Below are 225,794 nucleotides of genomic sequence, written 5' to 3'. Positions count from 1 at the left end.
CCGATGCCCGCGAGCGGATCCTCGTCGGCGAGATCTGGGTGCCCACGGTCGGCGACCTCGCGCTCTACCTGCGCCCCGACGAGCTCCAGCAGGCGTTCTACTTCGACCTGCTGGTCTGCCCCTGGGACGCCGCCCGTTTCCGCGCCTCCATCGAGCGAGGGCTGGAGCAGATCGTCTCCACCGGCGCGGTGATCACCTGGACGCTCGCCAACCACGACGTGCACCGGACGGTCAGCCGCTTCGGGCTGGTCTCCCGTACCGGCGGCCCGGACACCCGGCCGCGCGGCGTGGTGGACGTCGACCTGGGCGTACGGCGGGCGCGCGCCGCGACGATGCTGCTGCTGGCCCTGCCCGGCTCGGTCTACCTCTACCAGGGCGAGGAGGCCGGCCTGCCCGAGGTCCTCGACCTGCCCGACGAGCTCAGGCAGGATCCCACCTGGTTCCGCTCGGGCAAGCAGGAGCACGGCCGCGACGGCTGCCGGGTCCCGCTGCCGTGGACGTCCGCGGGACCGTCGTTCGGCTTCTCCCCCTCGTCGATCGCCTGGCTGCCGCAGCCCGACTGGTTCGGGGCGTTCGCGATCGAGGACCAGATGTCCCGCCCCGACTCGACCTGGACCCTGCACCGCGACGCCCTGCGGATGCGCCCGGCGTTCACCGGTCCGCTGGAGTGGCTGCCCTCCGGCCGCGAGGACGTGATCGTCTTCCGGCGGGGTGACATGGTCTGCGTGACCGTCTTCGGCGGCGACCCGTACCCGGTGGAATGGGGCACGCCCGCGCTCAGCTCCGCCCCCACCCACGCCGGGGTGGTGGCCGGGGCGAGCACCGCCTGGTTCCGCGTCTGACTCCCGCTCCCGGCGGGGAGACCGGGCGGCCGGATCAGGCCGCGCCCCGTCCGGCACGGGCGTCACCCTCTTCCCGGTCTCCCGTCCGGCGCGAATAGGGTTGGATCGTGGCTCAACTGCGAATCGCCCTTGCCCAGACCAACCCCGCGGTCGGCGACCTGGCGGCCAACACCGACAAGCTGATCGAGTGGACCCGGCGTGCCACCGGCCGGGGCGCGCACCTGGTGGTCTTCACCGAGATGTTCCTCACCGGCTACCCGGCCGAGGACCTGGTGCTGCGGAACTCGTTCGTGGAGGCGTCGATCGCGGCGGCCGAGGCCGCGGCCGGGCGGTTGGCCGAGGCCGGGCTCGGCGAGACCCCCGTCGTCGTCGGATACGTCGACCGGGCCAGGCTCGCCCCCCGGGTCGGACAGCCCAAGGGCGCCCCGCTCGACGCCGCGGCGCTGCTCCACCGGGGCCGGGTGGCCGTCAAGACCGCCAAGCACCACCTGCCGAACTACGGCGTCTTCGACGAGTACCGCTACTTCGTGCGCGGCGACCGATTGCCGATCTTCCGGCTGCACGGGGTGGACGTGGCCGTCGCCGTCTGCGAGGACCTGTGGCAGGACGGCGGGCCGGTGGCGGTGGCGGCCGAGGCCGGGGCCGGGCTGCTGGTCGTGCCGAACGCCTCGCCGTACGAGCGGGAGAAGGACGACGTGCGCCTGGCGCTGGTCTCCCGGCGGGCGCGGGAGGCGGGCTGCGCCCTCGCCTACGCCAACCAGGTCGGCGGGCAGGACGAGCTGGTCTTCGACGGTGACTCGATCATCGTCTCCGCCTCGGGCGAGCTGGTGGCGCGGGCCGCGCAGTTCACCGAGGAGCTGCTGGTGGCTGACCTGGAGCTGCCCGAGGCCTCCCCCGGCGGGCCCGGCACGTTCGAGGTGGACGCCGGGGACGGCACCGTCATCACGGTGGAGCGGGTGGAGCTGTCGGCCCGCCCGCTGGAACCGTACGAGCCGGAGCCCCCGGTGATCGCCGCGCACCTGGACGACACCGCCGAGGTCTACTCCGCGCTGGTCCTGGCGGTCCGCGACTACGTCGCCAAGAACGGCTTCCAGTCGGTCATCCTCGGCCTGTCCGGCGGCATCGACTCGGCCCTGACGGCGACGATCGCCTCCGACGCGATCGGCCCGGAGCGGGTCCACGCGGTGCTGATGCCCTCGGTCTACTCCTCCGAGCACTCGCTGGCCGACGCGCAGGAGCTGGTGAACCGGCAGGGGATCAACGCCCAGATCGTGCCGATCGCCGACATCGTCACCTCCTTCGAGAAGGACATCCACCTGACCGGGCTCGCGGCGGAGAACCTGCAGGCCCGGGTGCGCGGCATGATCCTGATGGGCCTGTCCAACCAGCACGGCCACCTGGTGCTGACCACCGGCAACAAGAGCGAGCTGGCCACCGGCTACTCCACCCTCTACGGCGACTCAGCGGGCGGCTTCGCGCCCATCAAGGACGTCCTGAAGACCCTGGTCTGGAAGCTCGCCCGCTGGCGCAACGCCCAGGTCGGCCTCTCCAGCCCGTTCCTGCGCGGCTTCCCGCGCCCGCCGATCCCGGAGAACTCCATCGAGAAGGAGCCCAGCGCCGAGCTCCGCCCCGACCAGCGCGACACCGACTCCCTGCCGGCGTACGACGTGCTGGACCGCCTCCTGGACGACTACGTCGAAAAGGACATGGGCTCCGCTGAGCTGATCGCCGCCGGCCACGACCCCGCCCTGGTCGCCCGGGTCATCCGCCTGGTCGACCTGGCCGAGTACAAGCGCCGCCAGTATCCCCCGGGCCCCAAGATCACCCCCAAGAACTTCGGCCGCGACCGCCGCCTGCCCATCACCAACCGCTGGCGCGAGACCACCCCCTGACGTCTCTTCGTATTCGTTTTACTGACAGAGGGTAATCGCCATACTCTCCCCTTCACAGTTCATGAGCAGCGGGGAGAGCGGATGGACGCGTTCCCCGGCGGAGAGCGGCCGGAGACGGCGATGCAGGAGCACCACCGCACTCCGCTCCCGCTCCCCGGGGTCTTGGGGCCTACACAGTCGATGACTGGCTGGCGCTCCCCGGGACCGGGGAGCGCATCGAGCTCGTCGACGGCAGCCTCGTCGTGAGCCCCGTTCCGGCCTGTGAACACGCGTTGTGCGCCCAGCGGCTGGTGCGCATCCTCGATCGTCAGCCCCGGCAACCGCAAGCGCGACTACCTCGTCAAGCCCGCCTCCTACGCCGCCGCCGGGGTCCCGGTGTTCATGCGGGTGGAGCTGCACGGCGAGGGCGTGATGCCCCTGGTGGAGGTGTTCGCCGGCGAGGAGGACCGGTCCGTCAGAGTGGCCGCCGCGCGGGCCGGGGAGCTGCTCTCCCTCAGGGAACCGTACGAGATCGTCTTCGACCCCGCCGTCCTCACCGGTCCGCGCCGCCGTTGATCAGTGGGGCAGGGCGCGGTCGAGGTAGGCGCGGAGCAGTTCCTTGGTCTCGGCGACGTAGTACGGGTCGCCCTCCGGGGACTCGCGGAAGGCGAGCTTGAGCAGGGCGTCGGCGGCCTCGACGGCGACGGTCATCGGGCGGGTCAGGGCCGCCTGGTCGGCGGGCGAGATACGGCGGGCGAGATGGGCCGCCAGGGACTCGGCGACCACCCGGTTCTCGCGGAAGTCCACGACGGCGAAGCCCGGGACGGTGCGCTTCATCTCGACGTACTCGTCCACGACCAGGTCCACCATGGCCGGCCAGTGCGTCACGCCCTCCAGCCGCCGCTCGATCCCCGCCAGGAAGCGCTCCAGGTTGCGCCGGGCCAGGGCGTCGGCCAGGCCGCGCTTGTCGCGGAAGAAGTGGTAGATCGAGCCGATCGGCACCTCGGCGCGGGCCGCCACCGCACGGGTGCTCAGCGCCTCGTAGCCGCCCTCGTCGAGCAGGGCGGCGGCCGCGTCGAGCATCTGGTTCACCCGTTCCACGCTGCGCTGCTGGACCGGACTTCGGCGTACGGAGGATCCCACGGCCCCAATCATGCCGCGAGCAGCAGGGTGAGCCCGCCGAGGGTGTAGCAGACCATCAGGATCAGCAGCGGGATCTGCCCGGCGACCGCCCGCACCGGCGTGAACAGCCGCACCGAGCGGTCGTGGGCGGCGACCACGCCCGCGACGTGGCCGGCCACGATGGCCAGCACCTGGACGGAAGCGATCACACCGGGGCCCACGATCTCGGTGTCCACGGCCCGGTCCAGCCCGAAGGAGAGGACGGCCGCCCGCTGGCCCTCGACGACCAGGAGGGAGAAGTAGTGGGCGATCAGGTAGCCGACCGCGATCGGGATGAGCGAGTGGGCGAACAGGGCCGCCGTCCCGCCTCCGGCGGCCCGCGCGGCGCCTCCCGGGCCGCCGCCTCCGCCGATCCGTGCACCGTCGGCCGGGACGGCGGCACCGCCGATCAGTCCGGCCGCGCCGACGCACGCCCGGTAGAGCAGCGCCACGAGCAGGATCGCCGCGAGCAGGCCGAGGGTCCCGGTCGCGGTACGGCCCAGCGGCCCGGACTGCAGGGTGTTCACCCACCACGGCGCGCCGGAGAAGCCGTCGTAGCCGGTCGAGCCGAGCAGCACGCACACGGTGGCGACCAGGCCCGGGGCCGGGCGCAGGGCGTCGAGGCCGTCGAAGGGGTTGCGCAGGACGAGCCTGCCGTCGTCCCGGCGGCCCAGCGGGGACAGCCGGCCGATCAGGGCCGAGTACACCTCGAAGGCGTCGGCCCGGTCGAACCATCCGGCGCCGTACCGCGACGCCCCGGCCAGGTGCGCGGTGCCGTACAGCGTGAAGAAGACCAGCAGCGTGGTGGTCGAGGCCGGTTCCGGCGAGACCAGTTCCATCCAGGTGAACGCGGCCAGGCCGAGCGCGGACGGCCAGTAGCCGAAGGGGGCGGGGCCCCGGTCCCGGCCGCCGAGCAGCAGATGGATCGTGCGCAGCGGGTTGAGCAGCCTCCAGACCGGGCCGAACAGCAGCGACGCCGGGATCAGGCCGGTCCACAGCACCACGTAGACCAGGTGGGCGGCCGGATTGCGTTCCGGATCGTCGGGGCCCAGGAGCATCCACGCCCCGGCGAAGGCGGTCCCGGCCAGTCCCAGGATCCGCAGGGTCCAGCGGGTCCGCGCGCCCTCGGGCAGCGCCACCGGCCGCCCCGCCGTACCGCCCCGGAACCGTGAGTCCGCCCAGAGCAGCGCGAGCCCCAGGAACGAGACGAACAGGGCGGCGAACGCCCCGGCGAAGGCGTAGAACAGCGGGATGGGCAGGTCGTGGCGGTCCCCCACGCCGTGCGCGAGGAGCTCCGCCGCGGGGGTCATCGGACCAGGAGCTGGGTGAGGACCAGCCCGGAGCCGTGGGTCTCGACCTCGAACAGGCCGGTGCGGTCGGCGATGAAGTCGACGGTGACCGGCCTGCCCGGTTCCAGCGGCCGGGTCAGGTCGAAGCCGTGGACGTGCAGCTCGTCGGCGGTGTCGGAGGTGACGACCAGGCGGACGGCGTGGCCCCTGACGACCTCGGCGCGGCCGGGGGCGGGGGTCACCCGCCCTCCCGCGATCGTGATCGTGAGCGTCGGGCCCTTGGGCGCGCCGTAGGTGTCGTAGGCCGGGGGCGCGGTGGCCACGGTGTGGTCGGTCCCGGGGTCGTGGTGGCCGGTGGAGATCGTGCAGGCGGACGCGAGCAGGCATGCGCCCAGCACCGCGAGGGCCGGTGGCACCCGGACGGCCCGCGACCGGCCGCTCGCGGGCGCGGAGGACACCGGCGCCTGCCCCGTCCCGTTGCCCGGTGGTGTCACGCGCGGGCCTCCTGCGGGACCTCGGCGGGAGCCGCCGTACGGCGGGGCCGCGGGGCGAGCAGGACGATGGCCCAGAGGGTCCAGACGCCGGCGAGCAGACCGCGGATCCAGCCGGGGCCGACCGGCAGCAGCGGGATCATCATGATCGCCTTGTCGAACGCGTCGGCCAGGGCGAGGACGCCGAGCACGACCGTGAACCAGCCGAAGATCCTCCTGGCCTCCGCGCCGCTGCCCGCCAGCCTCCCGGCCCCGATCCACCACACGCCCATCAGCGCGAGGGCCACGGCGGGCAGCACCGTGTATCCGTACGCCGCCCCGAAGACGTCCAGGGTCAGGCCCGCCAGCCCGGTGAGGGTGACCGCCAGCCCGGCGCGCGAGGGGAACCGGCGGCGCCACAGCAGGACGGCGATCAGGCCGAGGACGAGGGAGCCGGCCAGGGCGAGCTGGACCTCGACCCGGGCCAGGCCGGCCGAGCCGTACCAGTCGCAGCCGGCCGGGAGCCGCCGCTCGCGGATGCTGTACTCGTTGCACAGGTAGTTCTTGGCGATCTTGACCGGTTCGCTGACGACCCGGGACGGTCCCGCCGAGCCGCAGGCGGGCAGCGCCCAGGGGGTGGAGGGGCCGACGCCGTCCTGCCAGCAGTTGCCGGTGCCCTGGCCGTCCCAGGAGACGCCCGCGCCGTTGGGGCGGCTCTCCCCTGCGGGCGTGACGCCGAGCCGGTTGCCCTCGTAGAGGTTGTGGTGGGAGGTGTCGAACTGCTTGTCCCAGGACTCCTCACCGCGGATGAAGGCGGGTACGGCCAGCAGGTTGAAGGCGGCCTCGTCGTGGCCCCAGATCCAGTTGTCCCGGAAGACGTTCCAGTTGCCGCCCGCGGTGATGACGCCGGTGCCCGGGGGCATGCCGATCTGCGGGCAGACGACGCCCCGCTCGTAGCCGCGCTCCGCCGGGGGTTTGGCGCAGGTGCCGTCGGCGACGTGCCGGTAGTAGTCCTGGTTGTTGTCGTAGATCTTGTTCCGCTCGAACTTCGCGTGGTTCTGCGGCAGGCCCGGGTGCCCGGGGAAGGCGCTGTCCATCGAGGCTCCGCCCATGTTCGCGTAGAACTCGTTGTCGTGGGCGTAGACCGAGTCGCCCGCCGTACCGGAGTAGCCGACCATGTTGTGGTGGCTCCTGCAGCGCCGGATCTCGATGGAGTAGCGCGGCACGTCGTGGCCGCGGCCGCTGTTGATGTCGGAGGCGCTGCCCGGGTAGATGCCGGAGTCGCCGTTGCCGTAGGACTCGCAGTCGGTGTAGAGGCCGTGGTCGCTGGCGAAGGTGAGGAAACCGTACTCGTCGTTCCAGCGGGTGAGCATCCTGTCGATGACGAACCCGTCGGTGGCCAGGATGTACAGCGAGTTGAACGTGGTCCGCTGGGCGGTGAAGTTGCGGAAGTAGATCCCGTCGGCCATGTCGGCCCGGATCGCGTTCAGCTTCTTGTACTGCGCGTCGACGATCACATCCAGCGGGCTCGCGCCGGTGCCCTCGATCTGCAGGTCCTCGATCCCCATGATGGCGACCAGGTTCTGGTTGTGCGGGCACTGTTTCTGCTGCTCGAACGAGAGGATCTGGTAACCCCACGACGACCGGCGGGCGTCCAGCTCGGCGCAGTCCCCGGTGGGCTCGGGCTGGCTGGGCTCCTCCAGGTAGACGCCGGGCAGGATGGCGATGGTCGTCCCCGCCCGGTCGACCTGGTCCACGGCCTCCTGCAGGTGCCGGTAGCCCTCGTCCTGGCAGCGCTCGAACAGCTTCAGGTTGCGCCGTCTCAGGTCGGCGGGGAAGCCCGCGATCCGCCTGCCGAAGTCCGCGCGGTCGGTCTTGCAGACGAGCAGATCGGGCTCACCGGTACGGAGGACCGGGACGCTGCCGGTGCCGTCGGGGAAGGTGACCGGGCGCTCCTCGTGGGCGAGGGCGGCGGAGGCGGACAGCAGCAGGCCGAGGGTCAGCGCGGCGACGGTCATGACCCTGCGCAACGAACGCATGCCGGGAGATTAGAACAATGTTCATGTTTTGCCTAGGGTCCAGAGGACGCCGCGCGGCTCGGAGGACGCCATGGGCCCGGAGGACGCCGCGGCGGACATGGGACGGCCCCCGCGCCGGGAGGCTGCGGGGGCCGGGATTCTGCGTGACGGCCGCCCGAGAGCAGGACGGCCACGCACGGGAGGGGCGGAGGGATACAGACGGATGCGGGGGTACGGCGTCAGCGGGGGGTGAGACCGGACAGGAGGTGGTCGGCGAGGCGCTCGGCGAGCGTCTCGGGAAGGGATCCGGCGTCCGCCCCGGCCTCGCCGAACCCCGCCGACTTGGCGTACCACATCACGGTGCCGACCACCATCGCCATCGCGATCGGGAGGTCGAGGTCGGCGCGGAGCTCACCGGTCTCGACGCCGCGCCGGAGCAGGGCCTCCAGCGCCTCCTGACGCGGCCTGACCGTCGCCTGGCGGATCCGCTCCACCATGCGCGAGTGACGGTCGCCCTCGTTCATGACGATGTTCATCACGCACCGGCTCCGCGCGTCGCCCGCCTCCCGGCGCATGACCTCCAGGTAGGTGATCAGGTCCTCGCGGACCGACCGCCCGGAGACCGGCGGCAGCGGGGCCTTCAGCACTGCCAGGGCGTCGACGACCAGGTCCTCCTTGTTCGACCAGCGCCGGTAGATCGTGGTCTTGCCCACGCCCGCACGGGCGGCGACGGCCTCGATCGACAGATCGGAGATGCCGGAGCTCTCACTGATCAGGTCGAGGGTGGCCTCGATGATCGCCTTCTCCGCCTTGGCACTGCGCGGCCGGCCCGCGGGGCGGGCCGGCCGGTTCTCGTCGGTGGTCGCCATATCGCGCCTACACTACTGCCGGTTCCTTGTCGCGGTTCTCCTCCGACGCGGGGACATGCCTGCCGGGCAGCCAGCGCACCACCGTCAGGGCTCCGACGAGGGCGATTCCCGCCGCGACCAGAGCCGTGACGTGCATGCCGTCCAGGAAGGCCCGCAGCGCGGGGGCGATCAGCGCGGCGCCGCGCTCGCCCAGCTCGCCGGCGAGGGCCAGCGTGCGGGTCAGGGACTCGCCGGCCTCGTGCCGCGCCTCCTCCGGCAGGCCGGCCAGCGCGGGGGTGATCTCGTCGCGGTAGGTCGCCGAGAGCAGCGAGCCGAGCAGGGCCACACCGAGGGCGCCGGCCACCTGGCGCACGGTGTTGCTCATCGCCGAGCCGACCCCGGCCTTCTCCCGGGGCATCGACTCCATGATCGCGGTGGTGGCGGGCGGCATGATGTTGGCCATCGCGGCGCCCTGGACGAAGAAGACGACCTCGATCACCAGGACCGGGGTGCCGGCGTCCATGAACGCGTAGGCGGCCAGGGCGGCGGCCACGATGACCATGCTGACCGTGGCGGTGAGCTTGGCGCCGAAGCGGGCGGTCATCTGCTGGCTGAGGGGGGCGAAGATGAGCTGGGCCACCGCGAACGGGAGCATCAGCGCGCCGGCCTGCAGCGGGGTGAAGCCCAGCACGATCTGCAGGTAGAAGACCAGGAAGAACATCGCGCCCATCATCGCGAAGAACACGATGCCGATCATGCCGATCGCGGTGGAGAAGCGGGGGTCGCGGAAGTGGGTGACGTCGAAGGCCGGGTGGTCGATGCGGCGCTCGTACCAGACGAAGGCGGCCAGGACGGCGACGCCGAGGACCACCGGGACGAGCACCTCGGCGCTGGCGACCGTGGCCAGCTCACCGCCGCGGATGATGCCGTAGGTGAGGGCGACCAGGCCGACGATGGACAGCAGCACGCCGACCGGGTCGAGCTTGGACGGCTTGGGGTCGCGCGACTCGGGCACCACCAGGCCGATGAGCACCATGCTGATCACCACGATCGGCAGGTTGACCAGGAAGACCGACCCCCACCAGAAGTGCTCCAGGAGCAGGCCCCCGGTGATCGGGCCGATCGCCACGGCCAGTCCCACCCCGCCGGCCCAGACGCCGATCGCCTTGCCGCGCTCCTGCGGCGGGAAGACGTTGGAGATGATCGCCAACGTGGCCGGCATGATCGCGGCGCCGCCGATGCCCATGAACGCCCGGGCCGCGATGAGCTGCGCCGGGTCCTGAGCGTAGGCGCTGGCCAGTGAGGCGAGGCCGAACAGGACCATGCCGATGAGCAGCATCCGCTTGCGGCCGGTCCGGTCGCCGATCACCCCGAAGGTGAACAGCAGACCGGCGAAGACGAGAGTGTAGGAGTTGATCGCCCATTCCAGCTGGCTCTGGGAGGCGCCCAGGCCGTCCTGCGGGTCGGCGATCGTCTTCAGGGCGACGTTGAGGATGGTGTTGTCGAGCACGACCGCCAGGAGGCTGAAGACCAGCACTCCCAGGATCTGCCACCGTCTCGGATGACCCAGTTTCTGTTCCAGGGGGGATGTCATGGGGGACTCCATTTTTCGATACGGCAACGTTTCGCAACGCGAGCGTATCGCTATCCATTCCGATACGCAACGGCCCCGTTTCGTATTATTCGGTTGTTCCCCCCTCGGCCACCGGTCGGCCACCCCGCGGGCCCTGCCCCCTGGGGATGGGACACGAGGCCCGCCCGGGACCTCAGGCGGCGACCGGCTCCGGCTCCTCCGCCGCGGTCGCGGTCCGCCGCCAGAACGGCAGGGCGACCAGCACCATCGCCACCCCGACCAGTCCCGCCGTGGCGAACGCCCAGCCGGGTCCCGCGCTGTCGATGATCGCTCCGGCGATCGGCGCCGCGACCGCGCCGCCCACCAGCAGGGCCGTGCCGTGCAGGCCCATGGCCTCACCCCTGGCCCCGGCGGGGACCCAGCGGCTCACCGCCTCCACCGTGGAGGAGAGGCCGGGGGCGCACAGCACCCCGGCCGGGACCAGGGCCACCACCAGCCACCACCAGCCGCCGCCGACCAGCCCGACCGGGATGGTGAGCAGGCCCATGCCGCCGATCAGGACCAGCGGGGAGAACCCGCGCGGCAGCCCGCCGTAGACGAATCCGCCGATCAGCGAGTAGAGGCACCACACCCCGATCGCCAGGCCGATCCAGGCCGTGTCCCCGGCGCGCTCCATCGTCGCCACCAGGGAGAGCTCGGTGGCGGTCAGAATGAAGGTCGCCGCCGAGGCCGTGCCGAGCAGGGTGATCAGCCCGGGGGTCAGCCACCGGCTCCGCGGCACCTTCTCCGCCGCCTCCTCCTTCTCCTCGTCGGAGCGGGTGGGCGGGTCCAGCAGGATCAGCGCCGCGGCGGAGCCGGCCAGGCCGGCCGCGACGAGGCACATCGTCCACGTGCTGCCGAGCGCCGCCGTACCGGCCGCGGCGAACGCGGGCCCGGCCATGTAGGACAGCTCGACCAGCATCGAGTCGAGGGAGAAGCCGGTCCTGCGCTGCTCCACCGGGACCATGGCGGCCAGGCACTGCCGGATCACGCTGAACACCGGGAGCGCCAGCAGGCCCGCGACCACCGAGGCGACGACCAGCACGGGGTACGGCATCGCCCAGGCGGAGGTCCAGAAGGCGAGCTGCGCGGCGCCGGTCACCAGCAGCACCGGCCGCAGGCCGTACCGGTCGGCGAACCTTCCGGCCAGCGGCGAGCCGACGGCCATGCCCACCGTGGTCGCGGTGCCGACCGCACCGGCCTCGAACCACCCCATGCCGAGGCTCCTGATGTGCAGCGTCAACGTGAGACCGACCGCGGTGGACGGGATCCGCGCGAGCAGTCCGACGATCAGCAGCGTCCGCACACCCGGCAGGGCCAGCAGGCGACGGTAAGGTTCGATGGCCATTTTTATTACTTACCTCCCCCTGCATTGTGGCGTACGGCCCCGACAGTTCCGCCACCGGATTACCGGACGCCCGGGGGGTGTTTAACCAAGCGAACGCATGCCATCATCAGAAACGTCCGGGGACGCCACAGGGGCGCCTCGAGACTCTGGAGGGTTCCCATGTCCTCTTCCGTAACCAGTCGGCCGACCGCGCTCTACGGCGGCCAGACCGGACGAAGGGTCACCGTGCGCGACATCGCCGCCGCCAAGGAGCGGGGCGAGAGGTGGCCGATGGTCACCGCGTACGACGCGATGACCGCCAGGATCTTCGACGAGGCCGGGATCCCGGTGCTGCTCGTCGGCGACTCGGCGGCCATGGTGGTCTACGGCTACGACTCCACGCTGCCGGTCTCCGTCGACGACCTCATGCCGCTGACGGCCGCCGTGGTGCGGGGCTCGTCACGCGCGATGGTGGTGGCCGACCTGCCGTTCGGCTCCTACCAGGCCTCCCCCCGGCAGGCGCTCGAGACGGCCGTCCGGTTCATGAAGGAGGCGGGCGCCCACGCGGTCAAGCTGGAGGGCGGGCGCCGGGTGCTCCCCCAGGTCGAGGCCCTCGTCTCGGCGGGCATCCCGGTCATGGCCCACCTCGGCCTGACCCCCCAGTCGGTCAACGTCTTCGGCGGCTACCGGGTCCAGGGCCGCGGCCAGTCCGGCGACGAGCTGATGGCCGACGCCAAGGACCTCGAGGCCGCGGGCGCCTTCTCCGTGGTCCTGGAGTGCGTCCCCGCCGACCTCGCCCAGCGGGTCACGACCTCCCTGTCCATCCCGACGATCGGCATCGGGGCCGGGCCGTCCACCGACGCCCAGGTCCTCGTCTGGCAGGACCTCATGGGCCTGACCGAGCGCCCGGCCAAGTTCGTCAAGAAGTACTTCAACCTCGCCGAGGAGATGGACCGCGCCGTGCGCTCCTTCGCCGACGAGGTCACCGCCGGGTCCTTCCCCACCCCCGAGCACAGCTACCACTGACCCGTCCGCCCGGCGCCGCCGTACGGCGGCGCCGGGGGCCGTAGGCTCAGGCCAGGGTCGAGGGGTCGGTGTTGGCACCGCAGACGATGACGGCCACCCGCTCTCCCGGAGCCGGGACGTAGGCGCCGCAGTGGAGCGCGGCGAAGGCCGCGGCCCCGGCGTGCTCGGTGGCGACGCGGCAGGAGCGCCACAGCTCACGGCGGGCCTCGATGACGGCCTCGTCCGGTACGAGCAGGCTCCGGACCCCGGCGGCGCTGGTGATCCCGTAGGCGATCCGGCCGATCCTGCTCGCCCCGAGCGCGTCCGCGCCCACCCCGCTCACCTCGACCCGGACCGGTCCGCCGGCCGCCAGCGCCCGGTTCAGGGTGGGGATCAGCTCCGGCTCCACCGCCACCACCCGGGCCCGTCCGGCGACGGCCGCCGTGATCCCGCCGATCAGCCCGCCGCCGCCCACCGCGACCAGGATCGTGTCCACTCCCCCGGTCTGCTCCAGTACCTCCAGCCCCGTCGTGCCCTGCCCGGCGACCACGTCGGCCTGGTCGTAGGCGTGGACCTCCAGTGCCCCCGTCTCCGCGGCCCGCTTGACCGACGCCTCGTACGCCTCGGCGTAGATCGCGCCGGTCTGGGTCACCTCCGCCCCCAGCGCCCGCAGCCCGGCGACCTTCACCGGGCTCGCCACCGTGGGGACGAAGATCTCGGCCCGGACGCCCAGCGCGCGGGCGACGTGGGCGACCGCCAGACCGTGGTTGCCGCCGCTGGCGGCGATCAGGCCGGCTTCGGGCAGTTCCCCGGCCTCCCGCGCCGCCAGCGCGCGGTTGAACCCGCCCCGGACCTTGAACGACCCGGAGTGCTGCAGCGTCTCCAGCTTCAGGAACAGTCCCGGCGACATCTCCATGACCGGAGTACGGCGGGCGTATCCGGCGATCCGCTCCGCGGCCCGCTCCACGTCCACGATCGGCACGCTCACGCTCTCACCGCCCGTCAGGAGAGCGCCTGGGCGAAGTCCGCCCACAGGTCCTCGACGTGCTCGATGCCGACCGCGACGCGGACGGTCCCCTCGCCGATCCCGTGCCGGGCGAGTTCCTCTGCGGTCAGCGACTTGTGCGAGGTCGTCGCCGGGTGCAGGATCAGCGTCTCCACGCCGCCGAGCGAGGGGGCCAGCAGCGCCACCCGTACCGAGCTCATGAACCTCTCCCCGGCCGCGCGCCCGCCGACCAGGTCGAAGGAGAAGACTCCGCCGAAGTCGGGCAGCAGCTTGCCCGCCAGCGCGTAGGACGGGTGGGAGGGCAGGCCCGGCCAGTGCACGGCCGACACCGCCGGGTGGGCGTCCAGACGGGTCGCCAGCTCACGCGCGTTGGCGCAGTGGCGCTCCATGCGCAGCGGCAGCGTCTGGATGCCGCGCAGGGTGAGCCAGGCGGCGAACGGGTCGGCGGTCGCGCCCAGGTAGGTGGCGTACTTCCACACCTTCCGGTAGAGCTCGTCGCCGGCGAAGACGGCGATGCCGCCGAGGACGTCGGCGTGGCCGCTCAGGTACTTGGTCGTGGAGTGGACCACCACGTCGGCGCCGTGCTCGATCGGGCGGCACAGGACCGGTGAGGCGAAGGTGTTGTCCACCACCGAGACCAGCCCGGCCTCGCGGGCCGCGGCGCACATCCCCGGCAGGTCGGCCACCTGCGTCACCGGGTTGGCGATCGTCTCCAGGTAGACCAGCTTGGTGGACGGCCGGACCGCCGCGCGCAACGCCTCGGGGTCGTCCTCGGGGACGTAGGTCACCTCGATCCCGAACCGCGCCACCAGGTCGTTGATCATCGCCGCGGTGCCGCCGTAGATGGCCTTCTGGGCGATCAGGTGGTCACCGGGCTGCAGCAGGCACAGCAGCACGGAGTTGATCGCTCCCATGCCCGAGCCGGTGGCCACGGCGCCGGCGCCGCCCTCCAGCCCGGCGACGGCCTCCTCCAGCGCGCGGACCGTGGGGTTGGACAGGCGGCCGTAGACGAACGCCCCGTCGGGACGGTTCATGCCGTCGGCGAAGACGGCCGGGTCGTCGAAGGCGAACCCGGAGGTCTGGTAGAGCGGCACCGCGATCGGACGGCTGCCGTTCAGCGGCGGCTGGGGCAGGTGGACGGTACGGGTCTCCGGGCGCAGTTCAGTCATATGTCAACGATGTCCGTTCATCGGGTTGTTTCTCAGATCCAATCCGGCAAGATTGGTTCATCATGCGATCCAATTTAGACGAGCTGACGGCGCGGCTCGGCAGGTGGTCCTCCGGCCGGGGCCCGCTCTACCTGCTGCTGGCCGTACGGATCCGCGCGCTGATCGACGACGGCGAGCTGCAGCCCGGCAGCCTGCTCCCGCCCGAGCGGCTCCTCGCCCGCAGGCTCGCGGTCGGCCGGGGCACCGTGGTCGCGGCCTACGACCAGCTCCAGCAGGAGGGCAAGGTCGTGCGCCGGCAGGGAAGCGGCACCCGGGTCGCCCCGGCCGCCCTGCCCGCCACCCGGACCACGGCCGCCATGGCGGTCAACCCCCTGCACCAGCATCTGCTGGGCCTGCCGGACGGCGTCGCCCTGCTGTCGTGCGCCGCCCCGGACGAGCCCCCGCCCGCGCTGATCGAGGCCTACGCCGAGGCCGGGGCGGAGCTCGCGACGGTCCGGCACGACATCGGCTACCACCCGGCCGGGTACCCGGTGCTGCGCGAGGCGCTCGCCCGTTACTACCGGGCACGCGGGGTCCCCACCTCTCCCGGGGAGATCCTCGTCACCAACGGCGCGCAGCAGGCGCTGACGCTCCTGGCGGCCGCGTTCCTCTCCCCCGGCGACACCGTGCTGACCGAGCCCGTCACCTATCCCGGCGCGCTGGAGTCCTTCCGGGAGGCCGCGGCGCGTTTCCGTACGGCCGCGGTCCCGGCGGGATCGGGCGCAGGGGCCGGTCCGGCGGGGTCCGCCGCGGCGGGCGGGCCGGTGGAATCAGGCGCGGCGGGCGGGCTCGTGGAGTTCGGGGCGGCGCTGGCCGACCGGCCCGCCCTGGCCTATCTCGTCCCGACCGGGCACAACCCGACGGGCGCGGTCATGCCCTCCCTCGTCCGGCGCCGGCTGGCCGGGCTCGCCGCCGGGCACGACGTGCCGCTCATCGACGACGAGGTCCCTGCCGAGCTCTGCTTCTCCGGCGAGCCGCCGCCTCCGCTCTGCTTCTTCCACCCGGGCGAGCAGATCATCACCGTCGGCTCGCTGAGCAAGATCGTCTGGGGAGGGCTGCGGGTGGGCTGGATCCGCGCGGCCGAGCCGGTGATCTCCCGGCTCTCCCGGCTCCGGGCCGTCCACGACCTCGGCGGGGACGTGCTCTCCCAGCTCGCCGCCGCCCGGCTGCTCACCCGCATCGGCGAGCTGCGCCGCGAGCGCGTCGCGATCCTGCGGCGGCGGCACGACCATCTGCTGGCCGAGCTGGCCCGTGCGCTGCCCGGCTGGTCCGCCGGACCGGCGCTCGGCGGCCAGACCGTCTGGGTACGGCTGCCGCACGGCGACACCGACGCCTTCGTCCAGGTCGCCCTCCGCCACCGGGTGGCGGTCCCGCCGGGACGCGCGTTCGACCCCCTGGGCGGCCACGACGGTTTCCTGCGCCTGCCGTTCCTGCTTCCCGAGGAGGAGCTGACCGCTGCCGTCGAGCGGCTCGCCGCCGCCTGGCACGAGTACGACGGCAGCAGCCTGTCCCGGGTGCTGCACCCCCTGGTCCTCTGACGACCCGCCCCGGTCCTCCGGCGCCCCGTACCGGAGAATCGCCCGGACGCCCGGCCCGTGGGAGTGTCCTCAGCGGGACGGGCCGGCGATCCCCGGGAGGGCCGGACGGTACCGGCGGCGGAGGACGAGCATGATCCCTCCGGCCAGCGCCACCGCGGCCGCCCCGCCGACCCCGGGGATGTCCGTACCGGCGGAGGGACGCCGCGCGCCGGCGGTGACCCCGGAAGTCTCCGCGCCTGCGGGCGGAGGCCGCATGCCGGCGGCGGCCTCGGACACCCACGTCACCGGAATCGGCTCGGCGACCGGGGCCATGTCCACCGTGGCCTCCCGCTCGAAGTAGCCGGCCGGGGACCGCCCACCCCACGAGGAACTCCGGCCGGCCTCCGCCGGATCCGGTGACCCCTTCCCCCAGACGGGCGGGCCCGTCACATCCCGCGGACGCCCTTCACCCGGTCCCCGCTCCCCGCGACCGGTCTCCGGCCGCGACCCGGAATTCCCGGGCGAGCCCTGCCCGCCCCCGCTGCCGCCACCCGGCGTGTCACGGCGGCGGATCACCTCGCCCCCGCCGGGCCCGGCCGGGCGGGGCGCTCCCCACTCCGGCCTCGCCGGTCGCGGCAGCCCCTCACCAGGCGTGGAACCACCGCCGGGTGACGGACTCGCCCCGGGCGTGGGCGGGCACGGTGTCTCCGTACCGGGCGTGGCCGGTCCGGGCGTGCTGCCACCGCCCTGACCGCCGCTTTCACCGCCTTCGCCGCCCTGACCGCCGCCTTCGCCGCCCTGACCGCCGCCTTCGCCACCGCCGTAGCCGCCGTAGTTTCCGCCTTCGCCGCGGTAGCCGCCGCCTCCACCGCCTTCGCCGCCGTGGTCACCGCCTTCGCCGCCCTGACCGCCGTCCTCACCGCCGCCGTAGCCGCCGTAGTTTCCGCCTTCGCCACCGGCGAAGGGCATCCGTTCCATCACGGCCGCACCGGGCGGCGCTCCGGCGGAGGACGGGCTCGCGGCCTCCGCCGACGCGACGCCGGTGGGCAGGAAGCCGGAAAGGGAGAAGATCAGACAGAGCAGGGGCACACGCATGACTTGTCCTCGCAGGACGACGACCTTCAACGGGTGGTGGGAAAGCGGGTGACATCGATGCCCCGAGTGTTTCCGCCCCCGGGAAGGGGACGGGTCCCGACACGGTTCCCTTTCACGAAAATTGATCAATGCGCTACGGACGGTATAGGCGCCCTGATGTCACCACACGGGCGGCAGGGCGCTCGTCTATGGGGATAGCGCCCCATATCCGTCATCGCATCGGAGAACGCCGCCTGCCGGAGGTGAAGAGCCCTCCCTGGGCGGGCATCCACCGTCGAAGTCGTGAATTTCTCACTGTGCCCGGCCACCGCCCGTCTCCAGGATCGGAGACATGGCAACGATTGACGTGGACGGGCTCGGCAAGAGCTACGGGGACTTCGAGGCGGTCGGGGACGTCTCGTTCACCGTCGGACAGGGCGAGGTCTTCGCCCTGCTCGGGCGGAACGGCGCGGGGAAGACCACAACCGTCGAGGTGCTGGCCGGGTTCCGGCCCGCGGACCGGGGCACCGTGCGGATCCTCGGGCTCGATCCGGTCGGGGACCGCGCCCGGATCCGCCGCCGGACCGGGATCATGCTCCAGGAGGCGGGGTTCTTCCCCGACCTGACCGTGGCCCAGACCGTGGACGCCTGGCGCGGTTTCGTCGCCGCGCCCCGCCCCCGGGACGAGGCCCTGGAACTCGCCGGGCTCGGTGCCAAGACGGACACGAGGGTGCGCCAGCTCTCGGGCGGCGAGAAGCGCCGCCTCGACCTCGCGCTGGCTGTGCTGAACCGTCCCGACGTGCTCTTCCTGGACGAGCCGACCACCGGGATGGACCCCGAGGCGCGCAGGAACACCTGGCAGGTCATCCGGGACCTGGCCGGGCAGGGCACCACGATCCTGCTCACCACCCACTACCTGGAGGAGGCCCAGCGGCTGGCGTCCACCATGGTGATCATGGATCGGGGGCGCATCGTCGCCGGCGGCGGCATGGCCGAGACGCTGGCCGCGCAGGCGGGCCGGGTCGCCTTCGAGCTGCCCGCCGAGGTCTCCCCGGAGGATCTGCCGGTCCAGGTCACCGCCGTGGAGGGCCGTACCGCGATCTGCCGTGTCGAGGACCCCGATCTCGCCGCGCAGACCCTGCTGGGCTGGGCGGGCGAGAGGGGCGTGCGACTGCGCGGCCTGGAGGTCCGTACGGCGACACTCGAAGACCTGTTCCTCGACCTCGCCGAGGTCACCGGGCCCGCCGGGACGGCCTCCGGGGGGACGACCGTGAGGACTTCCGCGAAGAGCGAGGTGGCGTGACCGTGTCCGTACGTGATCTGGCGGTCGTGACCCGCTTCGACGCCCGCCTGTTCTGGCGCGACCGCGCGGCGCTGAGCACGTCGGTGCTGCTGTTCCTGGGGCTGGGCATCGGCCTGCCCCTCCTGATGGACAAGCTCCGCCCCGGGAGCCTCGACCTCCTGGTGGACCAGCACGTGGGGGTGCTGGCGATGGTCCTGGTGATCTCGACGTTCAACCAGATCGCGGTCACCGTCACCGCCCGCCGCGACCAGCTCCTCCTCAAGCGGCTGCGGACCACCGGGCTGGGGGACGGCTCGATCGTGGGCGGCGAGGTCGGCAACCTCGTGCTGCAGAGCACGCTGCTGGCCGCCGTGATCTCCGGCGTGCTGTACGCGACGACGAGTCTTCCCGTCCCGCGCGACCTCCTGCTCTTCGCACTCGCCGTCGTCCTCGGCTCGGCCGTGTTGTGCCTGCTGGGGGTGGCGTTCACCCCGCTGGTGCCCCGCGCCGAGCTCGCCGCCGTCATGGTGATGCCCTTCTTCATGCTCGCCGGGCTCGGCAGCGGGGGCTTCGGCCCGATGACGCAGCTGCTGCCGGACTGGGCGGGCACGCTGCTCGGGTTCCTGCCCACCAGCGCGATGGCCGAGTTGATCCGGGTCGCCTACGCAGCGGACGGCACGCTCGCCGGCGACCTCTCGGCGGCGGCCGTACCGGCGCTGAACCTGGCCGTCTGGACCGCGATCGCCCTGCTCACGATCACCCGCTGGTTCCGCTGGGAACCGCGCCGGCCATAGATTCCCGATATGCGGATAACCCCGAAACAGCTCGCCATCGGTGCGATCGTCACCATCGCGGCGGGCTTCCCGCTGACGGCGCTCCTGATGCTGCTGTCCGCGGGGTCCGCCCTCCAGATCGCCGTGGCCGCCGCCGGGCTCGTCGCCTTCTACGTGCCGTTCTACCGGGAGACCAGAGCCGCCCTCGACGGCGCGGAACCGGGCGGGCTGACGGTCTCCCTGGTAACCCTGATCGTCGCCTCCTACGCCCCGATGGCCGTGCTCGGCTTCTTCTGGTCCGTGTTCCCCTCCATGCTCGGCTCGGTCCTGCTGCTGCGGCTGCGCATGCCGTGGGGGCTGGTCGCGCTGGCGCCGGTGACGGCGGGACAGGTGGGGCTCGCCGTGCTCGGTTACTCCGGCTCCTCCGGTTCCGTCTTCTTCGGGGCGACCTACGTCGGGATCACGGTCCTGGTCACGAGCTTCGTGCTGTACGCGGCGGTGCGGCTGGTGGCGGTCACCCGGGAACTGGAGCGAGCCCGCGCCGAACTGGCGGAGGCGGCGGTGCTGCGCGAGCGGCTGCGCATCTCCCGGGACCTGCACGACGGGCTGGGCAGCAGCCTGACCACGATCGCGCTCAAGGGCGACCTCGCCCGCAGGCTCGTCGAGCGCGACCCCGCCTCGGCCAGGAATGAGCTGACCGAGCTGGTCCAGGTGGCCAGGGACACCGCACAGGAGGTGCGGCAGGTGGCGCGGGGCTACCGGGAGATGTCGCTGAGGGAGGAGGTGCGGCGGGGCGTGGCGCTGCTGGAGGTGTCGGGGATCGGCTGCCGGGCCAACCTCGCCGACCTCGGCCTGGATCGCCCGACCGATGAGGCGCTGGCCTGGGCGGTTCGCGAAGGGATCACGAACGTGCTGCGGCACAGCCGGGCGACGACCTGCTCGATCAGCACCTCCGCGGCGGACGGGACCGCACGGCTGGAGCTGGTCAACGACGGCGCCCCTCGACGGGCCGCCGACGGCGGTGTCCCCGAACGGGTGGCCGGCGACGGCGGCGGCCTGACCGGCCTGCGGGAGCGCGCGAGCGGGCTGGGCGGCTCGCTGCACGCCGAGCCGACCGGGAACGGCGGGTTCCGGCTCGTGGTGGAAGTGCCGCTCGTGCAGGACGTGCCCGCGTGATCCGGATACTCCTCGCCGAGGACATGCACATGATCCGGGCGGCGCTCACCGCGCTGCTCCGGCTGGAGCCCGACATCGAGGTGGTCGCCGAGGTGACCCGGGGCGACGAGATCGTCCCCGCGGCGCTGCGGACCCGACCGGACGTGGCGATCCTGGACATCGACCTGCCCGGCGTCGACGGCATCACCGCCTCGGTGGAGCTGCGGGAGCGGCTGCCGGACTGCCGCGTGCTGGTGCTCACCGCGATGGGCCGGCCCGGCCAGGTCCGCCGGGCGCTGGGATGCGGCATCGAGGCGTTCCTGGTCAAGGACGCCCCGGGGGACCGTCTCGCCGACGCCGTCCGCCGTACCGCGCAGGGCCTCCGGGTGCTCGACCCGGAGCTGGTCTCGGCGGCCATGGAGTACGGTGCCAGCCCGCTGACCCCCCGGGAGCGGGAGGTCCTCGGTCAGGCCGCGCGCGGCGCCACGGCGGAGGAGATCGCCGCCCGGCTGCACCTGTCCGCCGGCACCGTGCGCAACTACCTGACCGGGGCCATCACCAAGACCGGGGCCCGCAACAAGATCGACGCCATCCGCGTCGCCGAGGACGCGGGCTGGATCTGACCCGCGGCGCACCCGGGGCGAGAGCCCTCCCCTCCGCCCGGCGTGTCCCGGCCCCGCGGCCGGTCAGACGTCGGTGACGCGGAAGCCGGCGTGGGCCTTGTAACGGCGGTTGATGGAGATCAGGTTCGCGGTGAGGGCCTCGACCTGGCCGGCGTTGCGCAGGCGGCCGCCGTACACGCCGCGGACGCCGGCGATCCGGCCGGCCAGCGCCTGGACGGTGTCGGTGGCCTCGCGGTCGTCGCCCAGCACGAGCACGTCCAGATCCACCTCCTCGACCTCCGGGTCCAGCAGCAGGACGGCCGAGACGTGGTGGAAGGCGCCGACCACGCGGCTGCCGGTCAGGACCGCGGCGGCCTGCTGGGCGGCGCTGCCCTCCTCGACGGGCAGCGCGTAGGGGCCCTGCTTGTCGAAGCCCAGCGGGTTCACGCAGTCGATGACGATCTTTCCGTCCAACTCGGCGCGGACGGACTCCAGGGTGGCCCTGTGGCCGTCCCAGGGTACCGCCACGATCACCACGTCGGCCTCGGCCGCCACGGTCGCGTTGTCGGCCCCCCGGACCGTCCCGGCGAGCCCGGCGAGGCTCTCGGCGGCCTCCCGCGCCCGCTCCTCGCTGCGCGACCCGATCAGCACGGTGTGCCCCGCGATGGCGAACCGCCTGGCCAGTCCCTTGCCCTGGTCGCCGGTGCCACCCAGGATGCCGAGGGAGATTCCGCTCACGTCGGGCAGGTCAGTGCTCACTCATCGCTCCTCATCGTTCCCGCCCGGCCCGCTCTGCGCCGGGCCCGGCCGCTGACATGGCCGCGCCCGTCCGGGTCCGCCGTCGCGCGCTCCACGCCCAGATGATGCCAGAGCTGAGTTCCACGGACAGTCTCAGGGTGCCTGGGGCACCATTGATCCCATGGACGCTGGGTCGGTGGCATTCCTGCGCGAGGTCCTGGAATCGACCCCCTGGATCGAGCGCACCCGCGAGCTGGGCATGGCCCTGCGCGCGACCCGCTCCCCGGGGGGCCTGCTGGTGGTCGGCACCCCGGCGGACGAGCCCTGGCACCTGACCGCACACCTGGGCGACGAGGCCCGCCTGTCGGGCCTGCCGCAGCTCGCCCCCACGCTGGTGCGCTGGACCCCGGCCCCCGACGCGCCCGCCCATCTGCGGGTCGGGCTGGAGCGGATCGAGCGGGCGGAGCGGGGCGAGACGCTGTTCGTGGTGGCGGAGGACCGGGCACCCGAGGCGCTGCTGGAGCGGGTCGGCGACGCCCGCCGTACCGGGGCGACCATTCTCGCGCTGGATTGCGGCGACCCCGATCTGGAAGGGCTGGCCCACGACGCCCTGGCGGTCCCCGTCCAGGCGCCGCTCTCCTTCGACGGCGCCCAGCACCTGGTGAGCATGGCCGCCGGCGAGGCCCCCCGCCGGCAGGGAATCCGCGACCGCCTCGCCCGCCTGCTCGAACGCCTCAGCGGCCCGCACGTCCCCGACTGAGCCGCTATCGCGGTGCCCAGTGCTCGCCGAGCCGGGCGGCCAGGCCGTCGGCGGCCTCCCGGAGCGCGGCGACGACCACGGCCTGCACCGGGTCCGGCTCTCCGGAGCGGGTCCGGCTGACGCGGGTCACCGCATCGAGCCGGCGCGCGCCGACCCCGGGGATGGAGGTGACCGCCACCTCGCCGGCCGGAACCTCCAGCAGCGCCAGGGAGGGCACGATCGCCGCCCCGTGGCCCGCCGCGACCAGGGCCAGGACGGGCGGGAACTCCTCGATCACGTGGACCCGGCGCGGGGTGAAGCCGTGCAGCGCGGCCAGCCGGTCCAGGGCGTGACCGCACGCCTGGCCCGCGGGCCCGGCGATCCAGGGCACGTCCGCGAGGTCCGCCATGTCGCGCGGGATCCCCGTCCGGTCCTGCGCCCAGCCCGCAGGCACCACGATCCGGTACTCGTCCACGTGGATCCGGTGGGGGACGAGCGACGGCCGCTCCTGGACGGGCGCGTCGGCGTCGTGTTCGGTGATGACGAGATCCACGCCGCCGAGCCGGAGCTCCTCCAGCGCGGCGGCGCCGTACAGCTCGACGATGCGCGGTTCGAGGCGGGGATGCTGCTCGGCGAGCGTGGCCAGCGCGGGCACCAGCAGATGCCTGATGACGGTGGGGAAGGCCGCGACGGACACCGGCCCGGACAGGCGCCCGGTGAAACGGGTCAGCTCCCGGCGAGCCTCGGCCAGTTCCTCCTCGACCCGTTCGGCGTACCCGGCCAGCACCCGCCCGGCCGGGGTGAGGGCGGCGCGGCGCTGGGAGCGGTCGATGAGCGCGAGCCCGACCTCCCGCTCCAGGAGGGCGAGCTGCTGGGAGACCGCGGAGGCGGTCAGGTGGAGCGCCTCCGCCGCGCGCATGACGCCACCGCGACGGGCGACCTCGTGCAGCACCCGGAGCCGCCGGGGGTCGATTTCCATACAGCTCAGCTTACGACGAACTGAAGGAAACTTTACTTGCCCTTCAGACAAGGGGCCCGGGATCATGGTGCCATGATTTCCTCCCGCACCGGAGCGTGAGTTCGTGACGCTCTCCATCGACCTGCTCGGCTGGGCCGGCGCCGCGACCATGTTGTACGGCTACATCATGGTCTCGGCGTCCCGGATGGCCGGGGACGGCATGCCGTACCAGGTGATCAATCTCTTCGGCTCGATCGCCCTGATGATCAGTACCGCCTACCACGACGCCTGGCCCTCGGCCATCCTCAACATCATCTGGGCGGCGATCGGCGTGGTGTCCATCACCAGGCTGATCTCGGCCCGCTCCGGCAAGAAGGCGGTGAACGTCCCATGAGGCGGCTGGTCGAGCTGAGCCACCGGATCACCGAGGGCATGGTCACCTACCCGGGGATCCCCGGGCCCCGGCTGGGCGTGCACCTGAGCCGGGAGGCCTCGCGCGAGGTCTACGCGCCGGGCACCGAGTTCCACATCGGCAGCATCGAGCTGGTCGCCAACACCGGCACCTACCTCGACACGCCCTACCACCGCTACCCCGACGGCCCGGACCTGTCCGGCGTGCCGCTGGAGGCGATGGCCGACCTGCCCGGACTGGTCGTGCGCGCCGAGGGCCTGCGCTCGGTCGGCCCGGACCTGCTGACCGGACTGGACGTGCGGGGCAAGGCCGTGCTCGTCCACACCGGCTGGGACCGGCACTTCGGCACCGAGGCCTACCTGCACGGCCACCCCTATCTGGAGCCCGAGGCCGCGCGGTGGCTGGCGGAGGCGGGGCCGGCGCTGGTCGGCATCGACACGCTGAACATCGACGACACCCCGCCGCGCGGGCCCCGCCCGGCGCACACGCTGCTGCTCGGTGCGGGCATCCCGATCGTGGAGCACATGACCGGCCTGGCCGCGCTCCCGGACACCGGGTTCCGCTTCCACGCCACCCCGCCGATGGTGGCGGGGCTGGGCACCTTCCCGGTACGGGCCTACGCGGTCATCGACGCCTGAGGTCTCCCGACCGGACCGGCTCGGCCGGACCGGACCGGACCGGCCGGCTCGCGGGTGACGGGACCGAGAGCCCCCGCGGGCCGGGTCCCGGCCGTCAGCCGCCGGGTCCCGGCCGTCAGCCGTCGTTCCACTCCCGGTCGGCCTCCTGCCACTTCTTGTTGCGGTCGGCCGCGGTCTTCAACGCGTTGGCCGCGGTCTCCCGTGTCTCGTAGGGGCCCATGCGATCCTTGTTGGGACAGCCCTTCTCGGGCTCGACAGCCATGTGCTTCAGGCAGAACCACCACTGATCACCCATACCGACAATCCTGCCCTGCGGAAACCGCAACTAGACTTGGAAACCATGACGACAGTGCTCCAGCCCGGGCGAATCTCGCCCATGCGTAAAGTCCCCGCCCACATCCAGCGGCCGGAGTACGTCGGGAAGAAAACCCCGAAAACCGGTGAGCCCGACGTCAAGACCCCCGAGATCATCGAGCGGATGCGGGTCGCCGGCAGGATCGCCGCCCAGGCTCTGGAGGAGGTGGGGCGGCACGTGGCACCCGGCGTCACCACCGACGAACTCGACCGGATCGGTCACGAGTTCCTCCTCGACCACGGCGCCTACCCGAGCACCCTCGGCTACCGGGGCTACCCGAAGTCCCTGTGCACGTCGATCAACGAAGTGATCTGCCACGGCATCCCGGACGACACCGTCCTGCGCGACGGCGACATCGTCAACGTCGACATCACCGCCTTCATCGGGGGTGTGCACGGCGACACCGACGCCACCTTCCTGGTCGGCGAGGTGGACGAGGAGTCACGCCTGCTCGTCGAGCGCACCCGCGAGGCCACCGCCCGGGCCATCAAGGCCGTCGCCCCGGGCCGGCAGCTCAACGTGGTCGGCCGGGTCATCGAGGCCTACGCCAAGCGGTTCGGCTACGGTGTGGTCCGCGACTTCACCGGTCACGGCATCGGCACGACGTTCCACTCCGGCCTGATCGTCCCGCACTACGACGATCCGTCGCTGGCGGTCACCCTGGAGCCCGGCATGACGTTCACCATCGAGCCCATGCTGACGCTCGGCACGATCGAATACGACATCTGGCCGGACGGCTGGACCGCGGTGACCAAGGACCGCAGGCGCACCGCCCAGTTCGAGCACACCGTCCTGGTCACCCAGACCGGCCACGAGATCCTGACGCTCCCCTGAGCCGCCGGCCGGCTAGTCTCTGCGATTCCAGGGCACCACGGCGGTGACGGTGGTGCCCCCGCCGGGCACCCCGTTGACGCTGAGCGTGCCCCCGGCCTCGTTCAGATGGACCCGCATGGCGCTGATGCCCCGTCCCTCGGCCGGACCGGCGAACCCGCGGCCGTGGTCGCTCACCGTCATGCGCAGGCCGCTGGAGCCGAGGGTGACGGCGATCGAGACGAGTTTGGCCCCGCTGTGCCGTTCGACGTTGGACAGCGCCTCGCCCAGGGTGGCCAGGACGGCCCGGGCGAGACGGGGAGGCGCGTCATGAGTGGGAAGCGCCCAGATCTCCACGCTGACCCCGGTACGCCCCGACCAGTCGGCGAGGTGCTCCTCGAGGGCTTGGGCGAGGCTCCTTCCCTCGCGTATGCGAAGTTCTTCGGACACTCCTCAACCTTCCTGATGGGCACGTGACGGTCGCTGATCCCCAGCCGAGCACGTGGACGAGCGCGGTGCGTGACACCGATGGAACGCTGCGGCGATGCCCATACCCCCTTGAGAAGGCTACCGGGAGGAGATGGAAGCAGCGGACCGAGGATAGGAGGCCGTAGCTGTCGCGCTACTCGGCGCGATTTCGCTTATTGAGTTTGGCCAGATACTCATTGTACGCATCGAGCTCGGCATCTCCACTGCCTCCGGTCCGCGCCGCGGCGGCGTCGGCGCGGCGGTCGGCCCGCCGGGCCTTGCGATCGTCGTCGCGCCACCACTGGAAGGCCAGGGCGATCAACACGATCAGCGTCGGGATCTCCCCGAAGCCCCAGGCGATGGCCCCGCCGTCCTGCTGGTCGGCGAGCGCGGACGCCCCCCAGGTACGGCCGAGCTGGTCGTACCAGTCGGAGGCCAGGACGGTGCCCATGTTCATCAGCGCGATGCCGAAGAACGCGTGGAAGGGCATGGTGACGAACAGGACGATCAGCCGGGCCACGTGGGGCAGCTGGTGCGGCGCCGGGTCCACACCGATGATCACCCAGAAGAACAGGCATCCGCTGAGCAGGAAGTGCACCGTCATCGCGATGTGCCCGAGGTGCTCCTCCATCGCCGCGGCGAACAGCGGCGTGAAGTACAGCACGTAGGTGGAGCCGATGAAGATCGCGGTGGCGATCGCCGGGTGGCCGACGACGCGGACGAACCGGCTGTGCAGGATCGTGGTCAGCCACTCGCGGGGACCCCGGTCGCCCCGGCGCACGGCGGGCTTGAGCGCGCGCAGGGCCAGGGTGACGGGAGCGCCGAGCACCAGGAAGATCGGGACCAGCATGGACAGCGTCATGTGCTCGATCATGTGCACGCTGAACAGCACCTTGGCGTAGCGGGCGACGCCGCTCTGGGTGGCGACGACGAGGATCAGCACGCCGGTGAACCACGCCGCCGTACGGCCCCACGACCAGGAGTCGCCCCGCTTGACCAGCCGCCGGACCCCGGCGAGGTAGAGCCCGCCGAGCAGGGCCGCCAGGGTGCCCGAGAACAGGTCGAGCCACCACAGCGAGGCCAGGTTCGCCAGTGAGATCTCCGGCGGCATGGAGTAGCCCAGCAGCTCGAAGGCCCGGTCGGCGGGGAGGATCGCCGGCGGCGGCGCCGTACGGGAGAGGGCGACGGCCAGCCCGACGGCCGCGAACATGATCACGATCTCGCCGGCGGCGAAGCGGATGAACGCGCCGGGTCCGGATCCGCCCGCGGCGAGCAGGGGCAGGGTCCGCCGCCGGTGCCACCAGCCGGCGACCCCGAGCAGCGCGAAGGCCGCGGTCTTGGCCAGCAGCAGCGCCCCGTAGGCGGAGGTGAACAGCTCGGAGACCGAGGTGAGCCGGGCCACCACGCTGAACAGGCCCGACAGTCCCACACCGATGAAGCACCACAGCGCCATCGAGGAGAACCGGGTGGCGGCGACCTCCAGGTACGGCTGCCCGCGCAGCGCGTGGGCGCACAGCACGGCGAGCCCGCCCACCCACAGCGCCAGGACCACCAGGTGAACGGCCACGCCTGTGGTGGCCAGGTCGTGGTTGGGCGAGGAGGCGGAGTGCCCGGTCAGCGCGGGCGGGAGCATCGTCACCAGGGCGAGGACGAGCAGGCCGCCCGCGGCCCCGACGGTGATCGCCCCCCGGGAGAACAGCGCGATGGCCACCGCGAACAGCACGACCAGGGTGAGCGCGATGCCCTGCGACACCTGACTGGCGAAACTGGTCAGCTCGTCGCCGCCGAGCACGTCGGTGACGGGCATGCCGAGCACGTCGGACAGGCTGAAGACCATCGTGACCACGGCGGCGCCCGCCCAGCCGAGCGCCAGCCACGAGGCGGCCCTGACATAGGCCTGCGCGGGCCTGCCCAGCAGGCCCTTGTCGCTGGGGAGGAAGACCGCGGCGGCCAGCAGCGCGCCGACGGTGAGCACGCCCGCGGCGTCCATCGCCAGCTTGGCCAGGGGCAGTCCCCACCGGGTGAGCGCCCCCTCGTCGGACAGCCCGGGAATGATCCGGGGGGCCGCGGTCCCGGTGGCGATCATCGAGATCACCAGCGCGGCGACGGCGGCTCCGGCGCCCGCCAGCGCCAGCCGCACCGTCCGCCCGGTCCCGTCCCGGGTCGTGTCCCGTTCGGCTTTCCCGGCCCGGCCGGTCCCGCCCTGCTCCGCGGCGCTCACGGTTGCTTCTTGTTGCGCATGCTGAGGAACATCCCGATGCCGACGCCGCCCAGGCCGCCGACGACGATCCAGGCCCAGCCGGGCACGCCGCCGGAGTCCTTCCCGTCCGCCGCCGGAGCCGGGGTGAGCGGCACCGGGCTCCCGGAGACCTCAGGTTCGGGGGTCGGCTCGGGGGTCGCCGCACCGGCCGCGTTCTCATCCGGGCTCGCGCTCCGGCTCGCACCGGGCGTCTGCGAGACCGCGCTCGGGGTCGCGCTCGGGGCCGGGCTCCCGGTCAGGGTGAAGGGGATCTCCCCCTCGATCGGGTGGCCGTCCGAGGAGACCACCCGATAGGCGATGACGTACTCGCCCGGCGGGAGATCCGGCTTGACCTCCTGGGTCACCACGGGACCGTCGGAGGCGGGCCTGCCGTCCTGGTACGGCGTGCCGTCCGCGGAGCGCACGACGACCTTCGGGAAGCGGACCGAGGCGGTGAACGTCAGCTTCACCCGCTCCAGGTCCTCGACCTTCTTCCCCTTGGCGGGGTCGCTGCTTTTGAGCGTGTCGTGGGCGAGGGCCGGCGCGGCGGGGACCGTGCTGAGGACGAGGGCGGCGAGCAGCGTCAGGGCGGCCGCGAATGGGGAAGTCTTCATGGCACCCCCAAGGCTACCGAGAGCACACCCCGGTCCCGCCCCCCGTCTCCCGGAGACGTCCCCGACGCGGGGACTTCCCCGGCGCGCGGGGACTTCCCCGAGGGCCGGAAGGGCTACAGGCCCACGCAGGCCAGCGCCCGCTGGTAGGCCTCCACGCTGCGGTCGGTCTCGTCGACCCGCTCCAGGATCTGCGCGGCGGTCATCCAGGACTGAGTGGTGAACCGGGTGGTCGGCAACGGCTCCAGCAGTTCGGTCGCCTCCGTGAGCTCGCGCACCGCTTCCTCCTGCCTGCCGAGTGCCGCGAAGATCTGGCCGGCCAGGAGGCGGGCGTCCGCCTGCAGATCCTTGGGCATTCCGTCGAGCATGCCGCAGACCGCCTCTATATGGGTCTTAGCACGCTGGAGGTCGCCGATCAGGAACTCCGCACGAGCCAGGCTCATCGCGCAGCGCATCTTGTCCATCGAGTTGGCGGAGCTCTCCGCGAGCTCGTTCTCCACTCGGACCAGCAGATCCCTCCACCTGGCGGCCTCTGCGGGGCGGACGTACAGCATGACCTGGGCGTAGTCACCACGGAGCCGTCCCTGACGACGAGGGTTCTCGTACTCGGAGTGGATGGCGACGGCCCGCTCGATGTGAACCACCGCCTCGTCACCCCGTCCGGTCTCCACCGCCAGGATCGCGGCCCCCCAGTGCGCCATGATGAGGGCCTTCGGGGTACCGAGGAGCTCGGCGGCCGCAAGCAGTTCAGCGGAGAAATGCCCGGCGCGGAGCAGGTCGCCCCGGTCGATGTACGCGGTGAGGAGCTGTGCTCCGAGCCTGACCAGGCCGTCCGTCCACGCAGGCCGGACGCTCCCTCCCAGGATCTCTTCCACGACCTGCACCGCCTGCGCCAGCTGGCCTTGTTCGCGGTAACACAAGGACAGCTCCGTCACGATGTCGATGTGCCGCTCGGGCGACATCCGCGCCGCGTCATCGTGCCGCAGCCTGTTCAGCAGGGTGATCGCCGCATCCAGGTCACCGCAGGCCTGGGAGGCGAGTGCCAGCCCGTATTCGGCATCTTGCTTCAGTTGGGGCAGACCGGCGAGGCCGTTGTCGGCGAGCAGTTCCCTGTAACGAGTCCGCGCCTCGACGACCTCGCCGTTCTCCATGGCCAGCTGCGCGTAGCTCAGGCTCCGCTCGATCTCCTGCATCTGCTCGGCCGTCACGCCGTTGATCAGGTAGGTGAGCGAGCAGTCGAGCTTCGCGGCGAGCAGCTCCAGCACGGCCGGAGTCGGAGTGCGCTTGCCGCTCTCAATAAGAGAGACGTAACTGTCAGAAAGTTCGGGATGAGCGAGCTGCGCTTGGGAGAGGCCACGCTGACGTCGCACGGCCTTAATACGCTGCCCGACCAAGTCTTGACCAGTCACGTTACCCCTAGAAAGATGTTGTTGAGCAGCAGAACCTACGACAGGAGTCCCCCGTGCGTCGACTTGCCATGTCTGCCCTGGCTGTCTTGTTCACGACGGCGTTGGCCGTCACGGCCAATGCTACGACCGCCAGCGCCGATTCGTCTGCCCCCTCGGCCTCTCAGGCCAGTGTTCAGTACAGTGGCCCTTGGAACGGCCCTGCGTGATCAAGAGCTGACACACGCAGAAGAAACACGCTCCACGGGCTTGCCTATCAGGGTCACGTCTAAATTCCGGCCTCTGACTCAGCATGCCCGAAGAAGCACGATCGGCGCATGCGTTAACTGCCACAGTGGTTAGCGCATGCGTCAACACCACTGCCCTTTCCAAACACCGGGTCACCCGGGTCACCTCAACGTCCAACGATCAGTCGCCAAGTGCGAGTGGCCCCCACCAGCACATCGACTGTCCCGATCACCCCGCTCACTACAGCTCATGTTCACGCATAAGCACGTAGAGCAAGAAAACCAAATTCTGAAGCTCAGCACAAGAGCGGGACGGCACACGGTCAGCGCGGTTACCTGATGCGCAAACCCCCTTCCGGGGGATCAGCGGGAGCGGCCGCCCGCGCGGTTCCCTCCGATGGAATCGACGACAGCGAAGCGGCCATCCGGAGGCGGGGTGCCCATGCTTCACCTGGTGATCGACAACCGCCCCCGCGAGCAGGGGGACCGCGCAAGGCCGGCGTCCGCCGCCCGGCACCCCGCGCGGGGCCGATCCCCGCACTCCGGCGGAACGCGTTTGCCGACGGGCTTTCAGGCCCGCCAAAGCCCTCCGTCGACCGCGGAGATACACGCATAATACATTGCGCGAAATCGCACCTTTCCAGATCACACCTTGATCTCCGAATCTTCCGCAGATAGCCTCATAACTCTCATTTAGCAGTATTCGGGATGGCTCGCGCCACTGTTATCCGAGGCTAGATCCGTGAGATTTTCGATGCTGGGCAACATGACGGTGTCGCCCGCCGACGGCGAGATCATCCTCGTCCGGCGCCGCAAACACCGTCAGCTCTTGGCGACGCTCCTCCTCAGCGCCGACGTCCCCGTCCCCGGCCACCGTCTGACGCAGGCACTGTGGGATGACGCTCCTCCCCCTTCCGCCGACCGAAACCTCAAAACCTACATTTACGCGCTCCGGAGACTCCTTTCTCCGGAAGCCCCCCGCTCGGCGCCGATCAAGACCCACGGGACCGGATACCTCATCGAACTCCATGGCGGCGAACTGGACCTGCTCACCTTCCGTGACCATGTACGGCGCGGCAGGAGGGCGGCACGTGACGACAGCGCGGAGACCGCCTGCCATCACCTCGAATACGCCCTCGACCTGTGGCGCGGTGAGCCTCTCCAGGACGCCCGGGGAAGCCTGTGGCTCGACGAGGCCGCGAGACGTCTGGCAGAGGAACGCCTGGGGGCGGTGGAAGAACTCGTCGAGCTGCAGCTCGGCATGGGCAGGCATGTGGAGGCCGTTGCCAGGCTGCGCCCGGAGGCCGCGGCCCACCCGCTGAACGAGCGCCTCTGGGGACGACTCATGCACGCGCTCCATCTCTCGGGGGACCGTCCCGCGGCGCTGCGCGCCTACGAACAGCTCAGGAAGACCCTCGCCGAGGAGGCCGGCCTGGACCCCGGCGAGGCGATCCGGGAACTCCACCGGAGCATTCTCGCCGCCGGTTCCACGAACTCCGCGGCACACGTTCCTGGCGGCTCCACGAACTCCGCGACATCCGTACCGTCCGGCTCCGCCGTTCCCGTGCCGGATCCGGCCGGTCCGCCGTCTCCCGACGGAGCCGCCCCACCGCGGCAGCTGCCGCGCGATCTCACCGGCTTCGTCGGCCGGGTGGAGGAGCTCGTCCGGTTGCGATCGCTGCTCGCCCCCTGGGACGGCGCCCGGCCGCACCACGTGGTCGCGATCACCGGGGCTCCGGGGTCGGGCAAGTCCGCACTGGCCGTCCGGGCCGCCCACGCGGTCGCCGGCTTCTTCCCCGGCGGGCAGCTCTACGCCAACCTGCACGGGGCGACCCCGGGCATCCGCAGGCTGGAGCCACTGGACGTGCTCGGCCGTTTCCTGCGGGACCTGGGCACTCCCCCGCACGCCGTACCGGACGACGTCGACCAGGCCGCGGCCATGTGGCGCAGCCTCCTCCACGGCCGCCAGACCCTCGTCGTGCTGGACGACGCCGCGGACCTGGCCCAGATCCGCCCTCTGCTGTCGGTGCCCGAGGGCAACGCGATCCTCGCCACCAGCCGGGAGAGCTTCGCCCTGGTCGACGACTGCGTCCGGATGTGGATCGGACGGCTGCGCCGGGCCGAGGCGGCAGCGATGTTCGCCAAGCTGGTGGGCGCCGAACGCGCCGCCATGGACGCCCGGGCGACGGGCAGGCTGCTCGACCTGTGCGGAGGGCTGCCCCTGGCCGTGGGGATCGTGGGCGCCCGGCTGGCGAACCGGCCGGGTTGGGCGGTGTCCGCCCTGGTGGAACGGCTGGAGGACGAGCGGCGGCGCCTGCACGAGCTGGAGGCGGGCGACGTCGCGGTCCGCTCCAGTCTGGCGGTCAGTTATGACCTGCTCTCCGGCGGTACCTCCCTGGACCGGACGGCGGCCCGGGCCCTGCGCCTGATCGGCATGCTCGAGGTGCCCGACGTGACGCCGTACGTCGTGGCGGCCCTGCTGGACGGCCCTGTCGAGCTCGCGGAGCGGGCCCTGGAACGGCTGGTGGACGCCCATCTCGTCGAGTGCGACGAGCCCGGGAGATACCGGCTGCACGACCTCGTACGGCTCTTCGCACGAGAACAGGCCATTCAAGAAGACCCGGAGTCCCGTCTCGGCGGTCTCGGCAGAGCGCTAGAGGCTTACACCGCGACGGCGCGTACGGCCATGAAGCTGTCCGGACAGCAACGCAGCATCACCGTACCGGAGCTCGAAATCGGTGCCGCCCCCGCCCCGCTCTCGTCCGGCGAGCAAGCTTACGAGTGGCTGAAACGAGAGCGGGCCAATCTCCTGTCCGCTGCCTCCCAGGGCATCGCATCCAGCGAGGAGAAGGCCGTACGCCTCGGGTTCACTCTGGCCCTGGAAATCTTCTGGCACCTTCACAGCGCCGGCTCTCGGGCAGATCTTCTTACGATCGCCCATCAGCTCGCCGCCACAGGCGAGCTGATGGGCGATCGCGAAGTGGAATCGATCGGGCGGTACCACCTCGCCATCGCCTTCGTCCTTTCCTATCGTCACTCTGACGCGGCACTTCACTTCGAGAAATTGCTGGCCCTGTCGCGCGAACTCTCCGATCCGCACGGCGAGCAGCGGGCGCTGGGCGGTCTTGCCCATACGCACATTGCGATGAGCCGGTACCAGGAGGCCATCCGCTACGCGGAGGCCCAGCAGGATACATGTCGCCTACTCGGGTACCGCGTAGGCGAGCAGTATGCGATGAGCATGATCGGCTGGGCGTATCAAGGTCTCGGGGAACTCGACCAGGCACGGACGGTGCTGGAGAGAGCGCTTACCGAATACCGCGAGTCCACCACCGTCACCCAGGAGGGCTGGTTATTCGAGACACTGGGCGACGTCCATCTCGAGTTGGAAGACCCCGTATCGGCCAAGACCTGCTACGAGAGAGGACTCACCATCGTGCGGGCCGCGAAGATGCCCGTCGCCGAGCCGCATTTCCTGCTCGGTCTCGCCCGCTCCTGCCGGCTCCTCGGCGAGCTCGACCGCACCGCGGACTACCTGGCGCAGACCCTCGCGCTCTCCCGCGCCACCGGAAACGACGTGGTGGAGCAGGAGGCCCTGGAGGAGGAGAAGGCCGTCCTCGCCGCCCGGGGGACCTGAACGCGGGGTGACCGCAACAGTCGCCAACGCCGAAGGGCGCGTTTCGCGGTGTCTGCCGTGGCGCCCCCGGGGGGCGGCTTGATGTACTGCTGAGATGAGCGAGACCGAGACACGGCGGAGCCAGGGCGTCGGGGACAGCGTGCTCCGGTCCGACGGGGTGTTGAAGGTGACGGGCGAGTTCGCCTACTCCTCCGACCTGTACCTCCCGGACATGATCTGGGGCGCGACCCTGCGCAGCCCGCACCCGTCGGCGTGGATCCGCTCGATCGACATCGGCCCCGCGCTGGCGATGCCGGGCGTGTTCGCCGTGCTCACCCACGAGGACGTGCCGGGTGAGAAGTTCTACGGCCTGGAGCGCAGGGACCAGCCGGTGCTCGCCGTCGACCGGGTCCGCTACCAGGGTGAGCCGGTGGCGCTGGTGGCCGCGGACCATCCGGAACGGGCGCGCCGGGCGGCGCGGGCGATCGCGGTGGACTACGAGGTCCGCGAGGCGGTGACCGATCCGCGCCGGGCCGCGTTCGACCCGGACTGCCCGCGGGTCCACGACTCCGGCAACGTGCTGCGCCATCAGCCCGTCCGGGTCGGTCTCGACGTCGCGGAGTTCTCCGCGCCCGTCGTGGTCACCGGCGAGTACGAGGTCGGCATGCAGGACCAGGCGTTCCTGGGGCCCGAGTCCGGCCTGGCCGTACCGGCCGAGGACGGCGGGGTGGACCTGTTCGTCGCCACCCAGTGGCTGCACGTGGACCGCGACCAGATCGCGCCGTGCCTGGGCCTGCCCGCCGAGAAGGTACGGGTGACGCTGGCCGGGGTGGGCGGCGCGTTCGGTGCCAGGGAGGACCTGTCCATGCAGGTCCACGCGTGCATGCTGGCGCTGCGCACCGGCCGCCCCGTGAAGATCGTCTATGGCCGGGAGGAGTCGTTCTTCGGGCACGTGCACCGGCATCCGGCCCGGATGCGCTACGAGCACGGCGCGACCCGCGAGGGGAGACTCGTCTACGTCAAGGCGGAGATCCTCCTCGACGGCGGCGCCTACTGCTCCTCCTCACCCGCCGTCGTCGGCAACGCCGCCTCGCTCGGGGTGGGGCCGTACGAGGTCGGCAACATCCACCTCGACGCCTACGGCGTCTACACCAACAACCCGCCCTGCGGCGCGATGCGCGGCTTCGGCGCGGTCCAGGCGTGCTTCGCCTACGAGTCGCAGATGGACAGGCTGGCCGAGGCGTGCGGCCTGGACCCGGTCGAGATCAGGGTCCGCAACGCCGTCTCCCAGGGTTCACGGCTGGCCACCGGGCAGGTGATCGACTCTCCCGCGCCGCTGGCCGGCATGCTCCGCGAGCTCGCCGCGATGCCGCTTCCGCCCGAGAGCGGGGACGACCTGCTGGACATGCCCGGCGGCGTCTCCCAGGCCACCCGCGGCGAGGGGGTACGGCGCGGCGTCGGCTACGGCGTGGGCATCAAGAACATCTGCTTCTCCGAGGGCTTCGACGACTACTCCACCGCCCGGGTCCGGGTGGAGCTGCTCGGCGGCGAGCCGCACGTGCTCGTGCACACCGCGGCAGCCGAGGTCGGGCAGGGGCTGGTGACGGTCCAGGAGCAGATCGCCCGGACCGAGCTCGGAATCGACCGGGTGACGGTGGCCACGGCCGACACGGCGGTCGGCTCGGCGGGCTCCTCCTCGGCCTCCCGGCAGTCGTACGTCACCGGCGGCGCGGTCCGGGCCGCGTGCGAGGCCGTACGGGAGCGGCTGGACAAGCTGCGGGCCGACGGATCGTCGCTGGCCGGCGTCCTGGAGCGCACCGGGCCGATCGAGGAGACCCGGGTCTACCGCCACCGGCCGACCTTCCCGATGGACCCGGTGACCGGGCAGGGCGACTCGCACACCCAGCTCGCCCTGTGCGTGCACCGGGCGGTGGTGGACGTGGACGTGGAACTGGGCCTGGTCAAGGTGGTGGAGCTGGCGGCGGTGCAGGACGTCGGGAAGATCCTGAACCCGATCGCGCTGGAGGGCCAGATCCACGGCGGCTCGGCGCAGGGGCTGGGACTGGCGCTGATGGAGGAGATCCAGGTCTCCGGCGGGAAGGTGCGCAACCCGTCGTTCACCGACTATCTGATCCCCACCGTCCTCGACATGCCGCCGATGAAGATCTCGATCCTGGAGAACCCCGATCCGCACGCGCCGTACGGCCTGCGCGGCGCGGGCGAGCCGCCCACGTTGTCGTCCACCCCGGCGGTGGCGGCCGCCGTACGGGCCGCGACCGGCCTGGAACTGCCCCGGGTGCCGATCCGCCCCCATGACATCGCCCTGAACGGGTAGGAGGCGACCGATCCCCCACGTGTGAGAAGGGGGATCCGTGGACCGGTTCTTCGAGCTGTCGGCGCGCGGCACGACGGTCGGCCGTGAGGTCAGGGGCGGCCTCACGACGTTCATGGCGATGGCCTACATCATCCTGCTCAACCCGATCATCCTGGGCGGGGCGACCGACGTCACCGGGGCGAAGCTGTCGATCCCGCAGCTCACCACGGCGACCATCCTCGCGGCGGCGATCAGCACGATCCTCATGGGAGTGGCCGGCAACGCGCCGTTCGGGCTGGCGGCGGGGCTGGGGCTGAACGCGGTCGTCGCCTACCAGGCCGCACCGCACATGACCTGGGCGCAGGCGATGGGACTGGTGGTGCTGGAGGGCCTGGTGATCGTGCTGCTGGCCGTCTCGGGGCTCCGCCGGCTCATCATGAACGCCATCCCGCTGCCGCTGAAGCACGCGATCAGCGTCGGGATCGGCACGTTCATCGCACTGATCGGCCTGGTGGACGCCGGATTCGTGGCGCGGGGCGAGGGCACGCCCGTGCAACTGGGCACGACCGGGCACCTGTCGGGCTGGCCGGTCACGCTGTTCTGCTTCGGCCTGCTGCTGATGATCGTGCTCCACGTACGGCGGACCCCCGCGGCCATCCTGATCGGCATCGCGGTCACCGCCGTGCTGGCGGTGGTGGTCAACTCGACGGCGACGATCGACCCGGCGTCCTGGGGCGTGGTGGTCCCCCGGATGCCGGAGACGGTGGTGGCCGCGCCGGACTTCGGGCTGATCGGCCAGGTCGACCTGTTCGGCGGGTTCGCCACCGCCGGTGCGGTGACCGCGACCATCGTGCTGTTCACCCTCGTGCTGTCGGGGTTCTTCGACGCGATGGGGACCGTCATCGGGGTCAGCGACGAGGCCGGGCTGGTGGATGAGCAGGGCCGGGTCCCCCGGCTGGGCACCATCCTGACGGTGGACGGCACGGCCGGGGCGGTCGGCGGACTCTGCAGCGCCTCCGCCGGCACGGTCTTCGTCGAATCGGCTGCCGGAGTCGGCGAGGGCGCCAGAACCGGCCTCGCCTCCCTGGTCACCGGCGCCCTGTTCACCCTGACATTGCTGTTCACCCCGATCGCACAGATCGTCCCGGCCGCCGCGGCGGCGCCCGCGCTGGTACTGGTGGGCGCCCTGATGATGACCCAGGCCAAGAACGTGCCCTGGGACGACCTGACCATCGTGATCCCGGCGTTCCTCACGATCGTGCTGATGCCGTTCACCTACTCCATCACCACCGGCCTGGGCAGCGGCATCGTCACCTACGTAGTGATCAAAGCGGGAACCGGCAGATGGCGGGAGGTCCACCCCCTCCTCTACGCGGTGGCGGGCCTCTTCGTGATCTTCTTCTGCATCGAGGGCATAGAAGCCTTCATCGGTGGCTGACGCCTCCGGACACCACCGAATCGGTCCCGGATTCATCCGCGCGGAGACGCTCCGTCCGGGCGCGCCGGCGGCGATGCGGACGCGGCCCGCTCACATGTCGCCGGAGTCGCAGGCGACCCCGTCCCTGTCCCGGTCGGTGTACCAGTGGTACTCCGCGTGGGTGCCCTTGTGGTACGGGCCGTAGCCCTGGGCGAACGCCTCCTTGCAGGTGGGGTACCGGGGGTCGGTGCCCGGGCCGCCGGTGCGGATCGGGCGGCCGCTCGTCGTGGGCGTCGATCCGGCGCCCGTGGGGTTCGTGGTGGGACGCGCGGTGGGAGCGGTGGTGCCCGTGGGGGTGGTCGTCGGGCGTACGGCGGGGGCCGTGGCGCCCGTGCCGGGAGTCGCCGGGGGCGTGGCACCCGTGCCGGGAGTCGCCGGGGGCGTGGCCACGGGAGCGGACGCCGTCGGCACCAGGGCCGGCGCGGTCGCCGTCGGGTTGACGGCCGGCGGCTGGAGACCGGGGCCGGCGGTGGCCGTACCGGGAGTGCCGGAGGTGCCGGGAGTGCCGGAGGTGCCGGGCGCCGCCGTACCCCCGCGTAGCCGGACGACCATGGCATCCGCCTGCTCCTTGGTGAGCGAGCCGGAGATCCGCATGCTGTCCTCGGTGATCACCTCTCCGACGCGCGGGGCCGCCACGACCCTGCCGCCCACCACGATCGCGAGCTGCTGCCCGTCCGCCTCCTCGGTCACGCTGCTGATCTGGTCGCGGGACGCGGGCGCGAAGACGATGCGGACCGAGTAGGCGCCGCTGCTCTCCCGGACCGCCTCGATCTTCTGTACCGCGGCGATCTCGACTCCCGGGGCGACCGTGTAGCAGACCTGCCCGGCGTCGTCGGGGTAGCTGTCGGGGGTCGCGCAGGCTCCCTGCTGCGTCCCGGTGACCGGGGCGAAGTGGATGGGGACGGCCAGCTTCCGCGGCGGCGGGGAGCCGAGCGGCATGTCGGGGTTGCGTGTCATGAGCACCGCGATGGTGCCGAGCACGCCGGTGACGAGGACCGCGAGCACCAGGGCGACGATCAGCGCGACGGTGGTGACCCGGCTCGCTCTCGGCTCGCCGGGCGGTCCCTGCCACGGCTCCCCCGCGCCCGGCGGGGCGCCCGGCCCCGGAGGAGGACCCTGCGGCTCCCGCGGGGAGAGCGGTGGGCGCTGCGGCTCCGCCGGAGAGGCGGGCAGGCGTCGCGTCTCCCCCGGGGAGACGGGCGGCAAGCCCTGAGGCTCCGGCGGACGGCCGGAGGGGCCCGGTGGAGCTCCCTGGGGCTCGGGCGGTCCGCCCGGCCCCGCGTGCATCTCCATCGTCATATACCAGCATCCCTCACGTGTGCTGGCGGCGAGCCTACCGATCTATGCAAGGAGCCGGTAATCGAGCGGTCAAGTCCGGCCTCAGAAAACACGCTCGACGGCCAGGATTGACAGGCTGTCACGAGAGACGCTCGATTCCTTCCAGCTTGTGCATGGTGAGCCCTTCCCCGGGAACGCAGAGTGAAGAGGACACAGGCGAACCCTGGAGGGGTTGTGAAGATCGCAGTTCCCCGCGAGGTCAAAAACCATGAGTATCGCGTGGCCCTCACGCCTGCCGGCGCCCACGAGTTCGTCCGGCAGGGGCATCACGTCTTCGTCGAGAGAGGCGCCGGCGTCGGATCGTCGATCCCCGACTCCGACTTCGAGAGCGTGGGGGCGACCATTCTGGACAGAGCCGACGACGTGTGGGCGGAGGGCGACCTCGTCCTGAAGGTGAAGGAGCCCGTCGCCGAGGAGTACCACCGGATGCGCAAGGGGCAGGTTCTGTTCACCTACCTGCACCTGGCCGCCTCCGAGGCGTGCACCCGGGCCATGCTCGACTCCGGTGTCACCGGCATCGCCTACGAGACCGTGCAGACCCCGGGCGGCTTCCTTCCGCTGCTGGCCCCGATGTCGGAGGTCGCCGGGCGGATCGCCCCGCAGGTGGGCGCCTACCACCTGATGCGGCAGGGCGGCGGGCGCGGTGTGCTGATGGGCGGCGTGTCGGGTGTGCACGCGGCCAACGTGGTGATCATCGGGGCCGGGGTGTCCGGGATGAACGCCGCCGTCATCGCCCTGGGCATGCACGCCGAGGTCGTGTTGCTGGACAAGAACATCGACCGGCTCCGCCAGGCCGACGTCGTCTACCGGGGGCACTGCCAGACGGTCGCGTCCAACAGCTACGAGGTCGAGCGCGCGGTCCTCGGCGCCGACCTGGTCATCGGCGCGGTGCTGGTGCCCGGGGCGAAGGCCCCCACGCTGGTGAGCAACGACCTGGTCTCCCGGATGCGGCCGGGCTCGGTCCTGGTGGACATCTCCATCGACCAGGGCGGCTGCTTCGAGGACTCCCGGCCGACCACGCACGCCGCGCCGACCTACCAGGTCCACGACTCGCTCTTCTACTGCGTGGCCAACATGCCGGGCGCGGTGCCGCACACCTCGACCTACGCGCTGACCAACGTGACGCTGCCCTACGCCCTGGCCATCGCCGAGCTGGGCTGGCGCGAGGCGCTGCGCGGCGATCCCGCGCTCGCCCTGGGCCTGAACACGCACGAGGGGCACCTGACCAACCAGCCCGTGGCCGAGGCGCACGGGCTGGAGGCGGTGCCCCTGGAGCAGGTGCTGGCCTGACCTTCCAGCCGGACCTGATCTCCCCTGGCCGGGCCGATCTCCCCGGCCGGGGGGGACGTCAGGAGGTCGGCGACGGAGACGCCTCGGGTTCCGTGGTCGGGCTGCCGCTGGGAGCGGGGCTCCCGGTCGGCGTCGGGCTGGCCTCCGGGATCGGGTTCTCGGCGGTGGTGGTGGTCAGGTCGCTGGTGCAGGACGCGCCGAGTTCAGGCGTCTCCGGACCCTGCTTGAACTTCTGGATGAACTTCGGCAGGCGCGGGTCGTCGGCGCCGTCCAGCCTGAGCTGCTTGTTCCAGGAGCTGACCACGACCTTGCTGGGCAGGCCGGGGTACGGGCTCAGGAGCATGTAGTCGCTGGAGGCGAACTCCTTGAGGGTGTCCACCTGCTCCTTGGGCAGGCCGGGCTGGTAGGTGATCCACACGGCGCCGTGCTCCATCGAGTGGACGGCGTTCTCGTTGTTGATCGGCGCGTCGTAGATCCCGCAGTTCTGCCAGACCTCGTGGTGCTCCCCGCCCATCGGCGGGGTCTCCTTGTAGGTGACCTTGGTCGGGACGTGGAGGCTCCCGGGGTACTTCGCGCTGACGACGGCGTCCAGCGACGTCAACTTGGACTGCCTGACCAGGTAGAAGCCGACCAGCCCGACGATCAGGAGGATGACCGTGCCGCCGACGCCCCACATGATCAGCGTCGTCCTGCGCTCCTTGGCCTTCTGCTGGGCACGCATCTTGGCGAGGTGCTCGCGCCTCGCCTGCGTCTTGTCCTTCGTCATCGCTCCTCCGGCCGGCATGCAACTTCGGGTTACCTTATGCCCTACCGCCGTATAGGGAGAATAAGGGGCACTCGGTGCGTGACCTCGCGCCGTTCTCCAGGTGAGTAGGCTTGGCGGGTAATGGAAGAACCCATTGAAGACTACCCGCGGCGATCCCGGCGACTGACGATGCTGGGCGCCGTGCTGGGCTGCCTGGTCCTGGCCGTCGTCCTGCTGCTCGTGCTGGGCCGGGACGGCGAGCCGACCGAAGCCTCCGCCGAGGCCGGGTTCGCCCGCGACATGGCCGTCCACCACTCCCAGGCCGTGCAGATGTCGTTCATCACGCGGGACGGCAGCACCGACGAGAGACTGCGGACGCTCGCCTACGACATCATCATCACCCAGACCGCCCAGCGCGGCATGTTCATGGGCTGGCTGCAGCAGTGGGAGCTCAACCAGGCGGGCGAGAGGCCGCCGATGGCGTGGATGGCCGGCCACGGCCACGGCGGCGGCGCCGGGACGCCGGCCGCCGGCACCGGGACACCGTCCACGATGCCCGGCATGGCGAGCGAGGAGGAGCTCAAGCGGCTCCGCGAGGCCTCCGGGAAGGACAAGGAGATCCTCTTCCTCCAGCTCATGATCCGCCATCACGAGGGCGGCGTGCAGATGGCCCAGGCCCTGCTGAACCTCTCCGAACGCGACGAGGTGGTAACGATGGCCCGGCACATCGTCAACACGCAGAGCGGTGAGATCAAACTTATGACTGACATGCTCAAGCAGCGGGGTGCCCAGCCGCTGCCGTCCATTCTTGAATAGTGCCTGAGCGTCCGTGGCCGGGTCCCGGCCGGGAGCGTGGGGACGGCCTGGCCGGAGGAGACTCACATGGTGAACGACGAGCCGGAGAACCGCCTGGAGGTGAGTATCTCCGCCGACGTTGAGATGGGGCAGTATGCCAACTTCGCCTCGGTATGGCATACCCAGGATGGCTTCGTCCTAGATTTCGCGGTGATCACCCGACCGCCGCAGCTCGCCAACGACCCGTCGTCGGGACAGCCCTTCGTCAGCGTGCCGACCCGGATCGTCAGCCGGATCCGCATCCCCCCGAGCCAGGTCTTCGAACTGATGAAGGCGCTGGAACAGCAGCTCACCCAGTACGAGAACGAGACCGGGAGCAAGCACTGACGGCCCCGGGACCCTCGCGGCGCGCAAGCCGCAGGCCCCGGGGCCGCGCACGAGGCGTTCACGCCAGGCCAGGGTCACCACCAGGCGTTCACGCCAGGCCAGGGTCACCACCAGGCGTTCACGCCAGGCCGATGGCCAGGCGGGCGGCGGCCAGCAGGCCGGAGGTCTCCTCGGTCACCCGGGCCGCCGCGGCGGCGAGGATCCGGTCCAGCTCCGCCGGGTCGGCGGACAGAACCGCGAAACGTTCCCGGACCGGCGCCAGCGCCTCGATCACGGCCTCGGCCGTGTCCTTCTTCAGCGCGCCGTACGAACTGTGGACCGGCGACTCCACCGGCCTGCCCGAGCAGGCCGCGAGCAGGGCGAGCAGATTCGAGACCCCCGGCTTGCCCGCCGGATCGTAACGGACCTCGTTCCCGGAGTCGGTCACGGCCCGCATGATCTTGCGCCGGATGTCGGCGGGAGGATCGAGCAGGTAGACCGTCCCCGCCTCCGAGGCGCTGGACTTGCTCATCTTCGCGGTGGGCACGGCCAGGTCCATGACCCGGGCGGCCACCCGGGGATACACGGCCTCGGGGACGACGAAGGTCTCGCCGTACCGGCGGTTGAAGCGCAGGGCCAGGTCGCGGGTGAGCTCCATGTGCTGGCGCTGGTCCTCCCCCACCGGCACGAGGTCCGCGCGGTGCAGCAGGATGTCGGCGGCCATCAGCGCGGGGTAGGTCAGCAGCGAGAGCCGTACCTCCTCCTGCGCCGCCGACTTCTCCCTGAACTGGATCATCCTGCGCATCTCGCCCTCGTAGGCCGTGCTCTCCAGCAGGTAGGACAGCTCGGTGTGCGCGGGCACCCGCGACTGCAGGTAGAGCACGGAGCGGTCCAGCCCGCAGGCGAGCAGCAGGGCCGCCACCTCACGGGTCCGGGCCCGCAGGACCGCGGGGTCGTGCCTGACGGTCAGGGCGTGCAGGTCGGCGACGGCGTAGACGCAGGCGGCCTCGTCCTGGAGCCGTACGGCGGGCAGGATCGCGCCGAGGTAGTTGCCGAGCGTCAGGCGGCCGGTCGCCTGGAAGGCGGAGAAGACGCGCGTGGTCCCCGCCCGCCCTCCGGGTCTCTCCGCGGCCCGGGTCCCCGTCCGGATGTCCGCCTGGATCCCCGTCCGGATCTCCGTCTGGCTTGTCGTCTGGCTTGTCGTCTGGCTTGTCGTCGATGTCATCGTGCGTCCCTTCGGGATGGAGGGACCGCCGGATCACCGGCCGCGGGAGAACGAAAAAGGCCGCCGGTGAACGGCGGCCGTTTTCTCTGCGCAGGCTGGGCTGGCTAGCGGGTCCGCCGGGAGGCGGCCCGCCACAGACCCGTACTGCGGTGGCTCATGCGGACAATGCTATCTCCTCGGCGACGGCGGCGGCGAAGGCGTCGACGTCGGCCTCGGTGGTGTCGAACGCGGTCATCCAGCGGACCTCGCCGGTCGCCTCGTTCCAGGTGTAGAAGCGGAAGCGCTTCTGCAGCCGCTCGGTGACCTCGGGCGGGAGGATCGCGAAGACCGCGTTGGCCTGGACGGGGCGCGGGATCTGCACGCCTGGGATGTCCCGGACGGCGTCGGCCAGCCGCCGCGCCATCGCGTTGGCGTTGCGGGCGTTGCGCAGCCACAGGTCCCCGGCGAGCAGCGCCTCGAACTGCACCGAGACGAAGCGCATCTTGGAGGCGAGCTGCATCGCGCTCTTGCGCAGGTAGCGCAGGCCCCGCACGGCCTCGGGGTTGAGCACGACGACGGCCTCGCCGAACATCAGCCCGGCCTTGGTGCCGCCGAAGGACAGCACGTCCACGCCCGCGTCCGTGGTGAACGCGCGCAGCGGCACGTCCAGCGCGGCCGCGGCGTTGGCCGCCCGTGCCCCGTCGAGGTGGACGAGCATGCCCAGGCCGTGGGCGTGCTCGCAGATCGCCCTGATCTCCTCCGGGGTGTAGAGCGTGCCCAGCTCGGTGGTCTGCGTGATCGAGACGACCCTGGGCTGGGCGCGGTGCTCGTCGCCGAAGCCCCACGCCTGCCGGTCGATCAGCTCGGGGGTGAGCTTGCCGTCCGGGGTGGCGACGGGCAGCAGCTTGAGCCCGGCCGTACGCTCCGGCGCCCCGCCCTCGTCGGTGTGGATGTGCGCCGACTCGGCGCAGACCACGGCCTCCCAGTGGGCGGTCATGGCGCGCAGCGCGACCACGTTGGCGCCGGTGCCGTTGAAGACCGGCCAGGCCTCGGCGGCCGGGCCGAAGTGCCTGCGGAAGACGTCCTGGAGCGCCTCGGTGTAGACGTCGTCGCCGTAGGCGGTCTGGTGGCCGCCGTTGGCGAGCGCGATCGCGGCGAGGACCTCCGGGTGGATCCCGGCGTAGTTGTCGCTGGCGAAGCCCTTGACCGCCGGATCGTGCCTGCGGACCGCGTCGGTCACGGTCCCGGCCGGGACGCCGGCCGGGCCGGTCGGGGAACCGGAGCCGGTCACGGCGGCGGGTGCTGCGTCTGTCACTGGGTGAGGTCCATTCGGGTTCCGTTGACGTCGGTGTCCCACAGGCCCTCGATCGCCGCCGCGAGGTCGTCGACGTCGGTGAAGCCGGGGAACGTCTTCTCCGGGTTGGCCGCGCGCATGCCCTCGTGCACGAGTGCCTTGACGACCAGGATGTTCGCGGTGGAGCCGGTGCCCTCCAGGGCGTCGGCGAAGGCCAGGGTCCACGCCTCGGCGGCGGCCTTGGCGGTGCCGTACGCCGCGTTGCCCTGGGTGGGGCGCTCGGCGGCCTTGGCGGAGACGATCGCGAACCGGCCGCGCCCGCCCGCCCTGAGCAGCGGCTCGAAGGCGAGCGTGACGTGCTGGAGGGTCCGTACCAGCAGGTCGTGCAGGAGCGCCCAGTCCTCCAGCTTCGTCTCGGCGAAGGTCTTCGACCCGCGCCAGCCGCCGACCAGGTGCACCAGGCCGTCCACCCGGCCGTGCTCGGCCTGGACGTCCGCGGCGAGCTTCTTGACCGCGTCGAAGTCCAGGAGGTCGACGGGGAGCGTCCCGTCGGCGCCCGACTTGTCGACGCCGATGACCGTGTGCCCCTTGTCCGCGAAGCGGCGCACGACCGCCTGACCCGCGGGGCCGGCCGCGCCGGCAACAAGAATGATCATGCTCGGATCCCCTTCGTGGAGTCGACGACCTCGCCGAGCTTACGGCGCAGGGCCTCGTAGAACATGCTCAGCGGGAACTCGTCGGGCAGCACCGCGTCGACCACGGCCTTCGGGAAGCCCTCGACCGGGAGCGCGTCCACGCCGCGGGCCCAGACCGAGGCCGGGTGCGGCTCGACGTAGGCCGCGACGAGCTCGTGGGCGGCCAGCCAGTGGGCGAGCTTGGAGCGGTCGATGCCGTCGCGGTAGAGCTTCTCCACCTCGCCGCGCAGGTCCGCCACGCCGTCCGCGAGCCGGGACCAGTCGACGCTGAGCCGGTTGTCGGTCCACCGTACGACGTCGTTGCGGTGCAGGTAGGCGAAGAGCAGCTGGCCGCCGAGGCCGTCGTAGTTGCGGACCCGGTCACCGGTGATCGGGAAGCGGAAGAGCCGGTCGAACAGGATCGCGTACTGGACGTACCGGGCGTGCGGCACGCCCTCCTTCTCCAGCTGCACGGCCTCGCCGAACGCGGTCAGGTCGCAGCGCAGCTCCTCCAGGGAGTAGAGCCAGTACGGCATCCGCTGCTTGATCATGAACGGGTCGAACGGCAGGTCGCCGTGGCTGTGCGTGCGGTCGTGGACCAGGTCCCAGAGCACGAAGGTGTCCTGGGCCAGTTCCTGCGACTCCAGCAGGCGGGCGGCGTCCGGCGGCAGCGCCAGCTTCAGCGTGTCCGCGGCGGCGCGGCTGACCGTGCGGAACCGGGCGGCCTCCCGGTCGCAGAAGATTCCGCCCCAGGTGAAGCGGGCCGGGGTCTCGCGGACCGCGACGGTCTCCGGGAACAGCACCGCCGAGTTGGTGTCGTAGCCGGAGGTGAAGTCCTCGAAGGCGATCGGCACGAACAGCGGGTTGTCGTAGCGGGTGCGCTCCAGCTCGGCCAGCCACTCGGGCCAGACGGTACGGATCCACACGGCCTCGACGTGCCGGGAGGTGGTGCCGTTCTGGGTGTACATCGGGAAGACCACCAGGTGCTCCAGGCCGTCGACCCGCTGGGTGTCGGGATGGAAGGCGTCGAGCGAGTCGAGGAAGTCGGGCACGCCGAGACCCTGCTCGACCCACTTGCGGAAGTCGGCGACGACGGCGGCGAGGTAGGCCTCATCGTGCGGGAAACGGGGCGCGAGGGCCGCGACGCGTTCGACGATCTCGGAGATCAGCGCGACGGCGAGGTCCCGGTCGCCCTCGATCGAGCCGTCCTTGGCCTGGAGCGGCTTGAGCCGCTCGACGGCGTCCTTGAGCTCCCGGAAGGCCGCCGGCGCCGCCTCCCGCTCCGTTCCCGTCTTCCCGGCCTCGCCCGGTGCGGTCTTCGCGGGGATGCGGGAGACCCAGGTGATGAGGTTGCCCCAGAGCGCGGCGTGGTCGTAGTCGGCGATCGAGTCGTCGCCGAACAGGTCGGAGTCGGCGACCACGACGACGCGGCCCTCGCCGTGCCGTACGGCCACCGCCAGCGGCCTTCCGGCGGGGTCGGCGGTGGGGGACGTCGAGAACAGCACCGCGGCGCCCTCGGGGGCGGTGAGCGTCCCGGCCCGGTAGAAGCAGGCGCGTCGGGCCCCGGCCAGCAGATCCTCGCGGCCCGTCTCGCCGGGGACGCCCAGGACCCAGGAGGCCACGCCGTTGTGGGCGTTCCTGGGGTCCTGGACGGTGGTGTGCTCGACCCTGACGCCGAAGACGTCGAGGAGATCGGCGAGGTTGTTGCCGTACTTGTCCTGCTCGCACTCGGCCAGCACGACGAGGCCCCCGCCTCCGGCGACGTGACTCTCGATCGCGTCGATCTCCTCGGCGGTGAAGACCGGGCTGCCCGAGCCGGTGGTGCGCTCCCAGCGGTCACCGGAGGGGTGCGCGATCACGAAGGTGTCGGCGCCGGCGAGGACGGCCGGGGTGACGGCACCCTCGGTGTGCGCGGTGACGGTGTGTCCCAGGCGGCGCAGCACCTCGGCGGCGCGGGCGTAGCTGTTGTCGTCCGGGTGGCCCGGATTCATCGTCTCGGCCACATCCCGCCGGATGGTCCAGGACTCACTGTGTGCCTCGTCGAACAGCACCCGGGGGAACGCCCTCACGACAAATCCTCCTCCAGATAGGTCTCAGTGGAGGAAAATATACACAACATGTCCCACTTTGGGCACACGCCTTACAGCCGCCGGACCGCCGGGGCATCCGGGCGGACGGCGGCCGCAGGGCGGCGAAGGCGGGAAGCGGGAGGAGCGGTGGAGCGCGCCGCTCAGCCCGCGGTCCGCGACCCCACGGGCTGGGGCCTGGCGGACTGGGGTTCGGCGGCCCGGGGCTCGGCACGCCTGGGCTCAGCGTGCCTGGGCTCAGCGTGCCTGGGCTCGGCGGGAGGACGGCCGTCATCGGCGGTCGCGACGCTCCGGCAGGCGCAGAACCCGACCTCGGCGATCAGCAGCAACCGCTCGCGGGTGTACTCATTGGGATTCTGCGCCGGACGGACGCCGCCACAGACTTCGCACCGGCTGCGGTGATCGCTCATATCGGGTCTCCTCGGGGAAGAAACAGCGTTGACCGGCGGGGACGGCAGGCGGACTCCGCTGGAACCTCTTCCCGAGGGCCGACCGGCCGCTCCACGAGCAGCACCACGACACATCTTCCCGGGATCGGGTCTCTCCTGTCCCCAGATTAGGGCCCTCTCCCCAATTCTCAGCCGCAAAAACAGAAACTTACCTCACATGAACACCAATCAGACCGAAATTTGGCACTAAATGCAAAGAAAGCACGCTGCGAGTAGCCCTACCGGCCGACCAGGGCCGACCTCCAAAAATTAGGCAGAGAGCATCAGGAAGGCCATATCACGAGATCCGGACAACCTCATACCAGCCGGCGGGCTCAGCGCGGCCGCTCACCGGCGTGCCGCCGTACCCGGCGCAGCATGACCGCCCCGAGGACGAGCACGGCGAGCGCGACGGCGATCCATCCCGCACCGAGCGCCTCGACCCCCGTGGCGACCGCTCCCTGCACGGCCGTCGCCGCGCCCACGATCGGATCGTCGGTGGACGCGCCCGCGAAGACGCGCAGCTCGTACCAGCCGTAGTAGACGACGTACAGCCCGGCCGGCAGGAGGAGACCGCCGCTGATCCGCGGCACGTGGGGCAGGATCCGGCGCATCCGGGCGACCGCCGCGCCGCGCGCCAGCGCCACGGCCAGCGAGAGCAGGGTGACGACCAGCCCCATTCCGGCCGCGTAGGCGACGAAGACGGCCAGGCCGCCCAGGACGCCGTCGCTCGCCAGGGAGGCGGAGGTGACCGCGAGGAACGGCCCGGCGGTGCAGGACAGGGAGGCCACGGCGTAGGACAGGCCGTAGCCGTACAGCGAGATCGGGGAGGCGGTGACGCGGCCGGTGCCGAACGCGGGCGTGGGGAGGAGGAGTTCCCTCCCGCTCAGCAGCCACACGCCGAGCCCGGCGAGGACGATCCCGATCACGACGGTCGCCCACGGCAGGTACTGCCCGACGGAGAGGGCGAGCGGGGTGACGACCATCCCGAACAGGCCGAAGACCGTGACGAACCCGGCGGTCATGGCGGCGGCCAGCAGCACCGCCCGCGGTATCGGCCCGCGCCGTACGGCCCCGCCGCCCGTCTTCCCGCCGCCGTTCCCGACGGGCCTGTCGTCGGTGCTGTCGTCGGTAATCAGCATGGTGAGGTAGGCCGGGAGCATGGCGAAGCCGCACGGGTTGAAGGCGGCGACCGTACCGGCTGCGAGGGCCAGGGCGAGCGGCAGGTCGGCGGAGAGCATCAGGGCTGTCCCGGCGCTATCCGGCGCGGAGCTTCTCGACGTACCCGTTCAGCTCGCCGGAGTCGAGCGGACCCGATGCCTTCTCCGTCGAGCCGTCCGGCTTCATGAACACGAACGTGGACTGCTGGCTGACGCCCAGCCTGGTCCACACCGCGCCCTTGTCGTCGGAGAGCTGCACGATGTCGCCGGTCCCGGTGCGCTGGACGAACTGCCTCATCGCGGCTTCGGTGTCGAGGCCCGCGACGCCGACGAAGGCGACGTCGCCGTACTTCCCGGCCGCGGCCTTGACCGCGGGCGCCTCGGACATGCACTTGGGACACCACGGGGCCCAGAACCAGAAGACCACCGGCCTGCCCGCCAGGCTCGCCCCCTCGAAGGTCTTGCCGTCCAGGGTCCTGGCGGTGAACGTCAGGACCTCCGGGACGGGCGCCTTCGATGCCGTCGCCGACTCGGACGGCTCGCCTGTTCCGCTCGCGGGGGACGGGGTGGAGGTGGCGGCCGGGGCGGGCGCGGTGCTCGCCGACGACGGTTCGCCACTGCGGGCCTGGGTGGCGGTGTCGTCCCCTCCGGTGCCGCAGCCTGCGGCGAGCAGGACGGTCGCGGCGAGGGCGGCCGCCGTACGAGATCTGATCACGGGTCAAGCGTAGGCATGGGGCGGGCGGTGAAACCTTACGAGGTGGTGACCCGGCGAGCGGCGGTCGCGTGCGGCCCCGGTCTCCTTCACGAACGTTCGTGTTCAGACGGACGGTGATTTCCGGTGAGGCTTCCCCGCACGTCGGAGGCCCCGTTCACAAAATTGATTTCCGGCGGGTATCGGGAAGTGGCTTGTGAAATGCATTCCGCCCGCACCCTGCGATTTCGCCGGACGAGACCAGGGAGTGCGGCGATACGGCCACTACGTGATCACCGATGTCCCGCCGGCCGGCGGTCACATGCCGGCTGTGGACGCCGGCCGTCCCGGGAGAACCACCCGTGGCATCCGGCCGCCGCCCGTCGAGATGCCGCGACTTCCCCTTGGGCGGTACGTCCTGCTCCGTGCGCACCAGAGTGTTGACGGCGCCACAGGGGTGTGACTACTTTAATTTTTAGGAAACTTTCCTATGAAATAGGTGCTGGTCGCTGCGGCGATCCGTCCCCGCCCAGCGGAGCTCATCGCGCGCCCGAGCTCCGCGCGCCCGACATCTCCATGCGCCCGGCCTCGCCATCCCCCAGGGAGTCCTGCATGAACGTGAGAAGATGGACGACACTCGTCTCGGCGACCGCGCTCGCGGCCACCGCGCTGGTCACCGGGACGGCCACCGCCGCCTCGGCCGCCCCCACCGACTGCAGCCACCAGGTCAGCGGGCTTCAGGCCTCCAGCTACTGCGCCACCGGGACGGGCGAGCACCGGATCCGGGTCCTGCAGCGCCACTTCCTCCCCGAAGTCGGCCTGATCCCGATCATCGGCCCCTGGCAGCCGGCCGGGACCGCCTCGGTCACCGGCATCACCCCGCACCAGATCGTCAGCATCTGGGTGGAAACGCGTTGACCGCCTCTCCCACGGATCGTTGACCACCTCTCGCGGATCTCAGCCGTACGGCCGCACGCCGGACCCGGCGCGCGGCCGTACGGGATGTGCTCAGACCGTGTCGTCCGTACGGATCCAGCGGGTGAAAGCGGTCCACTCGGACGGAGTGAACACCAGTGCCGGACCAGACCGATCCTTGCTGTCGCGGACGCCGACCCGCCCGCCCGACAGTCTGGCTATCTCCACACAGTTACCGCCGTTACCGCCGGAGAACGGCGACTTCACCCACACGGCCTCGTTCAGTTCCCGATCCATCGGTGCTTCATCTCCCGAATGAGCTTCAGCGAAGCCCTCTGAGGAAGGGCCTCGGCGCGGATCGCCTCGTATTTGGTCGTGATATCCGCCACGTCGTCGGGCCTGTCGGTGACTTGACCCTGGCCGGCCGACTCCATGTAAACAGTATTGGCAAACCCCCGGCTCTGCGCAATGACGAACCCGCCCAGCAGCCCGACGGTGCTGCCCGCGTCGGAGGGCAGCACCTGGAGGGTGACGTGCGGCAGGCCCGCCACCTGGAGCAGGCGGTCGAGCTGCGCCGCCATGACGGCGTCGTCCCCGATGCGCCGGGCGAGCACGCCCTCGTCCATGACGACCCAGAGCATGGGCGGGTCCTCCCGTTCCAGGACGCGCTGACGCTCCATCCGGGCGGCCACGTCCCGCTCCACTCCCCCGGCCGACGCGCGGGGCTCGCCGCTGAAGAGCACCCGCGCGTAGTCCTCCGTCTGCAGCAGGCCCGGCACGATGAGCGGCTCCCACGTGCGCAGGCTCTCCGCGGCCTGCTCGATCTCCGCCCAGGGGCGGAACCACGCGGGCAGCCGGGCCGCGACGTTGTCGATCATCTCCTTGATCCGGATGAGGGCGCCGTCGGCCCCCAGCGCCTCGTCGCACCGCCGTGCGAAATCCTCGGTCGGAGGCCGCCGTCCGGTCTCCGCCATCGAGATCGTGCCCAGTGCGAACCCCGCCCTGCTGGCCAGCTTCGACTGGGTCAGCCCCGCCTCCTGCCGATAGCGCCGCAGCTCGTAGCCGAAAAAGGCGATCGGCGAGGTGCTGGGGTCGAGCTCCCTGGGCTTCGGCATCCCCTCGTCACCTCCGTTTCACCGATGGTTTCACAGAAAGCGTTGAACATGGGCTGTGGTCATTCCGATACAGACGGTAGCCGCACGGTGCGATCCTCAGAAGACAAATCAGAAAACCGGCCACCGAGCAGGTAGAGATGAATTCGGTAATCGTTCCTGAAGGCGTCGAGGCCGAGATCCTCGGGGAGGCCTGTCTGGCCCTCGATCCCGCGTCCACCGCGCAGGCCCGCGCCTGCGTACGGGAGTGGATCGGCGCGGATCACCGGGCCTACGAGAACGTACGGCTGGCGACCTCCGAACTCGTCACCAACGCGGCCGTGCACGCCGACCGCGGCCGGGCGGGGAGCCTGATCGTGCTCACCCTCACCCGGGTGACGAACCTCCTCTACCTGGAGGTCACCGACCCGGGCGGAGACTTCTCCTGGCCACGTGCCTTCGACACCGTGCCGGAGGACGCGGAGTGCGGCCGCGGCCTGACCATCGTCCGCGAGCTCTCCAGGGGGCGCTGGGGCGTGCGCGACCGCGGCATCCTGGGCCGCACCGTGTGGTGCGTCCTCGACGCCTCCCCCGACCCGGTGATGCGGTACGCGTGACGGATGCCGTACGCGTGACGACCGTCCAGGCGCTCGGCCCGTCTCCGTACGGCACGCGCGGGGTAGCCTGACGGCCGTGACGATCAACAGCCGGGGGGTCGCCTCCGGAGCCGAGTGGGCGGCCGAGCACGACATCGGAGAGGCCGACGCGGCGGCGCTGGTGGGTGAGCAGTTCCCCGATCTCCGCGGTGCGCCGGTCGCGTTGCTCGCCACCGGCTGGGACAACACCGTCCATCTCGTCGGCGGGCGGTGGGTGTTCCGGTTCCCGCGCCGCGCCGTCGCGCTGCCCGGCGTCGAGCGGGAGATCGCCACCCTGCCCGCCCTCGCTCCGGGGCTGCCGCTGGCGCTGCCGGTTCCCACCCGGATCGGGCGTCCCAGCGGCTCCTACCCGTGGCCGTTCTGGGGCGCGGAGCTCATCCCCGGCCGGGAGCTGGCCGAGGCCGGCCTCCCGGCGGCCGGGCAGGTGCGGGCCGCCGCCGATCTCGGCGCGTTCCTGCGCGCCCTGCACGATCCGGGCCCGGCCGCCGGGGCGGGTTCCGCGCTGCCCGTCGATCCGATGCGCCGGGGCGATCCCGGCGTGCGGGCGCCGATGGCCCGGGAGCGGCTGGACAGGCTCGCCCGCCGCGGCGTGTGGCGGCCGGATCCGGCCGTCGAACGGCTCCTGGCCGAGGGAGAGAGGGCGGATCCGCCGCCCGGCCCCGCCGTGGTCGTCCACGGCGACCTGCACCTGAGGCACCTGCTGGTCGGCCCGGACGGCCGGGCGACCGGCGTCATCGACTGGGGCGACCTTTCCCGGGCCGACCCCGCGGTGGACCTCTCGCTGGCCTACGCGGGTTTCTCCGGGGCGGCCCGTACGGCGCTGCTGGCGGCCTACGGGCGTCCGCTCGGCCCGGAACGCGAGACGGCCGCGCGGGTCCTGGCGGTGTTCCTGTGCGCGGCCCTCGCCGATTACGCGGAGTCCACCGGCCGTGACCGCCTCCTGACGGCCTCGCTCGCCGGGATCCGGCGGGCGGTCACCCCCTGAACATCACCGGATGACGGGGGCACGCCGTCGATCACGGCGACAGCGCATCGTTCCGCGGGCGGATCCCGCACTATCGCCGTGATCGGTGAGCCCGTACCCGGGATCGGGCCGCTCAGACCAGGCCGCTCAGACCGGCCCGCTCAGACCGGCCCGCTCAGATGAGGCCCAGGGCGAGCATCGCGTCGGCGACCCGCTTGAAGCCGTCGATGTTGGCGCCGGCCACGTAGTTGCCCGGCATGCCGTACTCGTCGGCGGTCGACAGGCAGCGGGCGTGGATGTCGCGCATGATCTCCTGGAGGCGGCGCTCGGAGAACTCGAAGGTCCACGAGTCGCGGCTGGCGTTCTGCTGCATCTCCAGCGCGCTGGTGGCCACGCCTCCGGCGTTGGCGGCCTTGCCGGGCCCGAAGGCGACGCCCGCCTCCTGGAAGACCTTGATGCCCTCCGGCATGGTGGGCATGTTGGCGCCCTCGCCCACCGCGATGCACCCGCCGCGCACCAGCAGCTCGGCGTCACGGCCGGTGATCTCGTTCTGGGTGGCGGACGGCATCGCCACCTCGCACGGCACCTCCCAGACGCTCCGCGCCGGCACGAAGGACGCCCCGCCGCCGCGGCGCTCGGCGTAGACGTCCACCCGGAGCCGCTCGACCTCCTTGACCTGCTTGAGCAGGTCGAGGTCGATGCCCTTGTCGTCGACGACGTAGCCGGAGGAGTCGGAGCAGGCGACCACGACGCCGCCGAGCTGCTGGATCTTCTCGATCGTGTAGACGGCGACGTTGCCGGAGCCGGAGATCACGACGCGCCTGCCGTCGAAGGAGGTGCCGCGGGCCTTGAGCATCTCTTCGACGAAGAACGCGCAGCCGTACCCGGTGGCCTCGGTGCGCACCTGTGCGCCGCCGTAGCTGAGGCCCTTGCCGGTGATCACGCCGGACTCGTAGCGGTTGGTGATCCGCTTGTACTGGCCGAACAGGTAGCCGACCTCGCGCCCGCCGACGCCGATGTCACCGGCGGGGACGTCGGTGTGCTCACCGATGTGGCGGTAGAGCTCGGTCATGAAGCTCTGGCAGAAGCGCATGATCTCGCGCTGGGAGCGGCCCTTGGGGTCGAAGTCCGAGCCGCCCTTGCCGCCGCCGATCGGCAGGCCGGTCAGGCTGTTCTTGAAGATCTGCTCGAAGCCGAGGAACTTGACGATGCCGAGGTAGACCGAGGGGTGGAAGCGCAGTCCGCCCTTGTACGGCCCCAGCGCGCTGTTGAACTCGACCCGGAAGCCCCGGTTGATGTGCACCTCGCCGCGGTCGTCCTCCCACGGCACCCGGAAGATGATCTGCCGCTCGGGCTCGCAGATCCGCTCGATGATCTTTGATTCGGCGTACTCGGGATGCTTTCCGAGGACCGGCCCGATGCTCTCCAGGACCTCCCGGACGGCCTGGTGGAACTCGGTCTCGCCGGGGTTGCGGCGGAGGACGTTGTCGTAGATCATCGACAGCTTCTCGTGCAGCATTACATATCTTCCTGGATGTCGGATCTCACAATCGTGGTCTAGACCTTATGAGATCGGACGGACGCGCCCTCCGTCACCCCCTGGACAAGCCGCCCCTACCCCAGCGGGGGACCCCGGATCAGCCCCGCGGCGGACGACCGGAGGTGGTTGCGCGGACTACCTTCTCCGGCGTAAGGCCTGCTCAGGCCAGCGCACAGCAAGGAAACCCCTATGTTCAAGGACTCCGCCGACTTCCGGCGCGTCGCCTCCGGCGTGCTGCTGATCGTCGCCCCGCTGCTCCAGGCCGTCGCCGTCATCCTCGACCCCGGCACCTGGGGCGACGAGCGCGAGGCGGTCAGCTTCGGTGACAACCCCGTCCTCGCCCAGGTCCAGTCGGTCATGTACCACTGGGCGTACCTGCTGATGGCCCTGGCGGCCCTCGGCCTGCTGCACGTGATGCGCCGCCGGGCGACGGTGTTCGGGCACATCGCGGGACCGCTCGTCATCCTCGGCTACATCAACGCCTCGGGCCTGCTCATGGCCGACCCGGTGGAGTGGTGGCTCGGGCGGCACTACGCGCCCGAGGAGGCCACCCGCATCATGGACGAGATGGTGAACCTGCCCGGCGTCGTCTTCGGCTTCCAGATGCCCTGGATCTTCTTCGCCATCTTCGGCACGCCGGTCCTGGCGGTCGGCGTCTGGCGGGCCGGGTTCGCCCACTGGTGGGTCCCGCTCGTCCTGGCGATCGGCTACGGCACCTCAATGGCGGTTCCGTACGGCCCGGCGACCGTGGTGCTCTGGGGCATCCCGGTGATCGCGCTGGGCCGGCTCGGCGTGAAGATGCTCAGGATGAGCCGCGAGGAGTGGATCTCCTACTACCCGGCCGCCCGTACCGCGCCGGAGCACGCGAAGGCCGCGGGCTGAGCCCGCCCGGCGGCCTTCTCATGCCCGTTCTGCTACGCGATGGCGGCGCCCGGCCGCACCACGCCCGACTCGTAGGCGAACACCACCGCCTGGGCCCGGTCCCGCAGGTGCAGCTTCATCAGCACCCTCGCCACGTGGGTCTTGACCGTGGCCTCGCCGACGAAGAGCTCGCGCGCGATCTCGGCGTTGGTCATGCCCCGGGCCAGGAAACACAGCACCTCCAGCTCGCGCGGGGTCAGCTCGGCGAGCTGGGGCGGGGGCGCGGGTTCGTGGCGGCCGGCGAAGGAGGCGATCACCCGGGTGGTCACCGCCGGGTCCAGCAGGGCGTCGCCCCCGACCACCACGCGGATGGCCTCCACCAGCTGCTCGGGCGGGGAGACCTTGAGCAGGAAACCGCTGGTGCCCGCGCGCAGGGCGGCGTAGAGGTTCTCATCGGTGTCGAAGGTGGTCAACATGACGACCTTGGGCGGGTCCGGCTGGTCGAGCAACTGCCGGGCCGCGGTGAGACCGTCCATGCGCGGCATGGAGATGTCCATCAGGACGATGTCCGGGCGCGTGCGGCGGGCCGCCGCCACGGCCTCCAGGCCGTCCGGGGCCTCGCCGACCACCTCCATGCCGGGTTCGCTCTCCACGACGAGCCGGAGCCCGGCGCGGACCATCGCCTGGTCGTCGGCGATCACAATGCGGATGGCGGTCATGCGAGAACCTCCTGGAAGATCGGCAGCCGTGCGTGGACCCGGAACCCGCCCCCGGCGCGCGGGCCCGCCTCGAAAGTGCCGCCGAACAGCTCGGCGCGCTCGCGCATGCCGATGAGGCCGTTGCCGGTCGACAGCCCGGACGGGGCGCCGCCGCCCTCGTCCAGGACCTCCAGCTCGACGGAGCCGTCGTGGTAGGCGACGCGGATCGCGATGGCGGAGTCGCCCGCGTGCTTGACGGCGTTGGTGAGCGCCTCCTGCGCGATGCGGTAGGCGGACAGGTCCAGGCCCGGCGGGAGCCGTACCGGCTCGCCGGTGACCTCCAGCGTGATCCGCAGGCCCGTGGAGACGAGGGTGTCCACCGTGGTGGCGAGCTGGTCCAGCCCGGCCTGGGGGATGGACTCGTCCAGCGGCATGCGCAACGCGCCGAGCATGACGCGCAGCTCCTCGACGGCCTCCCGGCCCGAGCGTTCGATGCCGCGCAGCGCGTTCTCGTCCCCGCCGCCCCGGCGGCGCAGCAGCCCGGCCTGCATCACCATCATGCTCACGCTGTGCGCGACGACGTCGTGGAGCTCGCGGGCGATGCGGACCCGTTCCTCGGCGACGGCCTCGGCGGCGCGGCGCTCCCTGTCACGTTCCAGTCGTACGGCGTGCTCGGCCAGGCGGCGGGCCCGTACGGCGTGGGCCCGCAGCGCCAGGCCGGTGAGGTAGGCGGCGCCGAAGACCACGGTCAGGAAGATGACCTCCTCCAGCGGGAGCCACCGGTGGTCGACCGCTCCGGAGTCGAAGACGAGGATGCCGGTGACGGCCCAGGCCAGGCCGGGGCGGAACGGCAGCTCGGCGCCGACGGTGTGGAAGACGAGCAGGAGGGAGAAGAGCTGCCAGACCTGGCAGTGCTCGTACCCCTGCCGGTGCCAGGCGTACTGGGCGAGGATCATGAGGATGAAGGCCGCGACCGGCGCCCTGCGGCGGAACCAGACGAGCAGGCCGGTGACGAGGGCCTGGCCGATCCACCGCAGCTCGGGCGTCCGCGCCGCACCGTACTCGGCCGCGACGGTGAACGCCTCGAGTGTGCCGAGAGCGATGATCGACACCCCGATCAGCAGATCGACCCTCGGCACCGTGCGGAGGTGCCGGAGAAGCGGGGAGGGAACCACCATGCGGGGAGACTAGCCCTTCCCACCTTCCGTGCATATAGGACAAAACGCCCAGACAAGCCGCTTGCAAGTGGCCTACAAGTGGTCACGACGCCGGGAAGGACACGCTCCGTATCAGCCGGTTGGCCAGAGAGTCATCGCAGCGGCTCGGCGCGCAGAAATAGATCACCAGGGCGGGCTCGTCCGGCCGCTCCACGGCGTAGCCGACGAAGTCGAGCTGGCCGCCCCGCTGCGGGTCGGCGATCGCCCCCTCCAGCCGTACGCCCGGCTGTCCCCCGACGCTCACCTGGACCACCTGGGAGAGCACGCTGACCGTCCCGGGCAGCGAGGACTGCAGGGTCTCCTGGAGCTGCTGCGACCCGCCGCGCGGGTCGAGCGTGTCCAGGGTCTGGGTGAAGACGCCGGTGGCCTCCTCCGGCTCGGCCTTGATGATCTCGTTGACGGCCGCCCAGTCGGCGACGACCGGCGTGCTGAACAGCGTCCGGAACTCCTCCGCCCGGGGGGACGCGACCGTGAACGCGTCCGCGTGCTGCGTCGCGGTCCAGCCGGCGGGGTGCTCGAACGCCACGGGCACCGCGGCCGAGCCCCGGTATGCCTCCCACGCGCCGTCGCCGCCCCGCAGGATCACGGCGAGCACCGTCACCAGCGCGACGATCAGCGCGATCGCCGCCCCGGCCCCGATGAGCACACCCCGCCTGCCCCGCCCGGAGGCACCCGTCCCGGCGGCCGGGCGGGTGCCCTCCCCGGTCTGGTGGGTTCCCCGGGTGTGCCGGGCGCTCTGGACCTGGTGACCCTGCGGCGCCTGGTGGAACTGTGAGAGCCGGTGCAGGTGCGGGGCCTGCCCGTCCTGCGCGGTGTGGTGGCCCGGCGGAGGTTGCTGGAGCTGGTAGGCCTGGCCGCTGATCGCGTCGCGCAGCTGGGCGACGAACTCCGTGCAGCTGCCGTAGCGCTGCTCGGGCGACTTGGCCAGCGCCCGCATCATGACGCCGTCGACCTCCATCGGGAGCTCGGGCCGGAGCGTGCTGAGCGGCGTCGGCGGCTCGGCCAGGTGCGCCCAGAGCAGCGCGATCTCGTTGTCGCGCTGGAACGGCAGCCGCCCGGACAGCGCCTCGTAGACCACGCAGGCCAGGCCGTACTGGTCGCAGCGGCCGTCGATGGTCTCCTTGTTGATCTGCTCGGGCGACATGTAGCGGGGGGTGCCGATGAACTGGTCGGTCTGGGTCAGCCCGGAGATCGAGGTGCGGTGCTTGGTGATGCCGAAGTCGGTGAGGTAGACGTGCTCGCCCTCGGTGTGCCCGGCGATCAGGATGTTGGCCGGCTTGACGTCGCGGTGGATCAGGTTGTGCGCGTGCGAGGCGTCCAGCGCGGCGGCGACCTGGGCGGCGATCCGGTTGACCTGGCTGATCGGCAGCGGTCCCCGGTCGTAGAACAGGCGCCGCAGGTCCGGGCCGTCGACATAGCGCATCGCGATGTAGAGGGTGCCGTCGGCGGCGGCGTCCGCCTCGTAGATCGGGATGATGTTGGGGTGGTCGATCCCGGCGACCGTCCGCGACTCCAGGATGAATCGCTGCCGGAACCGGTCGTCCTCACCGAGCAGGGGGTTGAGGACCTTCAACGCCACCCTGCGGCCCAGCCGGGAGTCCACCGCGAGGTAGACCACGGCCATGCCGCCCTTGCCGATGACGTCCTCGACGTGGTACCCGGCGATTTCCTGGCCGATCAATGCTCGCTCGTTCAGTGTCATCACGCCTCGGCGGGGTGACCGCAGTAACCGCAGAACCGGTGGGCCGGGCCCAGCCGCATCCCGCAGGCGGTGCAGTATTTCTGGACGGCGGAACCGCCGACGCTGATGGCGTCGCCGGGCCGTGAGGCGTCCTTCGGTCCCGCGCCCGGGTCCCGGGCGACCAGCACGGGCTGGCCGGGCGCGGACGGCCGGCCCGAGGCGGACGGCTGGCCGGAGGAGGACGGTTGCCCGGAGGGGGACGGCTGGCCCGTTCCCGCCGGGGAGGAGGTGACCGGCAGCGCGGGGTAGGAGCGGCCGACCACAACGGTCATATCGTTTCCATCGTCCGGCCCGTCGGCCGGAACGGGTTTCCGCGGCCCGGTGAGCGGCCCGGTCCCGGAGGAAGCATCGGGCCCGGTCGTGTGGCCCGGCCCGGTTCCGTAGCCGGGCCCGGTCTCGTACCCGCCCGGCCCGGTCCCGGCGGCACCCGGGAACCCGGCGGCCACGGCCCCGGGATCGGTGACGTCCGCGCCCAGGACTCCGCGCTCCCCGGTCACGTCCCCGTCGGCGGCGGACCGGCGGCGCAGGAAAAGGACCGTTCCGACGACCACGGCCGCCACCAGCACGCCGCCGCCCGCCAGGAACGGCCAGAGCGGCGCGCCCGCCCCCCGGTCGCCGGTGGGAGCGGCGGCCCGCCTGGTCCCCTCGTCCTCGGCGGTGCCGCGCTTGGCCTGGGACTCCTTCAGGTGGGCGGCGGCCACCGGGTGGCCCGGGTACAGGTCCAGGACCCGCTGGAAGCCGGGCACGGCGTCGCCGTAGTACTTGGTGTGGAAGCGGATCAGCGCCTGCTCGAACGCGGCGTCGATCGGGCCGCGCCGGGGGGCGACCTTGGCCTCGGCCAGCGCCTTGGTGATCTCCCGGACGCCGATCATCCGTCCGTCGGCGCCCCCGCCGACCAGCAGCCCGATGACCTCGCCCTTCTTGTCCTCGATCACCGGCCCGCCGAGCAGCCCCTGGTCGATCAGCTTGCCCACCTTGGGAGGTTCGTCGACCTTGCCCTCCGGGTCCTTGAACTGGCGCCCGCCCTCGCCGGCGCCCCCGGCCCGCAGGTGGGCGATGTCCACCTTCTCCTTGACCGTCGCCGAGGGCCGTCCGGTGAACCCGGCGATCGCGACCGGCGAGCCCTCCTTGTCGGGCACCTTGGCCGCGAGCGGGGCGGTCGGCAGGCCCGCGCCGCCGTCGGCGCGGCCGACCGGCATCAGCACGGCCGGGGCGTCGGGACGGCTCCCGGCGTGGACGACCTCGGCCCGGAAGCCCTCGTCGTCCGCGGGTGAGATGTTCGGGAAGACCTGGATCTCGGTGGTGACGTCGATGATGCAGGTCGCGGTCGACCGCTTCGGCGGGTAGCACTGCTGCAGGTGGCGGTTGAGCGTGTCGTCGGTGAGGGTGTGCCGCTCGAAGTCGTCCGGGATCTTCACCTTGTGGTGCTCGGCGAAGATCCGGTTGGCCGCGTGGACCTCGATGTCCCTGTCGGTCCGCACGACGCGGGTCAGGGTGACGATGGCGCCCTCGGGGTTGACGACGGTGCCGGTGCCGGTGCCGATCGGCACCTCGTAGCTCCGCTCGACGTGGACCAGATCGCCGATGTGGTCCAGCAGGGTGATGTCCACCTGGGCTTTCGCCTCGATGCGGACGACCGCGGGGGTCACCAGATCGGTGATCCCGCTGGGGTGTTCGTGGGCCAGGGCAGCGGGCATCGCGGCGACCACGAGTGCCAGGCCGCCGAGGAGTGCCAGAGCCGTTCTGCGCCGCCGCATCGTCACTCCCTAAGGGGGATAGGACAAGGGTCGCAACCTATCGCCCGAAGCTCAAGAGAAGCGAACGTAGACAAGCGCTTGCTCGGGACATAATCTGCGATCCGTGGACGCGCGAACCGGCGAGAGGGAGGGGCGGGAAGGATCCTCGGGCCGCCCCGGGTACACGATCGGAGTCGACGTCGGCGGGACGTTCACGGACGTGGTGCTCCGCGGGCCGGACGGTGAGATCACGGTCGCCAAGTGCCTGAGCACCCACGACGACCCGGCCGAGGGGATCATCACGGGCGTCGCCGCCGCGCTGGGCCGTACCGACCCCTCTCTCGTGACCGGGGTCGTGCACGCCACCACCCTCGCCACCAACGCCGTGCTGGAACGCCGCGGCGTCCGGGTCGCCTACGTCACGACCGCGGGCTTCCGCTCCTCGATCCCCCTCGGCCGGTACGCCAGGGTCGAGGAGGACCGCTACGATCTCAGGTTCGATCCTCCCCCTCCGCCGGTCGCGGCCGAGGACTGCTTCGAGGTCCCCGAGCGGATCTCCTGCTCCGGGGCGGTGCTGGAGCCGCTGGACGAGACCGCCGTGGCCCGCGTCGGCCGGGAGATCGCCCGGCGGGGCATCACGGCCGCCGCCGTCTGCCTGCTGCACTCCTACGCCGACCCCGCCCACGAGCGCCGGGTCGCGGAGATCCTGCGCCGGACGGTCCCCACGGTGGTGATCTCCTCGGAGGTGTGGCCGGAGCTGCGCGAGTACGAACGCGCGACGACCACCATCATGTCGGCCTACATCGGCCCGGTGATGGAGGGATACCTGCGGCGGCTGACCGCCCGGCTGGCCGGGATCGGGATCACCGCCCCGGTGCACGTGATGGAGTCGGGCGGCGGCGTGATGCCGGTCGGGCTGGCCGCGCGCCGGGCGGTGGCGACGATCGAGTCCGGCCCGGCGGCCGGGGTGCTGGCCGCCGCCGCGACCGGGCATCCGGACGCGATCTCCTTCGACATGGGCGGCACCACGGCCAAGGCCTGCGTGATCAGGGACGGCAGGCCGGAGATCACCCGCGAGTTCCACGTCGGCGGCAAGGGCAGCTTCGGCGGGCGCCGGGCCGGGACCGGCGTGCCGATCAAGACGCCCGCCATCGACCTGGCCGAGGTCGGGGCCGGCGGGGGCAGCGTCGCGTGGGTGGACGCGGCCGGGAGCCTGCGGGTGGGACCGCGCTCGGCGGGTTCGGAGCCCGGCCCGGCCTGCTACGGACTCGGCGGCGAGGAGCCGACCGTGACGGACGCCGACCTGATCCTCGGTTACCTGGATCCCGCGTCCTTCGCGGGAGGCACGATGCCGCTCGCCCGGGACCTCGCGGAGAAGGCGATCGACCTGCGCCTGGCCGGGCCGCTGGGGGTGTCCCGCGCCGAGGCCGCGCACGCGGTCCACGAGATCGTCAACGCCGCGATGGGGTCGGCGGTGCACGTGGTGACCGTCCAGCGCGGCCTCGACCCCCGCGGCTTCGTGCTGGTCGCCTCCGGCGGCGCGGGCCCGATGCACGCGGCCCGGGTCGCCGCCCGTTTCGGCATCGCCACCGTGGTCGTCCCGGCCCACTGCGGCGTGGCCTCGGCCGCCGGGCTGCTGGCCGGGGACCTGTCGGTGGACCGCGTCCGGTCCGCCCTGGACGCCGACCCCGCCCAGGTGTTCACCGAGCTCACCGAGGCGGCGACCGCCGATCTGGGAGTACGGCCCGGCGATCCCGGCGTGGCCGTGGAGCGCTCGGCCGACGTCCGCTTCACCGGCCAGGCCCACGACCTCACCGTCCCCTGGACCGACTCCCCCGGTGACCTCGCCGCCCGCTTCTGCGCCCGGTACGAGCAGGTGTACGGCATCGCCCAGCGGGGCCCGGTCGAGGTCGTCGGCTACCGCGTCCGCGTCACCCTGCCCGCGGCCCGCCGTACGCGGGCGTCGTCCCCCGCCACCACCGCAGACACGGACATCACCGCAGACACGGACATCACCGCAGACACGGACATCACCGCAGACACGGACACCGCCCCGGACGGCCCGCCCCCGGTCACCGGCGCGGCCGGTTCTTCCGGCGCCGGTACGGCGGGCAGGAGGGCGGCGGAGACCGGTGCCCCGGGTACGGCGCGGCGGATGGCGTACTTCGCCGAGACCGGCGGGTACGTGCAGGTACCGGTGTTCACCAGGGCGTCCCTCCGGGAGAGCGGGGGGCCGGCGATCGTGGAGGACGCGGAGTCGACGATCGTGGTGCCGCCCGGGTGGAGGGCGGTGCTCGCGGAGGACACGGCGGTGATCCTCACGAGAACGGACACGCCCCTCACCGGCACGCCCCTCTCGGACACCGCACTCTCGGACACCGCACTCTCGGACACCGCACTCTCGGACACCGCACTCTCGGACACCGCACTCTCGGACACCAGCCTCACGGGAGCGGACACGGACGCGGGGGGATCGCATGAATGACGCGCTGACCGCCGAGGTCCTGCGGAACGCGCTGGTGGTGGCGGCCGAGGAGGCCAGCATCGTCGTCGTCCGGTCGGCCTACTCGACGTTCATCGTCGAGGGATCGGACGCCTCGGCGGCCGTCCTCGACGCCTCGGGCCGCCTGGTCGCCCAGTCGATGGCCACCACGCTCATGAACAGCATGGCGCTCAAGGCCGCCCTGCCGGAACTGCTGAAGGACATCCCGGCCGCCACCATGCGCCCCGGTGACGTCTTCGTGCTCAACGACGCCTACCGGGGCGGCGTGCACACCAACGACCTGCTGGTCTACCGGCCGGTCTTCGTCGCCGGCGCCCCCGCCTACTTCACCGCCACGATGATCCACGTCTCGGATCTCGGCGGCCTGTCCGCGGGCGGCATGGCCCCGCTGGCCACCGACGTCTTCCTGGAGGGCCTCCAGCTCCCCCCGGTCCGCCTGGCCACCGCGGACGGGATCGAGCCCGCGATCGAGGCGATCCTGCGGGCCAACAGCCGTACCCCGGACAAGGTCATGGGCGACGTGCGCGCGCTCGTCGCGGGCACCGCCGTCGCCGCCGCCCGGGTCGAGGCGATGGTCGCCGAGTACGGCCCGGCCGGGCTCGCCCGGGGGATCGACGACTATCTCGACTACACCGAGGCGAGGACCCGCGCCGCCCTGGCCGGGCTGCCGCCCGGCCGCTACACGGCGGCCTACCCGATCGACGACGACGGCATCGACACCTCCCGCTCCCACACGGTCCGGGTGGCGGTCACGGTGGAACGGCAGGAGGGGGCCCCGGGAACGGCCGGTGCGGTGAGCGGGAGCGCGGCGGGGACCCGGAGAACGGCGGGGCGGGCCGAGACGGGTGTCCCGGGAACGACCGGCCGGGGGCGGGTGGTCGTGGACTTCGCCGGGACGGACCCGCAGGTCCCGGCGGCGATCAACGCCTCGGCCTCGCAGTCCCTGGCCGCCGCGGTCTTCGCGGTCCGCTGTTTCCTCGACCCGACGATCGCGATGAACGACGGTTGCCTGCGCGCGATCGAGGTGCGCCTCCCGCCCGGCTCGCTGCTGGACGCCCGCTCCCCCCACCCCTGCGGCGGCCGGTTCGTGCCCATCTACGCGGCGATGGAGGCGATCTTCCAGGCGCTCTCGGACGCCGTGCCTGAGCGGGCCATCGCCGCCAGCGGCATCCTGCAGCCGTTCTCCATCGCGGCGGTGCGCGCGCCGTACTGGATCCATCTGTCCTACGACTTCGGCGGGGTGGGCGCCCGGCAGGGCAAGGACGGCCCGGACGCGACGGGCGTGCACTTCGGCATCGGGCGCAACTCGGTCCCGCAGGTCGAGCCGGTCGAGACCCGCTGCCCGCTGGTCGTGGAGTCGGTGGAGACCGTCCCCGACTCCGGCGGTCCGGGCCGCCACCGCGGGGGCCTCGGCTCCCGTACGGTGATCCGCTTCCTGGCCGACGCGCACGTCACCACCCGCGGCGACCGGCTGCGAACCCCTCCCCCGGGCCGTTCCGGCGGCCTCCCCGGCCGGCTCGGCGGCTTCTACCGGCGGCGCGCCGACGGCACGCTGGAACGGCTCGCCTCGAAGGTCAACAACGCCCTGTTCCGCGCGGGGGAGGCGTTCGTCGTCGAGACCACCGGCGGCGGGGGCGTCGGCTCGCCGTACGAGCGCCCCCCGGAGGAGGTGGCGGCCGACCTGCGCGCCGGGAGGGTCACCTCCGAGGGGGCGGCCCGCGACTACGGCGTCACCGCGCGGGAGGACGGGACGGTCACGCGGTGATCAAGGCCGAGACCGCATGTCACGGCCTCGGGCCGCACAGGCGATCACGGCCAGGGGGCGAGCTCGGGCAGGGAACCGGTCTCGACGGTGATCGGCCCGGCGGGGTCCCGCCCGGCCAGCCAGGCGGTCAGGTCGCCCGCGTTCCCGCGCAGCACGACGGGCTCGCCGCCGTTCCCGGCGCTCCACCGGCGGTCCGCGTCATCGGCGATCATCGTCAGGTGCGTCCCCCCGGGGACGCGGACGGCCAGGAAGTCCACGACGTGGTCGCAGAAGTCGATCGGCCAGTCCGACGGCCGGTACCCCAGATCCAGGTCGACCATGTGGATCTCGACCTCGCGCCAGCGGGCGTGGACGGTGAACAGCAAAGGGGCGTCGCGGTAGCGGATGGGCCGCTTCCAGTCGTCCTCCCCGGTCCTCGACCAGGCGTCCTCAAGGGCCGCGTGCGCCTCGGCGAGGGCCTTGCGGAGCTCCGCGGCCCCGCGCCCGGCCCCGCGCTCGATGGCGGCGGCGCGGCCCGCGGCCCCGCCGTCGTAGACGTCGATGAGCTCGCCCCGGCGGGCGTACTCCGCCTGGCGGGTGAACGCGGCGGCGTTCTGCTCCAGATGGGTGATCACATGACCGCGTGACCAGTCCGGCAGCGCGGAGGGCGCCCGGACGTCGTCATCGGTGAGGCCGGTGAGCAGGTTCTCCAGGCGATGCTGACCGTCGCGGACACGGGCCACAAGATCGTTCGGTGTCATGGAAGCAGGTTACCGGTTAATCCGGTAACTTCAACAGGGTGAGCACCTTCCGATTCCACGGCGGACGGCACTGCCTGAACTTCATCGCCACCCTGAGCAGGCGGCGCACGGAACGCATCGAGCGGCTGGTGACCCCCGCCGACCTGGGCCACTGGTTCACCGAGGCGGGGCTGGCCTCTGCGGCCCCGGCGGCGGGCGAGCCGGAGCTGCGTCGGGCGCACTCCCTCCGGGAGGCGATGTACGAGCTGTTCACCGCCTGCATGCGGGAACGGGAGGTCCCGCCGGAGGCGCTGGCGGCCGTGAACGGCTGGGCCGCCCGGCCCGCGCCGGCCGAGCGACTGGAGATCGGCCCCGACGGCCGCCTGTCACGGATCCGGGACGACGCGACCGCGGAGACCCTGCTGGCCGAGATCGCCCGGGACGCCGTCGACCTGCTCGGCGGACCGCTGGCCGGACGCGTGCGCGAGTGCGGGTTCCACCCGTGCACGCTGCTGTTCCTGGACACCAGCCGGTCCGGTCACCGCCGCTGGTGCTCGATGGACGGCTGCGGCGCACGCGCCAAGATGGCCGCCTACCGGGCCCGCCGAGCCGCAAGGCCCGAAGAGTGATCGCGGTCAGGAGCGGCGGCGCAGGAGTGCGGCCGGGTCGAAACCGACCTCGAAGGGAGTGACCAGGGTCGCGGTCTCCCCCGCCTCGTGTTTCTCGGCGGGTTTGTACTCGTCACCGGCGAGCTCGTGGACGTACAGGGACGGCCCCTCGTCGAGTTCGATCCGCCAGTAGACGGGGATGCGCGCGGCGGCGTAGGCGGAGCGCTTCAGGTGCCGGTCGCGGGTCTGGGTGCTGGGGCCGACCATCTCGACCGCGAGCAGGATGTCCTCCGGCCGGAACATCAGCTCGTTGGCCTCGACGACCTCCGTGGGGACCACGACGAGGTCGGGGATGAAGAAGTCCCGGGGTCCCACGCGGAGATTGGACTCCGGCAACGGCTGGAGCTCCGGCGGCGCGGCGCTTTCAAGGATCCACGCGAGACGGAGGATCGCATACTGATGCAGGGGGACGGGCGAGGGGCTCACCAGCAGGCTCCCGTTGAAGAGCTCGTAGCGGTTCCCGTCGTCGGGGAACCTCAGCAGGTCGTCGACGGTGAACGGCGGCCTTCCCGGGAGGACCGTCCGCTCGGCCGCCGCCTCCGGCTCCGTCGCCGGCTCCGCCGTCGGCTCCGTGGTTGCCATCATCGCCACCCGCTCACCCTAGGGAACCCTGCCCTCGCGCACATGCTACTTTCCGCGTTCCCCTTACTTTACGTATTTGAATCATCACGGTTCGCCCACTCCTGAGCGCCCTGGCGTACGGCCCGGTGGACCGCGCGGGCGATCCGGGCGCCCCAGGTGGAGCGGGGGCCGCCGAAGAGCTCCTCGGGCCCGTCCGTGCGGGCCAGCACGCAGACCGCGTCGGAGGCGGTGCCGGTGCCCGGGAAGCCCTCCTCCACCAGCGCCTGGGTCTTGGCCTCGGTCACCGTCATCACCGCGTTCACCAGCGCGGCGTCACTCATCGCGACCGGGACGGCGACGATGATGTTGATCGTGCCCGGGACGTGCACGGGCGCCAGCTCGGGGTCGGCCGCGCCCTCGGGGGCGGCGGCCCAGGTGGGCACGCGCAGGCCGACGGTGGTCACGGCGTGCGCCCCGCCGTCCTGCGCCCGGGTGAAGCGGCCCACCGAGGCGGCGGTGAGCATGCCGACGCCGGGACCGGACGGGGCCATCTCCAGCAGGTGCTCCACCGGGTCCATCCGCGCGTAGCCGCCGGGCACCTGGGCGTTGAGCACCCACTCCACCGGGCCGATGCCGCCGCCGAGCATGGCCGAGGAGATCCCCCGCCAGCCGGGACCGAGCTCCCACACCAGCGAGGCCAGGCGGGTGCCGTCCTCCTGGCGGTGGCTCAGCCGCAGGTTCGGGGTCATGGGCGCTCCAGGTGGACGCCGGGCCTGCCGTCCGGGCCGGTGGCGACCCGGACGCGGGCGCCGAAGTGCGTGTCGATCAGTTTCTCGGTGAGCACGTCCGCCGGGGCCCCCGAGGCGGCCACCCTGCCGCCGGAGATCAGCATCATCGAGTCGGCGTACTGCCCGGCCACGCTCAGGTCGTGCAGGGTCGTGACCACGGTCAGCCCGTCGGCCAGGCGGAGCCGGTCGACCAGCTCCAGCACCTGCTGCTGGTGCCCCAGGTCGAGGGCGGTGGTGGGCTCGTCGAGCAGGAGCACGGGGGCCTGCTGGGCCAGCGCCCTGGCCAGCACGACCCGCTGGCGCTCGCCGCCGGACAGGTGCCCGAGCGTACGATCGGCGAACGGCGCCAGGTCCAGCCGGTCCAGCACCGACGCGGTCACGTCGCGGTCGTGGCGGCTCTCGCGGCCCAGATAGGGGATGTACGGCGTGCGGCCCAGCAGGGCGTAGTCGAACACGGTCATGTCGGCCGGGAGCGCCGGGCTCTGCGGGGCGTAGGCCAGCAGCCGGGCCCGTTCCCGGGGCTTGAGCCGCCGGACGGGCGTGCCGTCGATGAGCACCTCGCCGGAGTACGGCAGCACCCCGGCCACCGCCTTCAGCAGCGTGGACTTGCCCGCGCCGTTGGCCCCGATCACGGCGAGCCAGTCGCCGCCGCGCACCTGGAGGCCGACGCCGGACAGCACGGTCCGCCCGTCCAGGACGACCGAGAGGTCGCGCGCACTGACGTCGCTCATGGAGTCACCCCGCGGTCGGGACCGGCAGGGCCGGCCGCGCGCGCCGCGGCCTCCGTGCGGCTCACGTCTCCACCCGCTTCGTCAGGCGCAGGACGGCCACGAAGAACGGCGCGCCGACGAAGGCCGTGACCACGCCGATGGGCAGCTCCGCGGGGGCGAGCACGGTCCGGGCGAGCACGTCGGCCAGGACCAGGAAGGCGGCGCCGCCGAGCAGGGAGAGCGGGAGCACGATCCGGTAGGAACCTCCGGCCAGGCGGCGGACCGCGTGCGGGACGACGATGCCGACGAAGCCGATCAGCCCGCTGACGGCGACCGCCGCGGCGGTGGCCAGGGAGGCGGCGAGCAGGACGACGAGCCGGACCCGGGCGGCGTTGAGACCGAGGCTGACGGCCTCGTCGTCACCGACCGAGAGCACGTCGAGCAGCCGCCCGTGCAGCAGCAGGGCGGCCACCGAGACGGCCGCGTAGGGGATGACCAGCGTGATCCGCTCCCAGCCGCCGTCGACGGTGCCGAGGATCCAGGCGTAGATGCGCTGGAGCTCCTCGATGCCGAGCTGCTGGACGAACGTCTGCACGGCGGTGAGGAAGGAGGTCACGGCGACCCCGGCGAGGACCAGGGTGGTCGTCCCGCCGCCCCGGCCCGCGACGTTGCCCAGGGCGTAGGCGAGCAGGACGCCGCCGACGGCCCCGGCGAAGGCCGCGGCCGGGACGACCATGGACTCGTTGTCCCCCTTGAGGAACACGACGACCACGGTGGTGGTGAGCCCGGCGCCCGCCGCGGCGCCGAGCAGGTAGGGGTCGGCCAGCGGGTTGCGGAACACGCCCTGGTAGGAGGCCCCGGCGACGGCCAGCAGGCCGCCGACGACCGCCCCGAGCAGCACCCGGGGCAGCCGCAGCTCCATCAGCACCCCCTGCTCGACCGGGGTGAGTCCGGAGTCCGCCGAGACGAGCGGCAGCCAGTCGAGCAGCTGCAGCATCACCTTCGCGGGCTCGATGCCGGCCGCCCCGACCAGTACTCCCGCGGCCATGCTCGCCAGGAGCACCGCCACGGTGACGAGCAGCGCCACCGGCCGCAGCCCGGCGGACCGCCGTACGGGGGCGCGGGGCGTGGTGGTGGAGCCGGACGGATCGGTCACTTACCCGGCGGCGGCCTGCTGAACGGCCGCGCCGACCTGCTGGGCGAGGTCGGCCACACGCGGGCCCCAGCGGGAGGCGATGTCGTCGTCGAGCTCGACGACCCGGTCGTTCTTGATCGCGGAGAGCCCGGACCAGCCGGGACGCTTGGCGAGGGTGTCCTTGTTCTGCCCGCAGCACTTGGTGTCGCCGAGGAAGATGAGGTCGGGGTCGGCCTGGGCGATGAACTCGGCGGAGAGCTTGGGATAGCCCCCGGCCAGGTCCGGGGCCTTGTCGGCGATGTTGGTCAGGCCGAACAGGGCGTAGACCTGACCGATGAAGGTGGTGGAGGTCACCGAGTAGGGCGTGACGTCGAGCTCGTGGTAGAAGCTGAGCTTCTTGTCCTTGGGCGCGGCGGCCACGGCCTCGTCGATCTTCTGCTTCATCCCGGTCACGACCTCCTGGGCGTTGGCCGAGTTGCCGGTGGCCTCGCCGAGGTCGGCGATCTGGTCGTAGGCCTCGTCGAGCTTGGTGGCCGCGGGCTCCAGCAGCACCGGCACGTTGAGCTTGGCCAGCTTGGCCACGATGCCCTCGATGTCGTTGGCGAGCACGACCAGGTCGGGCTTCTGCTCGACGATCGCCTCGACGTTCGGCTTGAAGCCGGACAGGTCGGTCTTGGGCGCCTCGGCCGGATGGTTCGACTGGTCGTCGACCGCGATGACCTGGGATCCGGCGCCGATGGCGAACAGACTCTCGGTCGCGCTGGGCGACAGGGAGACGATCCGCTCGGGCCGCTTGGCGATGGTGACGGAGCCGTTGCCCGCCTCGACGGTGACGGGGAAGGCCCCGGCCTCCGGGGAAGCCGCGGAGGGCGTCCCGGAGGCGGTGGTGGCGTTGCCCTGCGGGGTGCCGCCGGTGGAGCTCTGACCGCATCCGGCCAGGGCCAGCACACCGAGGAGCGCGCCCGCGAGGGATGTGCGTACGGGCCTCACGAAAGGTCCTTTCGTCCATTGGAACCGAGGACCCGCTGGAACATGACGGATCACCCTTTTCCACGAGGGTTCGACGGCGTCGGCACGGCGGGAGGCGACCTGGCTCGGCCCTCGCGGGCCATGACAGTTGCGGGACAGCGCCGGGCTCGCACCGGACTTCGCTCCACACCGCGCGTCGGGCAAACGCTACCAACCTCGGGTGATGCCCTGACGAGGCAGGGCACCCGTGGATCTTCTAAGGTATCGCGCCCGCCCAGGCCGCCCCGTAGGCGGACGACGTCGGAGATGCCGGGAACGGTGATGCCGGACGTGCGGACGAAGATCGTTTGTCAGCGTCCTGCCAGCGCGTACGGAGCGTCCGGTTGCGGGCCGGTGCCCTCGCGGGCGGCGATCCAGCGGTCGTGCAGCCACATGGCGGTGCCCCGGCGGCCCGCCTCGCCGTCCCAGCGCACGTCCCGCTCATAGGCGAGGACCGTTTCCCGCTCCCCGACGATGATCCAGGTGTACAGGCCGTTGGAGTGCCGGGTCTTGACCTTCGTACCGGTCACCACCCGCCTGCGCCCCGCCCTGTCGCGGATCTCTTCGTCGTGCCGGTCCACCCACTGCACATCGAGCCCGGCGGCATGCTCGGCCGCGAAACCGCGGAGCCACTCGAAGGCCGCCCGTTCCGCCTGATCGGCCTGTGGCCGCGGCCGGTCGGCGGCCTCCGCCGTCAGCCGCGTGTAGCCCAGCAGGGTGTCTTCGTCGTCGATGACGACGGTGAGGTGCTCACCGCCGAGGGTGCGGGTGGTTCCCGGTTCGTAGCGCACGACGGCCACCGGACGCTCGTCGTGCCGCTCCCGGCGCGTGTGCACCGGTCGCCAGCCGTCAGGCACGGCCAGCCCCGCGTTCTTCAGTGCCTGCTCGGCTCGCTCCACGGAAACCTCCCGAAGGTTGATGTCGGTGCCGATGCCGGTGGTTCGGACGGCCGGCGCGGCAGGTGGTCCGCCGTCGTCGGCGAAGACGCCGGCGGCGGCGAGCGCGGCCAAAAGCGTGCCCGCCCCGACGGCGAGCAGAACCTTGGGCATGCCCTTCTCGATCATGCGCCCATCGAACCAACCAACTAGTTGGATGTCAACTTTTCACCTCTCCGGCACTCTCGACCGCCTCGCCATCTACTTATCAATAACGCTACTATCGTTCTTATGACGAGCGTTTCAGAAATGAACGATTCGCGGCATGTGGACGTGCTCATCGTCGGAGCGGGCCTGTCGGGCGTCGGCGCCGCCTGGCACCTGCAACGGCGTGGCTGGACCTACGCGGTGCTGGAGGCCAGGGACCGCCTCGGCGGCACCTGGGACCTGTTCCGCTACCCGGGCGTCCGTTCGGACTCGGACATGTTCACCCTCAGTTATCCGTTCCAGCCGTGGCGGGGTGCGAAGTCGCTGGCCGACGGTGACAGCATCCGCCGCTACATCGAGGCCACCGCCCATGCGCACGGGATCGACCGGCGCATCCGCTACGGAGTCAAGGTGGTCGCCGCCGCGTGGTCGTGGAAAGGACCCCACTGGGTGGTCGAGACGCAGGAGGGCGGCCGCTCCCGGACATGGACGTGCTCGTTCCTGTACGTCTGCGCCGGCTACTACGACTACGCGCGGGGCCATCAACCGGACTTCGCGGGCCTGGAGCGCTTCGGCGGCCACTTCGTGCACCCGCAGTCCTGGCCGCAGGACCTCGACGTGGCCGGCAAGCGGGTGGTGGTGATCGGCAGCGGGGCCACCGCGGTCACCCTCGTCCCCGCGCTGGCCGAGACGGCGGCGCACGTCACGATGCTGCAGCGGTCGCCCACCTACCTGGCCTCCCAGCCTGCGGTCGACCACGTGGCCGACGTGCTGCGCCGGCTTCTTCCCGCACGGTTCGCGCACGCGCTCATCCGCGGCAAGAACGTGCTGAGCAGCCAGCTGACCTACTGGTTGAGCCGGCGCTTCCCCGAGCAGACCAAGCGGTACCTGCGCGAGGGCCTGCTGCGTCTGCTGCCGGATCCGGCCTACCTGGACCAGCACTTCACCCCCCGGTACCAGCCGTGGGATCAGCGATTGTGCGTGGTGCCCGACGGGGACCTCCTGCGGCAGGTGGCCGCCGGGCGGGCATCGGTGGTCACCGACGAGATCACCCGCTTCGCCGAGCGCGGCATCGAACTGGAGTCGGGGACGTTCCTGGAAGCCGACGTGGTCGTCTCCGCGACGGGGTTGTCGCTGGTGCCCCTCGGCGGGATCGGTCTGTCGGTGGACGGGCGGGCGATCGACCTGGCGCAGACCACCGCCTACCGCGGGCTGATGCTCAGCGGCGTGCCCAACCTGGCCTTCTGCGTCGGCTACACCAACGCCTCCTGGACGCTGCGGGCCGATCTGTCCTCGCGTTACGTCGTCCGGCTGCTCGATCACATGCGGCGGCGCGGCCTGACCACCGCGATGCCCGCCCCGCCGCCCCGCCGGGCGGGCCGGCCCCTGCTCGGCCTGACCTCCACCTACGTTCAACGCGCCGCGCACCTGTTCCCCCGGCAGGGCGAGCGCGATCCCTGGGCCGTCACCCAGAACTACCTCCTCGACCGGGCGAGATTCCCCTTCCTCGACATCCGCAAAGGCATGGTCTTCGATGAGTGAACCGAACAAGCGCACCGTCATCGCCCTGGGCGGGGCCGGAGCGATGGGCGCGCCCGCGGTCGAGACGCTGGCCGCCCGCGGCGACATCGCGAAACTGGTGATCGCCGACCGCGACCTGGACGCCGCCGAGCAACTGGCCGCCCGGCTGGCGGACGGTGCCACGCCGCTGGTCCCGTGCGCGGCCGACGCGACGGATCCGGTACGGCTGCGCGCCCTCTTCCGGGAAGCGGACCTCGTCATCAACACCACCGGCCCCTTCTTCCGGCTCGGCGTGCCCATCCTGCGGGCGGCGATCGACACCGGCACCGACTACGCCGACATCTGCGACGACTGGGAACCGACGCTGGACATGCTCGCGCTGGACGCCGAGGCACGCGAGGCGGGCGTGGTGGCCGTGATCGGCGCCGGGGCCAGCCCGGGCACCAGCAACATGCTGGCCGCACTGGCAGCCCGCGAGCTGGACACCGTCGAGAACCTCCACACGGCCTGGCCGGTGGATGTGCCCTTCGCCGGCGACGACCCGGACGGGGACGCGGCAGTCGGCCTGTCGGCCGCCACCGTGCACTGGATGCAGCAGCTGTCCGGGACGATCAGGACGTGGAGCGGCGGCGGGCCCGCCGAACGGCCGCCCCTGGAAGCGATCACACTGCACTACCCGGGCCGGGGCAGGGGCACCGCCTACACCGTCGGCCACCCCGAGCCGGTGACCCTGCCGAAGACCCGATCGGTCACCCGCGACTCGACCTGCGTCATGGTGGTGCGGCCGTTGACCGCCGCCTACCTGATGACCCTGCGCGACGACATCGACCGCGGGAGACTCACCTTGGAGCAGGCCGCCGCCGAACTCGACGACCCGGCCGCGCGCCGCCTGGCCCGATCCGCCGTCCACCGGCTCTCACTGCGCGGCCCCGGTGCGCTGCCGGCCTTCTTCGCCCTGGCCACCGGGATCCGCGACGGCCGGCCGGCCGCGATCGGAGCACGGCTGATCGCCTCCCCCCGGGGAATGGCCAGGGCGACCGGGATCCCGCTGGCTCTGGCAGCGGGGCAGATCCTCGACGGGTCGGTCCGCGCGCCCGGTGTCCACGCTCCCGACGCGGTGCTCGACCCCGAGCGCTACTTCGACGAGCTGGCCGCCCACAGCGACCCTCCGCGAGGCGGGCGCGGCCAGGTGGTCGAAGTGGACCGCGCCTGATGGCCGGCCCGGCGATCCGCGGCGAGGTCGCCCCCGGATGGCGACCGGTCCGCGACGCCTTCGCCGCGATCATGCGCAGGCCCGGTGAGCACGGCGCGGGATTGCACATCGTGCACCGCGGCGCCACCACCGTCGACCTCTACGGCGGGAGCCACGGCCCGGAGATCCGCCAGGTGATCTTCTCCGCCTCCAAGGGCGTCGCCGCCGCATGCCTGGCGGTGCTGGCCGAGCGCGGAGAACTCGACTTCGAGGCCGCGGTGGCCAGGTACTGGCCGCAGTTCGGCCGCCACGGCAAGTCGCACATCACCGTCGCGCAGCTGCTGAGCCACCAGGCCGGGCTCATCGCACCCACACGTCCGGCCACCCTCGCCGAGGTGCTCGCCGGACGCCCGCTCGCCGACGCCCTGGCCGGCGAGCGCCTGCGCTGGCCGCCGGGCCGGCCCGCCTACCACGCGCTCACCTGGGGAACCCTCGCCGACGAGCTGGTGCGCCGCATCACCGGCGGGCGCCTCGGTGAGGTGCTCACCGAGTTGATCTGCCGCCCCCACGACCTGACGATCAGCATCGGGACACCCGACGGCCCGCCGCCTGCCCCGCTACAGGCCGCCGCCCGGGTCCCCTTCCTGACACGGCTGGCCACCGCGGTCCTCGCGCGCCCCGGGACACCGCTGTGGCAGGCGATGACCGTGCGGGGCGCCATCCGTGAGGCTCCCGAGGTGTGGGTGAGCCGCCCGCAGACCCTCACCGCCCAGCTTCCCGCCGCCAACGCCGTCGCCACCACGCGATCCCTGGCCCGGCTCTACTCCATGCTCCTGCCGGGAACGGGCTCTTCGCTCGTCGGCGGGCCCACCCTGCGCGCCGCCGTACAGCGGCGCGTGGCCGGCAGAGACCGGGTCCTCGGCGTCGCCTCGGCCTTCGGATGCGGCTTCGCCCTGCCGAGCCGCGCCTGGCGGCTGGGCTCTCCGTCGGCCTTCGGCCACCCGGGGATCGGAGGCGCGCTCGGGCTCGCCGATCCCCGCCGCGGTCTCGCGCTGGCCTTCCTGCCCCGCTCCATGCCCGCCGACGCGCTGAACGACCCTCGCCACCGCCTCCTGCTGGAGGCGGTGGCGAAGGTCATCGGGCCGTGAACGCCGGTAGACTCCTTGCGCATCGTCCGCCCGCACCGCCGTGGAAGGCCGCAGCATGAACGCCGCACCTCACCTTCCGGGGCCGGACGTGCAAGTCCCCACCCGGATGCTCGTCGAAGCCCTCGTGCGCGCCGACCTCACGGTCGACACCGGTGAGCTCTACGCCACCGGCAACCTGCTGGGCATGACCGACCAGCAGGTGCGCCTGTGCATCAAGCGGCTGGTCGCCGAGGGGCGCTTCCACCACGAAGGCAGGGGACGCAAAGGACTGCTGCGGGCCACCGGCGCCACCGGGCAGATCCTGGGCTTCGACGTCGAGTTCGTCGCCCACGCCTTCCGCCAGGACGCCGGGCTCGCCCCCTGGGACGGCACCTGGCACCTGGTCGCCTTCGCCGTCCCCGAGAGCGCTCGCACCGCACGCGACGCCCTGCGCGCCGCACTCACCCGCCTGGGCGGAGCCCCCCTCCAAGGCGGCCTCTACCTCAGCGCCAACCCGTGGGAGCCCTACGTCGAGGACCACGCCCGCCGCTTGGACGTGCTCGACCACCTCACCATCGCGACAACCCGCGACCTGCGCCGAGGCGATCAAAACGATCCCGCCGCCCTCGCCCGCGCCCTGTGGCCGCTGGATGAGATCGCCGAGCGCTATCACCGGCTCGCCGCCGTCGCCCGCCCGCGCCTGGAGCGCCTGCGCGGCCACGGCGACCCGTCCGAAGCGCAGCGCCTGACCATCGCGGTGGAACTGGCCGCCGAATTCACCGCCGCCATGGAGCCCGACCCCCTCCTGCCGCCGCAGCTGCTCCCGCAGCCCTGGCCCGGCAGCCGGGCCCGCGCACTGCTGGCGCAGTGCTGGTCCCTGCTGAAGGAGAAGGCCGGCCCGGACAGCGAGCACATCCGCCTGTTCCGCCTCTACGGCGACCTGGAAAGCCCGGCAGCGCCTGACACGTGACGGGGCACCCCCGGGCGCGCATCAGCTCTGCTCGGCGGTACCCGTCGGACGCTTCCCCGCCGATGGTGAGGCGCTGCTCACCGGCGAGCGGTGAGGACTTCGGTGACGGCTCTGCCAGCGGAGCGGACGGCGCCGTCCATGTGGCCCTCCCACCGGTAGGAGGTCTCGGCGCCCGCCCAGTGCAGGGGCCCGACGGCGTGGGTCAGCCACGGATGGTGGGAGACGAGCAGGCCAGGCGGCGGGGCAGGGACACAACCGCTCTGCCAGGGTTCGGCGGCCCAGTCGTGTTCGAGGTGGTCCAGAGGGTCGCGGACGTGCTCACCGAAGAGTGCCTCCAGGTCGTCGAGCACCTGGCGTTCACGCTCGGGGGCCGCGCCGGCCCGCAGGAGGGCGGGGTCGTCGACGTCGCCGAGGTCCACGAATGCCAGCAGGACGCCCGGGGCGTCCGGACCGGGCGGGCTGACGTCGAAGGTCATGCGGGCGAGACCGCGGTCGGTGACGGCGGCGCCGGTGAGGCCCTGATCTCGCCACCACGGCCGCGAGTAGACGAGGTGGCTCTTGCCGGCGTGCCCCATCTGCCAGCGGCGTTGCAGCTCGGCTCGGGCCGAGGGCAGCGGCGGGTCGTGCGTGATGGCCTGAGCGGTTGCGGGGTCCGCGGTGATGAGGACGTGACGGGCGGTGATGGGTGCGCTGCCCGGGCCCTTCACACAGGCCGTGCGATCGGTACGGCTGATGTGGGTGATCGGGTGGCCGGTGAGGATCCGGCCGTCCAGGTCCGCCGCCAGCCTGCTGGTCAACGAGCCCGCGCCGCCGGCGATCCGGTATTTCAGCGCTCCGCTGACCTCGAGCAGTGAGCTGAGTCCGCCTGCTCCTCCGACGTGGGCGGCGAACGCCAGGAGCGACAGCGCCTCGGGCCGGCAGCCGAACCCGCTGGCGGCCGCCGCCTCCAGGACCATCCGGCCCGCACGGGTGTGAACGTGGCGGCGCATCCAGCCGCCGAAGGTCTGAGCGTCCAGGCGGCGAGCGTAGGTTCCCTGCCAGGGCGGAGGGCCGAGGCGGTGGGCCATCCGGTCCAGGGCGTATTGGGCACGCCCGAGATCGAGCAGGCCCATCGGCCCGACCGGGGGAACGCTCCCCCGGTAGCGGTAGGTTCTGCCGTCGACGTGCAGCAGGTTCGCTCCGTCGTCGTACTGCGGCACCAGTGCGATGCCCAGCTCTTCCAACAGCGCGAGGACCGCTTTCTGGCCCGGCCCCACCCAGGCGGCACCGGCATCGACCGGGGCGCCCACCCGGGAGGTCATGGTCAGCATCCGTCCGCCGAGGCGGTCCTTGGCCTCGCAGACGACGACGTTCATGCCCGCCTGCTGCAGTCGGCGCGCGGCCAGGAGTCCGGCCAGCCCGGCTCCCACGACCACCACGTCGACCTCGCCGGATGGGACGGCCGGCAGATGGTTCGCACTCGCGGTGTGTACTTGCACGGAGTTCTCCTGTTCGGTGGATCGGGCGCTGGTCAGCGGGGCGCCGGTGCCGTGGTGCGCCAGGTCGTGCCGGAAGCGGTCAGCGTCGATCAGTCCGGGAGATCACGCCGGGAAGTCCGACGGCCGCGCCTCCCTCGACCGGCCCCACCGCTTCGGGTCCGCCGAGAACAAGAACCCTCATCGCCCGCTCCAACCAATCATGAAAAAATCTATCATGTCAATTACGATCGTATCCATGATGAAAGAATCACTGATGGTGCTCTTCCGCGAGCGACCGATCAGCCGGCTTCTCGCCGTCGAGGCACTGGGCGCCCTGCCGATCAGCGCGCTGACCCTGCCCGCCTCCAGTCCCGCTCACTCCGCCGTGCCCGAGTGGGTACAACTCCTGGGCCTGATGACGCTCCTGATGCTGTACGGCACCGCACTGTCCACCTGGCGCCTGATCGTGGCCGACAGGCTGCGCCCGGCTCCGAAGACCCGCCAGCACCTTCGCGATGACCGGCGAGTCCGGCTGCTGGTGCTGGGCGGTCCGCCCGCCATGGTGATTCTCCTGTCAGTCCCCTCCGCCTGGACGGCGTTCTGGTTCACGCTCACGCTGACCACCCTGGCCGGCGGCGCGGCATCGCTCATCCGGCTGGCGGCCATGCTCAGCGGCCGATCACCCGGAAAGACGACCATCGATCACCCGGGCCACGCAACCACCTGCCCCGCGCACCTGACCACTGACAGGCCCTCGTGATCTGGAAGCTCGGCGGCACGCGCAACGGCCGGCAACGCCACCGGCTCAAGGCCGAGACGATCGTGGTCTATCAGGCGTGCTCCCCCGCGGTGACCGACCCCGCGCGACTCCGGCGTGGTCCAGCGCCGACGAACGGCTTGGGCCGCTCGTCGGCCAGGAACTGCGCGAGGTTGCTCTACTTGATGCGGTGGCCATCACGTCGTGACGTGGCGGCCGGCACCCTCGCTGTGGAGTTCGTCATGGACTGTGGGGAACGGTGTCCGAGCCAGGCTTGCAGTTCGAACAGGGTCATGGGCTCTTTGGCGTTGTAGAGCTGTGAGGCGATCGTGGATCGGGCCCGGTGGCTGGTGATGTTGCCGCGGACGTCTGATGTCGGGACGCCCGCTTTGCGGCAGAGCAGCGCGATGATCGTGCCGTTGATGTAGGCCGCGGGGACGCGGCGGGCGCGGAAGGCGAACAGGAAGCCGGCGTGCTCGCCGGTGCGGCGGTCGACCATCTTGGGCTGGGCCGGTCGGATGGCCTGCCAGGTCTCGATGGCCTCGCCCATGAGCGGGTCGATCGGTTTGCTGAACGCGGTTCCGGTCTTGTGAGTGGGGACGTCGAGCAAGCAGACGGCGTCTTGGGCGAGAACGTCGGCGGCGTCACCGCGGATGGTCTGTCCGTCGTGTTGCCAGCGGATGCAGCCGACCCGTAGGCGGGCGATCTCGTTGCTGCGTTGCCCGCTGAACAGCCAGGTCAGTGTCACCGCGCGGACCAGTTCGAGGGGGTGGAAGAGTCCGGCCTGGGTGGCGGGGAGGTCGTCGGCGGTGAGGTTGAGGCCGGCCCAGAGCAGCTTGGCCCAGATGTCGTCGGCGATCACGCGCGGGTCGGGGCCGAGCAGCGCGGGGATGCTGCGTGGGGTGGCCAGAGCCCGTTGAGGGTCGAACCGGCGGGGCAGCCACTCCCATTCCTGGCAGTCCCGGAAGAACGTCCTGACCGCGGCGAGTTGGCCGGCCTTGCTCAAAGCCTCCAACGGCTTGCCCAAACGATTTTTGAGACCGACGGTGCGTTCGGCGCAGTCTCCGACGTTCATCCGATCCAACGCCGCGATCAGCGCCGCGCAGGTCTGCCGGGTCCAGGCGGTCGGATCGGCGGCCTCGGGCTGCTCCGCGGCGACCCACCGGCCGATTTTGATGAGGATTGCGCAGGTTCCCTTCCGGTGCCCGGGGTCAACCTCGAGATGGCGTGCCACCGGTCGACCCACTGCGTCCAGACCTGCGGAGCTCCGCCGGCTTTCCGTTTGATGCCGCCGGTGGTCAGGACGGGCGGTCGGCAAAAGCCGAGGCTAGGGTCAGACCACGGGCGCCCGCCGGTGGTCGCGGATCAGCGCGGCGTAGCGGTGGCCGCTGGTCTTGACGGTGCGGGCCTGGGTCGCGTAGTCGACGTGGACCAGGCCGAAACGCTTGTCGTAGCCGTAGGCCCACTCGAAGTTGTCCAGCAGCGACCACGCGAAGTACCCGGCCAGCGGCGCGCCCTGCCGGACCGCGCGGGCGCAGGCCGCGATGTGGTCCTCCAGGTAGGCGGCGCGCTCGGGGTCGTCGACCGTGCCGTCCGGGCCGACGGCGTCGGGCCAGGCGGAGCCGTTCTCGGTGACGTAGAGCCTCCCCGCCCCGTACTCGCGGGTCAGCCGGAGCAGCAGCCGTTCCAGCCCGTCGGCGTTGACCTCCCAGTCCATCCCGGTGACCGGCGCGCCGGGCACCGGGACCTGGCGGGCGTACGGGGCGGGGCCGGTCGGATCGTCGGCGACGATCTGCCGGAAGTAGTAGTTCAGCCCGAGGTAGTCCAGCGGGGCGGCGATCGTCTCCAGGTCGCCCTCCCGGATCGGCAGGTCCACGCCGTAGACCTCGACCATGTCCTCGGGGTAGCCGCGGCCCATGACCGGGTCCAGCCACCAGCGGTTGACGTGGCCGTCCATCCGCCGGGTGGCGGCGTGGTCCTCGTCGCTGCCGGTGGCGGGCTCGCAGGTGCTGAGGTTGTTGACGATCCCGACGGACGGCGCGCTCCGCGCGGCGGCCCGGATCGCCTGGACCGCCAGGCCGTGGCCGAGGTGCAGGTGGCAGGAGGCCCGGACGGCCGCGGTCAGGTCGGTCCAGCCGGGCGCCATCCGGCCTTCGAGGTGGCCGATCCAGGAGGAGCAGAGCGGCTCGTTGAGGGTGGTCCAGTCGGTGACCCGGTCACCGAGCGCCGCGGCGACCACGGCCGCGTACTCCGCGAATCGGAGAGCGGTTTCCCGGCTCGGCCAGCCGCCGCGGTCCTGCAGCGCCTGCGGCAGGTCCCAGTGGTACAGGGTGACGAACGGGCGGATGCCCGCCTCCAGCAGGGCGTCGACCAGCCGGTCGTAGAAGGCCAGCCCGCGCGGGTTGACCTCGCCCGACCCATCCGGGATCACCCGGGGCCAGGCCACCGAGAAACGGTAGGCGTCCACGCCGAGGCGGCGCATCAACTCCACGTCCTCGGGCCAGCGGTGGTAGTGGTCGCAGGCCACGTCGCCGGTGTCGCCGCCGTCGACGGCGCCGGGCACGCGGCAGAAGGTGTCCCAGATCGACGGCGATCTGCCGTCCTCGGAGACCGCGCCCTCGATCTGGTAGGCCGAGGTGGCCACTCCCCAGACGAAGCCGGGGCCGAAGGCGGACTGCGGTTGCATATGTGAACTCTCCTTGGAGCCGAGGGGTGGGGGGAGGGCGCGCGGGAACGCGGCGGGGCGTGCTCGGAGGGTCACCCGGCGGGCCGGGGACCGGTCACTTGACCGCGCCCGCGGTCAGGCCCTGGACCAGGTAGCGCTGCAGGAGCAGGAAGCCGGCCACCACCGGGACGCTGACCACCAGGGAGGCGGCCATCAGCTGGTTCCAGTACACGTCGTTCTGGGTGGAGTAGCCCTGCAGGCCGACGGCCAGGGTGCGGGTGCTCTCGTCGGTCATCACCGACGCGAAGAGCACCTCGGCCCACGCGGTCATGAAGGCGTAGATGGCGACCGCCACGATGCCGGGCATCGCCGCGGGGATGACCACCCGGAGCAGGGCGCCGACCGGCCCGCTCCCGTCGACCTGGGCGGCCTCGTCCAGCGCGGTGGGGATGGAGTCGAAGTAGCCGACCAGCATCCAGATGGAGAACGGCAGCGAGAAGGTCAGGTAGGTGATGATCAGACCGGTACGGCTGCCGTACAGCTCCACGCCGATGGTGTTGCCGAGGTTGACGAAGATCATGAACAGCGGGAGCAGGAACAGGATGCCGGGGAACATCTGGGTGGACAGCACGGTGACGGAGAAGACCCTCCGGCCGGGGAAGCGGTATCGGCTGATCGCGTACGCGGCGAAAACCGCGATCGTCACCGACGCCACGGCGGCGATGGAGGCCACGACCAGGCTGTTGACGAAGTAGTGGGCCAGCGGCACCGTCCGCCAGATGTCGGCGAAGGGCTGCAGGCTGATCGTGGTGGGGATCCAGTGGAAGTCGCCCTGCACGTCCCCGAGCGGCTTGATGGAGGTGGTGGCCATCACGTACAGCGGGACGAGGGTGAACAGGCCGAGGGACCCGAGCACGATCCAGCGGGCCCAGGGCAGCCATCGGGGCTCACGCACGGCTTGTCCTCCGCGAGGTCGTCACCAGGTACACCGCGGTCACCAGCAGCAGGAACAGCAGGAGCAGCACGGACATCGCCGAGCCCGAGCCGAAGTTCCAGGTGACGAAGGAGCTCTGGTAGATGTGGATGGAGATCAGGTCGGCCTCCTCGGGGGCCGACCCGCCGAACAGGACGTAGGGCGTGTTGAAGTCGTTGAAGGTCCACAGGAACAGCACGAGCACCACGACCTGGTTGACCGGGCGCAGCATGGGCAGGGTGATCGAGCGCAGCTGCCGCCACCAGCCGGCCCCGTCGATCGCCGAGGCCTCGTAGAGCTCGTCGGAGATGTTCTGCACCCCGGCCATGAGCACCAGGAAGGCGAACGGCCAGATCCGCCAGACGTAGGTCACCAGCAGGGCGACGAAGCTGTTGCCGCCGATGAGCCAGAACGGGCGCTCGTCCAGCAGGCCGGACTGCTCGACGAGGATGTGGTTGACCATGCCGGAGTCACGCTGGAACATGAAGCTCCAGGTGATCACCCCGGCGTAGGCGGGCAGCGCGTAGGGAGTCAGGAACAGGGTGCGCAGTACCCCGCGCCCGCGGAAGCTGCCCTGCATCAGCACCGCCGCGGCGGTCCCCAGCAGCCAGCACAGGCCGACCGCCAGCACGGTGAAGGCGACGGTGACGGTGAAGGACCTCAGCAGGGAGCCGCCCACCGCCGAGTCGAAGTCCACCGCGATCTCGTAGTTGGCCAGACCGGCGCCCGGGGCCGCGGACCAGTTGCGGATGAAGAACTGGGTGAGCTTGAGGAAGCTCATCCAGATGCCGACCAGCATCGGCACCAGATGGATGAGGAGCTCCAGCACGATCGCCGGGAGGATCAGCAGGTACGGCAGGCCGAGGCGGCGCAGCCGCACCGGGATCAGGGCGGCGACCCGGCCCGGCCCCCTCCCGCCGGACCGCTGGGGCCCGTCGTCCGGGGCCCCGGTTCCGCGCCGCGCGCCGGGGCGCGGCGTGGTGGACGCGACCATCATTCTCCTATCGAGGGGGATCAAGGGCATCGAGGGAATCGGAAGCGGGCGGGACGCCGGGCGGGGCACCGCCCGGCGTCGCGGGCGGGCGGGTCAGCTACCGGCCTGCATCTTCTCGTCGGCCTCGGTCAGTTTCGCCTTGATGTGCTCCTCGGTGACCTGCTTGCCGCTGGCCACGTCCGCGAACAGCTCGTTCATCGCCGTGCCGACCAGCGTCTCGAACTGGCTCTCCTCGGGCACCTGGGGCAGGGGCGCCGCGGTGGTGGCGAGGATCTGCTGGAAGGCCTTGATGTGCTCCGTCTGGAAGGCGGGGTCGTCGTAGGCGTCCTTGACGGTCGGCAGCGAGCCGTAGACCTTGTTGAGGTTCTGCTGCGTCTGCTTGCTCGTCATGAACTTGACGAACTCCAGGGCCGCGTCCTGGTTCCTGCTGTGCTTGAAGATCGCCATGTTGATGCCGGCCACCATGCCGTTGACCTGCTTGCCGCCCTGGGCGGGGTCCGGGAGCGGGATGGGGGCGACGCCGTACTCGTCCTCGCCCATGCCGGCCGCCTTCGCCGAGGAGGCGATGGACTGCCACATCAGCATCCCGGCCTTGCCGGAGGTGAAGTCCTGAACGGCCTGGGTGCCGTTGCCGTACTCGGCGTTGCTCGGATTGACGATCTTGTGGACCGCCATCAGGTCCAGGAACTGCTTGGTCGCGGCGACCTGCGCGTCGGAGTCGAACTGCGGCCTGCCGGAGGCGTCGAACAGCTCGGCGCCGTGCTGCTGGCCGAAGATGAAGGCGTGGTGGGCGTTCTCGGTGACGCTGGCGCCCTCCACGGCCAGGCCCCACTTGCCGTCCTTGGTGAGCTTCTTGCCCGTCTCGATGAGCTCGTCCCAGGTCTTCGGCGGGGCCTCGATGCCCGCCTCGGCGAACATCTTCTTGTTGTACATCAGGCCGTAGGTCATGCCGTAGATCGGGACCGCGGCGGGCGGCTGCCCCGCGACCCCGGTCGCGGCGAGGCTCGGGCCGAGGAAGCGGTCCCTGCCGCCGAGCTTGGCCAGCAGCGTGTCGTCGAAGGGCACGAAGGCCCCGGTGGCCTGGAGCGAGGCCGACCAGGTGTTGCCGATGTTGAGCACGTCCGGGCCCTGGCCCGAGGTCGTGGCGGCGAGGATCCGGTTGAGCAGGTCGGCCCACGGCACGACCTCGACCTTCACCTCGATCCCGGTCTCCTTCTTGAAGCGGTCGAGCTCCGGCTTGAGGATCTCCTGGTCGGCCTCGAGGCTGGGGCCCTGGTTGGACGCCCAGTAGGTGAGGGTCTTGGGGGCGCCGCCCTCGGCGGAGGGTCCGCCGCTGCCGCCGTCGTCGCCGCAGGCGGAAGCGGCCAGCAGCAGGGCCCCGGCCAGGGCCGTGGTGGCGAGCTTTCGAATACGCACGGTTGTTCCTTCGATGGTGAGGACTCCGGAGTTCGGGGGGAGTCGGGGGGTGGGTCCGGATGTTCCGCAGTCCCGATGCGACCGGGATCGGAGAGCGCTCTCCAAGAGGAGAGTGTCCCCGCAGGGTGAGCACTGTCAAGCCTCGACCCTTCCGGCAAGGGGCCCGGGGCCGGCCTCTTCCCTGTTTCCCTCAGGTGAACTGGGAGTTTCCCATCGGCCGTGACCAATTCTTGATGTCGTGCGATGTGGGCACGAGCCCCGGAGAGCGATTTCCCATAAAAACACCGTCGGGTGCCGCCATACGGCGGCACCCGACGTCCGACCCCGACCGCCCCGGACGTCCGGCCCCGGGGCTCCCCGGCCCTCAGCCCTTGACGGCCCCCTGCATGATCCCCCCGATGATCTGCTTGCCGAGCAGGGCGAACACGATGACCAGCGGCAACGTACCCAGTGCGGTACCGGTCAGGCCGAGCACGTAGTCGTTGACGTACCCGGCGGCCAGCGTCGACAGGGCGACCTGCACCGTGGGGTTCTCCGGGGTCAGCACGACCAGCGGCCAGAAGTAGTCGTTCCAGGCCGACATGAAGGTGAGCATGCCGAGCACGGCCGCCGCGGGGCGGGCGACCGGGATCACCACGTGCCAGAACAGTCCCCACGTGCTGCAGCCGTCCACTCTGCCCGCCTCCAGCAGTTCGGTCGGGAGCGCCCGGGACAGGTACTGCGTCATGAAGAAGACGCCGAACGCGCTGACCATGGCGGGCACGATCAGCGCGTACATCGTGCCGGTCCACTCCAGCTTCACCATGATCATGTAGAGCGGGATGATCCCGAGCTGGGCCGGGACCATCATGGTCGCCACGGTGAGCAGCAGCAGGATGTTCCGGCCGCGGAAGCGCAGCTTCGCGAAGGCGAAACCGGCCAGCGTGGAGAAGAACATCACCGACAGCGCGATGGACCCGGAGACCAGGACGGAGTTGCCCAGCGCCAGCCCGAAGGGCACGGTGTCGAACACCCGGGCCACGTTGGCGAAGAAGTTCCCGCCGGGCACCAGCGGGGGCGGGACCTCCGCCAGGGCCGCGTTGTCCCGGGAGGCCACCACGACGCTGTAGTACAGCGGGACCGCCGAGAAGAAGGCCACCGCCGTCAGCGTGAGGTAGATGAGCCGGCGGGAGGCGCCCGGAGCGCCCCGGCGGGCCGGGCGGACCCGCGTCCGGTCGGCGGTCGTGCCGGTCATACCAGCCCTCCCCTGCTCCGGCGGGTGATCAGGTAGTTGATGCCGGCGATCACGACGATGAAGACGAACATCATCCAGGAGATGGCCGACGCGTAGCCGAGGTCGAGCTTGACGAAGTTCTCGTAGATGAACAGCGCGAGCGTCTGGTACTGCCGGTCCACGCCGCCGGTGAGGGTGTAGACGCCGAAGAGCAGCGGTTCGGCGAGCACCTGCATGGCGCCGATCGTCGAGGTGATGACGACGAAGACGATCGTGGGTTTGATCATCGGAATCGTGATCCGGCGGAGCTGGGTGAACTCGCTCGCCCCGTCGATGGTGGCCGCCTCGTACAGCTCGCGCGGCACGGCCTGCATGGCCGCCAGGAAGATCAGCGCGTTGTAACCGGTCCACCGCCACATGATCATGATGGAGATGGCGACGTGGGAGGTGGCCACCCCCTCGTTCCACGGCACGGCGCCGACGCCGAACCAGGAGAGCATCCAGTTGATCATGCCGAAGTCCCGGCCGAACAGCTGGCTGAAGATCACCACCACCGCGACCACGCTCGTCACGTTGGGCAGCAGCAGCGTGACGCGGAAGAAGGTCTGCGCCCGCAGCGGCCGGTTGAGCAGGTGCGCCAGCCAGATGGCCAGCAGCAGCTGCGGGACGGTGGACAGCACCCCGATGGACAGGGTGTTGAAGGTGGCGTTCCAGAAGTAGTCGTCGGCGAGCAGCGTCCTGAAGTTCTCCAGGCCGACGAAGGGTTGCTCGTCGGCGAGCAGCGTCCACTCGTGCAGGCTCACCCATGCGGTGTAGACCAGCGGGAACAGCCCGAACGCGGAGAAGAGCAGGAAGAACGGGGCCACGTACGCGTACGGCGACCCCTTGACGTCGAGCTGGTGGACCAGGTGGCGGCGGACGGCACGGCGGCGGGATCCCATCGGCTTGCCCGGTGGGGCCTCCGCCAGGCGCTCTGGCACCCGGGTGGCCATGGCAGCTCCTTTCGGCGACTCATGAGCGGGGGGAACAGGCCGGTGGCCGGCCGGTGCGTGACCGGCCGGCCGACCGGCGCTGAGGCGAGGACGGGGGCGAGGGCGGGGGCGGGGGCGGGCTACTTGATCCTGCCGACGTCCTTCAGCGCCTGGGCCCAGGCCTCCTCCGGGTTCTGCTTGCCCTGCTCGACCCGCTGAAGGCCGTCGCCGAACGCCTTCAGGATGTCGCCGGCCTTGGGGCCCACCTTCTGCGGCTTGAGGGCCTTCGCGGCGTCGGTGAAGATCTTGCCGATCGGGGCGTTGCCGAAGTACGGGTTGACGAAGTCCTTCACCGCCGGGTCGTCGTACAGGGCGGGCAGCGAGGGCAGCGCGCTGGCCTCCTTGAAGAGCTTGATCTGGCTCTCCTTGCTGGTGAGCAGATTGATCAGCTCCGCGGCCTCCTTGGGGTGCTTGCCCTGCTTGGGCAGCATCAGGTGGGTGCCGCCCTGGTTGCCGCCGCCACCGGGCACCGCGGCGATGTCCCAGGCGCCCTCACCGGGGTTCTGGTCCTTGATCGTGCCGGTCTTCCAGGCCGGGCAGACCATGGTGGCGAAGGTCCCCTTGGCGATCCCGGTGTTCCACGGCGGGGTGAAGGCGGCGAGCTTGGCCGACAGCCCCTCCTCGATCATCCGTATGCCCATGTCGTAGGCCTTGCGCACCTCCGGGTTGGTCCCGGCGATGATGTTGTACTGGTCGTCGTAGTAGCCGACCGGCGCCTGCTCGACCATGGCGCGGAAGTGCTCGCCGGGGCCGTCGGTGAACTTGGCGCCCGCGACGTCGGCCGCGACGAACTTCTTGCCCGTCTCGACGTACTGGTCCCAGGTGGGCCAGAGCGCCGACACCTCGTCGCGGTCGGTGGGCAGCCCGGCCTTCTTGAACAGGTCGGGCCGGTAGCACATGGCCAGGCCGCCGACGTCGGTGCCCAGCCCCATGAGCGACGAGCCGTCGTTGGAGACGCCCAGCTGCCACTTCCAGTCCAGGTACTCGCCCTGGCGCTTGTCCAGGCCGTAGTCCTTGAGGTTGTGGAACTTCTCCGGCGACGGGGTGAAGGCGCCGATGTAGCCGCCCTCGACCGCCACGACGTCCGCGGCGCCCGCGCCGGTGGCCAGCTGCGTGATGAGGTTCGTGTGGTGGTCGTTGAACTGCGACCGCCGCTCCACGATCTCCACGTTGGGGTGCGTCTTCTTGAACTCCTCGTACAGCGGCGCGTAGTGGAAGTCGCTGAACAGCGCGACGGTCAGCTTGATCTTCTCGGCCGGCGCACCGGGACCGGCCTGCCCGCTCGCTTCCGTTCCGCCGCTGCCGCAGGCGGCCACGCTCACGGTCAGCGCGACCGCGGTGATCATCGGAGCGAGAAACCGGGGACGGGGCATACCCATCGAACCCTCCTTGGGCCCTTGGTGATCGTTGGGGAGAGGACCGGCCTGGCCGTACGGCATGCCGCCCCGAGCGCGACACGCCGTACGGCCGTCGCGCCGGCCCGGCGGCGGATCCCGGCCTCCTCGGCGGAGCGGTCTCTCGCAATGCCCGAAAACGCTCTCTCACCACGGACCGGCCCGGTCGGTCGCGGCTGCGACAACCCGGCCGTTTCAGGTCCGCCGCATGCCGACGAGGCTCCTGAACTGCAGGTTGAGTGCACAGGTCTCTCCTCGGTGTGGGGAGCGCCCGACGCATGCGGCGACGAGAAGAGGAAGAGAGCGCTCTCTGTGGTGAGAGCGTGCCCCTGGCGGGGGAACCCTGTCAAGGCTTGGCCCGTATCGGTTCGAAACCTGCCGGGCCCCTCCCCGTAACGGAGACCTCCCTCGCCGGGCGACTCCCCGGCCGGCCATTGACAGCACCGGGCGGCGACCGTGACGCTATGACCTCATTGGAGAGCGCTCTCCATTATCAGTCCCACAACCGAAAGGGAAAAGTGTGAGCGCCGACGAGCTTGACCGTCTGGTGGAGAGTCTGAGCCTCGAACGGAAGGTGCGGTTGCTCACCGGGGCGACCGTGTGGCGGCTCCGGGACGAACCCGCCATCGGACTGCGGGCCATGGTCACCTCCGACGGCCCGGTCGGCGTGCGCGGGGAGGGCTGGGACGAGCGGAACACCTCCCTGACCCTGCCCTCCGCGACCGCCATGGCGGCGACCTGGGACGAGGAGCTCGTCGAGCTGCTGGGCGGGCTGATCGCCGCCGAGGCGCGGCGCAAGGGCGTGCACCTCGTGCTCGCCCCGACGCTCAACCTGCACCGTTCCCCGCTCGGCGGCCGGCATTTCGAGTGCTACTCCGAGGACCCGCTGCTGACCGGCCGGATCGGCGCCGCCTACATCCGCGGCGTCCAGGCCGGCGGGGTGGCGGCCACCGCCAAGCACTACGTCGCCAACGACTCCGAGACCGGGCGGCTCACCCTCGACGTCCGCCTCGACGAGCAGACCCTCCGCGAGCTGTACCTCGCGCCGTTCGAGGCGGCGGTGGAGGCGGGCGCCTGGGCCGTCATGTCGGCCTACAACGGGGTGAACGGCGCCACGATGTCGGAGAACCCGCTGCTCGCCGAGCCCCTCAAGGGGGAATGGGGATTCGACGGGGTGGTCGTGTCGGACTGGGGAGGCGTGCGCTCCACCGGCCCGTCGGCCCGCGCCGCCCAGGACCTGGCGATGCCGGGGCCGAACCCGCTGTGGGAGGAGAACCTGGTCGCGGCGGTGCGCGCGGGCGAGGTGCCCGAGGCCGCCATCGACGACAAGCTCCGGCGCCTGCTCCGGCTGGCCGTCCGGGTCGGCGCGCTGGACCCCGGCGCTCCGGACGGCGCCTCCACCGGCCGGGCCGTCCCCGCCTTCCCGCTCCCCCTCCCGACGGAGGAGTCCGACGCCGCCCGCGCGCTGCTGCGCCGGGCCGTCGCCGCGAGCACCGTACTCCTGCGCAACGGGGACGGGCTGCTCCCGCTCGACCCCGCGCGGCTGCGCCGGGTCGCCGTGATCGGCCCGAACGCCGCCACCGCCCGGATCCAGGGCGGCGGCAGCGCGGGCGTGTACCCCGTCTCCACCGTGTCCCCGCTCGACGGAATCCGCGAGGCGCTGGCCGGCGCCGCGGAGGTGATCTACTCCCCCGGCGTCCACCTCGACACCCGGCCCACCCCGCTGGACACCGGCAACGCCCGCAACCCGCTGACCGGCGAGCCCGGCCTCCTGGTCCGCCTGCTGGACGCCTCCGGCGCGGAGGTCCACGCCGAGCACCGGCTGACCGGCCGCCTCCCGGAACCCGGGCGGGCCGCCTCCGCCGTCGCCGTCGAGATCCGCGCCCTCCTGCGTCCCGGTAGCGACGGCCCCTGGGACATCGCCTTCGCCGGATGGGGACGCGTCCGGCTGGAGGTGGACGGCCAGGTCATGGTCGACGAGGAGGTCGAGCTCGACACCGACGATCCGGCCACCGTGCACCTGACCCCGCCGTACCGGTGTGCCCGGCTCCCCCTGACCGCGGGCCGGGAGGTCGAGGTCGTCGCCCGGCGGCACTTCGCCCCCGGCTCCGGAGTCGCCTCGATCCTGGCCGCGGACCCGGTCCGCCAGGACGGACCGGCCGCCCTGACCGCCGCGGTCGAACTGGCGCGCACCTGCGACCTGGCCGTCGTCGTGGTCGGCACCACGGAGGAGATCGAGAGCGAGGGCTTCGACCGCGAGCACCTCGACCTGCCGGGCCGCCAGAACGACCTGGTCCGCGCGGTGGCCGCCGCCTGCCCCGACACGGTCGTGATCGTCAACTCGGGCGGCCCGGTCGTCATGCCGTGGCGCGAGGAGGTGCCGGCCGTACTGCTGAGCTGGTTCCCCGGGCAGGAGGCCGGGCACGGCCTGGCCGACGTCCTGCTCGGCGCCGCCGAACCCGGCGGCCGGCTCCCCACCACCTGGAGCGAGCGCGCGCTCTTCTCCACCGTCCCCGAGGACGGGGTCCTGACCTACGAGGAGGGCCTGCACATCGGATACCGCGCCTGGCTGCGGGAACCGGCCCCGCCCGCGTACTGGTTCGGCTACGGGCTCGGCTACACCTCCTGGTCCTACGAGGACCTCTCCGTACCGCGGCAGGTCGCGCCCGGCACGCCGCTCACGGTCCGGGTACGGCTGCGCAACACCGGCGAGCGCGCCGGACGCGAGGTCGTCCAGGTCTACCTGTCCCGCCCGGGGACGGAGGTGAACCGCCCCGCCCGATGGCTGGCCGGCTTCGCGGCGGCCACGGCGGAGCCGGGCGAGACCGTGGAGGCCGAGATCGACGTCCCGGCGCGCGCCTTCCAGCACTGGTCCGTCGAGCGGCACGCCTGGTGCACCGAGGAGGGCGCCTTCACCGTCCTGGCCGGCCGCTCCTCCGCCGACCTGCCGCTGAGCGCCACGACCGTCACCGGCGCAGAGGTGCTGGTGAAGCCGTGAGATTCCTTGGAGAGCGCTCTCCCGCTATGCTATAAAGAACCCCATGAGCGAAGGTCTCCCGCCGTCACCGGGATCATCCCCCACCCTGGAGGACGTGGCCCGGGCGGCGGGCGTCTCCCGCGCCACCGTCTCCCGCGTGATCAACGGAATCCGCAACGTCGACCCCGCCATCCAGGAGACGGTCAGGCGGGCCATCGCCGCCACCGGCTACGTCCCCAACCAGGCGGCCCGCTCCCTCGTCACCCGCCGCACCGGCGCGATCGCCCTGGTGGTCTCCGGTGCGGGCGACGAGAGCGGCGAGGACCCCTTCCCCGGCCAGGTCTTCGCTGACCCGTTCTTCGGCCGCGTGGCCGGCGGGGTCGTCGGCTTCCTCCGCCCCCGCGGCGTGCACCCGATCCTGATGTTCGCCGAGACCGACGAGACCCGCGCCCAGGTGCTCACCTACCTGCGCCAGGGCAACGCCGACGGGGCCGTGCTCGTCTCCACCAACGCCGACGACCCGCTCCCCCGCCTGCTCGTCGACGCGGGCCTGCCCGCCGTGCTCTTCGCCCGCCCCCCCGAGCCGCTCCCGATCAGCTACGTCGACGTCCAGCACCGCGCCGGCGCCAAGCTCGCCGCCGACCACCTCGTCGCCCGGGGCTGCAGGCGGATCGCCACCATCTCCGGGCCCCTCGCCGTCCTGGCCGGCCAGGACCGCCTGGCCGGCTTCCGGGACGCGATGGCGATGCACGGCCACCCCTACATCCCGTGCGTCGAGGGCCGCTTCACCTACCCCAGCGGCGAGGCGGCCATGGAGCGCCTCCTGGCCGAGCACCCCGACGTCGACGGCGTCTTCGTCGCCAACGACGTGATGGCCCAGGCCGCCCTCATGGTGCTCCGCCACCACGGCCGCCGGGTCCCGGAGGACGTCGCCGTGGTCGGCTTCGACGACAGCAGCGCCGCCCTCGCCTGCCGTCCCCCGCTCACCACCATCCGCCACCCCGTCGAGGACATGGCCGCCGAGATGGCCCGCCTCCTCCTGGCCCACATCGAGGAACCGGACCGCCAGCCGACCTCCGTCATCTTCGAGCCCTCCCTCGTCGTCCGCGAGTCCGCCTAGGCACGGCGCGGGGTGCGCCTACGGCGCGTTTGCGCCGGTACGGCGAGATGAGAAGCCCAGCGTTCACTCCCCGCGGGCGGCTGCCTCCGTCGCCTCCAGGCAGCAGCGGACGAAGTCCTGGACGATGGGGTTGGCGTCGGCCGCCGGAGGCCAGGCGATGCCGACCCGGCTGGGGCTGACGCCGGTGACGGGCCGGTAGACGACGCCGGGCCGCGCGTAGAACCGCGCCGCGGACTCGGGAGCGAGGGCGACGCCGTACCCGTTGGCGATGGCCTGGAGCCAGTCGTCCGGGTGTTCGACGCTCACGCCGATGCGTGGAGGGTGACCGCCGCGCTCGTCGGCAGCCAGCCAGTAGTCACGCCACCGGCCCGTCTCGGGCGGGGCGGCGACGAACGGCTCGTCCCACAGATCCCGGAAGGGAATCCGGTCACGTGCCGCGAGAGGGTGGGTGGCGGGCAGCGCCACCCACCGGGGTTCGGTGAGCAGGACCTCGACGCGGAAGGTCTCCTGGCCGGGGAAGGGCAACCGCAGCAGCGCGGCGTCGACCTTTCCTTCGGCCAGCCCGGCGGCCGGCTCCGACCATGTCGCCTGCCGCATGTTCACTCGCCACTCCGGGTGGAGGCGACCGAATCTGGCGATGATGTCCTGAGTCGCCTCATTGGCGGCACTGGCGAGGAACCCGATCCGCAGGACCCGCGCCGCCCGGCTCGCCGCGCTTCTCGTCTCCCTCAGCGCACGGTCGCAGGCGGCCAGGAGCGCCGGGGCCTGCTCCGCCAGGACCTGCCCCGCTTCGGTGAGCGACATCCCGGCGCGTGATCGCGTGAACAGGCGCACCCCGAGCTGGTCCTCAAGCCGTTTGATCTGCTTGGTCAGCGCGGGCTGGGACACGAAGAGGCGCTCTGCCGCCCGGGTGAGGCTGCCTTCGTCGGCGACCGCGAGGAAGGAGCGCACCAGCCGCGTGTCCACATCCATTCCACCAGGTTATAGATGCATGTATTGGACGCCAATCCAACAGATGGCCAGATTGGAGTCGCGGGCCGTTCCAGCAGCGGCCCCCGGCCGGAAGGAGGGTGTCCAGTGTTCACCGCCTACGTCGCAGTGGCGGTTACAACCGCCGCGAGCAATATCGCGGCGGCCATCGTCGACTTCGCCCGCGCCGAGTGGATTCTCGGCAACATGTCCAAGTACGGGGTACCGCACTCATGGATCTACCCGCTGGGCGTGGCGAAGGCGGCGGGCGCGCTCGGCCTCCTGGTCGGCATCGCCGTCCCGGCGATAGGGATCGCGGCGGCGACCGGCCTCCTGCTGTACTTCGCCGGCGCCGTCTTCACCGTCGCACGCGCCCGCTGGTACTCCCACCTGCCCTACCCGGCCCTGTTCCTCCTGCTGGCCGCAGGCTCACTCACGCTGCAGCTCACCACACTCTGAACGCCATGCTGCTAGCCGAGCTGGGCCTCGGCGGTGGAGATGATCTCCTGGAGACGCAGGCCGTGGATGGCGTCCAGGGGATGCCCGACGCCGGTGCGGACGGTCTCGGCGAACTCGGCGATCATCGTGGCGAAGACGTCCGGGCCCAGTGAGCCGCCGTCGATGGACTCCCCGCCGAGCCTGCCGTAGACGTCCACCCGGGGCGCAGGCGTCCGGCCCGGTGCGCTCATGCACAGCGAGACCTCGCTCACCGCGCCGGTCTCGTGCTCCAGCAGCAGGCCGACCCAGCCCGTCGGGTTGCCGTGGGCGCGTACCCCGGCGACCGCGCCGAGGGCGGCGTCCATCATGTCGATCATGTGCGGACCGACGTCGAGGATCGCACCGCGCTCCAGGCGCCACGGGCTGGCGAAGTCGCCGCCGAGCATGGCGCCGGAGATGCTGGAGGCGTGCCCGCCGAACGGCTCGATGGCCGAGACCCGTGCCAGGAACGCCCGGACGGCCGCCGAGTAGCGCCAGGTCAGGCACATCTGCGAGGGCACACCCGCCTGCCCCGCCGCGTCGGCGAGCCGCCGCGCGCCGTCCAGGTCGGCCGCGAGCGGTTTCTCCAGCAGCAGCGCCTTGCCCGCCTTGGCCGCCATGACCCCCAGTTCCGCCTGGACCGCGGGCGGCACCGAGAAGACCACCGCCTCGCAGGCGTCGAAGAGCTGCTCTATCCGCTCGAAGACCGGGGCGCCCAGCCGGGCCGCCGCCTCGGGTCTGCGGGCCCATACGCCGGCCAGCCGCGTGTGAGGCCCGGCGGTCAGCGCCGGCGCGTGCACCTTCTCCGCCCACGGCCCGGCTCCCACCAGGCCCACAGATATCGTCACATGTTCAGCTTCTCACGGGACCATGTCCTGATCGCGTGTTCGGGGCGGTGCGCGGTGGTGCCGCCGTCGACGACGACCGTCTGGCCGGTGACGCAGCGCGCCTCGTCGGAGGCGAGGAAGGCGACGAGGGCGGCCACGTCGCCCGGTTCGGCCGCCCACGGCAGAACCCGCTCGGCGGCCTTCTCCGCCAGCCGCTCCGGGGTCATCACGGCCCGGGCGAGGTCGGTCAGGACCAGGCCGGGAGCCACCGCGTTGCACCGGATGCCGCGGGAGCCGTACATCGTCGCCACGTACCGGACGAATCCCACCAGCGCCGCCTTGGAGGCCCCGTAGGCCGCGTGGTCGGCGTCTCCGACCAGGGCCGAGACCGAGGAGGTCAGTACGATCGCGCCGCCGTCGGCCATCGCCGGGACCGCGTGCTTGACCGTGAGCATCGCGCCGCGCAGGTTGACCGCCATCGTCCGGTCCCAGACCTCCACGTCCATGTCGAGCAGGTCCCGGTCCCTGCCGTAGACCTCGCGGTCCAGGCAGGCGGCGTTGGAGTGCAGCACGTCCAGCCGCCCGAACGAGGTGGTCAGCTCCGTGACGGCCGCCGCCACCGCCTCCTCCTCGGACACGTCGCAGTGGAGCGCGCACGCCGTACCGCCCGCGGATCTGATCGCCGAGGCGACCGAGCGCGCGCCCGCGAGCCGGAGGTCGGCGACTCCGACGCGGGCGCCCTCGGCGGCCAGCCGGTGCGCGGTGGCCGCGCCGATGCCCGACCCTCCACCGGTGACCAGGGCGACCTTCCCGTCGAAACGCATCACCATCTCGGCGTCACCACTCCACGGGCAGCGCGGTCAGTCCGCGGCCGACGATCGAGGCGCGGTAGGAGGGTGGCTCTCCGGAGGCCAGGCGGAGCCGGGGCAGGCGTTCGCCCAGGGTGTCGAGGGCGGTGCGCAGCTGGAGGCGGCCCAGGGCCGCGCCCACGCAGAAGTGGATGCCGTAGCCGAGGGTCATGTGGGCGTCGGCGTTGGGGCGGTCGATCCGGAAGCGCTCGGGGTCGTCGAAGACGGTCTCGTCGTGGGCCGCGGAGTCGGTGGACAGCAGGCAGAGCGCACCGGCCGGGATCGTGGTCCCGTGCAGCTCGATGTCGGCGGTGGCGTAGCGGAAGGAGCCGAGGCTGGCGCCGTCGATGCGCATGCACTCCTCGACCGCGTTGCGGGTCAGCTCCGGCGGCACCGGCCAGGCGCCCTCGCGCAGCAGCCGGAGCACGCTGTTGCCGAGCTGGTTGGGCACGGTGTCGTTGCCGCCGAGCAGGATCGTGGAAATCAGTTCGACGACCTCGCGGTGCGACAGCTCGGTGCCGATCAGGGAGGCCATCAGCGAGGTGAAGTCGTCACGGGGGTCGCGGGCGCGGGAGGCGACGAGCCTGTCCACGTAGTCGAGGTAGGCCAGGAAGCTCTCGGCCAGCACGAGCTGCCGGTCGGGCGGCTGCGGCGACAGGAACAGCTGGAACCAGTCCTTCACGTGGTGTTTGACGAACTCCTCGTCCTCCTCGGGCACGCCGATGAAGCGGGCGGTGAGCTTGGCCGAGGGCTCGTGGGCGATCTCGGCGACGAAGTCCGCCTCCCCGCGCGGGGCCACCCGGTCGAGCAGGTCGGTGTTCAGTTCCCGGAATCGCTGTTGCATCGCCGAGACCGCGCGCGGGGTGAAGGCCCGCGACACCGAGCGGCGCAGCCGGGTGTGCACGGGCGGGTCCACGTTCGCCACGAAGCTCGACAGGAACGAGCCGTGCTCGCCCAGCTTGAGGCGGGTCTCCTCGGACAGGCTCCGGGAGATCGTCAGCGATCCCGCGGAGGAGAAGCGCTTCGGGTCGCCGTAGGCGGCGCGCACGTCGGCGTACCGGGTCAGGACGTGGGCGCCCAGGTGCTCGCTGCGGAAGACCGGCTGCTCGCGGCGGAGCCGGCGCAGGAAGTCGTACGGCGCGGCGACGTGCCAGGCCGCGCTGACGTCGAAGTCGTCGGCGTCGATCATGGATGCCTCGCAGGGCTCTCGGGTTCTCGGTCTTCAGTACGGCTCGCGCCGGGTGAGGATGTCGCGGGGGTTGGCGACGAGCATCCGGTGGATCTGCTCCTCGGTCACGCCCCGCCTGCGCAGCTCGGGGAGCACGTCCCGGGAGATGTGCAGCAGGTGGTAGTCGGGGTGGCGGCGCCGTACCACCTCGTGGTCGAAGCGGTCGTTGAAGCAGTAGGAGTCGTGGGACAGGACCATGCGCCCGGCGTGGCCCCGCTCGCACAGGGCCGCCACCGTCGCCACCCGGTCCTCGAAGGGGCTGATCGTGTTGATGCCGAAGCGGTCCATGCCCAGGTAGGAGCCGTTGGCGATCAGTTCTTCCAGGTAGGCCAGATCGGTGGAGTCGCCGGCGTGGCCGATCACCACCCGGCTCAGGTCCACTCCCTCGGAGGCGAGGAGTTTCTGCTGCTCCAGGCCGCCGCGTGAGGCGCTGTGGGAGTGGGTGGTGATCGGGACGCCGGTGGCCCGGTGCGCCTGGGCGACGGCGCGGAAGACCCGTTCGCAGCCGCCGGTCATGCCCAGGTGGTCGGAGGCGCACTTGAGGATGCCCGCCTTCACCCCGGTGTCGCCGATGCCCTCGGCGATGTCCCGGACGAAGAACTCGGCCAGCCGGTCGGGGCCGCCGAACAACGAGCCGGGACCGCGGTTGCCGAAGTACGGCGGGAGCGCGTCGTAGGTGTAGAGCCCCGTCGCGACGACGATGTTGACCTCGGTCAGCTCGGCCACCCGCTGGACCGCGGGCACGTAACGGCCGAGCCCGATCACCGTCAGGTCCACGACGGTGTCGATCCCGTGGTCCTTCAGCTCGGTCAGCTTGTCGGCGGCCTCACGGGCCCGGAGTTCCAGGTCCCAGCCCTCGGGGATGTCCGGCCAGTTCCACAGGATCTCCGGGCTGAGGCCGAAGATGTGCTCGTGCATGAGTGTCGCGCCCGGGTCCCGCACCGGGCCGGTGACGGTCTCGATCTCCGCGGTGCGCTCAGGCATGGGGGACGACCGGGAACTTCGGGTGCTCGAACGGCCGGTTGACGGTCAGGCCCAGGTCGTCGGTCTGCCGGTACGGCGCGCCGGTGTAGAGGGCGTCGGCGTCGAAGTAGGTGGCGGTGAACGACACGCGGGGGGTGTCGCGGTGGTTGGCGGGGGCGCCGTGCACGGTCAGCGCGTGGTGCACGGTCGCATCCCCCGCGGCCAGGTCCAGCGGCGGGGACAGCTCCAGTTCCTTGAGCCAGGGATGCTGGCTGAGCTGGTCGTCGCCGGCACGGGTGAAGGAGCGGCCGAGCACGCCGTACCGGTGCGAGCCGGTGGAGAACCGCAGGGAGCCCATGTCCGCGGGCACGTCCACCAGGGCGAGCCAGAGCGTGAGCATCGCCGAGCGGTCCATCGGCATCCACGGGAAGTCCTGGTGGAACTCGGTGGCCCCGTGTCCTCCGTTCTCCGGTTCCTTGATCAGGAGATTCGTCACCTGCACCCGCACCCCGGCCACCCCGTGCAGCAGCCGGACGGCCGCCCGGCCGAGCTGCGGGGCGAGGGCCAGGTCGCGGAAGCGCTCGTCGGTCTCGGCGATGTCCCTGGACTGCCCGAACGCCTGGTCCACCTGGGAGGTGACGGCACGGGAACGCGCGGCGAGGTGGTCCAGCGCGCGGTCCCGGAGCACGGCCGTGTGGCCGGGATCGACCAGGCGCGGCAGCCGTACCCAGCCGTTGTCCCGGAAGAAGGCGGCCTCGTCGTCGGTCACGTCGCGGACGGAGGTGTCGTCAGCCATGGGCTCAGTGTCGGACCGCGCACACCTATAAAGCAAGCGCTTGGTATAAGTCTTCGCGGAACCCCCGCCACCCCCTATTCTTACCAAGCGCTTGATTGGCAGATGAGCTGACAGGGAGGACGGGATGGACCGGCCGTTCAGGTTCGCCGCCGTGGTCAGGGAGGCCGCCTCGGGCAGGGAGTGGGCGGACAGGGCCCGCCGCCTGGAGGACTCCGGATTCGACGCGCTGCTCGTCCCCGACCACCTGGTCGGCCCCCGTTTCGCACCGGTCGCGGCGATGACCGCGGCGGCCTGCGCGACCAGCCGGCTGAAGGTCGGCACCCTGGTGTTCGCCAACGACTTCCGGCACCCGGCCGTGCTCGCCAAGGAGGCGGCCACCGTGGATCTGCTCTCGGAGGGGCGTCTGGAGCTCGGCCTGGGCACCGGCTGGATGGCCGCCGACTACACCGCCGCGGGACTGACCCTGGACCCGCCGGGGGTCCGGGTGGACCGGCTCGCCGAGGCGATCGCGGTGCTGAAGGGACTCTGGGGTGACGGCCCGTTCACCTTCCGCGGCGCGCACTACCGGATCGACGGGCTGGACCAGCGTCCCAAGCCGGTCCGGCGTCCGCATCCCCGGCTGCTGCTGGGCGGGGGCGGGCCGCGCGTGCTCCGGCTCGCCGCCCGCGAGGCCGACGTGATCAACCTCGGCATGCGGGTCAGGGCGGACGGCACCGGCCCCGACGGCGCCGACGGCGGCCTGACCGCGTTCCTCGCCAAGATCGATCTGGTACGGCGGGCCGCCGCGGACCGCTACGGCGCGATCGAGCTCGGCACCAGCGTCCAGCAGCTCGGCACCCGCAGGCGGGGCGAGGCGTGGAGCGCCGCCGACTCCTCCCGGCAGGACGAGACTCCCCAGGTCCTGCTCGGCACCCGGCAGGACGTGGTCGACAAGCTCCGGTACTGGCGCGACACCCACGACCTGTCCTACTTCGTGCTCCACCACGAACGCGACCTCGACGCCTTCATCCCGGTCGTGGAGGAGCTCGCGGGACGGTGAACGGCGGCGGGCCGTGATCGGGGCACCGCCGGAGCACTCCGGGGGCACTGCCGGGGGCACTGCCGGGGGCACTGCCGGGGCGGCGGGAGCCGTACGGGCATGATGGGGGCACCATGAACGAGATGATTCTGCTGCGGCACGGCGAGACCGAGTGGAGCCGGGACAGGCGGCACACGGGGCGCACCGATCTGCCCCTCACCGCCAGGGGCGAGGAAGAGGCGCGGGCGCTCGCCCCGCTCGTCGAGGACAGGGTCTTCGACCTCGTCCTGGTCAGTCCCGCGCTGCGGGCCCGCAGGACGGCCGAGCTCGCGGGACTGGCCGGATACGCGATCGACCCGGACATGTGGGAGTGGGACTACGGCGGCTACGAGGGGATCACCACCGCGGCGATCCGTGAGACGCGCGCCGGCTGGTACCTGTGGCGCGACGGAGTGATCCCCGGTGACGCCGAGCATCCCGGGGAGAGCGCCGCGCAGGTCGGGGCCCGCGCCGACCGGGTCCTGGCCCGGGCCCGGGCCGCGGCGGGCGATGTCGCCCTGGTCGCCCACGGCCACTTCCTGCGGGTCCTGGCGGCCCGCTGGCTCGGCCAGGAGCCCGAGGCCGGCCGCTTCTACCGGCTGAACACCGGCACCTACTCCCGTCTGGGGTTCGAGCACGGTGAGCCGGTCATCCTCTCCTGGAACGCCCCGGTCTGATCAGATGTCCGGGCCGATGCGATTGACCGGCCCGGACACTCAACTCGGCTTCGATCGTGTCGATGCTCTGGTCAGCGATGCGGGAACGGCCCGCGTCGACAGCTGAGAGAGAGCTTGACCGGACATGAAGAAAATGCATGATCTGAAGGTCGGTGCGCGTCTGGGCGGCGCGTTCGCGGTGGTCGGCGCGCTGCTGTGCGGGGCGGTGGGTGTGGGTGCGGCGGGCATCTCCTCGGCACGTGACGCGATCGAAGAGGTGGACGCCAACGCCGCGGTGCGCGGTGCGGCCCTGACCGCCAAGTTCCGCACCGCGGACTTCAACGGCTGGCAGACCGGTTACGCCTTCGACGCCGAGCGCGGCGTGCCGGGCGCCACCGACGACAACGTCGGCCAGCGCAAGAACTTCCTGGCCTCCACCGCGGCCTTCCGTGAGGACCTGAAGAAGCTGGACGGCATGGAGCTGACCGCTTCCCAGCGGGAGGGCCTGCAGACCGCCGAGAAGGAGTTCGAGGAGTTCATGCGCGTCGACGAGCAGATCGTCGCCGCCTACCGCGACGGCACGCCCGCCGAGGTCAAGAAGGCCGGTGACCTGACCTCCGGTGAGGCGCTGGAGCGCTTCTCCGCGATGGCCGGGGCCGTCGACGCGCTGGCCGCCGAGGCCGTCACCAACCTCACCGCGGCCGCCGCCGACGCCCGCGCCTCCAGTGACGGCTCCCTGCGCCTGATGCTGGGCGCGGGCGCGCTGTGCCTGCTGCTGGCCGCCGTCCTGGCCGCGCTGGTCACCCGGACCATCACCCGGCCGCTGGGCGCGACCGTGCAGGTCCTGCGCAAGGTCGCCGGCAAGGACCTGACGGTGCGTGTCGACACCTCCCGCAGGGACGAGCTGGGTGACATGGCCCGCGCCCTGGACGAGACCCTGCGGGTGTTGCGCGAGTCCTTCTCCGCGATCAGCCGGCAGAGCACGACTCTGAGCGAGGCGTCCCAGGAGCTGACCGCCGTCTCCGGGCAGATGGACACCGCCGCCGCCCGTACCTCCGCGCGCTCCGGCCAGGTCGCCGCCACCGCCGAGCAGGTCTCGTCCAACGTGCAGACGATCGCCGCGGCGAGCGAGGAGATGAGCGCCTCCATCTCGGAGATCTCCAGCAGCGTCAGCCAGGCCGCCCGGGTGGCCGACACCGGAGTCTCGGCGGTGCGCGGCGCCGGCGAGACCGTCGCCAAGCTGGGTGCCTCCTCCGCGGAGATCGGCTCGGTCATCAAGACCATCACCTCGATCGCCGAGCAGACCAACCTGCTGGCCCTCAACGCCACCATCGAGGCGGCGCGCGCCGGCGAGCAGGGCAAGGGCTTCGCGGTCGTCGCCGGCGAGGTCAAGGACCTGGCTCAGGAGACCGCCCGCGCCACCGAGGACATCGCCCGCCGGGTGGAGGCCATCCAGGCCGACACCGACGCGGCCATCGCGGCCATCGCCGGCATCAGCGAGGTCATCACGACCGTCAGCGAGCACTCCACCACCATCGCCGCCGCCGTCGAGGAGCAGAGCGCCACCTCCGGGGAGATGAGCCGCAACATCTCCGAGGCCGCCATCGGCGCCGGTGAGATCGCCGGCGGCATCACCGAGGTCGCCTCCGAGGCCCAGACCACCACCTCGGGGGCCGCCGAGTCCCGCCGCACGGCCGATGAGCTCGGCCGGGTCGCCACCGAGCTGCACGGCGTCGTCGCCCAGTTCACCGTCTGAGCCGGTCGAGCCGGTCGAGCCGGTCGAGCCGGTCGAGCCGCCCGCGCCTGGAGCCGGAGAGCCGTGTCCGGTACGGCGGGCGCGGGCGTCAGTCCGCGGACGATCTCCCGGCCGGGGAGAGCCGGGAGCCGGGGAAGGGCGCGAGGAGGGTCTCGCGCCAGGGGCCGTCGAGGAAGTCCCTGGCGCGCTTGCGCCAGGCCGGCAGCCGGTGGTCGGGCTCGACCTCGTCGTCCAGCCCCAGGGCCGCGTCCCCGGCGCGCTGCATGGCCAGGTGCGCGTCGAGGGACACGCCCCAGATCGTGACCACCTCGGTGTCGCAGAACAGGACCTCGTACAGGCCGATCGGCCGGTGGCCGTGGTCGGCGAGGATGGGAGCCCGCTCCTCCCGGACGGCGTCGAGGTAGTCCAGGGCCGCGCCGGGACGGACCCTGGCGCTCTCGTAGAGGTAGAACGGCGCGGCGTAGCCCTCGGCGGTGATGTCGGCCAGCGCGGGGCTGCCGCGCACCGCGCCGAGCGGACGGGAGAAGGCGGAGAAGCGCAGGTCGTCGATGTCGGACAGGAAGAGCCGGTCGTCGACGCCGTCGTAGATGTTCATCATCTGCCGCCAGCCGCCGTCCCAGCCGCCGTGGCAGTCCCAGAGGGTGACGGCCCTGAACTGGGGATGGCCGGTGATGCCGACCGCGTAGAAGGCCCCGACCAGGTCGATCTCCCGTGACCTGATCGACAGTCCCTCCGTCAGCTCGGGGGCGTCGAGGTCCTCGTCCTCCTTCTTGTAGCGGGTGAGCCAGGTCAGGTACTCCAGCGGCCTGCGCGAATTCATCGGCCGGAAGTCGACCTCCTCGACCAGGTAGATCCCACGCCGCACGACGGCCCTCCCGTCCCAAGCAGATGCTTGGTTGGCAATCTAGCCGAGGAGCCGCGTGCCGTACAGGCCGGGAAGCGGCACGCCGTACGGGCGGGGAGGCGTCAGGCGGCCGCCGCGGCGGGCTGCGGGCCGCGGCCGGTCAGCCACTCGACGACCATGCGGTGCCCGTGGCGGGCGTCCTCGAAGTGACCCCAGCGCCAGTAGCGCGGCTGGTCGCGCACCCCCGTCACCCAGGTGCGGTAGGACACCGCCGCGCCGTCGTCCCCCGCCGCCGAACCGACGCCGTAGGTACGGATCACGACCCGGCCGCCCGGTGCGAGCAGCACGTCGTCGGCCACGGGATACAGCGTCATCTGGGTCGTCTCCTCGGGCACGTTCGGTTCCCCCTCTTCCCTTCTCCGGTGGTTCCGAACTCTTCCCGACCGGCCGCCCCGCCCCGTTACGCCTCCGGCGCGCCCGGGTTAACCGTGCGCGCCGGAAGTAAAAACAGTGTTACGCCGTCAGGCTGTCGAACTCCCCGTCCTTCACCCCGAGCACCAGCGCCCGGATCTCGTCACGGGTGTAGATCAGGGCGGGCCCGTCCGGAAAGCGGGAGTTGCGGACCGCCACGCTGCCGTCCGGCAGCTCGGCGAGTTCGACGCAGTTGCCCTGCGAGTTGCTGTAGCGGCTCTTTCGCCACTCGGCCCCGGCCAGCTCGGTGGCGGGCATGCCGTTATAGGTCTGCTCCATTTAGATCTCTCTGAGATGGGAGCCGAGAATCTCGGTGGTGCCCCCGGGCGTCGTGCTCTCGACGCACAGCTGCTCCATGGCCGTGAGGTAGGGATCGACTTCCTCACGTTTGTCCAGGTAGAGGGCCCCCCAGAGCTGCTCGACATAAACGACGTCCGACAGATCGGACTCGGGAAATCTGAGGATGCTGAACGCGCCACCCTCGGCCGCATGCATGCCGAACTTGAAGGGCATCACCTGGATGGTGATGTTGGGCAGCGTGGCCGCCTCCAGCAGATGCCGGAGCTGCTCACGCATGGTGTCCCTGCCTCCGATCGGCCGTTTCAGAGCCGCTTCGTCGATGACGGCCCACAGGCGCGGACCGTCCGGCTTGGCCAGACGCTCCTGCCGCTGCATGCGCATATGAACCCGGCGCTCGATCTCCGCCTCGGGCACGTCCGGGTAGCCCAACCGGATCACGGTTCGCGCGTAGGCGGCCGTCTGCAGCAGGCCGGGAACGAACTGCACCTCATAGGTGCGGATCACGTTCGCCGCCTCCTCCAGCCCCACGTAGGTGGTGAACCAGGACGGCAGCAGGTCGCCGTACTTGTGCCACCATCCGGGGGTGTTCGCCTCGCGGACCATCTCCAGCAGGCCGCGCCGTTCCACGTCGTCGAGCACGCCGTACAAGGTGAGCAGGTCTTCCACGTCCCGGGTCTTGAACCCGACCCGGCCCAGTTCCATCCGGCTGATCTTGGACTCGGAGGCGCGGATATGGAATCCCGCCGCCTCCCGGGTGAGCCCTTTCTCCTCACGCAGACGGCGCAGACTCGCGCCGAGCATGATCCGCCGGACAGTGGAACCGGTACCCGGAGGGTCGATGGACACGTGGTTCTCCTTGCTCGCTTCCTGATCACAGTTTGTCATCTCGGAACCGGGAATTTCCCGGCTACGAACAAGATCCCCTTTCCTCCGGACTTACCGAAACAGGGGTACCGTAGCGTCTGCACAACACGTCTGCACGTGCATCCGCTCTTGCAGTTGCTCTTGCACCTGCACATGAGTATGCCTCATGATGATCGCGTGCAGTCCGCCCCCACCGCGCCCGCCCGCCCCGTCTGGACGACGCTCGACTGGTGGCCGCCTGTCGGCTGGTGGCCCGACCCGGCCCGTGATCTCCTCCCCGGGTCCTCCGCGGCCTCGCCATCCGGACTCGCGGCGGCCAGCGCCACCTTCGTCCTCCCCCCGGACACCGAGTCCGTCCACTCCGCGCGGAGCTTCGCCCTGGGGACCCTCACCGGCTGGAAGCTGGAGGACCTGCGCGAGAACATGGAACTGGTCGTCTCGGAGCTGGCCACCAACGCGATCAGGCACGGTCTGCGGCTGGCCGCGGCGCACAGCAGGGAGCCGGTCCGGCTCTCCCTGATCCGCAGGGGCGACCTGGTCGCGTGCGCGCTCAACGATCCGGGCGCCGGATCACCCTCGCTCCGCGACCCCGAGCCCCTGGAGGTCGGCGGGCTGGGGCTGCACATCGTCGAGTCGCTCAGCGTCCGCTGGGGCTGGGCACCGCTCGCTCCATACGGCAAAATCGTCTGGGCCGTCCTTCGGCCCTGACTCCGCCGGGCACTCCTCCGGCGCCCGCCCCCCGACACCCCCCGCCCACGACCTCCCGCCCCCTCACCGGCGGGGCCCCGCGCATCCCGCCCCTCTCCCGCCCGAGAACCTGAGCCCTCCCCAGAAGGCGCCGCCCCTTCCCCTCTTCTGGCGCCGGTCGGTCCCGGGCCGGCGTCGCCCCCGGCGTCGGCCCGGGACCGCACCAAATCCGGCAAATCACACCACAGCCCCCCATGGAACACGTTGCATTCCGCGCGGTGCACACCCCCGGGCATCCCCTCTGCATTACCGTTGAGGTCCATGGCTCACGGAAAGTCCCCCGCGCGAGATTCCTAAGAGAGCTGCGAGATGGACGATCACCTGCTCGGCTGGTTGAAAACCCTCGACGAGGAACGGCTCGCCCGCGTCCTGGCCAACCGGCTGGACGCCATCACCCCGCCGTGGCCACGCCGCCTCGACACGCTGGCGCAGCGGCTGGGAAACGGTTTCGCCGTGCTGGAGGTGCTGCGCACCCTGCCGCTGCCCGCCCTGGAGGTCGCCGAGGCCGCGCTGGCCCTGGGCGACCGGGTCGGCGTGGCGGACCTGGCGGGGTTCCTCGGCGTGCCCGAGGCCGAGGTGACGCCCTGGCTCGACCTGCTCTCCGACCACGCCCTGGCCTGGCCGGACGGCGAGGGCCGGATCCGGTTCGCCGGCGCTCTCAGCCGCTGGTGGACGGCTCCGTGCGGGCTCGGCGAGCCGCTCTCCCACTATCTGAACTCCTGGACGACCAGCGTCGACTCCCTGCGCGGGCTGGCGAGGTCGCTCGGCCTGCCGCAGGGGCACAAGCGGCGCATGATCGCCGCGATCTCCGAGTTCCTGTCCGACCCGGCCCGGGTGGCGGTCCTGGTCGAGCGGGCTCCGGCCGGCGCCGAACGGCTGCTGGAGGACTTCGCCTGGGACGGTCCCGTCCGCGACGTGGACGGCGGCCGGTTCGTCGTCCCCGGCACGCCGGAGAAGTGGGCCGCCGACCACGGCCTGATCTTCCGGCCCAGCTGGAACGTGGGCGAGATGCCGCGGGAGGTGACGCTCGCGCTGCGCGGTCCCGGCTACCGTCCCCCGTTCACCCCCGTCGCCCCCGACCTCGCCACGCTTCCGGCGGACCCCGAGGGCGTGGATCACCTGATGACCCTGGCCGCCCCGCACGTGGTCGAGCGCTGCGCCGCGATGCTGGAGAACACCGCCAAGACCCCCCTTCCCCTGCTCAAGGCGGGCGGGATCGGGGTCCGCGAGGTACGGCGGATGGCCAGGGAGACCGGCTGCGACGAGGACGAGACCCGGCTGCTGCTGGAGGTCTGCGCGGTGGCCCGGCTGCTGGCCTGGGACGAGTCCTCCGGCGGCCTGGTGCCCACCGACCGGTTCGACCGCTGGCGGCTGGACGACGCGCCCGCCAGGCTCCGCGTGCTGCTGGCGGCGTGGTGGCGGATGGAGCGCTCGTCGCTGCGCCGTACCGGCGGCAAGTACGGCACGGTGCTCGGCGACGACCCCGCCGGGGCCTCGATCGCCCAGGCCCGCCGGGCGGTGCTCGGCGTGCTGGCCCGGCTCCCGGCCAGTACGGCCTGCGCCGACCGGGCCGGGCTGGTCCGCCTCACCCACTGGCACGCCCCGCTGCTGGACCAGGCGCTGCTGGCCGAGTGCGTGCCCGCGGTCCTGGAGGAGGCCCGCCTGCTCGGCCTGGTCGCCCATGACGCGATCACCGATCTGGGCCGCGTGCTGGCCGCCCTGCACGCCGACGCCGGAGAGGAGAGCGACGACTCCGCGCCGGTCGTGGAGCACGACCCGGCTCTGGTGGAGTGCTCGACCCGGGCGATGGCCAGCGTGCGGCGCAGCGCCCTGTTCGGGGCCGACCTGACCGCCGTGGTGACCGGGCCGCCCTCGGCGGAGCTCGCCGAGCTGCTGGACCGGGCCGCCGATCGGGAGTCGCGCGGCGCGGCCTCGGTGTGGCGCTTCAGCCCGGCGAGCGTGCGCGCCGCCCTGGACTCCGGCTACACCGCCGAGGGTCTGCTCGCCGACCTCGCCGAGGTGGGCGCCCTGCCCCAGCCGCTGGAGTACCTCGTGCGCGACGTGGCCAGGCGGCACGGCGAGGTCACGGTGACCACGGTCGCCTGCATCGTGCAGGCCTCCGACCCGGCGCTGCTGGCCGAGATCGCCGGTCACCGCAAGCTCGGCAGGCTGGGCCTGCGGCTGCTCGCGCCGACCGTGCTGGCCAGCTCGATGCCCGCCGACAAGACCCTGGCCGCGCTGCGGGAGAGCGGGTACGCCCCGGTCCCGATCGAGGACACCGGCGAGATCACCGTCCGCCGGACCCGCATCGAGGAGCCTGCGGGCGGGCGGCTGATCCTGCTCCCGGGCGGCCAGGTCGCCGAGCTGGAGCCGCCGGCCCACGTGCTGGTGGAGCCCCCGCCGGACCCGCACGAGCACGCGCGGCGGCTGCTGTCCTCCGAGGGCGGGAGCGCCCAGCCCGTCGCGCGCACCTGGGCGGTCATCGGCCGGATGGCCTCCCGGCTGCCCACCGCCCAGCAGTCCCTGCTGGGCTTCGTGGTCGACCGCGGCGTCCGGGCGGCGATCACGCTGGCCGACGGCGTGACCGCCACCGTCAGCCACGGCGAGCTGCGCAGCGGTGTGCTCGACGCGTGGTGCGAGGAGGCCGGCGACTACCTGGAGTTCCCCCTGGCCGACATCGTCGAGGTCCGCGGCGCGTTCGCCTGACCCGTCCACGGCCGCGGCCGGCGCTCCTACAGCTTCTTCGCCTTGGCGAGGTTGGCGGACAGCTCCTCCAGCATCTCGGCGTAGCCCTGGTAGCTGTAGCGCTGCTCGGCCCGCCAGGGGTAGACCTGCCCGGCCTTGACCGCGGGGAGCTGGGCGAAGGTCGGCTTCTTCATCATCTCCGGGACCTGCATCGACTGCGCGCGGGCGTCGACGAAGATCACGTCGGCCTTGTACTTGTCGGCGTTCTCCCAGCTCAGGGTCTCCCAGTACCCGGCCTCGTCGACCTTGTCCGGGACGACGACGTCCAGGCCCAGCTCCTTGACGTAGCCCACGTCGATGTGGTCCTTGAAGTTGGCGATCCACAACGACTCGGGGCCGCCGGCCATGAACACGACCTTCAGCTGCTTGGCCTCCGGGGTGACCAGCGCCTTGGAGGCCGCCTCGAACTTCGCCTTCGCCTCGGTCACCGCGGGGGCGTTCAGGTCGGCGCCGAGGGACGCGGCCACCTCGCCGTACCGGGCGATCAGGTCGGGGATCGACCTGCCGTACAGCTTGACGCCGAGGGTGGGCGCGGCCTGCTCGATGGTGGCGGTGGACTTCTCCGGGACGTACCAGAGGGTGTCGCCGTTGTACATGCCGCTGACCAGCAGCTCGGGCTGGAGCGAGATGTACTTCTCGACGTTGAACTCGTCCCAGACGTTGCCCAGCGTCTCGACGCCGGCGAGGTCGACGGCGCCGATCTGGGGGTCCTTGGAACCGTCCTTCAGCTTGTGCGGGCCGAACACCGCGATCGGCCGGACGCCGAAGTCCCACAGCACGGCGGCGGCGCCGACCTGTGCCACGATCCGCTCGGGGCGTTTGGGCAGGTCGAGCTTCTTGCCCCGGTCGTCGGTGAAGCTCCAGGGACCCGCGGCCGGTGCGGAGGGGGACGCGGCGCTTCCGGCGGCGGGCTTGTGCTCATCCCCTCCGCACGCGGCGAGGGTGAGCAGGGTGGCACCGAGACCGGCGGCCAGGAACCCCCGACGGGACAGGACGGATAGCGACATTTCCCTCTCCAAAGGATAGGCTTACCTAATTACTCAGGCATCAGATTAGCCTTACCTAACCACATGGACGAGAGGGGGTCGGGTGAGCCCGGCCGGTGTGATCGAGGCAGCGCCCGGGCGACGGCCCGGACACGTGCCACCGCGGCGGACGGGGCGTGCGGCCGCGCTGTCCGCAGGACTGCTGGCCGGCCTGGGCGTGCTGGTGCTGCTGACGCTGGTCGGCATCGCGGTGGGCTCCCGCTCGGTCCCGCTCTCCACCGTGGTGGACGCGCTGACCGCGCCCGACGGCTCCACCGACCACACCGTGATCCGGGAGCTGCGCGTGCCGCGCACCCTGCTCGGCCTCGGGGTGGGCGCGGCGCTCGGCCTGGCCGGGGCGCTCATGCAGAGCCTGACCCGCAACCCGCTCGCCGACCCGGGCCTGCTCGGCATCAACTACGGCGCCGCGCTCGGCGTGACCGTCGCCCTCGGCCTGCTGGGCCTGTCCGACCCGGCGGTCTACGTGTGGTTCGCCTTCGCCGGGGCGGCGCTGTCGGCCGTCCTGGCCTACGCGCTGGGCTCGGCGGGACGGTCCGGCGCGAGCCCCGTGCGGCTGGCGCTGGCCGGCGTCGCCCTGGGCATGGTCTTCCACGCCGCCGCCTCCGCGATCCTGCGCATGGACGTCGCCACCTTCGACCGCATGCGGTTCTGGCTGACCGGCTCGCTGGCCGGGCCGACCCCGGACATCGCCGTACGGCTCGCGCCGTTCCTGATCGCGGGGCTGGTGCTCGGGCTCCTGCTGGCCGGGCCGCTCAACGCGCTCGCCCTCGGCGATGACGCCGGGCGCTCCCTGGGCGTGGGCGTGGGACGGACCCGGGTGCTGACCGCGGTCGCCGTCACCCTGCTGTGCGGGGCCGCCACCGCCGCCGCCGGACCGCTCTGGTTCGTCGGCCTGGCCGTGCCGCACGCGGTGCGCACCTTCACCGGCCCGGACCAGCGCTGGCTGCTGCCGTACACCGTCGTGCTCTCCCCCGTGGTGCTGCTCGGCTCCGACATCCTGGGCCGGGTGATCGCGGCCCCGGGCGAGGTGCAGGTCGGCATCATGTGTGCCGTCGTCGGCGCCCCGGTGTTCATCCTGCTGGCCCGCCGCAGAAGGCTCGCCGCGCTGTGACGGCCCGGCTGTCCCCCACCCGTCGCACCACAAGGAGCCTGGCCCCATGACCGTCCTCCGCCTGGGCCCGTGGTCCGTGCGGCTGTCTCCGCGCGGGATCGCCGTCGCGGCCGCGATGATCGTCGTGGGCGTCGCGGTCAGCCTGGTCGCCCTGTCCACCGGGGAGTTCACCGTCCCCATCCCCGACATCGTGACCTCGGTGTTCGGCCAGGGCACCCCGGCGGCCGAACTCATCGTCGGCAGGCTGCGCGCGCCGCGGGTCGTGACGGGCCTGGTGGTCGGGGCCGCGTTCGGGCTGAGCGGGGCGATCCTGCAGAGCCTGACCCGCAACCCGCTCGGCAGCCCCGACTTCCTCGGCTTCACCGCCGGCGCCTCGACCGGCGGCATCCTCGCGGTCGTCTCGGGAGGCTCCGCCTGGCAGATCGCGGGCGGCTCGCTGCTGGGCTGCGTGGCGAGCGCACTGCTGGTCTACGGTCTGGCGTTCCGGGGCGGCGTGCAGAGCTACCGGCTGGTCCTCGTCGGGATCGGCGTCGGCGCGGTGCTGGTCTCCGTCGACTGGTACCTGCTGACCCGGGCCAACATCAACGACGCCGCCTCCGCGGGGACCTGGATCACCGGCAGCCTGAGCGGACGCGGGTGGGACCACGCGATCCCGGTGGCCTGCGCGCTGCTGCTGCTCCTGCCGGTCTGCGCGCTGATCTCCCGGCCGCTGCGGATGATGGAGATGGGCGACGACGCGGCCAGGGCCGCCGGCATCGGGGTCGAGAAGGTACGCGCGGCGGCCGTCGTCACGGGTGTGCTGCTGTGCGGCGTCGCCACCGCGGCCGCCGGACCGGTGATCTTCGTCGCCATGGCGGCCCCCCAGCTCGCCCGGAGGCTCTCCCGCTCCCCCGGCGTCACCATGATCGCCTCCGCCCTGATGGGCGCGGTCCTGCTGGTGACGGCCGACCTGGCGGCGCAGCGCCTGTTCGCGCCGGTCCAGCTCCCCGTGGGAATCATGACCGCCGCCATCGGCGGCACGTACCTGGTGTTCATGCTCCGGAAGGAACGACGTTGAGACTGTACGGCAGCGGCCTGACGCTCTCCTACGACCAGCGCGTGGTCGCGACCGGGCTGGACGTGACGATCCCGGACGGCTCCTTCACCGTGATCATCGGGCCGAACGCGTGCGGCAAGTCCACGACGCTGCGCGCGCTGGCCCGCATGCTCAAGCCCCGCGCCGGAGCGGTCCACCTCGACGGCTCCGTGATCACCTCGCTGCCGTCCAAGGAGGTCGCGCGCCGCCTCGGCCTGCTCCCGCAGAGCTCGATCGTGCCCGACGGCATCACCGTCGCCGACCTGGTCAGCCGGGGCCGCTACCCGCACCAGCGGCTGATGCGTCAGTGGTCGAAGCAGGACGAGGTCGCGGTGGCCACCGCCATGGAGTCGACCGGAGTCACCGACCTGGCCGACCGCTGCGTGGACGAGCTCTCCGGCGGCCAGCGGCAGCGCGTCTGGCTGGCCATGGCGCTGGCCCAGGAGACCCCGATCCTGCTGCTGGACGAGCCGACGACCTTCCTCGACATCGCCCACCAGATCGAGGTCCTCGACCTCTGCGCCGACCTGCACGAGCAGGGGCGGACGCTGGTGGCGGTGCTGCACGACCTCAACCAGGCCTGCCGTTACGCCACCCACCTGATCGTGATGCGCGACGGCCGGATCGTGGCCGAGGGCGACCCGACGGAGATCGTCACAGCCGAGCTGGTGCAGGAGGTCTTCGACCTGCGCTGCGAGATCGTCGAGGACCCGCAGAGCGGCACCCCGATGATCGTCCCCGAGGCCCGCCGCCGCACCCGCGCCCCGGCCTGACAGCGGCGGGGCCCCGGCTCCGCCGTCACGGGGTGAGGGTGAGGGTGTTCTCGGCGGCCTGCCGTACGGCCTGCTCGGTGGAGAGCATCGGGGTGAGGCGGCCGTCCGCCCAGAGCTCGGCCTGGTCGTCGTAGTTGCCGTGGAAGGCGTGGCCGGACGCGCCGGTCAGGTTGATCCACTCCGAGCGGTCCGGGTCGGCCAGGTCCACGACCATGCGCATCGACGGCACCCAGTTGACCTCGTAGCCCTTCGTGGCGTCCCAGCCGGTGGCGTTGACGGTGTCCTTGCCGCCGCCGGTGCGCAGCGGGCCCCGGTTGAACAGCCACTCGATCGGGGCGATGCCGCTGGTGCCGAAGGTCTCGTGGGTGAGGTCCAGGGTGTGCAGGTCGCCCCAGGCCCACTCCGCCGGGTCGTCGCCCAGCCGCTCGCGCAGTTCCGCGTCGGCGTCGGCCATCGCCGCCCTGAGCATGTCGTCGCGGCGCTCGGTCGTGCCCGCGGTGCGGACGTCGTCCCAGAACGGGTCCTCCGGCTCGTCCAGCAGCAGACGGACCACCTCGTACCAGCGGTCGTTGCCGCCGGGCGCGACGGCGCCCGACAGCTCGTCCTCGAAGACCCGCTCCAGCAGGTTCAGCCAGACGGCGTTGAAGTAGGCGGCCCCGGCCGACTCGCGGCCCTGGCCGAAGTCCCATCCCTTGAGCGTGCCGTTCGGGGCGCCGACCCGGAGCAGGTGCGGGACGAGGAGCGGGGCCAGGCCGTGGTGGTCGTCCATCTGGATCTCGCCCATGGCCTCGACGGTCATCCTGCCCTTGGCGATCGTCTCCTTCACCCGTTCCACGATCCGCTGGGAGCGGTAGCCGTGGGACCAGTCCGAGGTCAGGAACAGCTCCTCGGTGGGCCGCATGACCGCGTTGTTGGCGGTGACGATGTAGCCCTCGGGCGGGTTGTAGACGTGCGGCAGCTTCTCGAACGGGACGAAGCCGGTCCACTCGTGCTCGCCGTCCCAGCCGGGCACGGGCATGGTGCCGTCACCCTCGGACCTGACCGGGATCCTGCCGGGGGCCTGGTAGCCGATGTTGCCCTCGACGTCGGCGTAGATCAGGTTCTGCGACGGGGCCTCGAAGGAGGCCGCGCCCTCACGGAACTGCTCGAAGTTCTCGGCGCGGTTCATCAGCAGGATGGCGTCGGCGGTGCGGCCGGGGTCGAGCGCGGTCCAGCGCAGGGCCACCTCCAGCCCCTCGGTCTTCTCCCCCAGGCGCGCGGCGGCCCCGGGCACGGCCTCGCGTGCGTCGCCGAGCACGCCGGAGATGATCGGTCCGTGCCCGGTGCTGCGGATCCTCAGCTCGACCGGCTCACCCCCGGCCACCTTGATCTGCTCGGTGCGCACCCGCATCGGCTGCCACTCGCCCGCGACCTCGACGGTGTCGCCCTTGACGCGCTCCAGGTACAGGTCGCTGACGTCGGGGCCGAGGTTGGTGAAACCCCAGGCGATCTTGTCGTTGCGGCCGATCACCACGCCGGGCAGGCCCGCGAAGGTGTAACCGGTCACGTCGTAGGGGCAGGCCGCGCTCTTGGTACGGCAGTGCAGCCCGGCCTGGTACCAGATCGAGGGCATCTTCGGCCCCAGGTGCGGGTCGTTGGCCAGCAGCGGCTTGCCGCCGGCGGTGTGCGCGCCGCCCACCACCCAGGAGTTGGAGCCGATCCCGGCGAAGTCGCCCCCCGCGGTCCCGAGGAGGGCGGGCGCGGCGTCCACCAGCGCGGAGGCCTCACTCAGGGCTGGGACCTCGCTCAGCGCGTCCGCCGCACCGGCCGGGCGGCCTCCCCTGGGCTCCCCGACGGGCTCGCCCCCGGTCCCGGTCACGATCGGCTGGTGCCGGTCGAAGGGGTAGCCCGGGTAGAGCTGCCCGGCCCGCTCGGCGGGGAGTCTGGCGGCCACCAGCGCCCGGTCGATCTCGGCCTCCATGTTGGAGCGCAGGTCCCAGGCCATGGCCTTGAGCCAGGCCAGGGAGTCGGCCGGGGTCCAGGGCTCGGGCTCGTAGCCGGGGGCGGTCAGCTTGAGCACGCCGTATTCGAGGCTCTTCTCGGCGAACCCGTCGTGCTGGGTCATCCAGGCGTTGACCCCGGCCGCGTAGTCCTCCAGGGCCTGCCGGGTCTCCGGCCGCAGCAGCGGGATCTCGGCCTCGGCGGTGCGCCGCCAGCCGAGGGTGCGCACGACCTTGTCGACGTCGAGAGTGGAGGCGCCGAAGAGCTCCGACAGACGGCCCGCGGTGGTCTTGCGGCGGAAGTCCATCTCCCAGAAGCGGTCCTGAGCGTGCACGTATCCCTGGGCCTTGAGCAGGTCGGCCGGGGTGTCGGCGTAGATGTGCGGGATGCCCTGCGCGTCGCGGTGGACGGTGACGGCGGCGGCCAGCCCGGGGAGCCTCACCTCACCGGACAACTGCGGGAACGACCGGCGGACCGTCCAGGTCACGGTCCCGGCCAGGGCCACGGCCAGGACGAGGAGGACGGTGAGGATCCGGGCGAGCCACCGGATCGGTCGCGAAAAACCGGCAAATGGAGCAATCCGCACAGGATGGGCCTTTCATCTCACAAGAACAGTTATCCAGTGTGGAACCTTCTTGTGTGACTTCGGTTACCCGGAGGTAGCTTTTCGGCCTCGACCTCGACCTCGGCCTCAGCCTCGACCGTGGCCCAGCACGAGCGCGCGCACCGCCTCCCGCGCCCGGGCCTCGCCGTACCCGGCGGCCAGGGCCGTCATGTGGTCGGCGGCCAGCGGGGCGAGCAACGCGTGCGCAAGCGGGTCGGCGTCGCACCCCGGACGGGCCTCGGCCAGCAGGATCGCCACGTGGAGGCGCCAGAACCGGTAGGCGCCGATCCGGTAGCGGGCGCCGGGGCTGGAGGTCTCCGACATCCTGAGCAGGTCGAGATGGCCGAACAGGTAGTCGAGATAGGCGTCCACGAACGCCGTCAGCCGCTCACCGGCGGGCGCTCCGGGACCGAGCGGAGGCGGCCCGGACAGGATCGCCCCCTGCAGTTCGCGCTCCCGTTCATCGAGGAGGGCCGCAGCCAGTCCCGACTTGTCGCCGAAACGGCGGAACAGCGTGCCCTTGCCCACTCCCGCCGCGGCGGCGACGGCGTCCATCGAGACGTCGTCCACACCCCTCTCCCGGAAGAGCCTGGCCGCCGCGGCCAGCACCTTGGCCCGGTTGCGCGCGGCGTCGGCCCGTTCCACGGGCGGCTCGCCCACCAGCGTCCGCAACGACTCACCCGACGGAACGGAGCGCGGTCCGCCGATCTCCAGATCACTCACATAAACGGACTATAGTCCACTTCATCTCCGGAGACCAGGGTGACCACGCCGATCAGCCGCGACGAACTCAGGACCGCCATCGAGACCGGCGCCGGCCGGCGTGATGTCAGCTCACCGCCTTCGCGACGAGGGCGATGATCGTCTTTTCGGTCTCGTCGCTCAGCGTGGTCACGGCGAAGGAAGTGGGCCACAGGCCGCCGTCGTCGGCCAGGTTCGCCTCGGAGGTGAAGCCGAAGGTCGAGTACGGCTCCTTGTCCGCCTGCCCGCTGCGGAAGAAGCACACCACCTTTCCGGCCCTGGCGTAGGCGGGCTGGCCGTACCACAGCTTCGGTCTCAGCTGCGGAGCGGCGGCGGTGACGATGGCGTGGATCCGCTCGGCCAGTGCACGGTCCGCCGGCGCCATCTCGGCGATTTTCGCCAGCACGTCCCGCTCGTCGGCTGCCGCCCTGCCGGCGCCCCGGCCGCGGCGGGCGTCGGTCTTCAGCTCCGCGGCGCGCTCCTTGACGGCGGCACGCTCCAGCTCCGACAGACCCTGCCCGGAGGACGTGGGCTGCTCGTCGTTCTCACTGCCCTTCGATGCGGTGCTCACTGACGTCGCGCTCCCTGCGCCGGATTCTCGTGATCTTTTACTGACGGCGGGCGGGCGGGATCGCGGAAGGCGCGGTCGTGCGGCGGGAGGCCTGCATGGATGGTGACGTTCATGCAGGCGACGCTAGGCGCAGCCGACGGATGCGCGCTTCTTGATTCCTGATCGATCCGTCGGCGGCGAGCTCGTCGTCCCGCGCGGGGCCGCGGCCGGCCGGTGGCGCTCAGTCCTGCGTGGAGATGCAGAACGGGTGGCCCGCGGGATCCAGCAGGACCCTCCGATGGTCGGGGTGGGGCTGGACCGGGGGCTCGGTGGCGCCCAGGGCCAGCATCCGCGCCTGGGCGGCCTCCAGGTCGTCGACGCCCAGTTCCATGTGGGCCTGCTTGCCCTGGGAGGGGTCCGGCCAGGTCGGGGGCCGGTAGTCGGCCACCCGGATGAAGCCCAGCCCGGGTGATCCCTCCCGGCCGAGCAGGACGAAGTCGTCGCTGGAGTAGACGGTGGGCAGGCCGAGCGCGTCGCCGTAGAAGCGGGCCAGTTCGACGGGGTCCGGGCAGTCGAAGTCGATGGACAGCAAGCGGATCGCGGGTGCGGACGGGGGTTGAGTGCTCATGGGAGGACGCTATGACGGGACCAGGACAGGTACGGTCCTGGTCGTCGGCACACTTCGGGATGTGATCGGCGCTTCCGCCCGCTGCCGCGGTCGGTCTCCTCGTCGTCCGTCCCGCAGCGCGGCCCGGGCGGGCCGACCGGCGGGTCCGCGCGGACGCCGGGTTCCCGTCACCCCTCCAGCGCCACCCGCCGGGCCAGGCCCAGCGGCAGGCCGCCCGAGCCCGCCAGGGTGTCGTGGAAGGCGCGCAGGTCACCGCGGCCGGCCGCCATGTAGTCGGCCCGGATCCGGTCGATCTCCAGGGCTCCGGTCAGGTAGGACGGCGCCTGGGTGGGCCAGGCGCAGTAGCGGTTGACCTCGCCCTTGGCGGTTCCCGGCGTGAGCGAGGACTTGGTGGTCATGAAGTGCTCGGCCTCCTCGACGCTCATGTCACCGCAGTGCAGCGAGGTGTCCACGATGATGCGGGCCGCCCGGAAGATGCGGAACTCCAGGTGCGCGAGCTCCTGCGCGGGGGTGGCGAAGTAGCCCTCCTCCCGCATGACCTTCTCCACGTACAGGGCCCAGCCCTCGGTGAAGTACGGCGTGCGGAAGAGCTTGCGCGCCCGGCGCGGGCTGTCGGCCACCCACGACAGGTGCCAGTGGTGCCCCGGGTAGGCCTCGTGCACCGCGATCGAGGGCATCTGGGCGCGGGAGTTGGTGCGCAGCCGCTGACGGACCTGCTCCTCGGTGAAGGAGTCGGGGGTGAACGGCACGAAGAAGTGCCCGACGCGGGAGGTCGACAGCGGCGGCGGCGACAGGTAGGAGGCGACGGACAGGATCGGCCGCTGGAACTCCGGTGACGGCACCACCCGGCACTCCTCGCCCTCGGCGAAGGTCACCAGGCCGCGTTCGCGGACGAACGCCCTGGCCCGCTCGGTCTCCGCCTCGTACTCGGCGCGCATGTCCTCCAGCGTCGGCGCGTGGTCGTCCTGGAGCGCCGCGAGGGCCGCGTGCCAGTCGTCCGAGCCGCCGGGCAGCCGCCGGGCGACCTCGCGCATCTCGGCGTCGAGCTCGTCGTAGGCCGCCTGGCCGTACTCGCGCAGCTCGTTCGCCCCGTAGCCGAGCACCTCCCGCTCGCGCAGCAGGGTGGAGTAGAGCTCCTCTCCCATCCGCCAGGTGCCGACGGCCTGGAAGCCGGCGAGGAACTCCACCAACTCGTCGAAGGCCGCCGCCGCGGGCTCGGCCGCCTCCGCCAGCCGGGTGCGCAGCCGTTCGTCGGCGACCAGGCCGGGGACGGTCTCGGTGAGGAAGCGCCGGCCGGTCCGTGCCTGCCCGAGCGCCCGCTCGACCAGCAGCGCGGCCGCCAGCTCCGGGTCCAGATTGGCCCGGCAGGCGGCCAGCACGCCCGGCACCTCCGCCAGCCGCGCGACGGCGGCGTCGACCAGGTCGGCCTCGTCCGCCAGCCGGTTCAGGAAGGGGCCGAAGAAGGAGGAGAAGACCGGTCCCACGTAGACGGACGGATCACGCCGCCAGGAGGGCCAGGACTCGTAGGCGAGCGAGCCCCGCAGGGTGGACACGATCAGTTCGCGGTCGACCTCGTTCTCGAACCCGTCCACCTCGGCCGCTTCGAGCCTCTCCAGCCAGCGCCGCGACTCGCTTTCGCGGGCGAGGATGCCCGCCTCGGTGAAGTCGCCGAGAGTGCGGTCGTAGCCCTGCGCGCCCGCGAGAGAGGCGTAGATGGGGTTGGCGCCCAGGTACCAGTCGGTGAAGTCGGCGACCAGGTCAGGAGAGAGGTCCGTCATGCCGGATCACCCTACTTCCCCGCCCCGGCATCCGGAACTCCCGGGAAAGAGCCGGTGACGTGCGGGGAAAGCGGCGGCGGCACCCGGAGATCCCCGAGGTCCGGGGAATCGCCGGATCCGTGCGGAATCGTTCGGAGCCGTTCAGAGTCGCACCGCCTCCGGCGGCCGGTCAGAGGCCCGGTCCGTCCGGGGCGAGGTCACCCTCCTCGATGTCGATGCGGGTGAAGCGCGCCTCGAAACCCTTGCCGTCGGGGGCGGCGGCCATCGCGCCGGCGAACGCGGGCACCCCCGGCGGGAAGTAGGCCAGGCGGAGCATCGTCACGGGCTCCGCGCCGTCGAGGCCGTACCGGACGACCACGGCGTCACCGGAGCGGGTGAGCTCGATCGTGACCAGTTCCGCCGGGACCGGCAGGGCGGTCACCGACCAGTCGGAGGCTCCCCGGGTGACCACCACGCTGAGCTGGAGCCCTCCGTCGACGAACTCGGTCCCGGCCTTGATCCAGTTCTCCTCGTCGGCACGGAGGACCGCGCCCGCCTGGTCGTACTGCGCGCTGTAGTCGCCGCCGAAGGTCACCGTCAGCCGGACGTCGCCCGCCACCTCCCGGCCGAACATGGGGGCGCGGTCCCGGACGTAGCCGTAGTGGGTGGTCCGCCACAGGTCGGTGGCCGCCTCGCAGACGAATCGCAGTTCGCCGTCCGCCGCCGACCACGTGGCGGGCTCGTCGATCCAGTGGTTCTCCTCGAATGCCATACGGTGATCATTCCAGGAGAGCGCTCTCTGTACCAGGTTTCCGAGCATCCCCGTGGGAGCGTTTCCCTATGAGCCGGGGACCGGGTCAGCCGACAGGTGCCGCCCGTCCCATAAACTTCTTGTCGTGGCTGACCCGAAGTTCGAGATCCAGATGCTCCACGACCGCGTCATGGTCAAGGTCGAGCAGGACACCGAGGAGCGGCGCAGCACCGCGGGCATCGTGATCCCGGCGACCGTGAAGATGGCCAACCGGCTCGTCTGGGGCGAGGTCTGCGGCGCCGGCGCCAACGCCCGCGCCGTGAAGGTCGGGGACAAGGTCCTGTTCAACCCCGAGGACCAGTACGAGGTCGAGGTCCACGGCCAGACCTACCTCGTCATGCGCGAGCGCGACCTGCACGCCATCGCCACCCCGCAGACCGACAACGGCACCGGCCTCTACCTGTGACGCACCCGGGCCTGCGGGTCGCAGGCCACGGTCACCCCGGTCGGAAATCGGCATCCGGCGGCCCCGCCGCGCGAGACCGCTTCCCTCGCGCCCGTCACTTCTTGGAGATCATGACCTCATGGCCGTCCGGGTCGGTGGCCTTGACATAGGTGCCCCAGGGCTCCTCCACCGGGTCGGTCACCTGGACGCCGGCCTCGCGCAACCGGCGCACCGTCTCATCGATGTCATCGCAGGCGAAGGTGAGATAGGCGCCCTCACCCGGCTTCTTACCGAACGCCTCCGCGCTGTGCAGAGTGATCGAGGTCTGCCCGTTCGGCGGCTTGACCTCCACCCAGCGCGCGCCCGGTCCCATCTCGGCGTCGACGGTCTTGGTGAAGCCGAGCTTGTCGACGTAGAAATCCACCGACCGCCGCTGATCGGCCACGTACATGACGGCGACGCCGATGTGAGTGATCATGGGCATCCTTTTTCGGTCGGCTGGATCGCATCGATCGTCAGCGATGACGTGCAGTACCCGGGCGGAAGGACGGGCTGCTACAGGCGCAGGAGTTTCTGGGCCTCGACGAGGAGGTCGACGTCGAAGCTGAGCTTGATGCCGAAGTAGACGATGGCGGTGGCGGTCACGGCGGCGACGAGGATGACACCGGCCTTGACGAACCAGTTCTGCCGGCCGAGCCAGACCATCCAGGCCGAGAGGGTCCGTTTGCCGAACTCCAGCAGCCGGTGGGCCCAGTGGAACTCCAGGGCCAGCACCGCCAGCCCGGCGAAGACGACCGCCCAGCCGGGGCCGGGGAAGGGGACCATGATGAGCCCGGCGACGACCAGCACGCCGCCGATGGCGCCGATCACGATCTTCAGGGTGAGCCGGCCGGTGCGGGTGGACCTGATGGCGTCCAGCCGTCCGTGCAGGCCGGAGCGGATGGGAGAGCGCTCGGCCGCCCGCTCCTTCATCTCCTCGGCGTCGCCGAGCGGGGAGGCCGGCTCGGCGCCGTCCTCGGTCTGCTGGGTCCTGTCTGAGATCGCCACGCGCTCCCCCGCTGGTCGGTTTCGTTCCAGGATAGGTCGGCACGGGCGGATGCTGCTCCTCCTCGGGACGGATCCGGCCTCGCACCACGGGAGGGGCGAGGCCGGAGACGAGGCCGGAGACGAGGCCGGAGACCGTACGGACGGACAGACCGTGGGCGGCGGGCGGGCCGTCAGCTCGCGGTGCAGGTGACGGTGGCGGGGACGCCGTTGGCGCCCGTCAGGGTCCCGGTGAAGCCGAAGGAGGTGGACGCGCCCGCCTTCAGCGCGCCGTTCCAGGCGGCGTTCTTGACCGTGACGTCCGCGCCGGTCTGGGTGTGCGTGCCGCTCCAGAGCTGGGTGATCTTCTGGCCGTCGGGGAACGACCAGGCGACGTTCCATCCGGAGATGCCCGCGGTGCCGGTGTTCTTCACCGTCACCTCGCTCTGGAAGCCGCCGGGCCAGGACCCGGTGACCTTGTAGGTCGCGCTGCAGCCTCCCTCTCCCCCGCCGGGGCCGGAGGCGGTGGTGAAGGTGACCGGGTCGGAGGCGGCCGAGGTGTTCCCGGCGGCGTCGCGGGCCACGACGTAGTAGGTGTAGGAGGTGTCGGCCGACAGCCCGGTCAGGGTGAACGACGCGGTGGCGGAGGATCCCGCCTTCACGTCGGTCGCCCCGGCCTCGCGGTAGACGTCGTAGCCCTCCACGCCCTCGTTGTCCGTCGAAGCCGTCCAGGTCAGCGCGGCGCCGGTCGAGGTGATCGCCGAGGCGGCGGGCTTGCCGGGCTTGGACGGCGGGACGGTGTCGTCCGGGGGCGGCGGGGTGTCGCCGCCGGTGTCGGCGTAGACGATGCCCCGGCCGTTGGTGCCGAGGTAGACGCGGCCGTAGACGCGGGGGTCGCCGGTCAGGGCCTCGCCCATGTTGCCGTACTGGTGCTGGTCGTCGTTGACCCGGACCCAGGTCGCGCCGGTGTCGTCGGAGCGGAAGACGCCGGTTACGCCGCCGATCGTGGCGACCGCGTACAGCGCGTGGTAGCTCTTGCCCGGGGCGGCCTTGCCGAAGCCGATGTTCACCCCGCGGGTGATCCCGGAGAGCTTGGTGAAGGACGCGCCGCCGTCGGTGGAGCGCCAGATGCCGGACGCGCCCCTGTCGGGGTCGCCGCCCGCGAGCCAGATGTGGCCCTCGTGTCCGGGCACGGCCTTGAACTTGACGTTGCCCTCGGCGGGCAGGCCGGTGGCGGCGGTGGCGGTGAAGGTCGCGCCGCCGTCGGTGCTGGCGTAGAACTTCCCGGCGCTGAAGCCGTAGAACTTCCTGGCGTTCACCCGGTCGGACTCCACCACGGCGCCGGTCGGGATGCCGGTGGAGGCGGTCCAGCTGTTGCCGAAGCCGGCCGAGTGGTGCACGGCCACGCCCTTGGGCGCCCAGACGAACCGGGAGCCGTCGGCCGCCGCCGCGACGGTGCCGCCCTCGTTGATCCCGCCGGGCTCGGTGCCCTGGAACCAGTTCGCGCCGCCGTCGGTGGAGAAGGCGACGTGGCTGTCGTTCGGCCGGTCGGCGTCGGTGAAGTTGCCCGCTCGGACGATCACCGAGGGGTTGGTCTCGGCGTAGTCGATGCTGGTGCCCGAGGTGAAGGCCGGGGTGGTGAAGATCGACGACGGGACCTTGGTGAGGTCGGTGTGGCGGAAGCCGCCGAGGTCACCGAGGGCGCTGAGCAGCGGCGCGCCGGTGGGCGGGCTGATCAGGTCGAGGACCGCGGTCTCCTCCAGGCCCTGCACCATCGGCTTGATGGTGAACGTCCCGCCGGTGTCCCACTTCTTCAGGTCCTCGGTGCCGTAGATCGTCGCGCCGGTGCCGTACATCATCCGGTTGGAGTTGAACGGGTCGATCTCCAGCGACTCGTTCATCCAGCCGAGTTTGGGCGTCTCCTCGGGCGGCTGCGGGTTCGTCCCGAAGGTCAGCCACGGGGCGGAGGAGATGTCCATCGTGTAGCGCTTGGTCCGGTTGGGGTAGGAGCTCCAGTCCCAGATCCGCGTCCAGGTCGCGCCGCCGTCGGTGGAGCGGAAGAAGACGGCATCCGGCCACCAGGAGATCTGGGTGGCGACCATGATCGTGTTCGGGTTCTGCCGGTCGATCGTCAGGCCGCTGTAGCCGAAGTAGTCGTCGGCCGAGCTCGACGGGACCGGGCTGATCTGCGTCCACGCCCCGGTGGCGGTGTTCAGCTTCCACACGTCGCCCTTGCCGCCGTCGTACGGGCCGCCGGTGTCGCTGGTGGCGATGTAGAGGGTGCCGCTCTTGTGGTCCAGCACCCCCTTGTGCGCGATGTACCCGGTCGGCTGCCCGGGGACCCGGGACCAGGTGGCGCCGCCGTCGGAGGAGCTGTAGACCGTGTTCTCCTTGTCGGCCACGCCGACGTAGATCTTCTGGGTGGTCTTCCCCGCCGTCGCCGAGGTCGGGTCGAAGGTCACCCAGACCACGCCCGGCCGGTGGTTCAGGTAGCCGTTGGGGTCGTCCGGGTCCTGGGCGTAGTTCCCCGGGTTGGGGAAGCTCGCCACCTTGGCCCAGGTGACGCCCTTGTCGGTGCTGCGCCACAGGCCGTTGCCGTCGGGCGCGCCCAGGTAGACGACGTTGTTGTTGTTGGGGTCGACGACCAGCCGCTCGCCCATCCCCCGGCCCGGCATGTTGCCGCCGAGCTTGAAGGGCAGCTCGGTGGCCTGCCAGGTCTTCCCCTTGTCGGCCGAGCGCAGGATGGCGCCCTTGTTGGGGTCCCAGTCGTTGGTGTACATCCCGGCTGCGACGTAGACCCGGTTCGTCTCCACCGGGTCGGTGGCCAGGCTGACCACGCCGTTGTAGCCCCACTTGTCCCAGCCCACCCAGTCGAGCAGCGGAATCCACGTCTTGGTGGGCTCGTCCCACCGGTAGGCGCCGCCGATGTCGGTGCGGGCGTAGATGAGGTTCTTCTCGGTCTGGTTGAAGACGATCCCCGGCACGAACCCGCCGCCGTCGATCCTCACGTTCTTCCACTCGTTCGTCTCGGCGGCGGCCGCGGTCGTGGCGGTGACCGCCGCCGCGGCCTGACCTGTGACGGCCGTTCCGACCGTCGCGCACGTCACCGCCGCGGCGGCGAGCGCGCTGACCAGTCTCCTTCGCATGTACGGCTTTCCCTCCGCAAGGCAATGGACAAACCGCCATGCACGACCAGGGAGCGGGAACCTGACCTCCGACCGCCCGTGATACACGTGCATGAGCGCCCAGAGGGTCACACGCGCCTTCAGACGGCGTCAATAGTTTGAACACTAAACGAACAAAGGCCGAGCATGAGGAGGCGGGCGCATGTAACTTTCATCGCGGCCCCGGACGAGCACTCGGCGGACGTTCGACGGACGGCCGCCGAGGAGGCAGCGGGCGGCCGGTCGGCACGGGGCGGGCTCGGGATCCTCCGGGGGCGCGGATGACAATAACTTGAAACTTCAAGTGACGAGCCGAAGGTAAAACCCTGGAGAGTTTGGAGATATTTACCCTAAATATGGGTTAATGTCCGTTCATGCCCGACGCTCCACTTGTGCAAACCCTCACCGGCCCCGTCGCGTCCGACGCGATCGAGGGAGCCGTGCTCCCCGGCGAACACCTCCGCAACGACCTGCGCTGGGCGGTCGGCATCGACTCCGACCCGCACCGCTGGCTCGTCGAGGAGCAGGCCGTCACCGCGGAGCTGCGCGGGCTGCGCCAGTCCGACGCCCTCAGCCTGATCGTCGAGCTCAGCTCCATCGGCACGGGCCGCGACACCCCCGCGCTGGCCAGGATCACCGCGGGGAGCCGGGTGTCCGTGGTCGCCGGGACCGGTTTCTTCGCCGCCCCGTTCGCTCCCGCCTGGGCGCTCGACGCCGATGTGGACACACTCACCCGGCACCTCCTCACCGAGATCGAGGAGGGCATGGACGGCACCGGCGCCCGACCCGGCGTGATCGGCGAGATCGGCGCCTGGAGCGGGGAGCCGACGAAGACCGAGGAGCGCTGCACGGCCGCCGCCGCCCGCGCCTCCCTCTCCTCCGGACTGCCCGTCGCCGTCCACCACCGGGGCGGTCTGGCCCTGCTGGAGATCCTGCTGGGCGAAGGACTGCCCGCCCACCGGATCAGCGTCTCCGACGCCGGGACCGACTCCGCCTTCCCCCGCAAGGTCGCCGAGGCGGGCGGTTACATCTGCCTCACCTCTCTCAGCGGCGACCGGCTCAGGGATACGCTGGATCTCATCGAGGCCGGCCACGCCCACCGGCTCCTGCTCAGCAGCGGCGTCTCCCGGGTCGCCGAGATCGAGCGGTACGGCGGGCCCGGTTACAACCACCTGTTCCGCACTCTCCTGCCCCGGCTCCGCGAGGCCGGGGTCGCCGAGGAGACCATCCGCCTCATCACCCACGACAACCCGCTCCGCTGGCTGGCCCGCACGGACTGACGTCCTCCCGACGTGGCCACCGGGAACTGCAGGCCGTCCTCCGCGGGACGCGGGACGGGCTGAGGAAGGCACATGGTGAGCCATGGCGATCAAGGTCGCGAACGCGCCCGTCAACTTCGGGATCTACCGGGCGGACGGCGCCGCGCTGGAACCCGACGCGCTGCTGTACGCCTTGGCCGACGCCGGGTACGACGGCGTCGACTCCGGCCCGATCGGCTACCTCGGCACCGGGGAGAGGCTCGCGGAGCGGCTGGCCAGAACGGGGATGGCCCTGGCCGGCGGCTGGATCGACCTGCGCTATGACGATGCCGACGGGTTCGCTGCCGGGCTGGGCGGGCTGGACACGGCGCTGAGGGTGTTCGCGGGCGTCCCGGTGGACGATCCGCGGTTCACGCCCCGGCCCACCCTGGCCTGCCCCGACCACCCCGCCCGCTTCGCCGGCGGGGTCGCCCCGGGGCTGCCGGGCGAGGAGTGGGCCGCCTTCGCGGGCCGGGTCCAGCAGGCCGCCGACCGCTGCCGGGACCACGGCCTCGAACCCGTCTTCCACCACCACCTCAGCACGCTCGTGGAGACCCCGGAGGAGATCGAGCGGCTGCTCGGTCTCACCGACGTCTCGCTCTGCCTGGACACCGGCCACCTCTGGCTGGCCGGGGGCGATCCGGTGGCGGCGGTGCGTCAGTGGGGGGACCGGATCCGGCAGGTCCACCTCAAGGACGCCAGCCGGGAGATCCACGACCGGGTCCGGGGGGCGGGCGGCGACCTGGGGGCGGTCGTCGAGGGCGGCGCGTTCACCCCCCTCGGCTCCGGAGAGGTCGACTTGCCCGCCATCCTGCGGGAGCTCGACGGCTACGAGGGCTGGCTGGTGGTGGAGCAGGATGCCCCGGCCCACGGACAGGATCTGGAACGCATCCTCGACGACCAGCGCGCCAACCGCGCCTGGCTCCGCGCGCACGGGATCTGACCGCCGCGGGGCGCGGCCCCGCCCGGCGCGCGCAGGACGCGACCGGTGCACACACGATCTGACCACCGTGGAGCACGGCCCCGCCCGGCGCGCCCGGGGTTTCTCACGCGCCGACGGCCTCCGGCCCTTCTTCGCCGGGCCCCGCGGGCTCCGCGGGCTCCGCGGGGTTCCCGCACGGGGAGCAGTCCCCGGCCGCGCGCGGGACGACCATCAGCCGCGAACCCGGTCCCTGGGCCGCCAGGACGTCCTCGGGGTTGGCCAGCGCGCACCGGTCCAGCGAGAGGCAGCCGCACCCGATGCAGTCGGTGAGGCCGTCCCGCAGCCGCTGGAGCTGCCGGATCCGGTCGTCCAGCTCCGAGCGCCACATCTCCGAGAGCCGGGCCCAGTCCTCCCGGTTCGGGGTACGCTCGTCCGGCAGCGCGGAGAGCGCGCGCTGGATCGTCTTCAGCGGGATGCCGACCCGCTGGGAGACCCGGATGAAGGCGATCCTGCGCAGCGTGTCGCGGGTGTAGCGGCGCTGGTTTCCCGCCGTACGGCGGCTGCGGATCAGGCCCTTGGCCTCGTAGAAGTGCAGGGCCGAGACGGCGACCCCGCTGCGGGCCGCGACCTGCCCGACGGTGAGCTCAGAGTTCTGGGACACGTTCCACCATAGTTGACCTCAACTTGGCTTGAGGTTGCATCGTGGGCCCATGACGACCACACGGCAGTCCGCCCAGGCTTTCACTGAGGCGGAGCTCGGCTATCTCGCGAGTCAGCGGCTCGGCCGCCTGGCCACGGTGGGCCCCGACGGCACCCTCCAGAACAGCCCCACCGGCTTCCGCTACAACCCCGGGACCGGCACGATCGACATCTACGGCCGGGCCATGGGCACGACGAAGAAGTTCCGCAACGTCCGGGCGACCGGACGGGTGGCGTTCGTCGTGGACGACGTGGCCTCGACCGATCCATGGCGGGTGCGGGGCGTGGAGATCAGGGGCACGGCCGAGGCCGTCGAGGACCACGAGCCGCCCTCGCCGTACCTCAGCAGGGAGGTGATCCGCATCCACCCGGAGCGGATCATCTCGTGGGGCGTCGATCCGGCGCAGCGGGGCATGCGGGGACGCGACGTCTGATCCGGGGATTCCCGGATCCTCCCTCATGCCCTCCGGACGGCCCGGGTGAGAATTGTGCGCATGACGAGAGCACTGGTGCTGGGCGGCGGAGGCGTGGCGGGGATCGCGTGGGAGGCGGGGGTCGTCACCGGCCTGCGCCGCGCGGGCCTGGATCTGGGGATGGCCGACCTGATCGTCGGCACCTCCGCGGGATCGGTGGTGGGGGCCCTCGTCGCCGGCGGGGCCGACCTGGAGAGCGCGGTCGCGGCGCAGGCCGAGTCGGAGACCGAGGCCACCGTCCCCGCCGTCGACATGGAGGCGGTCATGGCCGCCTTCGGGATCCTGTACGACCCCTCCCTGGAGCCGCGGGAGGCCCGGCGGCGGGTGGGCGCGATGGCGCTGGCCGTACCGGACACCGGTGCCGAGATCGAGACGATCGGGCAGCGGCTGCCGGTCAAGGAGTGGCCGGAGAGACGGTTGCTGATCACCGCTGTCGACGCGGAGACCGGTGAGTTCGTCGTCTGGGACCGCGAGGCCGCGGCGCCCCTCGCCTCGGCGGTCGCCTCCAGCTGCGCCGTGCCGTGTGTCTTCCCCCCGGTGGAGATCGGCGGTCGTCACTACATGGACGGGGGCGTGCGCTCGGCGACGAACGCCGATCTGGCGGCGGGCTCGTCCGCCGTGGTCCTCCTGGAGCCGATGGCCCACCTCGCGCCGAGGGCTCGGGTCAGGGCGGAGGTCGCCGAACTCGGTGACGCCGCGGTCGCCCACATCGTCCCCGACGAGGCGTCCATCGCCGTCTTCGGCGCCAACATCCTCGATCCCGCGCTCTGGCGCCCGGCCTTCGACGCCGGCCTCGCCCAGGCCCAGGCCCCGGCCGTCGCCGGGACCGTGGCCGAAGCCTGGTCGTGACCGCTCCGCTGTGGATCGTCAGCGGGCCGCCGGGCGCGGGCAAGTCGACCGTGGCGGCGGCGCTGCTGGCCCGGCTCGATCCGGTTCCCGCGCTGCTGGACAAGGACACCGTCTACGGCGGTTTCGTCGCGGCGACCCTGCGGGCGTACGGCCGCGACCCCGGCGAGCGCGAGGGACCGTGGTACGACCGGCACGTCAAGTGCCACGAGTACGGCGGCCTGACCGCGCTGGCCCGGCAGATCCGCTCCCACGGCTGCCCGGTGCTGCTCGACGGCCCCTTCACCGCCCAGGTCCACGACGCGGCGCTCTGGGAGCGCTGGGTCGCGGACCTGGGCGGGCCGCCGGTCACCCTGGTGTGGGTGCGCTCGGACGGGCCCACTCTCCGCGCCCGCCTGCGGGAGCGGGGACTGGCCCGCGACACCGGGAAGCTCGCCCGGTTCGAGGAGTACCTGCGGGCCGTCCGGGTGGACGAGCCCCCGGTGGTCGCACACGTCGAGATCGACAACCGTCCCGGCGCCCCGTCCCCCGGCGAGCAGGTGGAGCGGGTCATCGGAGCCGGGCGCGCGGACCGCGGCCCGCACCGGCCGGGCGGTCAGCGGTAGTCCACCTCCCAGTCGTGGGGACCGAGCGCGTAGACGCCGCCGCGGGCCTTGAGCCAGCCGTTCTCGGTCAGGAAGGCGAGGCTGCGCCGTACGGTCTCCTCCGGCAGGCCCGTCATGTGGACCACGTCGGCCGTGTGGGCGGCGTGGCCGTCCGTGGCGAGCGCGGCGACCGCCTCGTAGACGGTGTTGTCGTCAATGGACAGGGCTTGGACGTCGTGTTGGCTGTGCATGGCCGTACCTCCTCGGATCGGGCCCGGTGACCTTGCGCCTGTCACCGGTCAACGCTGCCGGGCGCCCTCGCGCAACCGCTCGGGATCGACCTGGCGCTCGGGGTGGCGGCGCAGGTACTCCTCCTCCAGCTCCTCGGTCCGCGTCGTGTGCCGGGAGAGCGCGTCGGCGGAGCCGTGCAGGAAGGCGTCGGTCCGGGTGGCGTGCAGGTGCCGCAGTTCGCGGAGGAGGTCCTCCTCCGTCAGGTCCTTCGGATCGATTCCCATCGTCGTCATGGGTTCCGCCTACCCCGTCCCGCGACGCGCTCACCTTCCGGGGTGGAGTCCGTTCTTAGCAACGTTCCACGAAATTGAGTCAAGTTTCATGACTCGTTTAGATTGCGGGCATACCGTCAGGGGCTTACCTTCCCGGTATGGATCTCGAGCTCCGACACCTCAGGATCGTGCGCGCGGTCGCCGAGGCCGGGAGCGTCACCAAGGCGGCCACCCATCTCGGGCTGGCCCAGCCTGCGCTGACCGCGCAGCTCAAGCGGATCGAGCGGGTGCTCGGGGGGACTCTTTTCGACCGCGACCACAACGGCGCGAGGCTCACCCCTCTCGGGGAACTGGTGCTGTCCAGGGCACGGGTGCTGCTGCCCGCCGCCCAGGAGCTCCAGGAGGAGGCGGTACGGCTCGCCAACACCGGCGGGGAGATCCCCCGCTACCGGCTGGGCGCCACCAACAGCCCGATCCTGGGAGGGCTGGTGGACCGGCTCGCGACGGCCTGGCCGTCGACGCCGGTGACCACCTCCACCTCCTGGTCGGCCAAGGAAATCGCCACGATGGTCGTCATGGGCCGGATCGACTTCGCGCTCATCGGAGCCTGCGGGGAGAGCCCTCCGCCGGTGGAGGGACCGGTGGCGTGGCTGACCGTGGGCATGGACCCGGTCTTCGTCCTGCTCAACGAGGACCATCCGCTGACCGGCAGGCCGGAGGTGGCGCTGGGCGAACTGGCCGGGGAGCGGTGGGCGGTGGCGCCGGGCGACGGCTGCTTCGGCGACTGCTTCGCCGCGGCCTGCGCCCGGGAGGGCTTCACGCCCCGGACCATCTACGAGACCGACGTGGCCACGTGCATGCACCTGGCCAAAGTCGGCCGGGCGGCGGTGCTCTGCCAGGCCACCTTCCAGCCCGCCGTGGGCCTGCGGCTCGTCCCGCTCGCGGGCGCCCCGCTGCGCTGGCGGCAGCTGCTCGGCTGGCATCCCGAGGCGGCCACCGCGCGGGTCATCCCGGCGATCGCCGAACACGCCAAGGCCGCGCACGCCGACGCCGTACGGCGGAGCGCCCGCTATGCCGCCTGGATCGCGGACAACCCACAGTTCGGCACCGTTCCATAACGACCCGCTATAGACCCGACATAACTTCGCATTATCCATAAAAGGGCTACAAGGAGTGCCGTTGAGCCATAAAGGGGTTATAACTCAAACTTAGGGATAAATTGGGAGACCCGCTCCTCGTGTCGGCGTCGCTACGGTGACCGCGCACCCCCTGAACACGAGGAGAGATCACATGCTCCGTAACAACGCCGTGACGGCGGGCCTCGCGCTCGCCCTCACGCTGGTGGCCACCCCCGCCATCGCCCACGCCGTATCCGGCGGCGGGTCCGCCCCCGAGTCCCTGTACGCCCAGGCGCGGGCCGAGGCGGCGGCCGCCGTCCAGCCCGAGCCGGGGATGGTCGACGCCCTCAGCCGCGACCTCGGCATCACCGGCGCGCAGGCCAGGACCCGCCTGGTCAACGAGGCCGCCGCGGCCAAGGTCGAGCCCGTCCTGCGCCGGCAGCTCGGCGGCGGTTTCGCCGGGCTCTGGCTGGCCGGTCCCACCGCCGACCTGGTGGTCGCCACGAACGACTCCACCCGGGTCGCCGGCATCCTCAGGGCCGGCGCGCAGGCCAAGCTGGTCAAGCACTCGCTGGCCGCGCTGGAGTCGGCCAAGAGCGAGCTCGACCGGCGCGCGGAGGAGGTCTCCCAGGCGGCCTCGCTCTGGTACGTGGACGTGCAGAGCAACAGCGTCGTCGTGCTGGCCCGCGACACCGCCGCGGCCCGGGACGCCGTGGGCGGCAGCGGCCTGGCCGCCTCGCTCGTGCGCGTGCAGCAGTCGGACGAGCAGCCCCGGGCGCTCTACGACGTGCGCGGCGGCGACGCCTACTACATGGGCTCCGGCGGGCGCTGCTCGGTCGGCTTCTCGGTGACGAAGGCCGGCAGCCAGGGCGGGTTCGTCACCGCCGGGCACTGCGGCCGGGTCGGCACCACGACCAGCGGGTACAACCGGGTCGCCCAGGGAACGTTCCGCGGATCGTCCTTCCCCGGCAACGACTACGCCTGGGTCGAGGTCAACAGCCAGTGGACGCCGACGGGCGTGGTGAACGGTTACAGCGCCGGCATCCTGCCGGTCCGCGGCTCCACCCAGCGCGCCGTCGGCGCCTCCATCTGCCGCTCCGGCTCCACCACCCAGTACCGCTGCGGCACGATCAGCCAGCACAACACCAGCGTCACCTACCCCGAGGGCACCATCACCGGCGTGACCCGCACCACCGTCTGCGCCGAGCCCGGCGACTCCGGCGGCTCCTACATCTCCGGTGACCAGGCCCAGGGCGTCACCTCCGGCGGCTCGGGCAACTGCTCCTCCGGCGGGACCACCTACCACCAGCCGGTCAACGAGATCCTCTCGGCGTACGGCCTGACGCTGGCGACGGCCGGGACCGGTCCCGGCGAGCCCACCCCGACGCCGACCGTGACCCAGCCGGGCGGCACCTGGGCCCCGAACACCGCCTACGCGCCGGGCGCCCAGGTGACCTACGGCGGCGCGACCTACCGGTGCCTGCAGGCGCACACCTCGCAGCCGGGCTGGGAGCCGCCGAACGTCCCCGCCCTGTGGCAGCGCGTCTGATCCCCTGACCCTCCGGAACGGGATCCCCCGGTCCCGTTCCGGAACGGCATCCGCCCCGTCCCGCGCTCCGGGCCGGGGGTCGCCGCCCCCCGGTCCGGGCCCGCGAGAAGACACACCGGAAGGGACCATAACGCGGCGATAGGAGCGAAGTGGTAGACCCGCTTTCCCTGTTGGCACGGCTACGTTGACGGCGCACCCCCCAACATGAGGAGAGATCACATGCTCCGCAGAAGTGCCGTGACGGCGGGCTTCGCGCTCGCCCTCACGCTGGTGGCCACCCCCGCCATCGCCCATGCAGGACCCGACGGCTCATCCGCCCCCGAGTCCCTGTACGCCCAGGCCAAGGCACAGGCCGCGGCCACCGTCCAGACCGACCCCGCAATGGTCGACGCCCTCAGCCGCGACCTCGGCATCACCGGCGCGCAGGCCAAGACCCGCCTGATCAACGAGGCCGCCGCGGCCAAGGTCGAGTCGGTGTTCACCCGGCAGCTCGCCGACGACTTCGCCGGGCTCTGGCTGGCCGGCCCCACCGCCGACCTGGTGGTCGCCACCAGCGACTCCACCCGGGTCGCCGACATCCTCAAGGCCGGCGCTCAGGCCAAGCTGGTCAAGCACTCGCTGGCCGCGCTCGACGCCGCCAAGGCCAGGCTCGACGAGCTCGCCGACAGCGCGCCGAAGTCGATCCCGTCCTGGTACGTGGACGTACAGAACAACAGCGTCGTCGTGCTGGCCCGCGACACCGCCGAGGCCCAGTCGTTCGTGAACGGCAGCGGCCTGGACGCCTCGCTCGTCCGGATCGAGGCCTCCACCGAGGAACCCAAGCCGCTCTACGACGTGCGCGGCGGCGACGCCTACTACATGGGCTCCGGCGGGCGCTGCTCGGTCGGCTTCTCGGTCACCAGGGCCGGCAGCCAGGGCGGGTTCGTCACCGCCGGGCACTGCGGCCGGGTCGGCACCACGACCAGCGGGTACAACCGGGTCGCCCAGGGCACCTTCCGCGGCTCGTCCTTCCCCGGCAACGACTACGCCTGGGTCGAGGTCAACAGCCAGTGGACCCCCACCGGCGTCGTCAACGCCTACAACTCCGGCATCCTGCCGGTCCGCGGCTCCACCCAGCGCGCCGTCGGCTCGTCCATCTGCCGCTCCGGCTCCACGACGGGCTACCACTGCGGCACGATCAGCCAGCACAACACCAGCGTCACCTACCCCGAGGGCACCATCACCGGCGTGACCCGCACCACCGTCTGCGCCGAGCCCGGCGACTCCGGCGGCTCCTACATCTCCGGTGACCAGGCCCAGGGCGTCACCTCCGGCGGCTCGGGCAACTGCACCTCCGGCGGGACCACCTACCACCAGCCGGTCAACGAGATCCTCTCGGCGTACGGGCTCACCCTGGCGGGCGGCAGCACCCCGCCGACCGGGTGCAGCGGCTACCAGAACACCTACAACGGCTCGCTGACCTCCAACCAGAACGCCTACCAGCCCAGCAGCAGCGGCTACACGGCAGCCGCCGGCACCCACCGGATCTGCCTGGACGGCCCCAACGGCACCGACTTCGACGCCTACCTGCAGAGGCTGAGCGGCTCCACCTGGACCACCGTGGCCCAGGGCACCAGTCCCAATCCCGACGAGGCCTTCACCTACAACGGCACCGCGGGCACCTACCGGGTCCGGGTCCACGCCTACAGTGGCTCCGGCTCCTACACCCTCGGCCTGACCAGACCGTAACCCACCCCCTCTGATCGCGGCGCCGCCGTCCCCCCACCCGGGACGGCGGCGCCGCCGTCTCAGGAAGCAGTGGGTAGCCGGTGCACGGAGCCGGCCAGGCCGGTTCCACCGCAGCCGGAGTACGTCCCTCAGCGTGCCGCCAGCAGCAGGCCGGCGCTTCGCCGGGCACGCCGCGCCGCCTGCCGGTCCCGGTCCAGGTGCGCGGCCACCACCGCGCCGTCGAGGAGCTGGAGCAGCGCAGCGGCCAGCGGCTCCTCCCGGTCCACCGCGCCGACGTGCGGGAACAGGTCCGTCAGCCAGCGCCGATGGTAGGCGATGACGTTCTGGATTCCCTCATGGTGCGGGTATTCGGCGGCCGCGTTGACGAACGGGCACCCCCGGTAGCCGGGCGCGGACAACTGTTCGTCGAAGACATCGAAGACCGCCAGCACCCGTCCCCGGGGGTCGTCGGCGCGCCGGTCCACCTCGGCGTGCACGTGAGCGCGCCACCGGTCGGTGCGCCGCCGCAGATAGGCCTCGACCAGCTCTTCCTTGGTACGGAAGTGCACATACATCGTCGATTTGGAGACCTTGCTCTCGGCGATCACCCGGTCGATGCCCACCGCGCGGATGCCTTCGGCGTAGAAGAGCGCATCGGCCGTGTCCAGCAGTCGTTCCCGGACCGGCGGGGCTCCTGTCTTCCTCATGCTCCCAGTATCGAACGAACAGTTCTGTTTGACGAATCGGTGCACACGATCTACGGTCCGAGTGATCGAACGAACAGTTCTGTTCGATTTGGAGAGAGGTGACCTGTGATGGCCCGCGTGAACCTGATCGACCCAGCCACCGCGACCGGAGCGCCCGCCGAGTCGCTCCAGGCGACCAAGCAGACGATGGGGGTGATCCCCAACATGGCCAAGGCCCTGGCCAACAGTCCCGCGTCACTGCGAGGGTTCCTCGGGTTGTTCGGCGCGTTGAAGGAGGGCGTGCTGCGCGCCGCAGACCAGGAGCGGATCGCGCTGGCGGTGGCCGAACTGAACGGCTGCGCCTACTGCCTGTCGGCGCACACCATGGTCTCGCGCAACGTGGCCGGACTTCCGGCGGAGGAGATCGACGCCGCCCGGCGCGGAGAAAGCGACGACCCGAAGTCCGCGGCGATCCTGCACCTGGCCGTGACCATCGCCAAGGACCGGGGACACCTCAGCCAGGACGACTTCGAAAGGGCCCGGCAAGCGGGCCTGACCGATGAGGAGATCGTCGAGACCGTGGCGAACGTCGCCCGCAACGTCTTCACCAACTACGTCAACGAGACCCTCGCCGTCGACGTGGAATGGCCGCTCGTCCTGCCCCACCCCCGCACCACCGCCGCGTCCTGACCCGCCGCGCCCCGGGGCGGCGGGCACCGCCTACCGCTCCAGGACGCGCGACGTGCACGTGCGGCTCGATCTCCTCCCCGGCCGGTCGGGCGGCCATGAGCCGGATCATGGCCGCCTCGACCATCGCTCCGGCGTGCGCGGTCCCGCACTCATGGACGCGGCGAATCCAGCACCGCCGCCGACGGCCGCGGGCCGGGGCGTCCGCCCCGGCGCGCCTCCCACCACAGCGCCGCCCCGGTGATCAGCGCGCCCGCGCCCTCCCACAGGCCCACGCCGAGGAACTTCCCGGGCGCCGCCCCGGTGACCACCAGCATGGTGAAGACGGTGAAGGTGAGCAGGCGGAACGGGACCGTCCACAGGAAGAACGGCCGGAAGTCCACGGCGGCGGCGAGCATGTAGTAGATCCCCATGTTCACCGCGGCCATGGACGAGGCGGCCATGTAGACGAGGGTGTAGTCACCCGGCGCGCGGTTCTGGACGACCTCGAACCCGAGCATCCCGAGCACGGTGTCCGGGGAGATCAGCCCCAGGCCGCCGAGCAGGAAGGCGAGCAGGCCGAAGACGGCGATGGTCCATCCGGACGCGGTACGCGGTAACCGCACGGGGGTCTCCTTCGAGAGCGGGGTCTGACCTGCAGATCGCGGGAGGTGTAACCTCAGGCGATCCCTGATCGCGCATTTCATCATGAAATTTCTCCGCAAGGCGACGCATGGACAACTCTGGCCGGCCGATCCGCTTCAAGGTCACCGCTCTGCTGCTGGTGCCGATCGTCTCCCTCGTCCTGCTCTGGGGCTTCGCCGCGAGCCTGACGCTGGGTGACGGGCTGCGGCTCCTGGAGATCAACACCCTGGTCAACGGCGTGGCGACCCCCTCGGAGAAGGCGGTCATCGAGCTGCAGTACGAGCGGCTGCAGTCGGCGCGCCACCTGAAGACCCGATCGGGCCGGGAGCTCCTCGTCCAGCAGCGGCTCAAGTCCGACCGGGCGCTGGCCGCCTTCCGCAGGCTCGTTCTCGCCGAGGACACCCAGGAGACGGTCGGCGAGGACCTGCGGATGCGGCTCACCACGGTCTTCGCCGAGGTCGACCGGCTCCCCGCCGCCCGCGCCCTGGTCGACTCGGGGTCCGCGGACGCGATCCGGGTGATCGACTCCTACAACCGGATCATCGACTCGGTGTTCCGCATGTACGACCAGATGATCCTGGTCCCGGACATCTCCATCTACCAGCAGGCCCGATCGGTCACCGCGCTCGGCGAGGCCAAGGAGATCCTGTCCAGGCAGCGGGCGCTGCTGACGGCCGTCGGCCCGGGCGGGAGGCTGAACGACGCCGAGCACGCCGCGTTCGCCCAGCTGGTCTCGACCCGCCGCCTGGTGCAGCGGCAGGCCATGGCCCGGCTCGACGCGGAGCTGCGCGGGCCGTACGGGAAGCTGGACGCCTCCGCGGTCAACCGCGCCTTCGTCACGCTGGAGAGCCGCGTCGCGGCCTCCCGTCAGCTGCCCGCCGACCTGTCGCCCGTCGACCGGCTCTGGAACGAGGTCGAGCACGAGCAGGCCCAGCTGGTCGATCTGCTCGTCGGCCGGGTCATCCCGGCCGCGACCGCCATCCTGGTCCAGATCGCGGTCGCGGGCGGCCTCGGCCTGGTCGTGCTGGTGCTGTCGGTGCTGCTCTCGTTGCGGTTCGCCGGGCGGCTCGCCGCCGAGCTGGGCGCGCTGCGGGACGTGGCCAGGGAGCTGGCGGAGGTACGGCTCCCGCAGCTGGTGGACCGGCTCCGGCGGGGCCGGCCGGCACCGGAGGAACCGCTGCCCCGGGTCGAGGGAACCCCCGAGATCCGCGACATCGGGCAGGCGCTCGACTCGGTCCGGCACACCGCCTACGAGGCGGTCGCGGACCAGGCCCGGCTGCGCCGGGGCGTCAGCCAGGTCCTCGTCAGCCTGGCCCGGCGCAACCAGTCGCTGCTCCACCGTCAGCTCACCCAGCTTGAGGCGATGCAGCGCAAGGAGGAGCAGCCGGAGACGCTCGCCGACCTCTACAGCCTGGACCACCTCACCACCAGGATGCGCCGCCACGCGGAGAACCTGATCATCCTGTCCGGCGCGGCGCCCGGCCGGGGCTGGCGCAATCCCGTCCCCGTGATCGACGTGCTGCGCGCGGCGGTGGCGGAGATCGAGGACTACGCGCGGGTCCAGGTCCTGCCGGCCCCGTCCGTCTCGCTGGCCGGGTCCGCCGTGACCGACCTCATCCACCTGATCGCCGAGCTGGTGGAGAACGCGACGGTGTTCTCCCCGCCGCAGACGCGGGTGATCATCCGTACCGAGCTCGCCGCGGCCGGGCTGGCGGTCGAGGTCGAGGACCGCGGCATGGGCGTCCCGGAGCCGGAGCTGGCCGAGCTCAACCGCCGCCTGGCCGAGAGTCCCGAGTTCGATCTCGCCGACAGCGACCGGCTCGGCCTGTTCGTGGTCGCGACACTCGCCTCCCGCCTGGGCGTCCGGGTCACCCTGCGCCCCTCCCCCTACGGCGGGACCAGCGCGATCGTGCTGATCCCGGCGGCGGTAACGGCCGAGGAGGCGCCCGCGCTCCCGTAGGCGGCCCGGCCGTCACCGGCACCCCCGCACGCTGCGGGCGGAAGGAGAGGACGATCCGTCGGCGACCGCCCTATTTGCCCTGTGTTTCGAGATGCTAAAACTGACTTATGACGTCGGTTAAGCAAAAGAAGCACGCGACCCGTCATAATGGATCGCAGAGCGCGGTCAAGTGGCTTTGACGTGGGAAAACGAGGGGTGTTGACTGTGCGCATGCTGAGCGAAGCGAGTGGGTCCATCGCCGGCGCGGGGGCGCTTCTGACGATCCTGCGCGACGGTCAGGCCCGCACCCGGGCGGAGCTGGTGCAGCTGACCGGGCTGGCCCGATCCACCCTGGCGCAGCGTCTCGACGCGCTCATCAGCCAGCAGTGGATCGTCCCCACCGAGGAGGCGATCTCCTCGGGCGGCCGCCCCGCCGTCGCCTTCACCTTCAACCGCTCGGCCCGTGTCGTCCTCGCCGCCGACCTGGGCGCCACCCACGCCCGGGTGGCGGTCACCGACCTGAGCACCGAGGTCCTGGCCGAGCGCGCGGCCGAGCTGCCCATCGACCGCGGCCCCGAGCCGACGCTCACCTGGCTGCAGCGCACCTTCCAGGAGATGCTCTCCGAGACCGGCCACTCGCTCGGCGAGGTCTGCGGCGTCGGCGTCGGGCTGCCCGGCCCGGTCGAGCACAGCTCCGGACGGCCGGTCAACCCCCCGATAATGCCGGGCTGGGACGGCTTCCCCGTCCCCGAGTGGCTCGGCGAGCACCTGGGCGTGCCCGTCCTCGTCGACAACGACGTGAACATCATGGCCCTGGGCGAGCACTGGGCCGCGCGCCCGGAGGCCGACCACCTCATCTTCGTCAAGATCGGGACCGGCATCGGCTGCGGCATCATCAGCGACCGCCGCCTGCACCGGGGCGCCCAGGGCGCGGCCGGGGACATCGGGCACATCCGGGTCGCCTCCGGTCTCGACACCGTCTGCCGCTGCGGCAACGTCGGCTGCCTGGAGGCCGTCGCGGGCGGCGCCGCCATGGCCGCCCGCCTGCGCGCCGACGGAGTGGAGGCGGCCGACAGCCGTGACGTGATCCGCCTGGCCCGCAGCGGCAACACCCGGGCCGTCCAGCTCATCCGCCAGGCCGGGCGCGAGCTCGGCGACGTCCTGGCCTCGATCGTGAATTTCTTCAACCCCTCGACGATCGTGATCGGCGGTGACATCGCGGAGGGCGGGGAGCAGGTTCTCGCCGGGCTCCGGGAGGTCATCTACAGCCGGTCGCTTCCCCTGGCCACCCAACACCTGAGCATCACCGCCAGCGAACTGGGCGATCGCGCGGGCGTGATCGGCGCCGCCGTCATGGTCATCGATCACGTCCTGTCCCCCGACACCGTCGATCAGGCCGTCACCCGGGCATAGGCCGCCCCCCTTGGGCCACACCTCCCGGAGCCCCGCCGCACCGCGACAGGAAGGACTCCCTTCATGGACCACCCGTCCTTCCGCGCCGAGGGGATCAGCACGCCCCGGCTGACGCTCGAACCCCTCCGGGTCGAGCACGCCGAAGAGATGGCCGCGGCTCTGGCCGACCCGGCCCTGCACACCTTCATCGGCGGTTCCCCCGCCACCGCCGCGCAGCTCCGTGACCGCTACACCCGCGTGCTCGCCGGGCCTCCGTCCGGCAGCGCGGAGGCCTGGCTCAACTGGGTCATCCGCCTGGAGGACGCCCTGGTCGGCTACGTCCAGGCGACCGTCACCCCGGAGCGGGCGACGGTCGCCTGGGTGGTCGGCACACCCTGGCAGGGCGGAGGCGTCGCGACCGAGGCCGCGCGCGCCGTGGTCGCCTGGCTCGGAGAGCGGGGCGCAACCCCGGTCGCCGCCACGATCCACCCCGGCCACACCGCCTCCGCCGCCGTGGCCCGGCGCCTCGGACTCGCACCGACCGCCGAACGGGTGGACGGCGAGGTGCTCTGGCTCCTTCCGGAGGACCGCTGCGTTCCGGGGACCACTCCGACGACCCCGTCTGACGACTCCTAAACAACCCCACCAATAAAAAGACGTTTATATCTAGATTTACTCTATGTGGCAATATGGGCGTTTTTCAGAAATTGGGGGCGGTATAGAGGGCCTGACGGACGAGAAGAGAAGGAAGGGAAGCAATGATCACGCAGGAGCAGATACCACTGGTGATCAACCATCCGCTCTACGCGACCGACGGCGACAAGATAGGGGACGTCAAGCACGTCTTCCTCGACGATGCCACCGGACAGCCCGAGTGGCTGTGCGTGAAGACGGGCCTGTTCGGTCTCAACGAAACCTTCGTCCCGATCCGGGATGCCAGTCTGGTCCAGGACCACGTGGAGGTCCCCTACGACAAGGCGACCATCAAGGACGCACCCAACGTCGACGTGGACTCCCGCGGCCACCTGTCGGCGGAGGAGGAGAGGGAACTCTACCGCTACTACAACATCGACTGGGAGTCGTCCTGGCAGCAGGCCAACCAGCCGGGCGAGACCGGCTGGGCACACGCCGGAGGACTACAGGAACGTGAGCGGCTGGGCCGTTCCACCGACGACGCGATGACCCGCTCGGAGGAGCAGCTGCACGTCGGCAGCGAGTCCCACCCCACCGGCAAGGCCCGGCTCCGCAAGTACATCGTCACCGAGGAGCAGCAGATCACCGTCCCCACAAGCCACGAGCGGGCGCGCATCGAGCGCGAGCCCGTCACCGCCGCCAACGTGGACGAGGCGCTGAGCGGGCCGGAACTCAGCGAAGACGAGCACGAGATCACCCTGTACGAGGAGCGGCCCGTCGTCGCCAAGGAGACCGTCCCGGTCGAGCGCGTCCGGCTGACCAAGGAGCAGATCGCCGACGAGGAGGCGATTTCGGAGCAGGTCCGCAAGGAGCGGATCGAGGCCGAGGGCGATATCGACGAGACCGATCGCGGCCGTGGTTCCGGCCGCGGCAGCCTCTGACCGCCCCTTCCGCCGGAACCCGCCCCCGCCGGTTCGCCGCCCCGGCCCCTCCCGGTGCCGGGGCGGTGCGCCGTACCGCCCCGCTCAGGTCCCCACCCAGGTCCCGGTCGAGGAGCACCTGGAGGGCGACCGCGCCCACGAGCCTCCCGTCGTCGACCATCGCGACCGCCGTACCCGGCGCAGAAGAGCCCGGCGCGGGAGGAGCTCAGTCCTTTCCGCGCCCGGTGATCGCGTCCCTCATCCGGTCGACCAGGCCGGCGAGCGGGCCCATCACCATGTTGCCCGGAGGGGTGTCGGGGGCCATCGGGTGCGGCCGGGTGGGTGCGATCTTCTTGATCGCCTGGATCTTGTGGCCCAGTTCGGCCAGCTTGCTCTCGTCGGCGTGCTCACGCAGCGTGGGGAAGAGTACGTTCTCCTCCTCCTGCACGTGGGCCCGGACCTCGGTCATCAGCCGGTTCAGCAGGATCCCGTGGCGGGCCTCGGACACGTCGGTCCGCTCCAGCTCCTTCATCGTCTCCTCGGCCTCGGCGTGCTCGGCCAGCTCCCGGTCGGCCAGCGCGTCACCGCCCGGGATGAGGTCGCGGACGGCCGGGTACAGGTAGGCCTCCTCGGCGACCGCGTGGCGCACCAGCTCCGTGATGACCTTCTCGGTCAGCTCCCGGCGCCGCTCGGTGTCCCCCGCGCCCAACGCCTCCAGCTCGGTGAACATCTCCTCGACCTCACGGTGGTCGTGCATCAGCACGCCGACGACATCGGTCTCCCGAGTCATGCTCATCAGCGGTTTTCCTCTCTCCATGAGCGGGCCGGCCCCGCGGACCGGCCCGGCGGCCCGGTGGTGACGGCCCGCGCCGTCCACGACGAGCGCCAGGAACGGGGCCATCACCTCCGACAACATCGCAAATCCGCTGATGCCGACAGCACGGACACGACTCCGCGCAGCAAGCCTTTTCCCCCCGATTCCCATCGGGTGACCTTCGGCCGCTCCCCCGCCGGGCTCACACCCCGGTCGGTTCCTCGTAACCCTCGTCCTGCCCGTACACCCGCTCGTCCGGGTCGTCCTCCGGCTGGCCGGCCGGGTCCGTCGCGGAGGGGGTGAACTCCCCGGCGAAATCCGGCTCGCCGTACTCCTCCGGCCCGTCCCTGCGGTCCGCGAGCGGCCTGTCCTCCTCGGGCTGTGACATGCGTCCTTCCTCCTTCTGCCTCGTACCGATGCGGCAAGGTGTGCCCACGGAGAGGACCTGTATGTCGGGCGGCGGCGTCCTCCCGCCGATCAGAACCGGCTAAGAACCGGTTCCCCCGAACATCCAGCCGCTGACCGCCATCGCCTACTACGGCGGGCGGAAGCTGCTCCGCCCCCGCCCCGGCGAGCGTCCGGGGAGCGTTCCGGGTCGTCCGACGGCGATCTCCACCAATCCATCCGGCCGACATATTGAAACAAGTTCTAGATAGGTTCTAGGCTGCGGTACGGGAGGCCTGAAATGATCCTGGACCGTTTCCGCATCCCCGGCCGCGCGGCCGTGGTCACCGGCGCGGGCCGCGGCATCGGAGCCGCGACCGCGGTGGCCCTGGCGCAGGCGGGGGCGGACGTGGCGATCTGCGCCCGGACCGAAGACCAGCTGCATGCGGTGGCCGAGCAGGTGGAAGCCGCGGGCCGGCGGGCCCTGGTGGTCCCCGCCGACCTGAGCGGGCCCGGCGCCGCCGAGGACCTCGCACGGCGGGCCGCCGAGGCGTTCGGCCGGCTGGACGTGGTCGTCAACAACGTCGGCGGCGCGCTCCCCCGGGCCTTCCTGGACACCGGGCGCAAACATTTAGAGAACGCGTTCCAGTTCAATGTCGGGATAGCGCACGACCTGACGCGGGCGGCGGTGCCGTACCTGATCGGGACCGGCGGCGGGACCGTGGTGAACATCTCGTCGGTGATGGGGCGCGTGGCCGGGCGGGGTTACCTGGCCTATGGCACGGCCAAGGCGGCGCTGGCGCACTACACGCGGCTGGCGGCGCTCGACCTGGCGCCGCGGATCCGCGTCAACGCGCTCGCCGTCGGGTCGGTCGCCACCTCCGCGCTGGACATCGTCATGACCGACGACGACCTGCGCACCCGGATGGAGCAGGCCACCCCGCTGAAGCGGATCGGGGACCCGGAGGAGGTCGCCGCGGCCGTGCTGTTCCTGGCCTCCCCCGCCGGGGGGTACGTGACCGGCACGGTGCTCGACGTGGACGGCGGCCTCGACCGGCCCAACCTCGACCTCGGCCTGCCCGACCTGTAGCGCAGGCACCGCCCGACCGTAGGAGAGACGATGGTGTACAGAGTGGTGCAGTGGAGCACCGGGAACGTCGGGCGCAACACGCTGGCGGGCATCCACGCCCGGCCCGACCTAGAGCTCGCCGGAGTCTACGTGTCGAACCCGGCCAAGGTCGGCCGCGACGCCGGCGAGCTGGCCGGGCTGGGCCCGATCGGGGTGGCCGCCACCGGCGACGCCGAGGCGCTGCTGGCCCTGCGGCCCGACTGCGTCGTCTACACCGCGATGGCCGACGACCGCGTCTTCGAGGCCCTGGACGACCTGGCCCGGATCCTGCGCTCGGGCGCGAACGTCGTGGCCAGCGGCCCGGTCTTCCTGCAGTTCCCCGACGGCTCGATGGACGGCCCGATCCGAGAGGCGGCGCGGGAGGGCTCGGCCTCGATCTGGGTGAACGGCATCGACCCCGGTTACGCCAACGACTGGCTGCCGCTCTCACTGACTTCGATCAGCGAGCGCATCGACGAGGTGCGCTGCATGGAGGTGCTCAACTACGCGACCTACGACCAGCCCATGGTGCTGTTCGACATCATGGGCTTCGGCCGGCCCCTGGAGGAGGTGCCGTTCCTGCTCCGGCCGGGTGTACTCACCCTGGCCTGGGGCAGCGTGGTCCGTCAGCTGGCGGCCGGGCTGGACGTCGAGCTCGACAGCGTCGAGGAGTGGCACACCCGCCTGCCCGCACCGGAGACGTTCGAGGTGGCGTCCGGGACGATCGAGAAGGGCACGGCCGCCGCGCTGCGCTTCGAGGTCCGGGGGGTACGGCACGGCAGGCCGGTGATCGTATTGGAGCACGTGACCCGGCTCCGCGACGACCTGGGCCCGGACTGGCCGCAGCCCGCGGGCAGGGGCTGCTACCGCGTCGTGGTGTCCGGAGAGCCGGACTACACGCTGGACCTGCAGCTGCTGGGCAGCGACGGCGACCACAACACGGCGGGGCTGAAGGCGACCGCGATGCGACTGGTCAACGCCGTCCCCGCGGTGGTCGAGGCGCCGCCGGGCCTGCTCACCGCCCTGGACCTGCCCCTGGTCACCGGCCGCGGCCTGCTCCGCTGAGGCGCGTCCGGTCCGGAGGGGCCGGGCACGGCCGACAGGACTTTCTCCGATCAGCGGGACTTTCTCCGGCGATCCACAGATCTCCCCAGAGAACCATACGGATCTCCACGGGATCTGCACGAGGGCCCGTTACGCTCCCCTCCCGTGATGAAGTCTCGATGGGTGGGCGCGCTGGTCTGGCTCGTGCTGTCGCCGTTCGCCGTGTGGGCGGTGCTGCGGGTCGGCGGCTGGACCCCCGTGTGGCAGTGGATCGCGCTGGTGGCGTTCACGCCCTACGCCGCGGCGGCCTCGCCGATCCCCCTTCTGCTCTCGCTCGGGCTGCGCCGGTGGACCGCGGCGGCCGTCGCCTTGGTCACGAGCGTGTCGCTGGTGGCGGTCGTACTCCCCCGGCACTTCGAGGACGGCCGCACGCTCCCCTCCGCCGACCAGCGGCTGCGGGTGCTGGCCACGAACCTGGCGGTGGGCGCGGCCGATACCGCATCCGTGATGGACCTGGTGCGCGACCTCGACCCCGACGTGCTCGCCGTCCAGGAGCTCACGCCGGAGGCGCGCGACCGCCTGGACGACGCGGGGCTGCGCGAGCTGATGCCGCACGTGGTGGACCGCGCCAAGACCGGGGTGGGCGGCTCGGGACTGTACTCGCGGCACCCCGTCAGCGAGCGGCCGTTGATCGAACTGGGAGCTTTCCGGCAGGCCAGGGGCGTGGTCAGTCACCCGTCCGGGCACGAGATCGAGGTCGTCTCCGTGCATCCGTGCGCGCCGAGCCACGAGCACAAGAGCCCGTGCTGGGCCACGGGCCTCGACGCGCTGCCGGAGGCGGGCGGGCAGCTGCGGGTGCTGGCCGGCGACTTCAACGCCACTCTCGACCACCTCCCGGTCCGTGAGCTGCTGGACAGCGGCTATCGGGACGCCGCGGACGCGACCGGGCAGGGGCTGGTCCCGACCTGGCCGCAACAGGGCTGGGAACCCATCCTCGGGGTGACGATCGACCACGTGCTCGCCGACAGGCGGATGGCGGTGCACGCCTTCAGCGTGCACCCGCTCCCCGGCACCGACCACCGCCCGGTCTTCGCCGAGCTGGGCCTGCCCACGACGGCGACCTGACGGTGGACCCCCGCCCTCAGGGCAGGGCTCCGTTCCCGGGAACGGCGGGACGCTCGAAGGTGGCGGGATCCTCAAGGGCGGCGATGTGCACGACCTTGGTATGGGTCATCTCGTCGAGCAGCTCGGGACCGTAGCCGAACCCCTCCCCGCTCGCGCCGAGGGGCTGCGCCGCGCCGCCCGGGGCGCCGCCGAAGACGGCGTTGACCTTCACCGTCCCGGCCCGCAGCTCGCGCCAGGCCCGCTGGACGTGGGCGAGGGAGGGGGTGAGCACGGTGGCGGCCAGGCCGTACTCCCCGGTGTTGGCCAGCGCGAGCGCCTCGTCGAAGCTCCCGACGACGCGGACCGCCGCCACCGGGCCGAACGTCTCCTCCCGCATCACGGGCATGTCGTCGGTGCAGTCGGCCAGCACCGTCGCCGGGTAGAACGCCCCGGGCCCGTCGGGGATCTCCCCGCCGGTCAGCAGGCGCGCGCCCGCCTCGACCGCCGAGCGGACGTGCTCGTGGACGATGTCGCGCTGGCGGCGGTCGACGAGGGGGCCGAGCGTGGTCGCCTCGTCGAGTCCGGATCCCGTGCGCAGCGCCTGCGCCGCGATCACCAGGGCGGCGGTGAACGGCTCGGCCACCGACCGGTGCACGTAGATCCGCTCGACCGAGACGCAGATCTGCCCGGCGTTGGCGAAGGCCCCGAGCGCGGCCTGCGCGGCCGCCCACTTCGGATCGACGCCCTCGTCCACGATCATCGGGTCCTTGCCGCCGTTCTCGCGCAGCACCCGGCAGCGGGCGGTCGCGGCGATCTCCCGCCCGGCCCGGGTGGAGCCCACGTGGGCCAGCAGGTCGAGGTCCGGGTGGGCGGCGAGCGGCGCGCCCGCGCTCCGGTCTCCGGCGACCATGGTGAGCACGCCGGGCGGCAGGTCCTCGGCGAGCAGCTCGACCAGGCGGGCCCCGGCGTGCGGGGTGCGCTCCGACGGCTTGTGCACCACCGTGTTCCCGGTGACCAGCGCGGCGCCGATCAGCCCGCACGCGATCGCCACCGGGTCGTTCCACGGGGTGATGACGCCGACGACCCCGCGCGGCTCGCGGATCATCAGGTCGGTCGCGTCCCAGCCGCCCTGGAGGGTGCGGCCGCCGTGCAGGGGGCCCAGCTCGGCGTACTGCTCCAGGGTCCCGGCCCCGGCCTCGACGCCGCCCCGCGCGTCCGCCAGCGGCTTGCCCATCTCCCGCGTGACCAGCTGGGCCAGCTCGTCGGCGTGCTCCCTGAGCCGGGCCGCGGCGCGGCGTACCAGTGCCGCGCGCTCGGCCGGGGCCACCCGCGCCCAGCCCGCGGCGGCACCGCGCGCCGACCGCACGGCCGCCTCGACGTCCTCCGCGCAGCCGCGCGGGCACTCGCCCACCCGCTCCCCGGTCGCGGGGTCGTCCACGACGATCGTGTCCGTGCTCGCGCTCGCCCGCCACTCGCCGTCCGCGAAGAGCCAGAGTGTCCTCATCCGCGCCCACGCCTCCCCTACCCGTGCGGACCGCTCCCGGCGGCCGTCTCGTACGCCTGGGCCCCGGCCCGTTCCCGCCGCCGGACAGCCGCTCAGCCAGTGCCCATGATCGAGGAGGGGGAAACGTCACATCAGGGCATCCGTCATCTACCTCTCATTCCAGTCATTCCGGCCGGGCGCTCCGGAGGCAGGTCTGTCACCCCGGCCGGGCGGATCCCTACTCCGCGGGGGCGGACTCGGCGAGGGTGCGCTGGGCCACGGCGAAGGCGGCGTTGGCGGCGGGCACCCCGCAGTAGATCGCGGTCTGCAGCAGGACCTCCTTGATCTCGTCGGGGGTCAGGCCGTTGCGCAGTGCCGCGCGGACGTGCATGGCCAGCTCCTCCAGGCGCCCCCCGGCGACCAGCGCGGTCAGCGTGACGCAGCTGCGGGTGCGCCGGTCCAGGCCGGGGCGGTTCCAGATCTCGTCCCAGGCGTAGCGGGTGATGAGGTCCTGGAAGTCCGCGGTGAAGGCGGTGGTGTTCGCCACGGCGCGGTCGACGTGGGCGTCGCCGAGCACCTCGCGGCGGGTCCGCATGCCCGCCGCCCGGCGCGCGTCCTCCCGGCCACCCCCATCCTCCCGGTCGTCCCCATCCTCCCGGTCGTCCCCGTCACCGCCGTTCGCGTCTTTCCCGCCCAGGTGCCGGACCATCGCGGAGGTGACCGCCTCGACCCGCTCGACGTTGGCCAGGTGCGCCGCCCCGGGCACCACGGCCAGCAGGGCGCCGGGGATGCCGCGCGCCAGCGCGAGGGAGTGCTCGACGGGCGTGGCCGGGTCCTCGGCCCCGGCGACGATCAGGGTGGGCGCGCTGATCTCCGCCAGCCGGGCGGTGAGGTCGTACCCCGCGACGGCCTCGCAGCAGGCCGCGTAGGACTCCGGGTCCACGCCGTGCACCATGCTCAGGACCCAGTGCAGCAGAACGGGGTCGCTCTCCGAGATGCGGGCGACGAACCAGCGGCCGAGCAGGGACTCCATGAGGGGCCGCAGGCCGTCGCGCCGTACGGCCGCCGCCCGCTCCAGCCACGGGCCGGGCTCGCCGAAGCGGGCGGAGCTGCAGCACATCACCAGGTGCGTCACCCGGTCGGGGACGTTCGCGGCGACGGTGGCCGCGAGCGCGCCGCCGAGGGAGATCCCGCCGATCGCGAACCTCTCCCCGCCCGCCAGATCCAGCACGGCCTCCGCCAGCGCGTCGAAGGTGAAGCCCGTGGCGGGCGCCGAGCCGCCGTGGCCGGGCAGGTCGTAGCGGAGCACCCGCCAGGCGGCGGTCAGTGCCTCCAGCTGCGGCTCCCAGACCGCCATGCCGGTGCCCAGCGAGGGGCCGAGCATCAGCAGCGGGGCGTCCGCGGGCCCGTCGATCCGGTGGTGCAGTCTCATGCCCGGGGCTCCCGCAGGTTCACGATCATCCTCTTCTCTTCCGATCACTCACGATTTCCCGCGTCCGCTCGCGGTCCCCGTGCCCCCGCCGTTCCCCGCGTCCGCTCACGGCGCTTTCCCGTCCGCCCCGCCGCCGACCGACCGGTAGCCGGTCAGGACGCGGTCGATGAGGGCTCCGCAGGCTCCCAGATAGCCCTGCGGGTCGAACAGCTCCTCCGGGACCCGGCCCGCCAGCGTCTCCGGCAGCGGCTCCGGCCGTCCGGACGCCCGGTCCAGAACGTCCCGGCCCAGGTGGGCGGCGAGGCGCTCGGAGACCAGCCGCCCGCCGGTCAGATCCGCGTTGGCGCGCATCCGCTCGGGGAAGACCTGGAGCCCGGCGACCAGCTCCGCGGCGGTCTCGGCGGCCCCGCCGGTCAGCCGGAGGCATTCGCGCAGCGGCTGCCACTCCGCCTGCCAGGCGCCCACGGCCCGCTCGTGCTCGGCGAGCGGCGCGCAAGCCAGCACCTGGGCGTAGGCGGGGACCTGGAGGGCGGCCGAGCGGACGAGCACCGACAGCGCCGGATTGCGCTTGTGCGGCATCGCCGAGGACCGGCCTCCGGAGGACTCGGCGACCTCGCCGACCTCCGTCTGCGCGAGCAGGATCACATCGGTGGCGATCTTCCCGAGTGCGCCCGCCGCCCCCGCCAGGGCCGTGCCCAGCTCGGCGATCACCGACCGCTCCGCGTGCCAGGGCACCCCCGGAGCGTCCAGCCCCAGTTCCTCGGCGAACAGGCCGGCGAGCCCCAGCACCCTGGCCGGGTCCCCGAGCTCCCCGAGCTCCCCGAGATCTGAGAGCTCGGCGGAGCTCTCAGGACCGGGCGGGACGCCGGGAGTCGGGAGGCCGAACGCCGCCAGGGTGCCCGCCGCCCCGCCGAGCTGGGCGGGCAGGCGGAGGCTCCGCAGCCGGTCGCGGGCCTGGAGCAGGCCCGCCAGCCAGGTCGCGGCCTTCAGCCCGAAGGTGGTGGGCACGGCGTGCTGCCCGAGCGTGCGGGCGGCCATCAGGGTGTCGCGGTGGGTCTCGGCCAGCCCGGCGAGCCCGGCCGCCGTCCGGTCGAGGCCGTCCAGGACGGTCCCGACGGCCCGGCGCGCGACGAGCATGGCCGCGGTGTCGAGGATGTCCTGGCTGGTGGCCCCCTGGTGGACGTGGCGCGCCGCCCGGGGGTCGACGGCGCGTACCGCCCGCCTCAGCTCGGCCACCAGCGGCACGACCGGGTTGGCCGCCTGACGGGCGACCCTGGCCAGGTGGGCCGGGTCGACGGTCGTGGTGGCCGCCACCTGGCCGATCACCCGGGCGGCCCGGGCGGGAACCGTACCGGCCCGGGCCTGCGCGCGGGCCAGGGCGGCCTCGGCCTCCAGCATCGCGCGCAGCCAGGCCCGGTCCGAGGTGGCCGCCTCCGCCGCGGTGCCCGCCCGCACGGGCGAGAGCAGCCCGCTGTCGGCCTCCACCGCTCCACCTCCATCCGCGCCGCTCCGCCCGTCCCGCCGGACAGGGCCGTCCGGGCCGTCTCCGCCGCCCGGGCCGTACGGGCCGCCCGGGCCGTACGGGCTGTCAGTAGTCAAGGAAGACCGTCTCCCCCTCCCCCTGGAGGCGGACGTCGAACCGGTAGACGTCGCCGTCCCGCCGGGCCAGCAGCGTCGCCCGGCGCTCGGGCTCCAGGCCGTCCAGCAGCGGGTCGGGCACGTCCTCCAGGTAGACCCGGGTCAGCACCGCGCGCAGCACGCCGCGCGCGAAGACCAGCAGCGAGCCGTACGGCCCGGCCGGCCGTGCCGTACGGAACCGGTAGGTCCCGTCCGGCGCGGTGGCGCAGCGCCCGAACCCGCAGGCGCCCTCCCCCTCGCGGGTGAGGACGCCGCGTGTCCCGGTCTCGCCCAGCCAGAGCTCCAGCAGCGCGTCCGGCACCGGCTCTCCCGCCCCGTCGAGCACCCGGCCGGTGATCGTGATCGCCCCCGGGTGGCCCTCGGGGGCCATCTCCCAGTCCCCGGCGTACGGCAGGCCGTGGGCGAAGAACGGTCCCACGGTCTGCGAGGGGGTGATCATTCGTCCTCCATGGGAGTGCGGCCGAGAACGACGTCGAACCGGTATCCCAGTGCCCACTCCGGCTCGGTGGTGTCCATGTCGAAGGCGGCGACCAGCCGCTCGCGGGCAGCGGGATCCCGGACGGACTGCATGATCGGGTCGAAGGGGAACAGCGGGTCGCCGGGGAAGTACATCTGGGTGACCAGGCGCTGGGTGAACGCGGTGCCGAAGACGGAGAAGTGGATGTGCGCCGGGCGCCAGGCGTTGTGGTGGTTGCGCCAGGGGTAGGCGCCGGGCTTGATCGTGACGAACCGGTAGCGGCCCTCGTCGTCGGTCAGGCACCGCCCCGCGCCGGTGAAGTTGGGGTCCAGCGGCGCCGGGTGCCGGTCGAGCTCGTGGGCGTAACGGCCGGCCGCGTTGGCCTGCCAGACCTCCACCAGCGTGTTCCTGATCGGGCGTCCCGCCTCGTCCAGGACCCGCCCGGTGACGACGATGCGCTCGCCGATCGGCTCGCCGGCGTGCTGCCGGGTCAGGTCGGCGTCCGGCGCGCCGACCTCCTCGTGCCCGAAGACCGGGCCGGTCAGCTCGATCGTGTCCGGGTCGGCCTTGAAGGGGACCGGCGGCCGGGACGGCGCCCGCAGGATCGTGCTCCGGTAGCCGGAGCTCAGGTTCGGGGGGTGGATCATGAGACTCCTTCCAGGACGAGGGCGAGTCCCTGGCCGACGCCGACGCACAGGGTGGTCACGCCGAGGCCGCCGCCGCGGCGGGCGAGCTGGTGGGCGAGGGTCCCGGCCAGACGGGCCCCGGAGCAGCCGAGCGGGTGGCCGATCGCGATCGCCCCGCCCTGCGGGTTGACGGTCTCGGGGTCGAGGCCGGGCCACTTCGCCAGGCAGGACAGGACCTGCGCGGCGAACGCCTCGTTCAACTCGACGACGTCCAGGTCGCCGAGGGCGAGCCCGGCCCGGTCCAGGGCCTTGGCGACCGCGGGCACGGGGCCGATGCCGAAGGAGGCCGGGTCCACGCCCGCCACTCCGGTGGAGACCACCCTGGCCAGCGGGCGCAGGCCGTGCTCGGCCAGGCCCCGGGCGTCGGTGATCAGCAGGGCGGCGGCGCCGTCGTTGAGCGGGGAGGAGTTGCCCGCGGTGATCGTTCCCTCAGCCGGGGCGCCCCCTGTCACGGCGCCCTCGGCCCCGGTGATCGCGTCCCCGAGCCGGGCGAGCGCGCCGGGGAAGGCGGGCTTCAGCGTGGCCAGGGCCTCGGGGGAGGTGTCCGGGCGGATCGTCTCGTCGCGCTCCAGCCCTCCGGAGGGGATCACCTCGGCGTCGAACAGGCCCTCGTCCCACGCCCGCGCCGCCCGCCGGTGGCTCCGTACGGCCCACTCGTCCTGGGCCTCGCGGCCGACGCCGTACCGGGCGGCCAGCAGCTCGGTCGCCTCGCCCAGCGAGATCGTCCACTCCCCCGGCATGCGCGGGTTGACCATGCGCCAGCCGAGCGTGGTCGAGTAGAGCTGCTCGTGGCCGCGCGGGTAGCCGCGTTCGGGCTTGGGCAGCACCCAGGGGGCGCGGCTCATGGACTCCACGCCGCCCGCGACCACGACGGAGGCGTCCCCGGCCGCGACCGCGCGGGCGGCCTGGACCACCGCCTCCAGGCCCGAGGCGCACAGCCGGTTGACGGTCGCGCCGGGTACCGAGACCGGGAGCCCGGCCAGCAGCGCCGCCATCCGGCCGACGTTGCGGTTGTCCTCGCCCGCGCCGTTGGCCGCGCCGAAGACCACGTCGCCGATCCGCGCGGGGTCCAGGCCGGGGGCCCGCTTCAGCAGCGCGCCGATCACCTCGGCGGCCAGGTCGTCGGGGCGGGTGCCGGCCAGCGCCCCGCCGTACCGGCCGATCGGGGTGCGGACCGCGTCGGCGATGTAGACGTCTGTCGTGGGAGCACCTGTCATGGCGACACCTCGTACGGCATGCCGACGTAGTTCTCCGCCAGCGTGGTGGCGGCTGCGTCGGAGGAGGTCACGTAGTCCAGGTAGGAGGTCTGCAGGCGGCGCCCGTAGGCGTCGTCGGAGTCGAAGGTGTGCAGCAGCGTGGTCATCCACCAGGAGAAGTGCTGCGCCCGCCAGACCCGCTTCAGGCAGATGTCCGAGTAGTCGTCGAGCAGCGCGGCGGAGCCGTCGGCGTAGAAGCGGGTCAGCGCCTCGGTCAGCACCCGGACGTCGGCGACCGCCAGGTTGAGCCCCTTGGCCCCGGTCGGCGGAACGATGTGCGCGGCGTCTCCGGCGAGGAAGAGCCGCCCGTGGCGCATGGGCTCGGCGACGAAGCTGCGCAGGGGCGTGATCCCCTTCTCGATGATCTCCCCGGTGGCCAGGGTGAAGCCGGGCACGGTCTCCAGGCGGGCCTTCAGCTCCGCCCAGATCCGCTCGTCCGGCCACTCGTCCAGGTCCTGCCCGGCGGGCACCTGCAGGTAGAAGCGGCTGATCTCCGGCGAGCGCATGCTGTGCAGGGCGAAGCCACGCCCGGTCCGGGCGTAGATCAGCTCCTCTGCGGACGGCGCCACCCGGGCCAGGATGCCCAGCCAGGCGAAGGGATACTCCCGCTCGTAGACGGTGATCACGCCTTCGGGCACCGACGGCCGGGACACGCCGTGGAAGCCGTCGCACCCGGCGATGAAGTCGCAGTCGAGGCGCTCCCCGCCGAAGGTGACGTACGGTGCGTCCTCCAGCGAGTGCACGGCCACGTCGTCCACCTCGAAGCGGATGTCGCCGCCCGCGGCGAGCCGGGCCGCGATCAGGTCCCTGACCACCTCCTGCTGGCCGTAGACCGTGATGGCCCGCCCGGGGACCAGCTTCTCGAAGGCGACGCGGTGACCCGCCCCGCCGTAGCGCAGCTCGATGCCGTCGTGCACCAGCCCCTCGCGGAGCAGCCGCTCGCCCACGCCCGACTCGACGAGGGTGTCCACCGTGCCCTGCTCCAGCACCCCGGCCCGCACCCGCCGCTCCACGTAGTCGCGGCTGCGGCGCTCCAGGACCACCGAGGAGATGCCGCGCAGGTGGAGGAGATGGGAGAGCAGAAGCCCGGCGGGGCCGGCTCCGATAATCCCGACCTGTGTTCGCATGGAGGAGAGCATCCAGCGCCACGCCGGGAAAACCGAGACTAAACTTCCACTCAGTGGAAGACCGGGGCATGATTCTCACCGGATCCACCGGTGGGACCGGGACGGAGAGAGACGATCATGGCGGGTGGGGCGCGCGAGCCGGGGCGCTCGGTCACATCCAAGGTGCTGGCGGTCCTGGGCGCGTTCGACAGCGCCCACCCGCAGCTCAGCCTCTCCGACATCGCCCGCAGGAGCGGGCTCCCGCTGTCCACCGTCCACCGGCTGGTCGGCCAGCTGGAGGAGTGGCAGGCGCTGAGCCGTACCTCCGACGGCCGCCTGCGCGTCGGCATGCGGCTGTGGGAGCTCGGCCAGCTCGCCCCCGCCCGGCTCCAGGACCTCGCCCACCCCTGGCTGCAGGAGCTGTTCGTCACGACCGGGGAGAACGTGCACCTCGCCGTCCGCGACGGCATGGAGGTGCTGTACGTGGACAAGGTGCACGGCAGGCGGGCCGTGCCGATCGTCTCCCGCACCGGCGGGCGCCTGCCCATGCACCCCACCGGCGTCGGCAAGGCGCTGCTGGCGCACGAGCCCGAGTGGTTCGTCAGCTCCTACCTGGCGCGGCGGCTGGAGCGGCCGACCCCGCACACCGTCACCGAGCCCGGCAGGCTCTCCCGCGAGCTGGCCGCCGTACGCGCCCAGGGATACGCGCTCACCTTCGAGGAGATGACCCTGGGCTCGTGCTCGGCCGCGGCTCCGGTCCTCGTCGGGGGCCGGGCGGTCGCCGCCGTCGGCCTCGTGGTGTCCTCCCGGCGGGCGCGCGAGCTCAAGCGCCTGGTGGAGCCGTTGCTGGCCGCGGCGGACCGGATCGCGCACGACTACGCCCGGGCGCACGCGGCCTGAGCCGCGGACCGAGGCACCCAGGCACCCAGGCACCGAGGCACCCAGGCGGGGACGGACGCGCGGCTCGCCGCAGACCCGGGGCGAGACTTCGGCGGACGTCGCGCGGCCCGCGGGATCGGCGCGCCGCCTCTACAGCAGGGGCCACAGCGTCCAGTAGAAGACGACCGCGAGCAGGAGCGCCACGACGGCGACGGCGCCCGCCTTTACCAGGGTGGGCCGCGGCATCAGCAGCCCGCCGCCGCCGAAGGCGAGACAGAGGATCCACAGTGGCGCGAGCTTCAGCAGGGCCGTCTCGCTGAGATCGCCGAAGGCGCCCCCGTAGATCACCGCGACCTGCGCCGCGCCGAACACGAGACTCGCGATGCAGAGGCTGCGCACCGTTCTGTGCCGCTGGGAGGGGTCGGCCGCGCCAGGTCGCCCGGCGTCCGGGGAGGACCCGGGGAAGGTGGAGGCGTTCGGCGGTCCGGCGCCCGGCGATCCCGGGACGGTGAAAGCACCCGGCGGTCCATGGGCGGTGAAGGCACCCTGCGGCCCGGCGACCGGGGCGGGCGGGGCGGTGAAGGCACCCGGCGATCCCGGGGCGGTGAAGACGGCAGGCGCCCCGGGCGCCGTCCATCCCGCCGGCCGCGGCCCGTTCCCTCCGCTCGGGACGGCGACGGCGCCGCCCCCGGTCAGGGCGGCGAGCACCCGGGCCGCGTCGGGCCGGGCGGCGGGGTCCTTGGCCAGGCACGCGACCAGCAGCGGCAGCAGGCCCTCCGGGACCCCGGACAGGTCCGGTCTGCCGTTCAGCACGGCGCCCATCACCGCCATCGGGTGCTGTCCGGCGAACGCCGGACGACCGGTCGCGGCGTAGACCATGGTGGCGGCCCAGGCGAAGATGTCGGAGGCCGGGGAGGCGGACAGGCCGGAGAGCTGCTCGGGCGCCATGTAGCCGGGACTGCCCACCAGCGCCGAGCGGGTCGTGTCGGCCTCGAGTGCGCGCGCGATGCCGAAGTCGATGACCACCGGACCCTCCGGCCCCATGATCACATTGGCCGGTTTGAAGTCGCGGTGCACGATCCCGGTCCGGTGGATGGCGGACAGCGCGGTCGCGGTGGCGATGGCCAGGCGTTCCAGCCCGCCTCCGGCGCGCGGCCCCTCGGCGGTGACCAGCCGCTGCAGCGACGGGCCTGGGACGTACTCGCTGACGAGGTAGAGCCGCCCGTCGCTGACGCCCGCCGCCAGCACCTGGGCGGTGCAGAACGCCGCCACCCGGCGGGCCAGGTCGGCCTCCCGCTCGAACCTCTCTCGGACGGCGTCCTGGGCGGCCAGCCGGGCGTGCAGGACCTTGACGGCCACCTGCCGCCCCGAGGGATCGTGACCGAGGTAGACCGTGCCCTGGCCGCCCTCTCCGAGGATTCCGGCCAGCCGGTAGGCGCCGACCTGCCGCGGATCCCGCGCCTCCAGCCGACCGAGCTCGGACACCGCCCGCCCCTTTCCCGTTCACCGTTCGCCATCGGGGGCCGGTGCCGATGATGGCATGCGATGAGCATGGAGGGTACCGATCGCGGCACCCCGGCGGGCGCACCGGGACGCCGCGATCGTCACGGCGCCGTCACCCGGCCGGGCCGGACCGGCCGCGGACCGGGCACGTCGGGAGGGGGACGTCGGAAGGGGGACGTCGGGAGGGGGACGTCACGGGCCGGACGTCCTCCCCCATGACGGGTTCAGAACTGCAGGGACGTCAGGGAGGTGAACTCCTCGATGCCCAGCGGGCCGAGCTCGCGGCCGTAGCCGCTCTGCCCGAAGCCGCCGAAGGGGGCCGTCGGGTTGAACACGCCGCCGTTGACGGCGACCTGGCCGGTGCGCATCCGCCGCGCGAAGGCGGACGCGCGGTCGAGGTCGCTCGCCCACACCGCCCCGGACAGGCCGTACGGCGTGCCGTTGGCGATCGCGAGCGCCTCCTCGTCGCCGCCGTCGTAGGGCACCACGGTCAGGACCGGCCCGAAGACCTCCTCCTGCTCGATGCGCGTGCCCGCCTCGGCCACCAGCACGGTGGGCCGGACGAAGAAGCCGGTCGGTGCGGTCTCTGGCTGCTCCGGGCCGCCCGCGACGAGCCGGGCGCCGTCGTCGAGCGCCTCGCGGATGTAGGCGCGGACGCGTTCCTGCTGCGCCCTGCTCACCAGCGGTCCCTGCTGGGTGGCCGGGTCCATCGGGTCGCCGACGGTCGCGAACTGGGCGAAGAGCGTGAGCAGCTCCTCGGCCTCGGCGAGCCGGTCCCGGGGCACCAGCAGCCGGGTGGTGGCGCTGCACGTCTGCCCGCTGTTGATCAGGCAGCCGGTCAGCGAGCCGGCGACGGCGTTGCCGAACTCCTCGGCCGACAGGTCGTCGAGGAGCACGCTGGCGGACTTCCCGCCGAGCTCCAGCGAGGTGCGCTTGGGCGCGCGGGAGGCCAGCTCGGCGACCCGGCGCCCGGCGCGGGTGGAGCCGGTGAACGACACCATGTCGACCGCCGGGTGCCCGACGATCGCCTCGCCGACCACCGGGCCGGTCCCGGGGACCAGGTTGAACACGCCGGGCGGCAGGCCCGCCGCGTCGATGATCTCAGCGAGCAGGTAGGCGACGCCGGGCACCAGCTCCGACGGCTTGACCACGACCGGGCACCCGGCGACCAGGGCCGGGGCCACCTTGGCCGCGATCTGGTGCAGCGGGTAGTTCCACGGGGTGATCGCGCCGACCACGCCGACCGGCTGGCGGACCAGCACGGAGTTGCCCGACCGGCGCTCCCACTCGACCTGGCCGGCGACGTCCTCCATCGAGGCGAAGTCGATGACCGGCAGGCCGGCCTGGACCATGACGGCCAGCTGCCAGGGGGCGCCCATCTCCCGGGAGGCCGTCAGGGCGATCTCCTGGGCGCGCTCCTTGAGGCCCGCCGCGATCGCCGAGCACGCCTTGACGCGCTCGTCCAGCGGGGTGGCCGCCCAGCCGGGCAGGGCGCGGGCGGCGGCGCGGGCCGCGCGGTCCACGTCCTCGGGCGTGCCCTCGGGCACGGTACCGATGACCTGCTCGGTGTAGGGGTTGACGACCGGGAGCGTGCCGGCGCCGGTGGAGGGGACCCACGCGCCGTCGACGTAGATGTGCTCGCGCGTGTGGTTCGGTTCGGGGACGGTCACGTCTGGCTCGCTTTCAGGCCGAGGTGGTGTGCTGGGCGATGTGCCCGGCCGTACGGTGGGCCAGGGCCATGCAGGTGAGCATCGGGTTGGCGCCCGAAGGCGTGGGGAAGGCGCTGGTGTCGCCGATCCAGACGCCGGCGACGTCGTGGAGCTCGCCGGTGGGCCTGGCGACGGAGGTCCGCGGGTCGGTGCCCATGCGGGCGGTTCCCATCTGGTGGGCGCTGCCCATGAACAGCCCGCCCGCGCCGATGTGGACGGACTCCAGACGGGACATCCACGCCTCGAAGTCGTCGCCGCGCCTGAAGACCGGCGGGGTGGCGCCGAACCACAGCTCCTCGGCCCCGGCGGCCAGGTGCAGCTCGGCCAGGGCGCGCAGGCCCCGGTAGTAGGCGGCGACGTCGCGCTCGTCGGTGAGCGCGTAGGTGTGCACGGCCTCGCCGTCCGCGTCGATCGTCACCCGTCCCCCGGCGTGCTCGCGCAGGACGAACAGGAAGTCGGCCATCCGGCCGAGCTTGCTCATGGCCTCCTTGGCCTCCCGGCCGTCGCGCCGCGCCAGCTGGAAGGCGAAGACGCCGGTGTAGTAGTGCGAGCCCTCGATCAGCAGGCCGTACCCGTCGCCCATGTCGCGGAACTCGTCCACGATCCCGGCCTGCGGCGGCCCCCACCATGCCCGCTGGTCCTCCGGGTAGACGCCGAAGATCCCCGCGCTGGGGTGCAGGTAGAGGTTGTGGCCGACGGCGGGCCCACCGATGCCGGAGCGCAGCAGCAGGGCCGGGGTCTCCAGCGCGCCGCAGGCCACGACGACGTCGGCGGCGCGCACCGTCACCCGGCGGGTCTCGCCGCTGCCGGGGTCGGTGTAGACGGCCTCGACCCCGGCGGCCCGGCCGCCCTCGGTGAGGACCCGGTCCGCGCGGGTGTGGACGAGGATCCTGGCGCCGTGGTCGAAGGCGTCGCGCAGGTAGGTGGTGAGCGTGCCGCGCTTGCTGCCGCTCGGGTCGCCGAACTGGGTGTAGCCGGCCGCCACCGGGTCGTAGGTCGCCTCGTCGACGTTGCGCACCGCCGTGCGCATCGACCAGCCCAGCGCCTTGGCCCCCTCGGCCATGCGCTGGTGCGGGCCGTTGAAGTCGCTGCACCGGTCGTTGGCGCCCATGCGGGTGAGGACCGCGTCGAGGTGGCGGTCGAACTCCTCGGTGTCGAGGCCGTGCAGCCCGTGCTCGCGGGCCCACTCGCGGCGCACCGCGTCGCTGGGCCGCACGCAGTTGTGCCAGTTGACGGTGGTGCCGCCGCCCAGCGTGTACCCGGCGAGCAGGCCGACGTTGCCGTCGGCGGAGACCGAGAGCCCGCCCCGGTACATCATCTCCTTGCCCTCGACCTCCAGCTGCCGGTAGTCCCGCTCGCTGGTGGCGCCGCCCGCCTCCAGCACGACGACGCTCCTGCCCCGGGTGGCCAGCACCCCGGCGATCGTGCCGCCGCCCGCGCCGGATCCGACGACCACGACGTCCGCCTCGATCACCTCCCCGTCGGCCGGCGTGTGCGGGGTGATGTACGGCTCGTCCGCCGGCGGGGTGATCTGCGGCCCGGGGTAGCCGTACTGCGCCCAGAACGGGTTGCGTCCCTCGGCGTCCGGGATGGAGTGGGCGAGCATGCACGCGCCGCCGCGCAGTGTGGAGACGGCGACCAGCGCCTCGGGCGCGAGCGCCGCGGCGGTGGCGAGCATGCCCTCGCGGGTGGCCCGTCCCTGGTGCTGGAAGCCCAGCATGGCCAGTCCCTCGAGCAGCCGCGCGACGCCCGTCTGGTCCACCTCGGGGAGGGTCTCCAGGTACTGGGCCAGCGCCTCGTCGGCGCCGGTCGCGGAGCCGGGGGTCGCCCAGAAGCCGGTGGGGTCGTCATCGACCTGCAACGCCGGGACGGCGGTGTCCACCAGAGCGCGCAGCACGTCGCGCTGGACGGGAGTGAGAGCAGGCACGGGTCCTCCGTCGAGAGTGGGCGGTACCCGCCCGCCCAGCGCATGTGACGACGGCCACACTAGAACCAGATTCTGTAACGTGCAACACACCCCGAGTAATCATCGCAAAAGCCGCATACCACCCCTTCCCTCTCGCCCGTCTGCACTGTCCGCACTCCCAGGCGCCCTCCTCGGCGCGGAGACGGCGGAGGGCCGGGGTGGTGCCGATCTCGCCCATCCGTGGATGGTGGCATTTCATGATTCCGGGAGGGTTCGGGTGGACCGCGGGGATTGCGCGTACGCCGCCAGGACAGCACAGTGGGCACACCCCCGCTGCGGGAGCGTCCGCGCCCGCCGTACCGCCACGATCACCGGCCGCCGATCACCGGCCGCCGGTGGGCGCAGCGCACCCGGGTGGCGGAGGAAGACCGACGAAGGAGCGGCCTCATGGGCAACGATCCGATGGACCCGGTGGGCTACGCCGACCTGGTGTGGAGCGGGAAGGCCGACGACAGCATCGTGCAGGGCGGCCTGTCCGGGCGCGGGGTCGTCGAGGTCGTGGACGGCGTGGGCTTCCGCGGCGGCTTCGGCAACACGATCGTCGTGCGGGGTGGGGGCGAGGCGGCGCTGTTCGACACCGGCAACCCCTTCGACCCCGCCCGGCTCCACCGGGAGGTGCGGGAGTGGACCGCCGACCCGGTGACCACCGTGGTCTACTCGCACGGGCACATCGACCACGTCTCGGGCGTGGGCCCGTTCGACGACGAGGCGGACGCGGCCGGGCGGCCCCGGCCGGTGGTGGCCGCCCACGAGGCGGTGGCCGCGCGCTTCGACCGCTACCGCATGACCCTCGGCTACAACTCGGTGATCAACCGCAGGCAGTTCCAGCTGGACGGCTTCGTCTGGCCGTCGGAGTACCGCTATCCGGACGTCCACTACCGGGACACCCTGACCGCCGGCCCCTTCGAGCTCTTCCACGGCAAGGGCGAGACCGACGACGCCAGTGTGGGGTTCCTGCCCGAGCAGCGGGTGCTGCTCCCCGGAGACCTGTTCATCTGGGTCAGTCCCAACTGCGGCAACCCGCAGAAGGTGCAGCGCTACCCGCGTGAGTGGGCGGTCGCGCTGCGCCGGATGGCCACGCTCGGCGCCGAGGTCATGCTTCCCAGCCACGGCGCGCCCGTCTTCGGCGCCGACCGGGTCGAACAGGCGCTGACCGAGACCGCCGAGTGGCTGGAGAGCCTGGTGGAGCAGACCCTCGCCATGCTCAACGACGGGGCCAGGCTCGACGCGATCGTCCAGGAGGTACGGCCGCCCGCCCGGCTGGCCGACCGGCCCTACCTGCGGCCGCATTACGACGAGCCGGAGTTCGTCGTGCGCAACATCTGGCGGCTGTACGGCGGGTGGTACGACGGCAACCCCGCCAACCTCAAGCCCGCGCCCGACGCCGCGCTGGCATCGGCGGTGGCCGGGCTCGCGGGCGGCGCGGCCAGGCTCGGCGAGGCGGCGCTGCGCGCCCTGGAGGCGGGCGACCACCGCCTGGCCGGGCACCTGGCCGAGATGGCCGTGCAGGCGGCGCCGGAGGACGCGGACCTGCACCGGGTCAGGGCCGAGGTGTTCGGGGCCAGGGCCGCGGCCGAGACGTCCCTGATGGCCCGGGGCGTGTTCGCCTGGGCGGCCGCCGAGTCCCGCAGGGCGGCGGGCGACGCCGGAGCCTGAGCTCAGGACTGCCGGGCGGCCTCGTGTTCGGCCGCGTCGATGGTCCTGTCGTTCACCACCAGCATGCCGAAGATCCGCACGAGCACCAGCAGCGCCATGACGGCGAAGACCGCGCGGAGCCCGAGGAACTGGGCCAGCAGGCCGCCCGCGGCGGCGCCCAGGGGCATGGTGCCCCAGGCGAGGAGCCGGTAGGCGCTGTTGAGGCGGCCGAGCAGCCGGTCGGGGGTGATTCGCTGCCGCAGCGAGACCGTGATGACGTTCCAGACGGCGATGGAGACGCCCCCGGCGAAGAACGCAGCGCCGACCAGGAGCGGGTCGGCCGTCAGGGCCGGGGCGCCGACGAAGAGCGCGCCGACGAAGACGGTCAGCGCGATCGAACGGGAGCGGCCGAGCAGGCGCTCGATCCGGTCCGCGAGGAGGGAGCCGAGCAGGCTCCCCGCCGCGCTGGCGGTGAGCAGCAGGCCGTACGCCGGTTCGGACAGCCCCATGGCCGAGCCGGGCCCCACCGCGTAGAGCACGAGGACCGCCCAGGTGGCGCTGCCGGCGAAGTTGAACAGGCCCACCATGGCGGCGAGGGTGCGCAGGAGCCGGTTCCGCCACAGGAAGCGCAGACCCTCGGCGATGTCGGCGCGCATGGTGGTGCGCCGCTCCCGCTCGATCCGGAACGAGCCGCGCACGAGGAGCAGCGCCCCCACGGCGGCCGCCCACAGCGCCACGGGGGCGACGAACGCCATCGCCACACCCGCCGCCACCAGGAAGCCGCCCACGGGCGGGCCGACGAACTCGTTGGCGGTCAGCTCGGCGGCGTGCAGCCGCCCGTTGGCGCGTGACAGCCGGTCGCGCGGGACGACCTGCGGCAGGATCGACTGCGCCGAGGTGTCGTAGATCGTCTCGGTGACGCCGACGCAGACCGCGACGGCGTACAGCACCCAGATCGAGCCGGTACCGGTCACGGCGGCCAGCGCGAGCACGGCCAGCAGCACGGCCCGGACGGTGTTGGCGCCCAGCATCGCCCGGCGGCGGTCGAGCCGGTCGGCCAGCGCGCCGGCGGGCAGCGCGAAGAGCAGCCACGGGAGCGTCAGCGCGAAGGTCAGCCCCGCGATCAGGGTGGGAGAGTCCGTGAAGCGGATGGCCACCAGGGGGAGGGCGACCTTGAAGATCCCGTCGGCCAGGTTGGACAGGGCGGAGGAGGCCCACAGCCGCCAGAAGGCGGCTCCCAGCGGGGGCGGACCGGTGCGGGGCTCCCGCCGGTCATCGGCCTGTGTCCGGTCATCGGCTGCCATGAATTGAGAGTTTCACATCGATTGAGAAACATCAATCGATGTGACAGATATGGATCGTCGCCATAACCTGAGCGCATGAGCGACCAGGGTGCCGAGCGGCAGTCTTCGGATGAGCCGCCGTCTTCGGGAGGACGGCGGCTTTCGGAGGGGCAGCAGTCTCCGGAGGGGCAGCAGTCTCCGGAAGAGCGGCGGACGCCGCAGGGCGTCTCCCCCTACCCGCGGCAGCGGCGGGCCGCGACGGTCCAGGAGGCCAAGGCCCTGGCGCATCCGCTGCGCGTGCGCATCCTGCGGCTGTGCGCCCAGCGGGAGATGACGAACAAGCAGCTCGCCGACCGCCTCGGCAGCGATCCGGGCACGGTCTTCTACCACGTGCGCCAGCTGGTCCAGGCGGGCCTGCTGCACCAGGCGCCGGTGCGGACCGGTGAGAGCGGCGCCCTGGAGAAGCCCTACCGGTCCACGGGCCTGTCGTGGTGGCTGAACGACCCGCTGGCCGGCGAGGGACCCGAGGCCTCGTTCGCGCCGATCCAGGCGTTCCAGGAGGAGCTGCGCGAGGCGGGCCCGGACTCCGTACAGGCGTCCAGCCGGTTCATGCTGCACCTGTCGCCCGAGGAGATCGAGGAGCTGAACCTCCGCATCCTCGCGATCCTCGACGAGTACATCGAGACCGACGACCAGCGTCTCGACCGGCCCGCGTACGGTGGCATGATCATCCTGCACCGGCTGGCCGAGTGAGCCCGGCCGGAACGAGAGCGCGGCGCCCGGCGGGGATCCGGCGCCCGGCGAGAATCCCGGAGGAAGGTCCATGAGCTCCATCGACTTCAGCACGCCCCCGACGCTCCCGGCGACCAACGGCTACAGCCACGTCGCCAGCGTCCCCCCGGGCAGCCGGCTGGTCTGGACCTCGGGCCAGGTCCCGATCGCCGCCGACGGCACCGTGGCCCCGGCCGGCGACTGGGAGGCACAGACGCGACAGGTCATGCGGAACGTCGGGGCGGCGCTGGAGGCGGCCGGCGCGACGTGGGACGACGTGTTCAAGCTCACGATCTTCGTCGTCGACACCTCGGCGCTGCCCGTCATCCGGGCCGTGCGCGACGAGTTCGTCAACCTGGAGCGCCCGCCGACCAGCTCGCTCGTCCAGGTGGCGGGCCTGTTCCGGCCGGACGTCCTGATCGAGGTCGAGGCGGTCGCCGCGGTTCCCACGGGCTGAGGTCCCGGCAGGCTGACGGTGGACCTCATGCCATCCGCAGGGCCAGGGCCGGGCACATCTCCACGGCCCGGCGGGCCAGGCGGTGCAGCTGCGGGGGTACGGCGCCGCGGGCGAAGACCGGGTAACCGTGCTCGTCGAGGTGGACGAGGTCCGGGGCGAGCTTCGCGCACAGGCCGTGCCCCTGGCAGCGGGTCCAGTCGACGGTCAGACGGATCTCCGGCTCCGGCTCCCGTTCCGGGACGGGCAGCACGCCCAGAACCGGCCGGCCGCAGCCGCCGTGGAGCAGGTGCTCCTGGACGTCGTCGGGGAACGCCGCCAGCGCCGACAGGACGAATCCGGACGTCCCGTCGGGGTGGGAGCACGCGCCCCTCCCCCTGACCGCGGCCGCCCGGCGGCGCAGGTCGTCCAGGGCGGCGGCCGAGCCCTCGGCGAGGTCCGCCAGGGTACGGGCGACGTCCGGCAGTCCCAGCCGGCAGGGCCCGCACTGCCCGGACGACTGCGCGGCGAGGTAGCGCGCCACCCTGAGCGTCTCGCCCAGCGGGCAGGTCTCACCGTCGAGCGGCAGCACGATCCCGGCGCCGAGCCGCCCGCCCGCCTCCTCGATGCCCTGCCGGGAGACCGGTGCGACGGCCGCCGCGCCGGGGTGGATCCACGCGCCGTGGTACCCGCCGACCAGCACGCCCTCACCCGGCGACGCCCGGCACACGTCCAGTACGGCGGGCAGCGGCGTCCCGGTCGGCACCTCCACCACCGCCGGATCGGCCGCCGAACCGCCCACGGTGAGCAGTACGGTCCCGGGTTCCCGCGCGGTCCCGACGTCGGCGTAGTGCTCGGGGCCCAGGGTGGCGAGCACCGCGAGCTGGGCGAAGGTCTCGGCGTTCGACAGCAGCGTGGGCAGGCCGTCCACCCCGCTGTCGCTGGCCCTGACCTTGCGGCCGGGCGGCGCGCCGCTCCGCCCGTTCACCGCCCTGACCAGAGCGCCGCCCTCACCCGAGATGAACCGTTCGGGGATGGCGGCCACACGGATCCGGTCCCCCGCGCCCCGCTCCTCGACCGCCGCGACCGCCGACGCGTGGCCCATCCCGCCCTCGGCCGCCGCGATCACGACCCGCCGCGCGCCGAGCGCGCCCGCGGCCAGCAGCGCGCCCTCGATGACCAGGTGCGGCGTCCTGGTGAGCAGCATCGTGTCCTTGCCGCTGGCCGGTTCGCCCTCGGCCGCGTTGACCAGGACGGCGCTCTCCGAGCGGTGAACGGCCACCGCCCGCAGCTTGCGGGCGAAGGGGAAGGCCGCGCCGCCCCGGCCCCGCAGGTCCACGGCGTCCGCCAGCTCGGCGAGTTCCTGCATGCCCAGCTTCGGCGCGGTGCCGTGCATGGCGCGATGCGCGGACAGGTCCATCCGGCGGGAGGTGTCCAGCCCGGCCGTGAGTCTGGCCGGTCCCACCCTCCTGACCTGGGGAACCCGGTAAGGGATCATCCATTGCCTCCGATCCGCCGGCGGGCCACCCGGCCCTCCGTACCCGTCTGCTCTTCCGGTCCGGCTCCGCCGCCCGTGCCGGTCCCGCGCCCCCGCGCCCGGCGCGGGACACGGCCGACGATGCTCGTGGGCCCCGCAGGCCCCGCAGGCCCCGCAGGTTCCGCAGCCTCCGCACCGGGCCGGTCCGCCGCGGCGCGCACGGCCGTGGACTCGGCCGTGAGTCCGGCGGCGACCGCGCGCCTGGCCTGCAACACGGAGAGAACCCTGATCAGCAGGGCCGCCCCCACCGCGACCAGACAGACCACATAGCTCCAGCTCACCCAGGACGCGGGCGAGCGTCCCGCGCTCAGTCCGTGCACGATCGCCGTGGGCCAGGCCAGGTAGGCGGAGCCGTGCAGCAGCCGCCACACCCACGGCCTGCGGCTGTCGGCGAACCCGGCCCTGGCGACCCCGGTGGCGAAGATCAGCACCATCGCGTCGGATGCGACCACGCCGAGCCCGACCGCCACGGTCGGCGCGGACGTCGGGACCACCGCGGCCGAGGCCGGAGCCCGGCCTTCGGAGATCTTCATCAGGATGTGCGTGGCCAGGAACGCCATGCCCACCAGCGCCGCGGCCCGGTGCAGGAGCTGGGCGCGGATCCTGCCCGGGACGGGGAGGACGACCCGGTCGGCGGAGAGCAGCCCGAGCGCGACGGTGGCCGTCAGCGCGATGAGCGCCAGCACACCGGAGAAGAAGGAGAGGAATCCCCAGGCCGCCGAGGAGGCCCGCAGTCCCGCCTCGGTCCTGCCCATCATCAGGATCCCGACCGTGATCGCCGTGATCCCCGCCCCGAGCATGATCCGATTGGATCTCCGGTCGAGGCCCGACGCCTCCTGCCGGGAGTGCCGCGCCTGCCCGCGTCCGGGCCTGCCGGGTTCGCCCTCGCGCCCGTCCTGGACACGGCCGTGTACGGGGTGTTCTCTTACCGGGCGTTCTCTTGCCGGGTGTTCTTTTGCGGGGTGTTCTTCCGGTTCGGCGACCGGCTCGACGAGCCCGCGCGACGGCCCGCCCAGGTAGTACACCGGGGCGCCCGTCCCGGGTGACGTGTTCCACCCGGTGCCGGCCGCAGGGCTGTCTGATGTTCTGTCCACCGTGTCTCCTCATCGTCCGAGCGGAGAGGGTGCCGCTCCGGGACGGATGCGGGTCAGCAGCGACGGCCCTGGTTGATGCAGTTCACTACGGCTCGCATGAGCCGGTCCGGCATCACGTTCGCGAAGTCGGCGTGATCGGTGACCGGGTTGTGCAGTTGCTCGGGGAAGGCGTCCAGCGCGAAGGAGGCAGTGGACGGCGCGGCGTAGGCCAGGGTCATCCGCAGTTGCGGGATGGGCCGCGTCCCTTCGGGACAGGCGCCGTTCCCGCCCGGGAACAGGACGTGCGTGCGGTGGTTGGCGCTGTCGGTGTTCTGCCCGTCCCAGCAGCTCGGGAAGTCCAGAATCCGCATGACCAGGCTGCCCCGGGGGCAGAGCGGATACTTGTCGGTCAGCACCCGGTTGGTGAACCCGCTGCAGGTCCACTGGGCCCTGGCGTTCGCGCCGCCGTTGGTCGCGGCCTTGGCGTCACCGGTGATCAGCCTGAGGAATCGCGGCATCGCGGTGACCTTGGCCACCGGGTTCCCCCGGAATTGCATGATCGCCATGCGAGGGGTCAGGATGCGGCCCACGTTGCCGTCCGGGTCCTGGGTGTTGACGTCGGCCGTACGGTCCCGCAGGACGGGCCAGAAGTAGGTCGAGCGGTCGCCGAACGCGCACGTGGTCCCCGCGGCCGCCAGGCTGGCGTCGGTGGAGAAGGCGTCGGTGGACAGGTTGCCGACGTAGTCGTGCACGTGGTGGGCGCCGTTGGTCACACCCGGGGCGACGATGAAGTTGTCCGAGTTGCGGTGGCCGTTCTGGTTGCGGCCGCAGCGGGAGACGAAGCTCCCGGCGGAGCCGCCCCGCTGTGTCCGGGGCGCCTGAACGTTCGGCCGCACCTGGCGGATGTTGACGAAGTCCTGCGGGAACGGACCGAGATCCGCACACTCCTCCGCCTGTCCGTCCCGCTGACTGTCCGGATCCTGCGGCGGGCCCTGGGGGTCCTGCGGGTTGTCCTGTTCCCGCGGGTCCTGCGGATTGTCCTGTTCCCGCGGGTCCTGCGGATTGCTCTGTTCCCGCGGGTCCTGCGGATTGCTCTGACCCTGCCGCCGCTGTCGCAGGCCTTGCCGATCCAGTTCGTCCTGTGGGTCCTGCCGACCGTTCTGACCCTGCTGGTCCTGTTGACCTTGTTGGTCCTGCTGCCCCTGCCGGTCGTTCTGGTCCAGCTGGTCATCCTGGTTCCGCTGACCGTCCTGATCCGGCTGCTGCCGCTGGTCGTTCTGGCCCTGCCGGTCGTTCTGGCCCTGTTCCGCCGGATCGCAGTGGTCGGCGGCCGCCGGGCCTGCGGCGGCGGTCAGCACCCCGGCCACCAGGGCGAGCGCGGACAGGGGCGCGTACAGGCGTCTCATGCGTTTCATGTGTGTTCTCTCCTCACTGTGGCGCGGGAGGTTCGGGCAGGGCGGTGTAGTCGACCAGCCCTGTGCTCTCCAGGAGGGTCATGTGTTTCATGACCACCTCCACCGCCCGCTGGGCGAAGGATCGGATGAGATCGTTACGAGTGCCGGACCGTACGGCGGCGACCGCCGTGAAGACCCTCCCGTGAGCCTGGCGGAGCCGGTTGGCGAAGATCCGGTCGTACTCGGCTCCGAAGGCGGACGACAGCTCCCCCATCCAGCGCTGCTGGTCCGCGCTCGGCTGGCTGGGCAGCACCACGTCGAGCTGGCCCGCGACCGAGAGGACCTGGGCGTCGAGCTTGAGATGGTCGGTCATCAGGTGCATGCCGACCTCCTTGACCCGCTTGCTGTCGGCCCGCTGCTGGGCCTGCTGCCCGGTGGGGATCTCCCAGAGACCCGCCTGGCGGACCTTGACCAGGAAGTCACGGTCGGCCGGGCTCAGCGGGCCGTACGGAGTGGAGATCCAGCCCTGGGGGACGCCTTCGGAAGCCGCGGGCAGACCCCCGGAGGGGGTGACCAGAACGACCGCCACCGCGGCGATCGCGAGGAAGGTCCCGAACAGCAGCAGCTCTCCGCTCCCGAAACCGCCGAGCCGGTTGGCCCGGCCGGGACGGCGGGACCGGCGGAACAGCGACCTGAACATGACGTCGCCCGGTTCAGTAGCCGTCCGGAGCCTGCGTCTGCCCGGCATCCGGAGCCTGTGTGTGCCCGCCGTCCCGGGCCTGCGTCGGCGCGGCGTCCGGAGCCTGCGTTCGGGCACCGTCCGGAGCCTGGGCCCGTTTCCCGTCCGGGGCGCTCGCGAACCACGTGCCGCCGGCGCCGTGCCCTTCGAGGTCTCCCGGGATCTCGTCACCGGAGAACCGGTAGAGCGGCCAGCCTCCGAGGGTCACCTGCAGGGTGCCGTCCCGCCGCTCGGCCGTACCGACGAGGCTCCGGTCGATGCCCTCGACCGTGACGTCGCCGGCGGTGACGACGGGCGGCCATGTGGCCGCGCACTCCCCTTCGCAGCTCGGCGCCGAGGGCTTGTCCTTGTCGAAGCGGTAGAGGGTCCGGCCCTGCGCGTCGATGACGACACCGATATCCGAAACCTCCAGGAAAGTGTGACCGGCGTGCTCCTCCACGGCCTGCGACGTCGCGTAGGCCCGGCCGGAGGAGTCCTGGCCGGAGGCCGCGCCGCCTCCGGCGCAGCCGGTGAGGACGACGAGGGTGACAACAACCCCGGCCGACCCTGGGACGTGCCGTGTTGCCATGGTCGTTCCTTTCGCACGGGCCCGCTGGTGTGGGCGCACTTGGTCGGAGGTACGCGACCGTCCCGAGGGTGGTTCACGGAAAGTGAGGAGATAGTTAGAAATAACTGGAGTTGTGGAAGTTGCATACGGGGCTGATAACGAAGGTGTAAAGATGTTGCCCGTGCCTCGTCACCTCGACAGCCGGTTCGAGAGCGCGGAAACCGACGACGACGTCCTGGTCGAAGTGCTGTACCAGGAGTTCGGCGCTTCCCTGCTCCGCCACGTACGCAAGGCCACCGGCAACGATCTGCAGTGGGCCGAGGACGTCGTCCAGGAGACGATCGTCCGGGCCTGGCGAAACGCGGGGAAGTTGCACCGGGAACCTGGCCTGCTGTGGGCCTGGCTCCTCACCGTCGCCCGCCGCATCGTCATCGACGGCCGGCGCAGGCGGGGGGCCCGTCCTCAGGAGGTCGAGCCCGCCGACGCGGACGCCGTGTCCGTCCCCGACGCGTCGGAACAGGCGCTGGAGGCGATGATCGTCGCCGATGCGCTCCGCGATCTGTCCGAAGAACACAGGGAAGTCATCGAGCACACTTACCTACGGGACCGTACGATTAGTGAAGCGGCGGAGATCCTGGGGATTCCGCCCGGCACGGTCAAGTCCCGGCTCTACTACGGGATCCGCGCCCTGCGCGGGATCCTGAAGGAGAGAGGTGTCGCGAGCTGATGTCCCCCTCCTCACGCGGTGCGCATGAAGACGTGGCGGCCTATGCCCTCGGCGTGCTCGACGAAGCCGACCATCAGGCGTTCGAACGCCACCTCATGTCGTGTGAGGAGTGCCAGGCCGAGCTCCGGGAACTGAGCGAGGTTCCCGGCCTGCTCGACGCGGTCAGAAAGGACCGCTCCACATCTCTCACCGGCCCCCTCGACGACGACCGCACACCGCGCTGACGCCTGCCGCCGCTCCTCAGTCCCGGCGCTCCTCAGCGCTTACGCCGCTTCTCAGCCCTTACGCCACTCCCCCGATGTGAGGGCGCCCGCCGCCTGCGGGCCCATGAGTCCCAGCCCTCCGTCCGCGAACAGGCTCGCCCCCGTCACATACGACGCGGCCGGGCTCGCGAGGAAGGCGATCACGGCGGCCACCTCCCGGGCGTCACCGGGCCGGTCGATCGGGTAACCGGGGCGGCTGCCGGGCTCCGGCAGCCGGTCCTCCTGACCGGTCATCGGAGTCGCGATCTCACCCGGGGCGACGGTGTTCACCGTGATCCCGTACGGCGCCAGCTCCAGCGCCAGCACCCGGCTCAGCATCCGCAGCCCGCCCTTGGCCGCGCAGTACGGCCCGGCCCCGACCCGGGGATACTCCTCGTGGACGCTGGTCACGTTGACGACGCGACCGCCCCTCCCTGCGGCGATCATGCGCCGGACCGCCCGCTGGGCGCACAGGAACGCGCCGTCGAGGTCCACCGCGAGCACCGAGCGCCACTGCTCGAAGCCCATCTCCAGCAGCGGCGTGCTGCTCCCGGTCCCGGCGTTGTTGATCAGGACGCCGACGCCGCCCAGTTCGTCGGCCAGCTCGTCCACCACCGTGGCGGCCTTCTCCGGATCGGTCAGGTCGTGCCGGCGCACCGCAGCCGCGCGGCCCCTCTCCCGCACCAGCCGCGCCGTCTCCTCGGCGCCCTCCTGATCGCTGTGGAAGGTGACGCCCACGTCGAACCCGTTCTCGGCCAGGGTCACGGCGGTCGCCTTGCCGATGCCGGAGTCGGCCCCGGTGACGATCGCGATCCGGTCGTATCCGGAACCGGAGATCGGTGCCTCGCCCATGCTCGTCCTCTCTCGAAGGATCTTCCTGAAGGGTCTCGAAGGAGACCTCTCCCCGGAGGGTCCGGTCACCCGTCCCCGCGCAGGTGCCGGGCAAACCAGTCGCGCGCCAGCGCCGCCGCCGTCTCCAGCGTTCCCGGCTCCTCGAACAGGTGGGTGGCGCCGGGAACGACCTCCAGGCGGTTCTCGCAGCGGAGCCGCTCCTGCGCGGCCTCGTTCAGCTCCAGCACCTGCTCGTCCCAGCCGCCGACGATGAGCAGCGTCGGGGCGGAGACCTCGGCCAGCCGGGGGCCCGCGAGGTCCGGCCGGCCACCCCGGGACACCACGGCGGCGATGCCGCCCCCGCCACCCGTACCGCCCCCGCTCCTCATACCGGCGTCCGTATCGCCGCCCGTACCGCCGCCCCCTTGCCCGGCGGCGGCCCACAGCGCCGCGGCGGCCCCGGTGCTGGCCCCGAAGTATCCGATGCGGGGCACGGAAAGGTGCTCGCGGAGCCAGCCGGTGACCCGTTCGAGCCGCCCGGCGAGCAGGGAGATGTCGAAGACGTTGGCCCGGTCGCCCTCCTCCTCGGGCGTGAGCAGGTCGAACAGGAGGGTGCCCAGCCCGGCGTCGTTCAGGACCTCTGCCACGTAGCGGTTGCGCGGGCTGTGCCGGCTGCTCCCGCTGCCGTGCACGAACACGACGACCCCGGGGGCACCGACGGGGACGGTGAGCGTCCCGGACAGCGTCGTCTCCCCGATGGGAATCCGCACCTCCCACGCCTCACCTGCCTCGGTCCCGGTCTCCGCCGGGGCTTCCCGGGAGCCGACCGGTTCGCTCCCGGCACGGTTCAGCAGGTCGACGACCTCTTTGTCGTCGACCTGGGTGAAGTCCTCGTACCACTGGCCGATGGCGCCCAGCGACCCGGGGGCCACGAGGCAGACGATCTCGTCGGCGTCGTGGCCCAGGCGCGCCTCCACGTCCGGCGCGCACACGGGCGCGGCCAGGACGACCCGGGCGGCGCCGTGGGCGCGGGCGACTCTGCAGGCCGCGCGGGCCGTGGACCCGGTGGCGATCCCGTCGTCCACGACGACGGCGGTCCTGCCCGCCAGGGGGACGCCCGGCCGCCCCTCACGGAACCGTTCCGCCCGTTGCGCGAGCACCTCGCGTTCGTGTTCCTCCACCCGTGCCATCTCCTCGGGGCGCAGGCCCGCCATGCGGACCACGCCCGGGTCCACGACGCGCACCCCGTCCTCCCCGATGGCGCCGAAGCCCAGCTCCGGCTGGACGGGCACGCCCAGCTTGCGCACCAGGATGACGTCCAGCGGCGCGCCCAGTTCCCGGGCCACCTCGAAGGCGATCGGAACCCCTCCCCGCGGCAGGCCCAGGACGACGACGTCGTCCTGCCCGCGGAGATGTCCGAGCCGTACGGCCAGGCGCCGCCCGGCCTCCGTGCGATCGGTGAACACTCCGGTTCACCCCCGATCCTCGTCTTGCCGCCCCCCGACGGTCACGTCTTACCCGGGCCCGTCACCGTCATGCGGTCCCGCCGGCCCCGGGGTGTCCGGCGAGGTCACCGCGAGGGCCCGTCCCCGTCCGGGGCGGCCGTTCCCGCCCAGAAGCGTCCACCCGGCGAGGGCGGCGGTCACGGCCAGACAGGACCAGGCGAACCAGTCGCCCCAGCCCGTGTAGAGGGTTCCGGCCCCGCCCGAGGGAACGGCCGCCGTGACGGTCACGACGGCGCGGCCCACGGCCGTCCGCTCGGCGAGGACGCGCCCGTACGGGCCGCTGACCGTCAGGTTCCCGTCCGCGCCGGTGCGCACGACGGCGAAACCGTTCTCCACGCCGCGCGTCACCGCGATCCGGGAATGCTGCCAGGCGTCGAGCTCGAAGTCCAGGGAGGGAACGAGCATGACCGTGGCACCGTTGCGGCGGTTCTCCCGGGCCAGGGCGGGGAAGTCCAGGTCCTTGCAGATCGCCACTCCCGTGTCACCGGCGACGAGGACCTGATCGCCCGGCTCGTACGGCTCGACTCCGGGCACCATGTGCCGCTTGAGGTAGATCTGCGGCTCCCCCCCTCCGCCGGGGAAGAACATGGCCGTGTTGCGGCGGGCATCGGTGATGATCACCCCGGCGACGATGCCCATCCGGCGCTCACGGGCCAGCTCGGACAGCGGGCCGGTGATCCGGGGCAGGTCCGCCGCGGCGGTGATGAAGGCACCCTCCGCCAGCACGGCCACGTCCGTCTCCCGGGGCAGGGCACGCAGGCGCGCCAGCATGTCCCGGAGTTTCTCCGTTCCCCGGGGCGTGTCCACCGAGGCCCAGTCCCCGCGCAGCCCGGCGGCCAGCAGCGCCACGTTCCGGTGCGGGCCCGCCGGGGGCGTGGCGAGCCGTACGGTTCCGTATCCCGCCACCGCGACGAGCAGGACCAGCGCCGTGAGCCCCACGCGCAGGCGCGCGCGTCTCGCCGTTCCCGGCGCGAGGATCGCGGCGACGGCCGCCGGGACCGTCATCAGAGTGAACGTGATGCCCCACCCCCCGGTGAGCGAGGCGAGCTGGAGCACCGGCAGCACGTCGGCCTGGGTGTAGGCCAGACTCCACAGCGCCCCGTCCGGGCCGAGGACCGAGACCAGGTACTCGCCGCTCACCCACACCGCGGGCACGGACGCCACGGCCGGTACCGGTCTCCCCCGCCGCAGCAGGAGCCGGAAGAGCAGCACCGCCACCACCGCCAGCAGAGCCGGAAGCACCACGCTGAGCAGTGCGACCGGCAGCGGCACCGCCAGCCGGTCCCGCTGCAGGTCCCACAGGTTCAGCCCGCCGGCACCCCAGGCCACGAACGCCGCGACGGACGCGACGGGCGCGGAGGCCCGGGATGCGAGCAACAGCACCGGCAGGGGCGCCGCCCAGGTGAGCCACGGCAGCGGAGTCAGCCCGGTGCCGAAGAACAGGAGGAGCGCGGAGACGGTGACGGCGGCGACGGCGACGGCGACGGCGACGGCGACGGCGACCGGCGTGCGTGCGACGGGCGGCAGGGCACCGGACGCGGGCGGCACGGCGGCCGGGAGGGACGGCGGATGCATCTCGGTGTTCTCCTCGGAAGCGGGCCCCGGGACCGGGACTCCGCAGAGGGCGGGCCCCGGGCCGGGACGGGCTTCGAATGCTGCCCGGGAGGAGGACTCAGGGGATCGCCGCCAGGAGTGAACCCGCCCTCACTCCCAGGAGTGAGTCCCATCCCCGGGAGCGAGCTTCCCGAGGCGGGTCCTTCTGAGGGGATCCCTCCCGGGGTGGGCCTCCTCCGGATGGACTCCCGCCACGACGAGCCCCGACTCGTAGGCGAAGACCACCGCCTGCGCCCGGTCGCGCAGCCCGAGCTTGGCCAGCAGGTTGCTGACGTGGGTCTTGACGGTGTGCTCGCTCACGTGCAGCGCCGCGGCGATCTCGGCGTTGGACATCCCCCGCGCCACCCGTTCCAGCGTCTCCCGCTCCCGGGCGGTCAGCTCGTCGAGCCTGGTCTTCAGGCGCGGTACGGCGCCGCCCCGCCGTACCAGGTCGGCGATCAGCCGCCGCGTCACCGTCGGGGCCAGGAGCGCCTCCCCCGCGGCGACCACGCGGACGGCGGCGACCAGTTCGTCCCGGTGGGCGTCCTTCAGCAGGAACCCGCTGGCACCGGCCCGCAGCACGGCGTAGACGTACTCGTCGAGGTCGAACATGGTCAGCGCCAGGACCCTGGCGCCGGTGCGCTCGCAGATCCGGGCCGTCGCCTCGACCCCGTCGACGCCCGGCATCCGGATGTCCATCAGCACCACGTCGGGGCGGAGCTCCACCGCCTTGCGGACGGCCTCGGCCCCGCCGGCCGCCTCCCCGACGACGGAGATGCCGGGCTGGGCGTCGAGGATCAGGGAGAAACCACCGCGGAACAGGTCCTGGTCATCGACGACGAGTACGCGCACCATCGGCGGACCCCTCCTGTTCGATCGGCGGCACCTCAACCGGCCGTGCCCCGGCCTGCGGTGTCCCGATCGGCAGGGTCGCGGTGACGGTGAATCCGCCGCCCGTCCTCCCCCGTCCGGAACCGCCCCTTCCCGGGCCCGCCCGCAGCGTACCCCCGCACGCCTCGACCCGTTCCCGCATGCCGATCAGGCCGTATCCCGCCGCGTTCCCGCCGCCCCCCTCCGGTGCCGGGCCGCGGCCGTCATCGGTCACCTCGATCCCCAGGGACCGCGGCGACCAGCTCAGCCGTACCCACGCGGTGGTGGCCTCCGCGTGCCGGAGCGTGTTCGTCAGCGACTCCTGGACGAGCCGGTAGGCCGTCATGCCCACGTCGGCGGGCACCGGTCCGGCCTCGCCCAGAACCTCGACGACCACCTCCAGCCCGGTTTCCCGGACCTGCCCGGCCAGGCGCTCCACCTCGCCGAGCCCCGGCGGCGGCGCGAACCCGCCGCGGGTTCCGCCTTCGCGCGTGCCGGTTGCGCCCCCGCCGTCGTCGCCCGGCCGCAGCGCGCCCAGTACGCGGCGGAGCTGGCCGACCGCCTCCCGCCCGGTCCGCGCGATCGCCTCGAACGCGGCCTCGGCCCGGTCGGGGTCGGCCCGCACCACCAGGGAACCCGCGTCCGCCTGGACGACCATGATGCCGACCGAGTGGGTCAGGACGTCGTGCATGTCGCGCGCGATGCGCGTGCGCTCCTGCGCGGCGACCGCCGCCCGCTCCTCCTCCAGCCTCCGGGCGCGCTCCGCCAGCGCGGCGATCTCCGCTCTGCGTGCCCGCGCGCCGGTTCCCAGAGCCCAGGCGGCGGCGAAGGCCATGCCGACGTAGCCGAAGGAGTCCGGCGACTCGCCCGGCACCGCGAGGGACGCGACCAGCAGTCCCGCACCCGCGCCCGCGCTCAGCAGACGCATCCGCCGCGCGCTGAGCGCCGCCACCGTGTACGCCGACACCAGCGCGCCGTACGGCAGCGGCGGCAACGCGTGAGCCAGCGCGAGCCCGGTCGTCGCGGCGCACACCGCCGCGGCGGCGAGAACGGGCGCCCTCCTCCGCCACAGCAGCGGAACCGATGCGCCGAGGGCGAGCACCGCCACCCACGGCCCTCCGTCCGCCCACCGCAGCCCGGACCAGAGGGTGGCGGCGGTCACCGCACCGGCGATCACGGCATCGACGACGACCGGCGGGACACCGCGGAACCCGGCGATCCGCCGTTCCCGGTCGTCACTCCGCCCGATCAGGCCGCCCTCATCTCGCGGATCCCGTTCTCGGCGTCGGACCACTCCACTAACCCGTTCATCGGCGTTCCTCTCGTCTCTCTGCGCGGTATTTTGCCGGGCGGAGGAGGATCCCGCCGTCGCCGGTGAGCGGACTTGAGTCTCCAGCAGGGGGAGACGAGAGGGTGGGGGCATGAACGGCGACGCGCTCTACTCGATCGGTGAACTGGCCCGGCGGACCGGGCTGACGGTCAAGGCCATCCGGTTCTACTCCGACTGCGGGATCGTGCCGCCGGCCGACCGCAGCCCGGCCGGTTACCGCCGCTACGGCCTCGACGCCGTCGCACGTCTGGACCTGGTACGAACGCTCCGCGACCTGGGAGTGGACCTTCCCACGATCCGGAGGGTTCTGGAGCGGGAGACCACGCTCCCCGAGGTCGCCGCGGCGCACGCCGCGGCCCTGTCGGTGCAGATCCGGACTCTGCGCCTGCGGCGTGCGGTGCTCACGGCCGTGGCCGAGCGCGGTTCCACCCCTGAGGAGATGAGTTTCATGCACCAGCTGGCCAAGCTCTCCGAAGACGAGCGTCGACGTCTGGTCGACGATTTCCTCGGCAGCGTCTTCGGCGGTCCGGACCCCGACGCGGGATTCACCGGAATCATGCGCTCGATGACCCCGGAGCTGCCCCACGAGCCCGTGACCGAGCAGATCGAGGCATGGGTGGAGCTGGCGGAGTTGTCCCAGGATCCGGATTTCCGCGCCCTCATGCGGCGTACGGCCGAGCAGTACGCCGCCGAGCGTGCCCTGGGCGGCGGCGCGGGCCTGCGGCGCGACACCGTCGCGGTCGTCCACGACGAGGTGGCTCCCGCCCTGGCGGCCCGCATCGACCCCGGCTCGCCCGAGGCCGATCCGATCGTCTCGGCGGTGACGGCTCGATGCGCGGACGCCATCGGCCGGACCGACGACGCCGATCTCCGGTACCGGCTGCTGACCCGGCTGGAGACCGCCAACGACCCCCGCCGGGAGCGGTATCTCCGGCTGCTCGCCGTCATCAACGGCTGGCCTGCTCCGGTGAGCCTGACGCCGGTGCTCGACTGGTTCATCCGGGCCCTGCGCGTCCGGCTTCAGGGGAAGGACCCGGCGGTGACCGCCTGAGCCCGGCCGTCATGGGTCCGGCGGGCACCGGGGCATGGATCCGGATCGGCGCCGATGCCCGGTGGCGGGAGGGCGGAGCCGCCCTCCCGCCACGCAGGGGTGTCACGTGAGGGTCCGAGACGGGATGCGCCCGGGGCCGGGTCAGCCGGTGATCGCCTTGGTCTCCTTGACGACCTCGATCTTGCGCGGCTTGGCCTGCTCCAGCACCGGGATGCGCACCGCCAGCACGCCGTTGTTGTAGGCGGCCTCGATGGCATCGGCGTCCAGGTGGTCGGGCAGGTAGACCCGGCGGGTGAAGACGCCCATCGGCCGCTCGCGGACGAAGAGCCGTTCGTCCTCGCCGAGGCTCTCCTGTCGCGTGGCGCTGACCGACAGCACGCCGCGTTCCACGGTGACCTCGATGGAGTCGGGGTCGATGCCGGGAACGTCGAAGCGCAGCAGCAGATCCTGGTCGCGGCGGACACCGTCCATCGGCATCACCGCGCCGGCGCTTTCCCGGCGGAGCTGTCCGAACTGCTGCTCCAGATCCTGGAGGAAGGAATCGATCATAGGCGAGAGCATCGCCTGCACCTCCCGATGAACTTTCCGAGAGTCCAATGCCTTCAGATATCTACATCTCCATCTACATGGAACCTTAAACACAAGTTGGAGGTTTTTGTTGGAGGAGCAGGTCACAGGCGTCTCCGTGAGTGCCACTTCGGTCACCGGCGGAACCGGGCAGGGAGCAGGGCCCACCCGGCCGACGGAGCCGGTCCATGCCCGGACCGTCGCCCGCCGTCAGCTCTGACGGCCCCGCCTCGGTTTCAAACGCACCGCATCGTCCATCGCTTCATACAGAAAAATAGAGATATGCGATGCACTCAATGCGACGGTACGGACTTACAGCCGGGATTCATCGAGGACGGCGGGGAGCACAGCAGGGGCTACAGCCGCTGGATCGAGGGCCCGCTGAAGGTGGGCTTGTTCGGCGGGGCCAGGCGCATGGGCAAGCAACGGCGGGCCATCGAGGCATACTGCTGTACCCGCTGCTCCCACATCGAACTGTTCGTACGGCGGGACGACTGACCCGTCCGCATCTGGAAACCGTCCCCCCGGCCGAGGGAATCCGCCGGAGCGTGTTCTCCGCCGAGCCGTCTTCGCCGACGCAGCGATTCATCCTGCAGGCGACCGGCTCGCCCGTTCAGCCCCGGATCCGGTTCCACAGCACGCTCGACCGCTATTGCGGCAGGAAATGGCCCGAGAACCTGGCGTCGGACTACTGCCCGAAGGACCGGACCATCGTGTTCCAGCTCACCGACGGGCTCGTCAAGAACCCCTCCAAGCTTTTCGAGGCCGTTTCCATAGGCTGCGAATACGCCCACCACGTACAGCAGCTCTCCGGAATCCAGCGGGCGTACGGAAAGCTGCCCCGCCGGGGCGGAGCGGACCGAGCAGGCCCGCCGCCACGACCTGCAGGCGGAGTGCCTCGGCGGCGCCTTCGTCCGCAGCGCTTGGAAGCCCCTGAAAGTGCGTGAGAACCACTGGAAGGACTTCCTGCTGTACACGATCGAGGGCGGCGACGACATCTGGGGCACCCACGTGCACGGCAAGGGCGTCTCCATCGTCTCCTGGCGGGACAGGGGTTTCACCGGCGTCTCCCCGGGCGGCTGCAACACCTGGGCCGCCTCGGCGGCGGACGTGGCGTAGCCCTCCGGAGAGCACGGACCGGCCATTCTTGCCGAACAATCGCTTGTACAGGAGAAGCGTCTGAACTAATGTCTGGACATGTGTCCGGAAAGTTGGTTGCAGAGCCCACCCGCCGGCGGCTGACCGAGCGTCAGGCGGACACCGTACGGCGGCTGACCGAGGCGGCCGTCGAGGAGATCCGGGATACCGGCTTCGACGGGCTGACCGTCCGCAACGTCGCCCGCCGGGCCGGGGTCGCACCGGCGACGGCGTACACCTACTTCGCCTCCAAGAACCACCTCGTCACCGAGGTGTTCTGGCGGAGGCTGAGCGCTCTGCCCCCGGTGGACGTTCCGGCGGAGGCTGCGGCGGACACCCCGGCGGAGCCCTCGGCGGGCGACTCCTCAGGGGGTTCGCCGGAGCCTTCGGCGGCTGGGGCGCGCGAGCGAGTGGTCGCCGTGCTCCGTGAGATCACCCTCCTCGTCTCGGACGAGCCCCGGCTCGCCGCGGCCTGCACGACCGCGATGCTCGGCACCGACCCCGACGTCCAGGAGCTGCGCGCCCGCATCGGCCTGGCCATCCGCCGCCGCCTGCGGGCCGCGCTCGGCTCGCGGGCCGACCACCGGACGCTGAACGCGCTGGAGTTCGCCTACGCGGGCGCGCTCCTCCACGCCGGGATGGGCTACACCTCCTACGGGGAGATGGCCGACCGCCTCGCCGACATCGCCGAGCTGATCGTGAGGTGACCGCCGTGGACCCCTCCCCCCAGAGCACGCACGACCGGGACGCGCACGACCGGAGTACGGACGAGCGGGACACACACGACCGGGTCACCTACAACCCCTACGACTACGCGATCCACGAAGACCCCTACCCGACGTACGCGCGCCTGCGGGAGGAGGCTCCGCTCTACCGCGACGAGACCCTCGGTTTCTGGGCCCTGTCGCGCCACGCCGACGTGGCCGCCGCCTTCCGGGACCACGAGCGCTTCTCCAACGCCAACGGCGTCTCCCTCGATCCGAGCGCCTGGGGTCCGCACGCGCACCGCACGATGTCCTTCCTCGGCATGGACCCGCCCGAGCACACCCGGATGCGGTCCCTGGTCTCCAAGGGGTTCACCCCCCGCCGGGTCCGCGAGCTGGAGGGCGACATCCTGCGCCTGACCCGCCTCCATCTCGATCCCGCCCTGGAGAAGGCAGAGTTCGACTTCGTCGCCGACGTCGCGGGCAAGCTCCCGATGGACGTCGTCTGCGAGCTGATGGGCGTGCCCGAGGCCGACCGGGACGAGCTGCGGCGCCTGGCCGACCTGGTCGTCCACCGCGAGGAGGGGCTCAACGACGTCCCGCCCGCCGGGATGGAGGCCTCCCTCACCCTCGTCGGTTACTACCAGGACCTCGTCGCCGAGCGCCGCCGCAGCCCCGGCGCCGACCTCCCCTCCGCGCTGCTGACCGCCCGGGAGGGCCGCGACCGGCTGAGTGAGGAGGAGGTCATCGCCTTCCTCTTCCTCATGGTGGTGGCGGGCAACGAGACCACCACCAAGCTGCTGGCCAACGCGCTCCACTGGGGCCGGCGCAACCCCGTCCAGCTGGCCAAGCCCATGGCGGACCCGGCCCGGGTCGGTGACTGGGTGGAGGAGACGCTCCGCTACGACGCCTCCAGCCAGATGCTCGCCCGTACCGTCACCCGGGACATCGAGCTGTACGGCCATGCGGTCCCGGCCGGAGACCGCATGCTGCTGCTGGTCGGCGCGGCCAACCGCGACCCCCGGGTCTTCCCCGGCCCGGACGCCTACGACCTCGACCGCGACACCTCCCAGATGATCAGCTTCGGCGGCGGGCGGCACTTCTGCCTGGGCGCCAACCTGGCGCGGCTGGAGGCGCGCGTCGCGCTGACCGAGTTCGTCCGGCGGGTCCGGGACTACGAGGTGGACGAGGACAACGCCGTCCGCGTGCACTCGGTCAACGTCCGCGGCTTCGCCTCCCTGCCCGTCTCCGTCACCCTCCGCACCCCGTCATGATTCACCCCCCGGACCGCGCCGTGAATCACATCAGTGTCTGGAGAGCGCGCACATGCCCCGATTCGAACCCCATCCGCACCGCCGCCCCGCGTTGATCGCCGGGGCGTCCTCCGGGATCGGCGCCGCCACCGCCGTCCTGCTGGCCGCCGCAGGCCACCCGGTCGCCCTCGGCGCGCGCCGGGCGGACCGGTGCGAGGAACTCGCCGAGACCATCCGCAAGGACGGCGGCGAGGCCCTCGCCCACCCGCTGGACGTCTCCGACTCCGGCTCGGTCGCGCGCTTCGTCTCGGCCGCCGCCTCCGCGCTCGGCGACCCCGAGATCGTCGTCTCGGGGGCCGGGGACCTCGGCGCCGAACGTGTCCACGAGCTGGACTCCGAGGACTTCGCCGCGCAACTCCAGGTCCACCTCGTGGGGGCGCACCGTCTCGTCTCGCACGTCGTGCCCGGCATGGTCGCGCGTGCCCGGGGTGACGTCGTCCTCGTCTCCTCCGACGTCGTCCGGGCTCCGCGTACCCGCATGGGGGCGTACGTCGCGGCCAAGAACGGCGTGGAGGGCATGGCCAGGGCCCTGCAGATGGAGCTGGAGGGCACCGGGGTCCGGGCCTCGGTCGTCCGTCCCGGCCCGACCATGACCGGCATGGGCATGGGCTGGGACGCCGAGACGACCGGGGAGGTCCTTCAGGAGTGGGTGCGCTGGGGGCTCGCCCGTCATCCGTACTTCCTGCGGCCCGACGACGTCGCCGCGGTGATCGCCGCCGTCGTCGCGACGCCGCGCGGCACCCACCTGACGCTCGTCGAGGTCCAGCCGGAGGCGGCCGTCACGAGACCCGCCGCCGCGGAACCCGCAGCCGTCTCCGGTGGGGAGGGGGAGGGGGAGGGATGATGAAACAGCTGAAACAGCCCGCCGTCGTATCGCGAGGCCCCGATCACCTCGACGAGCTCCGTACCGACCCCATCGCCCTGATGCGGCGCGTCCGCGAGGAGTGCGGGGACGTCGGGGAGTTCCGGCTGGCCGGTCGTCCCGTGGTGCTGCTGTCGGGCGCGGAGGCCAACGAGTTCTTCTTCCGCGCGCCCGACGAGGACCTCGACCAGGCCGAGGCGTACCCCTTCATGACGCCGATCTTCGGTGAGGGCGTCGTCTTCGACGCCACTCCCGAGCAGCGCCGGGAGGCCCTGCACAACCAGGCGCTCAAGGGCTCCTTCCTGAAGGGCCACGCCGCCACGATCGCCGCGGAGGTGGACCGGATGGTCGCCGCGTGGGGGGACGAGGGCGAGATCGACCTGCTCGACTGGTTCGCCGAGCTGACCATCTACACCTCCTCGGCGTGCCTGATCGGCAAGCGCTTCCGCGAGCGGCTCGACCGCCGCTTCGCCGAGCTCTACCACGATCTGGAGCGGGGCACCGACGCGCTCGCCTACGTCGATCCGTACGCCGACATCGAGAGCTTCCGCCGCCGCGACGCCGCCCGCGTGCAGCTGGTCGCGCTCGTGCAGGAGATCATGGATGAGCGGGCCGCGGCGCCGCACCCGCCCAGGGAGGAGCGGGACCTCCTCGACGTCCTGATGTCGATCCGCGAGGAGGACGGCTCGGAGCGGTTCTCGGCGGACCAGGTCACCGGGATGTTCATCTCGATGATGTTCGCCGGGCACCACACCAGCTCCGGCACGGCGGCCTGGACCCTGATCGAGCTGCTGCGCCATCCCGGGGTGCTGGACGGGGTCGTCGGAGAGCTCGACGAGCTCTACGCCGGCGGTTCGGAGATCAGTTTCCAGGCCCTCCGCGAGATCCCCCGGCTCGAATCGGCCGTCAAGGAGGCGCTGCGCCTGCACCCGCCGCTCATCCTCCTGCTGCGCGTGGCCAAGTCCGACCAGGAGGTGCTGGGGTACCGGATCCCGGCCGGGACGATGGTCGGCTGCAGCCTGGCGGTCTCCAACCGGATCGCCTCGGACTTCCCCGACCCCGACGCCTTCGACCCCGGGCGCTACGCCGCGCCCCGCGAGGAGGACGTGCTCAACCGGTGGACCTGGGTGCCGTTCGGCGCCGGACGGCACCGCTGCGTGGGCGCGAACTTCGCGATGATCCAGCTCAAGGCGATCTTCTCGGTGCTCCTGCGCGACTGGGAGTTCTCCCTCGCCCAGGACCCCGGCTCCTACCGCGACGACCACTCGAAGATGGTCGTGCAGCTGGCCCGCCCGTGCGCGGTGCGCTACCGCAGGAGGAAGCCGTGACGGGCCGCGGCGGCCGGGGAGGAGCGCCGTGAGGGTGGAGGTCGATCTCGACCTGTGTCAGGGACACGCGATGTGCGAGCTGGAGGCGCCCGAGGTCTTCGAGGTCCCCCGGAAGGAGAAGGTCCGGATCCTGGACTCCGAGCCTCCCGAGTCCCTGCGCCGCGAGGTCGAGGCGGCCGTCCGCTTCTGCCCGGCCCGGGCGCTCCGGCTGGTCTCCGAGTCCTGAGCCCGAACCGTTGCCCCCGAACTCTGACCCCGAACTCTGACCCCGTACTCCGAGCCCGTGGAGAGGAGATACCGTGCCCGCTTTCGACCGCGACGAGCTGGACGAGATGGTGAACCGGTGGCTGGAGGCCAACCGGCGTTGCGAGGAGGCGGGCGACTGGCGCCCGCTGGCCGAGCTCTACACCGAGGACGCGACCTACGGATGGAACGTCGGTCCCAGCCAGGACTTCATGGCGGTGGGCCGCGACGAGATCCGCGACCTGGCCCTCGGCTCGGAGATGGGTGGCCTGGACGGCTGGTCGTACCCGTACCAGAGCATCGTCGTCGACGAGCGCAACGGCGAGGTGGTCGGCTTCTGGAAGCAGATCGCCGACGCCAGGCGCCCGGACGGGAGCGCCTACGAGGTGGCGGGCATCGGGGGCAGCTGGTTCCGGTACGGCGGCGGCTTCCGGTGGTCCTGGCAGCGCGACTGGTTCGACCTGGGGAACGTCACCGCGCTGTTCGTGGAGATGATGAAGGCCGGTGTCCTGTCGGACGGCATGAAGCGCCGCCTCGACAGGGCCGCCTCGGGCCGGCCGATCCCCGGTTACTACCGGCGTGGCGAGACTCCGGTCCCCATCTGGTGACCTGCGGGCCCGCACGGGCTGTACGGCGGCGCGGGCGTACGGTCAGGCCGGGATGTGCGGGGTGCCGTCGCGCATCGGCGGGTAGCGGAAGCGGGCGGCCGTGGTGCCCCGGGTCATCCGGGTGATCTCGGCTTCCCCGACCGGCTCGGTCTCCTCGTCGATGACGACCTCCCAGCGGCAGTGCGGGACCCGCCCGGCCGGCTCCCGGGGCGGGCGGTGGACCGGTCGGATGCGGGCGCGCGGGTTGACCGCCTGGGCGGTCCAGTCGAAGGTGCCGTCCTCGATGTGGTGGCACATGCCCCGGATGGAGCGCTCCCCGAAGGGCTCGACGTCCAGCAGCGCCCCGCAGGAGCGGAGCTGGAAGAAGCCGCGGGTCTCGGAGACGAGCTCGTACTCCACGTCCATGTAGTGCTGGGCGAAGCCGGGGTCGAGCTGGAGGCACTTGAAGATCGCCGAGACCCCGTTCCCCTCGATCTTCATGATCTCGCGGATCCGGTCGGTGTAGACCGGGCTGGCCCCGCGCCACTCCTCGATGGCGATCTCCTCTACCACCTTCTGCCCGTACCGCAGACCGACCGCGGTCAGGGCCGCGCGGTCGAGCAGGTGGACGATCAGGCCGTACTCCCGTACGAGACGGACCAGGGCCTCTTTCGACAGGTCCTCGAAGCGGAAGCCTGGATCGAATTCTCCGGAATAGTCCTTGCGTTCCGTCATGGGGTGAACTGTAGTCTGGACATGTGTCCAGAACAACCGATCGCTTGCTCGGCAGTTCTTCACCCCTCCTGATCGACGGCGAGCTGGTCCCCGGCTCCCGCCGCTTCGAGACCGTCAACCCGGCGACCGAGGAGGTCCTGGGCGAGGCCGCCGACGCCGTCCCCGAAGAGATGGACCGCGCGATCGCCGCCGCCCGCCGCGCCTTCGACACCTCCGGCTGGGCCACCGACCCCGGCCTGCGGGCGCACTGCCTGCGCCAGCTCTCCGAGGCGCTCACCCGCCACTCCGACGAGCTGCGCGAACTCACCGTCGCCGAGGTGGGCGCCCCGCGGTTCCTGACGTACGGCGCGCAGCTCGACGCCCCCGTCGCCGACCTGACCTGGTTCGCCGACCTGGCCGAGCGCTACGAATGGGAGCACGACCTCGGCCGGGCCTCCCCCATGGGCATGACCAGCGACCGCCGCGTGGTCCGCGAGCCGGCCGGCGTGGTCGGGGCGGTCACCCCGTGGAACTTCCCGCACCAGATCAACCTGGCCAAGCTCGGCCCGGCGCTCGCCGCGGGGAACACGGTCGTGCTCAAGCCCGCCCCCGAAACGCCCTGGTGCGCGGCGGCGCTCGGCGTGGTCATCGCGGAGGAGACCGACATCCCGCCCGGCGTCGTCAACGTCGTCACCGGCGCCGACCACGCCCTCGGCGCGATGCTCTCCACCGACCCGCGGGTCGATCTGGTCTCCTTCACCGGGTCCACGGCGACCGGGCGGGCCGTCATGCGCGACGCCGCGGAGACGGTCAAGAGGGTCTTCCTGGAGCTGGGCGGCAAGTCGGCCTTCATCGTGCTCGACGACGCCGACCTGCGCGCCGCCTGTTCCCACGCCGCGTTCGCCGGGATCACCCACGCCGGGCAGGGCTGCGCGATCACCACCCGGCTGCTCGTCCCCCGCGCCCGCCACGACGAGGCCGTGGAGATGACCGCCACGACGATGGCGAAGCTGGGCACCGGGGACCCGCGCGACGACCGCACGGTCTGCGGGCCGGTCATCTCCGCCCGGCAGCGCGACCGGATCGAGGGCTACCTGGACCTCGCGCGCGCCGAGGGAGGCGCGTTCGCGACCGGGGGCGGGCGGCCCGAGGGGCGGGCCAAGGGCTTCTGGATCGAGCCGACCCTCGTCACCGGGCTGGACAACACCGCCCGCGCCGCGCGGGAGGAGATCTTCGGCCCGGTACTGGTGATCATGCCGCACGACGGTGACGACGACGCCGTGCGGATCGCGAACGACTCTCCGTACGGGCTCTCGGGCGCGGTGCACGGCGGCGACCCGGATCGGGCGCGGGCGGCGGCCCGGCGGCTGCGGACCGGGACCGTCAGCGTCAACGGCGGTGTCTGGTACGGCGCGGACGTGCCGTTCGGCGGCTACAAGCAGTCGGGGATCGGCCGGGAGATGGGCGTGGCCGGATTCGAGGAGTATCTGGAGACCAAGGCGATCGCCGAGATCGCGCGGACCGGGGAGGGAGTCGGATGAGCCACTCCGAGGACCGTTCCGGGGGCCGCTTCGGGGGTCGCTTCGGAGGTCGCTTCGAGAACAAGGTCGCGATCGTCACCGGCGCCGCGCAGGGCATCGGCGAGGCGTACGCGCGGGCGCTGGCCGCCGAGGGCGCGAGCGTCGTGGTCGCCGACGTCAGTGAGAAGGGCGCGGCCGTCGCCGAGGAGATCAAGGGGCTGTACGTCCGCACCGACGTGTCCGACCCCGCGTCGGTCCAGGCGATGGCCGCATCGGCGGCCGACCGTTTCGGCGGCGTCGATCACCTGGTCAACAACGCGGCGATCTTCGGCGGCATGCGGCTGGACTTCCTGTTCACCGTGGACTGGGACTACTACAGGCGGTTCATGGCGGTGAACATGGACGGCGCGCTGCTGTGCGCCCGCGCCGTCCGGCCGTACATGGAGGAGCGCGGCGGCGGGGCGATCGTCAACCAGTCGTCCACCGCGGCCTGGCAGTACTCCGGCTTCTACGGTCTGGCCAAGGCCGGGGTCAACGCCATCACCCAGCAGCTCGCCCACGAGCTGGGCGGGATGGGCATCCGGGTCAACGCGATCGCGCCCGGCCCGATCGACACCGAGGCCAACCGCGCGGTCGTGCCCGAGGGCATGGTCCGGAAGATCGTGCGCGACAAGCTGGCGATCAAGCGGGTGGGCACCCCGCAGGACCTGGTCGGCATGTGCCTGTTCCTGCTCTCGGACGAGGCCGCCTGGGTCACCGGGCAGATCTTCAACGTCGACGGCGGCGAGGTGTTCCGCTCGTGACCACGCCACCCGCACCGCCCACGCCACCCGTACCACCCCTGCCGCGCGAGGCGGCGGGACAACACGAGCCGTCGGAACCCCGCGAGCCGGCGGGGCCGTACGGCTTCATCGGGCTGGGACAGATGGGCGCCCCCATGGCGGCGCACCTGGCCGGGTGCGGCCTCGTCGTGTACGACACCCGCCCGGAGGCCATGGCCCCGCTGGTGGACAGGGGCGCCCGGGCCGCGGCGAGCCCCGCCGAGGTCGCCGTCGCCTGCCGGATCATCTCGATCATGGTCCGTGACGACGCCCAGGTGGACGAGGTCATGGCCGGGATCCTTCCCGCGGCGGCCCCCGGCACGGTCGTCGCGATCCACTCCACCATCCACGCCGGGACCGCGGCACGGCTCGCCGAGCGGGCGCTGCCGTACCGGATCGACGTCGTGGACGCGCCCGTCAGCGGCGGCTTCATGGGCGCCCAGGCGGGCACCCTCGCGGTCATGGTCGGCGGGACCGAGGACGCCTTCGCCCGCTGCCGGGAGCCCTTCGGGGCCTGGGCCGACCTCGTCCTGCACATGGGGCCGGTCGGCGCGGGCACCCGGGCCAAACTCGCCCGCAACCTGCTGCACTTCACCGCCTTCGCCGCCGTGGCCGAGGCGCAGCGGCTGGCGGAGGCGGCCGGGGTCCCGCTGCGCCGGCTCGCCCGGGTGGTCCGGCACTCCGACGCCGTCACCGGCGGACCCGGATCGATCATGCTCCGCTCCACCACCGCGCCCCTCGATCCCGGCGACCCGCTCTACGAGATCATGGAGAACGTGCTGGCGCTCGGCGAGAAGGACCTGTCCCTCGCCCTCGACCTGGCCGCCGGGCACGGCGTCGACACGCCCTTGGCCCGGCTCGCGCTCGACCGCCTCGCCGAGGGACTCGGGCTCCCCCCGCGGACCTCCCCCTCGAAACTCCCCAAGGAGGCACGGTGAGTGACGACCGGCGCGAGCGCGGCCTGGAGATGATGCGCCAGGTGTACGGCTGGGAGATCGGCGACGCCCCCGGCGACTTCTTCCGCATCACCGTGGACCATCTCTTCGCGGAGATCTGGACCCGCCCCGGCCTGTCGATGCGCGACCGGCGGCTGCTGCTCATCGGCATGCTGGCCGGGCAGGGGCTCAACGACGTCCTCGACATCCAGATCCCGGCCGCCCTGGCCAACGCCGAACTCTCCCCCGACGAGCTCCGCGAGATCGCCGTCTTCCTCACCCACTACATCGGCTGGCCCCTCGGCGCCCGGCTGAGCGTCCAGATCGACGAACTGATCGCCAAGCACGAGCGGGGCACCCCCTGACCCTCCCCCGCCCCCTCTCCTGACCCTCCCCCGCCCCCTCCCCTGACCTCTCGCCGCCTCGGACATCCGCACACTCCGAGTCTTCTCCCGTGTGCTCCGAGTCACATCCCCGCTGACCTCTCATCCCTCATGCGAACCCCGGATCGGCCGATCGGGAGGAGAAAGGCCGACGCCGCAGGGCGTCCTGCGAGGGATGGGGCGAATGAAACGACTGTCAGGACTTCTCCTCGGTGGCGTGATGATCGCCTCTGCCGCGTCCGTGGCGGTCCCCGGCCCCGCGCTGGCGGCGTCCGCGCCGACAGGACTGCAGGGACTGGACGTCAGCTCCTACCAGCCGAACGTGTCCTGGCCGTCGGTGTACCGCGCGGGCGGCCGGTTCGCCTACGTCAAGGCCACCGAGTCGACGACCTACCGCAACCCCTACTTCGCCGCGCAGTACGGCGGATCCCGGCAGGCCGGGCTGATCCGGGGCGCCTACCACTTCGCGCTCCCGCACAAGTCCTCCGGCGCCGCCCAGGCCGAGTACTTCGTCCGCAACGGCGGCGGCTGGACCGCCGACGGCTGGACCCTGCCGGGCGCGCTCGACATCGAGTTCAACCCGTACAGCTCCTCCAACGGCCTCAACACGTGCTACGGGCTCTCCCCCGCCCAGATGACCGCCTGGATCCGCGACTTCAGCGACCGCTACCTGCAGCTCACCGGCAGGCGGCCCACCGTCTACACCAACACCCACTGGTGGCAGACCTGCACCGGCGGCAGCGCCGCCTTCGGTGACCACCCGCTCTGGCTGGCCCGGTACTCCTCCTCCGTGGGCACCCTCCCGTCGGGCTGGACCCGGCACGCCATCTGGCAGTACGCCAGCTCCGGCACCTTCCCCGGCGACCAGAACCTCTTCAACGGCACCTACGAGCAGCTCAAGCAGCTGGCCACCGGTCAGGGCGGCGGCTCCGTGCCCGCCGGGAGCACGTCCAAGACCGCCACGCGCGTCTCCTTCGTCAACACCGTACGGGAGCCGGTCCGGCGCGGCCGGAGCCTGAAGATCGTCGGCACGCTGAGCCAGTACGTCTCCGGCACCCGCAAGGCCGCCGCCGGGCAGCGGGTCACCGTCCGGTTCAAGCCCCGCGGGTCGTCGGCCTGGAAGACCGCGGGCACCGCCACGACCGCCGCCAACGGCACGTTCCGCAAGACGTTCAAGGCGAGCGGGGACGGCTCCTGGCAGGTCGTCTACGCCGGGGACTCCCGGCGCCTGCCCACCAGGAGCGGCGTCGACTACGTCGACGTCCGCTGACACGAGGGCGGCGGGGAGCGGGCCTCGGCACGGCGGCCGTCGCGCGTCACCCGACTTGATAGGTTCGTCAGGGCCTGTTCACCGCGTCACCGGGGGTGTGGATGTCCGCAGCCGCAGGCGCCGAGCCGCGTGGACCGGGCCGGCCGCGCAGCCGCGAGTCCTGGTCGGCGATCCTGGACGTGACCGCCGAGCTGCTGGAGCGGGACGGATATCTCAGGCTCAGCCTCGACACCGTGGCCGCCCGGGCGGGAGTGAGCAAGCGGACGATCTACCGCTGGTGGCCGTCCAAGGGCGCCCTGGCCATCGAGGCGTACCTCGCCGTGGCGGCCGACCGGCTCACGGTTCCGGACACCGGTTCGCTCCGCGAGGACCTCGAACGGTACGCGCGCGACTTCGTCGGCCTGCTCACCGAGACCGCCACCGCCCGCACCGTCGCCGGGCTGGTGGCGGCGAGCTTCGACGACCCCGAGCTGGCCAGGGCCTTCCGGGAGGACTTCCTGGGCGGTCGCCGCGCCGCCGCCGGAGAGATCTTCGAGCGCGCCCGCGAGCGGGGCGAGCTCCGCGCGGACGCGGACATCGACACCGCCCTCGACGACTTCTTCGCGCCGCTGTGGTACCGCGCACTGTTCACCGGCGCGGCGCTGGACGGCCCGTACGCCGCCGTCCTGGCCGACCGGCTGGCGGCGGCGTACTCCTGAACCTCCCGCTCCGGCACCCGCACCACGTCCACCCGCACCACAGCCATGTCAGAAAAAGATCTCCGATCCGGAATATGGAAACGATCCGGTCAGTTTCATAGATCGTGATGCCCGATACCGCACCGCCCCGCTGGAAGGCGGCCGTCTCCGCATGGCTGGGGCTCTTCCCCCTGCTCGTGCTGGCCGAGTTCCTCCTGGTCCCGCGCCTGACCGCGGTCCCTTCCGTCCTGCGCCTCGCGCTGCTCTCCGCCGCCCTGGTCGCCGCGATGACGTACGCCGTCTCGCCGGCCACCGAACGGCTGCTGCGTCCGTGGCTGACCCGATCCCCCGAAACGGAGTCCTCATGAACACGATCATTCTCGCGCACGCCGTCGAGACCGGCCCCGAGAGCCTCTGGTACCCGTACCTGCGCGCCGCGCTGGACGGACGGGCCGAAGTGAGGATCCCCGCGCTGCCCGACCCCGGCGCGCCCGATCCCGAGGCATGGCTGACGGCACTCACCGCCGCCGGCCGGGACACCGACCCCGGCGACACCGTGCTGGTCGGCCACAGCCTGGGCGGCGTCACCCTGCTGCGCCTGCTGGAGCGGCACGACACCGACCGCCACGGCCCGTACGCCGGGGCCGTGCTGGTCGCCACCCCGTACAAGGAGGTCGGCTACGAGGCGCTGAACCCGTTCTTCGCCCCCCGGTTCGACTGGGCGCGCATCCGGCGGGCGGCCCGGGCGTTCCAGGTCCTCATCGCGGCCGACGACCCCGTGCTCACCCCCGACCCGTTCGATCACGCCAGGCACTACGTGACCGAACTGGGGGCCACGGCCACCGTCCGGGCCGCCGGAGGCCACTTCCCGATCTGGAGTCCCGATGACATCCCGACCGGTCTGGCGCTTCCGGAGGTGACCCCGCTGGTGACGGGGCTGCTCCCCGCCGCCTCCTCCTGACACCGGGCGGCTGCCGCCGAGCACCCGTCGATCCCGATGACGCCGCCGCGGTTTCCGGCGAGACCCTCCCGTCCGGAAACCGCGGCCCGTCCGGCCATGGCCTCCGCGATGCGGATGGACTTCTCGCCGGCCGCCGGCAGCGCGATCCGGCCGTCACGAAGATCTCCTCGATCTCCTCAAACACGACGGACGTCACTAAGGTGACAGCGAGGCGTTCATCTCTCAGACGTCGCCGGAACACGCACTCCCCCTCCCCGACCGGGCCCGGGATCTCGCGCGTCGTCCGGTGGCGCGACCCCCAGGAGGCTGATCGTGCGCACCCGGGTGATCCCCGCCCTCGTCCTCGCCCTGCTCACCGCCGGTTCCATCGCCCCGCCCGCAACGGCGCAGACGGGACCGCCCGCCCCGGCCGCCGTGACGGCCGAGGATCCCCTGCTGGCCAGGCTCAAGGCCATCCCCGGCCTGAGCGTGGTCTCCGAGACCCAGCCGGCCGGCTACCGGTTCTTCGTCCTGACCTTCACCCAGCCGGTGGACCACCGCGACCCCGGCCAGGGCACCTACCAGCAGCGGCTCACCCTGCTGCACCGCTCGGAGACCGCGCCGACGGTCCTGTTCACCGGCGGGTACGGCCTGCCCGTCAACCCCGGCCCCTCCCGGACCGAGCCGACCCGCCTGCTGGACGGCAACCAGGTCTCGGTCGAGCACCGGTTCTTCCGCTCGTCCCGGCCCGATCCGGCGGACTGGCGCGACCTCACCATCTGGCAGGAGGCCGGCGACGAGCACCGCATCGTCCAGGCGCTCAAGACGGTCTACTCCGGCAAGTGGATCCAGACGGGCGCGAGCAAGGGCGGCATGACCTCGGTCTACCACCGGCGCTTCTACCCCGGCGACGTGGACGGGGTGGTGGCCTACGTCGCCCCGAACGACCGGGTCAACCCCCTCGACGGGGCCTACGACAGGTTCTTCGCCACCGTCGGCGACGCCGCCTGCCGTACCGCGCTGGACACCGTGCAGCGGGAGGCGCTCAAGCGCCGCGACCGGCTGGTGCCCAGGCTGGAGGCGCACGCCGCGCAGAACGGCCTCACCTTCACCCGGACGCTGGGCAGCGCCGACCGGTCGTTCGAGATGACGGTGCTCGACACGGTGTGGGCCTTCTGGCAGTACTCCACCGCGGCCGACTGCGCGGCGGTGCCGGCCGCCACGGCCTCCGACGACGAGCTCTACGCCTGGATCGACTCCGTCGCGGGCTGGTCGTTCTACACCGACCAGGGCATCGAGTACTACACGCCGTACTACTACCAGGCGGCCACCCAGCTCGGCTGGCCCGAGCTGAGGTTCCGGCACCTGCGCGGCCTGACCCGCCATCCCGGTCTCTACCAGCCCAACTCGGTCCTGCCCGCCGAGCTGCGCTCCCGGCACGATCCGTGGCCGATGCTGGACGTGGACCACTGGGTGCGCTCGCGGTCGAGCCGGATGATGTTCGTCTACGGCGAGAACGACCCGTGGGGGGCCGAGCGGTTCACCCCCAGCAGGCATGACTCCCACTTGTACGTCGCACCGGGGGCCAACCACGGGGCGAACATCTCCGCCCTGACGGAGGCCGACCGCGAGGCGGCGACGGCGACCCTGCGACGCTGGGCCGGGGTGGCCGACGCGCCGCCGGCCACACGGAGCGCGCCGCCGTCCATCCCCGACGACGACATGCTCCCCGACCGCCGGACCTTCTGAGCCGCCGTTTCCGTGAAGCCCCGGCATGCCGTACGGTCCGCGTGGGCCGTACGGCATGCCCCGCTGGCAGACTCGTTCCCATGCGGATCACACTGCTCCAGGGAGACATCACCGCGCAGCGCGTCGACGCCGTCGTCAACGCCGCGAACTCCTCCCTCCTGGGAGGCGGCGGGGTCGACGGGGCGATCCACCGGCGCGGCGGCCCCGCGATCCTTGAGGAGTGCCGGAAGCTGCGCGCCTCGCACTACGGCCGGGGGCTGCCGACCGGCCAGGCCGTGGCGACCACGGCCGGCGAGCTCCCGGCCCGCTGGGTCATCCACACCGTCGGTCCCGTCTACTCCGCCGGGGAGGACCGTTCGGAGCTGCTGGCCTCCTGCTACCGGGAGTCGCTCCGGGTCGCCGACGAACTGGGCGCGGCGAGCGTCGCCTTCCCCGCGGTGTCCACCGGGATCTTCGGCTGGCCGATGGACGACGCCGCCCGGATCGCGGTCGGCACCGTACGCGCCACGCCGGCGCGGGTGGAGGAGGCACGGTTCGTGCTGTTCACCGCGGACGCCTACGCCGCCTTCGAACGGGCCCTCGTCACCGGCTGACCGTGGTCGTACGGGTGGGAAACCGGCGGTGCCCCCGGGTATCGTCGGGCACGTGATCGCCGTGGTGGCCGGGCCGGTGCCCACTGGCTGCTCCGGACGGACCGGGAGACGACCCGGAGGGACGCGTGACGGTGGACGGGGCAGCGGACAGGACGGCGGACAGGACGATCGCGGACTTCTGGTTCGACCCCTCCTGCCCGTACACCTGGATCACCTCCCGGTGGCTGGTGGAGGTGGAGAAGGTCCGGCCGGTCGAGGTGCGCTGGCACGTGATGAGCCTGTCGGTGCTCAACGAGGACCGGGACGACGACCCGGAGGACGATCCCGAGGGCTATCTGTGGGTTCCCGTGCGCGTCTGCGCCGCCGTACGGCACCATCACGGGCAGGAGGCGCTCGGCAGGTTCTACACCGCGATGTGGACGGTCGAGCGCGAGCACGACGACTGGATCGGCTCGCTGCACGACGCGCTGGAGGCCGCCGGGCTCCCGGTGGAGCTGGCCGGGGCGGGCATGTCGACGGAGTACGACGAGCTGGTGCGCGCCTCGCACGCCGAGGGCGTCGCCCTGGTCGGCACGCACGTCGGCACCCCGGTGGTCGCCGTCACCGGAACCGGCGGGGGGCGCGTCGCGTTCTTCGGCCCCGTCATGTCCCGCATCCCCAGGGGCGAGCAGGCCGGCCGCCTGTGGGACGGGACCCTGCTGGTGGCCGGGGTCCCGGGTTTCCACGAGCTGAAGGGGCCCCCGCACGAGGAGCCCCGGCTCGGCTGATCCGCTCCGCCGCCACGGAGACCGAGCGGTGCCACAGCGATCGAGCGGTGCCACGGAGATCGAGCGGTGCCACGGAGATCGAGCGGTGCCACGGAGATCGAGCGATCATCTCCCCAGACGGACAGATCCATGCGCATACTGCTGTATCCACTGTATCCGTACAGCCGTATCCGCCTCGTGCGACGTCAAGGGCGGCTCGACCGTCGATCCGGTTCGGAGGAGAGCGAGACGTGAGCGTGGCCGGGCCGGAAGACAGACCGTTCACGGCGAAGGAGGCGAAGGCCCTCTGCCGTGAGGCGGAACGCCTTCTGGCCGACGCGCGCGCCCTCTACGACGAGCACACCCTGGTCCACCAGTCGGTGAAGCAGGCACTCGGCGCGTTCCGCAGCCGGCTGGCCCGGGCCGAGCTGGACGCGATCCCCGTCACCCGGCTCAACGACGTGACCGGCGGGCGGCTGCGCATCGGGGCCCTGGAGCGCGCCGGATACACCACGGTGCTCCAGGTCCTGGAGTCCTCTCCGTACTACCTGCAGCTGGTCCCCGGGATCGGTGCGCAGACGGTGAGTCGGCTGCACGCCGCGGCCCGCCAGATCGCCCGGGCCGTCGAGGAGTCCGTCGGCGTCCGCCTCGACACCGAGGACCGCGGCCCCGGCGCCACGGACCTGGTGATCGCGCTGCACCGGCTGGTGGACGTCGGCCCCGACCTGCCTGTCGCCGTTGACACCGCCCGTGAACTGAGCAAGCGGATCAGACCGCTGCTGACCGCCGCGCACCCGGCGCGCGGGCGCCTGCGGATGATGTTCGCCGGCTCCGGGCGCCGCCGGCGCGCCCGGGAGGCGCTGGCGGAGCTCTCGGGCCTGCTGGACCGCGCCCGCGAGACCCGGCTCCTGATCGTCCAGGTCACCACCGACCTGCTCCGCCCTCCGGTCTCGGAGTTCGAGGCGTGGACCGACTTCGAGTTCCGGGCGTCGGACTACTACAGCCTGCTCGCCGAACTGGCCGGCGAGCCCGGATCGGCGATCGAGGGCCTGCTCCCCGACGACCTGGTCGCGAAGGTCGGCGCGCAGGAGCTCGACGAGACCCACCTGCGCGTCTCCCTCCGCGGCTACCAGGCCTTCGGCGCCCGCTTCGCCCTCACCCAGCGGCGGGTGATCCTCGGTGACGAGATGGGCCTGGGCAAGTCGATCGAGGCCATCGCCGCCCTGGCGCATCTCAAGACGGAGGGGAACGATCACTTCATGGTGGTCTGTCCCACCAGTGTGCTGATCAACTGGGTACGGGAGATCCACGCGCGCAGCACCCTGGACGCCTACCCGCTGCACGGGAGCACGCGCCTCGCCGCCGAGGAGGAGTGGGTCCGGCGCGGCGGCGTGGCCGTGGTCACCCTGGACAGTCTCCACCGGCTGAAGCTCCCGCCCCACGTCCGGATCGGCATGCTCGTCGTGGATGAGGCGCACTACGTCAAGAATCCCCGGGCCAACCGCTCCAGGGCCGTCGCCCGCTGGTGCGGGAGCGTCGAGCGGGTGCTCTTCATGACCGGCACGCCGATGGAGAACCGGGCCGAGGAGTTCCGTGTCCTGGTCTCCTACCTCCAGCCCGACCTGGCCGCGCGCCTGCGCCGCAGCGACGACGTCATCATCGGGGCGGAGGCGTTCCGCAAGGCCGTCGCCCCCGTCTACCTGCGCCGCAACCAGGAGGACGTGCTCACCGAACTGCCCGGCCTGGTCCAGGCCGAGGACTGGGTGGAGTTCAGCGGCGCCGACCTGTCCGCCTACCGGCAGGCCGTCGCGGAGGGGAACTTCATGGCCATGCGCCGCGCCGCCTACGCCGTCCCCGACACCTCGGCCAAGCTGAAGCGCCTGCTCGAACTTATCGACAAGGCGGAGGCCGCCGGGCTCAAGGTCGTGGTCTTCTCCTACTTCCGCGACGTGCTCGCGAGCGTGCGGACCACGCTGGACGGCCGGGCCCACGGGCCGATCTCCGGCGACGTCTCCCCGGCCCGCCGCCAGCAGGTGGTGGACGAGTTCTCCCGCGCCAAGGGACACGCGGTCCTGCTCAGCCAGGTCCAGGCGGGCGGCGTGGGACTCAACCTGCAGGCGGCCTCCGTAGTGATCATGTGTGAGCCGCAGGTCAAACCGAGTATCGAGGCCCAGGTCGTGGCCCGTGCCCACCGGATGGGCCAGGTGCGCAGGGTGCAGGTGCACCGGCTCCTCGCGGCGGACACGATCGACCAGCGCATGCTCGACATCCTGCGCTCCAAGACGAAGATCTTCGACGCCTACGCCCGCCGGAGCGACCTGGCCGAGTCCACCGCCGAGGCCACGGACGTCTCCGAGCGGGAACTGGCCCGCCAGATCGTCGAGGAGGAACAGCGCCGCCTCGCCCTCGGCGCGTTCACGCCCGGATCCGTCACTCCTTGAGCTCTTGGGTCCTTCAGTCGCGGCGCACGAAGTTGACCCGTTCGAGGTGCGGCCTGTAGTCGGCGGGGCCGAGGACCAGCTTCTCCCGGATCAGGTCGACGGCGCCGCCTCCGGAGAGGCCCACGCGCTGGTAGATCCGGGTCCCGGCCCGCTCCCGCTGGACGATCACATGCTCGTCGTCGTACCAACCGGCGAAGGCGCGGACGTCCCGGCCGAACCGGTGCACGATCTTCCCGGTCTCCGCGTCGACGATGCCGATCGGCCCGCCCCCGCCGTTCCCCCGGGAATCGCCCAGGAGAGTGCCGAACAACCGTCCCGAGGGTGAGAAGGGCGTCGTCGTGTGCCACTCGTCGAGGGTGCCGACACCGGTGTAGACCCTGCGCTGCCTGCCGTCCAGGTCGTAGACGGCGATGCGGCGCTTGCCCGGCCCGGCCTCCGGCCCGTTGCGCACGGCCATCACCCGGTCCGCGGAGCCGGCGAAGTAGAAGCGGTGGGAGCGCCCGATGCCCCAGTCGCTCACGCGGTGGCGCGGTCCCGCGTGCACCAGCCGGGCGGTGCGATCGGCCGCGTCCACCGTGACGAATCCGATGATCGTGAGGCTGCCGTCGCGGTGCGGCCGGTAGGCGGTGAGCAGGAGGGTACGGCCGTCCGCGGACCACTCGGGAGAGGTCACCGGTGCGGGCAGCGCGATCGTGTGCGTCCGCCCGCTCTCCCGGTCGGTCAGGTCGATCTTCCGTACCGCCCGCCACAGCCGGTGGTCCGGGATGCCGGCCACCCATCTCTCCCCCGGCGCCACCAGCGCCTCGCGATACCGCGTCCTGCGGAACCGGTCGCCCTCGCGCAGGTAGCCGTAGTGCTGCTGGCCCGCGTCGAAGACGAGGGAGTACGAGGCCAGCCGGACCGGCGCCCCCGCGGCCTCGTCGACCTCGCCCCGGGTACCGGCGAGCTTGGTCCACCGTCCCTGTGCGACGGACTCGGCGCCCGCGGACGGTCCCGGCGTCCCCGTCTCCCGCGCGCCCGCGGGCGGCGCCCCGGCTGCCGTGATCGCCACGGCCGCGAACGCGGCGACGGCGGGTGTGATGAAAGCCTTGATACGCATACGCATCCCCCTTTTTCCTCTGATGAGATGCGTGATCGCGGAGATTGGTTCATGGAAGGGCGAGCACACCGGCGGTCAGCGGTGCGGCGGGGGTCAGTAACGCCAGCGGCTGCGCTCGACGACCTCGTCGTCACTCGCGCCCTCGAACAGCGCGATCTCGCCGCGCCGGACCGTCGCGACGGTGTCCACGATCTCCGGCCCGAGCGCCGCGCCGAGGACCGGGTCTTCCTCGAACGCGGCGACGGCCTCGGCCAGCGAGCCCGGCAAGGCCGCGATCCCCAGCTTCCGCCGGGTCTCCTCGTGCATCCCGGCGGGGTCCTCCTCGACCGGCTCCGGCAGCTGCGACCCCGCTCCGATCCCGGCCCGGCCGGCCGCCAGCAACGCGGCGACCAGCAGGTACGGGTTGGCCGCCAGGTCGACGCACTTGACCTCCACGTTGGCCGCCCGATCCCGCTCCCCCACCGAGCCGGTGACCAGCCGCAGCGCCGCCTCCCGGTTCTCCCTCCCCCAGCAGGCGAACACCCCGGCCCAGTGCGAGGGCACCAGCCGCAGGTAGCTCGCGACCGCCGGAGCGCCGACGGCGAGCAGCGCGGGCAGCCGCTCCAGGATCCCGGCGGTGAAACCCTCGCCCTCGGGGGTCAGCCCGTACGGTCCCGGACCGCCGGACATCAGGTTCGTCCCGTCGCGCCACAGGCTGAGGTGCACGTGACCGCCGTTGCCGACCCCGCCGGCGAGCACCTTCGGGGCGAAGGTGGCGCGCATCCCGTTCCGGGCGGTGACCGCGCGGACGGTCTCGCGCACCAGCACGGCGAGGTCCGCCGCGCCGACCGGGTCCGCCGCGGCGACGGAGACCTCGTACTGGCCGGCGGCGTACTCGGGGTGCACCTGGTCGACCGCGACCCCCTGGGCGGCCAGCGCGGCGAGGATCTCGCGCAGGTAGCCGGCGAGCTCGGTGAGCCGGGTCATGCCGTACGCCGGTCCCCGGGACGCGGGGACGAACGCGTCGCCGGCGCCCGCGGAGACGCACCACTCGATCTCGAAGGCCGCGCGCACCGCGTAGCCGTCCCCGGCCAGCCGGTCGGCCTCGCGCCGGGCCAGGGCGCGGGCGTCCAGCGGGTGCGGCACGCCGTCCTGGTCGTAGCGGTCGGCCGGCGCCCAGGCCCAGCCGGGGAGCGCGGCCAGCCGGGTGAGCCTGCCCAGGTCCGGGTGGAGCCGCAGGTCCCCGACCGGACCCCCGGCGTACCGTCCGGGAGCGATCGAGTCGTCGAGCAGGAACGCGTCGAACACCGGCGAGGCCCCGACGCCCCAGGCGGCGGCCTGTTCCAGGCGGGCCAGGGGCACCGCCTTGACCCTGGTGATGCCACTGGTGTCCACCCAGGTCACCGCGGTGGCCTCGATGCCGTCGGCGGCCAGGGCGGCGGCGGCCGTCCGGGCCTGTTCGGCGCGGCGGGCCCGCTCGGGTGCGGTCAGCGGCCGGAGCATCGGCGGCTGCGGTCTCGGTGACTGGGACTTCGGTGGCTGGGACATCGGCGGCTGGGACATCGGCGATGAGGACGGTGACGGTGGTATCGGCGCGGCCTCCACGGTTCCAGACTAGACATCGTCCGCCCGGCGGTCGCGGGTCCGGCTCGGCGTGCCGGTCCGATCGTGGTAAGTCTTGTCGGGCGAGCGGTTCCCGGTGAGCCCTGGGCCGATGGACCCGGGTCCGGCGCTCAGGTCCGATACGCCGATCGGAATGACTCGGAATGGCGATGCCGACTCCCGAACTCCTGCCCGCGGTCGCCGCGCTCCGGCTGGTCGACCACCACTGCCATGGAGTCGTGCCGCGGGATCTGCGGCGCGCCGGGTTCGAGGCGCTGCTGACCGAGGCCGAGAGCGCTTCCGGGCTGGGCGGGAGCCTGTTCGACACGCAGGTGGGCTTCGCCGTGCGCCGCTGGTGCGCGCCCGTGCTCGATCTGCCCCGGCACGCCGAGCCGGAGGAGTATCTGGCCCGCCGGGCGGAGCTCGGCCACGCCGAGGTGACCCGGCGGCTGCTGCGCGCGGCCGGGCTCGGCGCCCTGTGCGTGGACACCGGGCACAACCCCCGGTCGCTGCTCTCCCCCGGCGAGCTGGCCGAGGCCGCCGGGGCGCCCGGCTACGAGATCCTCCGCCTGGAGCACGTCGCCGAGGATGTCGTCGAATCCGGGACCTCCGCCCGGGGCTTCGCCGGCCGTTTCCGCGAGCGCCTCACCGAGCTGGTGCGCGCCGGGGAGGGCCGGGTGGTCGGGGCCAAGTCCGTCGCCGCCTACCGGGCCGGGCTGGCGCTGGCCCCGTACCGGCCCGGGGAGGGGGAGGTCGCCGCGGCGGCGGGCCGGTGGCTGGCCGGGGCGCGGCCGGACGCCCCGGCCCGGCTGGCGGACGAGGTGCTGCACCGGTTCCTGGTGTACACGGCGCTCGACCTCGGCCTGCCGGTGCAGTTCCATGTCGGGTACGGTGACCCGGACGTGCACCTGTCCCGGGCGAATCCGGCGCTCCTGACCGACCTGCTCCGGGCGACCGCTCCGGCGGGGGTGCCGATCGTGCTGCTGCACAACTACCCGTACCACCGGGAGGCCGGGTACCTCGCCCAGGTGTTCCCGCACGTGTTCGCCGATGTCAGCCTGGCCCTGCACAATCTGGGCCGGCGGGCCGGGGCGCTGCTCGCCGAGGCTCTCGAACTGACCCCGTTCGGCAAGCTGCTCTACGCCTCCGACGCCTACGGCCTGCCCGAGCTGTACCACCTCGGTTCGGTGCTGTTCCGCGGCGCGCTGTCCGGACTGCTCCGGGAAGGGCTGGCCGAGGACGCCTGGACGGAGCGGGACGCCGCCCGGATCGCCGGGATGATCGGCGCGGGCAACGCCCACCGGGTCTACCGCCTCCCCGCCTGACAGGTACGGCGCCGCCGGTCGGCGCGGTGCCGGGCGTGATCCCGGTGCACGCCGGCGGAGGACGGGGGACGCCCTCCCGGCTACTTTCGTCGTCCGGTCCGCGCCCAAAGTCCGATGTGAGCCGCGAACCGGGTTCCTAGCATCGAGGGCATGACTCAGACTGCTGCCCCGGAGTCCACGCGCATCCAGGAAATCGACGCCGTGCGCGGCTTCGCGCTGGGCGGCATCCTGGTCGCCAACATCGGTTTCTTCGCCGACCCCCGGTATGCCGTCGGCATCGGCACCCTGCCCATCAGCGAAGGTCCGGTCGCCCTCGCCGTCAGCACCCTGGTGCTGACGAAGTTCTACGTCATCTTCTCCTTCCTGTTCGGCTACTCCTTCACCCTGCAGATGCGCTCGTGGGGCGGGAAGGTCAAGGCCCGCATGCTCCGCCGCTGCCTGGGGCTGTTCGTCCTGGGCGTGGCGCACGGGTTCCTGCTCTGGATCGGCGACATCCTCACCCTCTACGCCGCGCTCGGCCTCCTGCTGCTGACCATGCGCGACGTCCGGCCCAGGACCGCGGTCAAGGCCGGATGCTGGATCATCGGCGTGATGTCGGTGATCTGGCTCCTGCTGGCCGGGCTCACCCTGCTCGACCCGGGCGCCGCCGCGTCCCCGGCCACCGACGCGGCGGCCGCCGTACGGGCCGAGGAGCTGGTCACCGGCGGGCCGCTGGACTTCCTCCGGTTCCAGGTGGAGACCTACCCGATGCTCGCGGCGTTCGTGTGGATCGGCCAGGGCCCGATGGCGATGGCGTTGTTCCTGTTCGGCCTGGCGGCGGGCAAGTCGCGACTGCTGGAGGAGCCGGAGCGCTGGGCTCACCTGGTCCCCCGGATCATGTGGCTGGGGTACGGCGTCGGCCTGCCCGCCGCGGTCTTCTTCACCTGGTCGTCCCAGGCGGACGACGCCGTGCAACTGGTCGGCCTGGCGGTCAACAACGTGACCTCTCTGCTCCTGGCGACCGCCTACGTGGTCACCCTGCTCGAAGCGGTCAGGCGCGTCCCGGCGATCGGCGGCGCGCTGGCCCCCGCCGGCCGCGTCGCGGCCTCCAACTACATCGGCCAGTCCGTGCTGGCCTGCCTGGTCTTCACCGGGTACGGCCTGGCCTTGGCGGGCGAACTGGCCCCCGTCGCGGTGATGGGCGTGGCCGCGGTGATCTACGCGGTCCTCCTGGCCCTGAGCGCCTGGTGGCTGCGCCACCACCGGCAGGGCCCGATCGAATGGATCCTGCGGCGCCTCACCCTGCTCTCCTCGCCGCGCCCCGGATGACCGCCTGCAACCGGGCCTCGTCCTCGCCGAGAGCCGCGACGGCCGCCGGGAGGGCCGCCGGGAGGGCCGCCGGGAGGGCCGCCGGGAGGGCCATGGACAGGTCCACCATGACGTCGGAGACCGCCTCGTCCAGGAGCGCGTCGGGGTCGGACGGCCCCACCTTGGACCGCGCGCCGGCCAACCTCGGCCCGTTGACCATCATCCGGGCGATCCGGCTCAGTTCCCCCAAGGTGAGGAACACCTGCGGATCCCAGGGACGGCTCTGATCGAAACGCTGCTCGCCGAACTCCTCGGTCTTCCGCCGTACAGCTCACCGTAGACGCGCACCGCCGCGCCGCCTCGAGCCAGAGTGGCCTCCCCACCCCGGCGAAGGCGGCGCGCAGGAGCTGCCAGCCGGAGGACGGCTCGTCATCGCGCAGCCACGCCTTGCGCTTGCCCACCGACAGGTTCCGGCCGTCATGGGCGATCACCATCTGGGCCCCGTGGAGCTTCTCCGTCGTCACCCACTGCCGGTGCCCCCGGCCGGCCGCCGTCCGTGACGCGGGCGTGCGGCAGGAGGAACCGCCTCGCCCGCATGACCCACCATGATCGATAAGTGAAAGTTGAACATTTAGCCAGGTAAGCCTAACCTAATCCCCGTGACCGAGAAGATCTCGCTGCGTGGAGCCGATCTGCGTCTCAGCTACCAGGGTGCCACCGCCGTCGAGAACGGCCACATCACCTTGCGGCAAGGACGCGTGACGGCCCTGGTGGGCCCGAACGGCAGCGGCAAGTCGACCTTGCTGCGCGCGCTGGCGCGGCTCCATCGGCCGGAGGCGGGCACGGTGACGCTGTCCGGCGACGTGTCCGCCCTGGACATGCCGTCACGGGACTTCGCCAAGCGGGTCACCCTGCTGGCCCAGAGCCGTCCCACGCCCTCAGGCGTGCGGGTCCGGGATGTCGTCGGGTACGGCAGGCACCCCTACCGCGGCCGGTGGCGGACGGGCGACCCCGACGGAGAGGCCGCGATCGCCAGGGCGATGGAACTGACCGGGGTCGCGAAGATGGCGGACCGTCCCGCGGACGAGCTGTCGGGTGGTGAACTGCAGCGCGTGTGGCTGGCCACCTGCCTGGCGCAGGACACCGGCGTCCTGCTCCTGGACGAGCCCACCACCTTCCTGGACCTGCGCTACCAGATCGAGCTGCTGGAGCTCGTGCGCGACCTGGCCGACGACCACGACGTGGCCGTCGGCGTCGTCCTGCACGACCTGAACCAGGCCGCCGAGCTGGCCGACCACGTCGTGCTGCTGCACGGCGGCCGGGTCCGGGCCGACGGATCGCCCGCCGAGGTCCTCACCGAAGAACTGCTCACCGAGGTGTACGGCATCCGCATCGAGGTCACGCACGACCCGAGGACGGGGACGGTGACCACCCGGCCGATCGGCCGGCACACCAGAAGCGTCTCTGCAACAACCTGACAGGAATACCATGATCCCCCTGCGCACCGCCCTCGTGGCCGTGGCCGCCGTCGCCATGCTCGGCGCCTGCGGCACCACCGAGGCCCCCGCCCCGGAACCGGCCGCCTCCGGAGGTACGGCCTCCGCCGCCCCCATCACCGTGACCGACGACCGCGGCAAGCAGATCACCCTCGACCGTCCCGCCGGCAAGGTGGTCGCCCTGGAGTGGGGCGAGGCCGAGATGGTGGTCAGCCTCGGCGTCATGCCGGTCGGGGTGGCCGACGTGAAGGGCTACGGCACCTGGGTGACCGCGGCCAAGCTGGACCCCTCGGTCAAGGACGTCGGCACCCGGCAGGAGCCGAGCGTCGACTCCATCGCCGCCCTCCAGCCCGACCTGATCGTCATGGAGTCCTCGCGTGACCCCTCGCTGGTGTCGCAGCTGGAGAAGTTCGCCCCCGTCGTCGTCCTGACCGGCAGTGACGCGGGCGACAACCTGGGCCGGATGCGGAAGGACCTCAAGACGATCGCCACCGCGCTGGGCAAGACCGCCGAGGCCGACAAGCTGCTGGCGGACTTCGACACCGCGCTGACCGAGGGCAAGAGCAAGCTCGCCGCCGCCGGCTTCGCCGGCAAGCCGTTCGCCATCGCCGACGGCTGGAAGGACGGCAGCAAGATCTCCATCCGCATGTTCGGCAAGGGTGCGCTGGTCTCCGACGTCGCCACCCAGCTCGGGCTGGTCAACGCCTGGACGGGCAAGGTCGACCCGGCCTGGGGCCTGGGCGTCACCGACGTCGAGGGCCTGACCGCGCTGAAGGACCCCGACACCCGCTTCTTCTACAACGCCTCCGACGGCGTCGACGTCTTCGCCGACGGACTGGCCTCGAACGCCATCTGGAAGAAGCTGCCGTTCGTCGAGAAGAAGCAGGTCACCAAGCTGCCCGACGGTATCTGGACCTTCGGCGGGCCGCTGTCCTGCAAGCAGTACGCCGAGGCCCTCGTGAAGGCATACACCGGTTGAGCACCTCGCTTCGGACCGCGCCTGCGCCCGCCACGCCGCTGCGGCGGCTGGGGGGCGCGGGCGCGGTCCTCCTGACGCTGGCGGCGGTCGTCCTGGTCTCCGCGGTCCACATGACGCAGGGCACGTCGTCCATCGGCGCACTCGACCTGCTCCGGCTGCCGTTCGGCGACGGGGACGGCGAGGCCGCCCGGATCCTGGTGGCCTCCCGGGTGCCCCGGCTGCTGGCCGGAGTCACCGTCGGCGTCGCCCTGGGTGTGGCGGGCGCGTTGCTGCAGGCCGTCTCCCGCAATCCCATGGCCTCGCCCGACACGCTGGCGGTCAGCTCCGGCGCCTACTTCGCGGTCGCCGCGGCGGCGGCCTTCGGCCTGACGCTGCCGCTTTTCCTTTCGGGCATGCTCGCCCTGCTGGGCGGGCTGGCGACGGCCGCTCTCGTGATGGCGCTGGCCGCGGGCGGCCGTACCGGCACGACCAGGCTGATCCTGGCGGGCTCGGCGACCGCGCTGGCACTCCACTCGCTCACCAACCTGCTGATGATCCTCTTCGAGGAGGAGACCACCGGGCTGTTCGCCTGGGGCAGCGGCTCGCTCGTGCAGAGCGACCTGGACGCCGTCTCGCAGATGGGCCCGCTGATCCTGCTGATGCTGGCCGCCGCCGTACTGGCCGGGCCCAAGCTCGACATCCTCGGCCTGGGCGACGACACCGCCACCGTGCTCGGCGTCAACGTCAGGCGGTTGCGCCTGTGGCTCACGGTCCTGGCCGTCGTGCTGACCGCCGCCGCGGTGACGGTCGCGGGTCCCATCGGGTTCGTGGGCCTGTGCGCGCCGGTGATCGTCAGACTGCTCCCGGGCATGCACCGCTACCGGACGACGCTGCCGCTGGCGGGTCTCGTCGGCGTGCTCATCGTCCTCGGCTCCGACATCGCGCTGCGCGCCGTCTTCGGCGGGCAGGCGGGCGTAGAGGTACCCCCCGGCGTGGTCACCACGCTGTTCGGCGCCGTCGTGATGGTGTGGCTGGCCCGTCGCTACCGGGACGCCGGACCGACCCGTCAGCCGCCGATCGTGCGCGTCGCGGCCCGCTCGCGCGCCGCCTTCCTGACCGTGGTGACGGCCTGCGCGGCCCTGCTCGCCGGAGCGGTCTTCCTCGGCATGCTCGGCGGCGACACCTGGGTCCTGGGCGGCGACCTGGTCAACTGGCTGAACGGGCGGACCGGCCGCGGTCTCACCTTCGTGCTCGACCAGCGCTATCCCCGCGTCCTCGCCGCGGTGCTCGCCGGTGCCGCGCTGGCCGCCGCGGGTACGGCCGTCCAGGCCGTGTGCCGCAACCCGCTGGCCGAGCCCGGCATACTCGGCGTCACCGCCGGTGCGGGTGTGGGCGCGGTCTCGCTGCTGGCCCTGGCGCCGCTCGCCGGGATCTGGCTCATGTCCGCGACGGCCATGGCCGGGGCGCTGACCGCCGCCGCCGCGGTGTACCTGCTGTCGTGGCGCGGCGGGCTGAGCTCCGACCGCCTGGTGCTGATCGGCGTCGGCGTGCAGGCGGCGTGCACCGCCGTCACCATCATGATCATCGTCAAGGCGGACCCGTGGAACACCGCCATGGCGCTGACCTGGCTGTCCGGTTCCACCTACGGCCGCGTCCCGGTCCAGCTCATCCCGGTCGCGCTGGCCCTGGTCCTGATGCTCCCGCTGATCGCCTGGCTCCGCCGCGACCTGGACCTGCTCTCCCTGGACGAGGACAGTCCCCGCATCCTCGGTGTCCCCCTGGAGCCGGTACGGCTGGCCGCCCTGGGCGGCTCGGTGCTGCTGACCGCCACCGCGGTCTCCGCCGTGGGCGTGGTCGGCTTCGTCGGCCTGATCGCCCCGCACGCCGCCCGTGCCCTGGTCGGCTCGGGCCACGCCCGCGTCCTGCCGGTGGCCGTGCTCCTCGGCGCCCTGCTGGTGAGCCTGGCCGACACGCTCGGGCGCACCGTCATCGCCCCGGCCCAGGTGCCCGCCGGGATCGTCACCTCCCTGCTCGGCACACCGTACTTCGTCTGGCTGCTGTGGCGCTCACGGGCACAGGCGGACGGCTGACGACGCCGGCCCCGTGCCCGTGCCCGGGAGAGACCGCTCCGCCGCACCGGCTAACCGTCCGGCATCGATATCCGGTCACAGGTCCATCCGCTGACGTCGGCGATCCGGATGCGCCACCATCCGCTCTCCCCTGACGGGGCCCCGGCGCCCGTGATCGGCCGCGCGTCCCGCAGGTGCAGGAACTCCCCGCGGGCGGCCTCGCCGAGGTGCTCGAAGAGAAGGTTGAACCCCTTGATGTCCGTGGAGGTGAATTCGTACGCCCTGCCTATCCGCTGGGCGACGTTGGTGGCGAACTCCTCAGCGGAGACGAGTATCCCGGTGATGAGCGTGCCGCTGGTCGTCACGGTGATGCTGATACCAGTCTGAGTGTGGTTGACGACATCCACGAGAGTCTGGAGTGCCACATCCGGTTTTGACATGAGGGAATATTACGCAACGTCGCTGATCGAATCCTCTCGGTCACCCGTCGTCCTGCCCAGTCAGTCACGCCGGGCAGCGCATCCTTCCTCCGATCCCACCCGGTCTCCCTCACCGCCGGCCGCCGAACTCCCAGTCGTGGACCTCGACGTCGGCGTACCGGTCCAGGGTCAGGACGGCGCGCGCCGCGTCCGGATCCGGCGCCCGGACCAGCAGCGCCGTACCCAGCCAGGCGGTGCCGTCGTCGGACAGCAACGGCCCGTACGCGATCAGCTCGTCCCGGCCGGGCGGCGGGACGAGATCGGCGGCCTGCCCGGAGCCGAGGCCCAGCACCAGGTACCGGTCGCCTCCCTCTCGGCCGCCGGGGAAATCCCACATGGTGCGCCCCAGTACGTTGCTCCACCGGCGCAACATCACATCCCGGTACACACCGGCCTGGTAGTTGGGCTCGTCGAAGACGAACGCACGCGCAGCGGCGAGATCCGGCAGGTCGACGATGTGCACGCTGCCGGTGGCCGTGTCGCCGCCACGGTCGAAGGTCGGGCCCCGGGCGATCATCTCCGACTCGTACCGGTCCATGTAGGACCAGTGCTCTTCCAGCAGCTCCTCACGTAGCGCCGCGGAGTCGGACCGATCACGGTGATAGCAGAAGAACTCCATGCCGACAGTACCTATCACGGACCACTTCGCCCCCCTCAGCGGAGGACGGGGCGGCGGTGCCGTACCTGACGAAGCCCAGCCCACCCGTGCGGGCCTGCGGGGAGGCGGCCGCACGTCGGCGACGGACCCGTGCGAGGTGACGCTGAAGATCGACGGGATCCGGCGGCGGATGCGTGGGGCGGACGTAGACCCCGATCGGTCGGCGGCCCCGGCGACCTGCGGCATGGCTCAGGGTGAGGCCTCGGTCCTGGCGGTGATGAACCTCCTGGCCCGCGCTCTGCGGCGGCACACCCGATGGAGAAGCGGTTCGGCCTGTTCGTCAGCACGAACGACAGAGCGCGTACACGCCTCCACCGCGACTGGAGGACTCAGCCCGATACCGAGGCCCGAAGTGTAGGAGACGGCCGGAGAAGGACGCTCAAAGGAACGGGTTCCTGAATGTTTCGTTACCCGGATTCCCCTTTGGTGTGTCTGGATTGCGCCGATCAGTCTTCTGCCGCTGTCCAGCGGCTCCAACCGCTTGGAGGCCCCGCATGTCCCGCCTGCAGAACCTGGGAGTCGGAAAACGACTCGGGCTCTCGTTTCTCCTGGTCACACTACTGATCATCGTCTCGGTCGCCGTGGGCCGCTTCGGGATGGGCAGCCAGTACGACATCAGCATGCGCATGGACCAGCTGAAGCAGGTCGAAGACGACGTCCAGAAACTCAGCTACTACGCCGCCGACATCACCGGCTGGCAGGGACTGGTCGTGGCCGACGCCGGCGCCTTCGGCGGCAAGGTGGCCACCGGGCCCGACGCCTACAACCGCAAGGGTGAGTTGGAGAGCAAGCAGGCCCTCTACGACACGATCGACGCCACCCACGTCGAATATCTGACACCGGCTGAGCGCGCGCAGTTCGACAAGCTCCGCCCCGCCTGGGATGACTTCTTCACCTGGGACGCCAAGATCATGGAGCTGCTGGCCCAGGACACCCGTGAAGCCCGTGCCGAGGCCATGAACAGCATCAACGGCGGCGAGGCCGCCGAGTCCTACTCCGCCAGCCTGGAGATCAACGCGGCGTTGATCGACTCCCTGGCCGGACGCGTGGTCGCGTTGCAGAAGGAGGCGGCCGAAGTCAAGAGCGACAGTGAGCGGATCCTGCTCGGCACGCTGATCGCGGCTCTGATCACGGCGGCCGGCCTGAGCATCACCGCCACCCGGTCGGTGGTGCATCCGCTCCGCAGGGTCGTGTCCGCCCTCGGCCTACTGGCCCGCGGCGACCTGACCGTGCGGCTGCGGATGACGCGCCGCGACGAACTCGGCCAGCTGGGCGACGCCGTGGACGTCACCGCCGAATCCCTGCACACCACGGTGACGGTGCTGGCGGACCACAGCACCTCGCTGGCCGCCTCCTCGGTTCAGCTGTCCCAGGTCGCCGAGCAGATCGCGGCCTCAGCCGAGGAGTCCAGCGTCCAGTCCGGCGTGGTCGCCGCCGCCGCAGCGGACGTCTCGCGCAACGTGGAGGTCGTGGCAGCGGGCGGTGAGGAGATGGGCGTGGCGATCGAGGAGATCTCCCGCAGCACCTCCGCGGCCGCCTCCGTCACCGCCGAGGCCGTGCGCGTGGCCGAGACCACCAACACGATGATGGCCCAGTTGGAGACCTCCTCGGCCGAGATCGGCGATGTCATCAAGACGATCACCTCGATCGCCGAGCAGACCAACCTGCTGGCGCTGAACGCCACCATCGAGGCCGCCCGGGCCGGGGAGTCCGGCAAGGGTTTCGCCGTCGTCGCGGGCGAGGTCAAGGACCTGGCCCAGGAGACCGCCAAGGCCACCGAGGACATCGCCCGGCGGGTCACCGCGATCCAGGCCGACACGACGGCCGCGATGGAGGCCATCGGCCGGATCAGCGAGATCACCGGCCGGATCAACGACCACCAGGCGGCGATCGCCGCGGCGGTGGAGGAGCAGACCGCCACCACCGGGGAGATGAACCGCAACGTCGCCGACGCGGCGACCTTCAGCAACGAGATCGCCGCCAACATCGCCGGCGTCGCCGAGGCCGCAGCGGTGACCACCGAAGGGGTGGAGCAGTCACGTCAGGCAGCGGCGGAGCTGGCGGAGATGAGCACATCGCTGCGCGAGCTGGTGAGCCGGTTCACCGTCTGAGACGGCGCGTCCACGCAGGCAGACCGCGGGAGAAGCCGTCCGGCCGGGTTACGTCCATGGAAGTGGTGTAAGAGTTTCCCCAGCACACAGGCGTGCCGCCGGACATGAGAACGGCCATCGCGTGATCCTTCGTGATTGCGACATCAAGATCGAAGGAGAAGCAAGCGATGGCCGCGAACAACAGTGTGGACCCCGCCGCCTGGCTGGCGGAGCAGATTCAGACCAGCGACCCGGATCTGTTGCGCTCCATGGTGAAGACCATGGCCGAGGCGTTGATGTCGGCCGAGGCCAACAGCTTGTGCGGCGCCGCCTACGGCGAACGCAGCAGCGAGCGGGCCAATCGCCGCAACGGCTACCGGACCCGCGGCTGGGACACCCGCGCCGGAACCGTCGAGCTGGCCATTCCGAAACTGCGTTCGGGCAGCTACTTTCCGGATTGGCTGCTGCAGCGCCGCCGCCGCGCCGAACAGGCCCTGATCAGTGTGGTGGCCACCAGCTACCTGCTGGGCGTCTCCACCCGCCGGGTCGACAAGCTGATCGAGCAACTCGGGGTGCAGCACATCTCCAAGAGCCAGGTCTCGGAGATGGCCAAGGTGCTGGACGGGCAGGTGGAGGCGTTCCGGACCCGCCCGCTGGATGGCGGCCCGTATGCGTTCGTGTGGCTGGACGCACTCACGCAGAAGGTCCGCGAGGACGGGCGCACGGTGAACGTGCACGTGCTGGTCGCCACCGCCGCGGGCGCCGACGGCCGCCGGGAGATCCTGGGGCTGGAGGTGACCTCGGCCGAAGACGGCGCCGGCTGGCTGGGCTTCCTGCGGGGCCTGGTGGCGCGGGGCCTGTCGGGAGTGCAATTGGTCGTCTCCGATGCCCACCGGGGCTTGATGGAGGCGGTCGGTGCGACGCTGGCGGGCGCGGCCTGGCAGCGCTGTCGCACCCACTACCTGCGGAATCTGCTCACCACCGTGCCCAAGTCGGCGCAGCCGTGGGTGGCGACCCTGGTGCGCACCATCTTCGACCAGCCCACCAGCGAGGCGGTGCGCACCCAGCACACCTGGGTCATCGACGCTCTGGAGGCGAAGTATCCGGCCGCGGCGACGCATCTGGAGGCGGCGCGGGAGGACCTGCTGGCCTTCGCCGCGTTCCCGCGCGAGGTCTGGAAGCAGATCTGGTCGAACAACCCGCAGGAGCGGTTGAACAAGGAGATCCGGCGGCGCACCGACGTGGTCGGGATCTTCCCCGACCGGGCTGCGATCATCCGCCTCGTCGGGGCGGTTTTGGCCGAGCAGACCGATGAGTGGACCGAGGCGCGCCGCTACATGGGGCTGGACGTGCTGGCCAAGGTCCGCCTTCGCCTGATCTGCGGCGACACACCGGGGCAGAATCCGCTGCCGCAGACACTTACCGCTTAACCTGCAGAAACAGGATCACGCGAAGGTCGGCTCATACACCACTTCGCTGGACGTGACCCGCATCAGGGCCCGCACCAGCTCGGTCGAGCAGTGCTCGCCGCGCCGGGCCAGGGCGGCGTGGACGCGCCGGTAGCCGTAGGTCTCGTGGGAGTCGGCGAAGATCTCGGCGACCAGGGCGGCCAGCAGTGCGCGGCGGTGCGCGGTGGCCGAGGCCGGCCGGGTGCGCCACTCGTAGTAGCCCGAGCGTGATACCTCCAGCCAGGTGCACATTCGCGCGATCTTATGGTGCGCCTTCTCCGCCTCGATCAGCTCGTACTTGGCCAGCGTCATCGAGTCTCGGCCGCGAAGAAGGCCGCTGCTTTTTCAAGAACGCCAGCTTCTCGCGCAACTCGGCGTTTTCTCGCTCCAGCTCCCGGATGCGGGCCCGCTCCGGCCCGGAGACCGGCGGCTCATGGTGGCCGTGCACGATCCGGTGCCGGTGCACCCAACTGCCCAGGGTGCTGGCGTTGATCCCGAACTCGCGTGCCACCGACGCGACCGTCCGCTCGCCCTCCAGCACCATGCGGACGGCTTCTTCCTTGAACTCGGGCGAGAACTGCCTACGACGCCTCGTCACGTACCTACCTCTTCCAGACTTCTGTCAGCTTATGTAGCTGACTGTCCGGAATCTGCTAGGCGCCTCACGATCGCGCTTCCCGAACGTGTATTTGGCCGCAGAACCCCTGAGACCTCCGCGCTTCAATCGGTGGGTACGGGCGACGTCATGAAGAGCCCGCCCACAGACACCATCAATCACAGGGGGATCCCCATGCGGAACCACATCGGCGCAATCCGAACCGCCGGGCTGCGCGCGCTCCTCGTCGGCACGGCGATGGCCGTGCCGCTGCTCGCCTTCACCGGTCCTGCGCATGCCGCCGGCAACATCAGCAACAGCAACGGGCGCCTGGCTATCACCTCGACGACCACGAACAACGCCATCACGGTGAGCGTGTCCGGCTCGAACTTCCGGGTCACCAACACCCTCACTACGCTCTCGGCGGGCGGCTCCTGTGTCCAGGTCAACGCCAACACCGTGGACTGCGCTGCGTCCAGCGTCACCGACATGACCGCGAACCTCAGCTCCGGCACCGACCTGCTCATCAACAACACTTCGCTGCCGTCGCTGGTCTTCCTCAGCTCGGGCGGCGACATCTTCCAGGGCGGCTCCGGCCAGGACCTGGTCAACGCCGGCAGCGGCAACGACACCCTGACGGGCAACGGTGGCAATGACACACTGCTCGGCGGCCTCGGCTCCGACCGCGCCACCGGCGGTGCCGGCACCGACAGCTGCACCGCTGAGGTCGAGGTCACCTGCGAGTCCTGACCCGGGCGAGAGCATCGCGGTGTCAGCAGCGGGGGCAGACGAGGTAAGCGTCAGAGGGGCGGAGCGCAGGTCAGAGGCTATGTTGATTTCTATGATGCGGCGGCTGCATGGCTATGCACGACATGTCTGTATGATCGGACATTCGTTTACAAGTCGTGCGGCCTGCATGATCGGGTACCGGCTCGCCGGGCGTCTGCCCAGCTCAGCGCGTTGGGCTCACCGGACAGAATCCGCCCTCTGTCCGGTTCCCGAGACTGCGTCTGACCAGGTCAGCACAGTCAGGCCGCTGCGGGGACCAATCCGGCTCCACGTCGGGCACGGCTGTCCACAGCCGAAACCTCTGCTTCCGCCTCCACCAACTGACCTGCGGTTGGTCCCTTTCCGGCGTACTTGGTCTGCCCCCCGAAAGGTTCCGTGAGCTACACCGGGCGGGTTGGGCGCTTCATCTCGGGCTACATCGACCGGACTGGCCCCAGACCTGGCGCGCTGCTCTGCGGTAGAAGGGCAGACCAAGTGAGCCGGAAAAGGGGGCCGGCCGTAGGCGGCGGCCAGTGCGACGGCACACGAGATCACCTCAGCGCTTGCCGGCCGACGGCACTGTCTACTCCTGGCCCCCACCAGAGGCGGGGCCGGACGGCTCCTGCGCCGGTCAGGACGAAAGCGCCTGCCGGACGGAGAGCGTGAGGCGGTGCTCGGAGCCCAGGACCCGCTCGGCGACGGGTAGCAGCGCGGCGAACTGGTCACGGGCCGCTTGCGTATCCCCGGCCTCTCCGCTCCAGTGGGCCAGATCATGCCGGGTGGCCAGGGTGTCGGGATGCTCAGGCCCTAGACGAGTAAGTCCGAAGTCCGGTCAGTGGTCGTAGGCGATCAGTGACCGGGTGACGGGCTGTCCGGTGGCACGGTTGTGCCAGATCGCGGCGGTCAACGCCAAGATCCGCTGGGCGACGCGGACCGCGACGCCCAGCGGGCTGCGCCCGCCGTGCAGTTCCAGATCAAGCTGGCCCTTGAGGGTGTCGCTGACCGACTCGATCAGCTGACGGACCGGTTTTGAGGAACTGCTCGCCGGGCCGGCGCGCGAGGTTGCGGTAGGAGGGCCGTAGCAGCCGCACGCCCCGCTGGGCCAGGTAGGCGTCGAGCTCGGCCGACACATACCCCTTGTCCGCGATGATCAGCAGACCGGGGCGTTCGGCCGTCAGATGCGGGTCGTGGTCGAGCATGGCCATCAGCACCTGGCGCTCATCCAGCTTGGGGGTGGCCAGGGCCCAGGTGATCGGTAGCCCGGCGGGGGTGCACACCAGGTGCAGGCGCAGCCCCCAGAAATAGCGCGAGTGGGAGCGGCAGTAGCCGTAGCCGGCCCACCCGGCCAGGTTCGAGCGCTGCGCGGTAGGTCGGCAGCGGCCGCATTCGACGGGGGTGGAGTCGACGACCCACACCGGGTCGGCCCACAGGTCGGTGTCGCGGGCCAGGGCGGTGATGGCGCGTTGGAGCAGGGGCAGGGCCGCGCGCAGGCGTTTGTTGTAGCCGGACTGGCCGGGCAGGTAGGGGAAGGCACCGGGCAGATGCGCGGGCAGGAAGCGCAGCCAGCGGGTCTCGGAGCGGATGCCCAGCAGGGCTTGGGCGATGGCCACGGTGAGAAGTTCGGCGTCGGTCAGCCGGGGTGGGCGGCCCAGGCGGGCCGGGGCGCCGGCAGCACCGAGCCAATCGTCGATCGTGACGTACAGTGCGGTGAGAAGGGTGTTGAGGTCTGTTGTCACAAACCGATCCTCAACACCCTTCGTCGCTGTTGTCCTGGCGTCGAGGCCAGACTCCTCTGCCGTGAGGCGCAGCCTGGGCGGGCAACACCCGGCCCAGCACCGACGCGCCTCACGGGCGGGTCCATCAGCCGGTACGCACGCCGTACCCGCTCTCAGCTTTAGGACTTACTCGTCTAGCCGTCATCGTCGACCCACCCGGCACCCCCGGCGAGCCAGCCTGACGAGGCCAGCCCCAGGACCCTGGCCCGCCGCAGGGGGTATGGACTCATGCCGATGGATGAGTGGGCCTGCGGCAGGCCCGTGGGGTACGCGATGTCATCCCCCCGGACCCACCGCGCACCCCACATGATGCACCCGCCAGTAACTTTAGAGCTACCCTCAGTGAAATGTGGGCGGATGGTTCGACCGGCAACTCCCTCCCTCTGTGGGCGGTATCCGATCACCGGTGCGGGCAGGGGCATCGGCAAGCTGCGGGCGCGACGCCCGCGACGCCATGGCGCGATCGCGACCGCCCTCCGGGGCCCGCGGGTGCCGCCTTCACCGGAAGACGGCATCCCGCACGATGCTCGCGAGCCCTTGCAACACCCCGTCGCCGGCTGCCCTCACCCGGCGGCTTGAGCATCGATGCCATCGGGGCGTGCCAGCGCGGCGGTCAGGTCGGCCTCGATGGGGAATGCCTCATACAGGCCTGTCAGGCGCAGCACCCGCTCGAAGGCCCCGTGCACGCCGATCGGGCGCAGGCCCCCGCCGCGGCGACGACCTTGCGGATCATGGCAGAGGGCTCCTGATCAGATGAAGCGCCGGACGAAGGACAGCGCGGTGTCACAGACCTCGCGCCATCCGCTGTCGATGGTCAGCGAGTGGCCGCGTCCCTTGATCTCGGTGATCTCGGTGACGTGGTGGGTGTTGCGGGCCTGCTTGCCGTAGGAGGCGTTGGCGATGGCCCACGGGACGGTGTGGTCCTTCTCCCCAGAGATGATCAGCAGCGGGCCGCGGTCGGCGTTGGTACTGTCGACCTTGGTCTCACTCCACGGGTTGAAGTTCGCCACGGCGGCCTGGAACAGCGGCGCGCCCGGCGCTGGGACCGAGAAGGTGTCATACAGCTCGCGGGCCTCCTCCTCGCTGACGGCGTTGGCGAAGGCGTAGCGGAACTGGTCGTAGGTCAGCGGCACCGCGCGGTGGATATTGGCCGGGTTGGTCAGCACCGGGGCCGCCGCGCGCAGCGAGGAGAACGGCAATGGCAGCACACCCTGGAAGGGGGCCGGGTCGATCGCCACGGACGCGCACGCGAGGCCCCGTCCGGCGAGGATCTGGGTAAGCAACCCGCCGAAGGAGTGGCCGATGACGACCGGCTTGCGCTCCAGCTCACCAATGAGGCCAGCAAAGTGGTCGGCGACCTGGCCGACGCTCTTGTCGGCAAACACTTCGGGGTGCTCCTTGGCCTCAGCGACCGTGTGCGGGTCGTCGGGCCAGCCGGGGGTGACGGGCGCGAAGCCGGCCTCGTCGAAGACCTGAGCCCACCGGTCCCAGCTGGAGGGCAGCAGCCACAGGCCGTGCACGAAGACGACCGGGATCTTGCCGGTGGCGTTGGCGTGCTGGATGAGCTGCAGATCGTGGCTCATGACAGGGCTCCCTTGAGGAAGATGACGGCCTGGGTGATGGCGGCCTGGGCGGCGTGGGTGGAGCGCAGGGCGTTGAGCATGACGAAGTCGTGAATGATGCCCTGGTAGCGGACCGCGACGACCGGGACGCCGGCTTCGCGGAGTTTGTCGGCGTAGGCTTCGCCCTCGTCGCGCAGGACATCGGCTTCGGCGGTGATGACGAGCGCGGGCGGCAGCCCAGCGAGTTGCTCGGTGGTGGCACGCAGCGGCGAGGCGGTGATCTCGGCGCGCTGGGCCGGATCGGTGGTGTACTGATCCCAGAACCACTGCATGCCGTCGCGGCGCAGGAAGTAGCCGGTGGCGAACTGTTGGTAGGAGTCGGTGTCGAAGCTGGCGTCGGTGACGGGGTAGAACAGCACCTGCGCCCTGAGCGGGATCTCGCCTTTGACCTGCAGGGTGAGTGCGGCGCTCATGTTGCCGCCGACCGAGTCGCCGGCGACCGCCATCCGCGAGGGGTCGAGCCCGAAGGTGGCGCCGTGCTGAACGACCCAGCGGGCGGCGGCCAGGTTCTGGTTGATCGCGGCCGGATAGGGGGCCTCGGGCGAACGGTCGTAGTTGACGAACACCACGGCCGCGCCGACGCCCAGCGCCAGCTCGCGCGCCAGACGGCCGTGAGTGTGGTCGTTGCCGAAGACCCAGCCGGCGCCGTGGATGTAGAGGATCACCGGCAGCGGCCGGTCGGCGTCGGCCGGGCGGAAGATCGTCAGGTGGTCCACCGTCTCACGGGTGGTGCCGGGGACGTCGAGCTCGGGCGACTGGGCCTCGTCGACGGCCTTGCGGCCGTCCTCGACGGGGAGCTGGAACAGATACGGCGGGTTCGCGGTCGCGTCGGCGAAGGCCTGCGCCGCCGCTTCCAGGACGGGCTTGCTCATCATCGACCTCCAAGAGGTGGGGGTTGTCGTCGTGAGAACCATCCACCGTGGGCCAGGCCGGTCGAATCCTTGGAAAACCCCAGTGAAAGAGGTGATCCCTTAGTCTTCACCCATGGTTCTGCGAGGCAGGAAGGCCGAAACCGCTGAGCTCGACGACCTGCTGACCAGGGCCAGGACGGGTTTGAGCGGGACTGTGGTCATCAGCGGACCGGCGGGCATCGGCAAGAGCGCGTTGCTCGACTACGCCACCACCTCCGCCACCGACCTGCAGGTGGGCCGCACAGCGGGAATCGAGGCCGAACAGGAGCTCGGATTCGCCGCGCTGCACCGCCTCCTGCGGCCCTTCCTCGGCCGACGCGGCCGTCTGCCCGGGCCGCAGCGCGACGCGCTGGAGACCGCGTTCGGCCTGCTGCACGCCGCCCCGCCCGACCGCTTCCTGGTCGGCCTGGCCACGCTGACCCTGCTGGCTGAGGCCGCCGCGACCAAGCCGGTGCTGGCGGTCTGCGACGACGCCCAGTGGATGGACCGCGAGTCGCTGGAGGTGCTCGCCTTCGTCGCCCGCCGCCTGCACGCCGACGCAATCGTCATGCTGTTCGGCGTCCGCGACGACGACACCGCCCTGGACAGCCTGACCGGGCTACCCGAGCTGAGACTGTCCGGCCTGCCCGGCGATGAGGCTCTCGCGCTGCTGCAGGCCAGCGTGGACACCGAGGTCGACCGCGTGATCGCCGCTCAGCGCGTGGCGGAGACCGACGGCAATCCGCTGGCGATCCTCGAACTGGGCCGCAGCCTGGCCAGAGGGGAGGCCGCCGAACCGGCGTTCGGCCAGCCGCTGTCGCTGGATGGCAGGTTGAAGGAACGCTTCCTGCGCCAAGTCGTCGGCCTGGATACGCTGACCCAGCAGGTCCTGCTGGTCGCCGCCGCCGACGCCACCAGCGATCCGGTCCTTTTACGGCAGGCGATGGCCCGCCTGGCCTCCGCCTCCCCGGCCGAGGTGGGCACCGCTCTCGAACGCGCCGAAGACGCCGAGCTGCTGACGGACGGAGCCCGGTTCCGGCATCCGCTGATCCGCTCGGCGGTGTACGGCGCAGCCACCTCCTCGCGGCGCAGGCAGGTCCACGCGGCGCTGGCCGAGGCCACCGACCCGGTCGGCGACGCCGACCGCCACGCCTGGCATCTGGCCGCCGCGGCCGACGGCCCGGACGAGGAGGTTGCCACCCGGCTGGAGGCCGGAGCCGACCGGGCCCGCGAGCGCGGCGGCCATCTGGCTCAGGCGGCCTTCCTGCGGCGCGCCGCCGAGCTGACCCGGCCCGGCCCGCAGCGCAACGGACGGCTGCTCGCCGCCTGCGGCGCGGCCCTGACGGCCGGAGCGCCGCACCGCGCCGAAGAGCTGCTGGACCTGCTCACCCCGGACCTGGGTGTGCCGTTCCTGGACGCCTTGGCGATGCGGTTGCGCGGCTTCCTCAACGTCATGCTGGGCCGCCCGGGCGCTGTGACGCTGCTCCTCCAGGCTGCCCAGACGCTGAGCGAACTTGATCCCCGAGCCGGGCAGGAGACCCTGCTGGAGGCCATGGACGCGGCGATCGTGGTGGCCAGGATCGGTCCGGGCATGAGCGCGAAACAGGTGGCACAAGCGGCGCTGGCGGCCCCGCGTGCCGTACCGGCCGAGCCCCGTGAGCCCGGCGTCGGCGGCCTGCTGCTGGCCGGGCACGCCACGCTGATCTCGGTCGGCTACGCCCAGGCAGTGCCGCTGATGCGGCGGGGCGTCAACGCCATGCTGGCCGCCGACGAACACGGCGACGCCTCCCGCTGGTTCCTGCTCGGCGCGGTCCTGGCCCTGGACCTGTGGGACATCGACGCCCTCGGCGCCGGCGCCCATCGCTTCTCCACCGCCGCCCGCCGGCAAGGAGCGCTGCGGATGCTGCAGGCCGGCGCGCACGGCTCTGCCACGCACGCCCTGCTGTGCGGCCGGCTCGCCGCCGCCGAGGCGCACTTCGCCGAGTTCATGGACATCGCCGCCGCGATCGGCGCCGACCTGCGGTTCGCGGGCACGAGCGACGTCCTGCTGCACGCCTGGCGCGGTGATCGCGAACGGACCCTGGCCGCCGTGGCGGTGCAGGCCGGGCCCGAGTCCGAACAGCCGGGCGGGCTGCAGGTACAGTTCGCGCGGACCGCGCTGGTGGTACTGGAGCTTGGTCACCGCCGCTACGCCCAAGCCCAGGCCGCCGCCGAGATCGTCTACGCCAGCGACCCACCCCACTACGGCGGCGCTGTCCTGCCGGACCTGGTGGAGGCCGCCGTGCGCAACGACGATCTGGCCACCGCCCAGCGTGCTCTGCAGCGCCTGAGCGAGCGCGCCGAAGCTAGCGGCACTGCCTGGGCGCTGGGCCTGCTGGCCCGCAGCCGCGCGCTGGTCACCGGCGACGATCAGCTCTATCTGCGTGCGCACGAGCTCCTGGCCGCCACCCCGCTGGCTCCCGAGCGCGCCCGCACTCACCTGCTCTACGGCGAGTGGCTACGCCGCCGTCACCGTCGGAGCGAGGCCAGGCAGCAACTGCGGGCAGCCTATGAACTGTTCGCCGGCATGGGGGCCACTGCCTTCGCCGAGCGCGCCCGCATCGAGCTGGCTGCCACCGGTGAGCACGCGCGGACCCGCGATCCCAGTACCGTCCGCGCCCTGACCCCGCAGGAGCTGCGGGTGGCGCAGCTGGCCGCCGCCGGTGTCACCAACCAGGAGATCGCCGCCGAGTTGTTCATCAGCGCAAGCACCGTGGAGTACCACTTGCGCAAGGTGTTCAGAAAGCTCGATGTCACCTCACGCAGGCAGTTGAAGGACGTCATGGACGCGTGAACGGGCACGCCTTGCGTAAGGAGAATCGGGGCCCCTGCCATCCCGCGCGCCCCCCTGCGCGCAGGGGTAAACGCCCCCTTCCCGGTGGCCAGGGGCGGCCGCACCAAGTCTTGCCCGGAGGTAGCGCATCATCGAGAGCAGACCAAGTAAGCGTCAAAGACGCAACCCACAGGTCAGCGGCCCTGTCGTCTCGTGAGATGTGACGGTTGGGGCTCTTGAGCTGGTAGTAGTTCCTCCTCCGGGGCAGATCCCGGCGCGTCGGGATCGGGGCGGACACCGAACGGTCCGGCCTGCCCCGGCAGCACCGCCCCGAGGCGGGAGGCGCCCTTGACTCGGTACGGCGTGCGGATCACCGGCCGCCCGCTTCCAGCACGGTCGTGGTCCGGCCGGCGCGCAGCTCGCGCAGGTCGGGGATGCGGTTGTACAGCGTGCCCGGGCTGACGCCGAGTAGACGCGCGATCGAGGTGATGGAGTGCTCGGGGTTGGGCAGCAGGTCCCGGGCCGCGTGGATGATCTCCGGCGTGATCACGGTGGGCCGTCCGCCGACGCGGCCGCGGGCCCGCGCGGCGGCCAGTCCCTCGCGGGTGCCGGCGACGATCAGCTCGCGGATGAACTCGGCCAGCGCGGCGAAGACACGGAGGGCCTACGGTGCGCGGCATCACCGGTGCCGGTGTGACCGGGCCGAAGACGATGACCGTCTGCGGGCTTGCCGACCGGTAGGGGGTTCGGCCGTGTCGGACAGGACCAGGCGGACCCGGGTGCCGTGGCCTGGACGGCTGTCGATGTGCAGGCTCCCGCCGTGCATGTCGGCAATTCTCCGCACCAGAGCCAGGCCCACGCCGGTGCCACCGATCGCCTGCTGCTCGGCGGCACCGCCGCGGTAGAAGTCGTCGGAGACGTGGTCGAGATCCTGCGGGTCGATGCCGATGCCGGTGTCGGCGACCTCGATCGCCGGGGCCGGGCCGGCGGTGACGTCGATCCGGCCGCCGGGCGGGGTGAACTTGACCGCGTTGTCCAGCAGGTGGGCCAGCGCGTGCCGGATGCGACCGGCGTCGGCCCAGGCGATCACCTCGGTAGGAGCGTGTACGGTCACGGTCAGGTGCTCGGCGCGGCCCTGGGCGGTGATCGCCTCCACCGCCTCCCGGGCCAAGGCGGCCAGGTCGACGCGGGCCGGGGTGAAGGCGGCGTCGCCGGCGTTCAGGCTGGCCATCAGCAGCAGCTCGTCCAGGAGCTGGCCCAGCCGGGTGCTGTTGCGGTCGATGACTTCCAGGAAGCGGGCCTGCGTCACGGCGTCCAGATCGCCCTGGCGGATGAGCTGCAGGTAGCTGTGGATCGAGGTCAGCGGGGTGCGCAGTTCGTGGTTGACGGTGCGCAGGAACTGGGTTTTCACCTCGTCGATCTGGCGCAGACGGCTGACCTGTTGTTGCTGCTGGGCGAGCAGGCGCTCGCGCTCCTCGGTGATCTGGCGGCGTTCGGTGACGTCGGTGGAGATGCCGTCGACCAGCAGTCGAGCGTCCTCGCCCCCGCCCTCGCGGCGGGGGATGCCCCGGGTCCAGATCCAGCGGGTGACGCCGTCCAGGCCGATGAGCCGATATTCCAGCTGGGCCCGCTCGCCGGAGATGAGTGTGGCGCAGTAGGCGCGGAAGGCGTCGTGGTCGTCGGGGTGGACGAACCGGAGCATGACGGCGATGAAGTCGTCGTCGGGATCCAGGTGCAGCCGTCCGCCGAACACGGTGGTGTGCTCGGTGTTGACGTAGATCGGGCGGGCGGTGCCGTCGGGCCGGATCTCGACGGTCCAGATCTTGTCGGTGAGCTGGTTGATGATCTGGTCGAACTGGCGGCGGCTCTCGGCCAGGGCGAGGGCGAGCTCCTCGGCGCGGCGGCGCTCCATGTACCGGCCCACATGGGCGCACACCCCGTCCAGCAGCTCGGCCAGGTCGTTGTCGGGTCGCTGGGGGTGGTCGGCGGCGAAGGCCAGCACGCCCAGGACCTGCTCGCCGCTGCGCACCGGCAGGGCCACGGCCGAGCGCAGGCCGGCCCGCAGCCCGGCCCGCACCCGGGGGCTGCTGGCCGGGTCGGCCGCCGTGTCCGCGATCCAGACCGGCTCACCGCGCTCCCAGGCCAGGCCGGGCAGTTCCTCCCCCCGAGCGAAGGCAGCCGGGTGGCCGATGGTGAAGGCCGACAGGTCCCGGCCGGGCCTGCTCCAGGAACCGATGCGGGTCACGGCGGCCCGGTCCTCATCGACCTGCCAGTACTCGCCGTAGGTCCAGCCGAGTGCGTCGGTGACTGCGGCGGCCACGCCGGCGGCGGCTTCCCGGCTGGAGGCGGCGTCGGCCAGCACCCGGGTGACGGCCTGCTGGACCTCGCGCAGCAGGCCGATGCGGTAGGAGTCGGTGATGTCGTGGCCGGCCACTACCGCGCCCAGGCGGTGCCCCTCGGGGGTGTCGATGGGCCGGCCGTTGACCAGGAAGCGGCGCGGCCCGACATCGGTCGCGGCCACCACCTGCCGGCCGGTGAAGTACTCCCCGGCCCACGCCCGGGCCAGCGGCATCTCCTCGACTGTCAGCGGGGTCCGCCCGTCGGGGGCGTACAGCGGGTTGTTCTTCAGCCAGGAGCGCACGTCGGCTGGCGGAGTATCGGTGTGCAGGCTCTCACGCAGCGACCGGTTGATCACCAGTCTGCCGTTCTCGTCGCAGGCCATCACCGACACCTCCAGGCTGTCGAGCAGGGCGCGCAGAAAGGTGCGCTCCTGCTGCCTGCGCGCGGCCCCCAGCGCGGCATCGGCGCGGGCCAGCCGCAACGCGATCTCCGGCTCGATCAGGGCGGCCAGATCCTCCAGGGTCTGCAGCTGATCGCGATTCCAGGAGCGGGCCGTGGCATCGACCACGCACAACGTGCCGATCACCTGCGCACCGGGCGCGTTCAGCGGCACCCCGGCATAGGCCGCCAGCCCGTCGGTGTGCTCCATAAGGTCGTGCCAGCGCCCGTCGCCGCAGGCATCGCCGATGACCAATGGCGCGTCCTCGGCCACGACATGCCGGCACAGCGACCGCGCCAGGGGATTCTCCCGCACGGCCTGCGGGTCGGCCACCCCCGCCGCGCTGATGACGACCTGCCGGTCCTCGGTGATCAGTGACACCAGCGCGACCGGCACATCCAGCAGCCGGGTCGCCATCTGGGTCACCCGGTCCAGCACCGGCACCGCCGGAGCATCCAGTAGACCGGTGGCGCGCAGCACACGCAGCCGCTCTGGATCACCGATGCGGTCTCGATCACTCGTCCCCATGACGCACCACCCCTTATGCCTTTTACCCATGTGAGGGACTTCATCGGCGGGCTTCTCGGCCGTCAGCGCGCCCAGCGGTCACACCCGGGGTTCCAAGGGCCGGAGGAGAGGGGTGAGCTGCAACGGCTACGATCCGGCCGCCCTCCAATGCCTGCACCACGCGGGCCTGAATGTCCGGGGTGAACTTGCCGCGCCGTCCCATCAGCCCTGTCCTCCCGCCACCGGCACCGCCAGGAGCTCCCGCGCGGCACTTCTTGCCGAGCTCGCCGTACGTCATGTCGTCGGGCTCGATGCGGTACCAGTTCTCATCGCCGTCCCACGTGATCGGGGTGGAGTACGCGTAGCGGTTGGTGCGGATCTTCGGGGGCTCCATGCCTCCGCAGGCCGGCACGCCGCTCCGGCCGGTGCGGGCAGGGACGCCTCAATCACCCCCGGCGGGATGCCTCCGATACCGTGCTGCGGTGGACGATGCAACACTCCTCGTCGGCCGCTCTCACCCGGCGGCTGGGGCATCGATGCCGCAGGTACGTCAACGGCTCACAGCGGCCCAGAACCAGCAGTAGCCGACCGACTGCGAGGGGGCCGGCCCTGCCGGCGGAGGGACGGCCCCTTGGTGCGCCCTTCGCCCTGGGACGGCGCTTCCGAAGCTCCGGTGACCGGTGTCCGGCGGGGTGATCCCAGCTCCCGGGAATAGACAGTTCACCGAGGACTTCGTGGCGGTGTCCACTCGACCTGCCGCAGAACTGTTCGTCGTGCAGAGCGCCGGACCCACGGACCGCGCTCTCCTGGTGATCCACGACGGTCCCGGCTGGGATCACAGCTATCTGCTGAAGGTCAGGCGCTCAGGGCCTGGGCGGTTCCGAAGACCTCGTCGAAGCGGTGGGCCCAGGCTCAGCCCACCCTTGGCCGCGGTCGTGACACCTGCCTGCCGACCAGCAGCAACACGCCGACGGCCGCCACGATCCCGACGGCGATGACCGGCACCAGCGCCGGGAAGCCCCAGCTGGTGGCCACCCAGCCGAACAACGGCGGGCCGAGCAACGAGCCAAGACTGCCCGCCTGGGCCACGACGCCGTTGCCGACATCGGCGTGGTCGAGCCGTTCCAGCACCATCGGGAGCGCGGCGAAGACGAGGGCGCCCAGGTAACCGTTCACGATCGAGATGACCGCGGCGCCGCCCTGCGCCGCCGCGGGGGACTCCGGGCCGCCGAACATGAGCCAGGCCGCGGGTACGGTGACCAGCCCGGCCAGCGCCAGCACACCTACCCGCGTGCCCCGGCGCAGCAGCATCCCCACGGCCAGCCCGCCCAGGACGCTCAGCAGCGAGATCACCGAGGTGACCGCGCCGGCGACGGGGGCCGAGTGCCCGTGCTGCCCGATGAGCAGCGTAGGCAACAACACAATCACCGGAATGGTCACCAGCGCGGCCAGGCAGAACGCCACGGCCAGCGTCACCGGCCATACCAGGGCCTCGGGCCGGGGTACAGGACCGGCCGCCGCCCGCCGTTCCGGCCCGCGCGGCAGCCTCATCCACACGACCAGTGCCATCACGAGCGTCAGCACGGCGATCACACCGATCCAGCCGCGCCAGCCCAGAGCGGAACCGATCGCGCCCCCGGCGAGCGTGCTTGCGCCGATTCCCATCGGAACGAACGTGGCCCAGATCGACAGGGCCGTGCCGCGGTCCCGTTCGACGGCCAGCCGCACGATCAGCGCCGGGCAGGCGATGGTGATCAGGAGGTATCCGACGCCCTCCACACCGCGGGCGGCCAGCAGCCAGGTGAAGTCACCGGCGACCGCGCCGGCCCCGCTCGCCGCCGCGACCAGCACCAGGCCGGTGACCAGCGAGCGTTCCGTGCCGAAGTGGCGTACCAGGTAACCGGCGGGCAGACCGACGACCGCGCCGACACCGACGACCGCCGAAATCACCCAGCCTAGCTGCGACAGCGACAGCGACAGCTGGTCCGCCACTGCGGGCCCGACCGAGGCGAACTTGCCGAAGCTCATCGCCGCCACGACTCCGCTCAGGTAGACGACGGTGATCGTCGGCCAGGGGGAGCGCCGTAGGAGTTCCGCGGCCTGCTGAGGTGTGCCTGACGTCGGCTGCGGCTCCATGGGTCTCCTTCGCTCACCGTTCCCGGATTCGATCATCGCCGTATCCGCCACGTCGTTTCAATCCATCTCCAGGCCCAGTACGGGGCAGACCGAGTACGGCAGGAAGGGGTGCTTCCCCTTCCCGTTGGTGCGCGCCCACTCGGCGGCATTCGCCGCGTGGTACGCGCCTGCATCGTCCGTAAGCGAGCTACGAGATCGCGGACAGAACGTTGAGGATTGCGCCGTCGGCCGACTGGGGTGCAAAGGCATGGATTACGGCTGGAGAACCTGCGTCTTTGGCGGGTACTTGGTCTGCCTCCCTTCAGGACCCCCGGGACGCTCAGGGGGCGGAGACATCCTGGAGGCCTCAAGTCCTTGCGTAAACCAAGGGCCCGCACAGGCCGTCATAGGTAGTCGCGGCCTGCCGGTCTGACAGGTCGCGGGGGACGGGCGTCTTTGGTCATCGTGGGATGGTGACCAAAGACGCCCGTTCCCGATACGAACGCGGTTACCCCCTCCGGCAACCCCGCTTGTATCACCGAATACGGCCTACAAGAGCGCGGCGAAGCCGCCCAGCGCTCCCACCCGGGTTCCGCAGTTGGTAGTCACACGTGAGCCCGGAATTGAAGGTTGACCTGGGGGAACGCGTGTAGGGCCGGGAAGGGTCGTGTGCCTACGCCCTCCGCAGCCAGGTGTTGGT

209 protein-coding genes and 1 pseudogene (1 of these 210 running past the window's edge) are annotated in these 225,794 nt (G+C 72.0%); 96 read left to right on the top strand and 114 right to left on the bottom strand.

Annotated features, from left to right (window positions below; all coding sequences use genetic code 11):
- From IEZ08_RS12010 to IEZ08_RS39490, 3 genes are all read left to right on the top strand, one after another.
- A protein-coding gene (locus IEZ08_RS12010; RefSeq protein ID WP_068922506.1) for a glycoside hydrolase family 13 protein crosses the window boundary here: on the top strand, positions 1-842 show its 3' portion. Its footprint begins 700 nt before the window's first position; only the last 842 of its 1,542 coding nucleotides appear in the window; the start codon falls outside the window, past its left edge; the stop codon is at positions 840-842.
- Between the two features lie 107 nt (positions 843-949).
- Entirely contained in the window at positions 950-2,734 is a 1,785-nt protein-coding gene (locus IEZ08_RS12005; RefSeq protein ID WP_068922505.1) for an NAD+ synthase, read from the top strand.
- Positions 2,735-2,995: 261 nt separating this feature from the next.
- Entirely contained in the window at positions 2,996-3,289 is a 294-nt protein-coding gene (locus IEZ08_RS39490; RefSeq protein ID WP_229803055.1) for a PDDEXK family nuclease, read from the top strand.
- Here the strand turns inward: IEZ08_RS39490 and IEZ08_RS11995 are convergent, their stop codons facing one another.
- The 7 genes from IEZ08_RS11995 to IEZ08_RS11965 all read right to left on the bottom strand — a co-directional run bounded on the left by IEZ08_RS11995 (position 3,290) and on the right by IEZ08_RS11965 (position 11,459).
- Positions 3,290-3,856, bottom strand: coding sequence for a TetR/AcrR family transcriptional regulator (locus IEZ08_RS11995; protein WP_229803054.1), 567 nt, complete (start codon positions 3,854-3,856; stop codon positions 3,290-3,292). It abuts the gene before it with no gap.
- 8 nt (positions 3,857-3,864) lie between these two features.
- Positions 3,865-5,184, bottom strand: a complete 1,320-nt coding sequence (locus IEZ08_RS11990; protein ID WP_068922502.1) for a hypothetical protein — start codon at positions 5,182-5,184, stop codon at positions 3,865-3,867.
- Positions 5,181-5,657: a hypothetical protein gene (locus IEZ08_RS11985; RefSeq protein WP_141703796.1), complete on the bottom strand. Its 477-nt coding sequence runs from the start codon at positions 5,655-5,657 to the stop codon at positions 5,181-5,183. Before IEZ08_RS11985 ends, IEZ08_RS11990 begins: the two co-directional genes overlap by 4 nt.
- Complete coding sequence (locus IEZ08_RS11980) at positions 5,654-7,672, bottom strand: right-handed parallel beta-helix repeat-containing protein (RefSeq protein WP_203863336.1); 2,019 nt, start codon at positions 7,670-7,672, stop codon at positions 5,654-5,656. Before IEZ08_RS11980 ends, IEZ08_RS11985 begins: the two co-directional genes overlap by 4 nt.
- A gap of 218 nt (positions 7,673-7,890) precedes the next feature.
- Positions 7,891-8,520: a TetR/AcrR family transcriptional regulator gene (locus IEZ08_RS11975; protein WP_068922501.1), complete on the bottom strand. Its 630-nt coding sequence runs from the start codon at positions 8,518-8,520 to the stop codon at positions 7,891-7,893.
- 7 nt (positions 8,521-8,527) lie between these two features.
- Entirely contained in the window at positions 8,528-10,093 is a 1,566-nt protein-coding gene (locus IEZ08_RS11970; RefSeq protein ID WP_189242147.1) for an MFS transporter, read from the bottom strand.
- A 172-nt stretch (positions 10,094-10,265) separates the two neighbouring features.
- Positions 10,266-11,459, bottom strand: a complete 1,194-nt coding sequence (locus IEZ08_RS11965) for an MFS transporter (RefSeq protein WP_068922499.1) — start codon at positions 11,457-11,459, stop codon at positions 10,266-10,268.
- 159 nt (positions 11,460-11,618) lie between these two features.
- Here IEZ08_RS11965 and panB point away from each other — a divergent pair, with 159 nt between their 5' ends.
- Positions 11,619-12,464, top strand: a complete 846-nt coding sequence (gene panB, locus IEZ08_RS11960) for a 3-methyl-2-oxobutanoate hydroxymethyltransferase (RefSeq protein ID WP_068922498.1) — start codon at positions 11,619-11,621, stop codon at positions 12,462-12,464.
- Between the two features lie 46 nt (positions 12,465-12,510).
- Here panB and IEZ08_RS11955 read toward each other — a convergent pair whose 3' ends face one another.
- Both IEZ08_RS11955 and IEZ08_RS11950 read right to left on the bottom strand, forming a co-directional pair.
- Positions 12,511-13,431, bottom strand: coding sequence for a threonine/serine dehydratase (locus IEZ08_RS11955; RefSeq protein WP_068922497.1), 921 nt, complete (start codon positions 13,429-13,431; stop codon positions 12,511-12,513).
- A gap of 14 nt (positions 13,432-13,445) precedes the next feature.
- The gene (locus IEZ08_RS11950) at positions 13,446-14,618 is read right to left on the bottom strand and encodes a trans-sulfuration enzyme family protein (RefSeq protein WP_068922496.1); all 1,173 of its coding nucleotides are present in this window, start codon (positions 14,616-14,618) and stop codon (positions 13,446-13,448) included.
- Between the two features lie 62 nt (positions 14,619-14,680).
- Here IEZ08_RS11950 and IEZ08_RS11945 point away from each other — a divergent pair, with 62 nt between their 5' ends.
- On the top strand, positions 14,681-16,195 hold the full coding sequence (locus IEZ08_RS11945; RefSeq protein WP_189242146.1) for an aminotransferase-like domain-containing protein: 1,515 nt from the start codon (positions 14,681-14,683) through the stop codon (positions 16,193-16,195).
- 69 nt (positions 16,196-16,264) lie between these two features.
- On the opposite strand, the gene IEZ08_RS11940 is transcribed toward IEZ08_RS11945, so the two are convergent.
- Positions 16,265-17,269, bottom strand: a complete 1,005-nt coding sequence (locus IEZ08_RS11940; protein ID WP_189242145.1) for a hypothetical protein — start codon at positions 17,267-17,269, stop codon at positions 16,265-16,267.
- Positions 17,270-17,600: 331 nt separating this feature from the next.
- Between IEZ08_RS11940 and IEZ08_RS11935 the strand changes: the two genes are divergently transcribed.
- From IEZ08_RS11935 to IEZ08_RS11920, 4 genes are read left to right on the top strand one after another with little or no spacing between them, the layout of a single operon-like run.
- The gene (locus tag IEZ08_RS11935) at positions 17,601-18,551 is read left to right on the top strand and encodes an ABC transporter ATP-binding protein (RefSeq protein ID WP_068922493.1); all 951 of its coding nucleotides are present in this window, start codon (positions 17,601-17,603) and stop codon (positions 18,549-18,551) included.
- A gap of 2 nt (positions 18,552-18,553) precedes the next feature.
- Positions 18,554-19,324, top strand: a complete 771-nt coding sequence (locus IEZ08_RS11930; protein WP_189242144.1) for an ABC transporter permease — start codon at positions 18,554-18,556, stop codon at positions 19,322-19,324.
- 9 nt (positions 19,325-19,333) lie between these two features.
- A complete protein-coding gene (locus IEZ08_RS11925) occupies positions 19,334-20,479 on the top strand; it encodes a sensor histidine kinase (RefSeq protein ID WP_068922491.1) in 1,146 nt (381 codons plus the stop codon).
- Complete coding sequence (locus IEZ08_RS11920; protein ID WP_189242143.1) at positions 20,476-21,081, top strand: response regulator transcription factor; 606 nt, start codon at positions 20,476-20,478, stop codon at positions 21,079-21,081. The genes IEZ08_RS11925 and IEZ08_RS11920 overlap by 4 nt, the downstream gene beginning before the upstream one ends.
- A 63-nt stretch (positions 21,082-21,144) precedes the next feature.
- On the opposite strand, the gene npdG is transcribed toward IEZ08_RS11920, so the two are convergent.
- Positions 21,145-21,819, bottom strand: coding sequence for an NADPH-dependent F420 reductase (gene npdG / locus IEZ08_RS11915; protein WP_189242142.1), 675 nt, complete (start codon positions 21,817-21,819; stop codon positions 21,145-21,147).
- A 160-nt stretch (positions 21,820-21,979) separates the two neighbouring features.
- Here npdG and IEZ08_RS11910 point away from each other — a divergent pair, with 160 nt between their 5' ends.
- Entirely contained in the window at positions 21,980-22,558 is a 579-nt protein-coding gene (locus IEZ08_RS11910; protein ID WP_189242141.1) for a hypothetical protein, read from the top strand.
- A 4-nt stretch (positions 22,559-22,562) separates the two neighbouring features.
- Here IEZ08_RS11910 and IEZ08_RS11905 read toward each other — a convergent pair whose 3' ends face one another.
- Positions 22,563-23,516 carry a LysR family transcriptional regulator gene (locus tag IEZ08_RS11905; RefSeq protein ID WP_068922487.1) on the bottom strand — a complete coding sequence of 318 codons (954 nt, stop codon included), beginning with the start codon at positions 23,514-23,516 and terminating at the stop codon, positions 22,563-22,565.
- Between the two features lie 103 nt (positions 23,517-23,619).
- Between IEZ08_RS11905 and IEZ08_RS11900 the strand changes: the two genes are divergently transcribed.
- Together IEZ08_RS11900 and IEZ08_RS11895 are read left to right on the top strand one after the other, a co-directional pair.
- Positions 23,620-23,889, top strand: coding sequence for a CBU_0592 family membrane protein (locus tag IEZ08_RS11900; protein ID WP_189242140.1), 270 nt, complete (start codon positions 23,620-23,622; stop codon positions 23,887-23,889).
- On the top strand, positions 23,886-24,545 hold the full coding sequence (locus IEZ08_RS11895; protein WP_068922485.1) for a cyclase family protein: 660 nt from the start codon (positions 23,886-23,888) through the stop codon (positions 24,543-24,545). The genes IEZ08_RS11900 and IEZ08_RS11895 overlap by 4 nt, the downstream gene beginning before the upstream one ends.
- Before the next feature lie 115 nt (positions 24,546-24,660).
- On the opposite strand, the gene IEZ08_RS11890 is transcribed toward IEZ08_RS11895, so the two are convergent.
- The gene (locus IEZ08_RS11890; RefSeq protein ID WP_068922484.1) at positions 24,661-24,840 is read right to left on the bottom strand and encodes a hypothetical protein; all 180 of its coding nucleotides are present in this window, start codon (positions 24,838-24,840) and stop codon (positions 24,661-24,663) included.
- Between the two features lie 45 nt (positions 24,841-24,885).
- Between IEZ08_RS11890 and map the strand changes: the two genes are divergently transcribed.
- Positions 24,886-25,734: a type I methionyl aminopeptidase gene (map, locus tag IEZ08_RS11885; protein WP_189242139.1), complete on the top strand. Its 849-nt coding sequence runs from the start codon at positions 24,886-24,888 to the stop codon at positions 25,732-25,734.
- Between the two features lie 12 nt (positions 25,735-25,746).
- Here the strand turns inward: map and IEZ08_RS11880 are convergent, their stop codons facing one another.
- From IEZ08_RS11880 to IEZ08_RS11865, 4 genes are all read right to left on the bottom strand, one after another.
- Positions 25,747-26,160, bottom strand: a complete 414-nt coding sequence (locus tag IEZ08_RS11880) for a sensor histidine kinase (protein ID WP_189242138.1) — start codon at positions 26,158-26,160, stop codon at positions 25,747-25,749.
- Between the two features lie 172 nt (positions 26,161-26,332).
- On the bottom strand, positions 26,333-28,399 hold the full coding sequence (locus IEZ08_RS11875) for a bifunctional copper resistance protein CopD/cytochrome c oxidase assembly protein (RefSeq protein WP_203863335.1): 2,067 nt from the start codon (positions 28,397-28,399) through the stop codon (positions 26,333-26,335).
- Positions 28,396-29,031 carry a copper resistance CopC family protein gene (locus IEZ08_RS11870; protein WP_189242137.1) on the bottom strand — a complete coding sequence of 212 codons (636 nt, stop codon included), beginning with the start codon at positions 29,029-29,031 and terminating at the stop codon, positions 28,396-28,398. The genes IEZ08_RS11875 and IEZ08_RS11870 overlap by 4 nt, the downstream gene beginning before the upstream one ends.
- Positions 29,032-29,144: 113 nt before the next feature.
- Positions 29,145-30,437: a helix-turn-helix domain-containing protein gene (locus IEZ08_RS11865; RefSeq protein ID WP_189242136.1), complete on the bottom strand. Its 1,293-nt coding sequence runs from the start codon at positions 30,435-30,437 to the stop codon at positions 29,145-29,147.
- A gap of 966 nt (positions 30,438-31,403) precedes the next feature.
- On the opposite strand from IEZ08_RS11865, the gene IEZ08_RS11860 reads away from it, so the two are divergent.
- The 3 genes from IEZ08_RS11860 (at position 31,404) to IEZ08_RS11850 (ending at position 38,029) form a co-directional block, all read left to right on the top strand.
- Complete coding sequence (locus IEZ08_RS11860; RefSeq protein WP_189242135.1) at positions 31,404-34,298, top strand: AfsR/SARP family transcriptional regulator; 2,895 nt, start codon at positions 31,404-31,406, stop codon at positions 34,296-34,298.
- A gap of 94 nt (positions 34,299-34,392) precedes the next feature.
- Positions 34,393-36,612 carry a molybdopterin cofactor-binding domain-containing protein gene (locus IEZ08_RS11855; RefSeq protein ID WP_068922478.1) on the top strand — a complete coding sequence of 740 codons (2,220 nt, stop codon included), beginning with the start codon at positions 34,393-34,395 and terminating at the stop codon, positions 36,610-36,612.
- Between the two features lie 37 nt (positions 36,613-36,649).
- Positions 36,650-38,029 (top strand): NCS2 family permease, encoded by a 1,380-nt coding sequence (locus IEZ08_RS11850; protein WP_068922477.1) that lies wholly within the window; start codon positions 36,650-36,652, stop codon positions 38,027-38,029.
- Between the two features lie 90 nt (positions 38,030-38,119).
- On the opposite strand, the gene IEZ08_RS39485 is transcribed toward IEZ08_RS11850, so the two are convergent.
- Entirely contained in the window at positions 38,120-39,274 is a 1,155-nt protein-coding gene (locus IEZ08_RS39485) for an excalibur calcium-binding domain-containing protein (protein ID WP_203863334.1), read from the bottom strand.
- A gap of 306 nt (positions 39,275-39,580) precedes the next feature.
- Between IEZ08_RS39485 and ald the strand changes: the two genes are divergently transcribed.
- Complete coding sequence (gene ald, locus IEZ08_RS11840; protein WP_068922475.1) at positions 39,581-40,696, top strand: alanine dehydrogenase; 1,116 nt, start codon at positions 39,581-39,583, stop codon at positions 40,694-40,696.
- A 58-nt stretch (positions 40,697-40,754) separates the two neighbouring features.
- On the opposite strand, the gene IEZ08_RS11835 is transcribed toward ald, so the two are convergent.
- On the bottom strand, positions 40,755-41,462 hold the full coding sequence (locus IEZ08_RS11835) for a thioredoxin-like domain-containing protein (RefSeq protein WP_068922474.1): 708 nt from the start codon (positions 41,460-41,462) through the stop codon (positions 40,755-40,757).
- 120 nt (positions 41,463-41,582) lie between these two features.
- Here IEZ08_RS11835 and IEZ08_RS11830 point away from each other — a divergent pair, with 120 nt between their 5' ends.
- Both IEZ08_RS11830 and IEZ08_RS11825 read left to right on the top strand, forming a co-directional pair.
- Positions 41,583-42,257 (top strand): DUF305 domain-containing protein, encoded by a 675-nt coding sequence (locus IEZ08_RS11830; RefSeq protein WP_189242134.1) that lies wholly within the window; start codon positions 41,583-41,585, stop codon positions 42,255-42,257.
- Positions 42,258-42,323: 66 nt separating this feature from the next.
- Positions 42,324-42,623, top strand: coding sequence for a DUF3467 domain-containing protein (locus IEZ08_RS11825; protein WP_203863333.1), 300 nt, complete (start codon positions 42,324-42,326; stop codon positions 42,621-42,623).
- Positions 42,624-42,741: 118 nt separating this feature from the next.
- On the opposite strand, the gene trpS is transcribed toward IEZ08_RS11825, so the two are convergent.
- The 7 genes from trpS to IEZ08_RS11790 all read right to left on the bottom strand — a co-directional run bounded on the left by trpS (position 42,742) and on the right by IEZ08_RS11790 (position 50,164).
- Positions 42,742-43,827, bottom strand: coding sequence for a tryptophan--tRNA ligase (trpS, locus tag IEZ08_RS11820; RefSeq protein ID WP_189242133.1), 1,086 nt, complete (start codon positions 43,825-43,827; stop codon positions 42,742-42,744).
- Positions 43,828-43,981: 154 nt separating this feature from the next.
- Entirely contained in the window at positions 43,982-45,046 is a 1,065-nt protein-coding gene (locus IEZ08_RS11815; RefSeq protein ID WP_203863347.1) for a threonine aldolase family protein, read from the bottom strand.
- 71 nt (positions 45,047-45,117) lie between these two features.
- Positions 45,118-45,756: an SDR family NAD(P)-dependent oxidoreductase gene (locus tag IEZ08_RS11810; protein WP_176728434.1), complete on the bottom strand. Its 639-nt coding sequence runs from the start codon at positions 45,754-45,756 to the stop codon at positions 45,118-45,120.
- On the bottom strand, positions 45,753-47,843 hold the full coding sequence (locus tag IEZ08_RS11805) for a DUF6421 family protein (protein WP_189242132.1): 2,091 nt from the start codon (positions 47,841-47,843) through the stop codon (positions 45,753-45,755). The genes IEZ08_RS11810 and IEZ08_RS11805 overlap by 4 nt, the downstream gene beginning before the upstream one ends.
- A gap of 161 nt (positions 47,844-48,004) precedes the next feature.
- Positions 48,005-48,271, bottom strand: coding sequence for a hypothetical protein (locus tag IEZ08_RS11800; RefSeq protein ID WP_189242131.1), 267 nt, complete (start codon positions 48,269-48,271; stop codon positions 48,005-48,007).
- A gap of 353 nt (positions 48,272-48,624) precedes the next feature.
- Positions 48,625-49,530 (bottom strand): cytochrome c biogenesis CcdA family protein, encoded by a 906-nt coding sequence (locus tag IEZ08_RS11795; protein ID WP_189242130.1) that lies wholly within the window; start codon positions 49,528-49,530, stop codon positions 48,625-48,627.
- Between the two features lie 16 nt (positions 49,531-49,546).
- A complete protein-coding gene (locus IEZ08_RS11790; RefSeq protein ID WP_084779860.1) occupies positions 49,547-50,164 on the bottom strand; it encodes a TlpA family protein disulfide reductase in 618 nt (205 codons plus the stop codon).
- Positions 50,165-50,752: 588 nt separating this feature from the next.
- On the opposite strand from IEZ08_RS11790, the gene IEZ08_RS11785 reads away from it, so the two are divergent.
- Positions 50,753-51,058: a hypothetical protein gene (locus IEZ08_RS11785; RefSeq protein ID WP_068922469.1), complete on the top strand. Its 306-nt coding sequence runs from the start codon at positions 50,753-50,755 to the stop codon at positions 51,056-51,058.
- Positions 51,059-51,148: 90 nt separating this feature from the next.
- Here IEZ08_RS11785 and IEZ08_RS11780 read toward each other — a convergent pair whose 3' ends face one another.
- Both IEZ08_RS11780 and IEZ08_RS11775 read right to left on the bottom strand, forming a co-directional pair.
- Positions 51,149-51,352, bottom strand: coding sequence for a DUF397 domain-containing protein (locus tag IEZ08_RS11780; protein WP_068922468.1), 204 nt, complete (start codon positions 51,350-51,352; stop codon positions 51,149-51,151).
- On the bottom strand, positions 51,337-52,170 hold the full coding sequence (locus IEZ08_RS11775) for a helix-turn-helix domain-containing protein (RefSeq protein WP_068922467.1): 834 nt from the start codon (positions 52,168-52,170) through the stop codon (positions 51,337-51,339). The genes IEZ08_RS11780 and IEZ08_RS11775 overlap by 16 nt, the downstream gene beginning before the upstream one ends.
- Before the next feature lie 137 nt (positions 52,171-52,307).
- On the opposite strand from IEZ08_RS11775, the gene IEZ08_RS11770 reads away from it, so the two are divergent.
- Both IEZ08_RS11770 and IEZ08_RS11765 read left to right on the top strand, forming a co-directional pair.
- Positions 52,308-52,763, top strand: a complete 456-nt coding sequence (locus tag IEZ08_RS11770) for an ATP-binding protein (RefSeq protein WP_084779857.1) — start codon at positions 52,308-52,310, stop codon at positions 52,761-52,763.
- A gap of 76 nt (positions 52,764-52,839) precedes the next feature.
- Positions 52,840-53,787 (top strand): phosphotransferase, encoded by a 948-nt coding sequence (locus IEZ08_RS11765; protein ID WP_229803052.1) that lies wholly within the window; start codon positions 52,840-52,842, stop codon positions 53,785-53,787.
- A 154-nt stretch (positions 53,788-53,941) separates the two neighbouring features.
- On the opposite strand, the gene gdhA is transcribed toward IEZ08_RS11765, so the two are convergent.
- Positions 53,942-55,285 carry an NADP-specific glutamate dehydrogenase gene (gdhA, locus tag IEZ08_RS11760; protein ID WP_189242129.1) on the bottom strand — a complete coding sequence of 448 codons (1,344 nt, stop codon included), beginning with the start codon at positions 55,283-55,285 and terminating at the stop codon, positions 53,942-53,944.
- A 210-nt stretch (positions 55,286-55,495) separates the two neighbouring features.
- On the opposite strand from gdhA, the gene IEZ08_RS11755 reads away from it, so the two are divergent.
- The gene (locus IEZ08_RS11755) at positions 55,496-56,188 is read left to right on the top strand and encodes a hypothetical protein (RefSeq protein WP_068922465.1); all 693 of its coding nucleotides are present in this window, start codon (positions 55,496-55,498) and stop codon (positions 56,186-56,188) included.
- Positions 56,189-56,220: 32 nt separating this feature from the next.
- Here IEZ08_RS11755 and IEZ08_RS11750 read toward each other — a convergent pair whose 3' ends face one another.
- From IEZ08_RS11750 to IEZ08_RS11735, 4 genes are all read right to left on the bottom strand, one after another.
- A complete protein-coding gene (locus IEZ08_RS11750; RefSeq protein WP_189242128.1) occupies positions 56,221-56,886 on the bottom strand; it encodes a response regulator in 666 nt (221 codons plus the stop codon).
- Positions 56,883-58,043, bottom strand: a complete 1,161-nt coding sequence (locus IEZ08_RS11745) for a sensor histidine kinase (protein ID WP_189242127.1) — start codon at positions 58,041-58,043, stop codon at positions 56,883-56,885. Before IEZ08_RS11745 ends, IEZ08_RS11750 begins: the two co-directional genes overlap by 4 nt.
- 82 nt (positions 58,044-58,125) lie before the next feature.
- Positions 58,126-59,784 carry a serine/threonine-protein kinase gene (locus tag IEZ08_RS39480; protein WP_229803051.1) on the bottom strand — a complete coding sequence of 553 codons (1,659 nt, stop codon included), beginning with the start codon at positions 59,782-59,784 and terminating at the stop codon, positions 58,126-58,128.
- Positions 59,784-61,580, bottom strand: a complete 1,797-nt coding sequence (locus IEZ08_RS11735; protein WP_068922462.1) for a zinc ribbon domain-containing protein — start codon at positions 61,578-61,580, stop codon at positions 59,784-59,786. Before IEZ08_RS11735 ends, IEZ08_RS39480 begins: the two co-directional genes overlap by 1 nt.
- A 103-nt stretch (positions 61,581-61,683) precedes the next feature.
- On the opposite strand from IEZ08_RS11735, the gene IEZ08_RS11730 reads away from it, so the two are divergent.
- On the top strand, positions 61,684-64,044 hold the full coding sequence (locus tag IEZ08_RS11730; RefSeq protein ID WP_189242126.1) for a hydantoinase/oxoprolinase family protein: 2,361 nt from the start codon (positions 61,684-61,686) through the stop codon (positions 64,042-64,044).
- Positions 64,037-65,827 carry a hydantoinase B/oxoprolinase family protein gene (locus IEZ08_RS11725; protein WP_068922461.1) on the top strand — a complete coding sequence of 597 codons (1,791 nt, stop codon included), beginning with the start codon at positions 64,037-64,039 and terminating at the stop codon, positions 65,825-65,827. The genes IEZ08_RS11730 and IEZ08_RS11725 overlap by 8 nt, the downstream gene beginning before the upstream one ends.
- Positions 65,828-65,871: 44 nt before the next feature.
- On the opposite strand, the gene IEZ08_RS11720 is transcribed toward IEZ08_RS11725, so the two are convergent.
- Positions 65,872-66,567, bottom strand: a complete 696-nt coding sequence (locus tag IEZ08_RS11720) for a maleylpyruvate isomerase family mycothiol-dependent enzyme (RefSeq protein WP_068922460.1) — start codon at positions 66,565-66,567, stop codon at positions 65,872-65,874.
- A gap of 38 nt (positions 66,568-66,605) precedes the next feature.
- On the opposite strand from IEZ08_RS11720, the gene IEZ08_RS11715 reads away from it, so the two are divergent.
- Positions 66,606-67,175, top strand: coding sequence for a CGNR zinc finger domain-containing protein (locus IEZ08_RS11715; RefSeq protein WP_068922459.1), 570 nt, complete (start codon positions 66,606-66,608; stop codon positions 67,173-67,175).
- 6 nt (positions 67,176-67,181) lie between these two features.
- Here the strand turns inward: IEZ08_RS11715 and IEZ08_RS11710 are convergent, their stop codons facing one another.
- The 6 genes from IEZ08_RS11710 to IEZ08_RS11685 form a co-directional block, all read right to left on the bottom strand.
- Positions 67,182-67,799: a Uma2 family endonuclease gene (locus IEZ08_RS11710; protein ID WP_084779854.1), complete on the bottom strand. Its 618-nt coding sequence runs from the start codon at positions 67,797-67,799 to the stop codon at positions 67,182-67,184.
- A gap of 65 nt (positions 67,800-67,864) precedes the next feature.
- Positions 67,865-68,524 carry an adenosylcobinamide amidohydrolase gene (locus tag IEZ08_RS11705; protein WP_068922458.1) on the bottom strand — a complete coding sequence of 220 codons (660 nt, stop codon included), beginning with the start codon at positions 68,522-68,524 and terminating at the stop codon, positions 67,865-67,867.
- On the bottom strand, positions 68,521-69,294 hold the full coding sequence (locus IEZ08_RS11700; protein WP_068922457.1) for an ABC transporter ATP-binding protein: 774 nt from the start codon (positions 69,292-69,294) through the stop codon (positions 68,521-68,523). The genes IEZ08_RS11705 and IEZ08_RS11700 overlap by 4 nt, the downstream gene beginning before the upstream one ends.
- A gap of 61 nt (positions 69,295-69,355) precedes the next feature.
- Positions 69,356-70,321 (bottom strand): FecCD family ABC transporter permease, encoded by a 966-nt coding sequence (locus IEZ08_RS11695; RefSeq protein ID WP_141704365.1) that lies wholly within the window; start codon positions 70,319-70,321, stop codon positions 69,356-69,358.
- Positions 70,322-70,429: 108 nt separating this feature from the next.
- Positions 70,430-71,398 (bottom strand): ABC transporter substrate-binding protein, encoded by a 969-nt coding sequence (locus IEZ08_RS11690; protein ID WP_068922456.1) that lies wholly within the window; start codon positions 71,396-71,398, stop codon positions 70,430-70,432.
- Between the two features lie 329 nt (positions 71,399-71,727).
- Positions 71,728-72,480 (bottom strand): hypothetical protein, encoded by a 753-nt coding sequence (locus IEZ08_RS11685; RefSeq protein ID WP_189242125.1) that lies wholly within the window; start codon positions 72,478-72,480, stop codon positions 71,728-71,730.
- Between the two features lie 120 nt (positions 72,481-72,600).
- On the opposite strand from IEZ08_RS11685, the gene IEZ08_RS11680 reads away from it, so the two are divergent.
- Genes IEZ08_RS11680 through IEZ08_RS11665 form a run of 4 tightly spaced genes read left to right on the top strand, consistent with a single transcriptional unit; the run spans position 72,601 to position 77,308 of the window.
- A complete protein-coding gene (locus IEZ08_RS11680) occupies positions 72,601-74,040 on the top strand; it encodes a flavin-containing monooxygenase (RefSeq protein ID WP_068922455.1) in 1,440 nt (479 codons plus the stop codon).
- Positions 74,033-75,232, top strand: a complete 1,200-nt coding sequence (locus IEZ08_RS11675; protein WP_068922454.1) for a saccharopine dehydrogenase family protein — start codon at positions 74,033-74,035, stop codon at positions 75,230-75,232. Before IEZ08_RS11680 ends, IEZ08_RS11675 begins: the two co-directional genes overlap by 8 nt.
- Entirely contained in the window at positions 75,232-76,359 is a 1,128-nt protein-coding gene (locus tag IEZ08_RS11670) for a serine hydrolase domain-containing protein (protein ID WP_068922453.1), read from the top strand. The genes IEZ08_RS11675 and IEZ08_RS11670 overlap by 1 nt, the downstream gene beginning before the upstream one ends.
- A gap of 55 nt (positions 76,360-76,414) precedes the next feature.
- Positions 76,415-77,308 (top strand): DNA-binding transcriptional regulator, encoded by an 894-nt coding sequence (locus IEZ08_RS11665; protein WP_068922452.1) that lies wholly within the window; start codon positions 76,415-76,417, stop codon positions 77,306-77,308.
- A gap of 77 nt (positions 77,309-77,385) precedes the next feature.
- On the opposite strand, the gene IEZ08_RS11660 is transcribed toward IEZ08_RS11665, so the two are convergent.
- Positions 77,386-78,786 carry a flavin monoamine oxidase family protein gene (locus IEZ08_RS11660; protein WP_189242124.1) on the bottom strand — a complete coding sequence of 467 codons (1,401 nt, stop codon included), beginning with the start codon at positions 78,784-78,786 and terminating at the stop codon, positions 77,386-77,388.
- Positions 78,787-79,021: 235 nt separating this feature from the next.
- Between IEZ08_RS11660 and IEZ08_RS11655 the strand changes: the two genes are divergently transcribed.
- On the top strand, positions 79,022-79,525 hold the full coding sequence (locus tag IEZ08_RS11655) for a hypothetical protein (protein ID WP_141703786.1): 504 nt from the start codon (positions 79,022-79,024) through the stop codon (positions 79,523-79,525).
- Between the two features lie 175 nt (positions 79,526-79,700).
- On the opposite strand, the gene IEZ08_RS11650 is transcribed toward IEZ08_RS11655, so the two are convergent.
- The 8 genes from IEZ08_RS11650 to IEZ08_RS11615 all read right to left on the bottom strand — a co-directional run bounded on the left by IEZ08_RS11650 (position 79,701) and on the right by IEZ08_RS11615 (position 89,193).
- Positions 79,701-80,756, bottom strand: a complete 1,056-nt coding sequence (locus IEZ08_RS11650; RefSeq protein ID WP_068922450.1) for a tyrosine-type recombinase/integrase — start codon at positions 80,754-80,756, stop codon at positions 79,701-79,703.
- Between the two features lie 99 nt (positions 80,757-80,855).
- Positions 80,856-82,208 (bottom strand): GH1 family beta-glucosidase, encoded by a 1,353-nt coding sequence (locus tag IEZ08_RS11645; RefSeq protein WP_068922449.1) that lies wholly within the window; start codon positions 82,206-82,208, stop codon positions 80,856-80,858.
- A 94-nt stretch (positions 82,209-82,302) separates the two neighbouring features.
- Positions 82,303-83,142, bottom strand: coding sequence for a carbohydrate ABC transporter permease (locus tag IEZ08_RS11640; RefSeq protein ID WP_068922448.1), 840 nt, complete (start codon positions 83,140-83,142; stop codon positions 82,303-82,305).
- Positions 83,135-84,184: a carbohydrate ABC transporter permease gene (locus tag IEZ08_RS11635; protein WP_229803050.1), complete on the bottom strand. Its 1,050-nt coding sequence runs from the start codon at positions 84,182-84,184 to the stop codon at positions 83,135-83,137. The genes IEZ08_RS11640 and IEZ08_RS11635 overlap by 8 nt, the downstream gene beginning before the upstream one ends.
- A gap of 63 nt (positions 84,185-84,247) precedes the next feature.
- Positions 84,248-85,570: an extracellular solute-binding protein gene (locus IEZ08_RS11630; RefSeq protein ID WP_068922447.1), complete on the bottom strand. Its 1,323-nt coding sequence runs from the start codon at positions 85,568-85,570 to the stop codon at positions 84,248-84,250.
- A 364-nt stretch (positions 85,571-85,934) separates the two neighbouring features.
- Positions 85,935-86,804, bottom strand: a complete 870-nt coding sequence (locus tag IEZ08_RS11625; protein ID WP_189242123.1) for a carbohydrate ABC transporter permease — start codon at positions 86,802-86,804, stop codon at positions 85,935-85,937.
- Positions 86,801-87,775, bottom strand: coding sequence for a carbohydrate ABC transporter permease (locus IEZ08_RS11620; RefSeq protein WP_084779844.1), 975 nt, complete (start codon positions 87,773-87,775; stop codon positions 86,801-86,803). Before IEZ08_RS11620 ends, IEZ08_RS11625 begins: the two co-directional genes overlap by 4 nt.
- Positions 87,776-87,894: 119 nt before the next feature.
- Complete coding sequence (locus IEZ08_RS11615; protein ID WP_068922445.1) at positions 87,895-89,193, bottom strand: ABC transporter substrate-binding protein; 1,299 nt, start codon at positions 89,191-89,193, stop codon at positions 87,895-87,897.
- A gap of 535 nt (positions 89,194-89,728) precedes the next feature.
- Here IEZ08_RS11615 and IEZ08_RS11610 point away from each other — a divergent pair.
- Together IEZ08_RS11610 and IEZ08_RS11605 are read left to right on the top strand one after the other, a co-directional pair.
- Positions 89,729-92,206: a glycoside hydrolase family 3 C-terminal domain-containing protein gene (locus tag IEZ08_RS11610; RefSeq protein ID WP_068922444.1), complete on the top strand. Its 2,478-nt coding sequence runs from the start codon at positions 89,729-89,731 to the stop codon at positions 92,204-92,206.
- Positions 92,207-92,249: 43 nt separating this feature from the next.
- Positions 92,250-93,305 (top strand): LacI family DNA-binding transcriptional regulator, encoded by a 1,056-nt coding sequence (locus IEZ08_RS11605; RefSeq protein WP_068922443.1) that lies wholly within the window; start codon positions 92,250-92,252, stop codon positions 93,303-93,305.
- 63 nt (positions 93,306-93,368) lie between these two features.
- Here IEZ08_RS11605 and IEZ08_RS11600 read toward each other — a convergent pair whose 3' ends face one another.
- On the bottom strand, positions 93,369-94,277 hold the full coding sequence (locus tag IEZ08_RS11600) for a LysR family transcriptional regulator (protein ID WP_189242122.1): 909 nt from the start codon (positions 94,275-94,277) through the stop codon (positions 93,369-93,371).
- Positions 94,278-94,382: 105 nt separating this feature from the next.
- Between IEZ08_RS11600 and IEZ08_RS11595 the strand changes: the two genes are divergently transcribed.
- On the top strand, positions 94,383-94,733 hold the full coding sequence (locus IEZ08_RS11595) for a DoxX family protein (RefSeq protein WP_068922441.1): 351 nt from the start codon (positions 94,383-94,385) through the stop codon (positions 94,731-94,733).
- A gap of 11 nt (positions 94,734-94,744) precedes the next feature.
- On the opposite strand, the gene IEZ08_RS11590 is transcribed toward IEZ08_RS11595, so the two are convergent.
- From IEZ08_RS11590 to IEZ08_RS11570, 5 genes are read right to left on the bottom strand one after another with little or no spacing between them, the layout of a single operon-like run.
- On the bottom strand, positions 94,745-95,599 hold the full coding sequence (locus IEZ08_RS11590) for a Gfo/Idh/MocA family protein (protein WP_068922440.1): 855 nt from the start codon (positions 95,597-95,599) through the stop codon (positions 94,745-94,747).
- A complete protein-coding gene (locus tag IEZ08_RS11585) occupies positions 95,596-96,408 on the bottom strand; it encodes an SDR family NAD(P)-dependent oxidoreductase (protein WP_068922439.1) in 813 nt (270 codons plus the stop codon). The genes IEZ08_RS11590 and IEZ08_RS11585 overlap by 4 nt, the downstream gene beginning before the upstream one ends.
- A 7-nt stretch (positions 96,409-96,415) precedes the next feature.
- On the bottom strand, positions 96,416-97,615 hold the full coding sequence (locus tag IEZ08_RS11580) for a cytochrome P450 (RefSeq protein ID WP_068922438.1): 1,200 nt from the start codon (positions 97,613-97,615) through the stop codon (positions 96,416-96,418).
- Positions 97,616-97,648: 33 nt separating this feature from the next.
- Positions 97,649-98,638, bottom strand: coding sequence for a phosphotriesterase family protein (locus tag IEZ08_RS11575; protein ID WP_084779843.1), 990 nt, complete (start codon positions 98,636-98,638; stop codon positions 97,649-97,651).
- Positions 98,631-99,413 carry a phytanoyl-CoA dioxygenase family protein gene (locus IEZ08_RS11570; RefSeq protein ID WP_068922437.1) on the bottom strand — a complete coding sequence of 261 codons (783 nt, stop codon included), beginning with the start codon at positions 99,411-99,413 and terminating at the stop codon, positions 98,631-98,633. Before IEZ08_RS11570 ends, IEZ08_RS11575 begins: the two co-directional genes overlap by 8 nt.
- 124 nt (positions 99,414-99,537) lie before the next feature.
- On the opposite strand from IEZ08_RS11570, the gene IEZ08_RS11565 reads away from it, so the two are divergent.
- The 3 genes from IEZ08_RS11565 (at position 99,538) to IEZ08_RS11555 (ending at position 102,882) form a co-directional block, all read left to right on the top strand.
- Positions 99,538-100,452, top strand: coding sequence for a TIGR03621 family F420-dependent LLM class oxidoreductase (locus tag IEZ08_RS11565; protein ID WP_068922436.1), 915 nt, complete (start codon positions 99,538-99,540; stop codon positions 100,450-100,452).
- 113 nt (positions 100,453-100,565) lie between these two features.
- Positions 100,566-101,147: a histidine phosphatase family protein gene (locus IEZ08_RS11560; protein WP_189242121.1), complete on the top strand. Its 582-nt coding sequence runs from the start codon at positions 100,566-100,568 to the stop codon at positions 101,145-101,147.
- 133 nt (positions 101,148-101,280) lie between these two features.
- Entirely contained in the window at positions 101,281-102,882 is a 1,602-nt protein-coding gene (locus IEZ08_RS11555; RefSeq protein ID WP_203863330.1) for a methyl-accepting chemotaxis protein, read from the top strand.
- 88 nt (positions 102,883-102,970) lie between these two features.
- Here the strand turns inward: IEZ08_RS11555 and IEZ08_RS11550 are convergent, their stop codons facing one another.
- From IEZ08_RS11550 to IEZ08_RS11535, 4 genes are all read right to left on the bottom strand, one after another.
- Positions 102,971-103,747: a hypothetical protein gene (locus tag IEZ08_RS11550; protein ID WP_068922433.1), complete on the bottom strand. Its 777-nt coding sequence runs from the start codon at positions 103,745-103,747 to the stop codon at positions 102,971-102,973.
- 101 nt (positions 103,748-103,848) lie between these two features.
- Positions 103,849-104,100: a hypothetical protein gene (locus IEZ08_RS11545; RefSeq protein ID WP_068928573.1), complete on the bottom strand. Its 252-nt coding sequence runs from the start codon at positions 104,098-104,100 to the stop codon at positions 103,849-103,851.
- A 139-nt stretch (positions 104,101-104,239) separates the two neighbouring features.
- Positions 104,240-104,476 (bottom strand): DUF397 domain-containing protein, encoded by a 237-nt coding sequence (locus IEZ08_RS11540; RefSeq protein ID WP_068922432.1) that lies wholly within the window; start codon positions 104,474-104,476, stop codon positions 104,240-104,242.
- Positions 104,477-105,343: a Sco1979 family transcriptional regulator gene (locus IEZ08_RS11535; RefSeq protein WP_068922431.1), complete on the bottom strand. Its 867-nt coding sequence runs from the start codon at positions 105,341-105,343 to the stop codon at positions 104,477-104,479.
- A gap of 195 nt (positions 105,344-105,538) precedes the next feature.
- On the opposite strand from IEZ08_RS11535, the gene IEZ08_RS11530 reads away from it, so the two are divergent.
- Together IEZ08_RS11530 and IEZ08_RS11525 are read left to right on the top strand one after the other, a co-directional pair.
- On the top strand, positions 105,539-106,069 hold the full coding sequence (locus tag IEZ08_RS11530; protein ID WP_068922430.1) for an ATP-binding protein: 531 nt from the start codon (positions 105,539-105,541) through the stop codon (positions 106,067-106,069).
- Between the two features lie 348 nt (positions 106,070-106,417).
- A complete protein-coding gene (locus tag IEZ08_RS11525; protein WP_189242119.1) occupies positions 106,418-108,814 on the top strand; it encodes a helicase-associated domain-containing protein in 2,397 nt (798 codons plus the stop codon).
- A 26-nt stretch (positions 108,815-108,840) separates the two neighbouring features.
- Here IEZ08_RS11525 and IEZ08_RS11520 read toward each other — a convergent pair whose 3' ends face one another.
- Positions 108,841-109,860, bottom strand: coding sequence for an ABC transporter substrate-binding protein (locus IEZ08_RS11520; RefSeq protein ID WP_068922428.1), 1,020 nt, complete (start codon positions 109,858-109,860; stop codon positions 108,841-108,843).
- Positions 109,861-109,942: 82 nt separating this feature from the next.
- On the opposite strand from IEZ08_RS11520, the gene IEZ08_RS11515 reads away from it, so the two are divergent.
- Genes IEZ08_RS11515 through IEZ08_RS11505 form a run of 3 tightly spaced genes read left to right on the top strand, consistent with a single transcriptional unit; the run spans position 109,943 to position 112,858 of the window.
- On the top strand, positions 109,943-111,010 hold the full coding sequence (locus IEZ08_RS11515) for a FecCD family ABC transporter permease (protein WP_068922427.1): 1,068 nt from the start codon (positions 109,943-109,945) through the stop codon (positions 111,008-111,010).
- Positions 111,011-111,056: 46 nt separating this feature from the next.
- Entirely contained in the window at positions 111,057-112,067 is a 1,011-nt protein-coding gene (locus tag IEZ08_RS11510) for a FecCD family ABC transporter permease (RefSeq protein ID WP_068922426.1), read from the top strand.
- Positions 112,064-112,858, top strand: a complete 795-nt coding sequence (locus IEZ08_RS11505; protein WP_068922425.1) for an ABC transporter ATP-binding protein — start codon at positions 112,064-112,066, stop codon at positions 112,856-112,858. Before IEZ08_RS11510 ends, IEZ08_RS11505 begins: the two co-directional genes overlap by 4 nt.
- Before the next feature lie 25 nt (positions 112,859-112,883).
- Here the strand turns inward: IEZ08_RS11505 and IEZ08_RS11500 are convergent, their stop codons facing one another.
- The 6 genes from IEZ08_RS11500 to IEZ08_RS11475 all read right to left on the bottom strand — a co-directional run bounded on the left by IEZ08_RS11500 (position 112,884) and on the right by IEZ08_RS11475 (position 119,890).
- Positions 112,884-115,424 (bottom strand): penicillin acylase family protein, encoded by a 2,541-nt coding sequence (locus IEZ08_RS11500; RefSeq protein ID WP_189242118.1) that lies wholly within the window; start codon positions 115,422-115,424, stop codon positions 112,884-112,886.
- A gap of 105 nt (positions 115,425-115,529) precedes the next feature.
- Complete coding sequence (locus tag IEZ08_RS11495; RefSeq protein WP_084779837.1) at positions 115,530-116,165, bottom strand: TetR/AcrR family transcriptional regulator; 636 nt, start codon at positions 116,163-116,165, stop codon at positions 115,530-115,532.
- Positions 116,166-116,271: 106 nt separating this feature from the next.
- Positions 116,272-116,754 (bottom strand): DUF1801 domain-containing protein, encoded by a 483-nt coding sequence (locus tag IEZ08_RS11490; RefSeq protein ID WP_068922424.1) that lies wholly within the window; start codon positions 116,752-116,754, stop codon positions 116,272-116,274.
- 220 nt (positions 116,755-116,974) lie between these two features.
- A complete protein-coding gene (locus IEZ08_RS11485) occupies positions 116,975-117,361 on the bottom strand; it encodes a VOC family protein (protein WP_068922423.1) in 387 nt (128 codons plus the stop codon).
- Between the two features lie 167 nt (positions 117,362-117,528).
- Positions 117,529-119,139, bottom strand: a complete 1,611-nt coding sequence (locus IEZ08_RS11480) for a DUF885 domain-containing protein (RefSeq protein ID WP_068922422.1) — start codon at positions 119,137-119,139, stop codon at positions 117,529-117,531.
- Positions 119,140-119,308: 169 nt separating this feature from the next.
- On the bottom strand, positions 119,309-119,890 hold the full coding sequence (locus IEZ08_RS11475; RefSeq protein WP_189242117.1) for a DUF1349 domain-containing protein: 582 nt from the start codon (positions 119,888-119,890) through the stop codon (positions 119,309-119,311).
- 124 nt (positions 119,891-120,014) lie between these two features.
- Here IEZ08_RS11475 and IEZ08_RS11470 point away from each other — a divergent pair, with 124 nt between their 5' ends.
- Complete coding sequence (locus IEZ08_RS11470) at positions 120,015-120,335, top strand: GroES family chaperonin (protein ID WP_068922420.1); 321 nt, start codon at positions 120,015-120,017, stop codon at positions 120,333-120,335.
- 94 nt (positions 120,336-120,429) lie between these two features.
- On the opposite strand, the gene IEZ08_RS11465 is transcribed toward IEZ08_RS11470, so the two are convergent.
- From IEZ08_RS11465 to IEZ08_RS11455, 3 genes are all read right to left on the bottom strand, one after another.
- Complete coding sequence (locus IEZ08_RS11465) at positions 120,430-120,792, bottom strand: VOC family protein (RefSeq protein ID WP_068922419.1); 363 nt, start codon at positions 120,790-120,792, stop codon at positions 120,430-120,432.
- A 77-nt stretch (positions 120,793-120,869) separates the two neighbouring features.
- Entirely contained in the window at positions 120,870-121,361 is a 492-nt protein-coding gene (locus IEZ08_RS11460) for a TIGR02611 family protein (protein WP_229803049.1), read from the bottom strand.
- Between the two features lie 170 nt (positions 121,362-121,531).
- Positions 121,532-124,483, bottom strand: a complete 2,952-nt coding sequence (locus tag IEZ08_RS11455) for a cellulose binding domain-containing protein (RefSeq protein ID WP_189242116.1) — start codon at positions 124,481-124,483, stop codon at positions 121,532-121,534.
- A 410-nt stretch (positions 124,484-124,893) separates the two neighbouring features.
- Between IEZ08_RS11455 and IEZ08_RS11450 the strand changes: the two genes are divergently transcribed.
- The gene (locus tag IEZ08_RS11450) at positions 124,894-125,781 is read left to right on the top strand and encodes a phosphotriesterase family protein (RefSeq protein WP_308426622.1); all 888 of its coding nucleotides are present in this window, start codon (positions 124,894-124,896) and stop codon (positions 125,779-125,781) included.
- 82 nt (positions 125,782-125,863) lie between these two features.
- Positions 125,864-126,742, top strand: coding sequence for a TIM barrel protein (locus IEZ08_RS11445; RefSeq protein WP_189242115.1), 879 nt, complete (start codon positions 125,864-125,866; stop codon positions 126,740-126,742).
- 103 nt (positions 126,743-126,845) lie between these two features.
- On the opposite strand, the gene soxR is transcribed toward IEZ08_RS11445, so the two are convergent.
- Entirely contained in the window at positions 126,846-127,382 is a 537-nt protein-coding gene (gene soxR, locus IEZ08_RS11440) for a redox-sensitive transcriptional activator SoxR (RefSeq protein ID WP_189242114.1), read from the bottom strand.
- Positions 127,383-127,431: 49 nt separating this feature from the next.
- On the opposite strand from soxR, the gene IEZ08_RS11435 reads away from it, so the two are divergent.
- The 3 genes from IEZ08_RS11435 to IEZ08_RS11425 are packed head-to-tail and all read left to right on the top strand — an operon-like array spanning position 127,432 to position 129,344.
- Positions 127,432-127,854, top strand: a complete 423-nt coding sequence (locus tag IEZ08_RS11435) for a PPOX class F420-dependent oxidoreductase (RefSeq protein ID WP_068922415.1) — start codon at positions 127,432-127,434, stop codon at positions 127,852-127,854.
- 60 nt (positions 127,855-127,914) lie between these two features.
- Positions 127,915-128,742, top strand: a complete 828-nt coding sequence (locus IEZ08_RS11430) for a patatin-like phospholipase family protein (protein ID WP_068922414.1) — start codon at positions 127,915-127,917, stop codon at positions 128,740-128,742.
- On the top strand, positions 128,739-129,344 hold the full coding sequence (locus IEZ08_RS11425) for a P-loop nucleotide/nucleoside kinase family protein (protein ID WP_068922413.1): 606 nt from the start codon (positions 128,739-128,741) through the stop codon (positions 129,342-129,344). Before IEZ08_RS11430 ends, IEZ08_RS11425 begins: the two co-directional genes overlap by 4 nt.
- On the opposite strand, the gene IEZ08_RS11420 is transcribed toward IEZ08_RS11425, so the two are convergent.
- Both IEZ08_RS11420 and IEZ08_RS11415 read right to left on the bottom strand, forming a co-directional pair.
- Positions 129,335-129,574, bottom strand: a complete 240-nt coding sequence (locus IEZ08_RS11420) for a helix-turn-helix domain-containing protein (RefSeq protein WP_068922412.1) — start codon at positions 129,572-129,574, stop codon at positions 129,335-129,337. The genes IEZ08_RS11425 and IEZ08_RS11420 overlap by 10 nt on opposite strands.
- Positions 129,575-129,622: 48 nt before the next feature.
- Positions 129,623-129,847 (bottom strand): DUF6158 family protein, encoded by a 225-nt coding sequence (locus IEZ08_RS11415; RefSeq protein ID WP_068922411.1) that lies wholly within the window; start codon positions 129,845-129,847, stop codon positions 129,623-129,625.
- A gap of 137 nt (positions 129,848-129,984) precedes the next feature.
- Between IEZ08_RS11415 and IEZ08_RS11410 the strand changes: the two genes are divergently transcribed.
- The 3 genes from IEZ08_RS11410 (at position 129,985) to IEZ08_RS40225 (ending at position 134,221) form a co-directional block, all read left to right on the top strand.
- The gene (locus IEZ08_RS11410; protein ID WP_068922410.1) at positions 129,985-130,944 is read left to right on the top strand and encodes a LysR family transcriptional regulator; all 960 of its coding nucleotides are present in this window, start codon (positions 129,985-129,987) and stop codon (positions 130,942-130,944) included.
- Between the two features lie 172 nt (positions 130,945-131,116).
- Positions 131,117-132,493 carry a carbohydrate-binding protein gene (locus tag IEZ08_RS11405; protein ID WP_068922409.1) on the top strand — a complete coding sequence of 459 codons (1,377 nt, stop codon included), beginning with the start codon at positions 131,117-131,119 and terminating at the stop codon, positions 132,491-132,493.
- 219 nt (positions 132,494-132,712) lie between these two features.
- The gene (locus IEZ08_RS40225) at positions 132,713-134,221 is read left to right on the top strand and encodes a S1 family peptidase (protein ID WP_189242113.1); all 1,509 of its coding nucleotides are present in this window, start codon (positions 132,713-132,715) and stop codon (positions 134,219-134,221) included.
- A 128-nt stretch (positions 134,222-134,349) separates the two neighbouring features.
- Here IEZ08_RS40225 and IEZ08_RS11395 read toward each other — a convergent pair whose 3' ends face one another.
- Positions 134,350-134,907 (bottom strand): TetR/AcrR family transcriptional regulator, encoded by a 558-nt coding sequence (locus IEZ08_RS11395; RefSeq protein WP_068922407.1) that lies wholly within the window; start codon positions 134,905-134,907, stop codon positions 134,350-134,352.
- Positions 134,908-135,015: 108 nt separating this feature from the next.
- Between IEZ08_RS11395 and IEZ08_RS11390 the strand changes: the two genes are divergently transcribed.
- The gene (locus IEZ08_RS11390) at positions 135,016-135,576 is read left to right on the top strand and encodes a carboxymuconolactone decarboxylase family protein (protein WP_068922406.1); all 561 of its coding nucleotides are present in this window, start codon (positions 135,016-135,018) and stop codon (positions 135,574-135,576) included.
- Between the two features lie 149 nt (positions 135,577-135,725).
- On the opposite strand, the gene IEZ08_RS11385 is transcribed toward IEZ08_RS11390, so the two are convergent.
- On the bottom strand, positions 135,726-136,178 hold the full coding sequence (locus IEZ08_RS11385) for a hypothetical protein (RefSeq protein ID WP_068922405.1): 453 nt from the start codon (positions 136,176-136,178) through the stop codon (positions 135,726-135,728).
- 107 nt (positions 136,179-136,285) lie between these two features.
- On the opposite strand from IEZ08_RS11385, the gene IEZ08_RS39470 reads away from it, so the two are divergent.
- The 4 genes from IEZ08_RS39470 to IEZ08_RS11365 all read left to right on the top strand — a co-directional run bounded on the left by IEZ08_RS39470 (position 136,286) and on the right by IEZ08_RS11365 (position 141,102).
- Positions 136,286-138,157, top strand: coding sequence for a sensor histidine kinase (locus IEZ08_RS39470; protein WP_203863329.1), 1,872 nt, complete (start codon positions 136,286-136,288; stop codon positions 138,155-138,157).
- 210 nt (positions 138,158-138,367) lie between these two features.
- On the top strand, positions 138,368-139,549 hold the full coding sequence (locus IEZ08_RS11375) for an ROK family protein (protein WP_189242112.1): 1,182 nt from the start codon (positions 138,368-138,370) through the stop codon (positions 139,547-139,549).
- A 63-nt stretch (positions 139,550-139,612) separates the two neighbouring features.
- Positions 139,613-140,164, top strand: coding sequence for a GNAT family N-acetyltransferase (locus tag IEZ08_RS11370; RefSeq protein ID WP_189242111.1), 552 nt, complete (start codon positions 139,613-139,615; stop codon positions 140,162-140,164).
- A gap of 122 nt (positions 140,165-140,286) precedes the next feature.
- Entirely contained in the window at positions 140,287-141,102 is an 816-nt protein-coding gene (locus IEZ08_RS11365) for a DUF2382 domain-containing protein (RefSeq protein ID WP_068922401.1), read from the top strand.
- 205 nt (positions 141,103-141,307) lie between these two features.
- Here IEZ08_RS11365 and IEZ08_RS11360 read toward each other — a convergent pair whose 3' ends face one another.
- The gene (locus tag IEZ08_RS11360; RefSeq protein WP_229803048.1) at positions 141,308-141,997 is read right to left on the bottom strand and encodes a hemerythrin domain-containing protein; all 690 of its coding nucleotides are present in this window, start codon (positions 141,995-141,997) and stop codon (positions 141,308-141,310) included.
- A 100-nt stretch (positions 141,998-142,097) separates the two neighbouring features.
- A complete protein-coding gene (locus IEZ08_RS11355) occupies positions 142,098-142,283 on the bottom strand; it encodes a hypothetical protein (RefSeq protein ID WP_068922400.1) in 186 nt (61 codons plus the stop codon).
- Positions 142,284-142,580: 297 nt separating this feature from the next.
- Here IEZ08_RS11355 and IEZ08_RS11350 point away from each other — a divergent pair, with 297 nt between their 5' ends.
- From IEZ08_RS11350 to IEZ08_RS11340, 3 genes are all read left to right on the top strand, one after another.
- On the top strand, positions 142,581-143,369 hold the full coding sequence (locus IEZ08_RS11350) for an SDR family oxidoreductase (RefSeq protein WP_189242110.1): 789 nt from the start codon (positions 142,581-142,583) through the stop codon (positions 143,367-143,369).
- 30 nt (positions 143,370-143,399) lie between these two features.
- Positions 143,400-144,452, top strand: a complete 1,053-nt coding sequence (locus IEZ08_RS11345; RefSeq protein WP_189242109.1) for an NAD(P)H-dependent amine dehydrogenase family protein — start codon at positions 143,400-143,402, stop codon at positions 144,450-144,452.
- Between the two features lie 147 nt (positions 144,453-144,599).
- Positions 144,600-145,556, top strand: coding sequence for an endonuclease/exonuclease/phosphatase family protein (locus IEZ08_RS11340; RefSeq protein ID WP_189242108.1), 957 nt, complete (start codon positions 144,600-144,602; stop codon positions 145,554-145,556).
- A gap of 16 nt (positions 145,557-145,572) precedes the next feature.
- Here the strand turns inward: IEZ08_RS11340 and IEZ08_RS11335 are convergent, their stop codons facing one another.
- From IEZ08_RS11335 to pobA, 7 genes are all read right to left on the bottom strand, one after another.
- On the bottom strand, positions 145,573-147,039 hold the full coding sequence (locus IEZ08_RS11335; RefSeq protein ID WP_189242107.1) for an aldehyde dehydrogenase family protein: 1,467 nt from the start codon (positions 147,037-147,039) through the stop codon (positions 145,573-145,575).
- 217 nt (positions 147,040-147,256) lie between these two features.
- Entirely contained in the window at positions 147,257-148,450 is a 1,194-nt protein-coding gene (pcaDC, locus tag IEZ08_RS11330) for a bifunctional 3-oxoadipate enol-lactonase/4-carboxymuconolactone decarboxylase PcaDC (RefSeq protein WP_189242106.1), read from the bottom strand.
- 105 nt (positions 148,451-148,555) lie between these two features.
- Positions 148,556-149,935, bottom strand: a complete 1,380-nt coding sequence (locus tag IEZ08_RS11325) for a lyase family protein (protein WP_229803047.1) — start codon at positions 149,933-149,935, stop codon at positions 148,556-148,558.
- Between the two features lie 103 nt (positions 149,936-150,038).
- Positions 150,039-150,527: a dioxygenase family protein gene (locus IEZ08_RS11320; protein ID WP_068922393.1), complete on the bottom strand. Its 489-nt coding sequence runs from the start codon at positions 150,525-150,527 to the stop codon at positions 150,039-150,041.
- Complete coding sequence (gene pcaH / locus IEZ08_RS11315) at positions 150,524-151,192, bottom strand: protocatechuate 3,4-dioxygenase subunit beta (RefSeq protein ID WP_084779831.1); 669 nt, start codon at positions 151,190-151,192, stop codon at positions 150,524-150,526. Before pcaH ends, IEZ08_RS11320 begins: the two co-directional genes overlap by 4 nt.
- A complete protein-coding gene (locus IEZ08_RS11310) occupies positions 151,189-152,448 on the bottom strand; it encodes a thiolase family protein (protein WP_068922391.1) in 1,260 nt (419 codons plus the stop codon). The genes pcaH and IEZ08_RS11310 overlap by 4 nt, the downstream gene beginning before the upstream one ends.
- The gene (gene pobA, locus IEZ08_RS11305; RefSeq protein ID WP_068928568.1) at positions 152,445-153,614 is read right to left on the bottom strand and encodes a 4-hydroxybenzoate 3-monooxygenase; all 1,170 of its coding nucleotides are present in this window, start codon (positions 153,612-153,614) and stop codon (positions 152,445-152,447) included. The genes IEZ08_RS11310 and pobA overlap by 4 nt, the downstream gene beginning before the upstream one ends.
- 117 nt (positions 153,615-153,731) lie before the next feature.
- Between pobA and IEZ08_RS11300 the strand changes: the two genes are divergently transcribed.
- Positions 153,732-154,493: an IclR family transcriptional regulator gene (locus tag IEZ08_RS11300; protein WP_068922390.1), complete on the top strand. Its 762-nt coding sequence runs from the start codon at positions 153,732-153,734 to the stop codon at positions 154,491-154,493.
- Positions 154,494-154,622: 129 nt separating this feature from the next.
- On the opposite strand, the gene IEZ08_RS11295 is transcribed toward IEZ08_RS11300, so the two are convergent.
- The 3 genes from IEZ08_RS11295 to IEZ08_RS11285 all read right to left on the bottom strand — a co-directional run bounded on the left by IEZ08_RS11295 (position 154,623) and on the right by IEZ08_RS11285 (position 159,611).
- Positions 154,623-155,957, bottom strand: a complete 1,335-nt coding sequence (locus tag IEZ08_RS11295) for a serine/threonine-protein kinase (protein ID WP_068922389.1) — start codon at positions 155,955-155,957, stop codon at positions 154,623-154,625.
- A gap of 242 nt (positions 155,958-156,199) precedes the next feature.
- Positions 156,200-157,645: an aldehyde dehydrogenase family protein gene (locus IEZ08_RS11290; RefSeq protein ID WP_068922388.1), complete on the bottom strand. Its 1,446-nt coding sequence runs from the start codon at positions 157,643-157,645 to the stop codon at positions 156,200-156,202.
- A 13-nt stretch (positions 157,646-157,658) separates the two neighbouring features.
- On the bottom strand, positions 157,659-159,611 hold the full coding sequence (locus tag IEZ08_RS11285; RefSeq protein WP_189242104.1) for a GMC family oxidoreductase: 1,953 nt from the start codon (positions 159,609-159,611) through the stop codon (positions 157,659-157,661).
- A 426-nt stretch (positions 159,612-160,037) separates the two neighbouring features.
- On the opposite strand from IEZ08_RS11285, the gene IEZ08_RS11280 reads away from it, so the two are divergent.
- A complete protein-coding gene (locus IEZ08_RS11280; RefSeq protein ID WP_229803046.1) occupies positions 160,038-161,306 on the top strand; it encodes an alkyl sulfatase dimerization domain-containing protein in 1,269 nt (422 codons plus the stop codon).
- Positions 161,307-161,308: 2 nt separating this feature from the next.
- Here the strand turns inward: IEZ08_RS11280 and IEZ08_RS11275 are convergent, their stop codons facing one another.
- Positions 161,309-162,589: an MFS transporter gene (locus IEZ08_RS11275; protein WP_084779829.1), complete on the bottom strand. Its 1,281-nt coding sequence runs from the start codon at positions 162,587-162,589 to the stop codon at positions 161,309-161,311.
- Positions 162,590-162,664: 75 nt separating this feature from the next.
- Between IEZ08_RS11275 and IEZ08_RS11270 the strand changes: the two genes are divergently transcribed.
- The gene (locus tag IEZ08_RS11270; RefSeq protein WP_189242103.1) at positions 162,665-163,321 is read left to right on the top strand and encodes an ArsR/SmtB family transcription factor; all 657 of its coding nucleotides are present in this window, start codon (positions 162,665-162,667) and stop codon (positions 163,319-163,321) included.
- Positions 163,322-163,391: 70 nt separating this feature from the next.
- Positions 163,392-163,796 carry a RidA family protein gene (locus tag IEZ08_RS11265; protein ID WP_068922385.1) on the top strand — a complete coding sequence of 135 codons (405 nt, stop codon included), beginning with the start codon at positions 163,392-163,394 and terminating at the stop codon, positions 163,794-163,796.
- Positions 163,797-163,821: 25 nt separating this feature from the next.
- Here the strand turns inward: IEZ08_RS11265 and IEZ08_RS11260 are convergent, their stop codons facing one another.
- From IEZ08_RS11260 to IEZ08_RS11240, 5 genes are read right to left on the bottom strand one after another with little or no spacing between them, the layout of a single operon-like run.
- Positions 163,822-165,270: an NADH-quinone oxidoreductase subunit NuoF family protein gene (locus IEZ08_RS11260; protein WP_068922384.1), complete on the bottom strand. Its 1,449-nt coding sequence runs from the start codon at positions 165,268-165,270 to the stop codon at positions 163,822-163,824.
- Positions 165,267-166,403 carry a hypothetical protein gene (locus tag IEZ08_RS11255; protein WP_189242102.1) on the bottom strand — a complete coding sequence of 379 codons (1,137 nt, stop codon included), beginning with the start codon at positions 166,401-166,403 and terminating at the stop codon, positions 165,267-165,269. The genes IEZ08_RS11260 and IEZ08_RS11255 overlap by 4 nt, the downstream gene beginning before the upstream one ends.
- 53 nt (positions 166,404-166,456) lie before the next feature.
- Positions 166,457-167,797 carry a DUF1996 domain-containing protein gene (locus IEZ08_RS11250; RefSeq protein ID WP_084779826.1) on the bottom strand — a complete coding sequence of 447 codons (1,341 nt, stop codon included), beginning with the start codon at positions 167,795-167,797 and terminating at the stop codon, positions 166,457-166,459.
- 13 nt (positions 167,798-167,810) lie between these two features.
- Positions 167,811-168,476 (bottom strand): DUF4142 domain-containing protein, encoded by a 666-nt coding sequence (locus tag IEZ08_RS11245; protein ID WP_084779824.1) that lies wholly within the window; start codon positions 168,474-168,476, stop codon positions 167,811-167,813.
- A gap of 13 nt (positions 168,477-168,489) precedes the next feature.
- Positions 168,490-169,083, bottom strand: coding sequence for a COG4315 family predicted lipoprotein (locus tag IEZ08_RS11240; RefSeq protein WP_068922381.1), 594 nt, complete (start codon positions 169,081-169,083; stop codon positions 168,490-168,492).
- Between the two features lie 151 nt (positions 169,084-169,234).
- On the opposite strand from IEZ08_RS11240, the gene IEZ08_RS11235 reads away from it, so the two are divergent.
- Positions 169,235-169,789 (top strand): sigma-70 family RNA polymerase sigma factor, encoded by a 555-nt coding sequence (locus IEZ08_RS11235; protein WP_068922380.1) that lies wholly within the window; start codon positions 169,235-169,237, stop codon positions 169,787-169,789.
- Positions 169,789-170,013 (top strand): zf-HC2 domain-containing protein, encoded by a 225-nt coding sequence (locus tag IEZ08_RS11230; protein WP_068922379.1) that lies wholly within the window; start codon positions 169,789-169,791, stop codon positions 170,011-170,013. The genes IEZ08_RS11235 and IEZ08_RS11230 overlap by 1 nt, the downstream gene beginning before the upstream one ends.
- 51 nt (positions 170,014-170,064) lie before the next feature.
- Here the strand turns inward: IEZ08_RS11230 and IEZ08_RS11225 are convergent, their stop codons facing one another.
- The 5 genes from IEZ08_RS11225 to IEZ08_RS11205 all read right to left on the bottom strand — a co-directional run bounded on the left by IEZ08_RS11225 (position 170,065) and on the right by IEZ08_RS11205 (position 176,124).
- Entirely contained in the window at positions 170,065-170,883 is an 819-nt protein-coding gene (locus tag IEZ08_RS11225; protein ID WP_068922378.1) for an SDR family oxidoreductase, read from the bottom strand.
- A gap of 65 nt (positions 170,884-170,948) precedes the next feature.
- Entirely contained in the window at positions 170,949-172,328 is a 1,380-nt protein-coding gene (locus IEZ08_RS11220; RefSeq protein ID WP_189242101.1) for a phosphoribosyltransferase, read from the bottom strand.
- A 48-nt stretch (positions 172,329-172,376) separates the two neighbouring features.
- Positions 172,377-173,942, bottom strand: coding sequence for a nitrilase-related carbon-nitrogen hydrolase (locus IEZ08_RS11215; RefSeq protein ID WP_068922376.1), 1,566 nt, complete (start codon positions 173,940-173,942; stop codon positions 172,377-172,379).
- A 129-nt stretch (positions 173,943-174,071) separates the two neighbouring features.
- Entirely contained in the window at positions 174,072-174,815 is a 744-nt protein-coding gene (locus tag IEZ08_RS11210; protein ID WP_084779817.1) for a response regulator, read from the bottom strand.
- The gene (locus IEZ08_RS11205) at positions 174,790-176,124 is read right to left on the bottom strand and encodes a sensor histidine kinase (RefSeq protein ID WP_068922375.1); all 1,335 of its coding nucleotides are present in this window, start codon (positions 176,122-176,124) and stop codon (positions 174,790-174,792) included. The genes IEZ08_RS11210 and IEZ08_RS11205 overlap by 26 nt, the downstream gene beginning before the upstream one ends.
- 127 nt (positions 176,125-176,251) lie before the next feature.
- Here IEZ08_RS11205 and IEZ08_RS11200 point away from each other — a divergent pair, with 127 nt between their 5' ends.
- A complete protein-coding gene (locus IEZ08_RS11200) occupies positions 176,252-177,211 on the top strand; it encodes a MerR family transcriptional regulator (RefSeq protein WP_189242100.1) in 960 nt (319 codons plus the stop codon).
- Positions 177,212-177,352: 141 nt separating this feature from the next.
- Here IEZ08_RS11200 and IEZ08_RS11195 read toward each other — a convergent pair whose 3' ends face one another.
- The gene (locus IEZ08_RS11195; protein ID WP_229803045.1) at positions 177,353-177,760 is read right to left on the bottom strand and encodes an Hsp20/alpha crystallin family protein; all 408 of its coding nucleotides are present in this window, start codon (positions 177,758-177,760) and stop codon (positions 177,353-177,355) included.
- Between the two features lie 300 nt (positions 177,761-178,060).
- Here IEZ08_RS11195 and IEZ08_RS11190 point away from each other — a divergent pair, with 300 nt between their 5' ends.
- From IEZ08_RS11190 to IEZ08_RS11150, 9 genes are all read left to right on the top strand, one after another.
- Positions 178,061-178,276, top strand: coding sequence for a hypothetical protein (locus IEZ08_RS11190; protein ID WP_068922372.1), 216 nt, complete (start codon positions 178,061-178,063; stop codon positions 178,274-178,276).
- Between the two features lie 50 nt (positions 178,277-178,326).
- A complete protein-coding gene (locus tag IEZ08_RS11185) occupies positions 178,327-178,725 on the top strand; it encodes a hypothetical protein (protein WP_189242099.1) in 399 nt (132 codons plus the stop codon).
- Positions 178,718-178,897, top strand: a complete 180-nt coding sequence (locus IEZ08_RS11180; RefSeq protein WP_189242098.1) for a hypothetical protein — start codon at positions 178,718-178,720, stop codon at positions 178,895-178,897. The genes IEZ08_RS11185 and IEZ08_RS11180 overlap by 8 nt, the downstream gene beginning before the upstream one ends.
- Positions 178,898-178,977: 80 nt before the next feature.
- Positions 178,978-179,622: a TetR/AcrR family transcriptional regulator gene (locus IEZ08_RS11175; RefSeq protein WP_229803044.1), complete on the top strand. Its 645-nt coding sequence runs from the start codon at positions 178,978-178,980 to the stop codon at positions 179,620-179,622.
- A 5-nt stretch (positions 179,623-179,627) separates the two neighbouring features.
- Entirely contained in the window at positions 179,628-180,893 is a 1,266-nt protein-coding gene (locus IEZ08_RS11170; RefSeq protein WP_084780933.1) for a cytochrome P450, read from the top strand.
- A 52-nt stretch (positions 180,894-180,945) separates the two neighbouring features.
- On the top strand, positions 180,946-181,776 hold the full coding sequence (locus IEZ08_RS11165) for an SDR family oxidoreductase (protein WP_189242097.1): 831 nt from the start codon (positions 180,946-180,948) through the stop codon (positions 181,774-181,776).
- Positions 181,773-183,122 carry a cytochrome P450 gene (locus IEZ08_RS11160; RefSeq protein ID WP_141703781.1) on the top strand — a complete coding sequence of 450 codons (1,350 nt, stop codon included), beginning with the start codon at positions 181,773-181,775 and terminating at the stop codon, positions 183,120-183,122. Before IEZ08_RS11165 ends, IEZ08_RS11160 begins: the two co-directional genes overlap by 4 nt.
- Positions 183,123-183,150: 28 nt before the next feature.
- Complete coding sequence (locus IEZ08_RS11155) at positions 183,151-183,348, top strand: ferredoxin (RefSeq protein ID WP_068922367.1); 198 nt, start codon at positions 183,151-183,153, stop codon at positions 183,346-183,348.
- 73 nt (positions 183,349-183,421) lie between these two features.
- Positions 183,422-183,973: a Cif family virulence factor gene (locus IEZ08_RS11150; RefSeq protein ID WP_189242096.1), complete on the top strand. Its 552-nt coding sequence runs from the start codon at positions 183,422-183,424 to the stop codon at positions 183,971-183,973.
- Between the two features lie 42 nt (positions 183,974-184,015).
- Here the strand turns inward: IEZ08_RS11150 and IEZ08_RS11145 are convergent, their stop codons facing one another.
- Entirely contained in the window at positions 184,016-184,687 is a 672-nt protein-coding gene (locus tag IEZ08_RS11145; protein ID WP_068922366.1) for a hypothetical protein, read from the bottom strand.
- Positions 184,688-184,710: 23 nt separating this feature from the next.
- Between IEZ08_RS11145 and IEZ08_RS11140 the strand changes: the two genes are divergently transcribed.
- From IEZ08_RS11140 to IEZ08_RS11085, 12 genes are all read left to right on the top strand, one after another.
- Positions 184,711-186,207: an aldehyde dehydrogenase gene (locus tag IEZ08_RS11140; RefSeq protein ID WP_218061673.1), complete on the top strand. Its 1,497-nt coding sequence runs from the start codon at positions 184,711-184,713 to the stop codon at positions 186,205-186,207.
- Entirely contained in the window at positions 186,204-186,989 is a 786-nt protein-coding gene (locus IEZ08_RS11135; protein WP_189242095.1) for an SDR family oxidoreductase, read from the top strand. Before IEZ08_RS11140 ends, IEZ08_RS11135 begins: the two co-directional genes overlap by 4 nt.
- Entirely contained in the window at positions 186,986-187,945 is a 960-nt protein-coding gene (locus IEZ08_RS11130) for an NAD(P)-dependent oxidoreductase (protein ID WP_218061672.1), read from the top strand. Before IEZ08_RS11135 ends, IEZ08_RS11130 begins: the two co-directional genes overlap by 4 nt.
- Complete coding sequence (locus tag IEZ08_RS11125; RefSeq protein WP_068922362.1) at positions 187,942-188,307, top strand: carboxymuconolactone decarboxylase family protein; 366 nt, start codon at positions 187,942-187,944, stop codon at positions 188,305-188,307. Before IEZ08_RS11130 ends, IEZ08_RS11125 begins: the two co-directional genes overlap by 4 nt.
- Positions 188,308-188,545: 238 nt before the next feature.
- Positions 188,546-189,595 carry a lysozyme gene (locus IEZ08_RS11120; protein WP_229803057.1) on the top strand — a complete coding sequence of 350 codons (1,050 nt, stop codon included), beginning with the start codon at positions 188,546-188,548 and terminating at the stop codon, positions 189,593-189,595.
- 101 nt (positions 189,596-189,696) lie between these two features.
- Entirely contained in the window at positions 189,697-190,293 is a 597-nt protein-coding gene (locus tag IEZ08_RS11115; protein ID WP_068922360.1) for a TetR/AcrR family transcriptional regulator, read from the top strand.
- A gap of 107 nt (positions 190,294-190,400) precedes the next feature.
- Positions 190,401-190,640, top strand: a complete 240-nt coding sequence (locus IEZ08_RS11110; protein ID WP_189242093.1) for a putative antibiotic biosynthesis monooxygenase — start codon at positions 190,401-190,403, stop codon at positions 190,638-190,640.
- Entirely contained in the window at positions 190,637-191,233 is a 597-nt protein-coding gene (locus IEZ08_RS11105) for an RBBP9/YdeN family alpha/beta hydrolase (RefSeq protein ID WP_189242092.1), read from the top strand. Before IEZ08_RS11110 ends, IEZ08_RS11105 begins: the two co-directional genes overlap by 4 nt.
- 312 nt (positions 191,234-191,545) lie before the next feature.
- Positions 191,546-192,961 (top strand): S28 family serine protease, encoded by a 1,416-nt coding sequence (locus tag IEZ08_RS11100; RefSeq protein WP_068922357.1) that lies wholly within the window; start codon positions 191,546-191,548, stop codon positions 192,959-192,961.
- A gap of 80 nt (positions 192,962-193,041) precedes the next feature.
- Complete coding sequence (locus tag IEZ08_RS11095; protein WP_068922356.1) at positions 193,042-193,554, top strand: O-acetyl-ADP-ribose deacetylase; 513 nt, start codon at positions 193,042-193,044, stop codon at positions 193,552-193,554.
- A 125-nt stretch (positions 193,555-193,679) separates the two neighbouring features.
- The gene (locus IEZ08_RS11090) at positions 193,680-194,321 is read left to right on the top strand and encodes a mycothiol-dependent nitroreductase Rv2466c family protein (RefSeq protein ID WP_275424742.1); all 642 of its coding nucleotides are present in this window, start codon (positions 193,680-193,682) and stop codon (positions 194,319-194,321) included.
- Between the two features lie 230 nt (positions 194,322-194,551).
- Complete coding sequence (locus IEZ08_RS11085) at positions 194,552-196,741, top strand: DEAD/DEAH box helicase (RefSeq protein ID WP_068922355.1); 2,190 nt, start codon at positions 194,552-194,554, stop codon at positions 196,739-196,741.
- Between the two features lie 13 nt (positions 196,742-196,754).
- Here the strand turns inward: IEZ08_RS11085 and IEZ08_RS11080 are convergent, their stop codons facing one another.
- Together IEZ08_RS11080 and IEZ08_RS11075 are read right to left on the bottom strand one after the other, a co-directional pair.
- Positions 196,755-197,840, bottom strand: a complete 1,086-nt coding sequence (locus IEZ08_RS11080) for a TolB-like translocation protein (protein WP_068922354.1) — start codon at positions 197,838-197,840, stop codon at positions 196,755-196,757.
- Positions 197,841-197,933: 93 nt separating this feature from the next.
- Positions 197,934-199,367 carry a type I glutamate--ammonia ligase gene (locus tag IEZ08_RS11075; protein WP_084780932.1) on the bottom strand — a complete coding sequence of 478 codons (1,434 nt, stop codon included), beginning with the start codon at positions 199,365-199,367 and terminating at the stop codon, positions 197,934-197,936.
- Between the two features lie 218 nt (positions 199,368-199,585).
- Here IEZ08_RS11075 and IEZ08_RS11070 point away from each other — a divergent pair, with 218 nt between their 5' ends.
- Positions 199,586-200,746 (top strand): amidohydrolase family protein, encoded by a 1,161-nt coding sequence (locus IEZ08_RS11070; RefSeq protein ID WP_218061671.1) that lies wholly within the window; start codon positions 199,586-199,588, stop codon positions 200,744-200,746.
- Between the two features lie 150 nt (positions 200,747-200,896).
- Entirely contained in the window at positions 200,897-202,054 is a 1,158-nt protein-coding gene (locus tag IEZ08_RS11065) for a DUF418 domain-containing protein (protein WP_068922352.1), read from the top strand.
- On the opposite strand, the gene IEZ08_RS11060 is transcribed toward IEZ08_RS11065, so the two are convergent.
- Positions 202,023-202,295, bottom strand: coding sequence for a hypothetical protein (locus IEZ08_RS11060; protein ID WP_189242091.1), 273 nt, complete (start codon positions 202,293-202,295; stop codon positions 202,023-202,025). The genes IEZ08_RS11065 and IEZ08_RS11060 overlap by 32 nt on opposite strands.
- Positions 202,296-202,692: 397 nt before the next feature.
- Here IEZ08_RS11060 and IEZ08_RS11055 point away from each other — a divergent pair, with 397 nt between their 5' ends.
- The 3 genes from IEZ08_RS11055 to IEZ08_RS11045 are packed head-to-tail and all read left to right on the top strand — an operon-like array spanning position 202,693 to position 206,577.
- Positions 202,693-203,511, top strand: coding sequence for an ABC transporter ATP-binding protein (locus IEZ08_RS11055; RefSeq protein WP_084779805.1), 819 nt, complete (start codon positions 202,693-202,695; stop codon positions 203,509-203,511).
- Positions 203,512-203,521: 10 nt separating this feature from the next.
- The gene (locus IEZ08_RS11050; protein WP_068922350.1) at positions 203,522-204,508 is read left to right on the top strand and encodes an ABC transporter substrate-binding protein; all 987 of its coding nucleotides are present in this window, start codon (positions 203,522-203,524) and stop codon (positions 204,506-204,508) included.
- On the top strand, positions 204,505-206,577 hold the full coding sequence (locus IEZ08_RS11045) for an iron ABC transporter permease (protein ID WP_203863328.1): 2,073 nt from the start codon (positions 204,505-204,507) through the stop codon (positions 206,575-206,577). The genes IEZ08_RS11050 and IEZ08_RS11045 overlap by 4 nt, the downstream gene beginning before the upstream one ends.
- A gap of 50 nt (positions 206,578-206,627) precedes the next feature.
- Here the strand turns inward: IEZ08_RS11045 and IEZ08_RS11040 are convergent, their stop codons facing one another.
- The gene (locus IEZ08_RS11040; RefSeq protein ID WP_068922348.1) at positions 206,628-206,996 is read right to left on the bottom strand and encodes a GvpU-like protein; all 369 of its coding nucleotides are present in this window, start codon (positions 206,994-206,996) and stop codon (positions 206,628-206,630) included.
- Between the two features lie 109 nt (positions 206,997-207,105).
- Complete coding sequence (locus IEZ08_RS11035; RefSeq protein WP_229803043.1) at positions 207,106-207,672, bottom strand: YciI family protein; 567 nt, start codon at positions 207,670-207,672, stop codon at positions 207,106-207,108.
- A 515-nt stretch (positions 207,673-208,187) separates the two neighbouring features.
- On the opposite strand from IEZ08_RS11035, the gene IEZ08_RS11030 reads away from it, so the two are divergent.
- Both IEZ08_RS11030 and IEZ08_RS11025 read left to right on the top strand, forming a co-directional pair.
- Positions 208,188-209,804, top strand: coding sequence for a methyl-accepting chemotaxis protein (locus tag IEZ08_RS11030; protein ID WP_068922346.1), 1,617 nt, complete (start codon positions 208,188-208,190; stop codon positions 209,802-209,804).
- A 167-nt stretch (positions 209,805-209,971) separates the two neighbouring features.
- Positions 209,972-211,213, top strand: coding sequence for an IS256 family transposase (locus IEZ08_RS11025; RefSeq protein WP_189242090.1), 1,242 nt, complete (start codon positions 209,972-209,974; stop codon positions 211,211-211,213).
- A gap of 15 nt (positions 211,214-211,228) precedes the next feature.
- Here IEZ08_RS11025 and IEZ08_RS11020 read toward each other — a convergent pair whose 3' ends face one another.
- Complete coding sequence (locus IEZ08_RS11020) at positions 211,229-211,483, bottom strand: IS3 family transposase (RefSeq protein WP_176728432.1); 255 nt, start codon at positions 211,481-211,483, stop codon at positions 211,229-211,231.
- A 10-nt stretch (positions 211,484-211,493) separates the two neighbouring features.
- Positions 211,494-211,829: a transposase gene (locus IEZ08_RS11015; protein ID WP_084779803.1), complete on the bottom strand. Its 336-nt coding sequence runs from the start codon at positions 211,827-211,829 to the stop codon at positions 211,494-211,496.
- 192 nt (positions 211,830-212,021) lie between these two features.
- Here IEZ08_RS11015 and IEZ08_RS11010 point away from each other — a divergent pair, with 192 nt between their 5' ends.
- Positions 212,022-212,576, top strand: a complete 555-nt coding sequence (locus tag IEZ08_RS11010) for a calcium-binding protein (protein ID WP_141703777.1) — start codon at positions 212,022-212,024, stop codon at positions 212,574-212,576.
- 649 nt (positions 212,577-213,225) lie between these two features.
- Here IEZ08_RS11010 and IEZ08_RS40620 read toward each other — a convergent pair.
- From IEZ08_RS40620 to IEZ08_RS10995, 4 genes and pseudogenes are all read right to left on the bottom strand, one after another.
- Positions 213,226-213,381 carry a hypothetical protein gene (locus tag IEZ08_RS40620; RefSeq protein ID WP_373294344.1) on the bottom strand — a complete coding sequence of 52 codons (156 nt, stop codon included), beginning with the start codon at positions 213,379-213,381 and terminating at the stop codon, positions 213,226-213,228.
- A gap of 45 nt (positions 213,382-213,426) precedes the next feature.
- Positions 213,427-214,330, bottom strand: a pseudogene (locus IEZ08_RS11005) (IS982 family transposase).
- Between the two features lie 788 nt (positions 214,331-215,118).
- Positions 215,119-215,952, bottom strand: coding sequence for an alpha/beta hydrolase (locus IEZ08_RS11000; RefSeq protein ID WP_189242089.1), 834 nt, complete (start codon positions 215,950-215,952; stop codon positions 215,119-215,121).
- On the bottom strand, positions 215,949-216,863 hold the full coding sequence (locus IEZ08_RS10995; RefSeq protein WP_068928544.1) for an alpha/beta hydrolase: 915 nt from the start codon (positions 216,861-216,863) through the stop codon (positions 215,949-215,951). The genes IEZ08_RS11000 and IEZ08_RS10995 overlap by 4 nt, the downstream gene beginning before the upstream one ends.
- A 112-nt stretch (positions 216,864-216,975) precedes the next feature.
- On the opposite strand from IEZ08_RS10995, the gene IEZ08_RS10990 reads away from it, so the two are divergent.
- Positions 216,976-219,714, top strand: a complete 2,739-nt coding sequence (locus IEZ08_RS10990; RefSeq protein ID WP_189242088.1) for a helix-turn-helix transcriptional regulator — start codon at positions 216,976-216,978, stop codon at positions 219,712-219,714.
- A 349-nt stretch (positions 219,715-220,063) separates the two neighbouring features.
- Here the strand turns inward: IEZ08_RS10990 and IEZ08_RS40615 are convergent, their stop codons facing one another.
- The 4 genes from IEZ08_RS40615 to IEZ08_RS10970 form a co-directional block, all read right to left on the bottom strand.
- Positions 220,064-220,243, bottom strand: coding sequence for a helix-turn-helix domain-containing protein (locus tag IEZ08_RS40615; RefSeq protein ID WP_275424741.1), 180 nt, complete (start codon positions 220,241-220,243; stop codon positions 220,064-220,066).
- A 129-nt stretch (positions 220,244-220,372) separates the two neighbouring features.
- A complete protein-coding gene (locus IEZ08_RS10980; protein WP_176728427.1) occupies positions 220,373-223,000 on the bottom strand; it encodes a GAF domain-containing protein in 2,628 nt (875 codons plus the stop codon).
- A 40-nt stretch (positions 223,001-223,040) separates the two neighbouring features.
- Complete coding sequence (locus IEZ08_RS10975) at positions 223,041-223,373, bottom strand: hypothetical protein (protein WP_141703743.1); 333 nt, start codon at positions 223,371-223,373, stop codon at positions 223,041-223,043.
- A gap of 518 nt (positions 223,374-223,891) precedes the next feature.
- Positions 223,892-225,115 carry an MFS transporter gene (locus tag IEZ08_RS10970; protein WP_189242087.1) on the bottom strand — a complete coding sequence of 408 codons (1,224 nt, stop codon included), beginning with the start codon at positions 225,113-225,115 and terminating at the stop codon, positions 223,892-223,894.
- Positions 225,116-225,794: the final 679 nt, after the last annotated feature.

The organism is Planobispora rosea, from assembly GCF_014648175.1.
In the GTDB taxonomy this organism is placed as follows: domain Bacteria; phylum Actinomycetota; class Actinomycetes; order Streptosporangiales; family Streptosporangiaceae; genus Planobispora; species Planobispora rosea.
Note: the sequence above shows the minus strand (reverse complement) of the source record. Positions and strands in the feature narration are given on the sequence as shown.

Bases quoted from the DNA above. Each gene is read 5' to 3' on its own strand.
- IEZ08_RS11795 (WP_189242130.1), bottom strand. From the start codon at position 49,530: ATGCTCTCCGCCGACCTGCCGCTCGCCCTGGCCCTCGCAGCCGGTACG.
- IEZ08_RS11615 (WP_068922445.1), bottom strand. From the start codon at position 89,193: ATGGGTATGCCCCGTCCCCGGTTTCTCGCTCCGATGATCACCGCGGTC.
- IEZ08_RS11560 (WP_189242121.1), top strand. From the start codon at position 100,566: ATGAACGAGATGATTCTGCTGCGGCACGGCGAGACCGAGTGGAGCCGG.
- IEZ08_RS11275 (WP_084779829.1), bottom strand. From the start codon at position 162,589: ATGGCAGCCGATGACCGGACACAGGCCGATGACCGGCGGGAGCCCCGC.
- pcaDC (WP_189242106.1), bottom strand. From the start codon at position 148,450: ATGAGACTGCACCACCGGATCGACGGGCCCGCGGACGCCCCGCTGCTG.
- IEZ08_RS11110 (WP_189242093.1), top strand. From the start codon at position 190,401: ATGCCCGATACCGCACCGCCCCGCTGGAAGGCGGCCGTCTCCGCATGG.
- IEZ08_RS11485 (WP_068922423.1), bottom strand. From the start codon at position 117,361: ATGAGCACTCAACCCCCGTCCGCACCCGCGATCCGCTTGCTGTCCATC.
- IEZ08_RS11725 (WP_068922461.1), top strand. From the start codon at position 64,037: ATGAATGACGCGCTGACCGCCGAGGTCCTGCGGAACGCGCTGGTGGTG.
- IEZ08_RS11940 (WP_189242145.1), bottom strand. From the start codon at position 17,269: ATGCGTGTGCCCCTGCTCTGTCTGATCTTCTCCCTTTCCGGCTTCCTG.
- IEZ08_RS11105 (WP_189242092.1), top strand. From the start codon at position 190,637: ATGAACACGATCATTCTCGCGCACGCCGTCGAGACCGGCCCCGAGAGC.
- IEZ08_RS11095 (WP_068922356.1), top strand. From the start codon at position 193,042: ATGCGGATCACACTGCTCCAGGGAGACATCACCGCGCAGCGCGTCGAC.
- IEZ08_RS11010 (WP_141703777.1), top strand. From the start codon at position 212,022: ATGCGGAACCACATCGGCGCAATCCGAACCGCCGGGCTGCGCGCGCTC.
- IEZ08_RS11735 (WP_068922462.1), bottom strand. From the start codon at position 61,580: ATGCGGCGGCGCAGAACGGCTCTGGCACTCCTCGGCGGCCTGGCACTC.
- IEZ08_RS11025 (WP_189242090.1), top strand. From the start codon at position 209,972: ATGGCCGCGAACAACAGTGTGGACCCCGCCGCCTGGCTGGCGGAGCAG.
- IEZ08_RS11580 (WP_068922438.1), bottom strand. From the start codon at position 97,615: ATGATCGACGCCGACGACTTCGACGTCAGCGCGGCCTGGCACGTCGCC.
- IEZ08_RS11545 (WP_068928573.1), bottom strand. From the start codon at position 104,100: ATGACGCTGTATCCCGTGGCCGACGACGTGCTGCTCGCACCGGGCGGC.
- IEZ08_RS11360 (WP_229803048.1), bottom strand. From the start codon at position 141,997: ATGTTGTCGGAGGTGATGGCCCCGTTCCTGGCGCTCGTCGTGGACGGC.
- IEZ08_RS11165 (WP_189242097.1), top strand. From the start codon at position 180,946: ATGCCCCGATTCGAACCCCATCCGCACCGCCGCCCCGCGTTGATCGCC.
- IEZ08_RS11585 (WP_068922439.1), bottom strand. From the start codon at position 96,408: ATGGTGATGCGTTTCGACGGGAAGGTCGCCCTGGTCACCGGTGGAGGG.
- IEZ08_RS10990 (WP_189242088.1), top strand. From the start codon at position 216,976: ATGGTTCTGCGAGGCAGGAAGGCCGAAACCGCTGAGCTCGACGACCTG.
- IEZ08_RS11465 (WP_068922419.1), bottom strand. From the start codon at position 120,792: ATGATCACTCACATCGGCGTCGCCGTCATGTACGTGGCCGATCAGCGG.
- IEZ08_RS11210 (WP_084779817.1), bottom strand. From the start codon at position 174,815: ATGGTGCGCGTACTCGTCGTCGATGACCAGGACCTGTTCCGCGGTGGT.
- IEZ08_RS11240 (WP_068922381.1), bottom strand. From the start codon at position 169,083: ATGGCAACACGGCACGTCCCAGGGTCGGCCGGGGTTGTTGTCACCCTC.
- IEZ08_RS11420 (WP_068922412.1), bottom strand. From the start codon at position 129,574: ATGCACAGCCAACACGACGTCCAAGCCCTGTCCATTGACGACAACACC.
- IEZ08_RS11980 (WP_203863336.1), bottom strand. From the start codon at position 7,672: ATGCGTTCGTTGCGCAGGGTCATGACCGTCGCCGCGCTGACCCTCGGC.
- IEZ08_RS11540 (WP_068922432.1), bottom strand. From the start codon at position 104,476: ATGGAGCAGACCTATAACGGCATGCCCGCCACCGAGCTGGCCGGGGCC.
- IEZ08_RS11415 (WP_068922411.1), bottom strand. From the start codon at position 129,847: ATGACGACGATGGGAATCGATCCGAAGGACCTGACGGAGGAGGACCTC.
- IEZ08_RS11965 (WP_068922499.1), bottom strand. From the start codon at position 11,459: ATGGCCATCGAACCTTACCGTCGCCTGCTGGCCCTGCCGGGTGTGCGG.
- IEZ08_RS11300 (WP_068922390.1), top strand. From the start codon at position 153,732: ATGGCGGGTGGGGCGCGCGAGCCGGGGCGCTCGGTCACATCCAAGGTG.
- IEZ08_RS11070 (WP_218061671.1), top strand. From the start codon at position 199,586: ATGGCGATGCCGACTCCCGAACTCCTGCCCGCGGTCGCCGCGCTCCGG.
- IEZ08_RS11675 (WP_068922454.1), top strand. From the start codon at position 74,033: ATGAGTGAACCGAACAAGCGCACCGTCATCGCCCTGGGCGGGGCCGGA.
- IEZ08_RS40225 (WP_189242113.1), top strand. From the start codon at position 132,713: ATGCTCCGCAGAAGTGCCGTGACGGCGGGCTTCGCGCTCGCCCTCACG.
- map (WP_189242139.1), top strand. From the start codon at position 24,886: ATGACGACAGTGCTCCAGCCCGGGCGAATCTCGCCCATGCGTAAAGTC.
- IEZ08_RS11825 (WP_203863333.1), top strand. From the start codon at position 42,324: ATGGTGAACGACGAGCCGGAGAACCGCCTGGAGGTGAGTATCTCCGCC.
- IEZ08_RS11350 (WP_189242110.1), top strand. From the start codon at position 142,581: ATGATCCTGGACCGTTTCCGCATCCCCGGCCGCGCGGCCGTGGTCACC.
- IEZ08_RS11655 (WP_141703786.1), top strand. From the start codon at position 79,022: ATGATGAAAGAATCACTGATGGTGCTCTTCCGCGAGCGACCGATCAGC.
- IEZ08_RS11050 (WP_068922350.1), top strand. From the start codon at position 203,522: ATGATCCCCCTGCGCACCGCCCTCGTGGCCGTGGCCGCCGTCGCCATG.
- IEZ08_RS11870 (WP_189242137.1), bottom strand. From the start codon at position 29,031: ATGAAGACTTCCCCATTCGCGGCCGCCCTGACGCTGCTCGCCGCCCTC.
- IEZ08_RS11065 (WP_068922352.1), top strand. From the start codon at position 200,897: ATGACTCAGACTGCTGCCCCGGAGTCCACGCGCATCCAGGAAATCGAC.
- IEZ08_RS11040 (WP_068922348.1), bottom strand. From the start codon at position 206,996: ATGTCAAAACCGGATGTGGCACTCCAGACTCTCGTGGATGTCGTCAAC.
- IEZ08_RS11390 (WP_068922406.1), top strand. From the start codon at position 135,016: ATGGCCCGCGTGAACCTGATCGACCCAGCCACCGCGACCGGAGCGCCC.
- IEZ08_RS11575 (WP_084779843.1), bottom strand. From the start codon at position 98,638: ATGCCTGAGCGCACCGCGGAGATCGAGACCGTCACCGGCCCGGTGCGG.
- IEZ08_RS11700 (WP_068922457.1), bottom strand. From the start codon at position 69,294: ATGAGCGACGTCAGTGCGCGCGACCTCTCGGTCGTCCTGGACGGGCGG.
- IEZ08_RS11435 (WP_068922415.1), top strand. From the start codon at position 127,432: ATGACGACCACACGGCAGTCCGCCCAGGCTTTCACTGAGGCGGAGCTC.
- IEZ08_RS11975 (WP_068922501.1), bottom strand. From the start codon at position 8,520: ATGGCGACCACCGACGAGAACCGGCCGGCCCGCCCCGCGGGCCGGCCG.
- IEZ08_RS11890 (WP_068922484.1), bottom strand. From the start codon at position 24,840: ATGGGTGATCAGTGGTGGTTCTGCCTGAAGCACATGGCTGTCGAGCCC.
- IEZ08_RS11665 (WP_068922452.1), top strand. From the start codon at position 76,415: ATGAACGCCGCACCTCACCTTCCGGGGCCGGACGTGCAAGTCCCCACC.
- trpS (WP_189242133.1), bottom strand. From the start codon at position 43,827: ATGACATCGACGACAAGCCAGACGACAAGCCAGACGACAAGCCAGACG.
- IEZ08_RS11455 (WP_189242116.1), bottom strand. From the start codon at position 124,483: ATGCGAAGGAGACTGGTCAGCGCGCTCGCCGCCGCGGCGGTGACGTGC.
- IEZ08_RS11775 (WP_068922467.1), bottom strand. From the start codon at position 52,170: ATGCCGAAGCCCAGGGAGCTCGACCCCAGCACCTCGCCGATCGCCTTT.
- IEZ08_RS11635 (WP_229803050.1), bottom strand. From the start codon at position 84,184: ATGCCCTTGATCCCCCTCGATAGGAGAATGATGGTCGCGTCCACCACG.
- IEZ08_RS11750 (WP_189242128.1), bottom strand. From the start codon at position 56,886: ATGACCGCCATCCGCATTGTGATCGCCGACGACCAGGCGATGGTCCGC.
- IEZ08_RS11335 (WP_189242107.1), bottom strand. From the start codon at position 147,039: ATGAGGACACTCTGGCTCTTCGCGGACGGCGAGTGGCGGGCGAGCGCG.
- IEZ08_RS11075 (WP_084780932.1), bottom strand. From the start codon at position 199,367: ATGTCCCAGCCACCGAAGTCCCAGTCACCGAGACCGCAGCCGCCGATG.
- IEZ08_RS11145 (WP_068922366.1), bottom strand. From the start codon at position 184,687: ATGACGGAACGCAAGGACTATTCCGGAGAATTCGATCCAGGCTTCCGC.
- pobA (WP_068928568.1), bottom strand. From the start codon at position 153,614: ATGCGAACACAGGTCGGGATTATCGGAGCCGGCCCCGCCGGGCTTCTG.
- pcaH (WP_084779831.1), bottom strand. From the start codon at position 151,192: ATGATCCACCCCCCGAACCTGAGCTCCGGCTACCGGAGCACGATCCTG.
- IEZ08_RS11410 (WP_068922410.1), top strand. From the start codon at position 129,985: ATGGATCTCGAGCTCCGACACCTCAGGATCGTGCGCGCGGTCGCCGAG.
- IEZ08_RS11555 (WP_203863330.1), top strand. From the start codon at position 101,281: ATGCATGATCTGAAGGTCGGTGCGCGTCTGGGCGGCGCGTTCGCGGTG.
- IEZ08_RS11625 (WP_189242123.1), bottom strand. From the start codon at position 86,804: ATGACCGGCACGACCGCCGACCGGACGCGGGTCCGCCCGGCCCGCCGG.
- IEZ08_RS11475 (WP_189242117.1), bottom strand. From the start codon at position 119,890: ATGGCATTCGAGGAGAACCACTGGATCGACGAGCCCGCCACGTGGTCG.
- IEZ08_RS11620 (WP_084779844.1), bottom strand. From the start codon at position 87,775: ATGGCCACCCGGGTGCCAGAGCGCCTGGCGGAGGCCCCACCGGGCAAG.
- IEZ08_RS11745 (WP_189242127.1), bottom strand. From the start codon at position 58,043: ATGGTGGTTCCCTCCCCGCTTCTCCGGCACCTCCGCACGGTGCCGAGG.
- IEZ08_RS11310 (WP_068922391.1), bottom strand. From the start codon at position 152,448: ATGACAGGTGCTCCCACGACAGACGTCTACATCGCCGACGCGGTCCGC.
- IEZ08_RS11910 (WP_189242141.1), top strand. From the start codon at position 21,980: ATGGACGCTGGGTCGGTGGCATTCCTGCGCGAGGTCCTGGAATCGACC.
- IEZ08_RS11695 (WP_141704365.1), bottom strand. From the start codon at position 70,321: ATGGCCGCGGGAGTACTGGTCGGGGCGGCCGGCATCGAGCCCGCGAAG.
- IEZ08_RS11855 (WP_068922478.1), top strand. From the start codon at position 34,393: ATGAGCGAGACCGAGACACGGCGGAGCCAGGGCGTCGGGGACAGCGTG.
- IEZ08_RS11355 (WP_068922400.1), bottom strand. From the start codon at position 142,283: ATGTCACAGCCCGAGGAGGACAGGCCGCTCGCGGACCGCAGGGACGGG.
- IEZ08_RS11925 (WP_068922491.1), top strand. From the start codon at position 19,334: ATGCGGATAACCCCGAAACAGCTCGCCATCGGTGCGATCGTCACCATC.
- IEZ08_RS11245 (WP_084779824.1), bottom strand. From the start codon at position 168,476: ATGTTCAGGTCGCTGTTCCGCCGGTCCCGCCGTCCCGGCCGGGCCAAC.
- IEZ08_RS11320 (WP_068922393.1), bottom strand. From the start codon at position 150,527: ATGATCACCCCCTCGCAGACCGTGGGACCGTTCTTCGCCCACGGCCTG.
- IEZ08_RS11430 (WP_068922414.1), top strand. From the start codon at position 127,915: ATGACGAGAGCACTGGTGCTGGGCGGCGGAGGCGTGGCGGGGATCGCG.
- IEZ08_RS10980 (WP_176728427.1), bottom strand. From the start codon at position 223,000: ATGGGGACGAGTGATCGAGACCGCATCGGTGATCCAGAGCGGCTGCGT.
- IEZ08_RS11200 (WP_189242100.1), top strand. From the start codon at position 176,252: ATGAACGGCGACGCGCTCTACTCGATCGGTGAACTGGCCCGGCGGACC.
- IEZ08_RS11905 (WP_068922487.1), bottom strand. From the start codon at position 23,516: ATGGAAATCGACCCCCGGCGGCTCCGGGTGCTGCACGAGGTCGCCCGT.
- panB (WP_068922498.1), top strand. From the start codon at position 11,619: ATGTCCTCTTCCGTAACCAGTCGGCCGACCGCGCTCTACGGCGGCCAG.
- IEZ08_RS11365 (WP_068922401.1), top strand. From the start codon at position 140,287: ATGATCACGCAGGAGCAGATACCACTGGTGATCAACCATCCGCTCTAC.
- IEZ08_RS11710 (WP_084779854.1), bottom strand. From the start codon at position 67,799: ATGATGGCAACCACGGAGCCGACGGCGGAGCCGGCGACGGAGCCGGAG.
- IEZ08_RS11405 (WP_068922409.1), top strand. From the start codon at position 131,117: ATGCTCCGTAACAACGCCGTGACGGCGGGCCTCGCGCTCGCCCTCACG.
- IEZ08_RS11525 (WP_189242119.1), top strand. From the start codon at position 106,418: ATGGACGATCACCTGCTCGGCTGGTTGAAAACCCTCGACGAGGAACGG.
- IEZ08_RS11685 (WP_189242125.1), bottom strand. From the start codon at position 72,480: ATGATCGAGAAGGGCATGCCCAAGGTTCTGCTCGCCGTCGGGGCGGGC.
- IEZ08_RS11835 (WP_068922474.1), bottom strand. From the start codon at position 41,462: ATGACGAAGGACAAGACGCAGGCGAGGCGCGAGCACCTCGCCAAGATG.
- IEZ08_RS39470 (WP_203863329.1), top strand. From the start codon at position 136,286: ATGGACAACTCTGGCCGGCCGATCCGCTTCAAGGTCACCGCTCTGCTG.
- IEZ08_RS11215 (WP_068922376.1), bottom strand. From the start codon at position 173,942: ATGCATCCGCCGTCCCTCCCGGCCGCCGTGCCGCCCGCGTCCGGTGCC.
- IEZ08_RS11970 (WP_189242147.1), bottom strand. From the start codon at position 10,093: ATGACATCCCCCCTGGAACAGAAACTGGGTCATCCGAGACGGTGGCAG.
- IEZ08_RS11935 (WP_068922493.1), top strand. From the start codon at position 17,601: ATGGCAACGATTGACGTGGACGGGCTCGGCAAGAGCTACGGGGACTTC.
- IEZ08_RS11600 (WP_189242122.1), bottom strand. From the start codon at position 94,277: ATGGATGTGGACACGCGGCTGGTGCGCTCCTTCCTCGCGGTCGCCGAC.
- IEZ08_RS11895 (WP_068922485.1), top strand. From the start codon at position 23,886: ATGAGGCGGCTGGTCGAGCTGAGCCACCGGATCACCGAGGGCATGGTC.
- IEZ08_RS39480 (WP_229803051.1), bottom strand. From the start codon at position 59,784: ATGACACTGAACGAGCGAGCATTGATCGGCCAGGAAATCGCCGGGTAC.
- IEZ08_RS11195 (WP_229803045.1), bottom strand. From the start codon at position 177,760: ATGATCGATTCCTTCCTCCAGGATCTGGAGCAGCAGTTCGGACAGCTC.
- IEZ08_RS11160 (WP_141703781.1), top strand. From the start codon at position 181,773: ATGATGAAACAGCTGAAACAGCCCGCCGTCGTATCGCGAGGCCCCGAT.
- IEZ08_RS11115 (WP_068922360.1), top strand. From the start codon at position 189,697: ATGTCCGCAGCCGCAGGCGCCGAGCCGCGTGGACCGGGCCGGCCGCGC.
- IEZ08_RS11230 (WP_068922379.1), top strand. From the start codon at position 169,789: ATGTCCCCCTCCTCACGCGGTGCGCATGAAGACGTGGCGGCCTATGCC.
- IEZ08_RS11265 (WP_068922385.1), top strand. From the start codon at position 163,392: ATGAGCTCCATCGACTTCAGCACGCCCCCGACGCTCCCGGCGACCAAC.
- IEZ08_RS11705 (WP_068922458.1), bottom strand. From the start codon at position 68,524: ATGACCCCGAACCTGCGGCTGAGCCACCGCCAGGAGGACGGCACCCGC.
- IEZ08_RS11785 (WP_068922469.1), top strand. From the start codon at position 50,753: ATGAACGTGAGAAGATGGACGACACTCGTCTCGGCGACCGCGCTCGCG.
- IEZ08_RS11120 (WP_229803057.1), top strand. From the start codon at position 188,546: ATGATCGCCTCTGCCGCGTCCGTGGCGGTCCCCGGCCCCGCGCTGGCG.
- IEZ08_RS11225 (WP_068922378.1), bottom strand. From the start codon at position 170,883: ATGGGCGAGGCACCGATCTCCGGTTCCGGATACGACCGGATCGCGATC.
- IEZ08_RS11770 (WP_084779857.1), top strand. From the start codon at position 52,308: ATGAATTCGGTAATCGTTCCTGAAGGCGTCGAGGCCGAGATCCTCGGG.
- IEZ08_RS11480 (WP_068922422.1), bottom strand. From the start codon at position 119,139: ATGACGGACCTCTCTCCTGACCTGGTCGCCGACTTCACCGACTGGTAC.
- IEZ08_RS11780 (WP_068922468.1), bottom strand. From the start codon at position 51,352: ATGGATCGGGAACTGAACGAGGCCGTGTGGGTGAAGTCGCCGTTCTCC.
- IEZ08_RS11340 (WP_189242108.1), top strand. From the start codon at position 144,600: ATGAAGTCTCGATGGGTGGGCGCGCTGGTCTGGCTCGTGCTGTCGCCG.
- IEZ08_RS10995 (WP_068928544.1), bottom strand. From the start codon at position 216,863: ATGAGCAAGCCCGTCCTGGAAGCGGCGGCGCAGGCCTTCGCCGACGCG.
- IEZ08_RS11080 (WP_068922354.1), bottom strand. From the start codon at position 197,840: ATGCGTATCAAGGCTTTCATCACACCCGCCGTCGCCGCGTTCGCGGCC.
- IEZ08_RS11800 (WP_189242131.1), bottom strand. From the start codon at position 48,271: ATGAGCGATCACCGCAGCCGGTGCGAAGTCTGTGGCGGCGTCCGTCCG.
- IEZ08_RS11645 (WP_068922449.1), bottom strand. From the start codon at position 82,208: ATGCAACCGCAGTCCGCCTTCGGCCCCGGCTTCGTCTGGGGAGTGGCC.
- IEZ08_RS11830 (WP_189242134.1), top strand. From the start codon at position 41,583: ATGGAAGAACCCATTGAAGACTACCCGCGGCGATCCCGGCGACTGACG.
- IEZ08_RS11680 (WP_068922455.1), top strand. From the start codon at position 72,601: ATGAACGATTCGCGGCATGTGGACGTGCTCATCGTCGGAGCGGGCCTG.
- IEZ08_RS11990 (WP_068922502.1), bottom strand. From the start codon at position 5,184: ATGACCCCCGCGGCGGAGCTCCTCGCGCACGGCGTGGGGGACCGCCAC.
- gdhA (WP_189242129.1), bottom strand. From the start codon at position 55,285: ATGCTGCACGAGAAGCTGTCGATGATCTACGACAACGTCCTCCGCCGC.
- IEZ08_RS11720 (WP_068922460.1), bottom strand. From the start codon at position 66,567: ATGACACCGAACGATCTTGTGGCCCGTGTCCGCGACGGTCAGCATCGC.
- IEZ08_RS11445 (WP_189242115.1), top strand. From the start codon at position 125,864: ATGGCGATCAAGGTCGCGAACGCGCCCGTCAACTTCGGGATCTACCGG.
- IEZ08_RS11280 (WP_229803046.1), top strand. From the start codon at position 160,038: ATGGGCAACGATCCGATGGACCCGGTGGGCTACGCCGACCTGGTGTGG.
- IEZ08_RS11260 (WP_068922384.1), bottom strand. From the start codon at position 165,270: ATGATCCCTTACCGGGTTCCCCAGGTCAGGAGGGTGGGACCGGCCAGA.
- IEZ08_RS11950 (WP_068922496.1), bottom strand. From the start codon at position 14,618: ATGACTGAACTGCGCCCGGAGACCCGTACCGTCCACCTGCCCCAGCCG.
- IEZ08_RS11670 (WP_068922453.1), top strand. From the start codon at position 75,232: ATGGCCGGCCCGGCGATCCGCGGCGAGGTCGCCCCCGGATGGCGACCG.
- IEZ08_RS10970 (WP_189242087.1), bottom strand. From the start codon at position 225,115: ATGGAGCCGCAGCCGACGTCAGGCACACCTCAGCAGGCCGCGGAACTC.
- IEZ08_RS11570 (WP_068922437.1), bottom strand. From the start codon at position 99,413: ATGGCTGACGACACCTCCGTCCGCGACGTGACCGACGACGAGGCCGCC.
- IEZ08_RS11020 (WP_176728432.1), bottom strand. From the start codon at position 211,483: ATGTGCACCTGGCTGGAGGTATCACGCTCGGGCTACTACGAGTGGCGC.
- IEZ08_RS11190 (WP_068922372.1), top strand. From the start codon at position 178,061: ATGCGATGCACTCAATGCGACGGTACGGACTTACAGCCGGGATTCATC.
- IEZ08_RS11755 (WP_068922465.1), top strand. From the start codon at position 55,496: ATGTTCAAGGACTCCGCCGACTTCCGGCGCGTCGCCTCCGGCGTGCTG.
- IEZ08_RS11370 (WP_189242111.1), top strand. From the start codon at position 139,613: ATGGACCACCCGTCCTTCCGCGCCGAGGGGATCAGCACGCCCCGGCTG.
- IEZ08_RS11510 (WP_068922426.1), top strand. From the start codon at position 111,057: ATGACCGTCCTCCGCCTGGGCCCGTGGTCCGTGCGGCTGTCTCCGCGC.
- IEZ08_RS11000 (WP_189242089.1), bottom strand. From the start codon at position 215,952: ATGAGCCACGATCTGCAGCTCATCCAGCACGCCAACGCCACCGGCAAG.
- IEZ08_RS11250 (WP_084779826.1), bottom strand. From the start codon at position 167,797: ATGAAACGCATGAGACGCCTGTACGCGCCCCTGTCCGCGCTCGCCCTG.
- IEZ08_RS11375 (WP_189242112.1), top strand. From the start codon at position 138,368: ATGCTGAGCGAAGCGAGTGGGTCCATCGCCGGCGCGGGGGCGCTTCTG.
- IEZ08_RS11135 (WP_189242095.1), top strand. From the start codon at position 186,204: ATGAGCCACTCCGAGGACCGTTCCGGGGGCCGCTTCGGGGGTCGCTTC.
- IEZ08_RS11810 (WP_176728434.1), bottom strand. From the start codon at position 45,756: ATGATCATTCTTGTTGCCGGCGCGGCCGGCCCCGCGGGTCAGGCGGTC.
- IEZ08_RS11945 (WP_189242146.1), top strand. From the start codon at position 14,681: ATGCGATCCAATTTAGACGAGCTGACGGCGCGGCTCGGCAGGTGGTCC.
- IEZ08_RS11520 (WP_068922428.1), bottom strand. From the start codon at position 109,860: ATGTCGCTATCCGTCCTGTCCCGTCGGGGGTTCCTGGCCGCCGGTCTC.
- IEZ08_RS11395 (WP_068922407.1), bottom strand. From the start codon at position 134,907: ATGAGGAAGACAGGAGCCCCGCCGGTCCGGGAACGACTGCTGGACACG.
- IEZ08_RS11030 (WP_068922346.1), top strand. From the start codon at position 208,188: ATGTCCCGCCTGCAGAACCTGGGAGTCGGAAAACGACTCGGGCTCTCG.
- IEZ08_RS11235 (WP_068922380.1), top strand. From the start codon at position 169,235: ATGTTGCCCGTGCCTCGTCACCTCGACAGCCGGTTCGAGAGCGCGGAA.
- IEZ08_RS11565 (WP_068922436.1), top strand. From the start codon at position 99,538: ATGGACCGGCCGTTCAGGTTCGCCGCCGTGGTCAGGGAGGCCGCCTCG.
- IEZ08_RS11270 (WP_189242103.1), top strand. From the start codon at position 162,665: ATGAGCGACCAGGGTGCCGAGCGGCAGTCTTCGGATGAGCCGCCGTCT.
- IEZ08_RS11605 (WP_068922443.1), top strand. From the start codon at position 92,250: ATGAGCGAAGGTCTCCCGCCGTCACCGGGATCATCCCCCACCCTGGAG.
- IEZ08_RS10975 (WP_141703743.1), bottom strand. From the start codon at position 223,373: ATGGAGCCCCCGAAGATCCGCACCAACCGCTACGCGTACTCCACCCCG.
- IEZ08_RS11345 (WP_189242109.1), top strand. From the start codon at position 143,400: ATGGTGTACAGAGTGGTGCAGTGGAGCACCGGGAACGTCGGGCGCAAC.